The sequence below is a fragment of the Tistrella arctica genome, assembly GCF_039630945.1.
GTDB classification, from domain to species: domain Bacteria; phylum Pseudomonadota; class Alphaproteobacteria; order Tistrellales; family Tistrellaceae; genus Tistrella; species Tistrella bauzanensis.
In genome coordinates this window covers 1-230,686 of record NZ_JBBKTV010000002.1, presented here as the reverse complement: position 1 = coordinate 230,686, position 230,686 = coordinate 1, and the positions used below count along the sequence as shown (strand labels likewise).

The following is a 230,686-nucleotide window of genomic DNA, read 5'->3' as shown; positions in this document are numbered from 1 at the left end:
TGTCATACGGTCAGGATACGTCCATCATCGCCGATGGGCGTATCCTATAGCCATTTTTCCATATCATAGTTGTGAATCATAACGCCCGCGATGTCGATGTCGTTGCGTTTGATGATCGTGAACCCGCGCGCGATAAATAACCGCGATGCGGCCTCACTGGCCTCGACAAACAGGCGGGGCAGGTGGTTTTCGACGGCATGCCGTTCCAGATGCGCACAGAGCGCACCGGCAACGCCCGTCCCCGCCGCTGCCGGAGCGACATACAGAAAATGAAGATGGCCGTCGCGCTCCAGGTCTGTAAAACCGAGATACCGTGCTCGTTTGGTCCCGCTATCCTGTTCAACCTCATCCACCGCCACCAGCCGGAGGCGTCCATCCTGCGCCAGCCTGTCCAGCCGCGCCGGATCGGGCGTCAATGATAACCAGGCCGCAACCTGCGCCGCCGTATAGTGGCGGCGGCCAAGGTCCATAACCGAGGCGCGATACAGATCCGACAATGCCGCCGCATCCTCGGAACGATAGTGACGGATCATCATGACCGGCGTATTCCCGTAAGTTGCGGTGCCCCACCGACGCGCTGCCGCAGAAGGCAACATATTATCGTGCTTTGATAGGCCATAACAAGCACCCGGTGGCGGTTGGATTGGCAAACGGATCGCCCGTCGTCAAAGAGTGGAAGGCCAGCCAATGGCAGGGGAGAAACCACGAGAACCTCCCAGACGTCAAGGCCGGCACGGCAATACTGAACGGTATGGCCAGGGCTGCGTATGTGCTGCATCAAACGGCCGCATATTATCGTCCTTAGACGCGCTAAAATAGCCCATCCGCTGCGCATCGGCGTGCTATGTGCCGCTGAACTCTAAGCGGCGAGTCCAGCGTGTTGGACCTTTAGCCGCCAGGCAGGAAGGTTTTCCCTGCCCCTGCCCCATTATCGGTGTAGCGGGGGCGCGTTCTGCCAGCATGCCGATGCGCCTGTCGGCCAATGGGCCGGACAGGCGCAATGTCGCCGGCCCGGCCCTGTCGGAGCGCATGTCGGGCGAGCCAGGGCGCGAAAAGTGCATCGCGTGGTTCCGTCAGATCGGGTCGGGATCTGTGGCAGCGGCGCGCATTATGTGCCAGACGGCACAGTTCTCAGCATATTGATGAAGGCTAACCATTAAAAGATATAACGATCTCCTGGCGGGCTCGTATCTATTGTCGGCTCAGCCATGTCAGAGCTGCCCGACCCCTGTTTATGGCTGGCAATGATGACGTGCTTGATGTTTTCGAGTGAAAAATGTCAGTGGTTTCAGCGTCATGGCGTAGACGTGCGCCTATATTGTACCAAAGATCGATAATCATCCATTATCGGGCCTATTAATCTGAGGCCAGGGTAGGCGGGCAGTCTGCTGACTCCCGCGGTTTGATCCCCAATTCTCGCTCAATCGCCATGGATCGAACAGATCCTCAGGTGTTGCCGCTTGCTCGTGCAGTCCTGCCATCCCATGCCTTCAGGATTGCGGCAAGTTGATGCCTGATACCGGCATCTACCAAACAAAACAAAGGCTTGATGAGCAGCTTCCTTGCCCATCAAGCCTTCTGTCGACCTTATTTCAGTGCCGAATATCCGCTGCCCGTCAATCCGCAGCGGCCTGCATCGCCACGCCATCGTGCCGCATCTCGGTGGCCCTGGGGTCCGCCGCATCGGCGGCTGGCAGAACTTGCCCGGCCTGCATCCGGATATGGCGATCAGCGATATGGAAATACCGGTCGTCATGCGAAATCGCGATGATCGTGCGACCCTGCGCCTTCAAGGCCGGCAGCAATTCGGTATAGAACACCCGCCGGAATTCGGGATCCTGATCGGCGGCCCATTCATCGAACACCAGGATCGGCCGGCCTTCCAGCCAGGCGTGAACCAACGCGAGGCGTTTGCGCTGGCCGGTCGACAGGTCGGTGGTGGTGAATTTTCCGTCCTTCACCGACACTTTATGGGCAATCTCCAGTTCTTTGAGATAGCGTTCGACGTCTTGCAGGGGCACACCCTCCGGCACACTCAGATCATCGAACAGGAAGTAATCGGCGAAAATCGTCGAAAAAAGCTGTCGATAATCGTCGACCACATCGGGCGCCAGCGGCTGGCCGTTATACAACCGCTCTCCCGCAGCCGGTTCATAAAGGCCAAGCAAGAGTTTAATCAGCGTCGTCTTGCCACCACCATTTTCGCCGGTGATGAACACGATTTCACCGCGCCGGATGGTCAGATCGACCGGCCCCAGTTCGAAGGCGGTGCCGCCGTCCGGCGCCGGAAAGGCATAACGCAGGCCGACCAGATCGATGCGCTCCATCGGTGCCAGCGCCACCGGCCGGTCGACCAATGGCAGATGGGCTTCCGCTACCGAGAACCGCGCCCGCAGATCAGCGATCCGGCCGATCGACACCTGCGCGCGGCCCAGCAGCGGCAGCATCGCGACAATCCCCTCGATCGGCCCCTTGACATACAGCAGAACCAGCACGAAGCCGCTGATCACCCGGGCATCGGCCGTCGGCGACAGCGCCTGGATCAGCAGCATCAACCCGATCACCACGAAGAACAGCGCCGAGCCGAAGGCATTGGCGGTGCAGAAGATCTGAACCGCGCGCATCCGCAGATCGCGAATTCGGCCGATGGTGCGGTCGATCTGCACGCCATACATGTCGACCCGGCGCTGGCGGTTGATGCGCAGCTCCTTGGCGCCTTCGGTGATCGCCCGATACTGTTTCTGAAGATCGTCTTCGGCCTCGCGCGCCGCACTGAACCCCTCGAAGCCCTTCTTGCGGGCATAGGTGTGCCCGGCGGTGCCAATGATGATTGCCACCAATGCGATCAGAAACATCATCGGCGACAGCACGATCAGATAGGCGAAACAACCCAGCGCGATCGCGATCGAGATCGCAAAGCCCGAGAAGTTGAAGGTGAACTGGGTGATCGTATCGACATCCTGGTTCAGCACCGCCGTCAGTCTATGCAGACGATAGCGTTCAAGTTCGGCCACCGGCGCCGACAGGATGCGCCCACACAGATCGCGCCGCAGCTCTGCCACCACCTTCTGCCCGACCAGGCTGTTGCCGATATCCGAGATGGTCTCACCCGCCAGGGTCAGCACCGCCAGACCGCCGAACAGCAGCAACAGCCCGGTCGTGGCGCCCCCCTCGGTGTGCAGCGCGTCGTTGATGGTGGCGAGCAGAGATGCCGTGGCGAGGCCACTCGCCGTGCCCATCAGGGTGGCAAACAGCGCGATCGGCCAGAATGGCCGCAGGATTCGCATGATTTCGGCAAGCATCCGGGTTCCTTTCCGGTCGCCCGGCCATCGCTGAGGATCAGCGACGGCGCAGGAGCCACATGAAATACGGCCCGCCGATCAGGGCGGCGAGCAGGCCCGCCGGCATCTGGCGGGGAAATAGCAGGGTTCGGCCCAGCCAGTCGGCCGCGACCATGATCAAGGCGCCCAGGATGATCGCGACCACGATCTGCGCCAGCGCCCGGCGGGCACCGGCCATCCGGGCGATATGCGGCGCCATCAGCCCTACGAAGCTGAGCGGCCCGATCACCAGCGTGGCAATCGCCGCCAAGCCCGCCGCCAGCACCAGCACCAGCAGCCGGCTCACGCCCACCGGCACACCCAGCGCGCGTGCGGTCGGGCCACCCAGCGGCAGGATATCCAGCCAGCGCGCCGCGAGCGGCACCAGGGCCAGCAGCACCGCCCCCGTGACCAGCGTCACCACGGCATCCCGTGGCCCCACGACATAGGTGGAGCCGGCCATCCAGTTGAGCAGCATGGTCGCGCGCGGATCGCCCGTCGCCAGCATGCCCACAACCAGCGCATCGAACAGCGCCCCCACCGCCACACCGGCCAGCAGCACCCGTTCAGGACCGAAGCCCGATCGCCGCCCCACCCACAGGATGAAGATCAGCGTGACCAGCGCGCCGGCGGACCCGGCGGCGATCTGTTCCGGCCGGCCGACCACCGGCAGCAGAAAGCCGATAATGATGGTGCCGATGGCGGCACCACCGCCGATGCCGAGCACTTCCGGGCTGGCCATCGGGTTGCCGGTGAAGCGCTGCATCAGGCAGCCGGCCGCCGCCATCAACCCGCCGGCGGTGAGCGCCGCCAGCACCCGCGGCCAGCGCCAGCGCAGCATGTCGCCGGCGCCGTCGAGGCTGAGCCATTGCCAGCCATCCGCCGTGCGGCCGAGGCCCAGCGCCACGATCACCACCACTGCCAGACCGGCCAGACCGATGATGGCGATCCGCCGGACGGCGCCCTGGCGCGCCACAATCTCCTGCGGCACCTCCGCCCCAGGTCGGCCGCCGAAGCTCAGCCGCGGCAGCATCCACAGCAACAGCGGCGCGCCCAGCAGCGCCGTGACCGCACCCGTCGGCAGCATCTCGCCGGCCAGAAGTACCACCTGATCGGTCAGCCACAGCAGCGCCGCGCCGACCAGCGGCGCCCAGATCAACCGGTCGCGCAACCGCCGGGCGCCGGCCAGCCGCGCCAGCGCCGGTGCTGCAAGGCCGATAAAGCCGATCACGCCCACGGCGGCGACCACGAAGCCGGTCAGTGCCACCGCCAGCGCCATCGCCGCCAGCCGCATCTGGCGCAACGACACGCCCAGGCCGGATGCGCCTTCATCATCCAGTTCGAACAGGCTGAGCGGCCGGACCATCACAGCCACCAGCGCGCCCACGATCACCAGCCGGGGCAGCAGCCACACGACCACGGTCCAGTCCTGCTGAACCAGCGACCCGCCGCCCCAGATGAACAGGGCGGTCAGATAGGGTTCATAAAGCAGGTTCAATGCTGCGCCCAGCGCGCCGCAATACAGGCTGACGATCATGCCCGCCAGAATCAGCGATACATCCGACAAGCCGCGCCGCCAGGCCAGGCCGAACACCGCCATCACTGCGACGCCGCCGCCCGCGACCGCCAACGCCTCGCGCCCCCAGCCGCCCGGCGCGATCAGCGCCGGCGCCCATAAGGTGGCGACGGTCAGCGCCATGCGCGCGCCGGCCGCCACCCCAAGGGTCATCGGCGAGGCGATCGGGTTGCGCAAGACCTGTTGGAACACGGCACCCGCCAACCCCAGCGCCGCGCCACACAACACCGCCACCGCAATCCGCGGCAACACGCTGTAATGCACCAGCAATTGCCGGATGTCGGCGATATCCGGCGACAGAATGGCCTGCGACCACAGCGCCGGCGGCACATGGCCATTCAGCCGCATCAGCGCCAGCGCCAGAGCGGGCAGGGCCAGGGCCGTCACCAGCCACGCCGGATGCCGGCCGCGCGGCACCGCCCTGTCCATGGTCATGGTCATGCGCCACGCCCTTCCGTCGTGCTGGACATATCGGCGCCACCGCCGAGGGCGAGGCTGATACAGTTGGCGAAGCGCACCGTGCAAGGCACGGCACCGAAAGGAAAAACCGCCGGAAGAGCGACCATGCGACCATCGGCGATCGCCGGCAGATGGCGCCAGAGCGGGCTCGTCCGCAGCCGTGCCACCACGCCCTCGGGCGACGGCGCCACATGTACCAGCCGGGCCTCCGGGTCGCTCAACAACCGCTCGATCCCCACCGTCACCGAGCCCCATGGTCCGCTGTCGCCTGTCCAGGCATTGCGCAGGCCCAGGCGGTCCAGCGCGTGCTGCCACAGGCTGGTGGTGCCGAACACCCGCACATGACGGTCGTCGAGAAAATTCACCACATGGACCGGTCGGCCGTCATAGCCGCGCAACCGGTCGCGCGCCCGGTCGATCTGCCGGGCCGCACGCGCCAGATAAGCGTCGGCTTCGGCGCTGCGCCCGACAAGCGTCCCCAACCGTCGGGTCTCGGCGACGGCGGCGGGGAAGGCCTCTTGTCCCGTGCCATAGATCGTCAGGCTGACCGTCGGCGCCACCTGCTCCAGCCGCGCGCGGACCGTCTCAAGCCCCGGGGCGATCACGATCAGGTCGGGGGCCAGTTGCTGCATCACCTCAAGATTGGGTTCAAGCCGCAGCCCGACATCGACCACACCGGCGGGCAGGGCCGGTTCCACCACCCAGGCCTGGTAATCCGGAATCCGCACGATGCCCACCGGCGGCAGGCCCAGCATGATCAAGGTCTCGGCCGACGACCAGTCGAGCGCCACCACCCGTGGCGAGATCCCATCGCCGGCCCCCTGCCCCGCGCGTGACGCTGAAACCACCTGTGGTAGAAATGGCAGGCAGCCGAACCCGGCCAGAAGCGATCGCCGCGAGAGGGTCATGATCCCGGCTCCCGTCTCAATACACGAAACCGAGCGGCGCGCCGCCGGCCGGGTGCGGCAGGATGCCCATGCGCAGGCCGAAGATCCGCGCCAGCTCGGCCTCGGTCATCAGAGTTTCGGGCGTGCCACGCACCAGCACCCGCCCGGCCTTCAGAGCCAGAATGTCGTCGCAGAACCGCGCCGCCATGTTGATGTCGTGCAGGATGATCACCACCCCCAGCCCGCGCAGCCGGGCCAGCCGGCGCACGAGATCGAGGATCTCGACCTGATGGGCGATATCCAGCGCCGAAATCGGTTCATCCAGCAGCATATAGGCGCTGTCCTGGGCCACCAGCATCGCCAGCCACACCCGCTGCCGCTCGCCCCCCGACAGGCTGTCGACCATCCGGTCGGCAAAGCCGGTGACGTCGGTCAGGGTCATGGCCTCGTCGACCCGGTCCTGATCTCGCGATCCGAACCGGCCAAGCGCGCCATGCCAGGGATAGCGCCCCAGCCGCACCAGTTCGCGCACGGTCATGCCGGCCGCGGTCGGCGGCTGCTGCGGCAGATAGGCGACCTTGCGGCCGAAAGCGCGGTCGCCCCAGGCGGAAAGCGCCCGCCCCTCCAGCCGCACCGTGCCCGCCGTCGGCGTGATCTGCCGGGCCAGAAGCCGTAACAGGGTGCTTTTGCCCGAGCCGTTATGCCCGATCAGCCCCAGCACCCGCCCCCCGGCCACGCCAAGATCGACATCGGCAAGCAAGACCCGCCCGCCGACCGCAACGCCCAGCCCCTCGGCCTCGAAGCTCATCGCCCGGCCCTCACCCGAAACGACAGCCGCGGACGGCGCCGGGTTTCCCCGATCGCCGCCCGCGCCGCTGTGGATATTGGCCGCGTTACCACTGATAGCTGAGCGTGGCATAGACTTTCCGCCGCGAGCCGTAATAGCAGTTGGTGTCATTCTGGCAGTCGGCGACATAGATCTTGTCGAACAGGTTGGTCGCGTTCACGGCCAGACGCGCGCCGGCAAGGTCCGGCGCCAGATTGCCGAGGTCATAACGCAGGGCTGCATCCATCACGGCATAACCGGGCACGGTGAAGCTGTTCACCGCATCGCCATAGGTCTCGTCGCTGATCCGCACGCCGGCGCCGAGTCCGAGTCCATTGAAATATCCGTCAATAAATCGGTAGTCCGCCCAGATCGATCCAGAATGCTCTGGCAGGTAAACCGGAGTCTTCCCTGCTGTGTTATCGCCCGCCGTCCCTTCCGTCACCTCCGCATTGAGATAACTATAGGCTGCTGTCAGGCTGATATTATCATTCAGACTGATCTTTCCTTCGATATCGATACCCTGTGAACTTACTTCTCCGTTCTGAGTTGAGAAGCTAATCACCTGTGGGTTACCGGATCCATCAATGATCGTGCGTGAGCCATAACTCAGGACATTCTGTTGAGTCAGGTCATAGAGTGCCAGAGACACAAAGCTGTTATAGCCGGTCGGCTGATACTTGATGCCGACCTCGTATTGCTGGCCCGTCGTCGGTTTCAGCGGCTCTCCGATGTCATTGGTGCCGGCAAGCGGCTCAAACGATTCCGAATAGCTGGCATAAGGCGCCAGACCATTGTCGAAGAGATAGAGCGCGCCGACGCGCCCGGTAAACTTCTGGTCGGTGATCTTGGTACTTGTGTTGGCCACCCGGTCGTTCGTGTCGCTGTTCAGCCAGTCATGGCGCGCACCCAAGGTAAAGCGCCACCGGTCGATCGAAATCTGATCCTGTGCATAAAGACCAAGCTGTTCAAGCCTCTGCGACGTGTTTTGTTCGAAGAACGGCGTGAAATCGATGCCGGGGCTTCCATATTGGGGATTATTGTAATCGATGGGATTGGCTGCGAGATAGGCGACATCGCTATCATTATGATTGTTCTGATAGTCGAGGCCGAACAGGGCCGTGTGTCCGACGGCGCCGGTCGCGAATTTCGCCTGAAGCTGGTTATCGATGGTGATTGCGTCATTGACCTCTTCGGCCAGAACGCCGCTGCGACGGATCACACTGCTGTCAGCCGCCATCAAACGACCAGTGTACAGATACCCAAAGTCGCTGTCGGTCCGGAAGAACCGGGCGTTCTGACGGACCGTGAAAGTATCATCGAACCGGTGCTCGAATTCATAACCGATGCCGTATTGGGTTCGCTCTTCCTTGTCGAAGGTCGGGTCACCAATATACAGATCGGTCGGAATGTCTCCCGACGGGTTATGCAGAACCGTGCCATAGGCGGGAAGGCGCTGATAGGCGCCCAGGGCGGGGTCATTCTGATATTTACCAAGCAATGTCAGCGTCGTGTCGTCGCCGGCACGCCATGTGACCGCCGGGTTGATCGCATAGCGCTCTTCCTTGGTCTGATCAATGGGGGTATCGGCGCTTCGGGCCAGACCGCTCAGACGATAGCTGAGGTCACCATCTTCCGTCAGCGGCCCGGTCATATCGAAGGCGGTCTGAAGCCGGCCATATTCGCCGAACTGAAGCTGAACCTCGTTGAAGGCATCAGGCTGTGGCCGCTTGCTGACCAGATTGGCAAGCCCGCCCGGCGACACCTGCCCATAGAGAACCGAGGCCGGACCACGAACGATTTCAATGCGTTCCAGACCATAGCTATCGATCTGCGGTGTGGCCCAGGTGCCACCGATCAGACGCAGCCCGTCGAGATACTGACTGACCTGAAAACCTCGGGCATAAAGAAAGTCGGTCCGCTCATCGGCGCCATTGCGGTCGGTCTGCATGCCGGCGGTATAGCGCAGCGCCTGCGGCATGGTCTGTGCCGCCTGGGCGTCCATCTGGTCGCGGGTCACCACCGAAATCGACTGGGGCGTCTCAAGCAGCGGCGTGTCAGTCTTGGTCGCCGCCGAGGCCCGCTTGGCAACGAAGCCGGCGACGGGGCCCCAGGCGCTTTCGGCCCGACGCGTCGCGTCGATCGAGAGGGGATCCAGAACCACCGCCCCATCGGCCGCGGTGCCACGCACCAGCGTGACCGTGTTGGCGTCGATGAAGCGATAGGATACGCCCGTACCGGCCAGCAGGCGGCCGAGCGCCTCGTCAGGAGTATAGGAACCGCTGACACCCGGCGATTGCAGGTCATTGGCGATCGCGGCTTCCACCGTCACCTGCAGGCCCGACTGGCGGCCGAAGCTGGTGATGGCGCCGGCCAGGGGCTGGGCCGGAATGTCGAAGCTCTGGCCGGCCTGGGCAAGCTGGATGCCCGCCGCATCCGCCGCACGGGCGGCTTGCATGGTGCCCAGCATCAGCCCGGCCATGCCAACCGCCAGGGCCACATCGGCGACCAGATCGGCCCGGCGCTGTCCGGCCGTCTTTCTGCCTGCGACCATCAAGTTGCGTCCGCGTCGGGCCAGTTCCGGCCCCGATGCCTCCATGTTCCTGTGACCTGCCATCGACCAACCGGCTCCCGCACTTTTGTTATCATCGGTTCTGTTTTGCGACTGCTTGGCAGTCGCATTCCCCGATAGGACGGGCCGGAGGCAGGTTTTTTCAGGCCGGGGCGCAGTTTTTTCACGGCGATGCCAGATTTCTGCCACAACCCTGCAAACCCTTAGGCCTGATCAACCTTTGGTATCAAGGCTGGCCGGTATCGGCCCGGCTGGCACGCAGCCTGATCACGCGTAAAGCCGGGTCGGTGGCGATCTCGGCTTGCCGGAACGGCAGCGCCATCAACTGGCCGGCCGCGAACAGCCGGGTCTGGTCGTCATGGAAGGGCGATGTCGGGTCGGCCGACTGGCCATAGGTGAGCAGCCCCCGCGCCACCGGCCCGCCCGCATCCCAGCGCACCAGTTGGATATAGCTGCTGCCATAGATCCGGGCCGCGTCATAGCCGCCGGCCCCAAACGGGCCGAAGGTCATCTCGTTCAACACGCCCTCGAATTCATCGCCGCCCGGCACCGGAATGCCCGCCGCATCAGTCCGGGCGCCAGTCCGGCGCTGCTGAACCGCACCCAGCGCGATATCGGCCGGAAAACCTGCCGCACGCAATTGTGCCGCCGCGTCGCTCAATGCCTGCCGCATGGCCGTGGTGACGGCCGGGTTGGCCAGATCCACCACCGCCGGCGTCGTGAACGGCCGCGCCGGATCGAAGGTCACCGCCCACAGCCCGTCGATCGCCCGTGCCCGGCGCCACGCCTCGCGGAACAGCGCAGCCCCCCGGATGTCGGGGCTGCTGGTCCGGTCCCAGCCGGCCAGGGCGGCGCAGGCCGATGCCAGATCGCCCTCACCCTCCGCCCTCTGCCCGCCCATCTCAGACCAGCAGACCGACAGCATGGCATCCACCACCAGCTCGGCCGCGAGATTGCGGTTGTCGAACAGCATCGCCTCCAGATCGGCCGGGGCGACGCGGCCGCCGGTCGCGGTGACGATCTCGTCCAGCCGCCGCTTGCCCATCCGGGTACGCAGCCGTTGGGCCACCGCCTCTGGCCCGACGATCCGGGCATAGCCGGTGAGCGGTGCCGCCGGATCGGCCAGCCAATGGCTGTCATTGCTGTTGAACACCAGCCCGCGGGTCAGCCGGCGGGGCATGCGGTCGGCCGGCATCAACCCGTGATCCGGCCGCATGCCGGCGTCGTCATCCACGGCCTGACAGGCGGCACGGTCGCCGGCCAGCACCACCAGCCGCGCCGCACGCGCGATCGCCGCTCCGGCATCGGATGGCGCACAGCGCGCCGCCAGATCGTCGGGAACCGCCGGCACGCCGGTCATGTCGGCATACAGCGCATCGCCATGGCGGTCGGCGGCCAGCGTGTTGATCCAGGGCGTGCCCCGGATATCGGCCAGCGCCCGATCGATCTCGCCGACGCTGGCGGCCGTGGCGAGCCGCAGCCATTGTTCCACCAGCCGGGTGTCGTGGCGTTCCGGATCGGCCAGCGCATAGGCAATCCGTCCGGTCCAGGCAAGCCCGCGATCGGGCATGGCCACCACCATGCCGAAGCGGGTGTCATAGAGTGTCCGGGTCACCGGGGCGGCGCCGGCCATCGGCACGGTCACCGTCACCGCCCGCATCCGCTCGGGCCGGCCATCGACCAGATAGGACAGCGGATCGCCCGGCACCAGCGCCAGTTCATGGAGCACGAAGCGCTGGCTGGCGGAGACCGTATGGCTCCAGGCGACATCGCGGTTGAAGCCGATCACCGGCACCGGAAACGGCGGCAGCGCGGCCCCCATCACGTCCAGCCGCCCGGGCAGGGTCAGATGCATCTGAAAGAAGCGGCTGTTGCCCTGCCAGGGGAAATGCGGATTGCCCAGCAGCAGGCCGCCGCCATCGGCGGTGAGGTCGCCGCCCAGGGCATAGGCGTTGCTGCCCAGCCGGGCCGCATCATCACGCCCGCCGAGGTCGGAGACCGGCACGGGCACGGGCGGCGTGCCGGCATCGCCGGCCGGCGGCGCGGCGGTGGCGATCGCCATGGCGAAACGGCCGCCACTGGCCTGGATCGCGCGTTCCGTCAACAACCGGCGCAGATCGCCGCCGCTGGCCGGACGCACCCAATCGGCATCGCGACACGCCGCCGGCAGCCCGCCGGGGCCGCGCTCGGCCAGATAATGGTTGTAGCCGGCGGCATAGCCATCGATCAGCGCCACGGCATCGGCATCACCGGCGGCATAGCCGGCGGCGATCCGCGCATCATCCAGATAGGCGCGAAAGAACACGTCGCTGTCGAGATTGCGGGTCGGTCCGCCAACCAGATCGACCATCGCATCCGGCCCGAAGGCCTGCGAGCGTTCACCACGCACGGTGACCAGCGCATCGGCCAGCAGGCAGACATTCTTCGCGGCATAGGCATAACCGGCCCCGAAGCCCAGGCTCGCCATGTCATCGGCCTGGATATGCGGGATGCCATGGGCGGTTTCGCGGATCACCACGTCATAGGCGGCGGTATCGGCACCGGCGGCCACAGCCGGCCCGGCCAGCACCAGCGCCAGCCCGACGATCAGAGGTTTCATGATCATGCCCCGGCCGCACCGGCCAGGCGTGCCATACGATCGCGTTCCACCGCCTCGGCCCGGCGCCGTTTCGGGCAACTGCCGCAGAAGGCCTCGCCCGGCATCACATAGCGCAGGCAGCAGACCTTGCGGGTTCGCAGATCCGCCACCATCCGCACCGGATCATGCAACAGGTTCGGGGTGCCGTCGGGTCGGTCGGCACGTGACAGCAGCCCGGCCGTGGCCTCCGCCGCCACCTGCCGGCCGGGCAGCGACCGGGCCAGCGGCACCAGCATCCGCGCCGCCCGGTCGAGATAATCGGCGGCATTGCTCCACAGCATCCGCGCCGGCACACCGGTCGCGGCACTGAAGGCCGCGATCATCGGCGCCAGATGGCCGTCGATCAGCGCCGCATGGCGGACGAAGCCGCAGTCACTGGCGCGGGCCACGGCATCCAGCGGCAACCCGTCACCGGCCACGTCGAAACCCGCCGGCCGGCCGTCGCCGTCCAGCACCATCGCCATAGCCTGCGGGTCCAATGGCAGCGCCACGTCCAGAACCAGATTGGCCGCCACCGCCGGCAGGATCAGGGCGCCGAAATAGGATTTGGTCCATTGCGACACGGCGGCCACTTTGCGCGCCGGCCCCAGCGGTGCCGCAAATCCCAGCACCGCCGCGCCAATCGCCGCCGGTTCGGCCAGCGGCACCGCCGGGCCACGGTCGACGGTGCCATGAACCGCGAACACCCCGGCATAGCCGGCATAATCGCCGGTCAGCCAGGGCAATAAGGGCTGAAGACAGGGCAGTGTCACGGCCGGCGCCCCGCCCCCACGGCCTGCGGCACGATGTCGTGCGCATCTGAGTCGAACACGCGGGACAGCGTCCCGTCCAGCAGGGCGGCGGCGATTTCATGCGCCCGCACCACCACCACCGACAACAATGTGTCGCTGAGCCCGTGGCTGTCCTCACAACTGCCCTGAAGGAAGATGCGGGGGCCGAAACCCGGCGCGGTCTGCGCGCGATACCAGCGATCGGGGGCATAGGACACCACATGCGGCGCCAGCCCGGCCACCATCTGCCCCGGCACATCGCGGTCATAGCCGGTGGCCAGGATCACCGCCTGATAGCCGGTGGTCTCGCTGTCGCCGGTCAGCACGTCGCGGCTGCCCAGCACCACCCCGGAGGCATCGGCCGCCACCCCGGTGATCCGCCGGCCGCGCAGCACGCGCAGGCGTTCAACGCCCGACACCTTCTGCTGATACAGGGCTTCATAGATCTTGCGGATCAGGTCCAGATCGACCACCGAATAATTGGTGCTGCGGAAATCCTGAAGCAGCGCCTGACGCTCGGCATCGGGCTGACGGAAGATCACATCGGTGAAGGACGGGTTGAAGATCTCGTTCACGAACGGGCTGTCATCAGCGGGTTTCAGCGCGGAGCCGCGCAGGATCAGATCAACCCTAAGGTCAGGGAACCGGTCGCGTATATCGAAAAAGATCTCGGCGGCGCTCTGCCCGCCACCGATCACCGCCACGCGGCCCTGCCCGGCCCCAACTCCAGCTCCTACACCGGCCCCTGCACCGCGCCCCGCCCGTTCAGCGGCAGCCAGCCGGTCCAAGTGGCGCAGATAGGTCGAGGAATGGAACACCCGCCCATCCCCCGCCAGCGGCCGGAAGGGTTCGGGGATGCGCGGCCGGCCACCGATCGCCAGCACCAGATCGCGGGTCAGGCGCAGCCGTTCCCGCCCGGCGGCATCCACCGACCGCACGGCCAGGGCCTGCACCGGCTCGGCACGGCCGCCGGCGCCGGCCACCGGATCGACCGCCACCACCTCCTCGCCATAGCTGCACCGGTCGGCGAAGCGCGCCGCCGCCCAGCGCAGATAGTCGTTGAACTCGATCCGGCTGGGGAAAAAGCTCTTCTGGTTGATGAAATCGACCAGCCGGCCCTTGGCGTGCAGATAGGCGATGAAGGTGAACGGGCTGGTCGGGTCATGCAGGGTGATCAGATCCTTCAGGAACGACACCTGCATGCGGCTGTCGGGCAGCAGCATGCCGCTGTGCCAGCGGAATTCGGGCTGCTTCTCGATGAAATGCACCCGCCGCCGGTCTCCGCGCGTGGGCGCTTCTCGCGCAGAGGCCCCCGGCGCGGGCGCCCTTTGCGTGCCGGCCATGCCGTCCAGCGCAATCGCCAATGCCAGGTTCGATGGCCCGAAGCCCACCCCGATGACATCATATGCCCCATCCTCGATCGTCATCCTGGTCATCCTTCGTGGTCGGCATCATCGGCGGAGGCGGTGACGAAATCCGGCAGCCACAACCGGTCGCCGAAGAACCGCTCGCGCAGCAGCATCACCAGCGTGGCGCGCTTATGGGGAAAGTCGAACTGCTTGATCCGGGCAAAGCCGGCGCGGTCGAGATTGCGCAGTTGCTGCGCATGATCGGCGCGCGGCTCGCCCACGATCCGGCGGGTGCGCGGGTCATCCAGAAACAGGTAATGCATCAGCGATGGCAGCCAGGCCGAGACATAGTCGCGGCCCCGGAAGCCGTCCTCGCCCACCAGCACATGCCAGCCCCGGTCATAGTCGTCGACGTCATAGAACGGGCCGATGCGGTTCTCGCGCGCCCAATAGATCTCGAAATACCCGAAGGGCGCGCCATCGAAACAGCCGATCAGCGGGATCATGTGCGGATCGGCCAGAATCCCGCCCAGATACTGGCGATGCTTGTCCAGATCGCCCGCCTCCTCCCAGATCGCCGCCACGCGCGGATCGTTCATCCAGCGGTGCAGCCGGTCCAGATCCTGATCGATCGTCGCCACGCGGAAGCTCAACTCGGCATCCAGCCACGGAATATGGCGGCGATAGACCACGCCCTCCGGCGCCGGCGGGCGGCGCGGATGGCGGACGGTGCCGGTGAACACCGGATCATAAGGATAGGGACAATCACAGAGAGAGGGAGAGGCCGCGCCCGCATCCCCGTCATGCCCCAGCCACGGCGCCGGTCGCTGCCACAGCATCCCCGCCGTCACCAGCAGCGCGCCGCCATCGCAGGCCGTGGCGATGCCCTGTCGCAGCAGGCGCGGCGCCGCTGCCCTGGCCGTGGCACCGTCCAGCGCCAGGGTGGTCATGCGCGGATGCCGGGTCATGATCGCCACGCACAAGGCCTCCGCCCAGGCCGCCAGCATCTCCGGATCGCCCGCCTCGATGGTGACCAGCATCCGGCCGGGTGTGTCGGGTATGGCCTGCAATCCGGCGCGGACCAACGGTGCGGCATCGGGACCGACAATCGCCGTGGCGGCATCCACCGTCACCAGTGACCGCCCATGGTCAGGCGCCGCGGCTTCGGGGTGCAGAACGCTGTTCATGGTGCTGTCTCCTCGATGATGTCTGATGCCGGCCGGTTGTCCCCGGCCTGGTCGACCACGCGGGCGATCGCCGCCAGGAAATCCGGATGGTGCAGGATGGTGTCGTGGCCGGCGTCGATATCGATGACGGCCAGCCCGCCGCCTGCCAGCGGCCGCCACGATGCCGCCGGAATATGGCTGCCATCGGTGCCGCCGGCCCTGGTCGCCACGGCCCGGAACAGGGTGATGGCGGCCTCCACCCGCGGCACCGGCCAGCCTTCCAGCAGGCGTTTGTGCAGCAGCACCAGATCCAGCGCCGCCGCCGCCAGCCGGTCGCGATCGCCGGCCGCAGCCGACCCATCCCCTGCCCGGCCCATCTCCCCTGCCCGGTCCACCACCCCTGTCCGGCCCATCTCCCCTGCCCGGCCGGCCGCGAACTCGGCCGCCAGTTCGGGCGTCGTGTGGCTGTCGACGTCGCGGTTCAATTGCGCCGCGATCGCCGCATGGCTGGCGGTGATCCGGGGCACCTCGGCCGCCGTGTCGATCAGGATCAGCCGCTCGACGATGTCGCCATCGGCTTCCAGCGCCCGGGCCATCGCCATGGCGATCCACCCGCCCAGCGACCAGCCGGCCAGCCGGTATGGCCCGGCCGGCTGTATCCGGCGCAGCCGGGCCACGTAATCCGCCGCCAGCGCCGCCACATCCGGCACCGTCCAGTCGGGATCGATCAGCCGCGGCGCCTGAATGCCCAGCACCGGCACCTGGCCGTTCAGCACTGCCGCCAGCGGCCGGTATTCCTGCACCAGCCCATAGCCCGGATGGATGCAGAACAGCGGCGTGCCGTCGACATCCCGGGTGTTCAGCGGCAGGATATTGGCCGGCATCCGGTCGGGATCGCCCGCCGCCGCCTGCCCCGCCGACTCCAACCCCGCCGCCAGCCCGGCAATGGTCGGGGACAGGAACAGGGCGTCCAGGCTGAAGCCGTCGATGCCGTCGGCGCGCGCGGCCGCCGCCACCTGCAAGGCCAGCAGCGAGTCGCCGCCGATGTCGAAGAAGCTGTCGGTGATGCCAAAACCATCGCGCCCCAGCACCCGTCGCCAGATCGCCAGCAGCCGGGTTTCAAGGATGGTCGCCGGCGGCACGATCGGGCCGTGGGCCGCATCCGGCACCGGCAGGGCGCGATGATCCACCTTGCCGCTGGGCATCAGCGGCAGGGCGTCGAGCACCACCACCGCCTGCGGCACCATATGGGCCGGCAACTGCCGGCCGAGGTCTGCGCGCAGCGCCGCCGGATCGCCCTGCCCCGCCACCCAGGCGATCAGCCGGTCGCCGACCACGCCGGCCACGGCATCGTCGATGCCGGGTGCCGCCCGCAACAGAGCCTCGATCTCGCCGGGCTCGATCCGGAAGCCGCGCAGCTTCACCTGCCCGTCGATCCGGCCCAGGAACACCACCACGCCATCGGCGCGCCGGCGGCACAGATCGCCGCTGCGATAGAGCCGCGCGCCCGGCGCCCCGTGTTCATCGGGCACGAAGTATTCCGCCGTCTGCGAGGGCCGGCCCAGATAACCACGGGCCAGGGCCGGGCCGCCGATGCACAGCTCACCGATGCCGCCATCGGGCACGGTGTTGCCGTCCACCCCCACCACCCGCGCGGTCCGGCCCGGATAGGTCCGGCCGATCGGCACCGGTGGATGGTCGACATCGGCACGATCGGTCTGGTGATACAGCGCCGAAATCGTCGCCTCGGTCGGGCCATAGCGGTTGTCGAGCCGGATATGGCCCAGCGGCCCGCCCGTCCAGCGCGCCAGCGCATCCACCGACAGCGCCTCGCCGCCCACCGTCACCCGGCGCAGATGGCCGAAGCGCAGATCCGGATCGCGCGCCCATTGCTGCCAATAGCCGGTCGGGATATCGGCGATGGTCAGGCGCTCGGCCTGAAGCACGGCCGTCAGCTCGGCCGCATCCCACATGGCGGGCCCGCGCAACACGATCCGCCCGCCCACGGTCAGCAGCGGCAGCATCTGTTCCACAGCGGCATCGAAATTGATGGTCGAGAATTGCAGCCCGGCATCCTCGGGCCGGTAGTCGAAGGCCGGGATGAAGTCGTCGAGATGATGGCTGAGTGCCGCATGAGAAATGCCCACGCCCTTGGGCAGACCGGTCGAGCCCGAGGTATAGATCACATAAGCCAACTGGTCAGGCCGGACCGGCGGATGGCGCCGCTCCAGGCCCGTCGCCGGCGCCGCGTCTTTCAGCGCCTCGACATCGATCAGCGGCCGGTCATCCGCAACCGCCCGCATCGCCGGCAGGCTGGCGGGACCGACCACCAGCACGTCCAGCCGGCTATCCTCGATCATGTGACGCAGCCGCGCCGCCGGGTAATCGGGATCGAGCGGCACATAGGCACCGCCTGCCTTCAACACCCCCAGCAATGCGGCAACCAGCCCCACCGAGCGCTCGACACACAACCCGACCCGATCTTCCGGCCGGATGCCGGCCAGGATCAGCCGGTCGGCGATGGCACCGGACCACGCCTCCAGCGCGCCATAGCTGATCCGCCGGCCATCGCAGGCCACCGCCTCACGCGCCGGATCGGCCGCCGCCTGCGCGCTGATCCGCGCGGTCACCGCCCGGAACGGATGCGCCAGCGCCAGCCGGGCCGGTTCATCCGTCCCACCCGTCGTCACACCGGCCGCGATCGAGCCCAGCGGCACATCGCCCGCCGCCGCCAGCCGGCCGAGCAGGTCGATGAAGGCCGCGTTCAGCCGGGCCACCGCCGCGGCATCGATCCGCGCCCCGTCCCAGCCCCAGCGCAGCTCCAGCCCCTGGCCCGGCACCACCGCCAGCACCAGCGGGTAATGGGTCCGCTCCACCATCTCGGTCCCGGTGGTGGCGGCGCCAAGCCGGCTCTGGCCGGCGGCGGCATCGATCGGATAATTCTCGAACACCAGCAGGCTGTCGAACAGGCCGTCGCCGCTGCGGCCGGTCCAGCGCTGAACATCGGCCAGGCTGGAATGCTCCACCTGCCGCAAGCGGGTGTTCAATGCCTGCACATCGCGCAGCCACGCGCCCAGCCGCGCCGATGGCGGCAGATCGATCCAGACCGGCAGGCTGTTGATGAACAGGCCCAGCATCCGCTCGACCCCGGCCAGATCGGCCGGCCGGCCCGACACCGTCACGCCGATGCCCGCCTGCGCCCGGCCCGCCAGCCGCCCCAGCAACAGCGCCCAGCCCGCCTGCATGATCGTGGCCAATGTCACCTGTTCACGGCGCGCCAGCTTGCGCAGGGCATGGGCCAGATCGTCGTCCACCGCCACCGTCAGCCGATGGCTGCCGGGTTCCGGCCGCATCGGCCGGCCCAGTGCCTCGGTGATGCCGGCGGGGTCGGCGATCCGCGCCGCTTCCGCCCGCCACCACGCCTCCGGTGCCGGCTGGCGCTGCATCCAGGCGACGTAATCGCGATAGGGCGGCGCCGGCGACATCTCCACCGCGCCACCATCGACGCGTGCGTCGTATTCCCGCGCGACCTCGCGCAGCAAGCGCGCCGTGCTCCAGCCATCGGTCAGGGCGTGGTGGGTGGTCCAGACCAGGTCATGACCACCATCCGGGCGCCGGAACAGGGTGATGCGCATCAGCGGCGCCACCGTCAGATCGAATCCCCGGCGCAGATCCGCGGCCCGCCACGCGGCCAGCCGCGCCTCATAACCCTCAGGTCCGGCCGACAGATCATGAACGTCCACCGGCAGCGTCACCCGCCGCATGACGATCTGCAAGGCGTTGCCGCCATGGCGCCAGTCGAAGCGGGTGCGCAGGATCGGGTGGCGCGCGATCGCCGCCGCCCAGGCGCCCGCCAGCGCCTCCACATCCAGCGCGCCGCCATCCTGTCCGCCGGCCGCAAGCGTCAGGCGCAACTGGTTGACATAGGCACCGGCCGACCGCTGGCTGTGAAGGATCAGGCCCTGTTGCAGCGGGGTCGCGGGATAGATGTCTTCAACCGTGCCGGGCGCGATCTCCAGCCGGGCCAGCCCGGCATCGTCCAGACCGGCCAAGGGGTAATCGACCGGGACCGGGGTCGGATCGGCGGTCAGGCAATGGCCGACCAGATCGGTCAGGCCGCGCTCGAACCGCGCGATCAGCGCCGCCATCGCCGCACCGTCGATCACCGCCGGATCATGCCGCCAGCCGATGCGCAGCCGGCCATCGGTGACCGCGGCATTGATCTCAAGCGCATGCTCCATGCGGCCGCGCCGGCCGATATTGCGCCCGGCGGTTTCGGTGCCCAGCCAGAACCGGCCGCCTTCCTCAAGGCTGCCATCGAAGCGGCCAAGATAGTTGAAGCTGACATCGGCCGCCGGCAAGGCCGCCGCCGCATCGCGGATCGCCTGATCCCCGGCGATGGCAAGCAGGCCGCGCCCGGTGCCCCGGCCGGGCACCCGGCGCAGCACCTGGCGCAGATCGGCCAGCAGCCGGGCGTCATCGCCCCGGGTCGGCAGCGCCACGTCGTGGCGGGTGGTGAACCAGCCGATGGTGCGGCTGAGGTCCAGCCCGTGATCGCCGTCGCGGCCATGGCCTTCCAGCGACACCAGCAGCCGGGCGGCGCCGATCTCGTCGCCGATGGCGCGGGCCAGCGCCGCCAGCAGCACCTCTTCCACCGTCACCCGATAGGCGCGCGGCACCTCGGTGATCAGCCGGCGGGTCATCGCCTCGGCGATGCCGCGCTCCACCTCCAGGCGGCCACCCGACCGCGCCGGCCCCCAGGCCGGGGCGGCGCCCTCCAGATGTCCCTGCCACCAGCCGAGTTCGGCCAGCAGATGGGCATGCTGTTCGGGGCTTGCGGCCTGCCGGTGCAGTTGGTCGACCCAGCGGCTCCACGGTGTCGCCGGTGCCGGCACCACCACCGGGCGGCCGGTGCAGGCCGCTTCATAGGCCTGTTGCAGATCGTCCAGCAGCACCCGCCACGACACGCCGTCGACCGCCAGATGATGAAGGACGATCAACAGCCGGTCGCTGCCATCGGCCAGATGGAAGCAGCCGGCCCTGAGCACGGGGCCGGTGCGGATATCCAGGCTGGCCTGCACGGCCTCGCCCGCCGCATCCAGCGCGGCCAGGTCCGCCACGTCGCGCACCACCAGCAGGTCGGCGGTCTCGCGCGCCACCACCCGCTGCCGCCAATGGCCGACATGATCGGCCCGGAACCGCAGCCGCAGGGCATCATGGGCGGCGACCAGACCCGCGATCGCCCGTTCCAGCGCCACGATGTCCAGCCGGCCGTTCACCCGCAGCAGCACCGACTGGTTCCAGTGCGACGGGCCATCGGGATGGCGGGCGAAGAACCACGACTGGATCGGCGTCAGGGCCAGATCGGTGCCGGTGATCTCGGTCAGCGCCGCCGCGTCATCGGCGGCACGAGCCAGGGCCGCCAGCCGGTCGATGCGCGGATGTTCGAACACCTGACGCGCGGTCAGGCGGATGCCGGCGCGGGCGGCACGGGCCACGACCTGCATGCTGAGGATCGAATCGCCGCCCAGATCGAAGAAGCTGTCGGTGACCCCGAAACCACTCTGGCCCAGCACCCCCTGCCAGATGTCGAGCAGCGCGGCCTCGATCGCATCCGACGGCATGACGATGGCGCTGCCGCCCCGCTGCGGCACCGGCAGCGCCCGCCGGTCGACCTTGCCATTGGCGGTCAGCGGCATTGTGTCCAGCACCAGCAGATCGGCCGGCACCATATATTGCGGCAGCCGTGCCGCCAGATGGCGCAGCAGGTCATCGGGCTGCACGTGGCGACCGGCGCGCGGCACGGCATAGGCGGTAAGCTGGCGGCTGCCGGCCAGACCGGTGCGCACCACCACCACGGCCTGCTCGACCGCGTCATGACTGGTGAGAGCGCTTTCAATCTCTCCCAGTTCAATGCGATAGCCACGAATCTTCACCTGATCATCCAGCCGCCCCAGATAATCGAGCGTGCCATCGGCGCGCCAGCGCGCCAGATCGCCGGTGCGATACAGCCGCTCGCCGATGGCGAAGGGATGCGGCACGAAGCGATCGGCGGTCAGCCCGGGCTGACCGGCATAACCCCGGGCCAGCCCGGCGCCGCCGATATACAAGCCCCCGGCCGCGCCTTCAGGCATCAGCCGCAGATCGTCATCCAGAATCAGGATGCTGGTATTGGCGATCGGCCGGCCGATCGGCAGCGCGCCATCGCCGGTACCGCCGCCATCCGTGCTGCCGCCATCCGCTGCCTGCACCACCTCGTGGATCGCGCAACCGACCACGGTCTCCGTGGGGCCATATTCGTTGAACAGCCGCGTGCCCGGCGATGCCGCCAGCCAGGGCGCCACGGTGCTGGCCATCAGCGCCTCGCCACCGATCACCAGCGCGCGGGCATGGCCGGCATAGGCGCCGGCCGGCCGCAGATGCTTCAGCGCCTCGATATGCGCCGGCGTCAGCTTGACCAGGCTGTAATCCTGGGCCTCGGCGGCAAGCGCCGCCGACAGCGCCGCGATCTCATCGGCTTCGGGCAGCAGGGTGACGGCGCGGCCGGTGATCAGCGGCACCATCAGGCTGGTGACCGTGGCATCGAAGCCCAGCGGCGTGTTGATCGGCGCGCCCTGGCCCGAAGCGCGTCCGTCGTCATCCACGGTCAGATAGCGATCGATGGCGACCCGCAGGTAATTCACCACCCCGCGATGCGGGATCATCACCCCCTTGGGCCGGCCGGTCGAGCCCGAGGTGAAGATGACATAGGCCAGCGAACCCGGATGGGCGCGCGGCGCGGGCGCCGTGTCGGGCCAGACGGTGTGGGGCCAGACGGTGTGGGGCCAGACGGTGTGGGGCCATGACGCATCGGCCGCCGCCGGTTCGTCGTCGATCGGCAGCGTGTCGATGCCGGGGAAGCGACCGGCATTGTCCGTATCGGTGATCACCAGCCGGGTGCGGGCGGTGTCGACCATATAGCGCAGCCGGTCATCGGGCGCGTTCGGATCCAGCGGCACATAGGCGCCGCCCGCCTTCATCACCGCCAGCAGGGCGATGATCACCACCGGCCCGCGCGGCAGGCACAGCGCCACCGTCACATCCGCGCCGATGCCATGCCCGATCAGCCGATGGGCCAGCCGGTTGGCGGCGGCGTCGAGTGCGGCATAGGACAGCACGGCGCCATCCGCCGCCACCACCGCCGGCGCTTCGGGATGGCGCGCCACCCAGGGCGCGATCAGATCCTGAACGCAGCCATCCAGATCATAGGGCACCGCGATGTCGTTCCAGACCGACAGCAGCCGGCTGCGTTCATCCTCCGCCAGCGGATCGATCAGCCCGATCGGGGCGTCGGCATCCTCGGCCGACAGCGCCGCCAGCAGTCGCAGCAGATGGCCGTGAAGCCGGGTGATCACCGCGCGGTCGAAGCGGCGGCCATCCCATTCCCAGCGCAGGTCCAGCCGCGCGCCCGGCACCACCATCAGGGTCAGCGGATAATGGGTGCGGGTCACGGCATCGGCGCCGGTGATGCCCAGCCGGGTCTCGATATCGCGGATCGCGGTTTCGATCGGAAAGTTCTGGAACACCAGCAGCGTGTCGAACAGCGCATCACCGCTCAGCCCCGACCAGCGCTGCACATCGGCCAGGCTGGTCTGCTCAACCTGCCGCAACCCGGCATTCAGGGCCTGGATGTCCTGAAGCCAGCCCGCCGGCCGCGCCGTCGCCGGCACATCCACCCAGACCGGCAGGCTGTTGATGAACAACCCCGGCATGTGCTCCACCCCGACCAGATCGGCCGGGCGGCCCGAGACGGTCACGCCGAACGCCGCCTGATCGCGGCCGCCATGGCGGGCCAGCAACAGCGCCCAGGCACCCTGCACCAGCGTGTTCAACGTCACCTGCATCCGCCGCGCCGCCATGGTCAGGCGGGTGGTCATGGCCTCGTCCAGCAGCACCCGGTATTGATGCGCGCCGGGCTCCGGCGCCGTCGGCCGCGCCAGCGCCGCCGTCAGCAGGGCCGGCTCGTCGATCCGTGCGATCTGTTGCCGCCACCAGGGCTCCGGATCGGGCTGGCGGGCCAGCCAGTCGACATAGGCCCGATAGGGCGGTGGCGCCGGCAGATCGCCATCGATGCCGCCACCGTCGATACGGGCCACGTAATCGCGCGCCACCTCGCCCAGCACGATCATCGTGCTCCAGCCATCGGTCAGGATGTGGTGATTGCTCCACACCAGATCATGGCCGCCATCGGGGCGCACGAACAATGCCAGCCGCATCAGCGGCGCCGTGGCCAGATCGAAGCCGCGAGCGGCATCCTCGGCCATCCGCGACCGGATGCGCGCCTCGGCGACATCGGGCGCCAGCCCCTGCCAGTCGTGGATCTCGATCGGCAGATCGGCTGTGGCCATGACCACCTGCAACACCGTGCCGCCATGGCGCCATTCGAAGCGGGTGCGCAGCACCGGATGGCGCGCGATCGCCGCATCCCATGCCGCGCGCAGCGCCACCACGTCGAACCGCCCGGCCAGGGTCAGACGCAGTTGATTGATATAGACCGCCTCGCCGCCGGCCATCTGGCTGTGGAACAGCAGCCCGCGTTGCAGCGGCGTCGCCGGATAGATATCGGCGACACCGTCCAGCGACTGGCCCAGTCCTTCCAGGATCGCGCGGTATTCGGGCAGGTGCGGATCGGCCGCCACCGCGGCCCCACCGGCACCCGGCCCGCTGTCGGGGGCCGCCACGGCGCGCCCTGCTGCCGCATCGGCACAGGCCGCCAGCCGGGCGATATCCGGCTGGTCGAAGATCTGTTTCGGGGTCAGCTTCAGCCCGGCCTTGCGGGCCCGCGCCACCAGTTGCAGGCTGAGGATCGAATCGCCGCCGATCTCGAAGAAATTGTCGGTGACGCCGATCTCCTGGCGCTTCAGCACCTGCTGCCAGATGCCGAGCAGCGCCGCTTCGGTGGCACTGCGCGGCGCCACCGGGCCGTCCGGCTGCACGTCGCCGGCCGCCCGGTCACCGGGCAGGGCCTTGCGGTCGATTTTGCCATTCGCGGTCAGCGGCAGCGCGTCCAGCACCTGCACCGATTGCGGCACCATGGCATCGGGCAGCCGCACGGCCAGTGCCTGTTTCAGCGCCGCACCGTCCAGCCCGTCACCGGCCGCGAATCCCCGCAGCCGCAGGCGCCCCTCGCCATCGGCGCGCGCGATCACCACCGCCTGCCGCACGCCGGGCAAGGCGCGCAGCGCCGCCGCCACCTCGTCGGGCTCCACCCGGAAGCCACGAATCTTTACCTGATCGTCCAGCCGGCCCAGAAAGCCGATCGTGCCATCCGCCAACAGAAGCCCGCGATCGCCGCTGCGATACAGCCGGCTGCCGGGCCGCCCTGCGGCATCGGGCACGAAGCGTTCGGCGGTCTGGCCGGCACGGCCGACATAGCCGTCGCTCACCCCCGCGCCGCCGATGCAGATCTCGGCCGGCTGGCCAGGGCCGGCCGGGTTGCCGTGGTGGTCCAGCAACCGGACCAGCGCATGATCCAGCACCCGGCCCAGCGGCAGATGGCCATCGCCCGACGTGCCATCACCCGCTTGGCCATCGCCATTCGGCGCGGCCACGGCACCCGCGATCACCCCGACGGTGGTTTCGCTGGGGCCGTAATGGTTGACCAGCCGGCAATCCGGCGCCAGTTCCACGACCGCCCGGGCAAGACCGGCCGGCAGCGCTTCGCCGCCCAGCAGCAGATAGCGGCGCGGCAGCACCCGCGCCGGTGCCGCCGCCTGCATCAGCCCGGCCAGATGGCTGGGCACGATCTTCAACAGATCGATCTGATGGTCCTGCATCCAGGCGCCGAACCGGTCGGGATCGAAGATCGCGTCATCCGCCGGCACATGCAGCGCCGCCCCCCACCACAGGGCACCGAACAGCGCGCTGTGGCCCAGATCGGCGGCGGGGGTCGACACCCAGCCCGCCGCCAGCCCGGCACCGTCGGTGATGTCCAGCCGCCGGCTCAATGCCGCCAGATAGGCCGCCAGCGCACCATGGCTGACCGATATCCCCTTGGGCGTGCCGGTCGACCCGGAGGTATAGATAATATAAGCCTCGGCGGCGGCCGGCAGATCCACCAGCGTCGCGGCACCCGCATCATCGGCGCCCCATGCCTCTGGCCTGCCCGATATCAGCGCCACCGCCGGCGGGCACCAGCCGGCGGCGGCATCGCCGGCGATCAGCCAGCCGGCGCCGCAATCGGCCAGTTGCAGCCCAAGCCGCGCGGCCGGTGCCGCCGGGTCCAGCGGCACATAGGCGCCGCCCACCCGCCAGACACCCAGAATCGCCGCGACCATCGCCCGGCCGCGCGGCAAGGCCAGCGCCACGCGCGCGCCAGGTTCTACACCTCTGGCCTGAAGCTCTGCCGCCAGCCGGCCGGCAGCGGACCACAGCGCCGCACGGCTCAGGCTGCCGTCAGCATCCGCCACCGCCAGCACATCCGGGTCCGCCGCCGCCAGCCGGGCGATCCGCGCCGGCAGCAGCGATGCCGGCATCGGCATCGGTTCGGCGTCGCCATCCGGGCCGCTGCCTGCCGACCAGGGGCTGAAATCGCCCAGCCGGCGTGCCGCCTGTTCCGGCAGGGCGCGCAGCACCGCCACCAGGGCGTCCATCAGCCGGGCGATATCGCCGTGACCGTAATGGCCCAGATCATAGGCGAGCGTCAGGCTGAGTGCTGCGCCGGTCTCGGCGATCAGGCTCAACGGATAATGGTTGCGGCCATCGGTCAGCGTCACCGCGTCGTCGACCATGGCATCGGCCGTCTCACCGATCCGCGGCGCGGTGATCCGGATGTCGCCGGTCGCCGCCGTCGACAATGCCGCATCGACCGGGAAATTCTCCACCACCAGAATGCTGTCGAACAGGCCGGCATCGCCTTCGGTCTGAACCAGCCCGCGCAGCCGCGCCAGCGGCAGATGATCATGCGACCGCAGATCCAGCATATGGCGCTGAACCGCCGCCAGCCAGCCGGCCACGGTCTCGGACGGGTCGATCCGCAGCCGCAGCGGCACGGTGTTGATGAACAGCCCGGCAATGCTGTCGGCATCGGCCAGATCGGCCGGGCGTCCGGCCGTGGTCAGGCCGAAACAGACATCCTCCCGGCCGGCATGGGCGCCCAGAAGCCAGCCCCAGGCCGCCTGAAGCACCGTGGTCATCGTGCCGCCGGCCCGGCGCGCCAGATCGGCCAGGGCGCTGGTGGTGGCAGGGTCCAGATGCTGGCGCCGCTCGGCATGGGCGTGTGGCGCCGCCCCACCGTCCGCCGCCATTGCCGGCGCCGGCCGGCCGCGCGGCAGCGGTGTCGGGCCGTCGATACCGGCCAGATCCGCCCGCCACCAATCCTCGCCCGCCGTCTTGTCCTGTTGCTCCAGCCATTTGATATGGCTGCGGAATGATGGTACCGCCCCCGCCAGGGTCATGCTGTCGGTATAGCCGGTCAGCACCTCGCTCAGGATCCGCGCCACGCTCCAGCCATCGAGCTGAAGGTGATGAAACCGCCAGGTGAACCACCAGCGGTCGTCGCCGATGCGGATCAGATCCAGCGCCGGATCGGCGGCGCGGGCGAAGTCGAACCCCGCCGCCCGGGCCGTCGCCCAATCCGCCGCCAGCCGCGCCGCCTGTGCCGCCGGGTCCAGCGCCCGCCAGTCGTGGTGGTCGATCCGGGCCATGGTGCGGCGATAGACGATGTGAACCGGGCGCGCGATCTCGCGCCAGCGGATATCCGCCCGCAGGATCGCATGGCGGGCGATCACCGCCGCCCAGGCCCGTTCGAACCGCGCCACATCCAGCGCGCCGTCGATCTCGAAGACATGGCGGATGTGATAGGGGTCGGCCCCACCCTTCAGGGCATGGCCCAGCATGCCCTGCTGCAGATCGGACAGATAGAAGATCTCGGCGACGTTCGCTTTGTCCCGGAAGCCCGTCGGGGCTACCGCCCCGCTCGCAGTTGCCGGGGCCACCGCCCCGCTCGCAGTTGCCGGGGCTACCGCCCCGCTGGCGGTTGCCGGGGCCACCGGCTGGGGAGCATCGTCCTGACCGCCACTGCGGTGATAGCTGTCCATGGTCATCCGTCGATCTCCGCGAGCAGGTCGTCGAGCGCGTCCTGGTCGATGTCGATATCGAAATCCTCAGGCGTCGCCTTGGGATCATGGGTCAGGCAGTGGTCGATCAACGCGGTCAGATGCCGCCCGAAGGCCGCCGCCAGCGCCGCGACATCCGCCCGGTCGAGCACCCCGGTGTCATGGCGCCAACTGACCGACAGCCGGCCGCCGGCCACCATCGCGTTCAGCTCCAGCCCATGGGCCATGCCGCTGGTCGATGCCACCGCCCGGCCCGCCGCTTCGCGCGTGAAGCTGAACCGGTTGGCCGCAGCCCCGGCCTTGTCAACCGATCCGGACATGTCACCCGACCCGGCTTCGTCGAACCGCCCCAGATAGTTGAAGCCCACCGCCGCTTCGGGCAGCGCGCGCGCCTTGGCTGCCACCGCCGGATCATCCGACAGCCGCAACAGCCCCGGATGCAGCCCCTTCTGCGGCACCGCCCGCAAGCATGCCTTCACGCCCGACAGCAGCGTCTCGGGCGGTCCGGCCACGGCCGGCGCGATGGTGAAGCGGGTGGTGAACCAGCCGACCGTGCGGCTCAGATCCACGCCGTCGATCACGTCTTCCCGGCCATGGCCTTCCAGGCCGATCAGCAGCCGCGTGCCGGCCGCCAGCCCGTGGGCATCGCCCAATGTGCGGACAAGGCTTGCCAGCAGCACCTCGTCGACGCCGATGCGATAGCGGCGCGGCACGTCGTTGATCAGCCGGGCGGTGGTGGTCTCGTCCAGCAGCCAGTCATGCTGCAGGCTTTCACCACTGCGGACGTCAGGCAGAACCGCCACCGCGCCGCTCAACTGGCTCTGCCACCAGCCCAGTTCCTCTGCCAGCGCCGGTGCTTCCGCATAGCGGCGCTGGGCCAGAACCCAGCGGCTCCAGGGCGTGCCCACCGGTGTCAATGCCGGCTCCCGGCCGCTGGCCGCCGCCGCATAGGCCTGTTCCAGATCGCCCAGCAGCACCCGCCACGACACCCCGTCGACCGCCAGATGATGGATGGCGATCAGCAGCCGGTCGCCGCCGGCCCGGCGGAACAGCCCGGCGCGCAAGACCGGGCCATGGCCGATATCCAGGCTGGCCTGAACCGCATCCCCGGCCGCATCCAGCGTTGCCGGATCATCGTCGATCGCCCGAACGATCAGCAGATCGCCGGCCTCGGCATCGGCCGCCGGCACCACCCGCTGCGACCAGCGCTGGTCGCTGCCCATGGTGAAACGCAGCCGCAGCGCATCATGCCGGCGCACCACCGCCGCCAGGGCAATGGCAAGTGCCGCATCGTCCAGCGCGTCGGTCACCGCCAGCAGCACCGCCTGATTCCAGTGCGACGGCCCCTCGGGATAGCGCTCGAAGAACCCGGCCTGGATCGGTGTCAGCGGCAGATCCCGGCCGGTGACCTCATCCGCCGCATCCACGCCGCCGGCCAGCCCGGCGACCGCCGCCTGTTCCTGAATGCGCGGATGTTCGAACACCTGCCGTGGGGTTAGCACCAGCCCCGCCTTGCGGGCCCGTGACACCAGTTGCAGGCTGAGGATCGAGTCGCCGCCCAGATCGAAGAAGTCGTCGCTGACCCCGAAATCCGCACGGCCCAGCACCGCCTGCCACACCGCCAGAAGCCGCGCCTCCACCACGTCGCGGGGCGGCAGGGCCGCCGCCACCGGCGCCGGATCGGGATCGGGCAGCGCCCGCCGGTCCAGCTTACCCGCCGGGGTCAGCGGCAGCGCCGCCACGGCCATGATCGCCTGCGGCACCATATGGGCCGGCAGTTGGGTCGCCAGCGCCGCCTTCACGGCCGCCGGATCGGCCGTGCCGGTGACATAACCCACCAGCCGCGGCGTCTCGGCGCCGGTCAGCACCACCACCGCATCGTCGACCCCGGCATGGCGGCGCATCGCCGCCTCGATCTCGCCCGGTTCGATCCGGAAGCCGCGCAGCTTGATCTGCCCGTCCATCCGGCCCAGGAAATCGATCGTGCCATCCACCCGCCGCCGTGCCAGATCGCCGCTGCGATACAGCCGCGCGCCCGGCGCGCCAGCCTCGTCGGGCACGAAGCGTTCCGCCGTCAGCCCGGCCCGGCCCAGATAGCCCCGCGCCAGCGCCGGTCCGCCCAGGCACAATTCGCCCTGCCCGCCATCGGGCACGTCATTGCCATGAACATCGATGATCCGCGCCACCCGGCCCGGCCAGATCGCGCCGATGGCGACCGCCGCCGCCATGGCATCGTCCGGCCGCACCCGATGACCGCTCACCGTCACCACCGCCTCGGTCGGGCCATAGGTGTTGTCGAACGGCACGCTGGCCAGCGGCCCCGCGAACCAGGCGTCGAGTGCCGCACCCGGCAGGGCCTCGCCACCTGTCGCCACCTGGCGCAGCGCCGGCAGCGGCCCGGTCACCGCCGTCTGCCATGCCCGCCAATAGCCGGTCGGCAGATAGGCCAGCGTCACGCCGTCGTCGCGCAGCCGCCGGGTGACCTGTTCGGGCGACCACAGATCGGCGCCGCGCATCACCACCCGCGCGCCCACCGTCAGCGCCGGCAGGATCTGTTCCACCGCCGCGTCGAAGCCCAGCGTCGACAGTTGCAGAACCCGGTCGTCGATGGTCAGGCCGAAGCGGTCGATATAGTCGTCGACATGCACCGCCAGGGCGCCATGGGCAACACCCACACCTTTCGGGCGCCCGGTCGAGCCCGAGGTATAGATCACATAGGCAAGCTGCGCCGGCCGTGGCGCCGGCAGAACCGGCAGGGTCGTGTCCGCGCCATCGCCGGCGGCGGCGTCGATCTCGACCAGCAGCCGGTCGGCCGCCAATGCCGCCAGCCGCGCCCGGCCGGCCTCGTCCACCACCAGCAGCCGGACACCCGCATCATCCAGCATGTCCTGAAGCCGGGTGTCGGGCAGATCCGGGTCCAGGGCCAGCACGGCACCACCCCCGGCCAGAATGCCGACGAAGCCCGCAACCAGCGCCGGACCACGGCCGACACACAAGCCCACCACATCGTCGGCCGCGAGGCCGGCCGCCAGCAGGCGCCGGGCAACCGCGCCGCTCACCGCCTGAAGATCGCCATAGCGCAGCATGCGGCCTTCGCTGGCAACCGCGACCGCATCGGGCCGGGCCGCAGCCGCAGCGGCGATCCGGTCCACGACGTCGCGGAACGGTGCCACCACCGGCGCCTGCGCCGGATGCAGGTCGTGCGCCAGCGCGATCGCGCCGATCGCCGGGTCGTCGCCGGCACCCATCCGGTCCAGAAGCTGGCCAAGGCCGCGCGCCAGCCAGGCCACCCGCGCCGCGTCGAGCCGGGCGGGGTCGTAGCCGAAGCCCAGGGCGATGGTCTCGCCCGGCGCCACCGACAGGGTCAGCGGATAATGGGTGCGTTCGATGGTCTCGCTGGCGCGCAGCCGGCCGCCAAAGGCCGTGGCCGCCAGCCCGGCATCGACCGGATAATTCTCGAACACCACCAGACTGTCGAACAGGGCGTCACCGCTGCGCCCGGTCCAGCGCTGCACATCGGCCAGCGGCGATTGCTCATATTGCCGCAGATCGGCATTCAGCCCCTGAAGATCGCGCAGCCAACCGCCCAGCGACATCGATGCCGGCAGATCGACGAACAGCGGCAGGCTGTTGATGAACAGGCCCTGCATCGCCTCCACCCCGGCAAGCCCTGCCGGACGCCCGGCCACGGTCACGCCGAACGCCACCTGATCGCCGCCGCCCAGCCGCGCCAGCAGCAGCGCCCAGGCACCTTGAACCACGGTGTTCAACGTCACCCCGGCCCGGCGCGCCAGGGCCGCCAGCCGGGCGCTGACATCCGCGTCCAGCACGACGCGCAGATCATCGTCGCCGTCATCGGGCAGCCCCGCCGACGGATCGGCCGGCGCCAGGGCCGCGGTCAGCGTCACCGGATCGGCGATCCGCGCCGCCTGTGCCCGCCACCAGCCCTCGGGCGAAGGCTGTGCCGCCAGCCACGCGACATAATCGCGATAGGGCGCCGGCGCCGGCAGGTCGGCCGCGCCGCCTGCCAGCCGGGCGGCATAATCCGTGGCGATCTCGCGCAGCAGCCGCGCCGTGCTCCAGCCATCGGTGATGACATGGTGCATGGTCCAGACCAGATCCTGGCCACCATCGGGGCGCCGGAACAGGTTCAGCCGCATCAGCGGCGCCCGGGTCAGGTCGAAACCCCGCGCCACATCTTCGGCGCACCACGCCGCCAGCCGGGCATCGTGGTCCACCACATCCGCGGCCATCCAGTCGTCCTGGCCGATCACCAGCGCCGCCCGGCGCTGCACCACCTGCAACGCATCGCCGCCATGGCGCCATTCGAACCGGGTGCGCAGCACCGGATGGCGATCGATCGCCGCCTGCCATGCCGCCTGCAGGGCCTCCGGGTCCAAGGCACCATCGATGGTCAGCCGCAACTGGTTGACATACAGCCCGTCGCGGGCACCGATCCGGGCATGGAACAGCAGCCCCTGTTGCAGCGGTGTCGCCGGATAGACGTCGTCGATCGCCTGGAAGTTCTCACCCAGATCGGCCAGAACCGCCCGCAGGTCACTGAAATCCTGCGCGATGGCGTGGCTCACCACCGGGTCGAGCGGCTGCACGACCATGGCCAGACCGGCGATCTGCGGATGCGCGAACACCTGACGCGGCGTCACCGCAAGGCCCGCCTCACGCGCCCGCGCCACCAGTTGCAGGCTGAGGATCGAATCGCCGCCCAGGTCGAAGAAGCTGTCGGTGACGCCGAAATCCCGCCGCCCCAGAACCGCCTGCCAGATATCGAGCAGGGTCTGTTCCGTCGCGGTCCGCGGCGCCACCACCGCCACCGGCAGGGCATCCGGCTCCGGCAGCGTCCTGCGGTCGATCTTGCCATTCGGCAGCAGCGGCAGGGCGTCCATGACCATGATCGTCTGCGGCCGCATATACTCGGGCAGCCGTGCCGCCAGCGCCGCCGTCAGGGTCTCGACATCGGCATCGCCCGCGACATGGGCCACCAGCCGGCGGCTGTCCGCCGGGCCGGTCAACCCGGCCACGGCATCGCGCACACCATCCACCGCGCGCAGCACCGCCTCGATCTCGCCGGTCTCGATCCGGAAGCCGCGCAGCTTGATCTGGGCATCGATCCGGCCCAGGAAGCCGATCACGCCATCCCGGCCCAGCCGCACCAGATCGCCGGTGCGATACAGCCGGCCGCCGACGGGGCCGCTGTCGTCGGGCACGAAGCGTTCGGCGGTCAGCCCGGGCCGGCCGTGATAGCCGCGCGCCAGGGCATCGCCGCCGATGCACAACTCGCCCACAGCCCCCGCCGGCACGGGGTTGCCGCCGGTATCCACCACCAGCAGGTGCCGGCCGGGCCAGGGCCGGCCGATCGGCACCGCCGCCAGCGCGTCGTCCGCCGGTGCCGGCGCATGGCCGGTCGCGGTGATCGTGGCCTCGGTCGGGCCATAGGTGTTCTGGAAGGGCAGATGCCCCAGCGGGCCGGCACGCCATGCCGCCAGCGCATCGCCCGCCAGTGCCTCGCCGCCCACGGTGACCAGCCGCAGATCGGGCAGGCCGGATCCCAGACCATCGGGCAGTGTCCGCAGCCATTGCCGCCAATAGCCGGTCGGCAGATAGGCCAGGGTCACCCGGTCATTGGCGAGCCGGGTGTTGAGCGTGGCGAAATCCCACATCTCGGGGCCGCGCAGCACCACGGTGCCGCCACGGCACAGCACCGGCAGAAGCTGTTCGAAGGCCGCATCGAAATTGACCGTCGAGAGCTGAAGCACCCGGTCGGCATCGGTCAGCCCCATCCGGTCGGCATAGGCATCGACATGCAGCGCCAGCGCGCCATGCGGCACACCGACCCCCTTGGGCCGGCCGGTCGAGCCTGAGGTGTGGATGACATAGGCAAGCGCGGCCGGGTGCATCACCCGGTCGATCGCCGGCGCCGCCCCTGACGCCGCATCCACCGCCGCCTCAGGATCGATCACCAGCCGGTCGCCCAGCACCGCCGCCAGACGCTGGCGGCTGGCATCATCGGCAACGACCCGCCGGATAGCCGCGTCATCCAGCATGTCGGCCAGCCGTGCCGCCGGATAATCCGGATCCATCGGCACCACCATGGCGCCGGCTTTCATGATGCCCAGCAAACCCGCCACCATCGCCGGGCCACGGGTGACCGCCAGACCCACCCGGTCCTCGCCACGGTCTTCGGGGCGCGCGTCGCCTGGGGTGCCGCCGTCCAGCAGCGCCTGCGCGATCCGGTTGGCCCAGGCGTCCAGCGTCGCATAGCCGATCGCCCGGCCCTCGCACACCAGTGCGGTTGCCGCCGGCCGCCGCAGCGCCTGCGCCGAAATCTGCCCGGTGACCGGACGGAATGCCGCCGATGCCGGCAGAGCGCCGCCATCGATGGCACCGGCCGCCGATCGCAGCCCGATGCCGCCCAGCGCCTGCCCGGCCTTCTGCGCCGTCCCAGTCATCAGCCCCGGCAGCCTGTCGAGCAGGTCGACGAAATCGCCGGCGATGTCCCCGGCGGTCTGCCGGTCGATGCGGCTGCCATCGATGCCCCAGCGCAGTTCCAGCCGGTCGCCGGGAACGGCCGCAAGCGTCAATGGATAATGGGTCCGTTCGGCCATCGCCACCCGCCGGGTGACGGCTCCCAGGCCCGATGACCGCAGGCCCGCCTCCACCGGATAATTCTCGAACACCAGCAGGCTGTCGAACAGCGCGTCACCGCTCAAGCCCGACCAGCGCTGCACGGCACCAAGCGGCGTTGCCTCCACCGCCCGCAGCGCGCCGTTCATGGCCTGAAGATCGCGCAGCCAGTCGTCCAGCCGCCGCGCCGGGTCAAGATCTACCCACAGCGGCAGGCTGTTGATGAACAGGCCGAGCATCCGATCGGCACCCGGCAGATCGGCGGGGCGGCCCGACACCGTCACGCCGAACACCACCTGATCGCGCGCGCCGAAGCGGGCCAGCAGCAGCGCCCAGGCGCCCTGCACCAGCGTGTTGACGGTGACGTTGGCGGCAGCGGCCGCCACGCGCAGCCGTTCGGTCTGCGCCGCATCGAGCGGGGTTTCCAATGTAAATGACCCTTGCGGGTCCGCGGGCTCGGTTATCCAGTTCCCCAGCCGCGCCGGTTCGTCCACCCGCGCGATCTGCGCCCGCCACCAGGGCTCGGGATCGGGCTGGTGCTGTGTCCAGGCAACGTAATCGCGATAGGGCGGCACCGGCGGCAGAGCCGGCGCCTCGCCACGGCTGGTGGCATCGTAATCGGCGACGATCTCGGCCATGAACCGCGCCAGACTCCAGCCATCGCTCAAGGCGTGATGGCTGGTCCAGATGAGGTCATGGCCGCCATCGGGCCGGCTGAACAGGGCCAGCCGCATCAAGGGTGCCGTGGTGACGTCGATTCCGGCCGCGCGATCCCCGGCTGCCCAAGCCGCCAGCCGATGGTCATGGGCCGCCTGATCGGCCGCGTGCCAGTGATGATGGCTGACCGGCAGGCTTGCCCGCCGCCGCACCACCTGCACGGCCTGGCCGCCATGGCGCCAGTCGAAGCCCGTGCGCAGGATCGGGTGGCGATCCACCGCCCGCTCCCAGGCCGCCACCAGCCGCGCGCAGTCGGCGTCCGATTCCAGAACCAGATGCAACTGGTTGAGATAAAGGCCGGTATCGTCGCCGGCGCTGTGGAACAGCAGCCCCTGTTGCAAAGCGGTTGCCGGATAGATGTCTTCCACCGCATCCAGCGCCACATCCAGCCGTGCCAGCGCCGGGGCATCGAGCCCGGCCAGCGGGAAATCGGCCGGCACCGCCAGCGGCCGGCCATGCAGCCCATGGTCGATCAGCGCCCGCAGCGCCGCCGCGAAGCGGTCGGACAGGCGGGTCAGGGCCACGTCATCCGCCACCGCGCCATCCGACCGCCACGACACCGACAGCCGGCCGCCGCTGATCATCGCATCGACCGCAAGCTTATGGTCGCTGAACCGCAATCCCTCGGCGATGCTCCGGCCCGGCGCCTCGTCCGCCAGGGTGAAGCGGTCACCGGCCGCCACCCCAAGATCGATCCGGCCCAGATAGTTGAAACCGATATCGGCCACAGGCATCGCCGCCAGGGCATCGGCCGGCAGCATGCCGAAGCGGATGCCGTGATCCGGCACAGCGCGCAGGCGCTGGCGGGTATCGGCCAGCACCATCGCCATATCATCGCCGCCCACAGCGATCGCCACCGGATAGCGGCTGGTGAACCAGCCCACCGTGCGGCTGACATCCAGGCCAGAATCCGACATCTCCAGATCGCGGCCATGGCCCTCAAGGTCGATCAGCACCCGTTCGGCCCCGGTGACGCCACCGGCCGCCATCGCCAGCGCTGCCACCAGCAGATCGTCGACACCGATCCGCAGTCGACGGGGCAGATCCTCGGTCAGCAGCCGGGTTTCAGCCGCATCCAGAGCCCAGTCGTGCCGCAGGCCCGCCGGGCCGTCGCTATCGGCAAAACAGGGCGCGGCATCGGCCAGGGCCGCCTGCCACCATCCGGCCTCGCCGGCTGTGGCGGCATGGGCGGCCTGCGCCACGGCCCAGCGGCTCCACGGCACCGGCACCGGCGGCAGCAGGGCGCCATCGCCGCCAAGCATCTGGTCCAGATCGCCGGCCAGTACCCGCCACGACACCCCGTCCACCGCCAGATGATGCACGGCGATCAGCAACCGCCGGCTGCCATCGGGCAGGCGGAACAAACCACCACGGATCACCGGTCCATGGCGCGGGTCCAGGCTGGCCTGAACCGCGGTGCAGGCATCCTGAAGCCCGTCGGCGCCCACCTCCTGCGCCACCAGCAATGGTGCCGCCGTCTCGACCGCCGCCACCCGCTGATGCCACTGACCGTCCTGTGTCTGCACCATCCGCAGGCGCAGGGCATCATGGCGCGCCACCAGTGCCGCCAGCGCGTCGGCGATCGCCTTCTGGCCGATGCCATCGGCCACCGCCAGCAGCACGGCCTGGTTCCAATGCGCCGGCAGTTCCGGGTTGCGGGCCAGGAAGCCGCGCTGAATAGGGGTCAGCGGCAGATCCTGATCGACCAGTTCGGTCAGCGCCTCAATCACCCCGGCGGGCCTCGCCACGGCCGCGAGCTGGTCGATACGCGGATGTTCGAACAGGTCGCGGGGGGTGATCTCCCAGCCGGCGCCGCGGGCCCGGGCCACCACCTGCAGGCTGAGGATCGAGTCGCCGCCCAGTTCGAAGAAACCGTCGGTGACACCGAAATCATCGCGCCCCAGCACCGCCTGCCACACCGCCAGCAGGGCGGCTTCGGCATCGCCGCGCGGCGCCACGCATGCGCCGCCAACCGTCATATCGGGTTCCGGCAGTGCCTTGCGGTCGACCTTGCCATTGCGCATCAGTGGCAGCGCATCCAGCACGGTGATCGTGGCCGGCACCATATGCGCCGGCAGCCGCGCGGCCAGGGCCGCCAGCACGGCAGCCGGTGCCGCATCGCCGGTGACATAGCCGGCAAGCCGCCGGCCTTCACCCGCGCCGGTCACGGCGGCCACCGCATCACCCACACCGGCGCAGGCGCGCATCGCCGCCTCGATCTCGCCAAGCTCGATCCGGAAGCCGCGCAGCTTCACCTGCGCGTCCAGCCGGCCCAGGAAATCGATCGTGCCATCGGCCCTGGCCCGGCACAGATCGCCGGTGCGATAGAGCCGCGATCCGGGGGCACCGGTCTCATCCGGCACGAAGCGCTCGGCGGTCTGCGCGGCACGGCCCAGATAGCCGCGCGCCAGGCTGTCACCGCCGATGCAGAGTTCGCCATAACCTCCTGTGGGTACGATGTTTCCATCGGTATCGATCACCATCGCCGTCCGGCCCGGATAGGGCCGGCCGATCGGCACGATGGCCTCGGCCTCGTCGGCGGCACTGGTGGTGTGGAACAGCGACGCGACCGTGGTTTCGGTCGGCCCATACAGATTGTCGAGCCGGATATCGCGCAGCGTCGTGCGCCGCCAGCGCATCAGCGCATCGCCGGGCAGCGCCTCGCCGCCCACCGTCACCTGCCGCAGATGCGGCAGGCTGGCCGGCGGGTTGCGCAGCCATTGCTGCCAATAGGCGGTGGGGATCCGCGAAAACGTCACCCGCTCATCGGCAAGCGTGCGGCTCAGCGTCGCCAGATCCCACAGATCGGGACCGCGCATCACGATGCGGCCACCCATGATCAGCGCCGGCAGCATCTCGTGCAGGGCGACGTCGAAATTGATCGTCGACTGCTGCAACACCACGTCGTCGGCGCTGATGCCATAGCTGGCGATGAAATCATCCATATGCAGGCTGAAGGCATCATGGCTGATCGCCACCCCCTTCGGCCGGCCGGTGGAGCCGGAGGTATAGATCACATAGGCCAGATGATGCGGGTGCACCGGCATGGCGACCGGCGCGCAGGCCCTGCCGTCATCCGCCGCGCAATCCTCGATCCGCAGCCTCTGCCGGCCCGCCAGCAGATCGGGCAGCGCCGCTTCGGTCGCGGCATCGGTGACGATCAGCCCGATACCGGCATCCTCGATCATGTCGCGCAGGCGGTCTTCCGGATAGGCCGGATCCAGCGGCACGAAGGCGCCGCCGGCCTTCAGAACCCCGATCAGGGCGGCGGGCAACCGGGCGGTGCGGGTCAGGCACAGCCCCACCCGCTCTTCGACCGCCAAGCCCCGGTCGAGCAGGGCCCGTGCGATATGGTTCGACAGCCGGTCGATGTCGCCATGGCTGAGGCGCTGCCCCTCGCAGGCCACGGCCTCGGCATCGCCGGCGATGGCGGCGCGGGCGGCGATCCGCCCGGCAACCGGGTTGAAGGCAAGCCTGCGGGCCGGCGCTGGCGCCGGCCCGCCGATGGCGATCGCCGCCAGTTGCGGATCATCGCCGGCGGTGATGATGTCGATCAGGCCCAGATACTGATCGGCCAGCCGTTCGGCGGTGGCGGCATCGAAGATATCGGCGGCATAGTCGACCGCGACCCGCAGGCCGCCGGCGGACTCGAGGATGTCGAGCACCAGATCGAAGCGCGCGGTTTCAACCGGCGTCTCGGCGAGCGTAACCGTCATGCCGCGGCCGAGGTCGAGTGCGGCCGCATCCATCTGCTGAAGGTTGAACATCACCTGGAACAGCGGATTGCGGCCGGGGCCGCCCAGCCGGGTTGCCAGATGCGCGAAGGGCACATCCTGATTGGCCTGTGCCGCCAGGGTGCGGTCACGGATCTGGGCGATCAGCGCCGACAGCCGCATCGATCCGGTGAGGTCTGCGGTCATGACCAGGGTGTTGACGAAGAAGCCCGCCATCCGCTCCGCCTCGGGCCGGGTCCGGCCCGACATCGGCACGCCGACGCGGATCTCGGTGTCGCCGCCATTGCGATAGAGCAGCAGGTCGAGCCCCGCCAGCAGCACCATGAACAGGGTGGCACCCTGCCCCTGCGCCACCCGGCGCAGGGCGGCGGTCGCCACGCCATCCAGATGCCGCGTCACCCGCCCGCCGGCGGGGTTTGCCGCCTGCCGGCGCGTGCGGTCCTGCGGCAGCCGCAGAACCGGATGATCGGTGCCGAGCGTCCGGCGCCAATAGGCGATCTGATCATCCAGCGCGCCGCCATCCAGCGCCGCGCGCGACCACGCCGCCCAGTCGCCCCAGTTGATCGCCGGCACCGGCAGCGTCGCTGCCTCGCCCACAACCCCTGCGCGATAGACCGCCGCCACCTCTTCGGCCAGCACGGTCATGGTCGCGCCGTCCGAGACGATATGATGGGCGCCGAGCGCCAGCACATGGCGGGTCTCACCACACCGGACCAGCATCGCCCGCAGCATCGGGCCGCGATCGAGCGCGAAGGGCCGCATCGCGGCGTCGTGCAGGCATCCGCGCGGCGCCGCATCATCTCCTGCCAGATCATCCCCGGCCAGATCGACCACCGCCAGATCGACCACCGACCAGTCGAAGGCCGCATCGGCCAGGATGCGCTGCGCCACCCCGTTATCGGTCTCGACAAACCGCACCCGCAGTGCCTCGTGCCGCGCGACCACGGCGGCAACCGCCTGCCGCAAGGCCTCGATGTCGAGCGATCCCGCGATCTCCAGCGCGCCCGAGACGTTATAGGCGGCGCTCGCAGGGTCCATCCGCCACAGGAACCACAGCCCTTCCTGGCCGGCGGTCAACGGCACCAGATCGGCCATCGCCGCCGGGCGCCGCGGCACAGGGGCGTCGACCGCCTGGGCGGCGGCATCGATCATCGCCGCCTGATCGCCGATCACCGGCTGGTCGAACAGCAGCTTCAGCGCCAGCGACACGCCGAATTCGGCGCGGATCCGTGCCAGCGCCCGCATGGCCAGCAGCGAATCCGCCCCATGCAGGAACACGTCGTCGCCGGCGCCCAGCCGTGCCACGCCGTCCGATCCGGCCGCAACGCCCGCCCCCAGAACCGATGCCCAGATCTGCCCCAGCCGCCGTTCGGTTTCCGTCGCAGCAACCGTTCCCGCATCGATGATGCGCGGTTCCGCCGGCATCGCCGCCGGCAGCTTCGCCCGGTCCAGCTTGCCGTTCACCGTCAACGGCATACGGTCGATCATCACGAAGGCCTGCGGCAGCATATGCGGCGCCAGCCGGTCGGCCAGATGGGCGCGCAGGCCGGCGGCATCGACATCCCCGTCGGCATCGGCCACCACCCAGGCGACGATGCGCGGCGGGTCGCCCGGCCGGCCGTCCCCGGCAGCACCATGCACCGCCAGGGCCGCCGCCTCGCGCACGGCAGGATGGCTCAACAAAGCGGCATTGATCTCGCCCAGCTCGATCCGGAAGCCCCGGATCTTCACCTGAAAATCGCTGCGGCCGATATAGTCGAGGTCACCATCGGCCAGAAGCCGGGCCAGATCGCCCGACCGGTACAACCGCGCGCCCGGCGCCCCGAACGGATCGGGGATGAAGCGCTCCGCCGTCAGCGCCGGCCGGCCCAGATAGCCACGGGCAAGGCCGGGGCCGCCCACGAACAGCTCGCCCACACCATGGCGGGGCGCCGGGTTCAGGTCGGCGTCCAGAACATGCAGGTCCAGATCCGGGATCGGCACGCCGATCAGGCTGCGCGGCGGCAGGGCGCGCGCATCGGCCGCGGTCGTCTCGCGATAGGTGACATGCACCGTGGTTTCGGTGATGCCATACATGTTGATGATCTGTGGCGCCGAAGCGCCGCGCAACGCCAGCCAGGGCGCCAGCGCCGCCGGCTCCAGCTTCTCGCCGGCGAACACGATCACCCGGATGTCGGTTAATCGCTGTGATGCCGTCATATCCGCCTGCATCAGCGGCAGGAAGGCAGATGGCGTCTGGTTCAGCACCGTCACCCGTTCGGCCCTGAGCAGGGCATGAAGCTCTTCAGGCGCGCGAGCGGTCCAATACGGCACCACCACCAGCCGGCCGCCATGGACCAGGGCGCCGAACAGCTCCCACACCGACACGTCGAAGGCGAAGGAATGGAACAGCGGCCAGACGTCGTCGGGGCCGAAGCCATACCAGGGCGCGGTCGCATCCAGCAGCCGCGCCAGATTGCGATGGGTGATGCCAACCCCCTTGGGCACGCCTGTCGAGCCCGAGGTATAGATGACATAGGCGAGCTGGTCCGGATGGATGGGTTCGATCGGGGCGAAGCCGCGCCCCCCCTCGCCCTCGCCCGGCGCGTCGGCCGGATCGTCCAGCCGCAGGATGACGACATCGTCCGGCATGGCGCCCAGCGCCGCAGCGCCCGCCGCGTCGACCAGGATCACCCGCATGCCGCTATCGGCCACCGTCGCCCGCAGCCGCTCCACCGGATAGGCGGGGTCCAGCGGCACATAGGCGCCGCCGGCTTTCAGCACCCCCAGAACACCGGCCACCAGGCCGATCGACCGCTCGACGCACAGGCCCACCCGCTGATCGCGGCCGATGCCATGGCGCTTCAGGCTCTGGCCGATGCGGTTCGACCAGTCGTCGAGCCCGGCACGGTCGATCCGCTCGGCGCCGCAAGAGACCGCCGGCCGGTCGGGTGCCGCCGAAGCCAGACCGGCGATCCGCTCGACGACGGAGCGGAAGGGAACTGACGGCGAGGGCACGGCCATGCCGGCCTGTGGCAGCGACCGTGGCAGGTGGATGGCGCCCAGCGGCAGGCCATTATCCGGCCGGTCGATCTGATCGGCCAGCGCCTCCAGCAGATATGTCAGGGCCGCCGCCATCTCGCCGATCGCGGCCCGGTCGATGCGGGCGCCGTCCCAGTCCCAGCGCAGATCCAGGCCGTCGCCCGGCAGCACCGCCAGGGTCAGCGGATATTCGGTGCGCTCCGCCATGTCGATGGTGGTGATCCGGCCACCGAAGCCGGTCTCACGCAAGCCCTCGGCGACCGGATAATTCTCGAACACCAGCAGGCTGTCGAACAGCGCATCGCCGGCAAGGCCGGTCCAGCGCCGGATATCGCCCAGGCTGGCGTGCTGATGATCCTGGCGGTCGGTGTTCCGATCCTGAAGCGCCCGCAGCCATGCGGCAGGCGCCATCGATCCCGGCACCGCCACGCGCACCGGCAGGCTGGTGATGAACAGCCCCTGCATACGCTCGACCCCCGCCAGGCCGGCGGGTCGGCCAGACATCGTCACCCCGAAGGCCACCGGGCCGCCGCCGCCGAAGCGGGCCAGTGTCAGGGCCCATGCGCCCTGCACCAGCGTGTTCAAGGTCACACCGGCCGCGGCCGCGGCCGCCTTCAGCCGGGCCGTGCCGGCGGCATCGATCCGGGTGATCTGGCGGTAAATGCCCGGCTCCGGCCGCGACGGCCGGCCAAGCGTTCCGGTCAAGGTCACCGGATCGCCCTCGCCGCCCAGTTCCGCCTGCCACCAGTCGCGGTCATCGGGCTGATGGTCGCGCCAGACCAGATAATCGCGGCAGGATGGCGATGGGGTGAGGTCCAGCGGCGTGCCGGCGCGCGCGGCATCATGATCGGCCGCGATTTCGGCCAGCAGCGCCGCCGTGCTCCAGCCATCGGTGATCGCGTGATGGCAGGTCCAGACCAGATCATGGCCGCCATCGGGGCGCGGAAACACCGCCACGCGCATCAACGGCGCCTGCGCCGGATCGAAACCGGCGGCGGCATCGCGCGCCATCCAGTCGTGAAGCGCCCGGTCATGGCCCACCGTGTCGGCCGCCAGCGGGTCGTGCACCACCAGCGGCAGCGCGGCCGCGCCCTGCACCACCTGCCGGCAGATGCCGTCATCGCCCCAGTCGAACCGGCTGCGCAAGGCGCCATGGCGTGCGATCGCCGCCGTCCAGGCCGCCCCCAGCGCATCCGGATCCAGCCCGCCTGCGGCAAGCGTCAGCCGCAACTGATTGACATACAACCCGTCACCGGCATTGCGCTGGCCATGATACAGCATGCCCTGCTGCATGGCGGTGGCCGGATAGATGTCGTCGACCGGTGCCCCTCGGGCCATGATGCGCGCCAGATCGGCCCCAGACAGCCCGGCCAGCGGGAAATCCGCCGGCACCGGCAACGGACCCGTCGCCGCCAGATTGTCGGTCAGCGCCGCCAGCGCGGCGCCGAAGCGGCGGGTGAAATCCGCCAGGGCCGTGGTATCGAGTGCAGCACTGTCGGCATCGATCCGCACCCGAAGCGCGCCGCCGATGATCATGGCGTTGATGTCGAGCGCGTGTTCCGGCTGCACATCGCCGGCCGGCCGCCCCAGCACCATCGGCGTCAGGCGAGCCACGACGTCGCCGGCCGGCTGATCGAACCGCCCCAGATAATTGACGCTGACCGAAGGCGGCGCCATCTCGTCCAGATCCCGCAGCCAGCCGTGATGGAGGCCCCTGGCCGGCAGGCCGCGCAGGCTCTGGCGCACGCCGGCCAGCAGCCCCGCCTCGTCCTGCACAAGCGGCAGCGCCACGGGGAACCGGCTGGTGAACCAGCCGATCGTGCGGCTGAGATCCAGATCGGCGGCAAGAAGATCGACGGCAGTGGCCTCGCGACCATGGCCTTCCAGATCGATCAGAATGGCGGCATCGCCATCATCCGCCAGCGGCGCCAGCGCCCGGGCCACCGCCGCCAGCACCAGCTCGTCGACGCCGACGCGCCCCGACAGCCCGGCCAGCAGCGCCGTCAGCCGGTCGCCATCCATCTGCCAGTCCAGAGCGCACCGCATGCCGGACCGCGCGGGACCGAAGACCTGCCCTGCCCCCGCGAGATGCCGGCGCCACCAATCCGCCTCGGCCTGCACCGCCGGCGCCGCGCAATGATCGGCCAGGGCGTGGGTCCAATGGCTCCACGGCGTCGTCAGCGCCGGCAGCACCGCCGGCGCGCGTGCCTCGGCCAGCAGAACGCCCAGTTCGTCGATCAGCACCCGCCATGACACGCCGTCCACCGCCAGATGATGGATGGCGACCATCAGCAGATCCGGGCCAACCGCGCGCCGGAACAGGCCGGCCGCGACCAGCGGCCCGCTGGTGATGTCGATCGATGCCTGAAGCCGGAGCGCCGCGGCATCCATGGCCGCGTCGTCCACCATCAGCTCTTCCAGCACCGGCCGGATAGGGGCGGCGGTCAGCCGCTGATGCCATGCGCCGTCGCCATCACGGTGGAACCGCAGGCGCAGCGCGTCGTGGCGATTGGTCAGCACATCCAGCGCCACGGACACCGCATCGGCGCCAAGGCCATCCGCCAGTTCCAGCACCACCGCCTGCGTCCAGTGCCCCGGCCCCTGCGGGTTGCGGGCCAGGAAGCGGCGCTGAACCGGGGTCAGGGGCAGGTCGCGATCGTGGATTTCGGGCTGCACCACAACCGCCGCCAGCGGCACCACATGGGCCGCCAGACGGTCGATGCGCGGATGGTCGAACACCTGTCGCGGGGTGATCTTCAGGCCCGCATCCCGCGCCCGTGCCACCACTTGCAGGCTGAGGATCGAATCCCCGCCCAGATCGAAGAAGCTGTCATGGATGCCGATATCGGTGCGGCCCAGCACCGCCTGCCAGATGCCCAGCAACCGCGCCTCGATCTCGCTCGCCGGCGCGGCACCGGCGCCGCTGGCCATATCCGGTATGACCAGCGCCCGACGATCGACCTTGCCGTTCGGCAAGAGCGGTAGCGCCGGTATGACCACGATCGCCGATGGCAGCATGTAATCGGGCAGACCGGCCGCCAGCGCCTGCGACAGCATATCGGCGGTGACGGTATCGGCATCGGCCGCGACATGGGCCACCAGCCGGCGGGCGTCACCCGCGCCATCCACCAGGCTGACCACGGCATCACGCACGCCGGCCACCGACCGCAGCGCCGCTTCGATCTCGCCCGGCTCGATCCGGAAGCCGCGCAGCTTGATCTGGCTATCGATCCGGCCCAGAAAGCCGATCACGCCACCGGCTTGCGGGCGGGTCAGATCGCCGCTGCGATACAGCCGGGCGCCGGGCGCGCCGAAGGCATCGGGCACGAAGCGTTCGGCCGTCAGCCCCGGCCGGCCCAGATAACCCCGCGCCAGCAGATCGCCGCCCAGGCACAGCTCGCCATAGCCGCCCAGCGGCACGGGATTGCCGGCGCCGTCCAGCACCAGCGCCGGCCGCCCCGGCCAGGGCCGGCCGATCGCCACCATCGCCGCCGCCGCCTCGTCATCGCCCGGCACATGATCGGTGACGGTGATCGTGGCCTCGGTCGGGCCATAGCTGTTGCGGAAGGCGACAGACCCAAGCGGCCCCCCCCGCCACGCCGCCAGGGCGTCGCCCGACAGCGCCTCGCCGCCCACCGCCATCAGCCGCAGATCGGGCAGATCATCCGGCAGGCGCCGCAGCCATTGCCGCCAATAGCCGGTGGGCAGATAGGCCAGGGTCACCCGATCGGCCCGCAGGCGCGTGTTCAGCGTGTCGAAATCCCACAGATCCGGGCCGCGCAGCACCGCCACACCGCCCACCGCCAGCACTGGCAGCAGTTGTTCGAAGGCGGCATCGAAGCTGATGGTCGAGAATTGCAGCACCCGATCGGCGGCGCTGACCGCGAACCGCTCAAGATAGTCGTCGACATGGCCGGCCAGCGCGCCATGGCTGATCGCAACCCCCTTGGGCCGGCCGGTCGAGCCCGAGGTATAGATGACATAGGCAAGCTGATCAGGATGAATGACGGCAGCCGTCGGCACGGCATCGCCCGCCCCGGTCCGGCCATCCACCGTGTCGATATCGATGGCGACAGGGCCATCCGGCAGATCGGGCAGCCGCGACGCAGTGCCACCATCGACCATCACCCGGCGGATACCGGCATCGGCCAGCATCGCGCCGATCCGCGCCGGCGGATAGGCGGCGTCGATCGGCACCGCCGCCGCACCCGCCCGGAACACCCCCAGCAATGCCGCGACCATGCCGGCGCCCCGGCTGACACACAGGCCCACCGGTTCTTCCGGCGCCACGCCGCCGGCGATCAGCCTGCCGGCAATGCCGGCCGCCCTCCGCGCCAACACGTCATGTGCAATGGCGACGCCATCGACCACCAGAGCGGTCTCGTGCGGCCGCGCCGCCGCCTGTTCGGCGAGCCGATCGGCGACGGGGCGGAAGGCAGCGCGCGGACGCCGCGCCGTCATGGGAGCGGGCAAGGTCAGGGACAGGGTGCCAAGTGCCGTCTCCGGCGCCGCCACGATCCGGGCAATCACGCCCGCCAGATCATCGGCCAGACGCTCGACGGTCGCATCCTCGAAGATGTCGGTCGGATAGTCGAAGCCCAGGATCAGCCGGCCATCGGGCGCCTCGGCCACGGTCAGCGACAGATCGAACTGGGCGATGCCGGGATTGATCTCGACCCCGGCAACCGTCAGTGGGCCGGCCGGCAGTTGCGCGCCGATCATCACCGGATGATGATTGAACATCACCCGCACCAGCGGCGTGCGCGCCGGGTCGCGGTCGGGTTGCAGGGCCGATACCAGGCGCGCGAACGGCACCGTGCCATGGGCCTGCGCATCCAGCAGACCGTCGCGCACCCGCCGCAAGAGGGCATCGAAGCCCAGGCCGGGCGCGATATCCGTCCGCAGCACCAGGGTATCGACGAAGAAGCCGGTCAGATCGCGACGCGCGGCATCGCCACGCCCCGCCACCGCCACACCCACACGGATATCCGGCTGGCCGCCGATACGGTGCAGCAGCGCGTTGAACGCCGCGAGCAGCGCCATCACCGGCGTGGCGCCCCGGGCATGAGACAGGCTGGCCAGCCGTGCGACCAGATCCGCCGGCAATGTGCGGCTGACCTGCCGGCCGGCGGTGCCACGGCCGCCCCGGCGGGCGCGGTCGACCGGCAGCAGCACGTCGGGGTGCTCATGACCCAGACGCCCGGTCCACCAGGCCAGATCCTCGGCCAGCCGCCGGTCATCGGCGGCAGCGCAGGCGGCGGCGATCACCGCCGCGTAATCGCCGGCGGGGGCCGTCCATGCCGGCGCCGCACCGCCGGCCAGGGCCGCATAGGCGGTCAGCAGATCGCGCAGCAGGATATCCCCCGACCAGGCGTCGGTGACGATGTGATGCAGCGCCAGCAGCAGAACGTGGCGGTCGGGCGCGATCCGCACCAGACAGGCGCGCAGCAGCGGCCCCGCCTCCAGATCGAAGGGCCGGGCGGCGACCGCGGCCAGATGCGCGCGCAGCCCGTCGGCCACGGCATCGGCGTCGACCTTCGCCCAGTCGATGCGGGCGTCCCGGTCGATCACCTGCCGGGGCCGGCCCGCCACCTCGACGAACCGGCAGCGCAGCGCGTCATGGCGCTGCACCACCGCCAGCAATGCCTGGCGCATGCAGGGCGCATCGAGTGTGCCATCAAACGTCACGGCGCCCGCGACGTTATAGGTGGCGGCCTCCGGCGCCATCCGCCACAGGAACCACAGCCCCTCCTGCCCCGGCGTCAGGGCCAGGCCGGCGCCGCCGGCCCCGGCTGTATCGGCTCCGCCCTCCGAGACCACGGTGTCGACCGTAGCGAGGGATGGCCGGGCCAGCCGGTCGCCGTGATCGGCGATCCAGGCGGCCTGGGCGCGAATGCTGCGGGCATCGAACACGGCCGCCGGCGGCAGAATCAGACCCAGCGCGTCGCCGGCCTCGGCCAGCAGCCGGGCCGCCAGCAGCGACTGGCCGCCCAGATCGAAGAAATCCTCGTCCAGCCCGACCGGCCGGCCGAACACCGACTGCCACACCGCCTGAAGCCGCGCGGTCGGCATGTCGCTGCCGGTGCCCGCGGCCGACACGCCGGCCGGCGCCGCTTCCCCCTGATCATGGACGGCGACCGGCACAAGGCTGCCATCGCGCCAGCCCGCCAGACAGGCCGAACGGCGCAGCTTGCCGCTGGTGGTGCGGGGCAGATCGCCCGGCGCCAGCAACAGCACCACCGCCGCCGGTTCCTGATGCTGATCGGCGATCGCCCGGCGGATATCGGCCAGGATCGCATCGGCACCGCGCTTGCGCAGCATCGGCCGCGACACTTCCGCGGCGATGCCGATCGCCTCTCCCGCCGCCGTCGGCACGGCGAAGGCGGCGATGCGGCCCTTGCGCACCAGACCCAGCCGGTCGACCGTCGCCTCCACATCCTGCGGCCACAGATTCTGGCCACGCAGGATGATCAGATCCTTCAATCGGCCGCAAACCACCAGCCGGCCCTGGCTGATCACGCCCAGATCGCCGGTGCGCAGATAGCGGGTTGCTGCCCTGCCCTCCTCATCCGTGATGGTCGCATGAAAGGTCTCGACTGTGGCCTCGGGGCGGTTCCAATAGCCGGTGGCGACACTGGGGCCGGTGAACCAGATCTCGCCGATCATGCCATCCGGGCAGCGTCGGCCGGTTGCGGGATCGACGATCGCCACCGCATGGGCGCCGGCGGTGATGCCGCAATCGATCTGCACCGCGACGTCATCGGCCGTCCCGTCGGTCGGCACCGCGCGGCCCGCGGCGAAGGCCGCCGCATCGAAGCTGAGCGCCGTGGCGCCCGCGCCGGGGCGGCCGCCGGAAATCAACAGCGTGGCCTCGGCCAGCCCATAGCAGGGATAGAGCGCGAACGGGTCGAGCCCGGCGCCCAGAAACCGATCGCGGAACCCGGCCATGGTCTCGGGCCGGATCGGTTCGGCGCCGCAATAGGCGAGCCTGAGGCTGCCAAGGTCGATATCGGCCATCTGGGCGACGGTGATCCGGTCCAGGCAGAGCTGATAGGCAAAATCGGGGCCGCCGGTGACGGTGCCGCCATGGCGCGAAATCGCCCGCAGCCAGCGCGCCGGCCGTTCAAGAAAATGTTGCGGGGCCATCAATATCAGCGGAATGCCGCCGAAGATCGGCGACAGCAGCCCGCCGATCAGCCCCATGTCGTGATAGAGCGGCAGCCAACTGACCATGATGTCATGACGGCTGAAGCCCATCAGATTGCGGATCAGCACCTGATTGGCCATCAGATTGCCATGGCTGACCATCACACCCTTCGGCGTGGCGGTGGAGCCGGAGGTGTATTGCAGAAAGGCGATGTCGGCGGGGGTGGCCACGACCGGCTCGAAAGCCGCATCGGCTTCCGTCTCCTGATCCACGATCAGGGTCGTTGCGCCCTCCACGGCACCCAGGTTGGCGACCAGCCCCTGATGGGCCGCGTCGGTCAACAGCAGGCGCGGCGCGCAGTCATCGGCCATCGCCTTCAGCCGGGCCAGATGTTGGGCATTGCCGGTCTCGGCCGGATAGGCCGGCACCGCGATGATGCCGGCATACAGGCAGGCGAAGAAGGCGGTGACGTAATCCAGCCCCGATGGCAGCAGCAGCATCGCCCGGTCGCCGGCATCGGCATGGGCGCGCAGCCGTGCCGCCAGCGCCCGCGCCCGCGCGTCCAGGCCGCCATAGCTCAACCGCCGCTCATCGGTCTCGCCATCGGCCAGGAAGCAGATCGCCGGCGCATCGGGCTGGTGACGGCCGCGCCCCGCCAGCACGCCCGACATGGTGTCGGCGAAGCTGCGGTCGCGACGCACCAGGAACGGGCAGCGGTCGGTTTCCGGCGCGTTGTCGTCGCCCAGGAAATACTGTTTCCACTCGCGGTTTTCGGTGTCTCCATAAACGCCCAGATCGGGATGCACCTCCATCCCATCCCAGGCCAGCAGGCGCTTGCGCACCTGGCTGCGGGCCTCGGCGCCGATCTCGCGCTTGGTGATGGTGTCGATGAACACCGATCGCGGCTGGAACAGGATCACCATGCCCGGCCCAAGATTGCGGCTGTCGCGCTGGCGATAGGATGGTGTGCAGCCCACCGCGAACATCTGCTCGCCCTGATAGCTGAATTCCCAGGCGGCATCGTCGGGCTCGGTCTCCAGCGCCTCAATGCTGGGCGCCGGATCATGGTCGTGCAGATGCTGCAGCACCCGCCAGAAGCGGTCGCGATAAGCGCCATGCGACAGTGGCTGCGGGTCCGGCTCGAAGAACAACGCGAAGTTGTTCTTCTCGGACGGCCGCGCCGCCGCGAGATTGAGGAAGCGGGTCATCGCCGCCGGCAGATCGGCCAGATCCCCACCCTCGACACAGGCATAGAACATCTCGCCGCGCCGCTCGGCCTGGGTGCCGAAAAAGCACGGATAGGCGGCATCGGTCACCTTGGCATGGAACTGGTCATAGGCCGCCATCAACCACGACGGCGCCGGATCCTGCCCCACGCGGGCGCCCCGGATCAGCCGTTCGGTCCAGGGCGCCACCTTGCGACGCCGGTTCTCGGGAACGATCTGCCCGCTGTTCATATGCCTGTGCTCCAGCCGTCTGTCGCAGTGCCGTGAAAGAAAGATCAGGGAAGAATGCCGCCGGGGATCTGCCGGCGCAGATCAGCCGCGCGCACCAAGTCGGAGCTCGGCCACCAGCGGCTCGATCCAGTCCTCGGGAATGATCGGCTGGTGGTAGACGCATTCATCCGACAGGATCGACGAGCCGTGCAGCCGGCCCATGGGCACCAGCACCATCTCGCCGGGCGCCAGTGCCAGCGACATGCCCAGATTGCCCCAGAACACCATGTCGCCGGTCTCCACCGCGACCAGCCGGTGATCGTCGTGAACATGGGTGGTGGAGCACATCTCGCGCGGCTCCACGAAGGTCTCGCGGTCGATATCCGGGCATTCGGCCTGAATGCGGCGGTCGATCAGACCGGCGATGTCGCGATAGCGGTCGATCGACGACAGCCATTGCACCTGTTCCGACAGATCGCGCTCCGCCGCCATCCGCATCGCCGATGCCGCGGCCAGCCCCTGGCCGATGCGGGCCAGACCCGCCTGACCGAAACGGGCCTCGGCAACCTCCTGCGCCCGTGCGAAACGCCGCCCCAGATCCTCGATCGCGGCGGCCGGGGTCAGGTTATGGCCGGCAAGGCCGGCGCCAGCACCACCCGCCATCGCCCCGGCATCGATCCCCAGCCCCTCGGCCGCCTGGGCCAGCAGGCAGCCGAACGAGATCCACTCGGCCTCGGCCGCGAAGGCGGCACCCCACAAGGCCAGCGCCCGATCGGGCCTTGCCGCCAGCGCATGCAGCAGGTTGCAACTGCCAAGGCTGGTCGACAGATAGAACTGCCAATAGGAATGCGGCTTCAGGTCGACATCGCAATGCCGGGCCAGCCGGGCGATCAGCCGGTCATCCACGGCATCGAGCGCCAGCTTCGGCGCGCCATCGGTGCCCAGCGGCTGGAAAAAGCCGGCGGCCCCGGCCCGCGCCAGGGCGGCGCGGCGGGTTTCGGCCAGGCTCCATTTCTGGATCAGGATGAAGCGCAGCCCCTGTTCCAGAAAATCCTTGCGGCGCAGATGGCCGGCCACCAGCCCCCAGAACCCCGCCTCGCGGTTCAGGATGTCACGCAGCAGGCTGGCTTGATCGCCGGCATCGACCGGCGCCGGGGCATCCGACAGGTGATCGAAGACGAAATCTTCCAGGAACGGTCGGATGCGCGCACCCATGGTCCGGCTTTCCGCGCCATAGAAGCGCTCGAAATCGGCCAGGGCCTCCGGGCTGCCGTCGCGCGGCAGGCGGCAGATATCCATCTCGTTGATCGACAGCAGCAGCCGCTGGGCCGCCAGCGACGGCAGCAGCGTTACCGTCTCAGGCGTCACGGCATCGTCGAAGCGGATGAAGGACAGATCCTCGGGCCGCGCCGGACGGCGATAGAAATCCTCGTCCAGCACCAGTTCGTCGACCATGGCGCTGCGATAGGGATGCAGATCGGCGAAGCCGGCGACCAGATCGCGCATCGCATCCTGTTGGCCCCGATGGCGGTCGAAGCTGAACAGCGGCGCGGGATTGCCGGCGGAATGGCTGGCAGAGCGGGCGGGGGTATCGGACATGTCGTCGGGTTTCCCATAGAGTCGCGAGTGGACTGGCGCGAGTGGACTGGCGCGAGGGGACTGGCGCGAGGGGACTGGCGCGAGGGGACTGGCGCGAGGGGGCGGTGATGCCGGTCAGCCGCCGGCCACACCATGCAGTTCGACCGCGCCATGCGGTTCAGCCATGGCGACCAGAATCCGGCGCGAGCCGTTGAATGGCGCACGGCCATGGCTGACCAGCATGTTGTCGAGCATCAGCACATCGCCGCGCGCCCAGGCGAAGCGCAGCATCTCGGCCTGATAGGCACCACGGATCTCGTCGAGCACCGCGTTTTCCAGCGGCGCGCCATCGCCGTAATAGACGTTGCGGGGCAGATCTTCCTCATCCACCACCGACAGCAACGTCTCGCGCAGATCCGGGTCCAGCGCCGAAACATGGAACAGATGGGCCTGATTGAACCACACCGCCTCGCCGGTCTGCGGATGCACCGCCTCCGACTGGCAGATCTGGCGGGTGCGCAGCCGGTCGTCGTCGAGCCAGTCCCAGGCGATGCCCTGGGCGCGGCAGAAGCCCTCGACCGCGCGCCGGTCGCTGGTGCCGAACACCTGCGACCAGGGCAGGTCCAGCCCGCCGCCATAATTGCGGACATACATCAGCCCGCGATCGGCGAAGCGCCGCCGGATCGCCGGATCGATGCGCGCCAGCACGGCGCGGCTGTCGGCGATCGGCGTCTCGCCGGCGGTGTCGGGTGCCAGATCGCAATAGAACCAGATCTTCATCGGCCAGCGCCGGGTATAGGATTGCTCGTTGTGTTGAGGGATCCACTGATGCGCGGGATATTCGGTCGAGGAATAAACCCCGCCCTCGATCCGGCTGCGCGGGGTGGAGCCGAACTCGTAATCGAGCAGCCCGCCGCCTTCGCCACCGCTGCCGGCAAAGCCGCGGGCAAGCGCGTGGAAGGCGGCGGCGCCGGCGACCGTGAAGCCGCGAAACAGCACCGCGCCGCAATCATCCAGATGCAGCGCCGCCAGATGGCGCAACTGCTCGGCATGGGCCTCTATCGGACGGGCGGTGACGGCATCGGCCGGTTGAACGGTGACCAGACGTGTGCCGGCCTGCTGGAGCGCGCCAACGGTCAGGTCCGCGCCGGCCGGGGGGCCTCCGGAAGCGGTGACGATCAAGGGAATGACCCTTCGGCTTGAAGACATGTCAGGGGCGGTAGGGCTGTCCGCGCGGTGCGATCACGACGCGGCCTCGGCGCCATCCATGGCCCGGCGCAGGCTCAATGGCCGCATATCGGTCCAGACCTCGTCGATATAGGCGAGGCAGTCGGCCTTGGGCCCCTGCTTGCCCACCACGCGCCACCCGGCCGGCACCGGCTTGTAGGTCGGCCAGATCGAATACTGCTCCTCGTGGTTCACCACCACGTCGAACACCGTATTATCGTCGCCCCAGCTCATGGGTAGATCTCCGTCCAGTTGCATGTATGAAAACGATTCTCATTTGCAGTCGTAGCTAGGACGGATGCGGTTCAGGAATTTTCAGGGCCGCGGCAGATTTTTCTGCAACTGGCAGTCAGAATTAACCAACAATAAGCACGTAGGGCGTGATGGTCGTCACCTTGCCCCCATAGGGCGTCAGCGCGGTGCGCAGGGCCAACACCGGGTTGCGCAGGTCATAGACGCCGGTCACGCGGCCGTCTTCAAGCGCCCGGTCGCGCACCACGATCATGCCGGGGTAATAGCGGCGGATCTGGTCGATCACCTGGCCCAGCGGCATGTTTTCCACCACCAGCAGGCCATCGCGCCAGGCGGCGACCTGGACCGGCGGCAGGCGGTCTTCGGTGAAGCGGCCGGTGGCGCGGTCGATCCGCAGCCGTCCGCCGGGGTCCAGCCGCGTCTCCCGCGGGGCCGCCGCCGGCACCGCGCCGTCATAGCGGACATGCACCGCGCCGCTTTCCACCCCCACGCTCAACATCGCCGGGTCCAGCCCCACGCCGAAGGCGGTGCCGATATCGACCACGGTCATGGCGTCGCCGGTCACCGCGAACCGGCGGCTGCGATCCTCGGCGACGGTGAAGAAGGCATCGCCCTGCAAAACCTCGACGCGTCTCTGGCTCTGATCATAGGATACGGTGATCGCGCTGGCCGCGTTCAGGATCACCACGGTGCCGTCCTCCAGCACCACTTCGCGGCGTTCCCCCGCGCCGGTGACATGGTCGGCCCGCAGATGCAGCACGGCCTGCGGCAGCACCGCAACCGCCAGCGAGGCCGCGATCGCAAGCGCGGTCGCCGCCGCGACGACGCGAACCGCGCGCCGACGGCGCCGCGGCGGGGCCAGCGCGGTCACCGATGCGGGCGGTGGCTCAACGGCAGCCGGCGCCGGCTCCCCGGTCGCCGCCTGATGCCGGCCGGGCGGTTCCGGCCGCGACGCAATATCGGCCACGGCACCGGTCAGACGCCAGACACGCACGGCCCGCATCCAGGCACGGTCATGGGCGTCGCTGGCGGCGCGCCAGCCATCGAGGGCCGCGCGCAGCCGGGCATCGTCCGGGTCCGCCTGAATTTTCAGCAGCCAGTCCAGTGCTTCGTCCCACACCGGATCAGTCTTGTCGTCGGAATGCCCCGTCATACCCCTCAGGCGTCCGGATCTGTCAGCCGCTCCGCGGCACGGACCATGATTGGTCCGCCCTACCCATTCAAGACGGGCCGGCCGCCTGTTTTTTCAGGCAATGTACCAGCGGACGCAAGATTATTATGCGTGCCTGCAACCGCCTGTCATGCACACACGCCGCCAGCAGCCGGATCGGCCGGTCAATCCAGCGCGTCCAGCCTGGCCGCACAATGGGTCATGGCCTTCTTGACCATCTGGTGCACCAGGGTCACCGACACGCCCAGGCCGTCGGCCACATCCTGAAGCGAGCGCCCGCCCATGCGGTGCTGTTCAAAGGCGATGCGGGTCCGTTCGGGCAGTTCGGCCAGCGCCTCGGCCACCACCCGCAACTCGTCGCGGTCGATCGCCTCCTGTTCCGGCGTCGGCGTGGCCGATGGCAGCGCGTGGAAGGCATCATCGCCCAGATCGGTGATCCGCCCCAAGGCCCGGTGACGTTCCCAATCCATCGCGATGTTGCGCACGATGCGGTACAGATAGGCCACCGGATGCAGGATCGGCTTGCGGTCGGCGGGCAGGCTTGCGGTGCCCGCGAAGCGCAGATAGGCTTCCTGAACGACATCCTCGGCCCAGGCACGGCTGCCCAGCAGCGGCGCTGCATAATCCACCAGCGCCGATCTGTGGGCCAGATAGACCTGAAGCTTCTGATCGGCATCGGTCACGGACGGGGTCGCCATTCTGCCGCTCATGGGTTGGGGTGCGGTGACGCCAGACACTGTGCCAGCAGATGCGTGCAACTGCAACTTACTCGCATTGTTTTCCAGTGATGGCGCCAAAATCACACAACCCGGACGCATCCACCCGAGGCAATCGGCTTCAGCGCCGGGGCGTTATGGGCCATAGCAGGTTCAGGCTGCGGTCCGCAACCCGGATGCGTGTCGGCGTGACAGCGATCGGGTCGCCATCGGCCTGCACCGACAGGCCATGCGGCGCCAGAATATCCACCGACCGTGCCGGCACCACGCGCACATCGCCCAGCCGCGCCAGCCGGCCAAGGCTCAGGGCCACGCCATATCGGGCCAGATTGATCGCCCCGCCCCGCCCCAGCAGCACCACATTCATGCCCGGCCGGTTGATGTCGCCATCGGGCACGGCGCGGAAGGCGCCGCCATAGAACCGGCCATTGACCGCGATGGCGGCCACGGCCCGCGCGGGCTGTCCGTCGATCAGCAGATCGATCGGGGGAAAGCGATAGCGGAAGGCCTGCGTCAGCGTCGGTTGGAGATAGGCCAGCTTGCCCAGCCGCCATTTCATCTGCGGCCGGTCTGCCAGCGCCGCCACCACCGCCGCGTCGAACCCCACCCCCACCATCAGCAGGGCATGGCCACCGGCGGCAGCGATCGGCGTCACCGGCCTGACCTGTCCATGCAGGATCGGTTCCGCCAGCGATTGCGGATGGCGCGTCAGCCCCATCTCCAGGGCCAGAACATTGGCGGTGCCCACCGCCAGCACGCCCAGCGGCAGTGGCGAGGCCGCGGCGATCAACCCATTGGCGGCGGCATTGATGGTGCCGTCGCCGCCGGCCGCGACCACGATATCGGCGTCCTCTGGCCCGGTGCCGCCGGCAATCGCGCCGATCTCTTCCGGTGTGCGGGCCTCGGCGATCAGCAACTGGCAGCCATTCGCCCGCAGCAGCTCCAGGGTCGCGGTCAGCAACCGCCGGCCCGATCCGGTTCCGGCCAGCGGATTGGCGATGACCAGCAACCGTGGTGGCCGGGGCAACCTGCCGCCGCCATCCATCGCCGCACCCAGCCGAACGGTCTCGGTTCCGGTTCTCATCAATACCCGCAATCCATGAACACGCTGGCTGGCACCTGTGCCACAGGCGGGCCGCCGGGCAGTCTTGCAGACATCCCGACACCACGCCAGTTACGTCCGTAAGACAGCTTAGGTCCGCAAGGCAGCTTACGTCCGCAAGACAGCTTACGTCCGCAAGACCGGGGCGGATGCCGGCATGCGCCGGATAATGACCGTTGACAGAACGGCACGGCCGACGCACCTTCCGCCCCATGTTGGATCATCGGTATGTTCACCGCGGCCTGAACCGGTCCGGAAATCTCATCGCGGGCACTCTGCCCCGGATACAGCCCGTATAACGGTTGGCCGCATAACGGTTCGCCGTATAGCGGCTGGGTCCGGGGTTCTTGACCTCGGCCGTCCGACCCCGACCCGTCGGGCGCGCCAGTCCCCTGTCAGGTCATGTGGCCGCCGCCCCGCCCACGGGCGCCGCCGCCGCCGCATGCAGCGCCCCCGGATACCGCCCCCATGCCCATGCCCCGCCAGACGCCAGCGGTCTCGCCCGATCTGGCCAGCCTGCCGCGCGCCTTGTCGAAACTCGGTTATTGTTCCCGCACCGAAGCCGCGGCCCTGATCGCGGCCGGCCGGGTCAGTGTCGATGGCCGGCCCGCACGCGGACTCACCCAACGCGTCGATCTTGCAAACAGCGTTCTGCAGGTCGATGGCCGGCGGGTGGTGCCGGCAGGCCTGGTCTATCTGATGCTCAACAAGCCGCGCGGGCTGATCACCACCCGCAGCGATCCCGACCAGCGCGGCACGGTCCATGACTGTCTGGCCGGGCTCGATCTGCCCTTCGTCTCGGCGGTGGGCCGGCTCGACCGGGCCAGCGAAGGCCTGTTGCTGATGACCAACGACACGCTGTGGGCGGAACGCCTGCTCAACCCGGCCTCGAACGTCGCCAAGACCTATCACGTCAAGATCGACCGCCCGGCCGACAGCAACCTGTTGCGGGCGCTCGAACAGGGCATCGATGGCCCCGAAGGCTGGCTTGCCGCCCGCTCGGCGCGCCTGCTACGCTGTGGCCGCCGGTCGTCCTGGCTGGAAATCGTGTTGACGGAAGGCCGCAACCGTCAGATCCGCCGCCTGCTGGCGGAGCGTGAGGCCGGCGTGCTGCGGCTGGTGCGGGTGGCCGTGGGCGGGGTGGCGCTGGGCGATCTGCCCAAGGCGGCGGTGCGGCCGTTGACCGATGACGAATGGTGCCGGCTGACCTGGCTGGAGCCGGCCCGGTGACCGACATCGACACGGTGACCGACATCGACACGGTGACCGACATTGACATAGTGACCGGGGCGGACACGGCCGCACCGCCCCGCTTGCCGGAGGATGACGGCGCTGTCATCGTCGACCCCATCATGCCCGCGATCGATGGAACCATTGCCATGCCGCGCCAGACCAGCCGCACCGGCCCCCAGCCCTCGGCGCCTCCGGAATCCGGCAACGGGCCGCCGCCGGTCACCGCCCTGCTCGACATGCTGGGCCGGCGTTGGATGCTGCGGGTGCTGTGGGCCCTGCGCGGTGGGCCGCTCAACTTCCGCGATCTTCAAGAGACCTGCGACGGCATGTCGCCCAGCGTGCTGTCCCGGCGGCTGGCCGAGCTGCGCGAGATGGGGCTGATCGAGCCGCCGGGCGGTGGGGATGGCTATCGGTTGACCTCACCCGGCCAGGAACTGGTGGCGGTCCTGACGCCGGTCTCGTTCTGGGCAGAGCGTTGGCGGCGCGAGATCAAGGGTAGGGACGCTTCATAACTAATTGTTTTTACATAAACTTCTAAAATGGTAGCGTAATTGCTACCATTTTAGAAGTGACAATACGGCGGTCAGCGACCCTTGAAGTCGGGCTTGCGCCGATCGATGAAGGCGTTCACGGCTTCCATCTGATCATCGGTGCTCTGGACCAGGGCCTGCATGCAGCTTGCCATCTCCAGCGCGGTCGGCAGCGGCACGCCCTGGCTGTCGCGCAACAGGCGTTTATTCAACCTCAGGCTGTGCGGCGGGTTGGCGGCGATGCGCGTGGCCAGCTTGCGGGCCTCGTCCATCAACTGATCATCGGGCACGACGCGCGAGATCAGGCCGATCCGGGCCGCCTCCTCGGCATCGACGAAATCGCCGGTGAAGGTCATCTCGGCGGCGCGCGAATAGCCCACCACCCGGGGCAGGAACCAGGCCCCGCCATCGCCCGACACCAGCCCCACCCGCATGAAGCTTTCGGCGAACACCGCCTTGGTGTTGGCCAGGCGGATATCGCACATCATCGACAGGTCGCAGCCGGCGCCCACAGCCGCCCCGTTGACCGCCGCGATCGCCGGCACCTCCAGCGAATACATCGCCATCGGAATCCGCTGGATGCCGTACCAATAGCCCCGGCGGATATCGACCGGCTTGGTGCCGAACATGCCCTCGCGGTCGCGCATCTGCTTCACGTTGCCGCCCGACGAGAAGCCGGCGCCGGCGCCGGTCACGATCACGCAGCGCACTTGCATATCGCGGTTGATCCGCTCGACATGGCCGACCAGCGCCTCGATGATCGCCTCGGAAATCGCGTTGCGGGTTTCGGGCTCGTTCAGCGTCAGCGTGACGACGCCATCGGCCTCGTCATAGAGCACGGCTTCCGACATGGGGGAGTTCCTCCGGTTTGGTCTGGTTGTGTTGATTTGTCTTACACGGCACGGCCGGCCGGGTCAGCCGATATGGCGCGCGATCCCGTCGCGCATCACCGCGACATAGCGGTCCAGATTGGCTTCCAGAACATTGGTCAGCCCCGCCAGCCCGATCACCAGCGGCTTGTCGCCGGGGGCGGTCGGCAGCAGCATGGCGATCAGGCCGCCATTGGCCGTGACCTGATTGGCCGAAAAGGCATAGCCTCTGGCCCTGACATCGGCAATCACGTCGATCAGCCGCGGAATGTCGATCCGCCGGCCCGGAATCGCGGAATTGCCCGGGGCGACATCGGCATTGTGGCGCTGGGCCAGTTTGCGGATGGTGTCGTCATCCATGGTCGACAGCAGCATCCAGCCCGATCCCGACCAGCACAGCGGCCGGACCGTGCCAAGCCTCACCACCATCCGCATCGGGTTGGTCGCCTGCAACACCTGGATGTAATGGGCGCCGAGGCCATTGCGCGCCGCCACCACCACAGTTTCGCCGGTCTGCTCGCTCAACCATTCCATCAGGTGCATCAACTGGCCGTCCTTGAACAGGTTGGCCTGGATCCAGTTGCCCAGCAGCGCCACCCGCGTGGTCGGCATATAGGTGCGGGTCGCCGGCTCATAATCCAGATAGCCCAGCGTCACCAGGCTGCGCATCAGCACCGATGTGCTCGACAGCGGCCAGTCGTGATGCTCGGCAATCTCCGACACCGTCGCCGCGCGCCGGACGTCGTCGAAATACTCCAGCACGTGAATGACCCGCGCCGCTGATTTGACCACGTCCCGGCTCATGCGTGGCGTTCCTTATCGTTGGTGGCGCGCGGCGGATATGACCCACCCTTCGTTGCTCAGACCCTATAGGCCGCGATATCTTCTGTCAAAGTACATATGTGAAATCGCACCGCACAAATGAATTTTAGCCTACACAGACGGGCCGGTTTCGGGCTGTCATGAGCTGGCAGATCAAGCACAAGAGCATCCGGTTCATGCCATTGATGTCGCAAGCATTCGTGCTTGCGGCATGAGGGCGGACGCATGCCTGCCGCCCGGCGGGCCGCGTGTCCATGCCCATCCGGCGCCGGCTGCTCGTGCGCATCCCCCGGAGACCTCCCGAGATGCAGGAATTCACCTTCGCGCCGGCCGTCATGCCGCCGGCCGCCGAAGCGCTCAGAACCGAGGTGCGCGACTTCCTCGCCGATGCCCGCGCCCGTGGCCTGTTCACGCCCAGGCGGCATTCGTGGTCGAGCTTCGATCCCGCGTTCAGCGCCGAGTGCGGCCGGCGCGGCTTCATCGGCATGACCTGGCCCAAGGCGTTCGGCGGCGGCGGCCGCTCGGCGCTGGAGCGCTATGTCATGACGGAAGAGATGCTGGCCGGCGGCGCGCCGGTCGGCGCCCACTGGGTCGCCGACCGCCAGAGCGGGCACCAGATCCTTCACCACGGCAGCGAGCGGGCCAAGGCTCTGATTCTGCCGCAGATCTGTGCCGGCACCTGTTTCTTCGGCATCGGCATGTCGGAACCCGATTCAGGGTCGGACCTTGCCGCCGCCCGCACCCGGGCGGTGCGTGTCGATGGTGGCTGGTCGATCACCGGCCGCAAGGTCTGGACCAGCAACGCCCATCGCGCCCATTACCTGATCGTGCTGGCCCGCACCGAACAGCGCAGCGACGCCAACCGCCATGCCGGCCTCAGCCAGTTCATCGTGCCGCTCGATGCCGAGGGCATCGAGGTGCGGCCGATCTATAATCTCTATGGCGGGCATGATTTCAACGAGGTGGTGTTCGACGGCGTCTTCGCCCCCGATGACATGATGATCGGCGAGGAAGGCAGCGGCTGGACCATGGTCACGGGCGAGCTGTCATTCGAACGCTCGGGCCCCGACCGCTTCCTCAGCACGGTGCAGTTGCTGCTGGAAGTCATTGATGCATCAGGCCCCGAACCCGATCGGGCGGCCGCGATCGATATCGGCCGCAAGGTCGCCGAACTGGCGGCCCTGCGCCGGATGTCGACCTCGATCGCCGGCATGCTCGATCGCGATCTGCGGCCGATCACCGAAGCGGCCCTGGTCAAGGATCTGGGCACCGCCTTCGAACAGTCGATCCCCGAGGTCGCCCGCCGCCTGCTGGCGATCGAGCCGCGCATCGACCGCGAGGACGGCGATCTGGCCGCCCTTCTTGGCCACACCGTGGTGGCCGCACCCGCCTTCACCATCCGCGGCGGCACCCGCGAGATCCTGAGGGGCATGATCGCAAGGGGGCTCGGCCTCAGATGAGCCACGATATCCGTGACATGATGCTGCGCACCGTCGACCGGCTGGTGGCGGTGGAAGCCACCCGGCAGATGCGCAGCGATGCCGATGGCGGCGGTTTCCCCGACCGGCTGTGGCAGGCGATGGAAGCCGCCGGCCTGACCGACGCCGATGCCATCGACGACGAGATGACCGATGCCGCCGACATGCAGGCGCTGGTCCGCCACACCGCCCGCCACGCCCTGCCGGTACCACTGGCCGAGGTGATGGCCGCGCGCCGCCTGTTGAAGGCCGCCGGCATGGCGGTGCCAACACAGGGCATCACCGGCATCGGCACCACCGCCCGCGACCACGTGGACGACCTGCCCCGGCTGGACGATGCCGGCCGGGTGACCGGTCGCTTGCATCGGGTGCCGTTCGGCCGCCATCTTGGCCAGGTGGTGTTTGCCGCGACCGGCCCGGATGGCACCGCACATCTGGTGGTGGCCGAGGCGCCCGCCCCTGCTGACACCGATATCAATCTGGCCGGCGAGGCCCGAGACGATCTGGCCTTCGAGGCCGCATCGGTCGTCGAGACCCGGCCGGTCGCGGATGCCGCCGATCAGGTGATGGCGATGGGGGCTGCATTCCGCGCGGTCCAGATCGCCGGCGCCCTGTCGGGCGCGCTGGGCCAGACCGTCGCCTATGCCGGCGAACGCGAGCAGTTCGGCCGGCCGATCGGCAAATTCCAGGCGGTGCAGCACATGCTGGCGGTGCTGGCGGCCGAAACCGCCGCCGCCAGTGCCGCGGCCGATCTGGGCTTCGACGACGCCGGCCGAACCGATACCCTGCGCGCGGCATTGGCCAAGTCGCGGGCGGGACAGGCCGCCACCGATGGCGCCGCCCTGGCCCATCAGATCATGGGCGCCATGGGCTTCACCCGTGAGCACAGCCTTCACTATCAGACCCGCCGGCTGTGGAGCTGGCGCGACGAATTCGGCAGCGATGCGCTGTGGCAGGCCCGGCTTGGCACCGACATCGTGCGGGCCGGCGGCGACGCGCTGTGGCCGATGCTGTCGCGGCTCTGACCGCGGATGATGACCTTTCTGCCCCAAGGCGACCAGACCCAGATGACCACCACCTCTCCTCCCCAGACGACCCAGCCTCTCCAGACCGTCACCACCACCGATGCCATCCACCGCCTGCTGAACCCGCGCCGGGTGGCGGTGGTCGGCGCCTCCGACGACATCGTCCGGATCCGCGGCCGGGTGATGCATCTGCTGCTGAAACGCGGTTTCGACGGCACCGTCTTTCCCGTCACCCCCAGCCGGGCCGAGGTTCAGGGCATCAAGGCCTGGGCGCGGATCGGCGACATTCCGGGCGGCGTCGATCTGGCCCTGATCGCGGTTCCGGCATCGGCGGTGCTGGGCGTGCTGGAAGACTGCGCCGCCGCCGGTGTCGGCGCCGCCGTGGTCTATTCCTCGGGCTTCGCCGAGGAAGGCGGCGCCATGGCCGAGGTTCAGGCCCGGATCGCCACGCTCTGCCGCGACAGCGGCCTGCGCGTGATCGGCCCCAATGCGATGGGCTTCTACAACATTCTGTCGAAAACCGCCGCCACCTTCAGCCCGGCCGCCGAGATCGCGCCGGTCGACCTGCCCGCCCCCGCGCGTGGCATTGCGGTTGTCGCACAGAGCGGCGGGCTGGGTTTCGCGCTGTATAACCGGGGCGTGCGCCGCAAGCTGCCCTTCACCCATGTCGTGGCCACCGGCAACGAGGTGGATCTGGAGGCGCTGGATTTCGCCGATCATCTGCTCGACGATCCGGCGGTCACCCAGATCATGATGTTCATCGAAGGTGTGAAGAACGGCCACAAACTCGTTCCAGTGGCGGAGAAAGCGGCCCGTCTCGGCAAGCCGCTGATCGTGGCCAAAGTCGGGCGCTCCGCCGCAGCCCAGCGGGCCGCCGCCTCGCATACCGCCAGCCTGACCGGCTCGGATGCCGCCTATGATGCGATCTTCGGCCGCTATGGCGTGATCCGCGCCGACGATCAGGACGAGATGATCGACATCGCCGCCGCCTTCTCGGTCTGCCCGAACGGCCGGGCCTCGCTGCCCCGTGGCCGGCGGGTGGCGATCGTCACCTCGTCGGGCGGCTCCGGATCGTGGATGGCCGATGCGATCGAACAGGCCGGTCTGGAGGTGCCGTTGCTGTCGGACGCGCTTCAGGCCCGCATCCGACCGGTGATCCCCAGCTATGGCGCCACCCAGAACCCGGTCGATATCACCGCCCAGGGGCTGGATGCCTTCGATCAGGTGATCGAGGCCCTGGCATCGTCGCCGGAGGCCGACGCGGTGGTGATCGTGGCGCCGCTGGGCAGCATCGGCGCGAAGCTGCCCTTCGATGCCGATGCCCTGAAACACGCGATCGCCCACGCCGGCAAGCCGGTGGTATTCTATTCCTATACGCCCCCCAGCCCCGAGATGACCGCGCTGATGGCCGAGGTCGGCACCGCGATCTTCACCACCTTGACCGGTTGCGCCGCGGCCCTGGCCCATCTGGTGCGCTATGGCGAGGCGATGGACCGTCTGGCCAGCGCAAGCTCTGTGGCCATTCCGGCCATGGACGCGATCGCCGGCCGCGCCGCGCAGGCGCTCGACACCCTGCCGCGTGACGGCCTGCTGACCGAGTTTCAGGCCAAGCGCCTGCTGGCCGCCGCCGGCATTCCGGTTACCGAGGAACGGCTTGCCGGGTCGGCTGCCGAGGCGGTCGCGGCCGCGCGCGCGCTGGGTGGGCCGATGGCGCTGAAACTGATGTCACCGGATCTGCCACATAAGACCGATGCCGGCGCCGTTCTGCTGAATGTGCAGGGTGATCAGGCCATAACCGCTGCTTATGACAAGCTCTCCGGCCCGGTTGCGGCCGCCCTGCCCGATGCCCGCATCGATGGGGTGCTGGTGCAGAAGATGGCACAGGCGGGTATCGAGATGATCGCCGGCGTGATGGTCGACCCCGATTTCGGACCGCTGGTGATGATCGGCAGCGGCGGCATCTTCGTCGAGATCCTGCGCGATGTCGCCGTTTCCCCCGCCCCGGTCGACCATGCGGAAGCCCGGCGGATGATCGGCCGGCTGAAGGCCGCCGCCCTGCTGGCCGGTGCTCGTGGCCGGCCGGCCGCCGATGTCGAGGCCCTGGCCGATCTTCTGGTCCGCCTGTCGCATCTGGCGGTGGCCGCCGCCGGCAGGGTTCAGGAGATCGACATCAATCCGATCTTCGTCCACACCCACGGGCTGATCGCCGTCGATGCCCTGGCGCGGATGGAAGACACTACCGACAGAGGACGCGCCATCGGCCCTATGGTGGCCACGGCCGCCGCCGGTGAATAACCCCTGCACAGCATCACGACCGGCACGCATGCCGGCCGTGATCCACCGCCGAACCAGAGACAAACCGGCCGGGCAGACATCCGCCCAGAAGATGCGACCCCCGGCCCAGGGAGGAAATAAGACAATGTCGTCATGGACCCGCCGCACCACCGGTGCCGCCGCCATTCTGACCGCCGCCGCCATGTTCCAGGCCATCACGGCCGGGCCGGCTGCCGCGGATGACACCATCACCCTGCGCGTCGCCCATTCCTATCCGGTGCGCCATACCGGTGCCCAGGCAATGGAATATTGGGGCAAGCTGGTCGACGAACAGTCGAATGGTCGTCTGAAGTTCGAGATCTATCCCGCTGAACAGCTTGCGAAATCATCGGATCTTCTCGACGCGGCGATCAACGGCATCGCCGATATCACCTATGCGGCGCCGCTGTATATTTCCGACCGGCTGCCGCTGTCGACCATCGCCGCCGTGCCGCTGGTCGGCAACGAAACCGATCCGCGCGCCCAGGTGAAGGCCTTCTCCGCCCTCGCCCTCGGCACGCTGAACGAGGTTGAGTTTCTGCCGCAGGGTGTGCGGGTGATCGAGGCCGCCGTCACCTATCCCTATCAGTTGATGACCACCAAGACCCGCATCGAACGGCCGGACCAGCTTCAGGGCGTGAAGCTGCGCTCGTCGGGCGGCATTCAGGAACGGAGCGTGGAAGCGCTGGGCGCCATCCCGGTCGCGATCCCGGCGCCCGATCTGTATCCGGCCCTGCAGCGCGGCACGGTCGACGGCTCGCTGTTCAACGTGCCCACCGCCGGTGGCTACAAGCTGGAAGAGCAACTGCGCTATTCGACCAACAACCTCAATTTCGGCCTGTTTCCAACGATTTATGTCATCAACGAAACCGTCTGGCAGAAGCTGCCCACGGATCTTCAGGATCTGCTGATCAAGACCGGCAAGGAGATGGATGTCTTCGTCGACAAGCTGTATGGCGAGCGTGCCGAAACCTTCGCCGCCGATCTGGAGAAGCGCGGCGGTGCGGTCTATGACATCGCCGAGGCCGATCTGCCGTTGTGGGCGGAACGCCTGCAGCCCGTGCAGGCGGCCTGGGTGAAGGAATTCGACGGTCGCGGTATGCCCGCCTCACGCGTCTATCAGGAATGGGAAGCCCTGCTGACCCGTTGAGGGGGCCGGCCCTTCAGGGCGGTGGCGACGCCGCGATGCCGTAAGGCATCGCGGCGCCCCCCGTTTCACCCCCACCGTTCCGGTCATGGCGACCGACGACGAGGATGACGCCCGTGACTTTGATCGACCGCGCGGTTCAGCGCCTTGAGACCCTGCTCGACGGCGCCGCCATGCTGGCGCTGATCGTGATGATGCTGCTCACCGTCGCCGATGCCGGCGGCCGCTATCTGTTCGCCTCGCCGGTGACCGGCGCCTATGAGATCACCGAATTCTATCTGATGATCGCCGTGGTGTTCTTCGGCCTGGCTGGCACGGAACGCACCAATGGCCATGTCCGGGTCGATCTGGTGCTGGCGATGATGCCCCGGCGCCTGCGCCTTGGCCTCGACACCCTGTATCTGCTGGCGGCGGCGGTGCTGTTCGGGCTGATCGCCTGGAAGGCCGGCGATACCGCCTGGATGAACCTGAAGGCCAATCGCTGGACCGGCGGCGCCATGCCGCTGCCGACGGCGCCGTCCTGGGCGATCGTCTCTCTGGGCGCCGGCGTGCTCAGCCTGCGTCTGGTGCTGCGCGCCTGCCTGCTGATACCGGCGATCGTCACCGACCCGCCGCAGTCCGCCCCGACAGATGCCGCCCCGATGAGCGATGGCCCCGCAACGCCCAGCCCCGCCCGGCCGGGTCGCTAAAGGAGACGGTTCCATGGATGTCGCCCTTCCCATGACGGCGCTGGTGGTGCTGATCTGCCTTGGCATGCCCATCGCCTATGCGCTTGGCGTGACCGGTGCGGTCGGTGCCGCAATGGCGATCGGCTGGATGCCCACGCTCGGCGTGTTGCAGACCACGCCCTATCGCACCGCCGCAAATTTTCTGCTGTCGACCATCCCGCTGTTCATCCTGATGGCGGAACTGCTCGCCCGATCGTCGATCGTGCGCAATCTGTATCGGATGTGTTTCCTGTGGCTGGGCCATATCCGCGGCGGGCTGGCGCTCGCCGCCGTGGCCGCCTCCACCGGCTTCGCGGCCCTGGCCGGGTCCAGCACCGCCGCCGCCGCCGCGATGGCGCGGATTTCGGTGCCCGAGATGCGCCGCTATGGCTATGACGACCGTCTGGCGGTCGGCACGGTCGCGGTGGCCGGCACGCTGTCGATCATGATCCCGCCATCGCTGGGCCTGATCATCTATGGCGTGCTGACCGAAACCTCGATCGGCAGCCTGTTCATGGCCGGTGTCGTGCCGGGCATTCTCACGGCGGCGGGTTACGTCACCGTCATCATGCTGTGGGTCAAGCGCCGGCCCGAGATCGCGCCCGCCGCCCCCAAGGCCGCGCGCGCCGAGCGCGTCGCATCGATCAGGCCGGTCTGGCCGGCGGCCGTGCTGGTGGGGCTGGTTCTGGGCGGCATCTACTCCGGCGCCATCACCGCCACCGAGGCCGCCGCCGTCGGCGCCATGGGCGCGCTGATCATCGGCATCGGCTGGGGCGGGTTGCGCCGGAGCGAATTCGCCGAGGCGCTGCGCCACACCCTGCGCTCCACCGCCATGATCTTCGCCATCGTCATCGGCGCGATGATCTTCGGCTATTACCTGGCCGCCACCCGCGCGCCACAGGAGCTGATCGACTGGGTCGGCACACTGCCCCTGCCCGCCTGGGGCATCCTGCTGGTGATCGTGCTGATCTATCTGGTGCTGGGCTTCTTCATCGACCAGTTGGCGATCATCATCCTGACCCTGCCCCTGACCTTCCCGCTGGTCATGTCGCTGGGATACGACCCGATCTGGTTCGGCATCATCGTCACCAAAACCGCCGAAATCGGGCTGGTCACGCCACCCTTGGGCATGAATGTCTTCGTGGCCGCCAGCGCGTCGAACACCCGGGTCGAAACCGGATTCAAGGGTGTGATGCCGTTCCTGATCGGCGAGTTCGTCGTTCTCGGCCTGCTGATCGCCTTGCCTGAGCTCAGCCTCTGGCTGCCCGGCCTGATCGCCTATTGATCCCCGTTCGGATTGGAGCCCGCATCCATGTTCACCGCTGATCTCCTGAAGGGCCGCCGCGCGCTGATCACCGGCGGCGGCACCGGCCTTGGCCTCGCCATCGCCGGCCGCTATGCCGAACTCGGCGCCGATCTGGTGCTGGTCGGGCGTCGCGCCGACGTGCTGGATGATGCCGCCGCCAGCCTCGCCGCCCGCCATGGCGTCACCGTCGACGCGATATCCTGCGACGTCCGCGATGCCATCGCGGTCGATGCCATGATGGACCGGGCCTTCGCCACCCGCCCCGTCGACATTCTGGTCAACAATGCCGCCGGCAATTTCCTGGCCCGCAGCGAGACGCTGTCGCCGCGCGCGGTCGACGCCATCATCGATATCGTGCTGAAGGGGTCGGCAAATGTGACGCTCGCCGCCGGTCGGCGCTGGGTCAGCGCGGGATTGCCAGCGGCGGTGTTGTGCATCCTCACCCAGTCGGCCCTGACCGGCGCCCCTTATAAACTGCCATCGGCCATGGCCAAGGCCGGGGTGCTGGCGATGATCCGCTCGCTGGCGGTGGAATGGGGGCCGCATGGCATCCGCCTGAACGGCATCGCACCGGGGCCGTTCCCCACCGAAGGCGCCTTCGGCCGGCTGCGGCCGGCCGGCACCGAGATGCCGCCGCCCGAGGCGGGGGTGGCGCTGGGCCGCACCGGCAAGCCCGCCGAACTGGCCGATCTGGCGGCCTTCCTGGTGTCGGATGGCGCGGGCTATATCACCGGCGAGGTGCTGGCGATCGATGGCGGGCGCCGGCTTGAAGGGGCGGCCGGGCCAGATCTGGCGGCCTTGCGCGGCTGGACGCCTGCTGTCTGGGACAGTCTGCGCGGTGTCGGCCGCGCCGCCGCGCCTGCATCCGCAGACGAGGCCATACCCGCAATCAAGGATCGATCATGACCGACATGCCGTCATCACTCCCCGCCATCCGCCTCGGCAGCCATGGCCCTGTGGTCTCGGCCGTCGGGCTGGGCTGCATGGCCATGACCGGATCCTATGGTCCGCGCGACCCCGGCGAGGCGCTGCACACCATTCACCATGCCATCGACCGCGGCATCACCCTGATCGACACCGCCGACATGTATGGCTGGGGTGCGAACGAAACCCTGGTCGGACAGGCCATCCGCGATCGCCGCGACCGGGTGGTGCTGGCGAGCAAAGTGGGTTTCGTCCCGCCCGAAGGCGGCACCGATGGCGGGCGCGGCATCGATGGCAGCCCGGCCCATATCGGCCGGGCGATCGAAGCCAGCCTGCGGCGGCTTGGCACCGATTGCATCGATCTGTGGTATCTGCACCGGGTCGACCCGCAGGTGCCGATCGAAGACAGCGTCGGCGCGATGGCCGATCAGGTCCGCAAGGGCCATGTCCGGCATCTGGGCTTGAGCGAGGTTTCGGCCATAACTCTTTCTCGTGCCGCAAAAATACATCCGATCGCGGCGGTGCAGAGCGAGTATTCCCTGTGGTCGCGCGATCCGGAAGACGGGCTGCTGGATGCCTGCCGCGATCTGGGCACGGCCTTCGTCGCCTATGGCGTGCTCAGCCGCGGCGCGCTGGCCGGCACGCTCGCCAGCGCCGCCGATCTGGCACCCGATGACAACCGGCGCAACTATCCGCGCTTTGCCGCCGACAATCTGGACCGCAATCTCGATATCGTCCGGCAGCTTGGGGCGATCGCCGGGCGGCTGGGCATCAGCACCGCCGTGCTGGCGATCGCCTGGGTGCTGGACCGGAACCGCCAGCCCGCATCGCCCCCGATCGTGCCGCTGTTCGGCGCCTCGCGGCCGGCGCGGATCGACGATAACCTGGCGGCACTCTCGGTATCGCTGACCGACGAGGACCGGGCGGCGATCAGTGCCGCTGTGCCGCCCGGTCTCGTGGCCGGGGCGCGCTATGCGCCCGACCGTATGGCGGCCATCGATCTCTGATCAGACGATCTCTGAACAGACCGGGCCGCCAGACTGTTTCAACCCGCGTCAGCCACGCAGACCCGTCACCATCGACAGGCCCGATTGGCCGACCGGGCCATAGGTGATGTCGGTGAAGCCGGCGCGGGCGGCCAGATCCGCCATCTCCTGAAGCGTCCGGCTGTGGCCGCCGCTCCACAGGGCCAGCGCCGACAGGTTGTGCAGGGTGGCGAACAGCGGACCGGTGCGGTCCGGCTGCACGAAATGCCCCTGCACGACCACCCGCCCGCCCGGCGTCAACGCATCGCGCGCCCGCCCCAGCATCGACAGGCAGACATTGTCGGATTCCTGGTGCAGCACGTTCGACATCAGCACCAGATCCAGATCGGCGCCGAAGCGGTCATGGGCATAGTCGATCACAGCCGTCGAGATGCGATCGCTCAACCCGTGCTCAGCCACCATCGCGCGGGTGATGTCCAGCACCGGTTTCAGATCGAGTACCGCGACATGCAGCGACGGCGACGCCTGGGCCAGCGCCATGGCATAGGTGCCGGCGCCGCCGCCGATATCGGCGGCGCGGCGCAGACCGTCTAGCGGGATGGCGCGCGGCAGTTCGGCCGCGCCACGGCGGGCATACTCATGCATGCCCAGGATGAAGTCGCGCATATAGGCCGGATCGTCGCCCAGCCGGAGGCCCTGATCTTCCACGGTCCGGCCGGTGCGCACGGCATCGGCAAGCTGGCTCCACGGCCGCGACCATCGGCCCATCACCCGGACCCAGTGGATCAGCGTGTCGGGCGACGCGCTGGTCAGCAGCCCCGCCGCCAGATCGCTGTTGCGATAGCGGCCATCGGTTTCCGGATCGCGGGTCAGCAGACGCAGCGCCACGCCCGCATCCAGCAGCCGGGTCATGCCGTCGACCGATGTGTTCAGCCGGTCGGCCAATGCCGTCGCGCGCGACGGACCGTCGGCCAGGGCATCGAACACGCCAAGCTCGGCCATGGCATAAAGCGGCTGCCCCTCCCAATAGCCGAAGGCGAGCCGGCTCAGGGTCATGAAGGGAATGTCCATGTCTGCGTCTCCCTAGCTTTGGGCGGCAATGGCGGCCGGGCGGGCATCCCGCCGCCTGGCGGCACGACCTTGTGCGACACCGGCAGCCAGCCGCCGCACGATATCGGCCGCCGGCTCGATCGCGGTCACGGCATCGCAGCCGGTGCCGCAATACAGCGCCATGTCGTCGATCCGGCCGCTGGTGTGGATGGTGGGCACGGCGGCCGATCCGCATGGCACCGGGTATGGCCGGCCGAACAGCACCGTGCGGCCGATGAAGGTCGGAGCCGGCGGGGCTGCGGCCTCGGTGACCGCATTGCGCAGCACCCGGTGGCGCCGGCCGGCCCACCCGATCTCGAACCGGTCGGTGATCACGGTCTGACCGGCGTCGGTGGCGGCCAGGACCCGCGCGCGATAATGGTCATGCGCGGCGCTTTCCGTGGCGCAGATAAAGGCCGTGCCGGCCAGGACCGCGTCGGCGCCGGCCTCCGCCGCCATCGCGGCGGCGTTGGCATCGCTGATCCCGCCCGCCGCGATCAGCGGGATGTCGGGCAGGCGTTCGGCCACCGCCGCCACCAGATCGAGCACACCACGTGCCGACAGATGGTGACCGCCGGCTTCGTGGCCCTGAATGACAATGGCGCCAGCCCCCCGGCGCACGGCTTCCACCGCGTCGAACACACTGCCGGCCTGCACGATCACCGCCCGGCCGGCATCGCGGGCAAGCCGGATCGCCGCCGCGGGCGGCAGGCCATAGAAGGTCACGAACGGCCGGGCGGCGGGCGCCTGCGTCACCCCCCGCACCTGATCGAGCAATGTCGGCTCGGACACCACCTCCGGCACCAGATTGATGCCGAAGGGCCGGTCGGTCAGCGCCGCCGCCTCGGCGATCAGGGCCGCGATCTCATCGGGATTGTGCTTGTACAGACCGATGATACCCGCCCCGCCGGCCTCCGCCACCGCCGCCACCAGACGCGGACCGGCAACGCCACCCATGCCGGCCTGAAACACCGGCAACCGGGCGCCGACCAGCGCGGCCGCCCGCCCCGGTGCCGTCGTGTCAGTGCCCATGCGAGGATCGCCCAGGCCCGCCGGGATCACGCGCCCGCCCCGGCATCGGCCGGCCCCCTCTCCCGCCTTGCATTGGCGGCGCCCCCGGTCGCGCGTGGCGGTTTGGGGCGCTGGGCCTCGTCGGCCGGGGGCGGCGCCACCAGATCGCCCGGCAGCAGGCCCGATGCCGCCAGTTCGGCCGCCTCATCGGCGATCGCCACCTCCAGTGCCGCGCGGGCGCGCCGGACATCGCCGTCATGCATGTCCAGCAGCGCATGCATCCAGCGCTCAAGGCCGAAGGCGACACAGCCGCTGAAGGCGTGGCTGCCATCCTTGGTGTGAATGTCGCAACGCTCGCCAAAGAAATTGCGATGGAAGTTCACCGAGGCGATCGCCAGCGTGTCGCCATAGACGAATTCCTCCTTCACCGGGAACAGCTTCTGCATGGCGGTGCGGGCGGCATCGTTCGAGAAGAACGGATCGGTCGCCGCCTCGATCTTCAGCGGCAGGTCCAGCCGGTCGGCGAAGGCCAGAACCCGGGCGCGGAAGGTTTTCAGATGCGCCTTCACCGCATCCTGCGGCCCCACGCAGACGATTTCCCGCATGGTGAACCCGGTCAGCCGGCGCAGGCCGTCGTAATAGGCTTCACGACGGAAGCAGCGCGCGACCGTGGTCACGAAGCGGGGGGCATCCAGCCTGGCGCCGCGCAGATCCAGATACACGTTATAACAGGCGGCCGTGGGCAGGACATGGGTGGCATCGGTCAGACGGTCGCCGGCGATTCGAGTCACCGGACCGGCCTTGGCCTCGTCGGCCACGGTCGCGTGATGGACCTCGTCGATGCCGGCGGTCATCACGCCCAGATGCGGAAAGTTGTGGAAGAAATCCAGGGTATCGAGATCGGCGGCACGCATCAGCGGCGGATAGATCATCGGCCGTGCCGGCACGCCGCGCGCCCAGCCACGGATATGGTCGTCGAGGGCGATCATCAGTTCGGTCACGTCGGGGCCCAGCGTCACCAGCCCGTCTTCGGCGGCACGAAACAACGGCTCCGCGCCGGTCGCGGCGCCGTGGCCACAGTCATGTTCACTGCCATGTTCACTGCACATCGGGGGTCACCATCAGGAAGTGCGGCGCGGAACGGCTGCATCCAGCGCCAGAGCGGGTTCAACCGGCCAGGAAGGTGCGGCGGATCGCGGCGCGGGTGCGGAACGCGTCGACCGAGACGCCGTCGAGCAGGTTCGCGCGGCCGGTCACCTCTTCCAGCACAAAGACGAACTCCATGAAATCAAGACTGTCGATCACCCGGTTCTCGATCAGGTCCAGGTCGTCGGGGATCGTGTCGAGCTCTGGATTGCGGGCCAGAAGCCAATCGACCACACGGGTTTCGGCATTGGTGGCGGGGGTCTGATCGGTCATCATGCGGCCTCCCGTACAGGGCGGAGAATTCCGGTTGCGGTCATGAAATCGGTCGTCCGGCGCAGGACGCGGGCATCGAAGGCCGCGCGTGCCGGATGGCTCAACAGGCCGCGGCGCAGCGCCAGCGGCTCGGCGATCCCGGCATCGCGATAGGCATCGGGCGAATAGAAGCCCCGGATGCTGGCCGTCATATAACGGCGCAGATAATCCGAGACCCGGTCGAGCAGCGCCTCGTCGCCACGGCGGCACAGATCCTCGTGCAGCAACACCATCAGCTTGCGGCCGAAGGCGATATGGCGGCTCTCGTCGACATGATGAACCTGATTGATCTTGCGGATCGCCGGGTCGAGCCGCTCATCGGCGCCCATCGCGGTGTTATAGAAATCCACGATCTCTTCGAAGATCGTGATCCGCGCAAAGACCAGGAAGTTCTCGATCAACGGATCGGGCGCGGTCTCAATCCGCACCTGCCGGTCCGGATACAGTTTTCCGGCATAGCGCAGGCAGAATTCGGCGAAAAACCACATGTGGTCATTCTCTTCGCCGACGAAGTGATGGAAAAAGCGCGAGGCGACTTCATATCCGGGCTCGTGCAGCCGGGCGATCACGGCCTGAAGCAGTTCGCGAATGCCGTGAACGTTCAGGCTGTAGAAATTGATGCTCTCCCACTTCGCCAGCGTGCGAAGCGTCGCCTCGTCGAGCGTATCGGCGGCATCCGTGCCCCAGACCGACAACAGTTCGGGCGGCATCCACCAGCTTGCCGGGTCGATCGCGTCGGGCCAGGCAAAGCTGCGATACGGGTTGTAATAGCCGTCGACCGACAGTTTCGACAACCGGTCGATGGCACGGGCGAAGGCCGGCTGGGCCAGAACACCCGGCGGCAGGGCTGATGACGTGCTGGTGTTAAGCATGAAGTGTCCCCTTCTCCGGCATCACCGCTCGCGGTGGTGCCGGCTCGATCGTTTCCACATGTCAGAGGCAAGGCGGCGCGGACATCCGCCCGCCGAAGGCGGGCCATCTGTCGCGCATCGGCAGCCGGCGGCATCCCCACGCACAGAGCCGCGCGGCAGAAGCGGTCAGGCCCGGTGCGGCGGATCAGTCTGCGGATGTCTGGTCGATCGGCGGTCTGGGCGTGCTCATCCGTTTCTCCCCGGAAGCTGCGATCAATCTATTTTTATTTGCAGAGACACCTGATCCATTTTGGATGGGTCATTCCGCAAGATGATCGCTTTAGGCGTTGCCGTTACCATAAATACAACCACTGGACGGGTGGTTCAATGCATGATTGTCAAAAGAATCGAGTTAGATCCATAATATAGACCTTTTGCGCAACATGGAAAGCGGCAGGTCCGAGCACAGGAAGCTCCAGTCGTGACAGATAAGGATGGGGTCTTCACGCCCGCCATATCGAATCAAACGGTGTAAATAGGGCAGCATACCTGCCCTAGATCGAGATTACCCGGCGGATCACCGGGTGACCCGCCACCGCCAGGCCTGCTGCATCTTGCGCCATGCGCGCCGATACCCGCCGGCCTGCCAAAAATTTCAGCGTCCAATGGTTCATATTGTGGTCGTATCGCCGGCACGTCATCTTTCTTTCGAAACGGCACCCGCCGCTGCAAAATGCGCCCATCTCGATCGCCGTTCAGATCGCATGGCGCAACGGACCGGTATAATCATCATGCGTTTGTATTCAAAATCCACGGATCATCCTCAGTATATATCCGCATCTCGGTCCATATTTGGATTTCCTGGCTTTTTTCGTGAAGATATTACCCATAAGCTCAGAGTCTTCGTGTCAGGGTTAATCTTTGTCACAAGCCGCGCCACCGCAAGGCCCTTCATTCGGAATCGCCCCGCCCATGCCCGACAGCCTTTCCACCACCGCCACCCCGGCCAGACATGTGCCACCGCGTGTCACGGTGATGCTTGGCCTGCTGATCACCGGATTCGCTCTCAGCCACCTCTACCGCACCCTGCCGGCGGTGATGGCCGCACCGCTGGTACAGGCCTTCGATATCGGCCCCCGCGGGCTTGGCGTGTTCGCCGCCGCCTTTCACCTCGCCTTCGCGCTGGTGCAGTTGCCGGTCGGGCTGGCGGTCGACCGTCTGGGGGTGCGGCGCACCGCCGGCGTGCTGCTGCTGATCACGGCCGCAGGCGCCGGCCTGTCGGCGGTGGCACCGGGCTTCGGCGTGCTGGTGGCGGCCCAGGCGATCATCGGCATCGGCTGTTCGGGCCTGCTGATGGCGCCGCTGGTCTTCGCCAGCCATGCCTGGCCGGCCGATCGCTTCGCCGCGGTATCGGCGGCTGTGGTGTCGATCGGCGGCGCGGGGATGCTTCTGTCCGGCACGCCGCTGGCGCTCGCCATTGAATTCGGGGGTTGGCGGGGGGCCTTCGCCGCCTGTGGCGTGCTGACACTGGCCGTGGCGGCGGCGATCTGGCTGGGCCTCGCCCGGGCGCCGCGCCCGCAGGCCGCCACGGCGCCGGGGTCGCGGGCCGGCCTTGTGGCCGATATTCGCGGCACGCTCGCCATTCTGGTGTCACGGCCGATGCGGCGCACGGCCCTGCTCGCGGCGATGTCGTATCCGGCCCTCATCACCCTGCGCGGCCTGTGGCTCGGCCCGTTCCTGCAAACCGCCCACGGGCTGGGCCCGGTTGCGATCGGCAATATCGTGCTGGGGCTGTCGGTGGTGATGGTTGCCGCGCCGCTGGCCTTCGGGCGGCTGGACCGGGCCGGCCCGCGCCGGCGGGCGCTGATGCGCGGCGGTGGTCTGGCGGCGGCCGCCGGGCTGGTGGCGCTGGGGCTTGGCGGCGGCCATCTGCTCGCCCTCGATCTGGCAGTTCTGGCGCTGATCACCGCCGCCGGCTCGTTCTATGTGCTGCAATTCGCGGTCGTGCGCGCCAGCGTGCCGCCAGAGGCCATGGGCCGGGCGCTGTCGGGGCTGATCTTCTGCTTCTTCGCCGGTGTCGCGGTCTGGCAGGTGCTGACCGGGCTGATCGCCGATAGCGGCGCCGCCACTCAGGGCCTCACCGCCGCTTCAGGCCCGGCCGGCGCCGATGCGATGCGCATGGTCTTTCTGGTACTGGGGGCGGGGCTCGGCGCCGTCACCCTGGCCACCACGCCCCGAGAACCCATCGCCCGTGACCCCTCATCGTCCATGCCCCCCATCGACAAGGTGTCTCCATGACCGATATCGCAAGCCTGTTGACCCCGCCCGCCGGCATCACCCCAGGGCTGGAAGGCCAGATCCGCCACATGGTCCGCGCCCAGGATCTGGCGACCGCGTGGCAGGGTCATGTCGCGGCCCTGGCCTCGGCGCCGGTGATCTGGCTGGCGGAACTGGCCTGCATGCGGGCGGTGGCGGACTATCTGCCCCAGGGCGCCACCACCGTCGGCGTCGGGTTCGACGTCCGCCACACGGCCCCCACGGCCGAAGGGATGGAGGTGGTGATCACCGCCCGGCTGCTGCGTGCCGTGGGCCGGTCGCTGCTGTTCGAGGTGCGCGGTGAAGACGGCGCCGGCGTGGTTCTGGACGGACGGATGACCCGCCACATCGCCGAGCCCGCTGCGGTTGTGGCGCAGATGGCGGCACGGTGCGGGCCGCCTCTGGCCACGCAGGGCTGACCTGCCCTGCAGCCCCGGCGCGGGCGCCCTGCGGGACGGGGCGGATGACAACACGCTCATGGATGGCTACATGAAGGCGGACCCGGCGGGGCAATTCCGTCGCCGCCCATGCCCAGGGAGCCGTTATCCCCATGACCACGAGCCCGGCCACCCCCCCCGCTCCGGCCACACCGACGGCCAGCTTCGGCCCCAACAGCCTGGCCGCCCGCGACCCGCGCGGCGCGCTGAAGCTGCTGTCATCCGCGCTGATCAACGTGCACAAGGCGCTGATCGATGCCGAGCTTGCCAGCTTCGGCGCCGTCGACGACCCGTATCAGCGCCTGGATCTGGTGTCCAACCACCCGCAATTCGTCTGGCTGAAGGCGTTTTCCAACACCATCCTGGCGATTGACGAGAACCGCAGCACGCGCCGCCTGCCGCCGCCGCATGTCGACGACGTGGCCGGGCATGTCACCACCGTGGCGGGCCTGACCGGCGTTGGCCCCGCGACCGATGCGGCCGACAATCACGCCCGGTTGCGCTATCTGGAACGGATGAGCACCGTGCCGGCCGTGACCGTGGCCCATGGCGTGCTGAAGCAGATCGTCGACCGCCTGTATCATCCGGCACCGGGTGCTGCGCACTGACGCCATCTCCCGATACGGCCCCACCCCTGAACGAAAAGAAGGCCCGGACGCACCCTCGTGTCCGGGCCTTCTTCCACAAGCCGGGCGGCGACGGCGGGGCGACGCTGTGCCGCCCTGCTGTTACAACCAGTACGGCGCGGTGCCGTAGTGGCTATGGACCCGGGCCTCATAATCCCGGTCATACAACCGCCGCTCGTCGCCACGGTCATAGGTCGGCGCATTTTCAAGCTGATCGCGGGTCAGGCCGACGACATAGCCGTCCTTGCTGGTGTCATACTTCAGAACGTCCCAGGGCAGCGGGTGATATTTCTCACCGATGCCCAGGAAGCCGCCGAAAGAGACCACGGCATAAGCGACCTTCCCCGACAGCTTGTTCAGCATCAGGCCATAGATCGAGCCGATCTTCTCGCCATCGGCGCCATAGACCGAGGTGCCTTCCACCCGGTCGGCGGAAATCAGGTTCGAGGTTTCGGTCGTTGCAGGGGTAGCCATCTGTTCACGTCCTTCCTCTACTGTCCCAATTGGACCCAGGGACAATGATGGGGTTTAGAGACTTCGGCTTTAAACTGGTTTAAACTTAAGTAGAAAAATTGGTGTGGCATACAATAATTTTATGTGCCAATTTACGTCATGACAAGGTCACAGGCGCTTCAGGAACCGCTTGTGGCAGTCTGGATTATTCATTCACCATGAACGATAGTGGGATGCCGACTGGAATGCCTGGCAATACTTCTTCCAAGCGCACGCAGAAGACCAACTGTCTGATCGAGAAAATGGGCTATTATCTTGATCTGTCCGATCCCGATATCGCCCATCTGGCGTCGCTTCAGAAGCATGAGCAGACCTGGCGGCAGCGCGACATCGTCCGCGAAAGCGGCGCGCCGGCCGATCTGCTCTATGTGGTCAAGTCCGGGTGGTGCTACTCCTATACGATCATGGTCGACGGCCGCCGGCAGGTGCTGCAGATCCACCATCCCGGCGATGTGATCGGCATTCCCGACGTCGCCTATGAACGCGCGGTTACCGGTCTGCAGGCTGCAACCGACATCTGCCTGTGTCCGTTCCCCAAAAATCGTCTCGACGAAATTTTTCGCGACTCGCCGCGCCTGACCGCCCTGATCATGACCCTGGGCATGATGGACCATGTGGTTCTGCTCGATCGCATCCGCACCATCGGCCGCATGAACGCCGATGAACGGGTGGCGCATTTCCTGCTGGAAATCGTCAGCCGGCTGCGGATCACCAGTTCCGATATCACCGACACCTTCGATCTGCCGTTGAGCCAGGAGTTGATCGGCGACGCCCTGGGTCTGACCAATGTCTATGTCAGCCGCACCATGTCGCTGATGGAACGCGCGGGGCTGATCCAGCGCATGGATCGCGCGATCCGGATCTGCGACGAACGCGCGCTGAAGGACATGGCGGATTTCCAGGACCGGTATTACCGCATCGACACCTCGTGGTTTCCGGGCGGCACAGCACCGGCGCTGGAACCAAACACCTGACGATGGACTCCGGGCAATATTCCGGGGCGTCGCGGTGCTGGCGGCGTGGGGGCAAGGTTGATAGGCTCCGGCCAGATTGAACCGGTCCGGAGCCCGCGCCCCCGATGCTCACCTCGATCCGTCTGCGCAATCTGAAGGCCTGGGAGGACAGCGGCGACATCGCGCTCGCGCCGTTGACCCTGCTCTATGGCGCCAATGGTGCCGGCAAGAGCAGCATCGCCCAGGCGCTTCAGGCCCTGCGGAGCGTGCTGGCAACCGATGTCACCAGACCGGACGCCGTGGCGGATGCCGTTCCGGCGGCACAATTTCTCGACGTCGTCAGAGACCACGACCCACGGCGGCGGATCGGTATCGATCTGGGCTGGCGGGACGCGGCGCATGACGCGACGCAGCGCCTGTCGCTGACACTGGGCCTGGATGATCAGGGCCGCAGCCGAGTGTTTGCCGTGGACGGACAGAGCGGCGGCACCGCCACGCCCGCCACACGGCTGCCGGGCCTCGTGACATCCGCGCGCGACGCCATCGGTCGGTTCTCGCATCTGGGGCCGCTGCGCGCCCGGCCGCGCCGGCGCTATCCCATGCCGCAGCAGCCACCCGGCGATGTCGGCAGCCGCGGCCAGCTTGCGATCGCCGCCATGGCCGCGGCCGATGCCGCCGGCCGGCGGCTGGCGGCTCGCGCCGATGCCGCGCCGCAGGGCTTCATCCGCTTCATCGCCGAACGCCTGTCCCGGCTGGGGTTGATCGACGATCTGACGCTCGCGACCGATCATGGCGCCGGCGGCGACGGCCTGGTGGTGCGGGTGACGGGCCGCGCCGGCGGCCCGGCGGTGTCGCTGGCCGATGCCGGTTTCGGGGTCTCGCAGATCCTGCCGGCGGCGGTCGCGGCCTTCCACGTGCCGGCGGACACCACCTTATGGATGGAACAGCCGGAACTGCATCTGCACGCGGCGGCCCAGACCGCCCTGGGCGACCTGATGGTCGATGCCGTCTCGGCCTGGGAAAACGGCCGGCCACGGGCGGTACAGATCATTCTGGAGACCCATTCCGAAGCGCTGCTCAATCGTCTTCAGCGGCGGATTGCCGAAGGCATGCTGGCGGCGGATCAACTGGCCGTGCACTGGTGCCCCGGCACGGTGCCGGCCACGATCGAGCGGCTTCATGTCGACGAGGCCGGCGAGATCCTGAACTGGCCCGACGACGTGTTCGGCGACGAAATGGCCGAACTGACCGCCCGGGCGATGGCGGCCGCGCGACGCCGCGCCCAGCCCCCGAAAGGCGGTGGCGCATGACCGCGCGGCGCCGCCCCCGGATCATCGACACCAATGTGATGCTGATCGCCAACAACGCCCATGCCGATGTCGGCGCCGAATGTGTGGCGGCCTGTGCCGTCGCCCTGCAGGCGGTGATGGCGAACGGCCGGGTGGTGGTGGATGACGGCTGGGCGGTGATCGAGGAATACAGCCACAAATTGCGCCCGAACCGCGGCAAGGGCGCGGGCGACGTGTTCCTGAAATGGCTGCTGCGTCAGGCCGGCAATCCTGAGCGGGTCGAACAGGTGACGATCACGCCGGATGCGGCGCGCGGCTGGGCCGAATTTCCCGACGACCCGGCCCTGGCCCGGTTCGATCCGCCCGACCGCAAATTCGTGGCGGTGGCGGTGGCGCATCCGGAACACCCGCCCATTCTTCAGGCAGCCGATTCGAAATGGCTCGACTGGGCCCCGGATCTGGCGCATCACGGGGTTGTGGTCCGCTTCATCTGCGAGGCGGAGGCCCGGCGTTTCCACCAGAACAAGTTCGGCCGATGACCGCATTTTTCCGCTTTCCGCAGACCGCTCATGTCGCGTGGCTGGGCACGGGCCTGCCGCGCGACGACAAGCTGCTGTCGGCCGAAGAGGTCGCCCGGCTTCTGGACGGCCCGGTGGTGGTCGAGGAAAAGGTCGACGGCGCCAATCTGGGCCTGTCGGTCGACCCGGATACCGGGCTGATCCGGGCCCAGAACCGCGGCCAGTATCTGAACAGCCCGTTCACCGGCCAGTTCGAACGGCTGGCCGACTGGCTGGCGCTGCATGAAGACCGGCTGTTCGATGCGCTGGCGACGGATCGGTTGATCCTGTTCGGCGAATGGCTGGCCGCGCGCCATTCGCTCGACTACGACCACCTGCCCGACTGGTTCCTGGCCTTCGACGTTTATGAACGCGCGACCGGCCGCTTCCGCAGCACCATGGCCCGCGACGCGCTGGCGCGGCAGATCGGCCTCGCCAGCGTGCCGGCGCTGTTCACCGGCCAAATCGACGGCATCCCGGCCCTGGTCGATCTGCTGCACGGCGCCCGCAGCCGCTATCGCGCCGGCCCGCCCGAGGGCATCGTGATCCGCCGTCAGGACGACACGCATCTGATCGCCCGGGCCAAGCTGGTGCGGGCCGATTTCACCCAGGCGATCGGTGAGCACTGGCGCCGCCGCGCCATCGAATGGAACCGGGTCGAGCGCTGATCACGCCACGCCCCCGGGCGCGGCGCCGGCGGCCGTGAGCAAGGCCCGGCAGTGCAGATCCACCGCGTCGAGCAGCGGCACAGTCACCGCCAACCGGTCGCGGATCAGGGGCAGTTCCGTACAGCCCAGAACGATATGGGTGGCGCCCCTGGCGGCCAGATCATCGATCGCCGCCTGGACGACCGCCAGGGCCGCATCGCCGGCATGACCGGCCGAGATGTCGTGCTTGATCGCCCGGTCCAGCGCCATGGCGATCGGGCCTGCGGGGGACAGGACCACATGCCCGGCCGCGGCGAGCGGCGCGCCGAAAATGCCCTGATCAAGCGTCGTCAACGTGCCCAGCACCCCCACAACCGCGCCGGCCGGCAGAAAGGCCTGCGGCTGGCGGAAGGGCGATGCAATGTGGCAGCAGGGTATCGACACCGCCGCCGCGACCGCATCATAGGCCAGATGGGCCGTGGCCGCGCAGAGACCGACCACACCGGCCCCGGCCGCCTCGATGCGCTGTGCGGCGGTGACGAAGGCCTGCGTCACCAGATCGAGCCTGCCCTGCTCGGCATGATCCAGAATCGGCTGAAACGACAGGCTGGCGACCAGGATCGCGATCGTGTCGGGTTCGACCAGCCGGTTGAGGCGGGTATAATAGAGCGCGGTCGACGGCCAGCCCGTCCCGCCCACCAACCCGATCGGCGCGGTCATGCCACGGCTCCGGCGAAGCAGAGCACGATGCCGCCCGCTTCACGGGCCGGCACCACGATCTGATCGCCCCGCTCATCAAACGCCACGCCGTTGCGGGTGAGCACCGCGCGGGCCGTGTCGAGCGAGGCGACGCGGATCTCGACCGCAAGTTCCGCCATCGTCCCGTCGGCGCGGCGTGCGGCATCGCCGTGGCGATCGGCGAACCATCCCGCCTCGGCCGCGCTCAGGCGCTGGTCGCCCATCGCAACGGCAACCGGCGCGTCGCCATCCAGCGTGATGCCATAGATGCCCTCGAACTGCCTGCGGATCGCGGCCATGTCGGGCACCGCGATCGTGGCGGCCGCCCAATGGCGGGCGGTGTTTTCATGTGCGATCCAGGCCGGCCGCAGATAATGGCTGCGATCCATCACCTCGCAGGCATTGAAGGCCAGCGGCCCGCGCGGCCGATCGGGCACCAGCACCTTGAAATGGATCCGGTCCTCGGTGCCGTCGTCCGGGTCGCGGAACACCGTGTCGAGTTCATAGAAGGTGCAGGGCGGAAATCCGGCCTGCTGCCAGCCGGCATCGAGCCGTTCCAGATCGGTCGCGGCATGCACGATCATCGCCAGCGCCGGCGGCCGACCCAGAAGCTCGCGCATATAGGGTGTGGCATGGACCGGGTCGGCATAGGCGAGTTCCAGGAAATTCGTCATGCGATCATCCGTCGGCTGAAACAGCACCAGATGATTGCCCCCACGCCCGCCAGTGCGGCCGCCGCCCATCGGTTCGTTGGTCCGATAGGGTGTGACGGTGAAGCCCAACCGTTGATAGCAGCGCCTGACCGGGGCCAGATCCACGGTGGATATCATCAGATGATCGAGGCCGATCAATTCGTTACGCACGGCATGTGCTCCTTGACAGAGAGTGTCACGTATTCCACCATTCAGAATACATTCTGCAATACAGGACAGGCAAGCAATCAAGGGCGAGGGGATCGAACCATGCAGCACCCGACAAGGCATCACCTGAAACGGCTGAGCGGCGCGCTGGCGGCCGCTATCTGCCTCGCTCTATCCGGCACGCCTGAAGATGCGGATGCCGCGACCCTCACCTATGGCTCACCGGTGCCCGAACAGGCCCTGTTCAACCGCGAGGGCGTGGTACCCTTCCTGAAGGGGATCGAGACCGTCACCGAGGGCCGGGTCCGGTTTCGCGGCCTGTTCGGCGGCACGGTGGTCAAGATGCCGACGGTGCTGCCATCGGTGCGTGACGGTGTGGTCGATGCCGGGTTCGTCGTTCTGAATTTCTATCCGTCCGATCTGCCGTTCGCGTCACTGATGGCCGAGGCGACCGGCTTCGGCAGCGACCCGCTTGCCACCACCGGCGCGCTGAACGAGGCGTTCTATGTCGCCTGCCCGCAATGCCTGGCGGATATGCGCAAGGAAGGTCAGATCCCGTTGTTCCTGAACGCGACCGCCCCGATGGCGCTGCAATGCACCCGGCCGGTCGCTGGTCTGGACGATCTGCAGGGCCGCCGGGTCAGCGTGATTGCCGGCCCGGAGGCGCGCTGGGCCACGACGCTCGGCATGATCCCGGTCAGCACCGCGATCACCGATCTGCTGATCTCGCTGCAGACGGGCAAGACCGATTGTGCGCTGGTGCCGTTGAGCTGGGCGCAGAGCTATGGCCTGCTCGACGTGATCACGGGCGTCATCGATATGCCGCAGGGCATTCCCGGCGGCGCGGTGCCGGTATCGGTCAGCCTGGATGCCTGGTGCCGGATCGGCGAGGCCGACCGCGCGGCCATCCTGGACTACGCCGCGGCATCGGTGCAGCCCTATGTGCAGAAAGCCTATATCGATGCCGACAACAGCGTGCGGCCGAAACTTGAGGCCGTGGCCGCCATATCGCCCGGCGATGCGGCGATGCAGGCACTCTGGCCCGATTATCAGCAGCGGGAAATCGCGGCCCTCGCGGCCCGCGCGGCTGAACGTGGCATGCCCGACCCGCAGGGCTTCGCCGATCGCGTGGCCGGCATCTATCGCAAGTGGCATCAGGACTATCTGCCGCGGATCGAGGCCGACCCCGCCGAAATGACCCGGCTTCTGGCCGAGACCGTCTTCCGGGATGCGGATCTGCAATGCGCACAGTGATCCGGCATCTATCCGCCCGCGCGGCCGGGCTGACCGATGCGCTGGGCACCATCGCCGTGCTGCTGATGTTCGCCCATATGGGGCTCGACATCGTGATCCGGCTGATCACCGGCGCGCCGCCCGAGGGCATGCCCGAAGCGGTGGCACGCATCTATATGGTGATGGTGGTGTTTCTGCCGCTGGCCGGCCTGCAGGCATCCGGCGGACAGATCGAGGTCACCTTCCTGGCCGATCGCCTGCGCGGCCGGCCAGCCCGGTTGCAGCGTGGCTTCGCGGCCCTGGTCACCATGGCCGTTGCCGCCATCTTCACCTGGCTGTCCGCCGATGTCGCCTGGACGGCCACGATCCGCGGCGAGCGGATCGTGCTGACCACGTTTTCGCTGCCGGTATGGCCCGGCCGCTGGGCGGTGGTGGCCGGCTTCGGCGCCCTGTCGCTGGTGGCGTTCTGCCAGCTTCTGGCCGTCCCCGGCGATGATCGGACGGAGCCCGTGCCATGATGGCCGAACATCAGGCCATTCTGGTCATCATCCTGTTCCTGGCTCTGGTCGTGCTGCGAATCCCGATCGCCTTCGCGCTGTTAACGGCCGGGCTGGCCGGCACTGTGGCCATAATCGGCATCGGACCCGGCTTCGCGCTGCTGTCGCGCGCGCCGCTGGAATTCGCGGCCAGTTGGGAGCTGTCGGCCGTGCCGATGTTCCTGCTGATGGGCAATATCGTCGCCCGCGCCGGGTTGGCGGACGTGCTGTTCGCGACCATCCAGATCCTTACCCGACGCGTGCCCGGCGGGCTGGCGGTGGCGACCAGCTTCACCTGTGCGGCCTTCGGCACGGCATCCGGCTCCAGCCTTGCCGCGACCGTGGGTGTCGGCCGGCTGGCCGTGCCCCAGATGCTGGCGCGCGGCTATGATCCCGGCCTGATCGCCGGCGTCTGCGGCTGTGCCGGCACCATCGCCGCGGTCATCCCGCCATCGATTCCGTTCATCATGTTCGCCATCCTCACCGAACAATCGGTGCTGGTGATGTTCGCGGCCGGTGTGCTGCCCGGGCTGCTGACCGCCATCGCCTATGCGGCGATGATCATCCTGCGCGCCCACCTTCAGCCCGATATCGCGGGTGGACGGCCCCGACGCGCGACGGGCCCCGACGATCAGCCGGTCACCTGGCGGCTGATCCTGGCGACATGGCCGGTTCTGCTGCTGGCCGGCACCATCATGCTCGGCCTGTATGGCGGGTTCGCGACCCCCACCGAGGCCGGCGGGCTTGGCGCGCTGGCGGCGGTGATCATCGCCATGCTGCGCCGGTCGCTGAGTTTTGCGAACTTTCGTGCGGCGATCGCCCAGACGGCGCAGACCACGGCGGCGATCCTGATCATCGCGGTCGGCGCCAGCACCTTGACCACCTATCTGGCCCTGACCGGCTTTCCCGACTATGTCGCGGGCGGGCTCGCCTCCTTCGCCGACAGCGACCTTGCCTTCATCGTCATCGTCTCGATCGTGCTGCTGGCGCTCGGCACCGTGCTCGACCCGATGGGCGTGATGCTGCTGGCGCTGCCGATCTTTCTGCCGGCGGTGCAGGACCGTGGCCTGGACATGGTGTGGTTCGGCGTCATCGCGGTGAAGTATATCGAGATCGGATTGATCACCCCGCCGCTCGGATTGAACCTGTTTGCGGCCCATGGTCTAATGCCGCGCGATATTTCGCTCGGCCGGGTCATTCGCGGCTCTTTATGGTTTCTGCTCGCGGAAATGGTGGTCATGGTTCTGCTCATCGCTGTCCCGTCCATATCCCTCTGGCTGCCATCGGTGCTGCGATGACCGATGGACGCATGACCGAAGATGGGGACATGACCGGCAAGGATGAACAGCGGCGGTCGGGCACCATTCAATCGGTGTCGATCGCGGCCCGGTTCCTGAAGATCCTGGCCGATGCCGAAGGCCCGATGGCGCTGGGGGAACTGGCCCGCCGCGCCGGCACCGGCAATTCCACCGCCCACCGTTACATGCAGAGCCTGGTGAAAGAGGCGCTGGCGGCCCAGGATCCGGCCAGCGGCCAGTATGATCTGGGGCCGGCGGCGCTGGATGTGGGCATCGGCGCGCTGCGGCGGATCGATCCGGTGGAAGTGGCCGCCCGCCACATGAAGGCGCTGGCCATGCGGATCGCGGCCAGCGGCGGTGTCGCGATCTGGACCGATCGGGGGCCGACGATCGTGCGCTGGTATCGCAGCGCCTATTTCTCGATCAGCGCGATCGGCCTGGGCGATGTGCTGCCGATCGACAACACCGCCTGCGGCCTGGTGTTTCAGGCCTTCCTGCCGCCGCAATACATCGAGGTCGCCCGGCGGCTGCAGCCGGCGGCCTTTCGCGGCAAGGCACCCCCGGCACGGGATCTGGCCCGGATCCGCCAGAGCTTCGGCTGCGAGCGCAGCGGCCATCTTCTGTCAGGCATCGCCGGTCAGGCGGCGCCGGTCTTCGATGCCCAGCACGAAATCGCCTGCGTGCTGACCACCACCGCCGGCAGCGACCTCGGCGGCGACGACCGGCAGGCGATCTTCGCGGCAGCGCGGGAGGTCACGGCGGAATCGGGCGGCGGCGGTGCCTATGGCATGATCCGGCCTTAAGCCGATCGGCCGCTATATCTTTCAAACACCGTATATTTTGCACTGCGGCGCGCAGCGGCTATGATCGCGCCCGCCCGCCCCTGGACGGGCAGCGGTAAAAAGACACCCGACAGGAAGGTGGAATTCATGAGCATGAGGTTCGACGGCCGTGTCGCCATCGTTACCGGTGCCGGTGGCGGGCTTGGCCGGTGCCATGCGCTGGCATTGGCCGAACGTGGCGCGAAGGTGGTGGTGAACGATCTCGGTGCCGACGGCCGGTCGTCGGATGCGGCGGCCGGGGTGGTCGACGAGATCGTGGCCGCCGGCGGCGAGGCGATGGCCAGCGGTGCTTCGGTGACGGATGCCGCCGCCGTCGAGGCGATGGTTGCCGACACCATGGCGCGCTGGGGCCGGGTCGATATCCTGGTCAACAATGCCGGCATCCTGCGCGACAAGTCGTTCGCCAAGATGAGCCTGGACGATTTCCGTCTGGTGGTGGATGTGCATCTTATGGGCGCGGTGATCTGCACCAAGGCGGTGTGGGAGATCATGCGTGGCCAGAATTACGGCCGCATCGCCATGACCACCTCGTCATCGGGCCTCTATGGCAATTTCGGCCAGTCGAATTACGGCGCCGCCAAGATGGCGCTGGTCGGGCTGATGCAGACCCTGTCGCTTGAAGGCGCCAAGAACGACATCCGGGTCAACTGCCTGGCGCCCACCGCCGCCACCCGGATGACCGAAGGCCTGATGACCGCCGACGTCCTGGCGATGCTGCGCCCTGAAACCGTGTCGCCCGGCCTGCTCTATCTGGTGTCGGAAGATGCGCCGACCCGGATGATCCTGAATGCCGGCGCCGGCAGCTTCGAACGCGCTTATGTGACCCTCACCGACGGCGTCTATATCGGCGATGCCGCCGACGCCGCCGATCAGGTCGCCGCCCGCATCGACGCGATCAGCGACCGCGCGTCGGAAATCGTCCCCGACAGCGGCAGCGCCCAGGGCACCTTCGAAATCACCAACGCCTCGGCGGCGCTGGCGAAGAGCTGATCACCGCAAGCCGGTTCCGTCCATCCGATCGATCCACGCCGGCCCGCCTGTCATGGGGGGCCGGCGTTCTCTATCGCCGGGAGCAGAACATCGCGATGGAATTCATCGGCCGGTACAGGTCTTCCGAACAGATAGCCCTGAACCTCGGCACAATCATATTGGACAAGAAAGTCATACTGTTCCTGCGTTTCAACACCTTCCGCGATGACATCCATTCCGAAACTGCGCCCCAGAGACAGAACCGCCCGAACCAGGGCAGCATTTTCCACGTCACTGGTCACGTTGCGGACAAATGACTTGTCGATCTTCAGACGGGTAACCGGATAGGTCTTCAGCAGGCTGAGCGACGCAAAGCCGGTTCCATAATCGTCAAAGGCAAGGCCGACACCCATCTCGCGCAGATCCTGCAACAATTTCATTGTCGCCCGGTCATCCCGCAGAATGATCGTTTCGACGATTTCCAGTTCCAAGGCCTCGGGAGGCAGGCCGAACGACTCAAGAATGTCCCGCACCACCGTCAGGAACCGCGCTGAGCGAAGCTGCGCCTCGAACAGATTGACACTCACCCGAAGGTCGGGCTGGATCTTGCGCCATTCAGCCAACTGGCGGCAGGCGCTCCGGATCACCCAGTTGCCGATATCGGCGGCGGACGGCTTCTGGCTGAGAACGTCGATGAACGATGCCGGCGACAACAGGCCGCGCTCAGGATGATTCCATCGGATCAACGCCTCACAGCCAGTGACCCGCCGATCGGCCGTCGAGATCAGCGGCTGATAGAACAGGGCGAATTCCTCCCGCTCGAATGCGCGGCGAAGCTCCTGTTCAAAAGCCCGCCGCTGCACCGCGACCTCGCGCATCCATGGCGTGAACATCTCATACCGGCATCTGCCTGATGCCTTCGCCCGGTACAGCGCGAGATCGGCCGCTTTCAGCAGATCTTCCGGGCGTGTGGCGTGTTGCGGACTGAGCGCCACGCCGATACTCGCCCCCAGGGCGACCCGCTCCGTGCCCGCCAGATACGGCTGCGCGATCGTGGTCACCAGATCCGCCGCAATCAGATTGGCCCGGCGCGGGTCGGATCCGGGCAGCAACACGACAAATTCATCGCCGCCCAGCCGGCCGACCATGATCGCGTCACAGCAAGACGCCTTGAGCCGGTCCGCCACGCCTTTCAGCACCAGATCGCCGACAGCATGTCCGAAGCTGTCATTGACCTCCTTGAAGCCGTCGAGATCGATCAGCAGCACCGTGGCCGGGCTGCCGGCATCAATGATGTCGGTGAGACGCGCGGTCCAGGCGCCCCGATTGGCCAGATCGGTCAGGGCATCGAAAGATGCCAGCCTGTACAACCGCTCCTCGCTTCTGTGCCGCTCCGTCACGTCGCGCAGGATCACGCCGATGCGGGCGACACTGCCCTCGCTCCAGGTCGAGAACGAGAATTCCACCGGGAACACGCTGCCATCCTTGCGCATACCCGACAACTCAAGGGTCCGGTCCGCAAAGGCCAGCCGGCGACCAGTCCGAAGCCGGCGGAGGACGGTATGATAGGCAGGCCGCCAGCGATCGGGAATGATGACATCGGCGGTGCGGTTCTCGATGTCGTCGGCCGTGTATCCGAACAGCCGTTCCGCCGCGGCATTCCAGAAGCCGATCCTGCCATCCGCATCCGCGCAGATGATCGCGTCGGGAGAGGTGGCCGCGATGTTCTTGAACCGCATCTGATTATTCGACTGGATATGATCGAGGCGCCGCATCTCCATGCGATCCATGACCAGCGTCGCCATATCCTCCAGATTGGCATGATCGGCGGCACTAAATGCGCCGCGCGGCGCCGTATCGATCACACAAAGCGTGCCGATGCGCCGCCCATCCGGCGCCGCGATCGGCTTGCCGGCATAAAACCGGATGAAGGGCGGCCCCAGAACCAGGGGATTTCTGGAAAAGCGCGAATCCTTGATGGCATCAAGCACGACCATGATTTCGTCACGCATGATGGCGTGCGCACAGAATGAAACCGCGCGGCTGGTCTCGCAGACATCAAGACCGATCCGGGCCTTGAAGACCTGCCGGTCCGCCGCAAGAAGGGAAACCAGAACAATCGGGGCATCGAACAGCCTGGATGCCAGCGATACGAGACGATCAAAATCGGCCTCGGGCGCCGTATCGACCAGATGATAGGAGGCCAGCGACTCAAGACGGTCGGTTTCATCTTCGGGGACTGGAAAATCGGCGGCCATGAATCGATCCTGTATGGCTGTCCGGCAATGCTCACGGCTTCACGTTATGCCGAGGTCGGTAAAGTTTCCGTCAATGACGCGACGTCGTCTTTTCGTTATGGCGTTGCCTCAGCCACACTTCAACGACCTCGTCGCAAGGGCATTGTCCACGCGACATATCGCGGGCAGGCGCGCGTGTTAAAAAATATTTATAACATCAGATATAAAAACTTATAGGTTGTTTTTCGAGGTGCAAATCGGGACACTTCCGTGACACGCGCACCTGTGTGTACCGATCGTCTCCCGTGCACATGACCCGTCGCCACCAGTCGTGCCGTGGTCCTGCCCCTGCCTCTGCGTGATCCGCCGGCCAGCCTGTATGGCCGGGCAGGGAGGTGATGATCGGGCCGAATACATGTCATCGAAAAGAGGCTGCGATGAAGGTCATCTGGCGATCGATCGGTCTGGCCCTGCTGCTGACCATAGCCGCCGCCCTGCCCGGGCAGGCGCAGAGTACCCATACGGCATCGGACCTGACCGACCGGTATTACAACACCCCGCAGGATTGCGGCGGACCATCCCGCCCCGCCTTCCTCTGCTCAGGCGTCATCTTCCGCGGCACCCGCTACTCCACGGCCTATCATTCCTGGGATCCCAGCCCAAGGTCGGTGCAGAATGGCGGGGTGTCGTTCTCGTATCTGCGGGCCGATGCCCGCTTCGACAAGCTGGCCTATGGCTATCACAACGGCTTTACGGTCTATCCGATCTTCGGCGCCCCCTCCTGGGCGATCGATCTCGACTTCCTCTGCGCCTTTCCGCTCGATGGCGCCACGGATGCCCGCACGGACCGGGGCTGCGGGCGGCGTACCGACGACACCAGCGGCGCCAGCAATCCCTGCCAGGGGCAGGGCATTCTCAGCGCCCAGCAATGGATCAATCGCTATGCGCCGGTGAATGCGCAGACGGGCTATCACGCCTGCGGCTATGATGTCGGCGATCATTCCTCGCCACCCAATGGCACGGCCTATGCGTTCGCCCAGGTCATCGACATCATGAACATGCTGGGGCAGGTCTCGCTTGGCGAACAGAACGAGATGCGCGCGGCGACCTGGGCGCAAGGGATCGGCGAGAAACTACCGATCGAATCCTTCTTCTACCTGGCCGATGCGGGCGATGCCGCGCTGATCGACGCGCGCAACGACCAACTGGACTACAACCGCACCACCGGCCGCTTCGTGCCGGTGATCCGCATGACCCTGCCGACCGCGGCCGGCAAGCAGGCCACCTTCCACTATCTGGATGCCGATCAGGCGATCAAGCCGGTCAGCACCGCCGCGTCCTGCCCCGAATACATTCAGAGCGGCGCCTGGACGCCCCATCCGGGGTCGCCGCATCTCAGCCTCAGCCTGGTGCCGACCACCTGCGCGCGCAACCTGTCGGCGCAGGCCTCCGGCGAGGTCTTTGCCGAGATTCAGCGGAAATTCGGCAACACCCCGCAATGGCACAACGCGCAGGGCATGGCCGCGCAGTTGACCTGCCATATGGAGATCGCCCGTCACAAGGCGGAATGGAACCTGGAGCCCGACCGCCGGGCCGACACGGTCGACATGACCCGCAAGGAAGACTGCAATCCGCCCTTCGTCAACTGAACGGGGTCATCGCCGGGGTTCAGTCACCCGGGTTTTGGTCACCCCGGCCCGCCGCGCGCCTGCGCGCCGCCATCGGTGGTGGTGCGCAGGTAGTCGCGCGGCGTGGCCCCCAGCGTGCGCCGGAACATCGCGGTGAAGGCGCTGGGGCTTTCATACCCCAGATCCAGCGCCACATTGGTCACCGTCTCGCCGGCGGCCAGCCGTGGCAGGGCCTCAAGCAGCCGCACCTGCTGGCGCCATTCATTGAAGGTCAGCCCGGTTTCGCGCCGGAACTGCCGGGTCAGCGTGCGCCGCGCCATGCCGCCGATCCCGGCCCAGTGATCCAGATCATGCTCGGCCGCCGGATCTTTCAGCACCTCTCGGCAGATCCGGGCAAGGCGCCGGTCCTGCGGCATCGGCGCATGCAGGTCGACATCGGGCATGCGGCCAAGCTCGCCGATCAGCAGATCGGCGATCCGCGCCTCGCGGCCGTCCAGCGGGTATTCATGCGGAACCGCGACCATCTCCACGATCAGCGCGTGCAGCAGGTCCGACACCCGGAACACCCGGCAGCCGGTCGGCAAGGCCGCGCACACGGCCATGTCCAGATACAGCGTGCGCAGTGACAGCGGCCCCCAGTTGCGCACCTGATGCATGGTGCGGGCGGGAATCCACAGCGCCGTGCGTGGCGGCACCACCCAGGTGCCGTCATCGGTGATCGCGGTCATCACCCCGGTCAACGCATATTCGATCTGGCCGCGCGGATGATCGTGATGGGTGCCGATATTGCCCTCGGCGAATTCGGCCGCCATGGCGACCACCGGCCGGTCGATCCGCTGCAGTTTTTCGGCCAGCGAACGCGCCGCCCAATGGCCGAACACGTCGACGTCATGCGGCGGCGGCGATGGCACCGGCGCGGTGACCTCGCGCGCCGGGTGTCCGGTATGTCCGAGCATATGGCCCATCCTCGACGATAAATGGCCCGAGACCCGGCGGAGGTCGGATGCCGGTTCAGTATCCTTCGGGCATGCGCCGGATGCAACCGGCCTGCGCGTGCCATCGGTCCCGCGCCCATCTGGCATCACATGCGGGAGCCCCCATGCCGAAACTGATCCTGATCGGCGGCGTCCTCGATCTCGGCTTCATGAAACAGCCGCTGCTCGCAGCCGATCCCCGGCTCGATATCACCGTCTGGCCCGAAGATGACGGCGCCGATGCCGAAATCGCGGTGTGCTGGCGCCCACCCGCCGGCCTGCTCGCCACCATGCCCAAACTGAAACTGGTGCAGTCGATCGCGGCCGGCGTCGATGGCGTGCTGAACGATCCCGGGCTCGATCCGTCACTGCCGGTGGCCCGCATCGTCGATGACAGCCTGCCCGCCGCCATGACCGAATTTGTCCACTGGGCGGTGTTGTGGTTCCACCGCGGGTTCGATCAGGTGGTGCGGCGCGATCATCCGGCGCAGATCTGGCGGCGACCATCGCAGCACAGCCCCGCCACCTGCCGCGTCGGCGTTCTGGGGCTGGGCGAGATCGGCGGCCGGGTCGCGCTGGCGCTGGCGGGCCACGGCTTCGACGTCGCCGGCTGGTCGCGCACACCCAGGCGTCTGCCCGGCATTCAGGCCCATGACGGCGAAGCGGGCCTCGACGCGCTGCTGGCGCGCACCGACATTCTGGTCAACCTGCTGCCGCTGACCGCCCGGACCCGTGGCATCCTCGGCGCGGAAACCTTCGCGAAACTGCCGCAAGGGGCGGCGCTGATCAATGTCGGCCGTGGCGACCATCTGGTTCCGGCCGATCTGATCCAGGCGCTGGATGCGGGCCATCTGCGCGGCGCGGTGCTCGATGTCTTCGCCCATGAGCCGCTCGACCGCGCCGATCCGCTGTGGACACATCCCCGCGTGCTGGTGACCCCGCATATGGCGGCCATAGCCCGCGACGAGGCGGTGATCGGCCAGATTGTCGAGAATGCCTGGCGCACCGCCTGCGGACGTCCGCCGCTGAACCCCGTGCTGCGCATGCGCGGCTATTGAGCCGCCGCCCGCCGAAATGGCCCGGACGCGACGAAACTTGGCCCATGCCGCGACGCGGGCCACGCCGTCCCGGTCCTACACTGTTTGCCGAAGACCAAGGGCCAGGGAGGCCACCGCGACGCCGGAGAACCGGCGCGCAGACGCTGAAGATCAATCAGACAGACCAGAAACCAGGGGTGCGGCTTATCATGAACCGTCGTGACTTCAACAAGTTGATGCTGATGGCCGGTGTCGTCGGCACCGCCGGCATTCCGCTGGGCATCCGGCGCGCCGCCGGTCAGACCCGGGGCGGCACGCTTGACGTGATCATCCAGCCCGAGCCGCCGGTTCTGGTGGCGGCAATCAACCAGCAGGCCCCGACCCTGACCGTCGCGGGCAAGATCTATCAGAGCCTGCTGAAGTTTGATTTCGACCAGACGCCCAAGCCGGGGCTGGCGAAGAGCTGGGAGATTTCGGAAGACGGCCTGACCTATACCTTCCACCTCTACGACAACGTGACCTGGCATGACGGCGCGCCCTTCACCGCCGCCGACGTCGTGTTCACGACCACCGTGCTTCTGGCCGAAACCCATCCCCGCGCGCGCGGCAACTTCGCCCGCTGCGACAGCGTCACCGCCACCGACGACCACACCGTGGTGTTCAAGCTGAAGGAGCCGTTCGGTCCCTTCCTGCAATGCTTCGAGATGTCGTCCTGCCCGATCATGCCCCGGCATCTGTACGAGGGCACCGATTACCGCAACAACCCGCACAACGCCACCCCGATCGGCACCGGGCCCTACAAGTTCAAGGAATGGGTGCGCGGCTCCTATATCCGGCTGGTGCGCAACGATGCCTATTACAAACCCGGCCAGCCCTATCTGGACGAGATCCTGTACCGGGTGATCCCCGATGCCGCCTCGCGATCTGTGGCGCTTGAGAACGGCACCGTCGACCTCACTCAGTGGGGCGATGTCGAGATGTTCGACGTGCCGCGCCTGAAGCAGTTGCCGCATGTCGAGTTCACCACCAAGGGCTATGAGTTCTATGCGCCGCTGCTGTGGCTGGAATTCAACAACCGCATCAAGCCCATGGACGACAAGCGCTTCCGTCAGGCGGTGATGCACGCCATCGACAAGGACGTTCTGGTCCGCAAGGTGCTGTTCGGGCTGGCGCGGCCGGCCACCGGGCCGATTTCGAAGGCGACGAAATTCTACGACCCCAAGGTCAAGACCTATGACTTCAACCCCGCCAAGGCGACGGCGCTGCTCGATCAGATGGGGCTGAAGCCGGATGGCGACGGCAAGCGGGTATCGCTGACCTATCTGGTGCCGCCTTATGGCGAGGTCTGGATGCGGTTCGCCGAATACATCCGTCAGGCGCTGTCGAAGGTGGGCATCGAGATCGTGATCGAGGCGATCGATATCGCCGGCTGGGCGACCCGCTCCGGCAACTGGGATTTCGAGATCACCGCGCCCTGGCTGTATCAGTTCGGCGATCCGGCGCTGGGCGTGTCGCGCACCTATGTGTCGAGCAATATCCGCAAGGGCGTGCTGTTCTCGAACACCGCCGGCTACAGCAACCCAGAGGTCGACCGGCTGTTCGCCGAGGCGGCGCTGGCCGTCGACCCGGCCAAACGCCAGGAACTCTACAGCGAGGTGCAGCGCCTGCTGGTCGAGGATGTGCCGGTGGGCTGGCTGGTCGAGCTCGACTTCCCGACCATGTATGACAAGCGCTTCCACGATCTGATCGTCTCGGCCATCGGCGTCAACGACGATTTCGACGCCGCCTATTACGAAGGCTGATCCTCCCCCGCCGCCGCGGCGATCCCGCCACACATGGCACCTGCCCCGGATCGGGTCTCCGGGTCGGGTGCCTGTCGCGGGACGCCGCGGCGACCCTGCACGCTTCCGGGAGATGCGATCCATGCTCGACAGCCTTCGCGGCATCGCCGCACGGATGATCAAGATCGCGGTGATGATCCTGATCATCGCCACCTTCAACTTCCTGCTGGTCCATGCGGCCCCCGGCGATCCGGCCGCGGTCATCGCCGGCCAGTCGGGCGCGTCGGATGAAAAGCTGCTGGCGCAGGTGCGCGCCGAATACGGGCTCGACCAGCCACTGCATGTCCAGTTGACCGATTATCTGGCGAAAGTGGCCAGCTTCGATCTGGGCTATTCCTATCGCCAGCGCCAGCCGGTTTCGGTGCTGATCGGCGAACGCCTGCCGGCAACCCTGTTGCTGACCGTGACCGCCTTCCTTCTGGCACTGGCCATCGGCAGCCTGCTCGGCACGCTTGCCGGCGTGCGCGCCGGCAAGTGGACCGACACCGTCATCTCGATCGCCGCCCTGCTGTTCTATGCCATGCCGGTGTTCTGGCTGGGGCTGATGCTGGTGCTGATCTTCTCGGTGCGGCTGGACTGGCTGCCCGCCTTCGGTTTCAGCACCATCGGCCCCACCATCACCGGCATCGATCTGGTGCTGGATGTGGCGACCCACATGGTCCTGCCGGTGGCGACCCTGGCCGCCATCTATCTGGCGATCTATGCCCGCCTGATGCGTGCCTCGATCATCGAGGTGGAGCATCAGGATTACGTCAAGACCGCCCGCGCCAAGGGCCTCGCCCGCGGTCAGGTGATCCGCCGCCACATGCTGCGCAACGCCCTGCTGCCGGTGGTCACCTTCGCCGGCGTCCAGGCCGGCGCGCTGATCGGCGGATCGGTGGTGGTGGAAACCGTCTTCGCCTGGCCCGGCCTTGGCCGGCTGACCTTCGAGGCGGTGATGCAGCGCGACTATCCGGTGCTGCTGGGCGTGTTTCTGGTGATGTCGGTGCTGGTGATCGCGATCAACCTGCTGACCGACCTGATCACCCGGATCATCGATCCGCGCCTCGCCCGCGCCGGCTAGGCCCTGCCCGCCGCCCCCGGCCATCGTCAGATCCTCGGCCATCGTCAGATCAAGGATACGCAAACCCATGCGGGAGCTTGCCTCCACCTTCTTCCGTCACCCGAGCGGGATCGTCGGCGCCATCCTGCTGGTGGCGGTCATCGCCATGGCCCTGGGCGCGCCGGTGCTGTTTCCGGAAAGCCCGTGGGAGATGATCGGCGCGCCGTTCGAGCCACCCTTGTCGGAAGGCCTGCCTTTCGGCTCCGACACGCTTGGCCGGGATGTCGCGGCCGGCATCGCCTGGGGCGCGCGCGTCTCGCTGATCATCGGCATCGCCTCGGCGCTGTCGGCGGCCGGTATCGGGGTGATCGTCGGCGCCGCCGCCGGCTATTTCGGCGGGCTGGTCGATGACGTGCTGATGCGGATCACCGAGCTGTTCCAGACCATTCCGGGTTTCGTGCTGGCGATCCTGCTGGTCTCGATCCTCTCGCCCAGCATGGCGACGGTGATCTTCGCCATCGCGATCGTGAGCTGGCCACCACTGGCCCGGCTGACCCGCGCCGAGTTCATGAGCATCGCCACCCGCGATTTCGTGCATGCCGCCCGCTGCCAGGGCGAAAGCGCGCTGGCGATCATCATCCGCCACATCATGCCCAATGCGCTGTCGCCGATCGTGGTCGCCACCTCGCTGACCGTCGCCACCGCGATCCTGATCGAAAGCGCGCTGTCGTTCCTGGGGCTGGGCGATCCCAACCACATGTCCTGGGGCTTCATGGTCGGATCGGCGCGCACCGTCATCCGTCAGGCCTGGTGGACCAGCGTCTTCCCCGGCATCGCCATCCTGCTGACGGTGGTCGCGGTCAATCTGGTGGGCGAGGCGCTGAACGACGCGCTGAACCCGCGCATCGCGCGGCGGGGGCGCTGACAGCCATGACCGACATGACCGCAACCGCTCCGATGGCCGCGCTGGCCGCCACACCGGCCACCAAGCTGCTCGACATCCGCGACCTCACCATCACCCTGCCCAGCGGCGGCGACCGGGCCCGCGCCGTCGACGACATATCGCTGAGCGTCGGGCGCAATGAGATCGTCTGCCTGGTCGGCGAAAGCGGCTCGGGAAAATCGATGACCGCCCATGCGGTTCTGGGTCTGCTGCCGCCACGGGTGCGGCTGACATCAGGGCAGATCCTGCTCGACGGCCGCGATGTCGCGCCGCTCACCGACGATGCCATGCGCCGCATCCGGGGCCGCGACGTCGCGATGATCTTCCAGGAACCGTTGAGCGCGCTCAATCCGCTGGCCAAAGCGGGGGATCAGGTGGCCGAGGCCATGGCCATCCATGGCCGCTTCACCGCCACGGAGCGCCGGGCACGGGTGCGGGCGCTGTTCGAGGGTGTGGGCCTGCCCGATCCCGCCACCATCGTCCGGCGATTTCCGTTCCAGCTCTCTGGCGGTCAGCGCCAGCGGGTGATGATCGCCATGGCGCTGGCCAACGATCCCGCCCTGCTGGTCGCCGACGAGCCGACCACGGCGCTCGACGTCACCACCCAGCGCCAGATCCTGGATCTGATCAGGGCCCAGCAACAGGCGCGCGGCATGGGGGTTCTGTTCATCACCCATGATTTCGGCGTGGTCGCCGACATCGCCGACCGGGTGGTGGTGATGCGCCACGGGCAGGTGGTGGAGACAGGCCCCGGCGGCGCGGTGCTGGCCCGGCCGTCGCATGCCTATACCCGCACGCTGATCGATGCGGTGCCGGGGCGCGCCGGCCCGCGTGCCACCGATGCAGCCCATGCCGGCGATCCGGCGGCGGGCGACACGCTGCTCCGGATCAGGGGCCTGCGCAAGACCTTCACCAGCCGCACCGGCTTCGCCAGTCGCCGCACAGTCGCCGCCGCCGACGATATCTCGCTGGACCTGCGCGCCGGCGAAAGCCTGGCGGTGGTGGGGGAAAGCGGCTCGGGCAAATCCACCCTCGCCCGCATGGTGATGGCGCTGACCCGCCCCGATGCCGGCGAGATCCTGTTCGATGGCCGCAACATCGCCGGGCTGGGCGGTGCCGCGCTGAAAAGCTATCGCCACCGGGTGCAGATGGTGTTCCAGGATCCGTTCGCCTCGCTCAATCCGCGCCACAAGGTGGGCGAGGCCATCGCCCGCGGGCCGATCGCCTTCGGCACCTCCAGGGACGAGGCGATGGCGATCGCCCGCCGGCTGCTGGAACGGGTCGGGCTCGATGCCTCGGCGGCCGGGCGCTATCCGCATGAATTCTCAGGCGGGCAGCGCCAGCGGATCTGCATCGCACGGGCGCTGGCCCCCGATCCGGCGATCCTGGTCGCCGACGAGGCGGTCTCGGCGCTCGACGTCTCGGTTCAGGCGCAGATCCTGGCGCTGCTGGCCGAGCTTCGCCGCGAGCTGAACCTGGCCATGATCTTCATCACCCATGACCTCAGGGTCGCGGCCGAGGTTTCAGACCGCACCGTGGTGATGCGCCATGGCCGCATCGTCGAACAGGGGCCGACCGCGGCACTGTTCGCCAACCCCACCCACGACTATACCCGCGCGCTGCTGGCGGCCATTCCCGGCCGGTCGGTCTTCGCCGCCCACAGCACCACCGCCCCCGTTTCAGGACAGACGATCCCATGACCGCAGCCTCGCCGCTCGATATCCTCGACCCTGAGATCGCGACCTTCGTGCGCCAGATGATGGCCGATGCCGCCGCCCATCCGCCGCGCGAACAGGTCACCCCGCCCGAAGCCCGCGCGATCGCCGAAACCGTGCGCCGGCGCTGGACCGAAGGCGGTCCGGTGATGGCCGACACCACCGAGCATGCCATCGCCACCCGTCATGGCGATGTCCGTATCCGCATCCACCGGCCGGCCGGGGTGGCGACACCGGCGCCGGCGCTGATCTATCTGCATGGCGGCGGTTTCGTGCTGTTCAGCCTGGACACCCACGACCGGTTGATGCGCGAATACGCCAGCCGTGCGCGGATGGTGGTGATCGGCGTCGACTACGCGCTGGCGCCGGAGGCGCGCTTCCCCCGGCCGCCGCAGGAGGTGGTCGATGTCGTGCGGGCGCTGCACGCCCGCGCGGCCGAATTCGGCATCGATCCGGCGCGGATCGCGCTTGGCGGCGACAGCGCCGGCGGCAATCTCACCGTCTCGGCCTGCCTGACCTTCCGCGATGCCGGCGAGGCGCCGGTCGCGGCCATGGTGCTCAATTATGGCGGCTTTTCCATGGAGCTGGTGACGCCGTCGGTGGCGCGGTTCGGCGGCGGCAACTTCTTGCTGACCACCCATATGATGCTGTGGTTCCTGATGCATTACGTGTCCGATCCCGATCAGCGCTTCGACCCGAGGCTGAGGGTTCTGGATGCCGACCTCGCCGGTCTGCCGCCGGCCTGGATGGTCATCACCGATTGCGATCCGCTCTACGACGAGAATATCGAGATGCGCGACCGGCTGATCGCAGCCGGGGTTTCGGTCGACGCCAAAGTCTATCCCGGCACCGTTCACAGCTTTCTGGAAGCGGTGTCGATCGCGCGTGTGGCCGGCGAGGCGCTGGACGACACCGCGCGCTGGCTGAACGCCACGCTGGCGCGCTGACGGAAGGCCGGCACCGATGTACACGCCCCGCGCCTATGAGGAAACCCGGCCCGACGTCATCGCCGCGCTGATGCGGGCCTGGAGCTTCGCCACCCTGATCTCGACCGATCCGGCCGCCCCGCCTCCGGCGGTCCCTATCGCCACCCATCTGCCGATGCTGGTCGACACGGTTGACGATGGCGATGACGGCCGGCCGCGCCTGATCACCCACATGGCCCGCAACAACGATCAATGGCGGCACTTCATCGGTGGCGAGGCACCGGCGCTGGCGATCTTCCAGGGACCGCATGCCTTCATCTCGCCAAGCTGGTATGCCGACCGGATGACCTTTCCGACCTGGAATTATGCCGCGATCCATGCCACCGGCCGGCCGCGGGTGATCGAGGATCCGCAGGCGATCCTGACGGTGCTCCGCCGCACCATCGCGCTCTATGACACGCCGCTCGGCGGCCCCTGGGCCTTCGATGCCATGCCCGATGCGCTGATCCTGCCGCGGCTGGAGCGGATCGTCGCCCTCTCCATGCCCCTCGACCGGGTCGAGGCCAAAATCAAGATGAACCAGGACAAGACCCCGGCCGACCGTGCCGGGGTGATCGCGGCGCTGGACGCGGCGGCAGACCCCCAGGGTCACGCCGTCGCCGCCATGCTGCGTGCCTTCGATATCGACGGCCCGGATGCACCGGGCGGTACCACAGCCATTCGGGAGTGACGCTCATGACCACATCATCCCCCCTGCCCCCCTATCCCTCGGCTCCCTATCCCTCGGCTCCCTATCCTCTGGCGCCAGCCCCTCTGCCGACCGGGCCGCTGTGGCGCTGGGATGCCGCCGACATCGCGCGCGGCATCCGCAGCCGGGCGATTTCATCGCGTGAGGCGGTGGCCGCCTGTCTTGAGCGGCTCGATGCGGTGAACGGCCGGGTCAATGCCGTGGTCGAGCGGCTGGACGACACCGCCCTGGCCGCGGCAGATCTGGCCGACCAGGCCGTGGCGGCCGGCGGGCCGCTCGGGCCCCTGCATGGCGTGCCGGTCACGATCAAGATCAATATCGACCTCGCCGGTTCGGCCACCAGCAACGGCCTGCCGGGGCTGGCCGGCAACATCGCCGCCGAGGACGCGCCGGTGTCGCGCAACTGGAAGGCGGCGGGCGCCATTCCCTTCGGGCGCACCAACGCGCCATCGATGTCGCTGCGCTGGTTCACCGACAACCCGCTGTTCGGCGCCACCCTGAACCCGCATGACGCCGGCCGCAGCCCCGGCGGGTCCAGCGGCGGCGCCGGGGCGGCCCTTGCCACCGGCATCGGCCCGCTGGCCCATGGCAATGATCTGGGCGGTTCGGTCCGCCTGCCGGCCAACTGGTGCGGCGTCGCCGGCATCCGCCCGACGCTGGGCCGGGTGCCCGCCTTCAACCCCTCGCTCGGCGTCGAGCGGATGATCGTATCGAACCTCGCCGCCGTCCAGGGGCCGCTGGCACGCAGCATCCGCGACCTGCGCATGGGCCTTGCCGCCATGGCGGCGCGCGATCCGCGCGATCCGTGGTGGGTGCCGGTGCCGGAACGCCCCCGCGCCCATGCGGCACCGATCCGCGTGGCCCTGTTCATCCCCGACGGCACCCATCCGCTGATCGCCGACACCCTGCGCACCGCCGCCGGCTGGCTGGACGCGGCCGGCTATGTCGTCGACGAGGCATCCCCGCCCGATTTCGCCGCGACCCATCAACTGTGGCTGGACCTTCTGGCCGCCGAGAACCGTTTCGGCACCCGTGCCACGGCCGAGAAATATGGCAATGCCACATTGCTCAACATGCTCGACGCCATGGCGATGCACGCCAACCCTCTGGACATGGCCGGTTTCATCGCCAGCCTTGCCCGCCGCAACGCCATCCTGCGCGACTGGCTGATCTTCTTCGAACGCTATCCGCTGATCCTGATGCCGGTTTCGCTGGAACCGGCCATGCCGCTTGGTGCCGACGAGCACCCGGCGGCGGAACTTCGGCCGCTGATCGACGCCTTCGCGCCGCTGAACGCCACCGCCATCCTGGGCCTGCCGGGCCTGTCGGTGCCGACCGGCTTCGCCCCCGCGCCTGAAGGCACCGGCCGCCTGCCGCTGGGCGTGCAGATCGTCGGCGGCCGCTACGAGGAAGCGACCATGCTGGATGCCGGCGCCGCGATCGAGGCCCGCGCCGGCACCATGCCGGTGGTCGATCCGGCCTAGCGACGTCTGAGCCCGACGCAAGCGGCTGATGGACCCGGGCGCCCCGTTCGCTTAGCATGAACGCCGTTCACGTCACGAACGGCGGTCATACCGCCGCGGAGCGTCCGATGATCGACCAGACCTCGCCTGATTTCGTCGCATCCTTTGCCCGTGGTCTGTCGGTGCTGCGCGCCTTCAGCGCCGATGCGCCGCGCCAGACCTTGAGCGAGGTGGCGGAGCGGACCGGCTTGACCCGGGCCGCCGCCCGGCGCTTCCTGCTCACCCTGGAAGCGCTCGGCTATGCACAGAGCGAGGGCCGCCATTTCCGGCTGACGCCTCTGGTGCTGGATCTGGGATTTTCCTATCTGTCGTCGCTCGACATGGCCGATACCCTTCAGCCATGGTTGCAGCGGGCCGGCGACGCATTGAACGAAAGCTGCTCGGCCGCCGTGCTGGATGGCAGCGACGTCATCCATATCGCCCGCGCCGGCGGCCCGCCGCATGTCCTGACGGTGAACCTGGCGGTCGGTGCACGGCTGCCGGCCCATTGCACCGCCATGGGCCAGGTGCTGCTGGCACATCTGGCGCCACCGCGCCGCAACGTGCTGTTGCGCAGCCTGGGCTTCGAACCGCGCACCCCCGCCACCATCACCGACATGAAATCGCTCAGCGACCGGCTGGCCGAGGTCCGGGACCAGGGCTATGCGCTGTCGGATCAGGAACTGGAGCCGGGGCTTCGCGCGCTGGCCGTGCCGCTGCATGATCGCAGCGGCACGGTGATCGCGGCCATGGCGGTCAGCACCCATAGTGCCCGCATGTCCACCGACCGGCTGCTGGCCGTGGGCCTGCCCGCACTTCAGGACGCGGCCCGGGGCTTCGATGCGACCCAGGCGATGCGCGGCTGACCGGCTCCGTGCCGGTATCAGCCAGGTCTGCGGTGAGTGTCGCGCAAGGCCTTGCGATTGATCTTGCCAACCGCAGTCTTCGGCACCGCGTCGACCACGATCACCTGCCTCGGCTTTTTGTAGCCGGCCAGCCGCTCACCCGCGAAGCTGCGCAGGGTCTCGGCCAGCGTATCCGGATCCGCCGCCAGATGGGCGTGGTCGGGGCGCAGCGCCACCACCGCGGTCACCGCCTCCACCCATTGCGGATCGGCAAGGCCGATGACCGCGCATTCGGCCACCGCCGGATGCGCCGCCAGCACGTCTTCCACTTCCCGCGGATAGACGTTATAGCCGCCGGTGACGATCATGTCCGAGGTCCGGTCCAGCAGATGCAGAACGCCGCGGTCGCAGATCCGGCCGATATCGCGGGTGCGCATCCAGCCGTCGGGCATCAGGGTTTCGGCGTTCAGGGCCGGGGCGTCCAGATAGCCGATCATGCGCGACGGACCGCGCAGCGCGATTTCGCCCGGCATGCCCGGCGGCACGTCATGGCCGGCCTCGTCGATGATCCGGATCTCGACATCCAGCGACGGCCGGCCGGCGGCGCCCAGAAGCTCGGGCACATGGTCTTCGGGCCGGAGCACGGCGATGGTCAGCGGGCATTCGGTCTGGCCATAATACTGCCAGAACCGGTCCTGCCCCCACATCGCCATCGCCCGCTCGATCACCGGTCGCGGCATCGGCGAGGCGCCATAGATGATGTAGCGCAGCCGCCCCAGATCGACCGCGGCCGCACCCGGGCGGTCCAGCAGCATGGCCAGCATGGTCGGCACCAGATTGATCGCGCTGATCCGGCCGCTGGCCAGATGAGCCAGAAAGGCATCGGGCTCGAAGCCGCGCATGATCACCGTGCGGCCGCCGCGCAGCCAGAAGGGCAGCACGAACACGCCGCTGGCATGGATCAGCGATGCCGCGTGCAGCATCGCGTCGTCGGGGCCGGCGGGTAGCAGGTTCAGCAGAACGTTGCGGCAGATGGCGGCATAGGAGCTCTGGGTGTGCTGGGCGGCCTTCAGAGTGCCGGTGGTGCCCGAGGTGAACAGCGTCAGCACGACATCATCCGGGCTGACCGCGATCGCGGGCGGGGTCTCGGCCAAGCTCGCCGCCTGCGCCAGCAGATCGGTGCCACCGCCCTCGGCTGCGCCAAGGCTGAGCAGGGCGAGGCCGGGCACGGCGGCAGCCAGTTCCGCCGCCCGGGCCGCCAGATCGGGGCCATAGACCAGCGCCGAGACGCGGGTGTCGCGCAGCATCTGGGTGTGTTCGCGCGCCGATAGCCGGCTGTTCAACGGCACGCGGTTGATGCCGGCTCGCACGCAGGCGAAATCCAGCGGCACACTGAGCAGGCCGTTGTCGACCAGCAGCGCCACGCGGGCGCCATGACCATGACCCAGGGCATGAAAGGCATTGGCCAGCCGGGCGCTCTGCCGGTCGACATCGGCAAAGCTGAGGGTGGCGCCCTCGAACTCGATCGCGACCCGGTCGGGATGCTGACGGGCGCCGCGGTCGATCAGGTCGCGATAGAGCGGGCCGGACGCGCCGGCAGTGATGGTATCGATGGCGACGGCAGACATGGGGTCTTTTCCTGGAAGATGCCGGAACAAGGACAGCGCCGCGCCGCTATGGGCGGCACATGCCGGGATTCAGTCTTCAAACCGGCCATGGCGGCCAGCGCCGGCGACGAACCGGTCGGCACCGGCGATCGCCTCCTGGAACACGATCGGATAGCCGCCGGCGCCTTCCGCGCGCAATGCCTCCGCCACCGGCAGATCCCATTGCGCGACGGCCGAGCGCCGATCGGCGCGCATGCAGGCCTGCGGGAAGGCCGCGATCTCACGCGCCAGCGCCTCGGCGGCGGCGCGGGCATGGCCCTTCGCCACCACCCGGTTGGCCAGCCCCATGGCCAGTGCCTCGTCGGCGGCGACCGGCCGGCCGGTCAGGATCATGTCCATCGCCCGGCCATGGCCCACGATCCGCGGCAGGCGCACGGTGCCGCCATCGATCAACGGCACGCCCCAGCGGCGGCAGAACACCCCGAAGACGGCATCCTGTTCCGCGACGCGCAGATCGCACATCAGCGCCAGTTCCAGGCCACCGGCCACGGCATGGCCGGCGATGGCCGCGATCACCGGCTTGTCCAGCACCATCCGCGTCGGCCCCATCGGTCCGGGGGCGGTGCCTTCGGCCTCGATCTGGTTGCGGCGCGCGGGGTCGCCCAGCGCCGACAGGTCGGCACCGGCGCAGAAACAGCCGCCATCGCCCCACAGCACCACCGCCCGCACGGCATCATCGGCCATAGCCGCGGCGAAGGCGTCGCGCAGCGCCAGCGCCGTCGGCCCATCCACCGCATTGCGCCGCTCCGGCCGATCTAGGATGATCGTGGCGATGGTGTCGGCCACCTCGACCCGCACCGGCGGGCGCGTCGGCCCGTTTTCAACCTCTGTCTGCTCCGTCATCCGATGCCCTCCCGTTGAATGCTTCTGTTTGTGACATTTAATGACAACACGTGAAACATTTCAAGCCATCCCTCCACAAGCCTCTGATCGGACGCCGGAATGGGCGGCCGCACAAGCCGCGGCGGCGGCGGCCGGCCTGACATTGACGCCGCCCAATGCCAATGAGCTGGTGCTGGACCTGCTGGCCACCCATGATGCCCACAGCCTGCCGCTGCGGCCGCTGCTGCGCGCCGGCGTCCTGTTCGGCTTCAGCGACCAGACCATCCGGGTGGCGTTGAGCCGGTTGAAGCGCGACGGCCGGGTGGTGACCACCGCGCGCGGGGTTTACGCCCTGCCGCCCGGCGGGTCGCTGCTGATGCGCGAGGTGGAAGGCTGGGGGGCCAAGGAAGCCCGCGCGGTCGCCTGGACCGGCGCCTGGATCGCGGTGGCCGATGGCGGGCTGGACCGCACCGACCGGCCCTTGCTGCGCCGGCATGAACGGGCGCTGCGGCTGCGGGGGTTTCAGGGCTTCGCACCGGGCCTGCATCTGCGGCCCGACAATCTGGCCGGCGGCACCGGTGCCGTGCGGTCCGATCTGATGGCATTGGGGCTGGCCCCGACGGCGCTGGTCTGCCGCCTGGACCAGTTGTCGACGGACGACGAGCGCCGTGCCCGGGATCTGTGGGATCTGCCCTGTCTGGCCGCGGGCTATCATGCCCTGCTCGATCTGGTCGCCAGCGGCGATGCCGCGCTGGATGCCAGCGATGCCGGGCAGCTTGCCGCCGAACAGGCCGCCGCCCAGGCGCTGACGCTGGGGCGGGTGGTCATCCGCAGCCTGATCCGCGACCCGCTGCTGCCGGATGCGATGCTGCCCGCCGCCGACCGTCGCCGGCTGGCGGCAGCCGTCGCCGCCTATCAGCGGCGCGCCAAGCATCTGTGGACCTGGCTGCTGACCACATGGGCGGCGGGCTGAGACGCCAGACGATCAAGGCGTCAGGCGACCACGCGCCTCAGGCGACCATCGAGCCCTTCAGGCGCCCGATCTCGTCGCGCAGCAGATCCAGCACCCTGTCCGGCCCCTCGGCCAGCACCTGGTCGTTCACCTGCAGGCTGCCCTCTTCCTCGTGGGCGCGGCTGAACAGGCCACCGCGATTTTCCACCGTCACCGCAACGTCGACACCGTCGTCCTTCTGCGTGAAACTCAGATCCACACACTCGACCCGCACGTCCTTCAACGACATCGGGCGGAAGCGGAACCGCTGGAAGAACGGGCACGGATCGCCCGGCACATGCTCGACATCCGATTCGGCCAGCCGGAAATCCAGAGCCTCCATCGCATCCAGCACCGCCGCGGTCCAGCGGTCGGGCAGCAGGCGCACGGCGTCGCCATCGCCGGCATCCGCGGCCCCCTCCACCACCACATGGGTCCGCAGGCCGGCGGTGCTGACGCCCAGCGACAGGGGGGCGTGCCGGGGGATCTCCATCTTGAACGGCAGCGTGATGGCGCCGCCGGGCTCCAGTGTCATATCGGTCGCGGCGGTCGCCGCCGCCAGCAGGATCAGGCCGTGATGCGGCTCACCGCCCTTGTCGTCATGGATCAGCGCCCGGACCACCAGATCCAGCGTCACCGCCTGGATCTGCAGGATGCTGGTGCCGCCTGCGATTTCAATAAGGCCTTCCAGCATATGGCCGACCATGACCTCACGGTTGGCGACCACCGTCTCGACCTCCAATCCCGGAGCCCCGGTCCCTGTCAGCATTGTATTGAGCATGGCGCTGGTCATCCCTGTGGTGCTGGCGGCCCCGCCGACGTTTGATTTGATCAGTGTGAACCCAGGCATTGCAAGATGCGAGGGCCGTCCGACATTTGCCACGACCTGTGATCACGACCGCCGGCCCCGGCCGCTTTATGTCTCATCCGTCACCACCCGCCGCCTGCAGCACCCAGTCGCGGAAGGTCTCGACCGCCGGCTGGCCTGCCTTGGCATCGGGAATGACGATCCAGTACGACTGATCCGACACCACCGCCCGGTCGAACAGCACCTCCAGCCGGCCGGATGCCAGTTCATCCTCGACCAGAACCCGTGGCAGCAGGGCGGCCCCCAGCCCCGATGCGGCCGCCTGGGCGATCATGGCGAACTGCTCGAACACCAGCCCGCGCATCGCCTCGGGCGCCTCGATGCCATGCATGGCGAACCAGGCCGGCCAGGCCGCCGGCCGGGTCGATTGCTGCAACAGCGGCAGGCGGGCCAGATCGGCCATCGCCAGCCGCCCATGTGTCAGCCCCGCCGCGTGGCTCGCCCGCCAGACCGGGCTCGCCACCGGCACGATCACCTCGCGCATCAGATGATGGCCGCGCGCGCCCGGCCAGTCGGGGCCGCCGAAATGGATCGCGGCATCGAACGGCTCCGCCGCGAAATCGAAGGGTGACAACCGGGTCGCGAAATTGATCGAGATGTCGGGGTGGCGCGCGAAGAAATCGGGCAGACGTGGCACCAGCCAGCGGGTGGCGAAGGTCGGCAGGGTGGCAAGGTTCAGGATCCGCCCGCGCCCGGCCAGCGCCATCACCCGGTGCGTCGCCTCGCCCAGCTCGCCCAGCGCCCGGCGGACATCGGCCAGATACAGCCGGCCGGCATCGGTCAGCGTCACCCGCTGACGCACCCGCACGAACAGCGCCAGCCCAAGCTGCGCCTCGATCTGCCGGATCTGCCGGCTGATCGCGCTCTGGGTCAGGTTCAGTTCGGCCGCGGCACGGGTGAAGCTTTCGTGCCGGGCCGCCGCCTCGAAAGCCAGCAGCGCGCCCAGTGACGGGATCAGACCGCGTTTCGACGGCAGGTCATTCCCAAAACTCATGATCCCCTCAGCTTTCATCGCTTCACCAACGGCCCGCAGCATCGCACACTCTGCCCGCGGTCGCATCCTGATCCCCGCCGGACGGGCCGGAAGCGGCAGTCCGATCCGTGTATCACGCCCCCCGGATGCGACCGCGACCACAGCACCCAGACGCCCGACCTTCAGACACATGCTTGCAGGAACGATGCCTCTCATGACCAATCGTCATGCCACCATCCTTCATCGCCTCATCGCGCCGGGTCTCGGCGCCAGTCGGGCCGATGCGCTGCTCGATACCATGGTGGTGCACCCCGCCCTGCTCGGCGCCACCGGCGACAAGGCATCGCGGGCGCTGGTGGCCCAGGCCCTGAACATGCTGCTGTTCGCCGATCTGCTCGACCGGGTGCCGGCCGCCGCCGCCTATGTCGCCGGCCGCATCGCCGCCGGCGGCACGGTGTTTCACGATCATGGCGCGGTGCGCACGGTGGCGATCGCCGGCCAGGGTGCCCTGCCCGGCGGCGAGGCCGCCATCCTGCGCATTCTGGAGCCGCTGGGCTATGCCCGCGCCGGCCATTATCCGCTCGATCGTCTGAAGATGACCGGCCGGTCCTATGCCCAGAAGGATCTGCCCGAAGACATCGCCCAGTTCTTCATCAGCGAGTTGCACCCCGAACGCTTCGGTCCCGATTTCGAGGCCGTGGTGCGCCGCGTCACCGGCACCGCCCGCGATCCGCTGACCCCCGCCGCCGTCGATGCCCTGGCGCGGCTTGCCGCCGAAGGCACCCTGCCGGTGGCGGAGGCCGCGGCGATCCTGCCGGTTCTGGTCGGCTGCTTCGATCGCCAGCACGACATCCCCGCCCTTGCCGACTATCAGACACTGAAGGCCGCTTCGGCCGAAATGGCCTGGATCGCGACCGAGGGCAATGCCTTCAATCACGCCACCGACCGGGTGGCCGATGTCGATGCCCTGGCCGCGGCCGAGCGCGCCGCCGGCCGGCCGATCAAGGACAAGGTCGAGGTCTCGGGGTCGGGCCGGGTGCGCCAGACCGCCTATCGTGCCGCCGAGGTCGCGCGCGACTTCCGCCTGCCCGATGGCGGGGTGATCAACCGCGTGGTGCCGGGCAGCTTCTATGAGTTCATCACCCGCGATCCGCTGCCCGATGCGGCGGCGGTGGAAGCCGGGCGACGGCTCGATCTGGGCTTCGACAGCAGCAATGCCCAGGGCATCTTCAAGATGACCACAGCCGCCTGATCACCTCCGCAGACCACCCGCCCCGCTGTCGGCCGGCCTGCGGGCGAGAGCCGGCACGTCAGACGTCAGAACCAAAGATCGCCGAACAACCTATTGAAAAAACGTAATCATTGATTTCGGTGATGCCTCCTGTCCCGGCGATGATCAACTGACACTCGGACTGACGGGTCGCGCGGCGTATGATCACGCCCAACCAGAAGTCTCCGCCCCCATTCTCAAGGAACGCTCTCCATGACCCGCGACACGGCCATCCGGCCCTCCCCCGCAGACGAGGCCCGCGCCGTTCTGAAGCGTCTGGGCGTTGCCGATGCGGTGCTGACCGCCGGCGACCGCATCGCCCGCTCGCCGCTCGATGGCGCCGAGATCGCCCGGCTTGCCGATACCTCCGCCGACGAGGCGCGCGCCGCCATCGGCCGCGCCACCGATGCCTTCGCCCGCTGGCGGCTGGTGCCGGCGCCGGAGCGCGGCCGGCTGGTCGCCCTGATCGGCGACGAATTGCGCGCCGCCAAAGAGGATCTGGGCCGGCTGGTGACCCTGGAAGCCGGCAAGGTGCCGGCCGAGGGGCTGGGCGAGGTTCAGGAGATGATCGACATCTGCGACTTCGCCGTCGGCCTGTCGCGTCAGCTCCATGGCCTGACCATCGCCACCGAGCGCACCGACCACCGGATGATGGAGACCTGGCACCCGCTGGGGCCGATCGGCGTCATCACCGCGTTCAATTTTCCGGTCGCGGTCTGGTCGTGGAATGCAGCACTGGCGCTGGTCTGCGGCAATCCGGTGATCTGGAAGCCGTCGGAGAAGACCCTGTTGACCGGGCTTGCGGTGACCGCCCTGTTCGAGCGCGCGGCCAAGCGCCACGGCAATGTTCCCGATGGCCTGGCCGCCCTGCTGATCGGCGGGCGCGACATCGGCGAGATCCTGGTCGACGACCCGCGGGTGCCGCTGGTCTCGGCCACCGGCTCCACCGCCATGGGCCGCATGGTCGGCCCCCGGCTCGCCAGCCGCTTCGCGCGCTCGATCCTGGAACTGGGCGGCAACAACGCCGCGATCCTTCAGCCCTCGGCCGATCTGGAACTGGCGCTGCGCGGCATCGCCTTCTCGGCGATGGGCACCGCCGGTCAGCGCTGCACCACGCTGCGGCGGCTGTTCATCCATGACAGCATCCATGACAGCTTCCTGCCCCGGCTGAAGGCGGCCTATGCCTCGGTGAAGGTTGGCGATCCGCGCGAAGCGGGTGTGCTGGTCGGGCCGCTGATCGACAGCGCCGCCGGTGAGGCGATGGAACGCGCGCTGGCCGCCGCCCGCGCCGCCGGTGGCACCGTTCATGGCGGGGACAAGGTCGAGGTGATGGGCCAGGGCGCCTATTACCGCCCGGCGCTGGTCGAGATGCCCCGGCAGACCGACATCGTCCGCCACGAGACCTTCGCGCCGATCCTCTATGTCATGCGCCATCATGATCTGGCCGAGGCGATCGCCGCACAAAACGATGTGCCGCAAGGGCTTGCCTCGTCGATCTTCACCAATGACATCAGGGATGCCGAACGCTTCCTCTCTGCATCCGGCTCGGATTGCGGCATCGCCAACGTCAATATCGGCCCGTCCGGCGCCGAGATCGGCGGCGCCTTCGGCGGCGAGAAGGAAACCGGCGGCGGCCGCGAGGCCGGCTCCGACGCCTGGAAGGCCTATATGCGCCGGGCCACCAACACGATCAATTACGGCAGCACCCTGCCGCTGGCCCAGGGCGTCACCTTCGACATCGGCTGACATACGGCCGGCCCCACCCGTCCGTGCCCCCCATGCCGTCCTGACCTGCCCGCCTGGCGATGGCGGGTGCCCTGATCCGGCACCCGCCGCCATCCACCCGGCGGCGAAACCGGAGCCCCCGCCCATGACCGCGCCCGACCTCACCGGCGGCCCTGCCGCCGCCGGATCGCATAGCCATGTCCACACACGGCCGGCATCGGGCTTCAACCCGGCGCGGCGCCTGGCCGGCATCGGCGTCTCCGAGATTCTGGCGATCGGCGCCCGCGCGGCAGCTATGGGCGGTGACGTGATCATTCTGGCCGCCGGCGAACCCGATCTGCCGACCCCCGCCCATATCCGCCAAGCGGCGGCCGATGCGGTCGAGGCCGGCGCCACCCGCTATGCGCCGCTGACCGGCACCCCGGCGCTGAAGGCCGCGATCCGCGACAAGCACCGCCGCGACAACGGGCTCGACTATGCGGCCGACGAGATCATCATCGGCGCGGGTGCCAAGCAGGTCATCCACAACGCCTTCATGGCCAGCCTCGATCCCGGCCGCGAGGTTATCATTCCGGCGCCGTTCTGGACGTCGTATCTCGATCAGGTGACACTGGCCGGTGGTCATGCGGTGACCCCCGCGACCACGGCCGGCAATGGCTGGAAACTCACCCCCGACACGCTCGCCGCCGCGATCACGCCGCGCACGCGCTGGCTGGTGCTGAATGCGCCGTCGAATCCGTCCGGGGCTATCTATTCAGACAGTGAACTCAAATCATTAGCGCGTGTTCTTCATCTGCATCCGCATGTCTGGGTTCTGTCTGATGATATCTATGAGCACATTCTGTATGACGGCCGGCGCTTTGCCACCATGGCCGCCGCCGATCCGGTGCTGGCCGGCCGCACCCTCACCGTCAACGGGGTGTCCAAGGCCTATGCGATGACCGGCTGGCGGATCGGCTGGGGGGCCGGGCCGCGCGCCCTGATCGCCGCGATGGCCGCGATCCAGAGCCAGAGCACCTCCGGCGCCGCCACCCCGTCGCAGGCGGCGGCCACGGCGGCGCTGAACGGCCCGCAGACCGTGCTGGCCGATCATCTGGCGGTGTTCGCCCGCAGGCGCGATCTGGTGATGACGGGATTGAACGCCATCCCCGGCATCACCTGCCCGCCGCCAGAGGGCGCGTTCTATGCCTTTGCGGATATCAGCGGCCTGATCGGGCGCACGACACGCGATGGCACGGCGCTTGCCACAGACGCGGATGTCGCGCGCTGGCTGCTCGACGGCGCGCGCGTCGCGCTGGTGCCGGGTTCGGCCTTCGGCCTGCCTGGCCATCTCCGGCTCTCGTTCGCCGCCGCCGACGACGTGCTCGCCGATGCCCTTGGCCGTATCGGCCGCCTGATCGGAGAAAATCTCGTGTTTGTGTGACACGCACATGCGGGCATCGGTCGGCGATCCGTGTTTAACTGTGCGCGTGCCGCTCAGGGAGACCAGACCATGACCAAAGCCTCCGATCTCGTCGTCCAATGCCTGGAAAGTGAAGGGGTCGAGTATGTGTTCGGCGTGCCGGGCGAGGAGAACCTGGACTTTCTCGACAGCCTGTCGCGGTCGGAAACCATCCGCCTGATCCTGACCCGGCATGAACAGGCCGCCGGCTTCATGGCCGCGACCTATGGCCGCCACACCGGCAAGGCCGGCGTGTGCCTGTCGACCCTGGGCCCCGGCGCCACCAATCTGGTCACCGCCGCCGCCTATGCCCAGCTCGGCGGCATGCCGATGATGATGCTGACCGGCCAGAAGCCGATCAAGAAATCGAAGCAGGGCCGGTTCCAGATCCTCGACGTCGTCGACATGATGGGGCCGATCACCAAATATACCCATCAGTTCGCCTCCGCCGACAACATCCCCTCGCGCATGCGCGAAGCCTTCCGGCTGGCCGAAGAGGAGAAGCCCGGCGCGGTTCATCTGGAACTGCCCGAGGATATCGCGCGCGAGATCACCGACAGCCAGCCGATCCCGGCCAGCCTGAAGCGCCGGCCGATCGCCGAGGCCAAATCGGTCAGTGCCGCGATCCGGCGGATCGAGGCCGCCCGCGCGCCGATCCTGGTCATCGGCGCCGGCGCCAACCGCACCCAGACCAGCCGCATGCTGACCCGCTTCGTCGAGAAGACCGGCATTCCCTTCGTCACCAGCCAGCTCGGCAAGGGCGTGGTCGATGAGCGCAGCCCCCATTTCGTCGGCTGTGCCGCGCTGTCCTCAGGCGATTTCGTCCACCGCGCCATCGAGGCCGCGGATGTCATCGTCAATATCGGCCATGACGTGATCGAGAAGCCGCCCTTCTTCATGAAGCCCGGCGGCACCGAGGTCATCCATGTCAACTTCCGCTCCGCCGAGGTCGACCCGGTTTATTTCCCGCAGATCGAGGTGGTGGGCGACATCGCCAACGCCATCTGGCAGATGGCCGAGGAGATCGTCCCCAATCCCGAATGGGACTTCTCGTTCATGCACACCGCCCGCGATGCCGGTGCCGCCAATATCGCCCGCGATGCCGGCGATGCCCGTTTCCCGATCTATCCACAGCATCTGGTCGAGGTGGTGCGCGGGGTGATGCCGTCCGACGGGATCATCGCGCTCGACAATGGCGTCTACAAACTGTGGTTCGCGCGCAATTACCGGGCGCATCAGCCGAACACCGTGCTGCTCGACAACGCATTGGCCAGCATGGGCGCCGGTCTGCCATCGGCCATGGCCTCGCGTCTGGTTTATCCTGAGGCCCGGATCATGGCGATCTGCGGCGATGGCGGCTTCATGATGAACAGTCAGGAGCTGGAAACCGCCGTCCGGCTGGGCATGCAGCTTGTGGTGCTGATCCTGAACGACAATTCCTATGGCATGATCCGCTGGAAGCAGGCCGATATGGGCTTCAGGGATTTCGGCCTCAGCTATGGCAACCCGGATTTCGTCGCCTATGCCCAGGCCTATGGCGCCCATGGCCACCGGGTGACCGATGCGGCCGGCCTGCCCGATCTGCTGCGAACCTGCCTGGAGGCGCCGGGCGTTCATGTCATCGACTGCACGATCGATTATTCCGACAACGACCGCATCCTGAACCGCGAGTTGAAGACACTCAGCGCCGCCATCTGATCCGCATACCATACCGCCCCCGGAACCCCACCGCCGTGCTGCTTGCCGACCGAGCCGATAGCCGCCTGATGCGTCGCCTGCACCGCCTTGTCGGCGCCGGCGGCCAGCATCTGATACCGCCACTGATGGCACTGGTCGCCAGCGTGCTGGTGGTGCGCAGCGGCGGCGCCGGCCAGGGCGGGGCCAGCCTGTGGGGCGAAGTGGTCCGCCACATGCTGATCATCGGGCTGGCGGCGGCGGTGGTGAACTGGGGGGTGCGCGATTACCTGGTCCGCGCCATGGCTCACCACCCGGGCCAGCGGGTGCAGATCTGGCAGCGCGATGTCGCCACCCGCAGCCTGCTGCTGCTGCCGCCGGCCATGGTCGCCATGTGGCTGGCCCTAGCCTTGACCGCCGAACCCGGCCAGCGTCTTGGCAGCGCCGACGCCGTCCTATCGGGCATCTGGCTGATCACCATGGTCACCGCCGGCCATTTCGAAAGCCTGGGCGTGCATCAGGGCCGGTTCATGGGCGGTTTCAAGGCGGATCTGGTGGTCGGCGCGGTGGTGATCGTGGTGCTGCTGGTGGCGGCGGTGGCCGATGCCGGGCGCCATCTGTCGCCCGGCCGGCTGCTGTTGCTGTTCACCCTGGCCGATATGGCGCGCACCAGTTGGCGGTTCCGGGTGTTCCGCGACACGGTCGGCCGACCGCCACAGACCCTGCCCCCCGGCGGCGGCTGGCAGCAGATGATCGACCGCGACCATCTGCGGCGCACCTGGCCGTTCTGTCTGGTGGCGTTGACAGGGCTGCTGGCCAGCCGCGCCGACACCTATCTGGTCGGCCTCTACCTGCCCGCCGCCGATCTGGGCATCTATCAGGTCAATGCCAGCGTGTTCCAGGCGGTGCAGGTGATCAGCGCGCTGATGGCCATGACCGCGACCCGCAGCATCTATCGCCTGCAGGCGGCATCCGTCGCCCGCATGGCCCGCCGCCATCTGCTGATCGGAGCGGGGCTGATCGCGGTGGCCATTCCCGCCGCATGGGGGCTGCTGACCGTTGGTATGGGGTTCGAGGTCGCGGCCCTCCTGCCGGTTCTGGGCGGGCTTGCGGCCCTGCCCGGCTTCTATGTGCTGCCGGTGCTGCTGCATGGCTATCGTCGCGGCTGGGAACGCCGGATCGCCTGGCTCAGCCTGGGCAGCACCGTGATCATCGTGCTGGCCGGCATGGCCCTGATCCCGCGCATCGGCATGGTCGGTGCGCAGGCGGCAAGCCTTGCCGGATCGCTGGTCCAGGCGGCGATATGCATGACGGTCCTGCGCGGCCGCAGGCCGGCGCGGTCATAGCCCCCGCGGGTCTGCAGGTCGCCGCGCCAGCCCCCGCGGGCGCCGCGCCAGACAGTCGTCGAATATCGCGGCCGTCCGCTCCGCCGCCTGCTCCCACGAAAAGCGCGCGGCATTGGGAAACCCGCGCGCGACCAGCGCGGCACGCGCCGCCGTGTCGTGATACAGGCCAAGAACCGCATCGGCCATGGCCGCCGCATTACCCGGCTCAACGAAAATCGCCGCATCCCCGGCCACTTCGGGCAGCGCCCCGCGACGGGTGGTGATCACCGGGCAGCCGCTGATCTGCGCTTCCAGGATCGGCAGCCCGAAGCCTTCATATTCCGACGGCATTACCAGACACAGCGCCCGGCGGTAATAGGCAGCCAGCACCGGTGTCGGAACCCCGTAGAGGCAGACGATGCCGGTATCGCCCGCGGCCATCAGCGTCTGCGCCAGTGCCCCACGCGGATCCGTTCCCAGAATCACGGTCCGGATGCCCGCCCCGTGCCACAATGTCGCGGCAGCATCCACCACCATCCGGGGCGATTTATGCGGCAGCACGCTGGCGACCATCATCACGAACGGCTCGGCCACCGTGATCATGGCCCTGTCTATCGGATCATCATCGGGTGTCGCCGCCGAAAAGCCGGGCCCGGCAGCCTCCGGCACCACATGCAGTCTTCCACCGACCGGCAGCTTGCAGAAGCGGATATCATTGGCGGTGGCCTCGGACACCGAAATAACCGCGTCGGCCGTCCTCGCCGTCATCACATCCATGACGCGGCGATAGCGCGCCTGATGGCGGTCGACACGGTCGGGCACCATCGCATAGATCAGATCATGGATGGTCACCACCTTGGCAAACCAGCCCAGGACCGGACCGGCATTGCCGGAGCTGAACATAAGATCGACGCGATCCTTGAGCGCCAGAACCGGCAGCGCCGTCTGTTCCCACATCACCCGCTTCAAACGGCCGCCGAAAAGCGGCACCGTGACCAGACGCACATGGTCTGCCAGGTGTTCGGGCACCACATGTCCCGCCTGTGCATAAAGCACGAACCGGTAACGGTTAAGCGCCACCAGAGCGTCAAGAAGCGACCAGGAATATGTGGCCATGCCCCCCGGAATGCCGGGCGGCAGAAAGCTGAAGTTGAGGCCGATCACATTCATTGAGTCAGACACGGCACCAGGGTTGAGGCAGGTCGCATGCGAGGATACGCCTCAAATGCAATCGTTTTGCCAGATGGCATTCGTCGACGGTGTGATTGTCCGCTGAACGTGCCTTTGCAGGCACGGGACGTCGCCGCTAGGCCCCCGGCAGGGACACCCGCACCATGAATCCGATACCGGCGGAGGGCCGGTTGACGATCGACAGACCCCCGCCCTGCCCTTCCGCAAGGCGCCGGCTGATCCGCAGCCCCATGCCGGAGCTTCCCCCCTTTTGGGCTGTCTCCGCCCCGGACGCCTCCGGCAATTGCCGTGGATCTTCCAGATCGTGGGCCAGCACGCCATGGCCTCCCTGCACGCGCTCAGGCGCCACCCCCGGTCCATCATCGCTGATCGAGAAGCCGACCGTGCCGGCGGGCTCGGACAACAGGTCGAGCCAGACCGTACCGCCGGAGGCTGTGTATTTTATCGCATTCGCCAGCAGATTGACCGCGATCTGCTGCACGGTCGCAGGATCGGCGCGCATCGGCAGCGGCGCCGCCCCCATCCGCACATCGAGCCGCAGGCCCGCATCCAGCGCCAGACCGTGCACCAGCCGCAGGGCCGCGTCCAGCGGCTCGCGCAGGTCGGTGGCGCCGAGAGCGGCGGCGTCGCCACGGCGGCCGGCTGATGGCGTATCAAGCAGGGTGTTGACCAGCTTCAGCATCCAGCGGCCGCCTTCGTCGATGGCGCCCGCCCATTTTCGCGGCTCGGCCGGCACCATCGGGTCGACAGCGATCAATGCCGCGTAGCCCATGATTGAACACAATGGCGTGCGCAGTTCGTGAACCAGTTCCGGCACTGCCCGGCCCGGCACCGCCACCATGTCGGCCAGACGCGCCTGAACGCGGCTCGACAGGTCGATCTGCTGCCTGAGGCGGGCATGACTGCCCATCAGGTGCAGACGGTCGGCAACCAGCGCTGCATGGGCAAGCAGAAGCCGCGATTCGGTCGGCGTCAGACCATCGGGCCGGAGGCTGGTGTCGATCACGCACAACGTGCCAAGGGCGGTGCCATCGTTCAGGCGGATCGGCGCACCGGCATAGAAGCGGATGAACGGCGCGCCGGTAACCAGAGGATTGCTGCGGAACCGGGGGTCGCCCACCGGATCGCGGACTTCCAGAATGCCCTTCTGGCACAGCGCATGGTCGCAGAACGCCCATTCCCGTGGGGTTTCGCGGGCATCGAGCCCCGTGCGCGCCATGAACCACTGCCGGCTGGCATCGATCAGCGACACCAGAACGATCGGTGCCGCACAGATGGTGGATACGATGTCGACGATGCGGTCGAGCCCCGGATCCGGCGGGGTATCGAGCACGCCCAGACGATCCAGATGGGCCAGCCGCATGCGTTCAGCCGCGGCGTCACGCGGTGCCACGGCCGGATCGGTGTCGAGCATGTCGTGTTCCGCGATCATCGGCGATCGCCCCTCCTCATCTATGGCGCCCTCATTGTCCCCGGGGCACCCCGATCTCCACCATATTGCCACGGCGAACTGAATGAAGGGTTAAGCACGTGGCGCAAACTGCATCGGACCGACAGCCGCCGCCATGGCGCCAGCACCCTCTTACACCCGGTCGGAGTAGCGGTCGAAAGCCGTCAACCGCCGCACAGGGATATCAAGCTCGGCCCGTCGATAGATCTCCAGCCGGAGGAAGGTCAGCTCGGCCTCGACATCGGCCTCGGCGACATCGCGCCACCACGCCTTGGGCTGACCGTCGGAGCCGTCGTTCCAGCGATAGCCGCGGGCTTTCAGGGCGTCCTTCATGTCGAAGGGGCTGCCTTCGGCGCGGATCCGCATGCTCGCCTGGCGCGCCCCGGCCAGCAGGCTGCCCAGCGCCGTGACGCCCGAAACCGGCAGCGGCCGGGCCAGAACCTCCAGCAGGGCCCGGCAATCCTCGGCGGCCCGATGACCGTCATGGAACAGCCCGGCCTGTGCCAGCAGATAGCCGAGCTTGGTGCCTTCCACGCCCTCGCCCGACCAGTCGATGCCCGATTGCGAGCAGGCCCAGGCCTTCATCCGGAAAATATCCCAGACCCGCTCGACGAACCGGCGATCGAAGCCGGCGTTATGGGCGATCACCACCGATGCCGGCTCGGCGAAGCCCGCAACCTCGATCGGCTCGATCGACTGACCGGCGACCATCTCGTCGGTGATGCCGGTCAGGCGGGTGATCTCGGGCGGGATCGGCCGCCCCGGGTCCTGAAAGGCCGAAAAACTGCCGGTGACCCGGAACACCGTGCCGCCGGGTTCATATTCGAAGGCGATCATACCCAATTCGATGATCGCATCGGTCCTGGGGTCGAGGCCGGTGGTCTCGACATCCAGGATCAGCCCGGTTCGCACCTCGCTGCGGCGCTGGAAATCACCCTTGGCGGCGGCGGTGGAAAACCATTCGCGCGGCGTGATCCGGCGCAGAACGCGATAATCGCCGCTGGCTTCCAGCTTCGCCGCCATGGCCTCCAACGCGGCACGGGCCCGGGCGGATGGGGAGCGGGGACGCGTGGTCATCGGGCCGATGTCACTTGTACAAGACACATCACTTGGACCGGGCCAATCACTTGCGCCGGGCCAATCACTTGCGCCGGGCCAGTCACTTGCGCCGGGCCAGTCATTTGTACCAGACCAGTTGTTCAGATGTGGCGAGCACCGTGCCGGCCGCGTCCCACAGCGTCACCTGCTGGTCGAAAAAACCGTCATGCGCCCGCCGGGCCACCGCTTCAGCCAGCACCGGCGCTCCGCCGATGGTCGCCAGCACCTCCGGACGCGCATGAATATAGGTCGACAGCATAACGGTCGATACCGGCCGCGGGCGACGGTCGAGCAGAAAAACCCGCGGAAACACTGCATCCGCCAGCCCGGCGATGACGGCCACATCGAATGCCGGCTCGTGGCCCGCGGGCCAGTCGCCGGAGCCATCGGGTGCATGATCCGTGTCAGGCGCATGGCGCAGCCATGTCAGGCCCCGGCTGCTGGCGGCGCCCGAAAACGGCTGGCCATCCACCACGCGCATGTCATAGGCGTTGAACCAGCCGGGCATGCCGGGCAGCGGCTTGAAGCGCCGCACCTCGGCCGCCGGCGGCACGGCGGGCATGGCCGAGCGTGGCTCGGTGAAGTCGCCGGTATCGCGGCGCGCGCCGGTGGTGACGGTCGCCTGACAGCACAGAACGTCGCCGCCCTCGCCCGCCTGAATCAGATCCACCTGCCAGAACCCGACCGACCGGCCGATCCGCAGCGGCCGTGTGACGATCCGCAGCGGCCCCTCGGCGATCGGCCCCATGAAGCTGGTGTTGGTGGCGACCACGCCAGCCCCGGCTCCGGCGCCAGCGAGCCACAGGCCTGCCGCCCGCTCGGCGGCCCGTGCCAGCAGGGCCGCGATCCAGCCGCCGAAGGGGCCGATCATGTTCCGCCACAGCGGGTCGGTGCGGCCGCTCCAGGTCTGCTCGCCGCCGGCATCGCCCGACATGAGCTCAAGATCCAGCGAACCCCGGAACGCATCGGCGCGGGCCGCCTGTGTGGCAGGGTCTATCATGGTCATGGGCGGCGGCCTTTCTGGTCCGGTTCCGATGCCCCGCCTGTGTATCATGAAAAATGTCCAGTCGTCAGGTGTCGCCTTGCGCTGGTCTACACCAGCCCGCGCCTCGACGCCTCCAAGGCCGCCTCCGCCCGCGAACAGATGTTGAGCTTGGCGTAGATCGCCTTCACATAGCCTGCGATGGTATGGTCGCTCAACGACAGCAGCCGCGCCACCTCGGCATTGCGCAGGCCCCGCCCCAGCAGGGACAGCACCTCCACCTCACGCGGGGTCAGAACGGTCTCCGGTGTGGTCGGAACATGGGGAGCCGGCACATGGCCATGGCCGTCGGGCTGACGCAGCCGTGCCAGCATCCGCCGGGCGATCGATGGCGACAATGGCGGATCGCCCTGTTCGATCCGGTGCAGATACTGCATCAGCAGCCCGGCATCCTGATCCTTCAACAGATAACCCTGGGCGCCGGCGGCGATGGCATCGAACAGATGCCCGTCATCGTCATAGATGGTCGTGACAATCGTCATCACATCGGGCCGGCTTTCGGCCAGATCGCGGATCAGGTCAATGCCCGATCCGTCGGGCAGTCCCAGATCGACCAGAGCCAGATGCGGACCGCCGGCCGCGCCGGTATCCGCCGGCGGCAGACGATCGGCCAGCAGCGCGCGGGCGCGCGCCAGACTGTCTGCGCTGGCGACCTCGATCCCCGGAAACGTCCTGCGCAGCGTGTCCTCAAGCCACAGCCGGGTCGGCTTCAGGTCTTCGATCACAAACCCATATCGTCCCGCGCCGGCCTCGGTCATGTCCGGCCTCCCGTGGTGTCGCTCGCCCCGACGGTGCCCCTGGCCGGGTGGCACAGCGGCAGATCCAGGGCGACATGCGTGCCCTGGCTGGTTTCGGGAAAGCGCAGAACGCCGCCCAGTTCGATCACCCGGCGGGCAAGATTGCCCAGGCCCAGACCGCCCGAACCGGCTGCACCGGCCTCCGATGCCCCAGCCTCCGATGCGGCGATATCCAGCCCGATGCCGTCATCGCATACCACCAGCCGCAACCATCCGTCGCTCATGCCGATCTCCACCCGTACAGTCGTCGCCTGCGCATGACGAATGACATTGCTGATGATCTCGCGCAATGCCCCGAACAGGTTGCGATAGACCGGATAGTCCAGCATCACCTCGTCGTCGGCGCCATCGTCCAGCGGCCAGTCCAGCGTCAGGCCGGCGGCCTCCAGCCGGCCCCCGGTCTCGTGACGCAGATCGGCGATCACCCGGCCCAGCGGCATGGCGCCACGGGCCAGACCGGCCGCGATGGTGCGAATATCGGCCATGGCCGACCGGATGACCTGTCGGGTCTGCGGCAGATCGGGCTTGTGCAGACCGGTCAGCAGCCGGGCGCCGACATCGTCGTGCAGATCCCGCGCGATCCGGTGACGTTCTTCCGACGCCCCGCGTTCATAGGCGGCGCGGCCTTCGTCGGCATGGACCATCAACTGGGTCAGCTCACGCGCAAGTTGCAGATGGGCCGGTCCGAACAGGCCGCGCCCCCGCCAGGGATAGCCGATGGCCAGCGCCGGCGCATCGGCCGCCGCCGGCAACAGCAGCAGCACGCCGTCGTCCCGGGCCACGGCCACGGCGACGGCGGTTCGCGACGGCGCCAATGTCAGCGGATCGAACAGGCTGCGGATCAGGTCGCGCCAGCGGGCCGCCCGCTCGGCAGGGGTGGCTGTGAAGGCAACCTCGATCACCCGCCGGAACAGTTCATGATCGGGCATCCGCCGGCGCAAGACCATCCGGCGCCACAGCAGATCGCGCAATGGCAGATAGCCGAAGCCCACCGCGATCAGCGACAGGCCCAGCGACGGCCCCTGATCCAGACCGATGACCAGGATCAGCGCCCCGTCCAGCACCAGCAGCAACATGGCGCCCAGGGTATAGAACATCACCCTGAACGCCCATTCATCCAGCTCGAACAGCCGATAGCGCCGCACACCCAGCGCGATGCCGATATAGATCAGCAGAAAGAACCCGAAGGCCAGGCCCTGCGACATCAACTGTTCGCCGCCGAACACCAGCGGCACGGCCATGGCCGATACGAAGACCCCGGCACCCAGCGCCACCGACAGTCCCAGCCAGCGCAAGCCCGCCCGCGCCCGCGGGTCGCGCCGGTTCAGCCGCCACTGCACGCCGATCAGCGCCAGGATCACGATCATCTCGATCATCACCGGCAGATGAATGCCCATCGCCGGCGCGGGCAGCAGCCGTGCGGTATCCAGCACCCACAGCGCGGTCATGGCCACCGCCAGAATTCCGGGCACGATATCGGGCACCAGCCGGCGTGGATACACCAGGAACAGGGCGATCATCGCCACGCCGAAACCCAGCGCGCCCCAGTGGTTGAGCGCCGCCAGCACCCGGAACAGGCTGCCATCCAGCGCCAGTTCCCGCGTGCCATAGATGGCCGAGCAGAAGGCCGACACCGCCAGGGTCGGCGCGCTTAGCGCGAACATCATGGCGCCACGATCATCCTGACGCAGCGCCAGAACCCAGCCGCCGATCAGCATGGCGCCGACACCGGTCACGATCTGCACCCAGAACAGCGCTGGAAGCTGGCCGATCGGCCGCATCGGCGCCGGTGCCAGCCACACCGTCTGCGGCTCGCCCTCCGGGTCGATCAGCGACAGTTGGACCCAGTCATGCGCCAGGATCCCGGCCGCCAGATCCTGCCGGGCCAGCAGATCGACGATCGCCTCATAGGTCGGCAGGAAATCCGGCTCTTCCAGCAGATCCTCGGCCCTCAGCGTCAACTGGCGGCCCTGGCCGTCGGCAATCGCCTGAAGGTGCATGCCAGCCGTCACCCCGGCGGCAGCGGCCGGGCCCTCGGCGGCAACGCCGGTGACCGCCAGTCGGGGTTCCAGCGCCGTCTCGGTCTCGGCGGTTGCCACAAGCCGCAGACCCAGCCAGGGCTGGCCCACCGCGGCCACGACCGACAGCCCGCCCAGCAGCAGACCGGCGGCCAGGGCGCAGAGAATGACGAGGCTCGGAGACCATTTCGGCAAGGGATCGGCCGTGCGCTGAGGGGGATGAGGCAGCGGATGACCGAAAGTTAACACAATCCTAACACTTGACCGCGCGGTTTCTTGCGCATGTCACGAAATGCGGCATCTGACGACCATCCGTCTCACCTGTCAGGCAGTATCCGCGCCTGCCTGCCGCCGCGTGTATATGCGGAAACTATCGTGATTTATGTGGCCATATAATCTGTTGCCCCAAGGCGTTCTGCGGCGTTGGGCGGATTACCCTTCTGTCGCCGCCGGTCGACGCCCGCGTAAAATTGACCGGCGCCCCCCAACCGCCTAGCCTTGGGCGGTGCTGGCGGAATTGATCAGGTGCAGGAGCGGGCGGCATGGCGGCAATGGCCGGGCGGGGTAAGGGCAGAACCGGACGGACGGGCGCCGATGGCGCCGGTGCCGGCGATACCACCGCATCCCGTGCCGGTCGGGCGCAGCCGCGCGGCCGCCGCAAGACCGTGGCCGATGCCCCGGACGGGCAGATCCTGCGGCCGGTCTCACGCATGGTCGCCACCCAGGATGCCGTGCATATGGGCCTGCCCGGTGCGGTGGAAACCGGCGGGCTGGGCGATCTGGATGCGGCGGAGCGCGAAACCCTGCATGTGCTGCTGGGGGCCGGCATCGCCGCCAACAGCCGGCTGGCGCTGGTCAAGGATGCCCGCTATCTGGCCGGCTGGTGGGCGGCGGTCAATGGCGGGCCGATGCCGTGGCCGGCGCCGCCCTCGGCCGTGGTGCGGTTTCTGGTCCATCACCTCTACGACCCGGAAGAGCGCCGCCGCAACCCCGATCATGGCATGCCGCAGGCGGTCGAGGAGCGGATGGTGGCCTCAGGGTTGAAGCGTGCCCCCGGTCCGGCCGCCCCGGCGACCGTCGCCCGCAGGCTGGCGAGTTGGGCATCGCTGCATCGCATGCGCGGCATGAAGCCGCCGACCGAAGATCCGTCGGTGCGCGAACTGCGCCGGCGGCTGTTCCGGTCATCCGACCACATGCCCGGCCGCAAGGCGCCGGCGCCGGTTCTGGCTGACACGCTGGAAGCCCTGCTCCAGACCTGCGAGATCGATATCGACCGCGAGCCGCTGCGGGCGGCACGCGATGCGGCCCTGCTGGCGGTGATGTGGGCCTCCGGCGGGCGCCGGCGCAGCGAGGCCGGGATGATCCGGGTGGAACATCTGCGCCGCGAGCGGCCGCAGCCGGCCGAGATCGCCCCCGATGGCGCGCTGACGCCCGAAGGCGCCGCCAGCGGCTGGCTGCCGGCCATGACCATCGCCCTGCCCCGCACCAAGACCACCCGCGCCATCGATGGCGCGCGGGTCTGGCTGATCGGCCGGCCGGTGGAACTGCTCGATGCCTGGCTTGCGGCATCTGGCATCCGCTCTGGCGCTGTATTCGTGCCGATCGACCGCCATGGCAATCCGCGGGTCACCCCCGACGGTCGCGGCTTCGGCCGCCGTGGCCTCGACGGGTTGAGTGGTCAGGCGGTCGCCCGCATCGTCAAGGCGCGCGCATCCCAGGCGGGGCTGGACCCGCGCGGGATCAGCGCCCATGGCCTGCGATCGGGCTTCATGACCGAGGCTGCGAACCGCGATGTGCCGATCCAGCAGGCCATGGCCCAGTCGCTGCACCGCTCCATCGCCGTCGCCGCCCGCTATTACGACGAAAGCGCCGCCGCCCGTGGCCGCGGCGCGCGCATGATGGTCAATCCGCCCCCAGCGGCGATGCCGCAGGCGGCCACTCCGGCGGCAAAGCCGGAACGGGTTGCGAGGCGCGGGCGCAAACCGCGCCCCTGACCGGATGGCCGGGGCATATGGTCAGTCGGTGGCGGGAAACAGTTCGACATGGCAGGCGCCGTCGCGCCCGTAATACACCGCCCGGCGCCCGGCCAGGGTGACGTGATAACCGACACAGCCGGCGGCGGCGATCCGCGCGCAGAAGCCGCCATAATCGATCGCCCGGCGCTGGACGGCGCCGATCGCCACCGCCACGCCCGCCGCATCGAACCGGCCGGCCGGCGCATGCGCCAGAGGCTCTGCCGCAACCACCGTCGACCAGCCGTCGGGACGGTAATAGGTTTTCTCCGCGCGCAGCAGATCGGCGTGATAGCGCTCGATGCCGGCCGCGCCCAACAGGCCGATCACGTCCGGAAAGCTCAGCTTTCCACGATCGGACCCTTCCGTGCACGCGACCGCGGTCGCATGCGCCATATCGGTCATGACGTCATCCCTCTGTCATCTCTCGGGTTATGTCGGCTGGCGGGTCAGGGTGCGGTGCCGGTCAGTCGCTCGGCACGGTGGTCAGGTGATGGCGGCCGGCGATGCCGGTCAGCACCCGCTCCATCACCTGCCGGTCGGCGGCCGGCAGATCACCGAAGAAGGCCGCATCATTGGCATCGGCCAGCGCCGTCAGATCGGGGATCAGCCGGCTTCCGGCATCGGTCAGCGCCAGAAGCTGGCGGCGTTTGTCGGCCGTGGCGCCGGTTCTGACGATCAGCCCGCGCGCCATCAGCCGGTCGGCCAGTTTCGACAAGCCGCCCCGGGTCATCCCCAGATCGGCCGCCAGCCGGCTGGGCATGGCGGGGCCGGCCTCATGCAGCATGCGCAGGATCACCCAATCGGCGACGCCGATATCGCGCGTCGCCAGCGCCCGGGCGAAGGATTGCGACACGTGGTTCGAGACCAGCCGCAGCCAATAGCCAAGATGGCCGCGCAGCGGCGTATCGGATGCTGGTACGGACATGGTGGCCCTGCTTTTGTTTCCCGGGAAACAATATACCTGTCCGTTTCCCGGTCAACCAATTTTCATCGTCGCATAGCGGCAGCGGGTCCATATGACAGAACCGATCTGCGCCGGTGATCCGAACGGCCATTGCCCGCCCGGGCGGCCGCGCATAACGTCGCGATCGATCTGTCACGCCGCGGTATAAGCGGCGGTCGGGGTTCCGGTGTCCGTGGCGCCGGGGCCGCCACTCTTGAACCGGGGGAGACCTGAACCGATGACCATGGCCTGGGCTGATGCCGCAGAGCGTTTCGACCTCGACGAGACCCTGCGCACCGCGCTTCACGGCGACATGCAGGCGATCAATGCCTGTATCGAATGCTGCGACGCCCATGCGGATGCCGATCCCGACCGGGTGGCGCTGCGCTTCGAACGCCGCGACGGTACCGGCCGCACGCTCAGCTTCGGCGAATTGCGCGACCTGTCGGCACGCTTCGCCGGCCTGCTTGCGGCACGCGGGATCGAAGCCGGCGACCGGGTCGGCGGGCTGCTGCCGCGGGTGCCCGAACTGCTGGTCACCATCCTTGGCACCTGGCGCGCCGGGGCGGTTTATCAGCCGCTGTTCACGGCCTTCGGCCCCAAGGCGATCGAGCATCGCACCGCCACCGCCGGCACCAAGCTGATCGTGACCGACGCCGCCAACCGCCCGAAGCTGGCGGAATTGAGCGTGCCCGCCACGATCGTTGTCACCAACGGCGGCGCCAGCGGCACGGATCTCGATTTCGATACCGAACTGGCCGGCCAGAGCCCTGATGTCGCGCCGGTCATGCGCGGGGGCGACGACCCGTTCCTGATCATGTTCACCTCCGGCACCACCGGCCCGGCCAAGCCGGTGATGGTGCCGTTGCGGGCGATCGCCGCCTTCAAGGGCTATATGGCCCAGGCGGTGGATCTGCGCGCCGACGACCGGTTCTGGAACATCGCCGATCCCGGCTGGGCTTACGGCCTGTATTACGCGGTAACCGGCCCACTGTCGCTGGGGGTGGCGACCACCTTCTATGACGGCCCGTTCACCGCCGAGAGCACCTATGGCCTGATTGCGAAGCTTGGCATCACCAATCTGGCCGGGGCACCCACCGCCTATCGCCTGCTGCTGGCGGCCGGGCCCGAACTGGCGCTGCCGGTGAAGGGCCGGCTGCGGGCGGTGAGCAGCGCTGGCGAGCCGCTGAACCCCGAGGTGATCCGCTGGTTCGCCGAGCATCTGGACGTCACCATCCACGACCATTACGGCCAGACCGAACTGGGCATGGTGCTGTGCAATCATCACGGCCTCAGCCATCCGGTGCAGCCCGGTGCCGCAGGCTTCGCCGTGCCGGGCCACCGCATCGTGGTGGTGAACGAAGACACGCTTGAAGAACTGCCGGTCGGCGAGCCGGGTATTCTTGCGGTCGACCGCCGGAACTCGCCGCTGTTCTGGTTCGACGGTTATTGGAACATGCCGACCAGGTCGCTGACCGAGCGCTATTACCTGTCGGGCGACACGGTGGAGCTGAATGACGATGGCAGCATCAGCTTTGTCGGCCGGTCCGACGACGTGATCACCTCGTCGGGCTATCGCATCGGCCCGTTCGACGTGGAAAGCGCGCTGATCGAACACAAGGCCGTGGTCGAGACCGCCGTGGTCGGCAAGCCCGATCCGGAGCGCACCGAGATCGTGAAGGCCTTCGTGGTGCTGAAGCCGGCATACGAGCCCACAGCGGAACTGGCCGAGGAATTGCGCCGCCATGTCCGGGCGCGGCTGTCGGCCCATGCCTATCCGCGCGAGATCGAATTCGTCGACGAATTGCCGAAGACCCCGAGCGGCAAGCTGCAGCGTTTCATCCTGCGCAACCAGGAGAAGGCGAAGGCCGCCGCGGCCGGCTGACCACGACAGGTGGCGGCGCTCATTGCGCCGCCACCCCGTCCGGTGCCATGTCACCCTCTCGATCGTCATCAAGCTGGATGAAGCCGCCCGACTGGCGGTGCCAGAGCCGCGCATACAGCCCGTTGCGGGCGATCAGCGCGTCATGGCTGCCTTCCTCGACGATGCGGCCCTGATCCATCACGATCAGCCGGTCCATGGCGGCGATGGTCGACAGACGATGCGCGATGGCGATCACGGTCTTGCCCTCCATCAACCGGTCCAGATTGGCCTGGATCGCCGCCTCGACCTCGCTGTCGAGGGCGGCCGTCGCCTCGTCGAGCACCAGGATCGGCGCATCCTTCAGCATCGCGCGGGCAATCGACACCCGCTGACGCTGGCCGCCCGACAGCTTCACACCCCGTTCGCCGACATGGGCGTCATAGCCGGTGCGGCCGGCGCTGTCGGCCAGGCCTTGAATGAAGTCATGCGCTTCCGCCCGCCGGGCGGCCCGGATCATGTCGTCATCGCTGGCATCGGGCCGGCCATAGATGATGTTGTCGCGCACCGACCGGTGCAGCAGCGAGGTGTCCTGGGTGACCACGCCGATATTGGCGCGCAAGGATTCCTGCGTCACATCGTTGATGTCGATACCGTCGATGGTGATCCGGCCGGTTTCGACGTCATAGAACCGCAGCAGCAGGTTGACGAGCGTCGACTTGCCGGCGCCGGACCGGCCGATCAGGCCGATCTTCTCGCCCGGCCGGATCGACAGGTCGAGATCGCGGACCACCGCCCGATCACCACCATAATTGAAGCCGACGCCATCGAAATGGATGGCACCCGTCACCCGCCCCAGACGCTGGGCATCGGGCCGGTCGGCCACCTTGTGGGGCCGCGAGATCGAGTTGATGCCATCCTGCACCGTGCCGATATTCTCGAACAGCGCCGACATCTCCCACATGATCCACTGCGACATGCCAAGCAGACGCAGCACGAACGACACCGCCACCGCGATCGCGCCCACCGAAATCGCCGCCTCGCTCCACAGCCAGATGCCGATGGTGGCGACCGACGCCAGCAGGATGTAATTCATCGTTTGATTGGCGACCTGCACGAAGGTCGCCATGCGCATCTGGGTATGCACGGTGCCGAGGAAGCGGTCCATCGCGTCGCGGGCATAGACGTCTTCGCGCATTGCGTGTGAAAACAGCTTTACGGTCGCGATATTGGTATAGCTGTCGACGATCCGCCCGGCCATTTCCGAGCGCGCATCGGCCTGACGGCGCGACACCCGGCGCATGCGCGGAATGAAATAGCGCAGCAGCGAGCCATAGGCGACCAGCCAGCCCGCGAAAGGCAGCATCAGCCGCCAATCCGCCGAGGCCGCGACGATCAGCGCGCCGGTGAAATACACCAGCACGTAATTGCCCATGTCGAGCAGCTTCATCACGGTTTCGCGCACCGCCAACGAGGTCTGCATCAGCTTGGTGGCGACGCGGCCGGCGAATTCGTCCTGGAAATAGCTCATCGACTGGCGCACCAGATAGCGGTGCAGGCTCCAGCGGATGCGCATCGGGAAGTTGCCGAGCAGGGTCTGGTGGATGATCAGCGAATTGCCCAGCGCCAGCAATGGCATGATCACCAGCACCAGCACGCCCATCGCCGCCAGTTTCCAGCCCTCGGTCTGGAACAGCGCCTCGGGCGTGGTGCCCGACAGAAGATCGACGATCGAGCCCACGAACGAGAACAACAGCACTTCCGAGACGGCAATCGCCGTGGTCAGTGCCGCCATCATCAGCAGCCATTTTTCCGAGCCGCGGGTGTAATGGCGACAAAACGCGATCAGCCCGGTCGGCGGCTGTTCGGGCAGTGCCGGCGGATAGGGGTCGAGCCGGCCTTCGAACCAGCCCATCACCCGCGACACCGGGCCGCCGCGGCGGGGCGGCCCGGTGTCGGCGGATGCAGGTGCCGCGGGGGCGGCACGATCGCCGGATCTGGACGCGGTCATGACGTTCCCTGACATGAAACGGTGTTGCGGGGGAGCGGCGGTGCCGCCGGGAGGCATGCCTTGGATATTCTGACAAGCATAAGCTTGATATATGCATTGCCAGCCGTCGTGACCATAGCCCGCCTACGCGGGGCTGGCTTGCATCGGCTTGATGTCGGGTGGCAGCACCGCCCCGTCATCACCGGTCAGCCGCGCCGCCAGCCGCCGCATCCGCCCCTCGAACACCGCCGTATCATCGAGCGCGCGGGCCAGCACCACCGCGCCCTGAATATCGGCCACCGCATCGGCCGCCATCTGCCGCGCCGGCGCCGCCGCGACACCGGTCGTCTCGATCGCCGCCGCCAGGGCGTCGATCCAGGCGGTGAAATACGACCGGATCGCCAGGGCGAACCGGTCGCGCACGCTGTCGAGCGCGAACGCCCCCACCAGACACACCCGCCGACCTGAGCGGAAATACTGGCTGGAAACGGCGCACATTCCCTGCATCGCCGCCCGCGCCGCATCGCCGTCACCACTGGCCGCGGCCGCGCGCAGCGGCGCGAACACCGCCTCGGTGAACCAGCGGTCGATCTCGGCCAGCACCGCCGCCGCCATCTCTTCCTTTCCGCCCGGAAAGAAGTGATACAGGCTGCCGCGGCCGAGACCGGTTTCTGATGCGATCATGCCCAGGCTGGCGCCCTCGAACCCGTGGGCGCGAAACACCTCGGCCAGCAATCGCACCACGTCGGCGCGTTCATGGATCAGTCTTGCCATCGCCTCGCCGTCACCATCGCGTCGTCGTCACCTTGTGCCTCACAGGCCAAGCGCCGACAGCCCGGGGTGATCGTCCGGCCGGCGCCCCTGCGGCCACAGAAACAGCCGGTCGGTCGCGGCGATCGGCAGATCATTGATGCTGGCGATCCGCTGCCGCATCAGGCCGTCCGCGTCGAAAGCCCAGTTCTCGTTGCCATAGGACCGGAACCAGTTACCACTGTCATCGTGCCATTCATAGGCGAAGCGAACCGCGATCCGGTCGCCGCTCACCGCCCACAGCGCCTTGATCAGGCGATAATCCTGCTCGCGCCGCCATTTGTCGGTGAGGAATCGCACGATTTCGGCCCGACCTTCAATGAATGTGGCGCGATTGCGCCACCGGCAATCGGGCGTATAGGCCAGCGCCACCCGCTCAGGGTCGCGGCTGTTCCAGCCATCTTCCGCCAGACGCACCTTGATGGCGGCGGTTTCGGGCGTGAAGGGCGGCAGGGGTGGACGGGGTTCGGGCATCGATCGGCTCCTATCTTTTGTATCGAACGTTAAACACTGTACTAATTGATACAATTCAAAGGTCACGCCGTCAACGGCTGTCCGCCAGCCGCCTCGACACATGGCGCCGCCGGGCGGGAAAACCGCTTATGATGCAGGAAGAACCGCCGATCAGGGCGACCCGGCCGCACCCGGCCGGACGTTGCGGCACGGGAGGGGCGACACCCATGTCAGAGACAGCACATACTCCCACCACTCCACCGATACTGATCGTCGGCGCCGGCCCCACCGGACTGACCCTGGCCCTGGCGCTCACCGCCTGTGGCATCGCCTGCCGGATCGTCGACAAGGCGGCCGAGCGCACGCAGGTCTCGAAGGCCCTGGCGGTGTGGAGCGGCAGCCTTGAAGCCTTCGCCGGTCTGGGGGTTGCCCGCAGCATCATCGATGCCGGCATCCGCATGACCCATATGCGGGTGGGCGATGGCGGCCGCGAACTGGCCGCGATGCCGATCGCCGAAGGCGTCGACAGCGCCTTTCCCTTCGTGGTGATCATTCCGCAGTCTGAAACCGAGCGCCTGCTGGCCGAGCATCTGGCGGCAAGGGGCGTGACGATCGAACGCGGCCTGGACCTGGTGGCGGTGGACCAGACCGCCCATGCGGTGCGGGCGGTGCTGCGGCCGGCCGGCCATGACGACGACCGCGCCGACAGCGCCGTGACCGCCGCCTATGTCGTGGGCTGCGATGGCGCGCGCAGTGCAGCGCGTCATGCCATGGACATTCCGTTCACCGGTTATACCGAGCCGCAGACCTTCATCCTGTCCGATACGACGATGGCGGGGCCGCTGGATCCGACATCGCTCTATGTCTGGTGGGGCCAGGGCGGCAGTGTCGCGCTGTTTCCCATCGGCGACGGGGTCTGGCGGACCTTTGCCATGCGCGACGATCCAGACGACCAGTCGCCGCCCGACCTTGAAGAGATGCAGGCGCAGTTGAACCGCTGCGGCCCGCCCGGTCTGGTCGCCGGCGATCCGACCTGGCTGTCGGCCTTCCGGGTGAATGAACGGCTGGTCGAATGCTATCGCCGTGGTCGGGTGCTGCTGGCCGGGGATGCCGCCCATATCCACAGCCCGGCCGGCGGCCAGGGCATGAACACCGGCATTCAGGATGCGGTCAATCTGGCCTGGAAGCTGGCGGCGGTGCTTCAGGGCCGTGGCGACGCGACGACGCTTCTCGACAGTTACGAGGCGGAACGCCGGCCGGTGGCCCGGCAGGTGATCGACGGCGCCGCACAGAAGCTGCATGTCGGCATGGTCGCGCGCGGCACCGCCACGCGGCTGTTGCGCGATGTGGCGGTGTCGGTGGTCTCGAAGCTGCCGATGCTGCGCCGCAAATTGCAGGTGGAGCTGTCGGAAACGGCGCTGCGCTATGATACCGGGGCCCTGATCAGCCGGCCTGCGCCCCAATCGGCCCATCGTCATCCGGCGCCGGGTGAACGGGCGCTCGACGGGCCGCATGGCGAGGGGCCGTTCTGGCGGCATCTGTCGGTCAGCCATCACTGTCTGCTGGTCTTCGCCGACGCTCTGCCCCCGGCCCTGGCGCAGAGCCGCAGCCATTGCGGCACGGCCATCGCCGTGGTCACCGTCGCCCTGACCGATGATCCGGATGGCACGCTGGCGGCCCGCTATGACGCTCGTCCCGGCAGCGGCGACTGGGTGCTGATCCGCCCCGATCAGTTCATCGGCGCCCGTGGCCGCGCCGATGATGCGGCGGCGTTCGATGCCTATGCCCGGATGGCCCTGCTGCCGGCCGGATGATGCATATGCCACAAGCTATGCATCAGACGATGAACATCCATGTCTCAGACGCAGATACTGATGTTTTGTACATCACTTCTGATTTTTGTAGCATGATCAATGCCAGTTCAGACCGGAGGCAAGCTTGATCACGGCGGCACAGATGCGGGCCGCGCGGGCCCTGCTCGGCATCGACCAGCGCCAGTTGGCCGAATTGTCGGGCGTCTCGCTGCCTACCATCCAACGGATGGAGGGCAGCGACGGCAATGTCCGCGGGGTCATCGACACGCTGACCAAGGTGGTGGAGGCCTTCGACCGGGCCGGCATCGAATTGATCGGCGATGGCGCACCCAGCCAGGGCCAGGGGCGGGGCGTGCGGCTGAAACAGCCGCGCGCCGGCGCATGACCTCCACATCGGACACGCCGGCGCATCGGGCACGCCGATCGCCGACCGCATCGCCATGCGACGGAAGGACGGATCAACCGATGGCCGCGCGTCTCGCGGGCCCGCGTCTTGCGGACCTCTTCACCCCGAAACTCATCACCGTGCTGCGCGAAGGCTATGGTGTGGCCGGCCTGCGCGCCGATGCGATCGCCGGCCTGACGGTGGCGATCGTGGCGCTGCCGCTGTCGATGGCCATCGCCATCGCATCGGGTGTGGGCCCTGAACGCGGGCTTTATACCGCCATCGTCGGCGGTTTCATCGTCTCGTGCCTGGGTGGCAGCCGGTTTCAGATCGGCGGGCCGGCGGGCGCGTTCATCGTGCTGGTCGCGGCCACAGTCGCGGCCCACGGCGTCGACGGGCTGATCCTGGCCACGATGATGTCGGGGCTGATCCTGCTGGCGATCGGCGCGCTCCGGCTTGGCACCTTCATCAAATACATCCCCTATCCGGTGACCGTGGGCTTCACCGGCGGCATCGCCGTGATCATTTTCTCAAGCCAGATCAAGGATCTGTTCGGCCTGACGCTCAGCGGACCCGAACCCGGCGAGATCCTGCCCAAGCTCGCCATGCTGGCCGATGCGGCCCCCACCATCACGCCGGCGGCAACACTGGTGGCACTTGTCTGCATTCTGGTCATCCAGGGCTTGAAGATGCTGGCGCCGCGCGTGCCGGGCATGCTGGTCGCCGTGGCCGGCGCCGCGATCGCGGCCTGGCTGCTTGATCTGCCGATCGAAACCATTTCCAGCCGCTTTGGCGGCATTCCGCAGATGCTGCCCGCGCCGGCGCTGCCCACCATCACGCTCGACCGGGTGGTGACGCTGCTGCCGGCGGCGCTGTCCTTCGCACTGCTCGGCGCCATCGAAAGCCTGTTGTCGGCGGTGGTCGCCGACAGCATGACCGGGCGGCGCCACCGGTCGAATTGCGAGCTGGTGGCGCAGGGTGTGGCCAATATCGCCTCGGGCCTGTTCGGCGGCTTCTGTGTCACCGGCACCATCGCCCGCACCGCCACCAATGTCCGCGCCGGCGCGCGGGGGCCGGTCGCGGGCATGCTGCATGCCCTGTTCCTGCTGGGCTTCATGATCCTGGCCGCGCCATTGGCCGGCTATATCCCGCTGGCCGCCCTGGCGGCGGTGCTGGCGATCGTGGCCTGGAACATGATCGAGCGCCACGCGATCGGGGTTCTGCTGCGCAGTTCCGGCGGCGATGCGCTGGTGCTGGCCACGACCTTCCTGTTGACCGTGTTCAAGGACCTGACCGCCGGCATCGTCGCCGGCTTCGCGCTGGGCGCGCTGATCTTCCTGCACCGGATGGCGCAGGCGGTCGAGGTTCAGGGCGGAACCCCGCTGGTCGAACCGGATCTGGCCGATAATGATCGCGCCGAAACCGGCGGCCGCACCGCCTATGACCCCAGCCGCGCCACCGACCGCGATATCGTGGTCTATCGCATTTCGGGCGCCTTCTTCTTCGGCGCCGCCGCCACGGTGGGGGCGACGCTCGACAATATCGGCGCCACGCCCAAGGCCTATGTTCTGGATATGAGCGCGGTGCCGCTGCTCGATTCCACCGGTGCCGCCACCATCGAGGGATTTCTGCGCAAAGCCATGCGCCACGGTGCCACGGTCTGGATCGCCGCTGCCCGGCCGGCCGTGCGCCAGATGCTGCACCGCCACGGCATCACCCCGCCGACCGCACATTTCCGCGGCGATGTCGATACCGCACTGCGGGCCGCGCGTCAGGCGCTGGCGAGCACCGGCGCCACCTGACCCGTCGGGCGGGAATACGCCTGTCCGACAATGGCTTGACACACCCCCTCAACTCAACCGCAAGGTGTTTGTTGTATCTGGACACCTGCCCGGTTTGGATGTCCAATCGTCCCTAAGCGAATTGCGCCGACACGCATCTGCGCAGTCATGGGGGAGGAACTGGGCATGATCTTCGATTATGTGATCGTCGGCGGTGGTTCGGCTGGTGCAACGCTCGCCGTGCGGTTGTCGGAGGATCCCACGGTCAGCGTCTGCCTGCTGGAAGCCGGCGGCGAGGGCCGCGACCTGTTCGTGCGCACGCCGGCCGGCGTGGTCGCGATGCTGCCCGGGCGCCCGAAGCTGAACAACTGGGCCTTCGACACCGTGCCGCAGGCCGGGCTGGGCGGCCGCAAGGGCTATCAGCCGCGCGGCAAGGGTCTGGGCGGCTCCAGCGCGATCAATGCCATGCTCTATGTCCGTGGCCATCCGTCGGATTATGACGGCTGGGCGGCCGCCGGCTGCACCGGATGGTCGTACCAGGACGTCCTGCCCTGGTTCCGCAAGGCCGAGGGCAACCAGCGGGGTGCCTGCGATTTCCATGGCGCCGACGGGCCGTTGCAGGTGGCCGATCAGCCCTCGCCGCGCGGTGTCACCCGGGCCTTCATCGAGGCCGCGACCGAATGCCAGATCCCGCGCAACGACGATTTCAACGGCCCGCGCCAGGACGGCGTCGGGCTGTATCAGGTGACCCAGTTTCACAGTGGTCCGCGCCGTGGCGAACGCTGTTCCGCCGCCGCCGCCTATCTGCACCCGGTGATGGCCAACCGCACCAATCTGACCGTTCTGACCCGGGCCCATGCCACCCGGATCATCGTCAAGGATGGCCGCGCCACCGGCGTCGCCTATCGTCGCGGCCGGCAGCCCGCCGAGGTGCAGGCCCGGATCGAGGTGATCCTGTCGGGCGGGGCGTTCAATTCGCCGCAACTGCTGATGCTGTCGGGCATCGGCCCGGCGGCGCATCTGCGCGGCATGGGCATTCCGGTGCTGCATGATCTGCCGGGCGTCGGCCGCAATCTTCAGGATCACCCGGATTTCGTGCTGTCCTATCGCTCGCGGATCACCGATATGTTCGGCATCGGCATGGCCGGAACCATGAACCTGATGCGGGCCTTGCGGGAATGGCGGCGCCAGGGCACCGGCATGCTCACCACCCCCTTCGCCGAGGGCGGCGCCTTCCTCAAATCGGAACCGCATCTCGACCGACCCGACCTGCAACTGCATTTCGTGATCTCGATCGTCGACGATCATGCCCGCAAGCTGCATCGGGGCTATGGATTCAGCTGCCATGTCTGTGTGTTGCGGCCGAAATCGCGCGGTACGCTGGAACTCGCGGGGCCGGATCCGATGATGGCGCCGCTGATCGACCCGGCCTTCCTGTCGGATGACGACGACATGGCGCTGATGCTGCGCGGCACCCGCATCACCCGCCGGATCATGGAGGCGCCGGCCCTCGATGGCTTCCGCGACCGGGAACTCTATATGCAGGGCCCGCAAAGCGACGAGGAACTGACCCGCCATATCCGCGCCCGTGCCGACACCATCTATCACCCGGTCGGCACCTGCCGGATGGGCAGTGACGACAACGCCGTGGTCACGCCCGATCTGACGCTGCGCGGTATCGACCGTCTGCGGGTGGTGGATGCCTCGATCATACCCAACCTGATCGGCGGCAACACCAACGCCCCCACGATCATGATCGCCGAACGCGCCGCCGACCTGATCCGCCGCGACCGCCTGAGCGGCAGCGGCAGCGGCCAGACCACCGCCGCCACCACCACCGCCGCCACCGTCGCCGCCTGATCGCCTCCCGCCCCTCATCGAAGGTCCGGTCATGATGGACAGCCTGAGCCACGAGCACACGGCCCCCGCGGCACCGGATGCCGGTGCGCCGCCCGGTGCCCTGATCCTGAACGACAGGATCGCCCGGCTCGACGCCGCCAGCACCGCCTGGGCACGCACCACGCTGGTCGAGCGGATCGGCGTGATCGAGGCGGTGCGCGATGCCCTGATGGCCGCCGCCGAGGATTGGGTGCAGGCGGCGGCAACCGCCAAGCAACTGACACCGGAGGCGGCGGCCCTGGGCGAGGAATGGCAATCGGGCCCCTATGCGCTGATGAGCGGCTGCAACGACTATCTCCACACCCTGCGCGGTCTGGCGGCCGATGCCGCGCAGGGCGCGGGCGCCAGGCCCCGGCATCTGCGCGGGTTGAAGACGCGGGCGTTGCCCAACGGTCAGCTTGCGGTCGAGGTTCTGCCGTCAACCCATTGGGATAAAATACTGTTTAGCGGCGTCAAGGCCGAGGTCTGGATGCGTCCGGGCATCACCGCCCCTGGGTTGAAGGATCATGTCGCCGCCAGCCAGTCATCCCCCGCGGCCTCTCGGAGCGGCCGGGTCTCGCTGGTTCTGGGGGCCGGCAACATCACCGCCATCGCGCCGCTGGACTGTCTGCACAAGCTGCTGATCGACCATGCGGTGGTCGTGCTGAAACTGAACCCGGTGCTGGACGCGATGAAGCCGGTGCTGGAGCGGGTGTTCGCGCCGCTGATCGCGCGTGATGCGCTGGCGATCGTTGCCGGCGATGGCGCCCTGGGGGCGTGGCTGTGCCGGCATCCGCGCATCGCCTGTATCCATGTCACCGGATCGGCCGCCACCTGGGGGGCGATCGTCTGGGGCTGCGGTGCGACGGGCCAGCGCAACCGCGCCGCCGACGCGCCGGCCAATCCGCGACCGGTGACGGCGGAACTGGGCTGCGTGTCGCCGACCATCGTGGTGCCGGGGCCGTGGAGCGCCGCCGATATCGCGTTTCAGGCGGAAAACATCGCCAGCCAGAAGCTCCACAATGGCGGCTTCAACTGCATTGCCTGCCAGATGCTGGTTCTGCCGCAGGACTGGCCCGCGGGCAACCGGCTGCTGGCCGCGGTGGAGCGGGTGATGGCGGCGGCGCCCCGGCGGGCGCTGTGGTATCCGGGGGCCGCCGCGCGCATCGCGGCGGCGCTGGATGGCGCCGGCCATGTCGTGCGCCGGCTGGGTGCCGGTACCGAGGGCCGCGCGGTGGTGGAGCCGCCGCGTCTGACCCGCGACCGGCCGATGGAAACCGACGAGGTGTTCGCGCCGGTTCTGGCGGTGACCCGCCTGCCCTTCGCGCCCGCGGCCGGTGCCGATGGCGCCACGCCCGCCGAGATCGAGGCCTGGTTGCGCCGCGCGATCACCTGGAGCAACGACCGGCTGTCGGGCACGCTGGGTGCCAATATCCTGATCCATCCCCGCACCGCCAAAGCGCTGGGGCCGCGCTTCGATGCCCTTCTGGCCGATCTGCATTACGGCTGCATCGCCGTCAATGCCTGGTCGGGGCTGGGTTTTCTGCTGGCCCGCACGCCCTGGGGCGCCTTCAACGGCGGCGCGCTGGACGCCGTCATGGCCGGGCGCCCGCCCGCCGATCCGGGCAGCGGCATCGGTTTCGTCCACAACACGCTGATGTTCGATGCGGCCGAACGCGCGGTGGTGACCGCGCCGTTCCGGCCCTTCCCGCGCGGATTGCTGTCGGGGTCGCTGGCGATGCTGCCGCGCCCACCCTGGTTCGTCACCCATGGCCATGCCGCCGAGATCGGCCGTCGCCTCACCCGCTTCGCCTATCGGCCCGGCTGGCGGCACCTGCCCCGGATCATGGCGGCGGCGCTGCGCGGTTAGCCTCCGCCCCCCGCAGCCCCCCTGGCCCGCAGCCCACCTCTATCCCGCCGCATACGCCTCCTCGATCAACTGCCGCAGATGGCCGGGACTGGTCAGCACCAGAGCGCCGCGTCGCCGCTCGATCAGCCCGGCACGGGTCAGCGCCGCCAGTTCGCGCGACACCGCCTCACGATGGGTGCTGATCCGGGCGGCAAGGTCGGTCTGGATCGGCGGCGGCGAGATGATCGCGCGCCCGGCATCGGCCGGGTCGGGGCGCGACTGGCGCAGCAATTCGGCATACAGCCGATGGCGGACATTCAGCGCCGAGAACTCGGTCACCCGTGTCGCCAGCATCCGCACCTGGGCGGCCAGCAGGCCCAGCACCCGGTCGCAGACGCCGGGATGGCGGTGGATCGCATCCCGGAACACCGCCGCCGGCATGCGCGCGACCGTGGATGCGGTCATGGCCAGGATGCCGGCCGATCGCGGGCGCCCGTCGATGGCGGCCAGTTCGCCGAAGAACTCGCCGTCGCGGATATCGCGCAGAATGATGTTCTGGCCGCCCGGCTGGCGGATCAGCACCCGCACATGGCCCTGCACCACGAAGAAAACATCGGTGCCGTCATCCTGATGGTCTATGATCGAGGCGCCGGCGGCGACACGCCGCCAGGCACAGCGGCTGTCGAGTGCCGCGATCTCATCGGCGCCAAGGCTCCCGAACAGGGGGAATCGTGACAGGGTTTCCGTGCGTCTGACCATGCTGCGCTACCTGTCCTTCCGATCTGGCAATAGGGCCCCGCACCTGCGCCGTCCGGCTGCCGGCACCGGCGCGCCCCCGGCGCCATGGCTGCCGCGGCTGCGCATCATATCCGGCCTGATCCTGTTCCTCTATGCTGGCTGTCACTTTACCACTCATGCCTCGGGCATCCTCACCGTCACGGCGATGGAGGCCACCAGCGGGGTGCTGCTGGTGCCCTGGCACAGTTGGATCGGCCAGACCGCGCTGTATGGCGCCTTTCTGGTGCATGTCGCCATCGGGCTGCACAGCCTGTATCGCCGCCGCCATCTGCGCATGCCGGTGGCGGAAGCCTGGCAACTGGCGCTGGGCCTGCTGATCCCGGTCATCGTCATCCGCCACGCGATCAGCGTGCGGCTGGGCGATGCGCTTTACGGCCTGGACGACAGCTATTGGCGGATGCTGTCGGGCTATTGGCTGCCCGAAGCCGGCATCAATCTGGTGCTGCAACTGCTGCTGCTGGTGATGGTCTGGGTGCATGGCTGTATCGGCCTGCATCGCTGGCTGCGGTTCAAATCCTGGTTCCGGGCCCGGTCGCACGGGCTGCTGGTCGCGGCGACACTTCTGCCGGTGCTGGCGGTGATCGGGATCAGCGTCGCCGGCGCCGATATCCAGTTGCGGGCGGGTGCGGGCGATCCGCGACTTGCCGCTGAAACCGCCATTGCCCCCGAGGTTCTGGCCGCGGCCATCCCCCGGCTGGTCGGGCTGGTCGAGCTGCTGACCTTCGGTTATGTGGCGCTGGTGGCGGCGGTGCTGACGGCGCGGCTGTTGCGCGATGCCCATGCGCGCCAGTTCCGGGCGATCCGCATCCGCTATGCCGGCCATACCACCGGCGGCGCCGGCCGGCCCGAAGACCGGGTCGCGCCCGAAGACCGGGTGGCACCCGAGGACCGGGTGGCGCCCGACGAGCGGGTCGCAGTGGTGCCGCGCGGCTACAGCGTGCTGGAAGCCAGCCTGCGGGCCCGCATCCCCCATGCCTCGATCTGCGGCGGGCGTGGCCGCTGTTCCACCTGCCGGGTCCGGATCCTGGCCGGTGCCGGCCATCTGGCCGCGCCCGACGGGGTGGAGGCGGTGATGCTGCACAGGATCGGCGCCCCCGCCGATGTCCGGCTGGCCTGCCGGATCAGGCCCATGGGCGATGTCACCGTGCTGCCGCTGATCCCCGCCGGCGACCGCGCGGCATCGGTGGCCGCGTCCGAGCCCGGCGGTCCCTCGCATGGCGGGCTGGTGGGTGGCGCGCGTGAGGCGGTGGTGGTGGCCCTGTTCGTGGATCTGCGCGCCTCCACCCGGCTTGCGGCTGAACGCACCGCCTATGACGCGCTCTATCTGATCGAACGCTATGTCGACACGGTGACCGATGCCATCCGCAGGGCCGGCGGCCGGGTGACCGGTATTGCCGGTGACGGGGTGATGAGCGTGTTCGGCGGCACCGGTGCCACCGACGACATCCCCGGCACCTGTGCGGCGGCGCTGGCCGCGGCGGCGGCCATCTGGGACGGCGTCGACCTGCTGTCGCTGGAACTGCGCCACGATCTGGGCGCGCCGTTGAAGATCGGCATCGGCATCCATCTGGGGCCATCGGTGGTCGGCACCATCGGCATGGCGGAGCCGCGGCCGATCCAGTTCCTGGGTGACACCGGCAATGTCGCGGCACGCCTGGAAGCCGCCACCAAGGACCACGACTGCACGGTGGTGATGTCGGATGCGGTGATCGCCGGCATCGTCGCGGGCGGCAAGGGGCCGGCGGCCGGCACCTTGGCGGCGGTGCCGCATCGCCTGCTCGACATCCGGGGCCGCGACGGGGTGCTGCCGGTCAGGCTGGTCGCCAGCCGCGCCATGCTCGATGCCTTGCGCGGTATTCACTGACCGGATGCGTCCGCGGTGTGGGCTTCTGCACAGCATTCGCTCGTCCGGCGTCTCATGCTGCGGCTGAATCACCCCATCCGCACCCAGGGAACATGCCCACGATGACCAAACTGCTTCAGCCCTACCGTCCCCATGCCTTCGCGCTGCTGCGCATCGTCACCGGCTTCCTGTTTCTCTGGCATGGCACCCAGAAACTGTTCAACCTGCCGCCCGCCGGCTATGAAGCGCCGGCCTGGATCGTGTATATCGCCGGCCCGATCGAACTGGTCGGCGGCGCACTGGTCATGATCGGCCTGTTCGCCAGCCCCGCCGCCTTCCTGTGCAGCGGCATGGCCGCCGCCGCCTATTGGCTCGGCCATGCCAATGGCGGCCTGCTGCCGATCGTCAACAAGGGCGAGCTTGCGGCACTCTATGCCTTCGTCTTCCTGTTCATCTCAACATATGGCGCCGGGATCTGGAGCGTCGATGCCATCCGGGGCAAAACCAGCGCCGGTTGATCGGGCAGCCGGGCTGGCAGCCGGATGGCGGCGGCCGCCCGGCTGGTTCCTGGGCTTCATTATCATGGTCTGGAACAGGGAGAGCTTTTGCCGTTGGTTTTGACGCTGTGTCGAATGACATTGATGAACGCATTGACCACGGGCGGCAGACTGCGATCTTTGGCCGTCGCAATCGATATTCCTCTACCCAGGCGCAGATGCGGTACAGGCAGAGCCACCAGATCTCTGTGATCCAGAAGTTTAAGAAGTCCTTCGGGAACAATGGCGACAGCCAAGCCAGCTTTCACGATGGCGATGGAAGATAGCGCGTGCATCGTCTCCATAGCCGGTGTGAAGGTCAGGCCCTCAGACGCGAAAGCTTGATCCAACTGCGCGCGGATGGCGGCTTGCGCCGGCATCGATACGATCGCATGATCGGCAATGTCTTTCAAACCGGGCTCACGCATTTGCGTGAGCGGATGATCCACAGGCAGCAACAGGACCATGTCTTCGGTAAGAAGATGCTCCATCTGTATATGCGGCACCCGCGAGGGATCGACCGATGGCGACAACGCGAAATCGACGTCGCCGACCGCGACCCGCTCCAGAGCCTGGCCAAAAAAATCGTCACGAATGATGATGTCTATCCCTGGATAGGCGCTGCGAAAATCGCGGACGATCTCGGGGAGCATGATCGCCGAGACCGTCGGCGTCGCGCCGACCCTCACCCGGCCCCGGATCAGTTTTTCCTCGTCGCGGAATTCATCAAACACGGCCTTGAGGTCCGCGATCGCATTCTCCGCGCGCGACCGGAGCCGTTCACCATGCGGTGTGATCAATACCCTGCGTGTCGTGCGGGTGAATAGCTCAACTCCAAGTATATTTTCGGCGGTACGAATTCTTGCGGAAATGGCGGACTGGGAGACACCCAGCACATCCGCCGCCTGACTGAAGCTGCCGGTTTCGGCAACCGCGACGACGGCCTCCAGTATCGACAAATTCATGGGGAGTTTTGACATTTATCACCTATTTTCATGAGTTTATTATAATTATTCGTTTGTTTTGTCAATGGGCCACCGACAAAGTTGCCGTGGGAGGAAGAAGCGGTCGACGACGATCAGGCGTCGCCATTCGCCCCCAAGAAACTTGAGGGACGCCCAGAATGACCAGTATTTCAGAAGAAATCGCCTCTTTTGCCTTATCGACGCTTTCAATACCGGATGATGTCCTTGCGCTCGCGCGCCTTCACTTCATGGACACTTTCGGTATTGCCGTGGCATCGTCTGGTTTCCCGTTCGCTGCATCGATAAACAGTGCGGCAAATGAGCTTGGATCGGGTGCGGATGCGCATGCGATCGGGACCGGTCGGGCACTGCCAGCTCCGTCGGCCGCCCTGGTGAATGGCGTCCTGGCACATGGCCTTGACTACGATGATACCCACATCGCGGCCATCTACCATGCCAGCGCCACAGCCTTTGCGAGCGCGCTGGCCGCCGGCGAGGCAACGAAGTCCTCAGGTGCCGCGGTTCTGGAAGCCTATGTCGTGGCCTTGGAGGTCGGATGTCGGCTGGCGCTGACCGCCAATGGCGAATTCCATGACCGGCATCTGCACCCGACATCCATCTGCGGTCCATTTGCCGCCGCCTGCGCAGCCGGCCGGCTCTATGGAATGGATCATGCCGCGCTCTCCAATGCTCTCGGCCTGTGCGGCTCTCTTGCCGGCGGGATACTGGAGCTGGAAGGGTCCTGGATGAAGCGCCTTCACCCGGGCTGGGCCGCGCATGCGGGGCTTTCGGCGGCCGCGATGGGCCGGGCGGGATTCAAGGGGCCGCGCCAGGTTCTTGAAGGAGATCACGGATTTTTCGCGGCACATCTGGGCAGAAAGCCCGACCGCGAGACCCTGCTGGCCGGGCTGGGGCAGAGCTGGGAACTGATGGGTCTGGCGATCAAGCCCTATCCCTGCTGCCACTTCATCCACGCCTTCGTCGATGCCGCCATCGCGTTGCGGGAAACAAACGCGATCGATGTGGCGGCGATCGCGCGGATCGACGCGCCGCTTTCGCAGCGGCTGCACCCGATGGTCTACCTGCCCGAGAACCAGAAGCGCGCACCACAGACGGAGTATGACGCACTTTTCAGCGTGCCCTATGTGATCGGTCTGGCTCTGGCCAAGGGCCGGGTGGACGTGGCCGGGTTCTATGACGGCGATCTGGCCGATCCCGAGGTTCTGGATATCGCCGCCAAGGTGACGTGCAGCATCGACGAAAAGAGCGATTTTCCCGCGCATTTCCCCGGGGAGGTCCGGATCGAGATGACCGACGGAACGCGCCATGTCCTGCGAAAGCCGCAAAGCCGGGGGACGCCCGGCCTGCGACTGACCCCGGGCGAGATCATCGCAAAATTCCGCGCGAACGCGTCTCGTGAACTGCCAGTCGTCCGGGTGGACACGCTGGAACGACTGCTCCAGGACGTCGGCACGGTCGAGGACGTCTCGGCGTTGGTCGCCCTCTCGGAACACCAGATGACGGAATTGGCAGCAGAATGAACATGATCCGGAAAGAACGCGGCCTGCTCTATGAGGATTTTGAGATCGGGCAGGTGTTCGACCACCATTGGGGACGCACTTTCAACGCATCCGATGCCAGCACCTTCGGAAATATGTTCTTGCAGATGAACCCGATTTTCTTCAACCGCCCCTACGCCGAGGCGCTTGGATACGACGACATCCTGATCCCGCCCATGTTCGTTTTCGCAACGGTTCTAGGATTGTCGGTTGAGGATTTATCCGAGGCGGGCGGGCCGTTTCTGGGCGTGGACGATGTCGCATTCGGACTGCCGGTCTATGCGGGAGATACGGTTTACGCGCGCTCGACGGTTCTGTCGCAGCGCCTGACCGAAAGCCGTCCCGGCTGGGGCATCACCGAATGGCATACGATCGGCACCACTCAGCGAGGCGACGAGGTTGTGGACTTCAAACGCCGGAACCTCTCGAAGTGCCGCGCAAAGTAAGGAAAGAAAAAATGAGCGACCTCCCCGATGACATCCTCCAGATGCAGGCGTCCGCGCGATCATTTGCCGAAAAGGAAGTCGAGCCGATCGCCCAGGACCTGCACCTCGCCGATGCGGAAATTCCAGACGGCGTCCTCAAGAAGATGTGCGACATGGGTATCTTCGGCTTGATGGCGAAGGAAGACGACGGCGGGCTGGGAATGGGTAACCTCGCGGCAGCCGTCGTGACTGAAGAGCTGTCGCGGAGCTGGTTCTCGGTGGGCGCGCTGCCGGCGCGCAACTGGGGGCTGATCGAAATCATCTCGCGCAATGGCACGCCGGACCAGAAGACGCGGTTCCTGCCGGGCCTGATCTCGGGTGCGTTGCAGGCGGCTCATTCCGGGACCGAGCCGGAGGCCGGGTCGGACGCGGCCAATATCAAGACGATGGCGGTGAAGGACGGCGACGACTATGTGCTCGACGGCACCAAGCTCTGGTGCACCCATGCCTGCCGCGCCGACATTATCTCGTGCTTCGTGCGGACGTCGAAAGAGCACAAGCATTCCGGCATTTCGCTCCTGCTTATCGAAAAGCCGCGTGGGACGTTTCCGGCACCGGAGTTCACGGCCCGGAAGCTCAACACCATCGGCTATCATGGCATGCACTCATACCAGTTGTTCTTCGACGGGCTGAGGGTTCCTGCCGCGAACCTCGTCGGTGGCGTTGAAGGTCTGGCGTTCAAGCAGTTGATGGCCACCTATGAATTCGCCCGGATGCAGTTTGCCTTCCGGTGCATCGGTCTGGCGCAGGCCGCCTTCGAGAAGGCCCGCGACTATGCCGGCACACGCGTACAATTCGGGAAGACCATCGATAATTTCCAGGCGATCCGCTTCAAACTGGCGGATATGGCCACCGGTATCGAGGCGGCACGACAGCTTGGCTATATGGTCGCACGCAAGCTGGACCGGGGCGAGCGGGCTGATCTGGACGCCGGCATGGTCAAGCTTTTCGCCGCCGACATGGCGCAGAAAGTCTGCCATGAGGCCGTCCAGATCCACGGCGGCATGGGGTTCGCGGTCGAAACCGCGGTGAACCGTTACTGGCGGGATTCGGGACTGCTGACCATCGGCGAAGGCACGTCGGAGATCCAGCGAGAGGTCATCGCGCGCCGACTGATCGAAGGGCGGGGCTGATGGCGATCACCGGCCGCGACACCTATTTCGAAGCCTTTCAGGTCGGTCAGGTCTACGACCACGCCCGGGGGCGCACCATCACCAACTGGGACAATTACGCGCTGACCCATATGTCGATGAATACGGCTTCGGCGCATTTCGACCTGCTGCTGTCGACCTCGGCGATGGACGGACGCTTCAAGGAGCGGATCGTGGCCGGGCCCTGCACGCTGAGCATCGTGATCGGGCTGACGACCGAGGACATGAGCGAGAACGCGTTCATGGATGTCGGCCTCGACAAAATCCGCCTGCATGCGCCGGTGTTCCAGGGCGACACGCTCTATGCGCGCTCCGAAGTACTGGATCTGCGGCAGGCGGACCGCGCGGATGCCGGTCTGATGCGCTATCGGTTTACCGGCCGCAATCAGCACGGCACGGACATCGCATCGGGTGAGCGCACGGTCCTGGTGAAACGCGCCAGTCACTGGGCGGACCGCGACGCAGCTTTCGGAAGGAAGACAGCATGAACGCGCAGGCCCCCGCCGGGCTGAACGGGATCACGGTGCTCGACCTGACACAGGGTGTGGCAGGGCCGTTCTGCACCCGTCTCATGTCGCAGATGGGTGCGCGGATCATCAAGATCGAACGCCCTGGCACTGGCGACCTGATCCGGTTCTGGGACACGATCGTGCACGGCATGTGTTCCGGGCACGCCTGGGTCAATCCCGGCAAGGAGAGCCTGGCCCTGAACCTCAAGGAAGAGGCCGGGCGCGAGATCCTGATGGACCTTGTCGAGAAGGCCGATATCGTCATCGAGAACTTCGTGCCCGGCACGCTGGAAGGCTGGCACCTGGGCTACGAGGCGTTCAAGGCACGCAACGAGAAAGTCATCTTCTGCCGCATCTCGGGCTTTGGCCAGGAGGGCGCCTATTCCGACCGCGCCGCTCTCGACCTGATCGTGCAGGGCGAGACCGGCCTGATCTCGACCAACGGCACACCGGATGAACCGGCCAAGATTTCGCTGTCGGTCTGCGACATCTCCGGCGCGATGTATGCCACGGTCGGCATCCTCGAGGCGCTGTTCCACCGCGAGCGGACCGGGCGCGGGCAGGAAGTGCAGGTCGCGTTGTTCGACGCGATCATGACATGGACCGGATATTTTCCCTACATGCTTTGGTATGGTGGCAAGGCGCCGCAGCGGGTCGGCCTGCATCATCACACCATGGCGCCCTATGGCCCCTATATGGCTGGCGACGGCAAGCAGGTGATCGTCGCGGCCGGGGGGGGACACACGGTCATGTGGCGCAAGTTCTGCGAGGCGATCGGCGACATCGCCCTGTTCGACGATCCGCGCTTCGCAGGCAACAAGGAACGGCTGGAGAACCGCGCAGCGCTCGACGAACGGGTCGGCGCGGCCTTCGCCAGGCACGATCGGGCCTATTGGCTGGACCAGTTCCACAAATGCCAGATCCCGGCAGGGGCCCTGAACACGCTGGAGGATGCCTTGAATCATCAGCGCTTCAAGGACCGCGCGATGGTGCTGGAGGTCGAAAGCGCCGTCGGGCCGGTCAAGGTGTTCGATTTCCCGCCGCGCCTGTCGGACGCGCCCTCGGTCAACCGCCTGGGCCCGCCGCTGGTCGGCGAGCATACCGGCAGCATCCTCAGCGAGATGGGGCTGTCCGGCGACCAGATCGCGGACCTCGCCAGCCGCGGGATTATCGGCACGATGTCGGAGACGAACAATGGCTGACGGTGAAAACGCCGCGCCGGCGGCCAGCGCGACCCTGGCGGCATTTTCCGCGTCGACCCGCGGTTCGGACATCCCCGGATCCGTCCTGGCGCTCATGCGCCAGTGCCTGCTCGATTTCATCGGCAATACGGCATTCGCCGCGGTCAATGCCGACAGCACCGAGGCCGTGCGCAAGGGATTGCTGACTTTCGCGGGCGATGCCGTCGGCGAGGTGACCGTGATCGGCGAAGCCACGACGCGGCCCGCCGCGCTGGCCGTGCTGATGAACGGCACCTACGCGCATTCGATGGATTTCGACGACACGAATTTCTTCGGCAAGCTGCATCCGGGCGTGACGGTCATCCCCGCGGCGCTGGCCGTGGCGGAGGAGACGCATGCGACGGGCCGCGATCTGATCGAGGCCATCGCCATCGGCTACGAAGTGGCCTGCCGTGTTGGTGGCGCCCTGGGTGAAGCGACCTACCAACGCGGGTTCCATCCCACGCCGATCGGCGGACTGTTCGGCGCGGTGGCAGCAGCCGGCCGCCTGCTGGGGCTGACCGGCGAGACGATAGAGGCCGCTTTCGGTCTGGCGGGCAGCCGGGCGGCCGGATCGATGCAGTACATGGAGAACGGAGCCTGGAACAAACGTCTCCATCCCGGCTTCGCCGCGCATGACGCGCTGATGGTGACGCGGCTGGCCCAGGCCGGCGTCGTCGGAGCGGCGCAGCCGCTGGAAGGCCGCGCCGGCGTCCTTCAGGGCTATTCCCCGAAGCCGGATCCGACCCGGCTGAGTATCGGGCTTGGCACCCGCTGGGCCGCCGCCGAAACCGCCATCAAACCGTTTCCGAACTGCCGCCTCAACCACAGCGCGATCGAAGCGGCGATCGAGATGGGCGCCCGCATCGGGTCGGTTCAGGATGGCACGGTCGAGGTGCGGCTCGACCCGACATCCTATCGGCTTGTCGGCGAAGACGTTCCTGCCAAACGCGCGCCCCGCAACATCGTGGACGGCCAGTTCAGCGTGTATTTCCAGGTGGCTGTGGCGATGCTGACAGGCCGCAGCGATTGGGACAGCTATGCCCTGCTCGGCAATGCGGAGATCGAGAAGCTGACCGGCAGGATCACCGTGATCTCGGACGCCACGCTCAAGGTCGGCCAGACAATCCTGACGACCCGGTTCGGCGACAGCTCCGACAGGATCGAGATCGACGAGCCGATGGGCGAACCCGGCCGCCCACTTGGCTGGGACGGGGTGCTGGCAAAATATATGGGGCTCGCGGGGCCGGTTCTCGGGACCGGACAGGCAACCAGCCTGGCACAATCGATCGCCGGCATTGCCGACGAACATGACGTGGCGCGGGTCATGGCGTTGGCCCGGAGACCGGCGTGAAACGCGACACCGTTCTGCGGCGCAGTCAGCTCGTCACGCCGGCCGCCAAGTCCGGCGTGATCGCCAAGGCGCTGGCTTCGGCCGCCGACAGCGTGGTTCTCGACCTCGAAGATGCGGTTCCGGCCGACCGGAAGGCCGAAGCGCGATCCGTTCTGGCGCGGGCGCTTGCCGATGCGACCATCCGGGTCGGCGAGGTCGCGGTGCGGATCAACGGGCTGCACACGGACTGGTGGCTCGACGATATGCGCGCGCTGTGCGGCCTGCCCGTCAGCTCGATCGTCATCCCGAAGGTCCGGGCGCCCGGCGATGTCGTCTGCATCGATCGGGTGGCACACCAGTTGCGACAGCACGGGCTGGCTGAGGTGAGCCTGCAACCGATGATCGAAACGCCCGATGCGGTGCTGCAGGCCATGGCCATCGGGGCGGCGAGCCCGCGCAACGTGGCCCTGCTGTTCGGGATCGGGGACTACATCGCCGAAACCGGCATGCGGTTCGGCACGGCGGGGCCGGAGCTGGCCCGCGCCCAGGTGGCGCTTGCAGCCCACGCCGCGGGGATCGATCCGATCGACCATGTCTGGCCGCACGTCAAGGATGCCGACGGGCTTGTCAGGAATGCGGAGGCCGGCGCGGCGCTTGGTTATGTCGGCAAATGGGCGATCCACCCCGCGCAGATCGACGCCCTTCATGCGGCTTTCATGCCCACGGCGGCCGAGCTGGCCGAAGCGCGACGCATCGTCAACGCCTATGAGGCATCCGTGGCGCAGGGGATCGGCGCAATACTGGTGGAGGGGCAACTCGTCGACGAGGCGGTTATCAAGATCATGCAAGGACGATTGGCCATGGAAACGGCCGATCGCAAATAATGGCCGCAAGGCCAAGGGGAGGAATGCATCATGAAACAAGCACTTTTCGGACTGGTCATGCTGGGCCTCACGGCACCGGCGGCTGCGGAGGATCTGGTCATCACGTCGGAAGTCCCGGCGAGCCACTGGAAAAGCGACTACGTCAATCAATTCGCCGAGATGGTCAAGGACCGCTCGGGTGGCGAGATCGAGGTCAAGTTCTATCCCGCGGGGCAGCTCTACAGCGACAAGGATGCCATTGCGGCGATCGGCACGGGTTCGGTCCAGATGGTCTGGCCGATCAGCGGCAACCTCGATGCGCTGGATTCACGGCTGGGCCTGCTGGGACTGCCGTTCACGCTGTCCGACGACCTGATGAGCAACCCCGACTTCAGCGCCGATATCGCGAGGCTCGTATCGGCGCAGGTCGAGGACCGTGGCATCGCCATTCTGGGTCTGCTGCGCGCCACCGATGCGATCATCGTCATGAAGAACACGCCGGTGACACAGGTGTCGGATCTCGCGGGCAAGCGCATTCGGTCGGGCGGCGGCGCGATCGCGCGGGAGATGGTGGCGCAGATGGGCGCCAGCCCGATCAGCCTGCCCGCCTCGGAGATGGTGACGTCCATGTCCCAGGGTGTGATCGACGGTGTTCTGACGTCTCCGGCAGGCTGGAAGACCATCCTCGCGGATACCGCATCCGAGGGGGCGCTGGTGCCCGGCATGTTCCTGGCCACCTATTCCATCGTCGTGGATGCCACGTGGCTGAAAGGGTTGAGCGACACGAACCGCGAGGCGGTCACCTCTGCGGCACGCGACGTCGCATCGGAACAATGGGCTGACGCGGTCGAGAAGGACAATGCCGATCTCCAGGCGATGATCGACGCCGGCAAGGGGTATCACCTGATCGACGGGCCTCAATTCGACGCGTTTCGCGCCGCGGCGCAGCCGGTGATCGACGCCTATGCCGAAGCACATCCCGGTACCTGGAAGGCCTATCTGGGCGAGGCCGCGAAACATGCCGAATAATCCGACCACCTGCGGCTTTGAAAAACTGCGCAGTCTCCTTTCAGGGGGACTGCTGATCCTGGCCACGCTTGCCCTTCTGATCTCGCTCGGAACGATGCTGTTCGAATCGCTGTCGCGCGTCTTCGCCTCGAAGAGCTTTTTCTGGGCGGAAGAGCTGGTCCGGTTCGCCATCATCGCCATGGCCTTTCTGTCACTGGCCGTCGCGGGTGTACAAGGCCGGCACATCCGGGCGGAGTTCTTCGTGAGCCTGTTTTCCCGACGCCTCCAGCTTGCGGCCTGGGCGATCGCAGGGGTTGCCGGGGCCGTCTTCTCGGGCGTTCTGGCGTGGTCGGGCTGGGGCCAGACCACGCACCTGATGCGAACGATGATGCGCAGCGAAAGCAGCCTTGAACTGCCGATGTGGATCATTGCCGGCTTCATACCGGTGGGTGCCGCACTTCTGACGATTTTCTACGTCAGTCGCCTCGTCGGCCTGATCAGACGGCGCAAGGATCCGTTCCTGCCCCCTGAGGCGGGGGAGCCATTGCTGTGATCGGTTTCGCCGTAATTCTCCTGCTCCTGCTCCTTGCGATCGGCACGCATGTCGGCATCGCCATGGGCATCACCGCCGTGATCATCCTGTGGCTGGAAGGGCTGCCGATGGCGGTCGTGTCCCAGAATGCGCTCAAGACGGTGGACAGTTACGCCCTGGTCGCGGTGCCGTTCTTCATCCTCGCCGGCGAATTGATGATGAAAGGTCGTATCGCCGACATCCTCGTCGCGCTGATCGGGTCGATCGTCCGCGTGATACGCGGTGGGCTGGCGTTGACGGTCATGCTGGGCTGCGTGTTTTTCGCCGCCGTGTCCGGAAGCTCGGTCGCCTCCGCCGCCGCCATCGGTAAATCCTCGGTGTCGATCCTGTCCGACGACGGCTATCCCCGACGATTCGCGGCCGGCATCGTGGCCGTTGGCGGCACGTTGGGTCTGATGATCCCGCCGTCCCTGACCTTCATTCTTATCGGGTCGATGATCGGGCTTCCGATCGACCGGTTGTTCATCGCCGGCATCCTGCCCGGCATTCTCGAAGCGCTCGTGCTTGCCGTGGTGGCGACGCTGATCGCCCGCCGCCGGGGATACGGCACCACGCTGCCGCGCCCTGACTGGAGACTGTTCGGCCGGTCGTTCGGCCCGGCGCTGCCTGCCATGATGTTCCCGGTCCTCATTATCGGCACGATTTACGGCGGCATCTTCACGCCCACCGAGGTCTCGGCCGTCGCGGCGACCTATGCGGCGTGCCTGTGCCTGTTCGTCTATCGCACCGCCAACCTTCGCGCGGTCTGGGCGGCGTGCAAATCGACCGCGCTCGCCTCGGGCATGATCTACCTGATCGTCATCGGCGGCTCGCTGCTGGCCTTCGTCCTGACCCGGATCGGGTTCGCCGATCAGCTCACCGGCATGGCGCAGGCGGCGAATATGGAGCCGTGGATGTTCCTCATCGCGGTCAACATCGTCCTGCTGGTGCTGGGCATGTTCGTGGACGGCGTGTCACTCATCGTGCTGACGGCCCCGACCCTGTTCCAGATGGCGCCGCATTTCGACGTCAATCCCATTCACCTGGCCGTGATCATGACCGCGAATGTCGAGATCGCCACGCTGACGCCGCCCGTCGGCCTCAACCTCTTCGTGATGAGCGGGATTGCCCGGCTGCCGGTCGAACAGGTCATACGCGGCGTCCTGCCATTCTACCTGGCCCGCCTCGTCGCGCTCGTCTGCATCACGTTCATACCCTGGATCAGTCTGGCGCTGGTCGGTTGACCACGGGGTCCGGACGCCCGGCCCCCCGGCGACCCGCCGACAGCGCGCGCCCCTCCGCAGACGCCAGGTCACACACGGGTCGGCATCAGACCATCAGCCGGCCTTGATCCCCAACCGCTCGATCAACCGCCCGGTGTCGCGCAGATGTGCGGCCAGAAGGGTGATGGCCGCCTCGGTATCGCGGCCGATGGCGGCATCCATGATCGCGCGGTGTTCAGCCTCGATATCACGGCCGCCGGGCGCCGCGCCCTCGTCATCGGGGGCGGCGCCGGCGCGCATCAGCACCGGGCGACGATAACGCTCGGTCTGGACATACAGCATTTCAGCCAGTTCCCGCACCCAGCGCGACGGGCAGGCGCCGATCAGGGCGCGATGAAACGCCTGATGGCGGCGCTCGATTTCCTCGATCGCGGTTTCGCTGGGCCAGTCGCCGGCCGCCCGCAGCCTTTTGCTGCAATGGCTGAGCGCATGAAACGCGCTGACCACGCCGATTTCCCAATCGTCATCGCCGCGCGCGATCGCGGTTTGCAGCGCCTCCCGCTCGATCAGGATGCGGGTTTCGATCGTGTCCCACATCTCGTCCAGCGACATGTCGGCGACGCGGAAACCGCGCAGCGCATGGGCCGTCACCAGCCGCTCGCTCTGCAGCCGCGCCAGCGCCTCGCGCAATGGCGAGAAGCTGAGGCCATAGGTTTCCTTCAGAAACTCGAACCGCATCGGCTGGCCGGGCGCCAGGCGGCCGGCCACGATATCGCGACGGATCGACCGGTAAGCCTGTTCGGCGAGCGTCTGAACCGGCTCCGCATCGGCGTCGGCGGCCCGGATGGCGCTGGTATCGGCCATGGCGGCTCCAATCGGTATGTCTGTTCGGGGGCGAGATGAGGCGGGGACAAGGTGAGGCGGGGAGCGGGCTGGCGCAGGCGGGCTGGTGCCACAGAATGTGCATCACTGCCCGCATCCTGCAAGCCGCTCATTTTCCCCGATCCATCCGATAAACGCAAGAATCAGGATTTTCGACAATCCTTTTGACTTTCTACGAAGCGGACCCTAGCGTTCAGTCAGGGGCATGGCTCGGGAGACCGGCCCCCACAGATTTTCAGGCGCCGGGTCGGCCCAGGCCGGACCGCCGCCTTCAGGGAGGACGAGACCCATGCGGGAGGATGTTCCCGGCCGGGCGAATGTCGCCGATACGCCCGAACTCGCCGCCTATTACGATGCGCTCGCCGCCCGCGAGATGGGCGCGTTGTGGACGGTCGCCAACGAGATCGAACCCTGGTTCCCCAAGCCGAAATCGGTGCCGATGATCTGGCGCTGGGCGGATGTCCGGCCGTTTGTCGACCGCGCGCCGTCGCTGGTGCGGCCGGAAGATGCCGGGCGCCGGGTGGTGATGCTGGTCAATCCGGGCCGGCGCGACATCTCGGCCGCGGTCGGCCTGCTCTATACCGGCGTGCAGGTGATGGATGCCGGCGAATGCGCCAGCGCCCATCGCCATATGGCCAGCGCGCTGCGCTTCATCATGGAGGGCACCGGCGCCTATACCATCGTCGAGGGCGAGCGGATGACCCTGGGGGCACGGGATTTCGTGCTGACCCCCAACGGCACCTGGCATGAGCACGGCGTGGCGGAGGATGGCTCACGCAGCATCTGGCAGGATGGCCTCGACATCCCGATGATCAATGCGCTCGACGCCAATTTCTATGCGGTCCATCCCGATCTTCAGCAGGTCGAGACCAAGCCGGTCGACAGCTCCGCCGCGTTGTGGTCGGGCGGGATCATCCAGCCGACCGACTTGCGCCGCAACTGGCACAAGCCCTGGTCGCCGGTGCTGAAATACGCCTTCGAGCCGGCCTATGACGCGCTGGTCAAGGCATCGAAGATCCATGAAGGCTCGCCCTATGACGGTGTGATCATGGAATATGTCAACCCGCTGACCGGCGGGCCGGTGATGCCGACCATCGGCGCCAGCCTTCAGATGCTCCGCCCCGGCCAGCATACCCGCGCCCACCGCCACACCGGATCGATCGTCTATCAGGCCACCAAGGGCCGCGGCTTCTCGGTGATCGACGGCCGCCGCTACGACTGGTCCGAGAAGGACATCTTCGTGGTGCCGTCATGGTCGGTGCATGAGCACGCCAATCTGTCGGAGACCGAGGATGCCTGCCTGTTCTCGTTCAACGATCTGCCGGTGATGCGCGCGCTTGGCATCTATCACGAGGAAGCCTTCACCGGCACGCCCGATGGCCGGCAGCCGCTGATCACCGCCTGACCGGCGGTCCAGCAACCCCGCCCCCGACCGTCACCTCCATCATCGATCCTGGCCGGCATCCGCCCCCGCGATGCCGGCTGCGGGAGAGCTTTGGCCGCTCTCCCGCCCCCTCCCATCCGACCACTCCCCCGATCCATCCGAGGACCAGATGAAGCTCGTCACCTATGACCGGGATGGCGCGGCACGGCTCGGTGCCGTCGCCGCCGACCAGATCGTCGATCTTGCCATGCTGGCCGATGCGGCCGGCGAGACCCTGCCCTGCGCCATGATCGACCTGATCGCGCTGGGTGAAGACGGCCTTGCCAGCGCCCGGCGGCTGATGGCCGCCCATGACGGCAACTGGCCGGCCGGCACGGCCCGGCCGATCGAAGGCGCCCGGCTTCTGGCCCCGATCCCGCGTCTGCCCAAGGGCGTGATCGGCGTCGGCCTGAATTATGCCGAACATGTCGAGGAATCGAGCCGGACCATGGACACGGCGCGCGAGCGCCCCAGCCATCCGGTGATCTTCTTCAAGCCGCCGACCGCCGTGGTCGGGCACGAGGCCCCCATCCTGCACAACGCAGCCCAGACCCGGCAGATGGATTGGGAAAGCGAGCTCGGCGTGGTGATCGGCCGCACCTGCCGCAATGTCGGCACCGATGCCGCGATGGGCATGGTGTTCGGCTATACCTGCGTCAACGACATCTCGGCCCGCGACCTGCGCCATGGCGGTCAGTGGTGCTTCGCCAAGGGCCAGGACAGCTTCGCGCCGATGGGCCCCTGCATCGTCACCGCCGACGAGATCCCCGACCCGCACACCCTGCGCATCGGGCTGCGGGTGAACGGCGTCACCAAGCAGGATGGCAATACCGGCCAGATGATCTTCCGCGTGCCCGATCTGATCGCGCATCTCAGTTCCGGCATCACGCTGGAGCCGGGCGACGTCATCGCCACCGGCTCGCCCTCGGGCGTCGGCATCAGCTTCACGCCGCCGCAGTTCCTGCAGCCCGGCGACGTCGTCGAGGTCGAGGTCGAGGGCATCGGCGTGCTGCGCAACCCGGTGGTCGCCGTCTGACGACAGCGTCGGGCGGCCCCCACGCCGCCCGAACCTCCACCCGAACCCACGCCCCCGCCCAACCCCACGCCCCCGAACCTCTGCGCGGAAGGCCGGCCACCCAAGAGCCGGCCCCCGCCACCCTTGTTCAATCCGGCCCTGACAGGAGGCTCATACCATGCGGAACTGGCTGACGACGGTCACCCTCGCCGCCCTGGCGTCGACCGCGCTGACCGCCCCGGCACTCAGTGCCGATCCGGTGCGGATCGGCTTCATCACCACCTTGTCCACCCCCGCCGGCTATATCGGCGAGGATCTGCGCGACGCCTTCAACCTGGTGATCAACAAGGAAGGCGGCAAGCTCGGCGGCGTGCCGGTCGAACTGCTGGTCGAGGATGACGGGCTGAAGCCCGCCAATGCCAAGCAGATCGCCGAGCGCATGGCCGGCGACGGCGTGAAGCTGTTCAGCGGGGTCAATTTCTCGAACGTGCTGGCCGCGGTCGCACCCACCGTGCTCGATGCCGGCGCGTTCTATGTCAGCCTCAATCCCGGACCCTCGGTATTCGCAGGCGAAGGCTGCCGGCCGAACTATTTCGTCGCCTCGTATCAGAACGACAGCTACCACGAGGCAGGCGGCCTCGCCGCCAACGAACTCGGCTATAAGCGCATGGTCATTCTGGCGCCGAACTATCAGGCCGGCCGCGACGCCCTTGCCGGTTTCAAGCGCACCTATAAGGGCGAGGTGCTGGCCGAGATCTACACCAAGCTCGACCAGACCGACTTCTCGGTGGAGTTCGCGCGGCTGCGCTCGATGAAGCCCGACGCGATCTATCAGTTCCACCCGGGCGGCGCCGGCATCAATTTTGCCAAGCAGTATGCCAATTCGGGTGTCGCCAAGGACATCCCGATGGTGCTGCCGATGTTCTCGATGGATCAGCGCATGCTGGGCGCCAGCGGCGAGGCATCGAAGGGCTATTATGTCGCCGCCAACTGGAGCGCCGGGCTCGACAATCCGGCGAACAAGGATTTCGTCGCGGCGTTCGAGGCAGCCTATAACCGCACCCCAACGGTCTATGCCGCCCAGGCCTATGACACCGCCCGGCTGATCGGCTCGGCGCTGCAGGCGGTCGACGGCAATCTCGACGACACCGAAGGCTTCCGCGCCGCGATGATGAAGGCCGATTTCGCCTCGGTGCGCGGTAATTTCCGCTTCGGTCCCAATCAGCATGCCATTCAGGACTGGTATCTGATGAAGATCGCGCCCGGCGCCGACGGCAAGCTCGCCCATGTCGTCGAGCGCAAGGTGGCGGACGGCATGCCGGACAGCTACGCCGCATCCTGCAAGTTCTGATCGCCGGCGGGGCGGGCCCTGGCGCCCGCCCCGCATCCCTGCCAGCCCGATGTCGCCCGGCAACCTCCATGCGGAAGAGGCCATGTCCACGCTGCTGATCGAGCAGATCCTGAACGGTCTGCAATACGGCGCGATGCTGTTCCTGCTCGCCTCCGGCCTGACCCTGATCTTCGGGATCATGGGCGTGATCAACCTGACCCACGGCTCGTTCTATATGGTCGGCGCCTTCTGTGCCGCCCATGCCGCCACCGCCACCGGATCATTCGCCGCGGCGATCCTGGCGGCCCTGGTCGGCGCCGGGCTCTATGGGCTGATCATGGAACTGGTGGTGATCCGCAGGCTCTATGCCCGCGACCATCTGGATCAGGTGCTCGCCACCTTCGGCATGATCCTGTTCACCAACGAGCTGGTGACCGTGGTCTTCGGCCGCACCCCGCCCTTCATGGACATTCCGGGCTTCCTGTCGGGCACGGTGCAGCTTCTGCCGGACCTGTCCTATCCGGTTGTGCGACTGGCCTTCATCCTGGTCGGCGCGCTGGTCGCGATCGGGTTGTGGGCGCTGATCACCCGCACCCGCATCGGCATGCTGATCCGCGCCGGCGCCGACGACCGGTCGATGGTCGATGCGCTGGGGGTCGATATCCGCCGGCTGTTCAGCCTGGTCTTCGCGCTGGGCGCCGTGCTGTGCGGGCTGGCCGGGGTGATGACCGCGCCGCTGCTGGCGGTCGAGATCGGCATGGGCGAACGCATCCTGATCACCACCTTCGTCGTCATCGTGGTTGGTGGCGTGGGTTCGGTGCGCGGCGCCCTGGTCGGCGCGCTGCTGGTCGGCATGGTCGACAGCCTGGGCCGCGCCTATATCCCGATCACGCTCTATGACCTGCTGCCGCCCGAGATCGCGAGCACGCTAGCGGCCGGTCTCGTCTCCGCCAGCATCTATGTGCTGATGGCGGCGATCCTTCTGGTCAGGCCGCGCGGCCTGCTGCCGGCACGCGGATAGGATGCGCCCGATGTCCACGATGCTCTCCTCCTCCACCACCGGCGGCGCCACCGGTTCCCCCCCGGTGTCCCGCCGCCTGCTGGTCCATATCGTCGCCTTCGTCATCTTCGCCGGCGTGCCGCTGTTCGCGGCCCTGGTGGGCGAGCCGTTCATGATCAGCCTGTTCACCCGCTTTCTCATCTATGCCGTGGCCGCCGTCAGCCTGGATCTGGTGATGGGCTATGGCGCGCTGATCAGCTTCGGCCACGCGGCCTTTTTCGGCCTCGGCGGCTATGTCGTCGGCATCGTCGCCCATCATGGCGCCGAAACCGGCATGCTCTTCGGCATCGCCACCAGCAATTCGGCGCTGATCATCTGGCCGGTGGCGGTGGTGTTGTCGGCCGTGCTGGCCCTGATCATCGGCGGGCTGTCGCTGCGCACCACCGGCGTGCAGTTCATCATGATCACGCTCGCCTTCGGGCAGATGGTCTATTTCCTGCTGGTGTCGCTTGAAGTCTATGGCGGCGATGACGGGTTGCTGATCGGCCAGCGCAACAGCCTGCCGCTGATCGATTCCGCCGATCCGGTCAGCTTCTATTACCTGTGTCTGGCGATGCTGGCCCTGTGGCTGGGGTTCTGCTGGCGGCTGGTCGGCTCGCGCTTCGGCATGGTTCTGCGCGGCTTGAAGCAGAACCAGCGCCGCGCGGTCAATCTGGGCTTCGCGCCGCTGCCGCACCGGCTGGCCGCCTTCGTCATCTCGGGCGCCGGCACCGGGCTTGCCGGTGTGCTGTGGGCCAATTACGCGCTCTATGTCAGCCCCGACATGGCCGCGTGGTCGAAATCCGGCGAATTCATGTCGATCGTGATCCTGGGCGGGGTCGGCACGCTGTTCGGCCCGGTGATCGGTGCCGCCGTGTTCCTGGGCCTTGAACAGATCCTGGCGATCTGGACCGAGCACTGGATGCTGGTCATGGGGCCGGTGCTGGTGGCGGTGGTGCTGTTCGCCCGTCGGGGCCTGTATGGCTTCCTGGTCGGAGAACGCAGCCATGACTGAGATCCCCCGCCTTCAGATCAGCGGCCTGCACAAGCGTTTCGGCGCGGTCGCCGCCACCGCCGGTGTCGATCTCGACGTCCGCCCGCGTGAGGTTCATGCCCTGATCGGCCCCAATGGTGCCGGCAAGACCACGCTGATTTCCCAGATCGCCGGCGAGATCCTGCCCGATGAGGGCCGGATCCTGATGGATGGCCGCGACATCACCCGCATGGCCGCCCATGCCCGCGCCGGCGCCGGCCTCGCCCGGTCGTTCCAGATCACCCAGTTGTTCCCCGATTTCACCGCGCTCGACAATGTCGCGATGGCGGTTCAGGCCCGGCAGGGCCGCAACTGGAACCTGTGGGGCCGCGCCCGGCGCGATCTGTCGTTGCGCGATCCGGCCATGGCCCGGCTCGACGAGATGGGGCTTGCCGATCGCGCCGATATCCGGGTGTCGGATCTGGCCCATGGCGAATGCCGGCAGCTTGAGCTGGCGGTGGCGCTGGCCGCCGGTGCCTCGCTGCTGCTGCTGGACGAACCGATGGCCGGCCTGGGGCACGAGGAAAGCCTTCAGATGACCGCCATCCTGGAACGGCTGAAGGGCAGCTATGCCATCCTGCTGGTCGAGCACGACATGGATGCCGTGTTCGCCCTGGCCGACCGTGTGACGGTGCTGGTCTATGGCCGCACCCTGTTCACCGGCACGCCCGACGAGGTGCGCGCGCATCCCGAGGTTCGTGCCGCCTATCTCGGAGACGGTGCCTGATGCTGACGGTCGAGGAACTGGAAGCCGGTTACGGCCGGTCGCAGGTGCTGTTCGGCATGGCGTTGACGGCCGCGGAAGGCGAGGTCATCTCGCTGGTCGGCCGCAACGGCATGGGCAAGACCACCACGGTCAGCACCATCATGGGCCTGTTGCCCGCCCGTCGCGGCCGGATCGGCTTCGATGGCCACGACATCGCCGGCCGCGCGCCCAACCGGATCGCCCGTGCCGGCATCGGGCTGGTGCCGGAAGGCCGGCGGGTGTTCGCATCATTGTCGGTGGAAGAAAATCTGGTCGCCACCGCCATCCGTCGCGACCGCCACGGCGCCGATGGCAGCGCCCAATGGACCCTGCCCCGGGTGTTCGAGCTGTTCCCGCGTCTGCTGGAACGGCGCCGGCAATCGGCCCGCACCCTGTCGGGCGGCGAACAGCAGATGCTGGCCATCGGCCGCGCCCTGCTGACCAATCCGCGCCTGCTGATCCTGGACGAGGCCACCGAAGGTCTGGCGCCGATCATCCGCCAGGAGATCTGGGCCTGCCTCGGCACGCTGAAGGCCAGCGGCCAGACGATTCTGGTGATCGACAAGAACCTGAAGGAGATGGCCCGTCTGGTCGACCGCCATCACCTGATCGAAAAGGGCCGCGTGGTCTGGGCCGGCACGCCCGAGGCGCTCGCCGGCGAGCCGGATCTTGCCCATCGCTATCTGGGACTGTGACGCCCGCATCCGCTTCAGCCAGCCAGGACACTCTGTCATGACCTCGCCCTCATCGATCCTGCCCTTCACCGCCGGTGTGGCGCAGATCGCCGCCGATCCGTTTAATCCCATGGCATCGGCGGCCAAGGTCGCCGCCACCATCCGCGAGGCCGCCGCCCGCGACGTGGCCCTGCTGGTCTTCCCCGAAGCCTGTATCGGCGGCTATCCCAAGGGCGCCAGTTTCTCGACCCCGGTCGGCCAGCGTCTGCCCGAGGGTCGCGAGGCATTCCGGCGCTATTTCGATGCGGCCATCGACCTCGACGGCCCCGAACTGGCGCTGGTGACCGACGCGGTGCGCGACACCGGCATGGTGGTCGTGGTGGGCGTGATCGAGCGCGATGGCGGCACGCTCTATTGCACCGCCCTCACCTTCGACGGCGCCGATGGTCTGGTGTCGCGCCACCGCAAGCTGATGCCGACCGGCGCCGAACGGCTGATCTGGGGCTTCGGCGACGGATCGACCATGGCGGCGGTCGACACCCGGCTCGGCCGGGTTGGCGCGGTGATCTGCTGGGAGAATTACATGCCGGCGCTGCGCATGCATATGTACGCCCAAGGTGTGCATCTGTATTGCGCGCCCACCGCCGATGACCGCGACACCTGGCTGGGCAGCATGCGCCATATCGCCTGCGAGGGCCGCTGTTTCGTGCTGACCGCCTGCCAGCATATCCGCCGCGGCGCCTATCCGGCCGATTATGCCTGCGGTATGGGCGACGATCCGGACACCGTGCTGATGCGGGGTGGCAGCGCCATCGTCGGGCCGCTGGGGCAGGTGCTGGCCGGCCCCGATTTCGACGGCGAAGCGCTGTTGACCGCGCGCATCGACCCGGCCGAGATCCCGCGCGCCAAATATGATTTCGACGTCACCGGCCATTACGCCCGCCCCGACATCTTCCGGCTGGCGGTGGATACCGACCCGAAGCCCGCGGTCATCCGCCGCGATGGCCGCGTCTGAGGGCCGATGATGCAATTCGATTTCGCAACGCTCGACACCGCCCATCGCTACAAGGTTCTGGCCTCCACCGTGGTGCCGCGCCCGATCGCCTGGGTGACCACGCTGTCGGCAGCCGGCATCGCCAATGCCGCCCCCTACAGCTTCTTCAATGTCATGGGATCGCAGCCGCCGATCGTGGCACTGGGTCTGCTTGCCCGCCCCGATGGCAGTCTGAAGGACACCGCCGCCAATATCATTCAGGGCGGCGAATTCGTGGTGCATCTGGTGTCGGAGCCACTGGCCCAGGCCATGAACCTGACCTGCATCGATGCGCCACCCGGTGTCGACGAGATCGCGCTGGCCGGGCTCGCGACCGCGCCGTCGCTGCGGGTGGCGCCGCCCCGGCTGGTGGAGGCACCGGTCGCATTCGAATGCATCAGCCGGGCGGCGATCGCCACCGGCCCGTCGCAGGTGCTGGTGGTGGGCGAGGTGCTGATGGCCCATATCCGGGATGATGCGGTGATCGATGCCGCCCGCTGCCATTTCGCCACGGAACGGCTGGGTCTGGTGGCGCGGATGCATGGCGCCGGCTGGTATGACCGCGCCGGCACCGACATGTTCCAGATGGACCGGCCGGCCTGGGCCGACCACATCGCCTCCCAGGACGCAGGCCACAGCAAGGAACCGGCCCGATGACCGATACCGCACCCACGCCCACGCAGCCGGTCTGGCGCGGGCTCGACCGCGCGGCGCTCGACCGCGCCTATGACGCCCGTGGCACCGTCGCCGATTACGATGCCGAGGCCACCGCTTACGACCAGACCAGCGCCCGGGCGATCGCCAGCCTGGAGCGGCGCGCCGATATCGTCTTCGATCCGGCATCAGGATCGGCGCTCGACCTGTATCCGGCCGGCGTTGGCACGCCGGTGTTTCTGTGGGTGCATGGCGGTTATTGGCGGGCGTTGAGCAAGAACCAGAACGCCTTCGTCGCCCCGGCGCTGGTGGCGGCCGGCATCAGCGTCGCGGTCATCGACTACACCCTCGCCCCCGCCGTCACCCTGGAAGAGATCACCCGCCAGACCCGCGCCGCCCTCGCCTTCCTGTGGCATCAGGCGGATGGTCTCGGCATCGACCGCGAGCGCATATATATCGGTGGATCATCGGCCGGCGGTCATCTGGTCGGCATGCTGCTGGCCGCTGATGGCTGGCGCGCGCAAGCCGGGCTGCCCGACAATGTGATCCGAGGCGCTGTTGCGCTGAGCGGCCTCTATGATCTGCAACCGCTGCGGCTGTGCCGGGTGAATGACTGGCTGGGCCTGGATGCCGCCCGCGCCCACGCCCTCAGCCCGCTGCATGCGATCCCGTCGACGCCCGCCGAGGCCTGCCCGCTGATCACCAGCTATGGCGGCTCGGAAACCGCCGAATTCAAACGCCAGACCGACGATTACCGCGCCGCCTGGCAAAGCTTCGGCCACCCGGCGACCCATATCCCCATGGAGGCCTGCAACCATTTCGACATCGCCCGCCGCATCGGCGAGCCCGGCAACCCGCTCAGCGATGCAGTGATCCGGTTGATCGGGGGGTGACGGGCCGGACGTCGGCAATCACGGGAAGCCGCATCGACCAACGCGGCCCTTGACTATGAAGACATGGTTATCGATGCGTCATGTCACGGCGCATCCGCGCCATCCACGCGGCGGCCTCCGCCTCAACCTCTTCGGCCCGGACGAAATCGCCTGCGTCTGCCTGATCGAGGCCGATCTGGACCTGTTGTCGAAACCAGCGGTCATAGGCGGCAGCGTGTTCCTGTCGCTTTACATTGTCCGGCATGACATCACGATGGCTCTTGAAAGAACGCCCGCGCCGGTTGGCGCGGGCGTGACGTGTCGTGGTGGCGGGCAGCGCCGGCGGCGTCAGTCGCCGGGGATCTGGCGCACCGCGCCCTTGGCGGCGCTGGTCGCCAGCATGGCATAGGCCTTCAGCGCCTTCGAGACCTTGCGCGTGCGGGGTTCCGCCGGCTGCCAGCCGCGGGCTTCCTGGGCGGTGCGGCGGGCGGCCAGCACGTCGTCGGCGACCGCCAGATGGATGCGGCGGTTGGGGATGTCGATCTCGATGATGTCGCCATCCTCGACCAGACCGATGGTGCCGCCTTCGGCCGCTTCGGGCGACACATGGCCGATCGACAGGCCCGACGACCCGCCCGAGAACCGGCCGTCGGTGACCAGCGCGCAGGCTTTGCCCAGCCCCATCGACTTGAGGTAGCTGGTGGGGTACAGCATTTCCTGCATGCCGGGGCCGCCGCGCGGGCCTTCATAGCGGATCAGCACCACATCGCCGGCGGTGATCGCCCCGCCCAGGATGCCGGAGACCGCGGCGTCCTGGCTCTCGAAGATCCGCGCCGGGCCTGAGAAGGTCAGGATCGAGGCATCCACGCCCGCCGTCTTCACGATGCAGCCATCGACCGCGATGTTGCCATAGAGCACCGCCAGCCCGCCATCCTTGGAATAGGCGTGGGCGGCATCGCGGATCACGCCGGTTTCGCGGTCGGTATCGACCGCATCGAAGCGGCGATCCTGGCTGAACGCCACCTGAGTCGGCACGCCGCCGGGGGCGGCGCGGAAGAAATCATGCACCGATTTCGCGGTGCTGCGCTTCACGTCCCAATGGTCCAGCGCATGGCCCATGGTTTCGGCATGCACCATCGGCACGCTGGTGTCGATCAACCCGGCGCGGTCGAGCTCGCCCAGAATGCCCATGATGCCGCCGGCATGATGAACGTCTTCCATATGCACATGGCTGACCGCCGGCGCCACCTTGCACAGCACCGGCACCCGCCGCGACAACTGGTCGATATCGGCCATGGTGAAATCGACCTCGCCTTCCTGCGCCGCCGCCAGCAGATGCAGAACCGTGTTGGTCGACCCGCCCATGGCGATGTCGAGGGTCATGGCGTTCTTGAATGCCGCGACGCTGGCGATGCTGCGCGGCAGGGCGCTCACGTCATCCTGTTCGTAATAGCGCCGCGCCAGATCGACGATCAGATGGCCGGCTTCCACGAACAGCCGCTTGCGGTCGGCATGAGTGGCCAGCGTCGAGCCATTGCCCGGCAGCGACAGGCCCAGCGCTTCGGTCAGGCAGTTCATCGAATTGGCGGTGAACATGCCCGAGCACGACCCGCAGGTCGGGCAGGCCGATCGCTCGATCGCCGTCACCTGCTCGTCCGACACGCTGCTGTCGGCGGCGGCGACCATGGCGTCGATCAGGTCCAGCGACTTGGACTTGCCGTCCACCACCACCTTGCCGGCCTCCATCGGCCCGCCCGAGACGAAGACCACCGGAATGTTCAGGCGCAGCGCCGCCATCAGCATGCCGGGGGTGATCTTGTCGCAATTGGAAATGCACACCATCGCATCGGCGCAATGGGCATTGACCATGTATTCGACGCTGTCGGCGATCAACTCACGCGAGGGCAGCGAATACAGCATGCCGTCATGACCCATGGCGATGCCGTCATCGACCGCGATGGTGTTGAATTCCTTGGCGACACCGCCGGCGCTTTCAATCTCGCGCGCCACAAGCTGGCCCAGATCCTTCAGATGCACATGGCCGGGCACGAACTGGGTGAAGGAATTCACCACCGCGATGATCGGCTTGCCGAAATCCGCGTCCGTCATGCCGGTGGCACGCCACAGGCCGCGGGCGCCGGCCATGTTGCGGCCATGGGTGGTGGTGCGGGAACGATAGGCGGGCATGGTCATCCTCGGTCTGCAGGCGGTGGGCTTCTTGGGGTCCGGCATGACCGCCGGGACATTATGGGCACGGACAGTACCACGATCCGCGCCGGTCATGCCCCTGCATCCTTTGCAGTTATGACCTGTTTTCGCCGAATTCCGATGGGTCTGGTCCAGATGATGGCGCGGTCCGCCACCAAAGCGACCGCGCCATCACTCTGTCGTCAGGCCGCGACGCCGTCGGCCGGCATGTCGAAGATCAGCACCTCGGCATCGTCGATGCCCGCAAGCTCGATCCGGCCACTGGTGATGGCGATGCCGTCACCCTCGCCCACCGTCTCGCCATTCAGGGTCGCCTGACCCGCCGCCACCTGCACCCAGGCGGCGCGGCCCGGCTTCAGATCGTGGGCGACGCCGGCGCCTTCCGGCAGCAGGGTGGCATAGAAATCGACGTCCTGATGGATGACGACCGAGCCGTCGCGGCCATCGCGGGAGCCGACCAGCCGCAACCGGCCGGTCTTTTCGGCGGCGGGGAAGCTCTTCTGCTCATAGCCCGGCGCCATGCCCTCGGCCTCGGGAATGATCCAGATCTGAAGGAAATGCACCGGATCGGTGCGCGAGGCGTTGAACTCGCTGTGGCGGATGCCGGTACCGGCGCTCATCCGCTGCACATCACCGGGGCGGATCACCGACCCGGTGCCCAGGCTGTCGCGATGCTCAAGCCCGCCTTCCAGAACATAGGAGATGATCTCCATATCGCGATGCGGATGGGTGGGAAATCCGCCCGCCGGCGCCACCCGGTCGTCATTGATCACCCGCAGCGGACCGAAGCCCATATGCGCGGGGTCGAAGTAATGGCCGAACGAGAAGCTGTGATTGCTGTTCAGCCAGCCGAAATTGACGTTGCCGCGATCTTCGGCACGGCGAATGGCCATCTGCATGATCGGAGTTCCTTATTCGAAGCCGGGTTGCTCTGTTGCGTTGAGAAGATCCTACCTTGACAATCAAACATCCACAATCTACCCAGATTGATGCAGACCGTCGCCATTTTGGAAACAATCACCGCGCAACCGAGGGGGCTGGATGGACAAGCTGGATGCCATGCAGGCGTTTTCGAAAGTCGTGGCGCTGGGAAGTTTCGCCGAAGCCGGACGCGCGCTGGGGATCACCCGGTCGGCGGTGAGCAAGGCGGTGATGGAGCTGGAACGGGTGCTGGGCGCCAGGCTTCTGGACCGCACCACCCGCCATGTCAGCCCGACCCATGCCGGCCGGGCCTATTACGAACGCTGTATCGAGATTCTGGCGGCGATCGACGAAACCGAATTGCAGGTCACCGCCCTGCATGATCTGCCGCGCGGGGTGCTGAAGGTGAATGCGCCGATGTCGTTCGGCACCCTGCATCTGGCCGAACCGATCGCCGGCTTCGCCGTCAGCTATCCCGATCTGACGGTCGAGATGACCTTGAACGACCGGTTCGTCAATCCGCTGGAAGACGGCATCGACGTCACCATCCGCATCGGCGTGATGGAAGACAGCAGCATGATCGCCCGCAGGCTGTGCCCCTGCCGCCGGGCGCTGGTCGCCAGCCCCGCCTATCTGGCGGCCCATGGCGTGCCCCGATCGCCCGACGATCTGACGGCGCATCGTTGCCTGGTCTATGGCCACAGCACCAGCCTGCAGAAATGGGAGCTGGTGACCGGAGGGCAGGTCCGGCGGGTGCCGGTGGACGCGGCGATGTGTTCCAACAATGGCGAAATTCTGGCTGCCGCGGCCGTGGCCGGCAATGGCATCACCAATCTGCCGACCTTCATCACCGGCCCCGACATCACCGCCGGCCGGCTGGTGCTGGTGCTGCCCGACCATCAGCCGACGACGTTGGACATCTTCGCGCTCTATGCGCCCAGCCGGCATCTGGCGATGAAATCGCGGCTGCTGATCGATCATCTCGTCGCGCGCTTCACCGACCGCCCGGCCTGGGACCGATTTGCCACGCCATAAGCGCAACCGCCGGCAGGTTGTCGCAGGACCCGGCACCGCTCTTGGCAGGCCTGCGGCCAGAGGCTATCCATCAGATGAACCCGCAACGATCTGGGTGAACCGACGCCGGAGTGACCCTCATGCCTGCCGCCAGCCGCTTCGATATCGCCGCCGTCGATGTCCGCGCGCCCGACGCGCCGATGGCATTCACCCGGTCGCTGCACGACACCGGTTTCGCGGTGTTGCGCCATCATCCGATCGATCCGGATCTGATCGCGCGGCTGTATCAGGGCTGGGGTGGGCTCTTCGCCAGCCCCGATATCGACGACCACCTGTTCGATCCGGTCACCCAGGACGGCTATTTCCCGTTCCGGTCCGAGAATGCCCGCGACAGCACGGTCAAGGATCTGAAGGCCTTCTTCCATGTCTATCCCGGCACCCGGCTGCCGCCGGCGGTGGCGGCCGACACCATGGCGCTGTATCAGGATCTGCTGACACTGGGCGCGCTGCTGCTGGGCTGGCTTCAGGACCATCTGCCGCCGGCCATCCGCGACCGGCTGACCGAACCCCTGCCGGCGATGCTGGCCGGATCGATGCAGTCGCTGTTCCGGGTGCTGCATTACCCAGCCCTCGCCGCCGAGACCGAACCGGGCGCGGTGCGGGCCGCAGCGCATGAGGACATCAACCTGATCACCCTGCTGGTCGCCGGCACGGCGCCGGGGCTGGAAGCCCGCGACCGGGCCGGCATCTGGCATGCGGTGCCCTGCGACCCCGGCATGATCGTGGTCAATGGCGGCGACATGCTGGCGGTGGCGACCGGCGGCTACCTTCCGGCAACCTCGCACCGGGTGGTGAACCCGCCGGCCGGCCAGGATGTCGCGCGCCAGTCGATGCCGATGTTCCTGCACCCGCGCCCCGAGGTGGTGCTGGCGCCGGGGCTGACCGCGGGCGCGTTTCTGGACCAGCGCCTGCGCGAGATCGGCCTGAAGCCCTGAGCACCGCATGGCCCCGCCTTGGGGGCCCTGCGCCTTTGCGCCGCCGGGCGCGCCATGCTACAGGCTGGCACCGCGATCATGACTTCAGGGGTTTCAGGTATGACGGTGGCGACAGCCTGGGATGTGGTGGTGATCGGCGCCGGTGCCGCCGGCATGATGTGCGCGATCGAGGCCGGACGGCGCGGCCGCCGGGTGCTGGTGGTCGATCATGCCGCCACAGCGGGTGAGAAGATCCGGATTTCCGGCGGCGGGCGGTGCAATTTCACCAATCTCAACACCAGCCCGGCCAATTTCATTTCGGCCAACCGCCATTTCTGCCGCTCGGCGCTCAGCCGCTATACCCAGCATGATTTCATCGACATGGTCCGCCGCCACGGCATCGCCTTCCACGAAAAGACCCTGGGCCAGTTGTTCTGCGACGGATCGGCCACCCAGATCATCCGCATGCTGCTCGACGAGATGCAGGCCCATCACGTGGCGCTGGCACTGAGCACCCGCGTCGAGCGGGTGGAGCGATCGGCCGACGGCTTCCGGCTGGCGCTGTCGTCTGGCATGGTCGACTGCGCATCGCTGGTGGTGGCCTGCGGCGGCCGGTCGATCCCCAAGATCGGCGCCACCGGCCTCGGCTATGACCTCGCCCGCCAGTTCGGCCTGCCGGTGACCGAAACCCGCCCGGCGCTGGTGCCGCTGACCTTCGATGCCGAGCTTCTTGAGCGGCTGAAGCCGCTGGCCGGCGTGGCGGTCGATACCGCGGTCACCACCGGCGGTATCCGGTTCGACGAGGCCATGCTGTTCACCCATCGCGGGCTCAGCGGCCCGGCGATCCTTCAGGCATCGTCATACTGGCGCGAGGGCGAGCCGGTCGAGATCGCCATGCTGCCGGGCCTGGATGTCTATGCGGCGCTGCGTGCCGCCCGCACCAGCCATGCCCGCCAGTCGGTTCAGACCTGGCTTGGCCACCATCTGCCCCGCCGGCTGGCTCAGAGCATCGCCGAGGACGAGCACACCCAGCGCTTCAACCTGGCCGACCTGCCCGACACCCGCCTGCGCAGCATCGCCAATGCGGTCAATGCCTGGCGGGTGGTGCCGGTGGGCACCGAAGGCTATCGCACCGCCGAGGTCACGCTGGGCGGTGTCGACACCCGGGCGCTGGACCAGAAGACCATGGCCGCGCGTGCGGTGCCGGGGCTGTATTTCATCGGCGAGGTGGTCGACGTGACCGGCTGGCTCGGCGGCTATAATTTCCAATGGGCGTGGTCGTCGGGCTGGGTTGCCGGACAAGCCGCATGACAGGCCCTCGGACAGCGATCGGCATGACGACCCGAAGCCCGTCTCAGTATTCAGGGGTCACGCGCAGCTTTGTCGGCGGCTTCGGCACCAGCCCCGGATTGTCGCGCAGCCGGCCCTGCCATTCGGTCTGCGCCATGGTCATCAGCAGGTTCATGCGCCGGAACACCTCCGCGCGGTCGGCCGGGCTGGACCGGGCATAGGATTGGGGGTCGTCCATCACCCGGGCGATGAAGCCGGCGAAACTGTCGGGATCACCGGCATCGCCCCAGGTGGGGCCGGCCGCTTCCAATGCCGCCTCGAACGCCGCATACAGGCTGAGGAAGCGGCGCCAGCGGTGATCGTCGAAATCGAAATCGGCCGTGTCCGGGCCGTCGGCCTGCTTCGTCGGCCAGTCGATGCGACAGAGCGCCTGGGATCGGGCTGGAAGAGGTCGAGCAGATGGGCTTGAAGCGTATCGGGAATCGCCGCCAGCCTGTCGAAGCCGCCGGCAGATGTGCCGCCGACATTGCGGAACCGGTAACGCGCCGCCAGCCGCAGGGTCGCCTTGGGATAGACCACGCCCGATGTGATCCCGCCCTTCACGATCACATCGCAGGTTTCAATCGGTGCTGGCCTCTGTCCCGTCATCCCTCGTCCCCGTCGCCGTCGCCGTCGCCGTCGCCGTCGCCGCATTGATCTGGCTGGTCTGCCTGGACGGGCCGGATTATTTCACGACGGTCGGCCTGATGTCACCCTTATGACGTCTGGGTTGAGGCATCGATCCCGGCTTCCTCGATCAGCCAGTCCTCGAAGGCGCGCAGCCGTGGCTGGCGGCGGACCGCCTGGGTGGTGATCAGCCAGTATCCGGCGCCGGTCACCAGGGATGGCCGGTCGGCCAGCACCCGCACCAGCCGGCCGTCGTTCAGATCGGCGCGCGCGAAGGCCAGCGGCAGCAGGGCCACCCCCACCCCTGCCAGCGCCGCCGCCAGGATCATGAAGAAATGCTCGAACCGCGGATCGGCCGGACGGCCCGTCACCGGCCCCGTGAAGCGGCGCGGATCCAGCCCCGCCGCCCGAGCCCAGGCCGGCCACAGATCGGCGCGGGTGGTGTGGCGGATCAGCGGCGGCCCCGCCTGCCCCAGTCGCGCCGGATCGGCCGGCAGTGCCAGCCCCGGCGCCGCGACCGCGATCACCCGTTCGTCGAACAGCCGCCGCGATCGATAACCAAGCCAGCCACCCCGGCCCCAGCTCAGCACGGCATCCACCGCCTCGCCATCCCAGGTCACGGCATCCTTGCGGCCATCGGCGAAATCGGCGCCGATGGTCGACACCTCGACCGCGATCGCCGGGTGGCGCGCCATGAACCGGCCGATCCGGGGTGCCAGCCACAGGGCCGCGAAGGTGGGCAGCGTGCCGATCCGCAACAGGCCCGCCGCCTGCGCCGTATCGGCCGCACCGGTCACATCGGCCACGGCATCCTGCAGGCCGCCGGCGGCGGCGCGGATCGCCGGCAGCAGGGCGGCACCCTGCGGGCTCAACCGCAGCCGACGGCCGTCGCGCACGAAGATCGGCACACCCAGCGCCGCCTCCACCGCCGCGATCCGGCGGCTCATGGCGCTCTGCCCCAGGCCCAGTTCGCGGCCGGCCGCGGTCAGGTTCAGATGCCGGCAGGCGGCCTCGATCACCGCCAGTTCGGCCGCGAGCAGCCGTGCCGCCGCTTCAGCCTTCATCCTGCCCCTCCGTCATGCGCCATACGCATCAGCAGATGCCTCCAAGGCCGGTTTCATTCCGTCAGCGCATGACACTATCATGGGCACGCGCCACGACAAGTGAGCCGCCACAAGATGATGGGGACACCGCCGGAATGACCGCCACACCCGCCAACACATCGCTTCGCCCCTTCCACCTCGCCTTTCCGGTGCTGGATCTGGAAGAGACCCGCCGCTTCTATACCGGCGTGCTCGGTTGCGGCACCGGCCGCGAGGATGCCCACTGGATCGATTTCGAGATGTTCGGCCATCAGGTCGTGGCCCATCTGGACCCGCATCTCGACCGCGCCATCGCCGCGCGCAACCCGGTGGACGGCGACGACGTGCCGGTGCCGCATTTCGGCGTGGTGCTGACCATGGATCAGTGGCGCGCTCTGGCCGCCCGGCTTGAAGCCCATGACGGCACCCGCTGGGTGATCCGCCCGCGCATCCGCTTCGAAGGCCAGCCCGGCGAGCAGGCGACGCTGTTCATCCTGGACCCGTCGGGCAATGCCCTGGAATTCAAGGCCTTCAACGACGACAGCCGGCTGTTCGCCACCAGTTGACGGTCACGGCCGCACGCCACGCACCCGCATGATCGATGACAGGACACGGGAGGAGATGAGACCCGCCGCCGCGGTCATGGTATGATCGCCGCCTTCGTGGAGTTGCTGCGGGAGTGGCTGATGGATATCACCGGTGGTCTGTCGATCGCGATCATCGTGCTCGTGATCCTGACGATCTGGTTCGGCGTCAAGATCGTGCCGCAGGGCTTTCAGTGGACGATCGAACGCTTCGGCCGCTATTCACGGACGCTGCATCCGGGCCTGAACCTGATCGTGCCGTTCATCGACCGGATCGGCCGCAAGCTGACCATGATGGAAACGGTGCTGGAAGTGCCGTCGCAGGAGGTGATCACCCGCGACAACGCGATGGTGACCGTGGATGGCGTGATCTTCTATCAGGTGATGAACGCGCCCGATGCCGCCTATCAGGTCACCAACCTGACGACCGCGATCACCAACCTGACCATGACCAATATCCGCACCGTCATGGGTGCCATGGATCTGGACGAGTTGCTGTCGCAGCGCGACACCATCAATGGCCGTCTGATGCGGGTGATCGATGAAGCCACCCAGCCCTGGGGGGTGAAGGTCACCCGGATCGAGATCATGGAAATCGCGCCGCCGCGCGACCTGGTCGACAGCATGGCCCGGCAGATGAAGGCCGAGCGCGACAAGCGCGCCTCCATTCTGGAAGCCGAGGGCCGCAGGCAGGCCGCGATTCTGGAAGCCGAGGGCCGCAAACAGGCCTCGATCCTGGAAGCCGAAGGCCAGCGGGAGGCTGCGTTCCGCGAGGCCGAGGCGCGCGAACGGTCGGCCGAGGCCGAGGCGATGGCGACGCGTGTGGTGTCGGAAGCGATCCAGGCCGGTGACGCCCGCGCCATCAGCTATTTCCTGGGCACCGCCTATATCGAGGCGCTGAAGGCCATGGCATCCGCCCCCAATCACAAGGTGTTGATGATGCCGGTGGAAGCCGGCGCCGTGATCGGCGCGCTGGGCGGCATCGCCGAACTGGCACGCGATGCCATGCAGCCGACAGGCGGCCCGGCACCGGCCGCGCCGCCGGCCAAGGCACCGACGGCCGCCCCCCCCCGGCCGCCGGCATCCCCCCGCGCGCCCTGGGCCGGCGAGCCGTCCTGATGTTCGGTCTGGCGCCGCTGTCGCCCTGGATCTGGCTGATCATCGGCGCGGTTCTTGCCGCCGGCGAGTTGCTGATGCCCGGCGTGTTTCTGCTGTGGTTCGGCCTTGCGGCGCTGGTTACGGCGGGTGTGTCGGCGACGGTGTTGCCCGACAGCGCCGGTCTTTCGAGCCAGCTTCTGGTTTTTGCCGGTGCCGCCCTGGCGTCGGTCGCCATCGGTTGGCTGTTCTGGCATCGCAACGCCCGGCGGCCGGATGCCGGAGACGCGACGGCCAGTGAACTCGGTGACCGCCGGCGCTTCGTGGTCGGGCACATCGGTGTCGTCGAAGAGCCGATCACGGGCGGACGCGGCAGGGTTCGCCTGGGCGACGGCACCTGGTCTGCGACCGGGCCGGATCTGGCGGCGGGCACGATCGTCAGGGTGACCGGCATCCGGGGCATTGTCATAGAGGTCATTGCAGAAGAGCAGAATTCCCGGACGTGATCAGCAATACACCTGGCATATTGCCACAGATTCACGTTCCGCCATTTATATTCCTTTAAGACCTGCCTGAGCATGATGCGCCGAGCCTGACTCCGTATCACCAGTGAAGACAGCATTCACCGGCTGTTCGTCTCCCTCAGTGCAGAGACCGGATCGACACCATGCCTCTTCTTCTTCCCGCCCAGACGCTTGCTGACCCGGAAGCCGACGCCACCGGGTTCTGGCAGAGCCTCGACAGCCTGGATATACCGGTCCTGTCGCAGACCGAGGCGGTCGATCTGTCGGATGGCGCCGTCACCGCCGTCTGGCGATTGAACGATCGTCATCTGGCCTTGGGCGCCGATTTCGAGCAGATGGCAGGCAGCGGATTGCTGGCGGAAACGGTGGCGGTTGCGGGCGCCTATATCGTCCAGCGCGGCAGCATCGACAATGGCGACGGCACCACAACCGATACGGCCCGCATCGTCGACGCCGCAGTCACACCGGATGTGACGCTGGATACCGGACATGACCCCGCGCCGGGATCGACCCTCGACTATCTGAGCCTCGATGCATCGGCCCTGACCATCGGCACCGACGACGGCGGCACGACGACCTGGCTGGACAGCTATTACCTGGTCGTCGACGCCGCCCCGATCGCGGGTTACGAGGCCAGTGCCCGCTATCTCGTCACGACCGGCGACATCGATGGCGCCCGCGACACCATGTGGGGCGACTGGCTGCACGATGCCGGCGTGCCCCCGGTCACCCCGCCGGCACAGGCGCTTCTGTCGCTCGATCCGGCCACCGGCTGGTCGGTTGTCCAGCCGGTCGATGGCGACCCTCGCGGCCTGACCACGACCGTAACAATCTCGGCCGAAGGCCCCACCGGCCCCGAGGTCGATGCGGTTCTGGGCGGGCTCGCCTACAGCCTGCGCGAGATCGGTGGCACCGCCGTCGAGCGATTTCTGAACGACCTGTCCTATACCGCCGATGACGTGGCCGCGTACCGGGGTCTGCTCGATGGCCATGCCGCCCTTCGCGACGCGCTCAACGACACGGCGATCAGCCTGCCGGCGACGGTTCTGGGCATCTTGCGGGACGGGATCGACCCGGGCATCACCTCTGCCGGCGCGCTGATCCAGGCTGTGATCACAGCGATCAGCGACGCCCAGCACGATGCGCAGGCGACACTTGCAACCGGAATCGCCGCCCTGCCCCTGCCGGGCGAGACGCTGCCCGATGGCTGGACCGCAGAGGCCCTGCGCGGCGCGATCGTCGACCGGATGCTGTCGGGCGTGGTGCAGTATGTCGTGCAGTCCGCCGCCAGCAGCTTGCGGGTGGACGTGACCGCCGATGGCCAGGCCTCACCGATGAACGTCTCAGGCGCCGCGGCCATGGAGTTCGGCGCGCTCCTGGGTGGCACCGGCGACGATGCGCTCACCGGCTCGGTCTGGTCCGACATGATCCTGGGCGGTGACGGCGCCGACATCCTTAACGGCGGCGGCGGCAGCGATCTGCTGGCCGGAGGCGACGGCGCCGACATCATCGATGGCGGTGACGGTTTCGATCTGGTCAGCCATGCCGCGTCGACGGCGGCGGTCAGGATCGATCTGGCATCCGGGATCATCTCGGGTGGTGACGCGGAAGGCGATGCCCTGACCGGCATTGAGGGCGTGCTTGCCACTGACTTCAATGATGTCCTGAACGGCAGTGCCACAACCAATCTTCTAACGGGGCTCGGCGGCGACGACGTGCTGCGCGGCCGTGGCGGCGCCGACATCCTGGATGGCGGCAACGGCTTCGACACCATCAGCTATACCGACGCCAAGGCGGCCGTGCGCCTGGACCTGATGCGCATGGGCACCCAGGGCGATGCCGCCGGCGACTATTTCATCAGCATCGAGGCAGTGAATGGCAGCCATTTCAACGATCTGATCGAAGGCGACGCCGCCAGCAACACCCTGGCGGGCTTTGGCGGCGATGACGTGCTGCGCGGGCGCGGCGGCGCCGACACCTTCGATGGCGGCGACGGGTTCGACACCGTCAGCTACACCGATGCCGCTGGCGGCGTGATCGCCGACCTGATCCTCGGCGGCACCGCCAGCGATGCGGCCAGCGACCGCTTCATCGCGATCGAGGCGATCAACGGCAGCCACCACGACGACCTGCTGACCGGCAATGCCGGGGACAACACGCTGGCGGGCTTCGGCGGCGACGACGTGCTGCGCGGCCGTGGTGGCGCCGATAAGCTCGATGGCGGCGACGGCATCGACACCGTCAGCTATGCCGGCGCGACCGAGGCCCTGCGCGTCGACCTCTCCACCGGCATCGGCATGCTGGGTGATGCCGAGGGCGACCGCTATATCGCCATCGAAGCCGTCGATGGCGGCAACGCCGCCGATCTGATCAGCGGCACCGACGATATGAACCTGCTCAACGGCTTCCGGGGCAATGACGCCCTTCGCGGCCGGGGAGGCGCCGACAGTCTGTCGGGCGGTGCCGGCGCCGACCGTTTCGTCTATGAGGCGGTCACCGACAGCATCATGACCGCACGCGACCGCATCATCGATTTCAGCGGCGCCGAGGGCGACCGCGTCGATCTGTCACTGATCGATGCCCGGCCGGACACCGCCGGCAATGATGCCTTCAGCTTCGTGGGCACCGGTGGCTATACCGGGGTGGGTGGACAGGTGCGGGTCGCCACCTATTCGATCGGCATCATGGCCCTCGCCGACATCGATGGTGACCGTCGGACCGATTTCGCGGTGGCCCTGGAAGGCGTGTTCAGCCTGACCGATGGCGATTTCATTCTCTGACCGTCCCGCGCGCGCCCTTGCGCAGACGTCCAAAGGATACCGCATAGGCACAGGCGACCGCCCAGGCAGCGCCTGCACACCAGCCGGCGACCACATCGGTCGGCCAATGAACCCCCAGATAGATCCGGCTGAGGCCGACGGCGATGGTGAGCGCGATCGCCACGCCCAGCACATAGATCTTCAGCCGCCGCCGGGACTCGAAGGCGGCGAGCAGCGTGCCCAGGGTCAGATAGGTGGTGGCCGACAGCATGGCATGGGCCGATGGAAAGCTCGCCGTCTGCACATCGACCAGATGGGCGACCAGATCCGGCCGCGGCCGCTCGAACAGCAGTTTCAGCCCGAAGCTGAGCACCGTGCCGCCGATGACCGACAACGCCACGGTCAGGGCGGCGGCGCGGCTCCGGCGCATCAGCAGATAGCCGATCACGATCAGCGTCATCAGCCCCAGCACCGTGGTGCTGCCAAGCGCCGTCAGATCGGCGAAGCCGGTTTCCAGCCAGCGCGGCCCGATCGGGTCGGCCGGGTCGGCGGGGTTGCGCAAGGATGACAGCAACCACCGGTCCAGGGCCTCAGTCTCGCCTTCCATGACCTCGTCGGCCAGACCGATGAACACATAGATGGCGCCCGCGACCGCGGCGACCGGCCACAATCGGCGGATATAGGGCATCAGCGCCGCACGGGTCGGGCGCGGTATCGGCAGGGTCATCAGGCTCGCCCGTTCTGTAGACAGACCACGAAACCGCGACGCTACCGGAAGTGCCGGGACCCGGCCAGTGAGCGTCTCGGGCCCCATCCACAGAATCGGGCGCGCTATCGCCCGCTGCGGGTGGTGGGGTCCAGCATCATGCGGACACTGTCGCCCAGGCCGTTGAAGGCCAGCGCGGTCACCAGGATGGCGAGACCCGGCGTCACCATCTGTTCAGGCGCGATTTCCATATACAGATAGGCCTTGGCCAGCATCGATCCCCAACTGGCATCGGGCGCCTGGACACCCAGCCCCAGAAAGGACAGCGAGGCCTCGGCCAGCAGCGCGCCGGCCAGCAGCAGCGTCACCTGCACCAGGATAGGCTGCACCGCGTTGGGCAGGATATGGCGGGCCAGGATGCGCGCCGGGCTGGCGCCGAAGCAGCGCGCGGCATCGACATACAGCTCTTCCTTCACCACCAGCGCCCGGGCGCGCGCCAGGCGCGCGATCAGCGGCGCGAAGACGATGCCGACCGAGATCATGCCATTGGTAAGCCCCACCCCCAGCGCGCCGGTGACGCCGATCGCCAGCACGATGGCCGGAAACGACAACAGGGCGTCGATGATCCGGCTGACCACCTCGTCGACCCAGCCGCCGGCAAAACCGGCGAGCAGCCCCACCGGCAGGCCGATGACCAGCGCGATCGAAACCGAGAGCACGCTGGCATACATGCTGGCGGATGCGCCATGGATCAGGCGGCTGAAGACGTCGCGGCCCAGATCGTCGGTACCGAGCAGGTTTTCGGGCGATGGCGGCATCAGGATCAGATCGAAATTCTGCTCGATCGGCGAATAAGGCGCGATCTGGTCGGCGAAGATGCCGGTCAGCGCGATGATGGTGATCACCAGCAGGCTGAGCGCGCCGCGCGGATCGCGCAGCATCCAGGCGAGAACCGGATTGCGGCGGCGCCGTGCCGCGCGTGGCGGGGTTGCGGTCTGGGTCATGGGATCAGCGCACCCTCGGATCGAAGACGACATAAAGCATGTCGATGATCAGGTTCAGCACGACGACGAAGATGATCATCGTCAGCACCACCCCCTGCACCACCGGAAAATCGCGGGCCAGCGCCGCGTTCACGATCAGATTGCCGACACCCGGAATGGCGAACACCGTCTCGACCACCACGGTTGCCGCCAGCAGCCGGTTGGCCAGCAGGCCGATCACCGTCAGCAGATTGACCGAGACGTTCTTCAGCCCGTGCTTCCACAGCACCGACCCGCCGGGCAGGCCCTTGGCGTGCAGCGTGCGGACATATTGCGAGCCCAGAATGTCGACCAGCGAGGTGCGTAACTGGCGTGCCACCTCGGCGATGCCGCCGGCGGCAAGGGCGGTCGCCGGCAGGATGGCGTGTTCAAGCGCGCGGATCGGATCGGTGGTGAAGGCGACGGCGCCTGTGGCCGGCAGCCAGCCCAGCGACAGCGCGAAGGTGGCGACCAGGATCATCGCCAGCCAGAAGTTCGGCACCGCGATGCCGACCGAGGCCAGCCCCATCACCGCGCCGTCCAGGATGGAATTCGGCCGCAGGGCCGCCAGGATGCCCAGCGGAATGCCGACCACCATGGAAATCAGCATCGCCAGCACGACGATCAGCAGGGTCAGCGGAAAAGTGCGGGTGAGCGAGGTCATCACCGCCTCGCCCGAGATCAGCGACTGCCCCAGATCGCCATGCAGCGCACCCCACAGCCAGTCGAAATACTGGACCAGGAACGGCCGGTCCAGGCCATAGAGCGACCGGATTTCGGCAAGACGCTGGTCGGTGGCATTGTCGCCGGCCAGCGTGACGGCGATGTCGCCGGGGATGAGCTGGATCAGCCCGAACACCACGAAGGTCACGATCAGGATCACCGGCACCACCTGATACAGGCGGCGGCGCACAGTGCGGATCGCGCGGTGGCTGGACATAAGGTCGGGTCTCCTCGATGGCGCGCGGGCGGGGATGATCTCCCGCCCGCGCGCGATCAGCGATGACAAAGCCTCCAGCGATGGCAAGGCCAGGAACGACGGTGTCGCCGGTGGTCAGGCGAGGGACACGTCCTGGAGCTTTGGCTTGTTCAGCAGATTGGGCTTGTAGCCCTCGACCTTGTCGCCCGCCACGTCCAGCGCCGACAGGAAGGCCAGCGGGCAGACCAGCGCATTGTCGAGCACCAGCTTCTGCACCTGCGAGAAGGCGGCCTTGCGTTCGGCCTTGTCGGGGGTGGCGCGGCTGTCGGCGATGGCCTGCACCAGGTCGTCGGGCACCGGGCCACGCCCGCCATTGTAATAGGCGTCGGGCAGATACATCAGCGAATAGGTCAGGCTGGGATCGGGCCGGCCGGTCCAGGCCGAGACCAGCGCGTCGGTCTTCTTCTCGTTGCCGAAGAAGGCGGCCGATGCCTCGGGGATCGTGCCGATCGAATAGCGCACCCGGATGCCCACCTGGCGCAACTGCTCCATGATGAATTCCTGGCGCTGCACCGAGCTCTGATCGGGATAGCCGCCCAGATGCAGATCCAGCCCGTCGCCATGGCCGGCCTCGGCCAGAAGCGCCTTGGCCTTGTCGGGATCGTAAGGGTAATAGCCGGCCAGTTCCTGATCGAAGGCCCAATGCGCCGACGGCAGATTGGTGATCGCCTTCTCGCCGATGCCGTTCATGGTGACCTTGACGAAGGCGTCACGATCGATCGCATGGTTGATCGCCTGACGCACCCGGACATCGTCCAGCGGCTTGCGCGCCCAGTTGAAATAGATCTGGATGCAATACAACGTCGGGCCGGTGAAGGTGGTCAGCTTCGGTGCCCGCTTGGCGATCATGCCCTGCTGGGGCGACAGGAAGTAGACGAAATGGTTCTGCCCCGCCATCACCGAGCGCAGGCCGGTCGACAATTCCGGGATGATCGAGAATTCGATGCCGTCGACCTTCGGGATACCCGGCTTCCAATAGGCGTCGTTGCGCTTGACCACGACCTTCTCGTTGTCGTTCCAGGTAACGAAGCTCCAGGCACCGGTGCCGACGGGGCTGCGGTCGTGGGCCTCGCCCTTCTCCTGCACGGCCTTGGGCGACACCATCATGCCCGCGCGGTCGGACAGGATCATCGGCAGCGCGGCGTCGGGGTTCGTCAGCCGGATGGTGACCTGAAGCGGCCCGGTCACCTCGACCGCCTCGACATTGATCAGATCGGCCTTGATGTTCGACCGGGCATCGCCGCGATTGCGGTCCAGGTTGAACTTCACCGCCTCGGCATTGAAATCGCTGCCGTCGTGGAATTTGACGCCTTCCTGCAGATCCATCACCAGGGTCTTCGGATCGGGGAAGGTCCAGGCGCGGGCCAGACCGGGTTTGGGGTCGAGGCTTTCGAATTCCCATTCCACCAGCGTGTCGAACACGGTGTACAGGAACGGGTGATCCTGGCCGGACCCGCCGGTCATCGGGTCCAGGCTCGACGGGTTGGCCGGGGCCGACACCTTCAGCACGCCGCCGGCGGCAAGTGCCTGGCGGATATGGCCGGGCAGCATGCCGGATGCGGCGACGCCGGCGGCGCCGGCGCCCAGCAGCGACAGGAAGCGGCGGCGATCCATCGCGAAGGCCGCGCGGCCACCAATGGTCACCGGCCCCTCGGCGGGGGTGCTGCCATGCTCGGGCAAGCGGATCTTGGTCATTGGGTTGTCTTCCTCCCTGGGGGGCGCCCGCCGGATCTTCCGTCGCATAGCGGGGTGCTCCTGATGCCGTTTTTCGGCTGTTCTGGTTCGTGTTGTGGCTATGGGGCCGGGGGCTTCAAGACTGGTCACTGTTCCGCCGCGGCGATCTCCTCGGCGAAATGGCAGGCAACCAGGTGATTGCGGGCGATCGGCCGCCAGTCCGGCACCGTCTCGGCACAGGCCGCGCGGGCATGGGGGCAGCGGGTGCGGAAGCGGCAGCCGGATGGCGGGTTCAGCGGCGACGGGATCTCGCCCTGCAGAGGCGGCCGCTTGGGCGCACGCTGCCAGGACGGCACCGGCACCGGCTCGGCCGCCATCAGCGCCCGGGTATAGGGGTGCATCGGCCGCTCGGCGATCGCCTCGACCGGGCCCAGTTCCATGAACCGGCCCAGATACATCACCGCCACCCGGTCGCTGATATGCGATACCACCCCGATATCATGGGTGATGAACACATAAGACAGCCCCATTTCGCGCTGGATCTCGGCGAACAGGTTCAGCACGTCGCCGCGGATCGACACATCCAGGGCCGCCACCACCTCGTCGCACACCATCAGCCGTGGCTGAAGGGTCAATGCGCGGGCGATGTTCACCCGCTGCTTCTGGCCGCCCGACAATTCATGCGGATAGCGCCGCGCCTGTTCAGGCGTGATCCCCACCCGGTCCAGCCGGTCCATCGCCCGGGCAATCCGGCTTGCCCGGTCGCCCTTGCCCACCACGTCCAGCGGCTCGCGCACGCTGTCGAGAATGGTCATGCGCGGGTTCAGCGCGGCATTGGGATCCTGAAAGATGATCTGAAGATCCCGGCGGCGCTGGCGCAGGGCGCGGCCCTTCAGCCGCGCCAGATCCTGGCCGTCATAGCTGATCTGTCCCGATGTCGGGTCCAGCAGACGCACGATCGCCCGGCCGAGGGTCGATTTGCCCGACCCGCTTTCGCCGATCACGCCGAAGGTCTCGCCCGGCCGGACATCGAAGCTGATCCCGTCGACCGCCTTCAGGCTTTCACCATCGGCGGTGGTGAAGGTGACGCGCAGATCGTCGACCAACAGCAAGGGCGGCCCGTCATCCGGGCGCGACCGCGGTTCCGGTGCCGTCCGCGCGCCATGCAGGGCCTCCGGCTTGACGCTGATCATCGCACCACTCCCTGCAGGCTCAACGCGTCGGTCCGGATGCACCGCGCCTTCTGGCCGGGCACGGGTTCCAGCAAGGCCTGCGGCAATTCGCAAAGCCCGATCGCATGGGCGCAGCGCGGCCGGAACCGGCAGCCTTCGGGCATGTCGATCAGCGACGGCACCCGGCCGGGGATCGACGGCAGCGCCGCGCCCCGCGCCACCAGCCGGGGCAGCGCCGAGAACAAGCCTGCCGTATAGGGATGGCGCGGCCGGACCAGCGCATCATCGACGGTCGCATCCTCGACCACCTCGCCCGCATACATGGTCACCATGCGGGTGCAGGTTTCGGCCACCACCCCCAGATCATGGGTGATGAACAGCAGCGCCGTGCCGCTGGTCTCGCTCAACTCCACCAGAAGATCGATGATCTGAGCCTGGATGGTGACGTCGAGTGCCGTGGTCGGCTCGTCGGCGATCAGCAGCTTCGGGTTGCAGGCCAGCGCGATGGCGATCATCGCCCGCTGGCGCATGCCCCCAGACAACTGATGGGGATATTCATCGGCCCGCCGCGCCGGCAGCGGAATCCCCACCCGCGCCAACAGGTCGATGGCGCGTTCGCGCGCCGCCCTGCGGCCCACAGGCTCATGGGCCAGAATGGTTTCGATGATCTGCTCGCCCACGGTGAACACCGGGTCGAGCGCGCTCATCGGCTCCTGAAAGATCATCGCGATGCCGGTGCCGCGCACACGCCGCAGTTCACGCCCCGACAGGGTCAGCAGGTCGCGGCCCTGAAACCGGATCGCGCCGTCGATCCGCGCCAGCCCGCGCGGCAGCAGCCCCATGATCGCCAGCCCGGTCAGGGTCTTGCCGCAACCGCTTTCCCCCACGATCCCGATCCGCTCGGCCGGCCCGACCTGGAACGAGACATCGCGGGTCGCCGACACCTCGCCACCACCGGTGCGCAGCCGGATACCGACCCGGTCGAGTTCCAGCAGCGGCGCCGCGACGCCGTCAGGCCCCGGATGGGCGGTTCCCGGGCGACCGGCGGACATCATCGCCGCCGTCATGCGCCGGCTCCCGCGCCATCCGCGGCCAGTTCGGCCAGAAGTACCTGTTTCAGCTTGTACTTCTCGATCTTGTTGGTCGGCGTCACCGGCAGCGCGTCGACGAAACGAACATGGCGCGGTGCCATGTAACGCGGCATCACGGTCAAGGCGAATGCCCGCAGATCCGCTTCTGTCATCGCCCGGCCCTCGACCAGTTCGATGAACACGGCGCAGTCTTCCTCGTCACCTTCAGCGGCCGGCACCGGCAGGGCCGCGGTGGCGCGGATGTCGGGATGTGCGTTCAGCAGATCCTCGACCTGATAGGACGACACATTCTCGCCCCGCACCCGGAAGAAGCCGCCCATACGGTCGATGAAGTAATAGACACCGTCTTCGGTGCGCCGCACGGCATCTCCGGTGTGGAACCACAGGTTCGAGAAGGTCTTGATGGTGGCATCGGGCTTGTTGAAGTAATGCGTGAGCAGCAGATGCGGGAAGCGCGGCCGGAAGGCCAGTTGGCCCGCCTGTTCGGGGCCCAGAACAGTGTCGTCCGCATCCAGAACCGCCGCCTCCAGCAAGGGCGACGGCCGGCCCATGAAGCCCTTGGCCAGGGATTCCCTGCCGTCGACCACCATCACGCCGCGATCACGGGCGATGCGCAGCATGGTGTCTCGATCATGGCCGACCCGGAATTCCGGCCGCTTCGCGTCGACATCGCCGAACTGGTCGATCAGCGCCACGAAGCCGTTGCCGCTCTCGGTCTGGCCGAAGCCGGCGGTGCAGAACTGAAAGCCGAAGCGCTGCGCCACCTGGTGATGCTGCGCGGGCAGCGGCTGCATATGCACCCGCATCAGGGTGTTGTCGCGATCGGTGACTTGCGGCTCGGCGCTCATCAGCCAGGGCACCATCACGTCCAGCAGCACGGCATTGCTGGCCCGATGGCCGCGCACCCGGTCCCAGAACCGCGTCGGGCTGAACTTGTCCCACAGCGACACGGCACAGCCCGTCCAGCACGCCTTCGCTACCAGAAACATCGCGCCGCCGACATGATAGAGCGGCAGATCGCAATAGATGGTGTCGTCCGGGGTCAGAAAGGCACGGCTGTTGAAGGTGTACTGGTTGATCCAGCGGAACGGCTGGACCACGCCCTTGGCGGGGCCGGTGGTGCCCGATGTATAGATGATGTTGGCGACATCGGCGGCTCCGCGCTCCGCCGGCTGGTGCCGCCGGGGGGTGCGCATCAGATCGGCCAGATCATGCACGCCGCCATGGGCGATCAGCGCCGGCGGCAGCTCGGCGCGATCGGCGACATAATCGTGATCGGCGGGGCTTGGGCGATGCACCACCACATGCGGCACGGCGATATCGCCCAGACTATCGGCAACGGCCGGCGCCAGGGCGGCATCGGTGATCAGCACACGGGGCGCCGTGTCGGCCAGTTGATACGACAGCAGCCGACCGGTGTAGTTGAAGTTGACCGGGGCATAAATGCCGCCGGCCTCCCACACCGCGAACATGGCGAGTGTCGCCACCCTGGAATTGCGGGTGAAGACCGAAACCCGGTCGTCGGGTTGCAGCCCCATATCCTGAAGAGCGGCGGCAAGGGTTGCGACCTCGGCCTCGAACGCGGCAAAGCTCTGGTCGTGGTCTTCCTCGCCATAGCGGATGAAAAGGTGGTCAGGATGATGGCGCACGGCATGGCGGAAGCGGTCGATGACCACATCACCCTGTGCAACCATCATCGCGAACAGCGCATCGGCGTTCACGATCGGCAGTCCTCCCGTCGCGGCCGTCTGTCGCGGCCTTGAGACATCGATCCGTCCGCGCCACCGGCCGCCCTGTTTGGCGACATGACCGCCGGTCAGTTGGAACAAACGTTCGATCTATGTTGATTGTTCAGGACCGGAGCCGTTCCGTCAACAGCATGATCCGGAAACCGTGCCATCTGTTCCATATGCTGCGCAAATGCGATGGCATGCCGATACCGGCCGCGCGCCGCGGCCGCGGGATCGTGCCGTTTCCCAGCCCCGCCGGCTGGTGTAGGCTCGTCCGCGATGATGGAGCACGCGGATCGGAGATGCGGACGGTATGGCCGCGAAGAAGCAATTCATGGTCATCGGGCTTGGCAGCTTCGGCGCCACGGTGGCCGGCGAGCTGGTCCGGCTGGGGCATGCGGTACTGGGCATCGACACCGATCGCCGGCCGGTCGATGCCCTGGCCGATGTTCTGACCCATGCCGTGGTCGCCGACGGCACCGACGAGAAGGTGCTGCAGGAACTAGGCGCCGACAGCTTCGACACCTGTGTCGTGGCGATCGGCGGCAATATCGAGGCCAGCAGCCTGGTGACCCTGCACCTGAAGGCGCTGGGCGCGAAAAAGGTCTGGGCGCAGGCCGCGACCGCCGCGCACAAGACCATCCTGACCAAGATCGGCGCCGACCGGGTGCTGATCCCGGAAATCGAGGTTGGGATCAATATCGCCCAGTCGCTGATCTATCAGGGGATCATGGACTATATGGCACTGGGCGACGACAGCTTCGTGGTGGAATACCGGGTGGCCGAGCGTTTCGACACCGTGGCGATCGAGGACTTGCTGGGCGCGCATGCCGATGCGGTGCGACTGCTGGCGGTGAAACGCGGCCGGGATTTTCTGGACCAGCCATTGGCCGGCCTGGCCTTGGTGAAGGGCGACCGGCTGGTATTGCTGGGTCCCCGCGCGGCCTTGGAAGCCGTGGCGGCGCACCTGTGACCGACACCCCGGCACGCAAGATGTGGCACAGACCCGGAGGCGGGCTGCCCTCCGACCGGCCATCCGGATCGGTGCGGATCTCGCCGCCACGGCTGTTCGCGCTGGCCCTGGCGGTGATGATCCTGGTGGGCGGGCTGGCGCTGCTGGCGCCGGGCATGGCGGAACCGGCGCTGTCGGTGCCGGAAGCCCTGTTCACCGCCACATCGGCGATGACGGTGACGGGGCTGTCGATCATCGATGTCGGTCAGCGCCTGACCCCGGCCGGTCAGGCGGTGCTGCTGGTGCTGATCCAGCTTGGCGGGCTGGGCCTGTCGGTTTTCGCGGCGCTGACCATGATCACGCTTGGCGGTCGTCTGGGGCTGGGGCAGCGGCTGGTGGTCAACCAGCGCCTTGGCACCACATCGCTTGCCGAAGCCGTGCCGCTGGTGCGCAGCATCGGCCTGATCACGCTTGGCGTGGAACTGGTGGGCGCGGCGCTGCTTGCGGTCGCGCTGCCGGGCGATGCCCTGGGCGCGCGGCCGCTGTGGACCGCCCTGTTCCATGCCGTGTCCGCTTTCAACAATGCCGGCTTCGCGCTGCCGTCGGCGGGTCTCGCCGCATGGTCGGGCGAGACGGCGGCGCTGGGCGTGGTGGCGGCGCTGATCGTCACTGGTGGCCTGGGTTTTCCAGTGCTGGTGGCGGTGGCCCGCCGGAGCCGCTGGTCCCTGCATACCCGCGTGATGATCTGGGGGTCCGCCGCCCTGATCCTGGGCGGCGGGCTGGTGCTGGCGGCGCTGGAATGGCGCAGCCCTCAGACGCTGGGTGATCTGCCGTCTACGGCGCGTATGGTCGAGGCGCTGTTCCTGTCGATATCCACCCGCACCGCCGGTTTCAGCACCATCGACATGGCGGCGCTGACCGCGCCGGCGCTGCTGGTGGTGATGGTGCTGATGTTCATCGGCGCCGGCCCCGCCTCCACCGGCGGCGGCATCAAGCTGTCGACCGCGGTGGTGCTGACCGCCGCCACCGCCGCCTATCTGCGCCGCGACACCGAGGTGACGATCGGCCGCCGCAGTCTGCCACCTGAGGCGGCGTCGCAGGCGCTGAGCGTTGCTCTGATCAGCCTGTTCGCGATCGCGCTGCTGATCTTCGCGCTGCTGATCACCACGCCCGGCATCAGCCTGGCCGGTGCGGCATTCGAAATCGTCAGCGCCTATGCGACCGTCGGCCTGTCGGCCGGTGCCACCGCCGCCACGGATATCAGCGGCCAGGTGGTGCTGATGCTGGCGATGTATCTGGGCCGGCTGGGGCCGCTGGTGCTGGGCTTCGCGCTGGTCACGCGCACGAGCGCCCGCATCGGCCGGCCGCGCGCCGATGTCCTGATGGGATAGCACCGCGCTGAGTGCCGCTGGATGGCTGCACGGGGCTGGCGCGGGAACGGATGACGGTGCACCATGTTGCAGGCACCGGCGCAGGCCCGCATGGGCGGGATGTGACCGGGCGCGATAATGGGATGATGCATGCAGGATCTGGTATTGACCGCCGCCATCGTGCTGTCGCTGGGCATCGCCGCCCAATGGCTGGCCTGGCGCTTCAAGATTCCGGCGATCGTGCTGCTGGCGGTGGGCGGCATCATGGCCGGGCCGGTCACAGGCATACTCGATCCGCATGCCCAGCTTGGCGAGATGCTGGAACCGCTGGTGGCGGTGGCGGTGGCGATCATCCTGTTCGAAGGTGGCATCAGCCTCGATCTGCGGGAATTGCGCGGCACGGCGTCGGGCGTGCGTCGGCTGACCCTGGTCGGTGCGCCGGTGGGCTGGCTTGCCGGCACCATCGCCGCCCATTACGTGGCGGGGCTGTCCTGGCCGACCGCGGCCGTGCTCGGCGGCATTCTGGTGGTGACGGGGCCAACCGTGATAGCACCCCTGCTGCGGCAGGCGAAGCTGGACCGCAAGCCCGCCATCACCCTGAAATGGGAAGGCATTGTCAACGATCCGCTGGGCGCGCTGTTCGCGGTTCTGGCTTATGAATACGCCATCGCCGCCGGCCCGGACGATATCGGTCTGGCCCCGGCGCTGGGCCAGGTGGCGCTGGGCGCGGTGCTGGCCGCTGCCGTGGGGCTGGCGGCGGGCAGCGCCATCGCCTGGGCCTTCCGGCGCGGCCATGTGCCGGAATTCCTGAAGGCGCCGCTGATGATCGGTGCGGTGCTGGCCTGCTTTGCCGGCACCAATGCCTTCGTCGAGGAAACCGGGCTGATCGCGGTGACCGTGCTGGGCGTGACGCTGGGTAATTCGAAGGTGGCGGCGCTTGAGGAACTGCGCCGGATCAAGGAGGTGCTGGCGACGATCCTGGTCTCGGGCGTGTTCGTTCTGTTGACCGCCACGCTGAATGCCGAAACCCTGGCGGCGCTGGACTGGCGCCACGCGGCCTATGTGGTCGCCGTGCTGGTGATCGTGCGGCCGGTGACGGTGCTGGCCAGTCTGATCGGCACGGGGGTGCCGTGGTCGAACCGCGCGCTGCTGGCCTGGATCGCGCCGCGCGGCATCGTCGCGGTGGCGATCACCGGCCTGTTCGGCGAACGGCTGGTGGCCGCCGGATACGAAGATGGCGCCCTGCTGGTGCCGCTGGGCTTCGCCGTGGTGCTGAGCACGGTCACCCTGCACGGCTTCAGCCTGCGGCCGCTGGCGCGGCTGCTGAAACTGACCAGCGATGCGCCGCCGGGCTTTCTGGTGGTCGGCGCCGGCGCCTGGACCACGGCCCTGGCCCATGCGCTGGTCAAGGCGAAGGTGCCGGTGGTGCTGGCCGACCGGTCGTGGGCGCGGCTGCGCGCGGCCCGCCATGAGGGCCTGCCGGTCTATCACGGCGAGGTTCTGTCGGATGCGACCGAGATCCATCTGGACCTCGCCTCAACCAGCCATGTCATCGCCGCCACCGACAATGACGCTTATAACACCCTGATCTGCAATCATTTCGGCCCCGATATCGGCCGCAGCGCCATGTTTCAGGTGGCGCCCCAGACCCAGCCGGTCACCGATCGCCACAGCCTTGCCCTGGGCGGTATGGTGCCGCTGGCGATGGCCGCCGGCATCGACGAACTCGATCGGCGCCAACTGGCCGGCTGGCGGTTCAGCCGCACCCGCATCACCGAGGATTTCACGGAAGAAGACTATCGCCGCCAGCGCCCGGCGGGCAGCGAGACCGTGCTGGTCATCCCCGCCCGTGGCCGCATGCAGATGCCCGAGGACACCGGCGACATCGCCTTTCATGCCGGCGATACGATCATCGCCTTCGGCCCGCCGGCCGACGCCCCCGCCGAAACCACGACCGATACAGATACAGATACAGATGCCGACACCACCGAAGCAGATGCCGGGAGTTGACCATGCCCCAGCAGATCCCCCCGGTCCGGCCCCGGATCGACCCCGCCGTGATGGCGCTTGCGCCCGATTTTCATGGCCGCAGCATCACCGCCCTGCTGACCGGCCCGGCCGTGGCCGATGCCGGGTCGCAGGCGGCGGCGGCGCTGGATGCCGCCTGCGATCTGGTCCGCGCCGGTGGGCCGGACTGGGCCGAGGCCCATATCGCCGCCTGGCGCGACGCCTTTCGCGGCTTCGGCGCCAAGCCCGCGCGGACACCATCCTCGGCTGAAGCACTGCGCAAGCGGGTGCTGCGCGACGGCACGCCGCCATCGGTCAACCCGATCGTCGACCTTTACAACGCCGTCAGCCTGCGCCACGCCGTGCCGGTGGGCGGCGAGAACCTGGATGCCTATCAGGGCACGCCACGGCTGATCCGCGCCGCCGGTACCGAGACCTTCGACATGATGAAGGATGGCGCCCCCGCCACCGAGACCCCGGAGCCGGGCGAGGTGGTGTGGTGCGACGATGCCGGCGTCACCTGCCGGCGCTGGAACTGGCGCCAGGGCATCCGCACCCGGCTGGAGCCGGGCGTGACGCGGATGTGGTTCATCCTGGAAGCCCTGGGCGCCATGCCGCCCGCGGCGCTGGCCGCCGCCGCCGACGATCTGGCCGCCGGCATCGCCCGGCTGTGGCCGGGTGCGGTGGTGATTGCCGAGCCGGTCATCACCGGGGGTGCCGTGCCAGCAGCCGGCTGATCAGTCCCGTGGCAACGCCGCCGCGATCAGCCGGCGCAGTGCCGGATCGCGAACCTCCATCACCGCGAACAGACCCAGTGCCGCAAGATCGGGCACGGCATCGACGATCTGTCGATACGCGGCCGCACGGTCGTCATCGGCCACCGCCGGGTCGGTCGCCGCGCGGGCATTGGCCAGAAAGGCCGCGACCGTCCCCTTGCGGATGGTCCGGCCGGCGAAACTGGCATGAGAACGGTCATCGGGCAGGATGTCTTCGGCGCGCATCGGCAGGTCTCCATGAACGGCATATGACATGCCCAATCTGCGCCGATTGTTCTGGCGCCGCTCCGCCAGCGGCGCCATAAACTGTCGCGATAACGCCAACCCCGTCCGACCGGTGCCATGGTCACAGCACGCCCGACCCCGTTGATCGATCCGGTTCAGGCCGCCACCACCGGCGGGCCTGTGGTTCTGGCGGTGCGCAAGGTCGATGCCGCCGCCCGCGATACCGGCCGGCATGTCCATGTCCGTGGCCAGTTGGTCGGCACCATCCAGGGGCTGCTGGGCGTGGAGACGCCGGCCGGGCGCTTTGCAGCACCGCCATCCCATGCCGTCTGGCTGCCCCCCGCGGCGCCACATGGTCTGGCGCTGCACGGGCCGTTCGATGGCTGGAGCCTGTGGGTGTCGCCCGATGCCTGTGCCGCCCTGCCCCGATCGACCACAATGATCCGCGTGAGCGATCTGCTGCGCGCAGCCGTCCTGGCCATGGCAGAAGCCGGGGGCCGGGATCTCCGGCGTCTGGACCGCATCGCCGCCGTCATCCTGGATGAAATCGCCGCTGCCCCGGCCGGCGGGGCGCCACCGCTGCCCCTGCCCGCCGATCGACGGCTGCTCAAGGTGGCGCGTGCCATCCTCGACGACCCGGCCGACGATCGCGGGCTCGACGGCTGGGCCGCGCTCGCGGCGATGTCCGGCCGCAGCCTCAGCCGCCGCTTCCCGGCCGAAACCGGCCTGTCGCTGTCTGACTGGCGGCGGCGGGTGGTGGCGATGACCGCCCTGGAACGGCTGGCCGGCGGCGATGCCGTCACCACGCTCGCGATCGATCTGGGCTATGCCTCGCTCAGCGCCTTCATCGCCATGATCCGCCGCGAAACCGGCATGACGCCGGGGCAACACCGCGCCACACGCGGCTGACCGGTCACCCTCTGGGGGCGCGGTTCGGCGCGGTCGCCAATGCCCGCCTCGGGGGCAGGAACATCGCCGGAAGCCGCATGCGCCGGCCGCCGCTGCTGCCCTGATCCTCGCCGGCCTGGAACCAGACCGCGAAGGCCACCTGGACGCTGCCCAAGGTCAGCCCCATGAAGAAGATCAGCACCGCCGTGGCCAGAACGCCATCGGCGCTGGCGGCCATCAGGGTGCCGAGCCCGGATACGTCGAGCCACAACAAGGCGCCGACCGTGGCGAAGGCAAGGCCGAAGCCCACCAGCGCGTGCATCAGCACGAAACGGACAAGTATCGGCATGGCCCGGGCTCCTTGAGCGGCTGGCTGCGGACGGCAACTCCGGCCACTATGCGCCGGTCACCGGCACCGTCAAGACGCCCAAATGTCGCGGGCGCGGGCGATCGCGCCGGCCGCCGCCCCCGCCGGATCGCGGGTCGCCTTCATGAAGCCACAGCGCGAAGGCGAGCTGGACCACGGCGAATGTCTGCCCCATCAGGATGGTGAAGACCAGCGCCGCCAGCAGTCCCTGGGATGTGGTCGCAACCAGTGTCGACAGATTCGAGACATTGAACCAGAACAGCAGGGCCACCACCACAAGCGCCAGACCGAAGCCGAGCATCCCATGGACGATCGCGAAGCGGACCGGCCTGAAGTCGTCGCATCCGGACACCAGCCTTCCCCCGTGGCACCGGCGCGCGGACAATCCACGGCCTCCACCACGGGGAAACCCGTCCGCCGGGCGGCGGTTCCCGGCTCAGCCTTCCAACAATCGTTTGGGGTGCATACCGTCGACCATGCCCATGAACGGCGCATGGATCGAATAGCCCAGCAGGCGCCGGATATGCTCGCTGCATTGCAGCACCACATCGCGGGGCACCGACAGGCTGAAATTCTCCTGCTGGCGGCACCAGGGTGCGCAGTACTGGGCGGTCAGGGCCAGCCGCGACGCCGCACTGCGATTGCCGCCGCCGCCATGCCACAGCGTGCCGGTGAACAGCACCACCGAGCCCGCCGGCATCACCACCGGCACCGCCGACGCCGCTTCCTCGGCGGTGGGCAGACGATTGGCCCATAGATGACTGGCGGGAATGATCCGGGTGGCGCCGTTCTCGGGCGTGAAATCGTCGAGCGCCATGATGGTGGCGGCACCCAGCGCCGGACGCGGTCGGGGCAGGCTGTAGAAACTGTCGTCGAAATGCAGCGCCTGTTCGGTCTCGCCGGGCAGAATGTCGATCACCTGCAATTGCGACAGCAGATAGTTCGGCTCGAACAGCCGGTCCAGAAGCGCCAGAATGATCGGATGTTCGACCAGCGGGTTGCAGGCCAGCGTCTTGGCGATCACCGCATACAGCCGGCGCGTCGCCAGCCCCTCGAACGGATTACGGCCGCCACGCGGCGCCATCCAGGGCAGCACCGCCTGCCGCATCTCCTGCACCGTCTGTTCATCGAACAGCCGCTCCAGAATGACATAGCCGTTGGTTTCAAGCTGCGCCCACAGCCGGTCGACCGGCGTGTCATCCGGCACCGGCTGGCTGCCGGCGGTCGAGTGATACTTGCGCGGATTGCCGGTGTTGGCATAGTCATCCAGACCATCGAGCATCAGCGGGGCCATGGCATTATCCTTCGGGCTGGTACGGGCGTGTCCCCCTGGAGAGCGGGGCCGATGGCACCCACGATCGCCTGCAATCCGCCGGTCCGGCAATGACAGGGCGCCTCATCAGACATGACAGATGGTCCACCGTCGCCCATGCGGCACCAGCGACGCCCCGTCCGCGGCCATGGCCAGGCATGGGCCGTGGCGACGATCCCGGTCCGTTTCGCGCGGGAGCTGATCGCCCGCCTGCCGCTGCAGGCAACCGCGCGGCAGGCGCTGATCGCCCGCGCCGGTATTCCACCGGGTCTGCTGGATGTCGACGGGCCACGGGTGGCCCCGCCGGCCTATCGGCGCCTGAACCGGCTGGCGGTCGCCGCCGGCGACGACGAATATCTGGGCTATCTGGCCCGGCCGGTGCCGCCGGGCACGATGGCGCAGATGCTGCGCCTGCTGGCCTATCTGCCCGATCTGGATGCCGCCGCGACCGAGGCCGGGCGCGTGATCGGCCTGTTCGACGGCGCGCGGCCCTGGGCCGTGGAGCATGACCGTGCCGACGGGCGTGGCCGCATCCGCCTGCTTGCCAGTCGCGGCGTGCAGGCGGACTCGCTGCTCTTCGCCCATATCCAGCTTCTGGGGCTGATCCATGTTCTGGGCTGGCTGGCCGGCGAGACGGTGCCGGTACAGCGCGTGATCCTGCCGGCGGCTTTTGCCGAACATGCCGCGGAATCGCGCTTCCTGTTCGGCCGCGCCGTCGAGCATCACCCGGGCGACAGCGCCGCGATCGTGTTCGGGCCGGGCGCCCTGGCCCGGCCGGTGATCGCGCGGCCCGATACGGCCGGCAGCTTCGCGCGCCGGCTGATCGACCGCACCACCACGCCCACGGCGCCGACCACCATTGAGGCGGCGCTGCGCCATCTTCTGGCCGCCACCCGCCCCTTCGCGGGGCTGCGCGAGACCGAGGCGGCGGCCCGGCTGGGGCTGACCCGATCGACGCTGGCGCGGCGGCTGGCCCAGCACGACACCACATTTCAGGCGATCCGCGACGAGTTGCGCCGCGACCTCGCCTGCGCGCTGCTCAGGCGCACAGAACTTTCACTCGCAGATATCGCCGAACGGCTGGATTATTCCGAACCCAGCGCCTTTCAGCGCGCCTTCAAGCAATGGACCGGCCAGCCGCCCGCAAGCTGGCGCCAGCGGCACCGCTGACGCCACGCCCTGCTCCGGCATGGCATGGCCGGAGGTTCGGCTTTCCCCGGCTTTCGTTTTTGCTTATAGGATAGGGAAACGAAACCCGACCGAGGGGCCACGGCCGATGTATCTGTCACCACGCCATGCCGAGATCATCCAGCTCGCCAAGGACAAGGGCCGGATCCTGGTCGAGGATCTGGCCGGTCATTTCGGCGTCACGCCACAGACCATCCGCAAGGATCTGAACGATCTGTGCGAACGCCGGCTGCTGACCCGCATTCATGGCGGCGCCCTGTTTCCGTCGGGCGTGCAGAACATGGAATACGAGGCCCGCAGCCTGATCGCCTCGGATGAAAAGCTCGCCATCGGCCGCGCCGCCGCCGACATCATCGGCGACAACGCCTCGCTGTTCATCAATATCGGCACCACCACCGAGGCGGTCAGCCGGGCGCTGACCGGCCATAGCGGCCTGATGGTGATCACCAACAACATCAACGTCGCCAACCGGATGCGGGTGTTTCCCTCGATCGAGGTGGTGATCGCGGGCGGCGTGGTGCGCGGTGCCGATGGTGGTGTGGTCGGCGAGGCGGCGGTGGATTTCATCCGCCAGTTCCGGGTCGATTTCGCGGTGATCGGCGTATCGGCGATCGACCATGACGGCGCCCTGCTCGACTTCGATTTCCGCGAGGTGAAGGTGGCGCAGGCGATCATCGCCAATGCCCGTCATGTGATTCTGGTGGCGGATTCGACCAAGTTCGAGCGCACGGCACCGGTGCGCATCGGCCATCTGTCGCAGGTGAACACCTTCATCACCAATCACTGCGACCTGCCGCCGATCCGCCGGATCTGCGCCGACGCCAATGTCCGCCTGATCGAAACCGACAGCCAGGCCAGCATGCTCTAGGGCCGGCATGCCATAGAGCCGGCCCGGCAGGACGGCGATCCGCCGCCGGTCAGCCCACCACCGCCAACGGCAGTTCGCCCAGGGCCGCGCGGATGCGATCGGCGCTGTCGGCATCGATGCCCGGTGGCAGATCCAGGCGCAGATGCAGACCCCTCGTGCCATCGGTCACCGCCTGCACCGTGGCGCCGGCATCGGGCGCCGCCGTGGCGATGATCGCCCGTGCCGCATGTTCGGCGGCCAGTTCGCGCAGGCGCGGTTTGAAGATCTTGCCGACCGGGGTCAACGGCATGTCGTCGATCTGCTCGATCCGCCGGGGGCGGGCCGGCGCCTCGAAGATCCGCGCATCGATGAAGGCGGGCAGATCGGCCAGATCGGCCGACGCCCCCGCCGTCGGCACCACGAACAACATCGGCACCTCGCCCGCATAAGCATCGGGCAGGCCCACCGCCGCCGCCAGCGCCACGCCCGGATGGGCCATGGCGGCATCCTCCAGCGCCATCGGGTCGATATTATGGCCGCCGCGGATGATCAGATCCTTGATCCGCCCGGCGATGTGCAACTGGCCGGTCTCGCCGATCCGGCAGATATCGCCGGTACGCAGCCAGCCGTCGTGGAAGGCACCGGCGGTCTGGCGGGCATCGACATAGCCGGCGAACACCTGCGGGCCACGCACCAGCAATTCGCCGGTGGGGGTCGATGGGCCCTGATGCAGTTTGCCGTCATCGGTCAGGATGGCGACATCGGCCTGAGCCAGCGGCAGGCCCACCGCGGCGCCATCCGGCGTCACATCATGATGGACCTGCGCGATCGCGCCGGCAAACTCGGTCATGCCATAGACCTGGCGCACGGCATCGCCACCCCAGGCGGCCAGGAAGCGCTTCAGCACCTCGGGCGGACAGGTCGACGCGCCGGTGCCAACGAAGCGGAGCGACGACAGATCGGCGCCGCCGGTCGGCACCGCCGCCACAGCACCCAGGCTGGTCGGCACCAGGGCACCGATGGTGATGCGGTGGCGTTCGACGATCGACCAGAAGCCCGCCACCACCGCCGGGTGGCGGAAGCCGGCAAGCGTGGGAATGATCATGGCCGCCCCGGCGGCGAGCGAGGCAAGACACCCGACAAAGGCGCCGCCGACATGAAACAGCGGCAGGCCCGCCAGCATTCGGTCGTCGGCGCGATAATCGATCGACAGCATCGAGCCGATCGCCGAGGCGACCATATTGCGTTCGGTCAGCCGTGCCAGTTTGGGGGCGCCGGTGGTGCCGCCGGTCGGATACAGCGCCGCCACCCGGTCGGGATCGGCGCTGGCGCGGCTTTCGGTCAGGCGGGACCGCCAGTCCGGATCGGGCTCCAGCATCTCGCCATCGAAGGCGACCGTGCCGTCGACTGTGGCGGTGACGATCCGCAGGCCGGGGATCTCGGCATCCAGCCCGGCCACCTTCTCATACAACCCCGCCGGCGCGCCGGCCGGCGGCACGATCAGCAACCGGGCACCCGATGCGGCAAGCTGAGCGGCAATCGCCTCGCGGCTGAACAGCAGGTTCAGCGGCATGGCGACGCCGGCCCACATCGCCGCCCACAAGGCCACGACCAGCGATGGACAACTCGGCACCAGGATGGCCACCACCGGCCCGTTGTCGCCTGCGCCGTCATTCTCATTCTGCGCCAGCACGCGGAACCGCCCTGCCGCCGCCGACAGCAGGCCCATCAGCCGGTCGTGGGCGATCGGTGCCGTGCCGGCATCGTCGGGCGTGTTCAGATGCACCAGCGCCGTGCCGTCGGGATTCAGCATCGCCCCCCGCGCCACCAGATCGATCACGCGGGGGTGTTCAAAGGCCAGATTGGCGGCGTGCAGAGTCTGCTCGGGCCGTGTCATGGGGGGGTGCCTCCAGCGGAGAGAACCAGAACCGGATCAGCGCAGCGCCGATGCCCCGGCCGGGGCCAGCCCCGGCGGCAGGATGCCGTCGGTCAGCCGGATATCGAGCCGCCGCGAGCCGGCGACGATGTCGCGGGGCCTGAGGCCGAAGATGTTACGGATGGACCGGCTGAAATGGGTCTGGTCGGGATAGCCGACATCCAGCGCCAGATGCGCCAGATTGGGGTTGCGATTGACATGGGCGAGCGAGATCCGCGCCCGTTTCCAGGCGCGCCAGTTGCGGAAACTCACCCCCGTCTGGTCGCGGAACAGGTGCAGAAACCGCGATACGGACAAATCGACGGAAACCGCACAGGCCTCCGCCGACGGAAAGGCCGAGACGTCCGACGGCGCCGCGCGCACCACGGCGCGGATCCGCCAGTCCATCGGCCGGGACGGGATGGCGGCACCGAAGAAGCTGCGATCGAAGGCATGGGCCGGCGGGCAGGCGCTGCCGGCACGCGCCGCCAGGGCGCTGTGGGCCGCACGGACCCGCGCCACCACATCGGGCGCATCGACGATGCCGGCGGTATCGGGCACCGTCAGCACCTGACGGATGAAGCCCGGCAGGCCGCAGGGGTCGACAGTCTCGGGCTCGATCTTCAGCGCCAGGATGTCGCGGGCTTCGGCCGAGATCACATGCGGCATATAAGCGGGCACGACCGCGCAACTGCCGACGCGGTCGGGGCCGCCGCCAGCCCGGACCACGATCTGGCCGGCACTCGCCACATAGATCGCGATGCCGCCCAGGTTGCGCACCCCTGGCCGGCCCAGCAGGCCGGCATAGAACAGCCGTTCCGGGCCGATCAGCATAAGTCGTGCGTCACCGATACCGGTCAACCGTTCGGCGCGCATCAGGCGACGGTCGAGAAGTCGGGCTTGCGCTTGTCGAAGAACGCGCCCACCGCCTCCTTCACCGCCGGCCCCTCCATCAGGGCCGAAAGCGCGCGCATCTCGGCCTGGATCGCCGCTTCCAGTGCCGCCAGATGAACCTCCTGCAGCAGCTTTTTGGTGGCACCCATGGCCGCGCCGGAATAACCGGCAAGCTGTTCGGCGATCGCGTCGGCGCGCGCGTTCAGTTGCTCATGCGGCACCAGTTCGGTGATCAGACCGGCATCACGCGCCTCTTCGGCACTGATCCGGCGGCTGGTCAGCATCCAGTCGCGGGCACGGCGTTCCCCCACCGCCAGCGGCAGCAGATAGCTCGATCCGATTTCGGGGCAGATGCCCAGGCTTGAGAACGGGAACACAAAGCCTGCGCGATCCGACGCCACCACGATGTCGCAATTCAGGATCAAGGTCGATCCGCCACCGATCGCCGGCCCCTGCACCGCCGCCACGATCGGCTTCGGAAACCGCGCCAGCTCCAGCGTGCAATCATACAGCGCCGAGCGCTCCCAGCCGTCCTTCAGCGGGTTGTGCATGAATTCGTGCAGATCGCCGCCACGGGTGAAGGCATCGCCGGTCGATCCCAGCCGCACCACCCGCACCACATCATCCGCCGCGACCTCGCGCAGCGCATCGCGCAAGGCGGCGAACAGCGTCGCATTCATCAGATTGCCCGTCTCAGGGCGATTGAAAGTGATGGACGCAATCCGTCCGCGACGCTCAACGGCAATCGGCATGGGCAGTTCCTCCCTGGTGCCCGCCTGCATGGGCGGACACGCATTCTTGTCGGCTCTGCGCCCATAATGCCTGTGTTTAGGTATTTAGGCAATGCAGGGAGATACACCGATGGTCGACAGCCATCCGCCGCACGCTCCGGCGACGCATCGGCCGGATCATCCGGTCGGTCGGGTCCATGGTCGGGACCACCGCCCTTGACAAATTACCCCGGCCTCAAGGCGACGACGTCAATTCACTCTATCTTCAGAGCCCATATTCGATCTTGAGGACATGCAGATCGTCGATCAATCTTTCGCGCATGCTCATCGTATAGATCCGCGCAATCTTCCCATCGTTTTGTCTCGCGACGATCTTCCGGAGATCGGAGGTCCGCGCCCTCCATGTATTGCCATCCGTCACGAATAATAACGTCGTGTCATGCCGCTTTGCATCAATAATGGCGCCCAAGTCTCCAATGATGTCTGTCATCTTGGAACCCGTAGCACCGTATCCCTTGACTTCGATCACAATGCGGGGCCGGTTGCGATCAGGGATCGCAATATCGCATTTTGCCGACCGGCCCGCGATACCACTAAAGTTTGCCCTCATTTCGTAGCCGTCTGATCCGAAAACTTCAATAACAAGGGCTTCTACGAAATCCTCCAGGCCGCGGCCACGCCTTTGGCCCTGGATTGCTGATCCTCGACCGGATCGGAGTCTTTCAACGAGAATATCACTCCACACAGGAACGCGATTGACTGCATCAGTCATGGCATCCGGAAGGCCAAGATCATCAAACGCATCAAGAAATGCCGCACGATCGGCATTGTAGCGCTTAATGCCCAGCCCGCCGCTTCCAAGCCGCTGCATCAGCTCCTCTGTCATCTTATCTTTCGACAGGCCCAGAAAAAGGCGGGCACACAGCAATCCTACCTCGAAGGGAGGCTGCAGAAGATGTGCAATATCCTCACGCATATATCGCTCTTTGCGGGGCAAGTCGGACAGGCGGGCAATTGCAGCAGCAGCCAGTTCATCCATCCATTCCACATCAAGCGCCCCGATCGAGGCGATAATGTCGTCCAGGGTCTGACCGAAGACCTGCATATCAGCGGCCCACTATCAGGTATTCAAGAACCGAAGAGCGGACAGCCTGCGCATGATTCCCAAAGTGATAACGATGTTGACGCTGAAACACCTCAACTCTCTTTTTATATTTCCCCATCATTGAAACCAGATCCTCCAAACCTGGATAGCCGTTCGAGCTATAGGACAGCACAATCTGGCTTTGTGAAAATTTACTGAACATGTCGTCAAACGCGGTTATCGCCGTACGGCGATAACTGAATGGCGTGTATTTTTTCTCGATTTTTTTGACTTTTGTTGCCTGTTTGATAGGCATATCTTCCCAGTAAGCGGAAAGTCCTTCCAGAAAATGATACCGTTTGACATAGCAGTTATCGTCGGATCGTGGGACATAAGGTGGATCAAGATAGACAAGATCGATATTTTTCACATCGATATCGAATACATCAGAATTATATGAGATGTTCTTTCTACCATTATCGAAAACAGCGTCATTATAAACCGACACCTGTTCCCGAAAATGATCTTCAAGCGACAAACGCAGATCACGGCGGCCATCGTCATATTTCGAAAGGTCACCCGATACTGTAAAGACGCCCCGCGGCTGACGCTTCAAACATGACCGAAAGAGTGCCGCAAACGCAAGAGACTGCGCATGCGGATTGGGAAGCAGACGAATATTGCACGATAGCCGATCCAGAAATCGAAGATCATCAGCCGTATAAAACACGCCACTGAACGTATCCTGAATGAAACGGCGGCCGTCGCCACCGCCATGAATCAAGTCGTCCACGGTAGAATCATCAAGGCGCGTGTCGTTATTTTCTATCGTCGCCCGGGCGACCACATGGGAAAAATTCAGGAAATCCGATGCGACGACCCGACGTCCCATCGCCTTCATCAGGTAGCCGACGCTTCCCGTGCCGGAAAATGGATCGAGCGCCGTTTCGAAATCCAAGGTCGAAAGGACACCATGAATCCATGGCAGCAAACGCTTCTTGGAGCCCATATACCGCAGTTCAGGATACAGCATCACCCGTTCCGGCATTGCCATCGCCTCGGATGATCGCGCCGTCGACGGCGACGTCGTGGCTGCAAACAATGGCAGATCCACAGTCATGTTCGTCATTGGCAGCAACTCTTTCTCCAGGCTGGTGCGGCATCTTGCCGGCGGGAGGATGCCAAGTTTAGGCCACGGGGTCGAGCGGCATCCGCCACCGTCGCCAGTGTCCCGGTCATGGCCAATGGATCACCGCACCACCACCCCCACCTCTTTCACCATGGTGGTGGCGCTGTTGAAGCCGAAGATGTGCCGCAGGATGCCGATCGGCTGGGTCGATTGCGGCTTGAACCCCTGCCGCTCATACAAGGCCCGGGCGCGGGGGTTGGTGTCGATCACGTCGAGGCGCAGGCGTTTCAGACCGGTGGCGGCCGCATGCCGTTCAACCGCCGTCAGCAACCCGGTTCCGACGCCCAGGCCCCGTGCGCGGGCATCCACGAACACGCCATCCATCAGCAATGTCCCGTCCTCGCACGACCGTTCCAGCGCGCTGACCAGAAGCCCGCGCGCGACGGCGCCGGCCATGCCGTATACCGCCGCCAGGTCCGCGATGCCGCCGCCCACGAAGGCGCCCTTGGGGGTCTTGAAGCCGGCGACGCCGAGAAAGCGGTTGTCATCCGATATCGCGCTGATCGCGTGACCGGGGTTCAGAACCCGGTGGATGAAGGCGATCGCCTTGTCGCGCGGCCCCAGCGGATAGCGAAGCTTGCGCGCGAAGGCATCCCAATAGCCGGCGGCGGCCTGCTCCCGGTGTTCCGGCCGGAGCCCGGCTTCGATCTGAAAGCGCTGTTCCGTGATACCGGTCGCTGTCATCGATCCTGTCCGTCTGGGGTTCCGGCACCGGCCGCCATTATCATTCCGACGTGTCGCCCTGTGGCCTCTTTCGGATCATACCCTCAGGCGCCGGCCGTCACCACCACTCCCGTCGCAGTTGGTCCAGGGCATGCCCGGCCCATAACGGCGGCACCATCCTGGTCCGTGGCGTTATGGGAGGCAACTTTGGTTCCCAAGCGCTCGCTCAACAACCCGTTGCGGTATGAAAGATGTCCAGCAGGCATTCGGCACGGTTCCGCAGTTCTCGGGCGTCGGTCACCGGTCGTTGACCGCTGTCTGCAGATGGTTGACCTCTTGTTTTCTTCTCCCGCATAGTGCGCCCGACAGTGTCGCAGAGCCGGGAGGCAGGAATGACAGACAGGATCGGCGCATCCACCATCATTGCCGATGAGGATCTGGCCAGGGTCACCGGCGGCTCACTGGGCATGCCCGGGCCGGGCGGCATCGACATGACCAACATGGATCTCGAATCCATCCTCGCCCTGGTGCAGCAGCAGCGGCAGGACCAGGCCGACGCCAGCCTGCACAATCAGATGAGCCAGATCGAGCAGCGCAACACCACGCTCACCCAGATGAACGGGACGCTGCAGGAGCTTGGCAATCTTGACGGCCTGCTCGATCAGCAGGGGTCGCTGTCGACCGATACCGTCGTTCACCACCTGGGTGCTGAAACCACGCTTGGCGCGCTCGCCTCGGATCTGGGTCTCGATCGGGAGCGGATAGACGATGGCAGCATCGACGCCGAGGACATGGACATGATCACCGACCTGCTTCATGACCGGATCGACTCGACCACCGCCGCTCAGGAGATGGACATGGCCGCCCTGCAGACCATGCTCGACAAGCGCAACGACGCGGCGGCACTGATGGCGAGCTTCATGGAGAAGATGCAGAACACGCGAGACGCCATTCTCGGAAACATCAGTTGACCATGACCGCCGGTCTGGCGTGACACGTGACGGGACCGCAAGGGGTGACTGAACTCTTCCGACCGGCCGCCATCGAATCCTTCGTGACGTCGAGCCAGTATCGTGACGCGCTCAGAGTGATGCGACCGCGCCTCTGGGCGAGCGGCCTGTTCCTGGTGGCCCTCATCCTGGGCGGGCTGGTCTGGAGTGTCCTGTTCCACGTGCCGATCTCGGTCGGCGGGCAAGGCATCCTGCTGGCGCCGGGCGGGATGATCGACGTGGTGGCCGATGCCGCGGGCCAGGTTCGCGCGCTCGACGCAAGCCCTGGTTCGACGGTCAGGTCGGGTGCCGTCGTCGCCCGCATCGCCCAGCCGGATCTGGACCTGAAGCTCACCATCGCCCGCGCCGAAATGGACGACGCCATCCGCTTTCGCGACGACCTCGCCCGCTTTCAGGACCACGACGGCGCCAACCGCGCCGGTCTGCGCATCGCCCGCGAAGCGTCGCTGGCGGCACGGATCCAGGCGCTGGAGCTGCGCCGGGTCTCGCTGCTCGACCAGCAGGCCAGCCTCCGCCGGTTGCTGAAGACCGGGACCGTCACCCGCGATCGTCTGTTGCAGGTCGATCAGGAGGTGCTGGGGGTCGATAGCCGCATTGCCGATGCCCGCGACGAGCGCGTCGCCATGGCCGCGGAAGCCGCCCTCCAGGAAACCGAGCGCGAGAAGGCCCGGCTGGAGGCGGAGCGCCGCGTGGCCGAGGCGGAGCGGGAGGCCAGCGGGCTTGCCCGGCAGCTTGAACGCACCAGCAGCGTGCGGTCGCCCTTCGACGGCCGGGTGGTCGAAGCCAAGGTCAATGTCGGACAGATGGTCCAGCCGGGCACGGCCATGGTCACCCTTGAACGCCATGCGGGGGCGTCACATCCGGGGGATGGGGGCGCCCTGCCCTATGTCACCGCCTATGTCACCGCGGCCGACGGTAAGAAGATCCGCCCCGGCATGCCGGTTGAAATCTCCCCCACCACCACCCGGCGCGAGGAACACGGCTTCCTGCGCGGCCATGTGCTGCATGTGAGCGACGTGCCGGCCAGCAGCGCCGGCATGCTCAAGACCCTTCAGAACGACCGGCTGGTGCAGACCTTTCAGGACGGCATGGGCGCGCCCTTCGAGGTGATGGTCGCCATCGATCCCGATCCGGCACGGCCGGACCAGCCGCTCTGGTCGTCGCCCCGCGATCACCCGCCCCGGATCGAGGCCGGTATGCTGGCCGAGCTGCGCTTCACCGTCCGCTCCGGGCCGCTGGTCGCCCTCGCCATCCCCGCCCTGCAATATACCGGCCCCGATCGGCCGGCCGATGCGGCCGCGCGCTGAATGATCCGCCGGCAACGAGCCACCCCCACCGTATTGCAGATGGAGGCCGCCGAATGCGGGGCGGCAGCCCTTGGCATCATCCTTGGCCATCACGGCTGCTGGATAACGCTTGAGGAACTGCGACTGGCCTGCAACGTCTCCCGCGATGGCAGTTCCGCGCTGGCCATTCTGCGCGCCGCCCGCGCGCTCGGGCTGGAGGCGCAGGCGGAACGGCTGGAGCCGGCCGACCTCCGGCGGCGGGAGCTGCCCGCCATCATCCATTGGGGCATGAACCATTTTCTGGTGGTGGAGCGTTTCGATCGCGGCCGGGTCTGGCTGAACGACCCGGCCACCGGCCCCCGTCAGGTGAGTGGCGCAGACTTCGATCGCATGTTCACCGGCATCGTCCTGTTCATGCGTCCGGGCCCTGCCTTCCGGCGCCGGGGACGGGCGCCCTCGCTGCGGGCCGGGCTTGGCAGGCGGCTGGGCGGCGCCAGGGATGCCTTCGGCTTCATCCTGATGATGTCGATCGCCCTTGTGGTGCCGGGGCTGCTGATACCGGTCTTCGCCCAGATCTTCGTCGACCAGGTGCTGATCAACCGGTTCGCCGGCTGGCTCTGGCCGCTGATTGTCGGGATGTGCCTGTCGGCGGTGCTGATGGCCGCCCTGACTTTTCTGCAGCGAGAGGCGCTGCTGCGGCTGGAAACCCGGCTGGCGCTGGCCGGCGCCGCGGGGTTCGTGAGCCATGTCGTGCGCCTGCCGCTGCTCTATTTCGCCCAGCGCCATCCGGGCGAGGTGGCGAGCCGCGTGATGCTGAACGACCGTCTGGCGCAACTGATCGCCGGCGATGTCGGCGCGGTTGCGCTCAACCTGCTGACGGCGACGGCCTTCCTGGTCGCCATGCTGTTCTATGCCCCCGTGCTCGGCCTGCTGGTCGCGGCGGGGGCGGCGGTCAATCTGGCTCTGCTGGCCCGGTCGTCGCGCGCGCTCGCCGACGACAATCGCCGGCTGGTGGTCGCGACCACCATGCAGGCCGGGTTCGCCAAGCAGGGCCTTGGCATGATCACGTCCTACAAGGCGGCGGGGCTTGAGGATCTGTTCCGCGAGCGCCTGTCGGCGATGTATGCCCGGGTGTTGAACCTGCGCCAGACCTTGGCGCGCAAGCGGATGCGGCTCGGCGCCCTGCCCGGCTTCACCGGCCTTGCCCTGGGCGGTCTGGTGCTGGTGATCGGCGCCGACATGGTGATCCGGGGCGAGATGACGCTCGGCATGCTGATCGCCTTTCAGGCGCTGATGGTCGGCTTTCTGGCGCCGATGGCCCAGTTGGTGCAACTCGGCGCCCGGATTCAGGACGGCCAGGCCTATCTTCAGGTTCTGGACGACACCCTGCGCCATCCGATCGCGCCCGAATTCGCCGAAACCGCCACGCCGGCCGCTGCCGGCACGACGCCCGGCCGCCTGATCGGCGCCATCGACCTCCGGGACGTGAGCGCCGGCTATGGTCCGGTGGCCGATCCGCTGATCCGCAACGTCAACCTCACACTCAGCCCTGGCTGCAGGCTGGGCATCGTCGGCGCCTCCGGGTCGGGCAAGTCGACGCTGGCCGCGATGATCGCCGGCATCCATCCGCTGGCCGGCGGCACGATCCTGATCGACGGCACGCCCATCTCCGCGATCCCGCGGGCGCGGCTGCGCCAGTCCCTCGGCTATGTCGACCAGCGCGCGGTCATCCTCGACGGCAGCATCCGCGACAATATCGGCCTGTGGGATCCGTCTCTGCCCGATGAGCGGATCGTCGCCGCAGCACGGATGGCGCTGATCCACGACGTGATCCTGCGCCGCCCCGGCGGCTATGGCGGCCATGTCGCCGAGGGCGGGACCGATCTTTCCGGCGGGCAGCGCGCCCGGATCGAGATCGCCCGCGCCCTGGTCCGCGAGCCGCGCATCCTGATTCTCGACGAGGCGACCGCCTTCCTCGACAACGAGACCGAAGCCCGGCTGCACGCCAATCTGCGCCGTCTGGGCGCCACCACCATCATCGTCGCGCACCGGTTCAGCGCCATCCGCGATTGCGACCGGGTGATCGTGATGGACAAGGGCGCGATCGTGCAGGAGGGCACGCCCGAAGCCCTGCTCTCCCGCCCCGGTCCCTTCCGGCACCTGATGCGCGAGGGTTGAACCCGGTGGAACAGCCGCCAGCCGCATCGCGCCCGACACCACGCGAGATCGCCGAACGGCCCCTGGTGCTGGATCAGCCCGGCGCCTGTTATCTGGTGATGGGCGGCCCGGTCGACCTGTTCGCGGTGTCGTCGGAGCGGCCGGCCGCCCGTATGACCGTGGGCCGGGTGGACAGCGGCGGCGTGCTGTTCGGCGCAGCCCCCTCGCTGCTCGGCGGCGAGCACCTGATCGCCGTCGGCGACGCCGTGACGATGATCTGGCAGATGCCCGAGACGCTGTGGCGCAACGGCGCCGGCGTGCCGGAAATGGCGGCCGGTATTGCCGGCTGGCTCGACGCCGTCGGCGGCGGACTGGCGGCGATGATCGAGCCCCGGCCCAGGCCCGACCTCGTGGTGACCGGCCACAAGGTGACCGGCCGCCGGCTTGCGGCGGGATCGGTGATCGGGGCCACCGCCGAGGCCGGCTGGGTGCGGCTGCGCGCCGGGGCCGGTGCGCTGTTCTGCGGCATCGAGCCGGTGTCGGGGCTGGTGCCGCTGCCCGCCGGCAGTTGGCTGACCCTCGATCGCGCGGCGCGCATCGACCTGCTGCCCTTCGCCGATGGCCTTGCCCGGACCGACTGGCCCGATGCCGTCACCGCCTGGGGTGCCACCGTCGCCGAGTTGCTGCCGATCCTGCGCGGGCTGGCCGAAGCGGATGAGTTGAACCGGGTCCGGGCCCGCGACCGGGCGGAGGCACAGGACCGCCGACAGACGGCCGAACGCTTCGCCGGCCTGCTTGGCAATACCGTGCCACCGCTGACCGACGCCGATGGCGGCGACGGGCTGTTCGACGTGTTGCGCCTGCTGGGCCGCGAACTGGACGTTCCCATACGCCGGCCGGGCACGGCGCGGCGCGCCCAGCTCGACCGGCTGCCGGATATCGAGCAGATCGCCCGCGCCTCCGGGCTGCTGCTGCGCCAGGTGGACCTGGCCGATGGCTGGTGGCAGACGGAGGCCGGCCTGCTGCTCGCCCGCCATGAGGGTCGGCCGGTGGGGCTGGTCTGGCGGGGCGGCCATTACGACATGCTCGACCACAGCGGCGCGCGGCGGCGGGTGACGGCCGCGATCGCGGCCGGGATGGCGGGCGAGGCCCACCAGATCTTGCAGCCCCTGCCCCAGACGACCGGTCTGGTCGAGATGATGGCGGCCAGCCTGCGCAAGGCGGGGCCGGACACGCTGGTCTTCCTGCTCTCCACCCTGATCGGCAGCGCCATCGGCCAGATCCTGCCGATCGCGACCGGGCTGGTTTTCGGCCTGCTGGTGCCGGCGGCACTCCGGGGCGCGCTGGTCCAGGTGGGCGTGCTGGTGCTGCTGGTGGCCGCTGCCGGCTATCTCACCCAACGCGCCTCCGAGATGGCGCGGGAGCGGGTCGCCATGCGCGGCGATGCCGGGTTGTTCGACCGGGCCTGGGCGCGGATCATCGCCCTGCCGCTGCCCTTCCTGCGGTCGCGCCCGGCCGCGATCACGGCCGCCCAGATGGGCGCCGGGCTCGGCAGCATCGCCGGCTTCCGTCAACTGCTCTATCTGAGTGGCGGCACAGCGGGGATGCTGCTCTCGTCCCTTGGCGTCATCGCCTGGCACAGCCCATTGCTGGCCGCACTCGCCGCCGGCCTCGCCGGCCTGCACGTCCTGATCGGGCTGCTTGCCGGCCAGGCTCAGGCCCGCGCCTATCGCAATGGCGAGGCGTTGATCGGCACCGCCGACGCCCAGGTGCTGCAGATGGTGGGGGCGATGGTCAAACTGCGCACGGCCGCCGCCGAGGAACGCGCCGTGCTGCGCTGGGCGGACCGGTTCGCCGAAATGCGTCGCCGCACGGTCCGGGCGCGGCGCATCGGCAATCTCTTCGAAAGCTGGCAGACGGCGTTTCCAATCCTCGCCACGGCGGCACTGTTCACGGTGATGCAGGGGCTGGCCGACGACACCGACGGCGCACCCACCCTGTCCATCGCCGCCATCGCCGCCGTGGCCACGGCCTTCGGGCTGATGGCCGGCGCGCTGTCGCAAACCTTGCGCGCCCTGCTCGGCGCCTGGATGATGCTGCCCGGCTGGCAGTTCGCCCGTCCGCTGCTGGAACGCCGGCCGGCGCTCACCGCCGCCCTCACCGATCCCGGTCCGCTTGCCGGCGACATCGCGTTCGCGGCGGTGGGCTTCGCCTATGACGGCGGCGCCCCGGTGCTCTCGGATATCTCGTTCAGGGTGGCACCAGGGCAGATGGTCGCGATCGTCGGCCCGTCGGGCAGCGGCAAATCGACCCTGGTGCGGCTGCTGCTGGGGTTGGAGACGCCGGGCGCCGGTGCCATCTATATCGACGGCCACGACCTGCGCACCCTGCACCCCACCGCCTGCCGACGACAGATCGGGCTCGTTCTCCAGGACGAGGCTCTGCCCCCCGGCTCGATCCTCGACATCGTCCGCGGCACTGCCAAAGCCACACCGGAACAGGTCTGGGCGGCGCTCGCCGCGGCCGCGCTGGATCAGGAGGTGGCGGCCATGCCCATGGGGCTGCACACCATGCTGCCCGATGCCACCCGCCTGCTCTCAGGCGGCCAGATCCAGCGCCTGGCCCTGGCCCGGGCCCTGCTTCAACGTCCGCCGGTTCTGATCCTCGACGAGCCGACCAGCGCCCTCGACGGCCCGACCCAGGCCCGGGTGATGCAGACCATCCATGCCCTGCCCGCCACCCGCCTGATCATCGCCCATCGCCTGTCGACCATCCGCGAGGCCGGGCTGATCCTGGTGCTGGATGGCGGCCGGATCGTGGAAGCCGGCAGGTATGACGAGCTGATGCAGCGGAAGGGCCGGTTCGTGCGCCTGATGGCGGGCGGTGACCCCTCGTCGGGCCGCAGCCACTGAACGCAAGACGCCCCGCATCGCCGCCGCTAGGCTGCATGACGGGCGGGGGTGTCTCCCCCACGCGGTCCTCCCTCCCCGGCCGGCCCTCGCCCCACCGTTCTTCGGACCCATAGGATCGTCAGAGGCGCCCCGGAACATGACGCAGATATCGTCCACCATCTCGACAGGAGCCGAGAGCTTCCAGGCGAACCGCCGCGACATGCTGGCGCAGATCGACCGGATGCGGAACCTGGAGGCTCGGACCCGCAAGGCGTCGGCGGCGTCGAAGCCGCGCTTCGAGAAGCGCCACCAGTTGCTGCCGCGCGAGCGCGTGGCGCTGCTGCTCGATCCGGGCACGCCGTTCATCGAGCTGTCGACACTGGCCGGCTATCTGATGGACAGCACCGATCCGGACAAGAGCACCCCCGGCGCCGGCGTGATCGCGGGCATCGGCTTCGTCTCGGGCGTGCGGGTGATGATCAATGCCTCCGACAGCGGCATCGATGCCGGAGCGCTTCAGCCGATGGGGCTGGCCAAGCAGTTGCGCGCCCAGGAACTGGCACTCGAAAACAAGCTGCCCTATGTGCAGCTTGTGGAAAGCGCTGGCGCCAATCTGATGAACTACCGCGTGGAGGATTTCGTCCATGGCGGCAGCATGTTCCGCAATCTGGCCCGGCTGTCGGCCGCCGGCCTGCCGGTGGTGACCGTCACCCATGGCTCGTCGACCGCCGGCGGCGCCTATCAGACCGGGTTGTCGGATTATATCGTGATGGTGCGCGACCGCACCCGCGCCTTCCTGGCCGGCCCGCCGCTGCTGAAGGCCGCCACCGGCGAGGTCGCGACCGAGGAAGAACTCGGCGGCGCGCTGATGCACACCACCATCTCAGGGCTTGGCGATTATCTGGCCGAGGATGACCGCCACGCCATCGCCATCGCCCGCGACATCGTGGCAGGCCTCGACTGGGATGCCGGCATCCCGGCACCGGCACCAGAGCGCGCGCCCGTGCCGCCGAAGCTGGACCCTGAGGAATTGCTGGGGGTGATGCCCCAGGATCATAAGCGACCGGTCGACATGAAGCAGGTCATCGCCCGCATCGTCGACGACAGCGATTTCCTGGAATTCGGCGAGCGTTATGGCGGGGCGACGGTCTGCGGCCATGCCCGGATCGAGGGCTTCGCCGTCGGCATCATCACCAATAACGGCCCGATCGACCCGGCCGGCGCCAACAAGGCCACCCATTTCATCCAGGCCTGCTGCCAGTCGGAAACCCCGATCATCTATCTGAACAACACCACCGGCTATATGGTCGGCCGCGCCTATGAAGAAGCGGGCATGATCAAGCACGGATCGAAGATGATCCAGGCGGTGACCAGCGCCACCGTGCCGCAGATCACCATCTATTGCGGCGCATCCTTCGGTGCCGGCAATTACGGCATGTGCGGTCGCGGCTTCAATCCGCGCTTCTGCTTCTCGTGGCCCAACGCCAAGACCGCGGTGATGGGCGGTGAACAGGCCGCCGGCACCATGGCGATCGTCACCGCCGCCGCCGCCAAGCGCAAGGGCATCGAGCCCGACGCCGAAAAGCTTCAGGCGCTTCAGGACCGGATCATCAACATCTTCGACAGCCAGATGAGCGTGTTCGCCACCAGCTCGCGCCTGCTCGACGATGGCGTGATCGATCCGCGCGACACCCGCGCCGTGCTGGCCGAGGTTCTGTCGATCTGCCGCGAGGCCGAGGCCCGCACACCCCGCCGGATGCAGTTCTCGGTCGCCCGGCCGTGACCACCGCTCCCGTCCCGTTCCGGACCAACAAGACAGAGGCCCAGCGCCCGGTCATGGCAAAGCTTTCCCCCTTCTCGACCATCCTTGTCGCCAATCGCGGCGAAATCGCCCGCCGGGTGATGCGCACCGCCCGCAAGCTGGGCTATCGCACGGTCGCGGTCTATTCCGACGCCGATGCCGGCGCCGCCCATGTCGCCGAGGCCGACCGCGCGGTGCATATCGGCGCCGCCGCGCCATCGGCATCCTATCTGCGGATCGAGGCGATCATCGCCGCCGCCAAAGCGGCCGGCGCCGATGCCATCCACCCCGGCTATGGTTTCCTGGCCGAGAATGCCGGTTTCGCCCGTGCCTGTGCCGAAGCCGGCATCGTGTTCATCGGCCCCTCGCCCGAGGCGATCGTCGCCATGGGCGACAAGGCCGGCGCCAAGCGGGTGATGGAGGCGGCCGGTGTGCCCTGCGTGCCCGGCTATCAGGGTGAGAACCAGGACGAGGCAACGCTGATCGCCGAGGCCGACCGCATCGGCTTTCCGGTGATGATCAAGGCCACCGCCGGCGGTGGTGGGCGCGGCATGCGGCTGGTCGAAGATGCGGCGAGCTTCCCTGAGCGGCTGCGCAGCGCCCGGTCGGAAGCCCAGAGCGCCTTCGGCAACCCGGATGTGATCATCGAGCGCGCGATCATCGCGCCGCGCCATGTCGAAATCCAGGTGATCGCCGATCGCCACGGCAACGTTCTGCATCTGGGCGAGCGCGACTGCTCGGTTCAGCGCCGCCACCAGAAGGTGATCGAGGAAGCGCCCTCGCCGGCGGTCGATGCCGATCTGCGCGCGCGGATGGGTGAGACCGCGGTTCAGGCGGCCCGCGCCATCGGCTATGAAGGCGCCGGCACGCTGGAATTCCTGCTCGATGCCCAGGGCCGGTTCTATTTCATGGAAATGAACACCCGGCTGCAGGTGGAGCATCCGGTGACCGAGGCGGTGACCGGGCTGGATCTGGTGGAATTGCAGCTCATCGCCGCATCGGGTGCCGCCCTGCCGATCACGCAGCAGCAGGTGCAGGTGCGCGGCCATGCGATCGAGGTGCGGCTGTGCGCGGAAGATCCCGCCCAGGGCTTCATGCCCCAGAGTGGCCGCTTCCGCGCCTGGGCGCCGACCGCGGCGCTCAGGGTCGATCATGCATTGGGCGGCGACCCGGAAATCTCGCCCTATTACGACTCGATGATCGCCAAGATCATCGCCCATGGCGAGACCCGCGAGGATGCCCGCCGCAAGCTGATCCACGGGCTTGAAGACACCATCGCCCTGGGCATCGCCACCAATCAGGCCTTCCTTGGCCGCTGTCTGGCCCATCCGGTGTTCGCAGCCGGCGGCGCGACCACCGCCTTCATCGGCGACCATGGCGACGAGCTGCTCGCGCGCGATGCGACGTCCGACCGCCGGGCGGCCGCCGCCGCCGCCCTGCTGCTGCACGGCATCGCCATCGACGGCCGCCCGGTCGCCGGGCGCAGCCTGACCCACACCCTGCCGGTGCCGGTGCTGTTCAAACTGGACGGCGCACCGGTCGGCGTCAGCATCAGCCGCAGCGGCCCCGGCACCTATGAGGCCGAGGTCGACGGCGCGGTGCTGACGCTGGCGCCCAGCGTTCTGACCCCGGAAACCGCGGACAGCGCCGGACGGCTGGTGGTGACCATCGACGGCACCGCCGAGAGCGTACATCTGGCCCGCGACGGCAATCATCTGTACCTGCATCTGGGCGGGCGCCCGGTGCGGATCGACGATCTGTCGTTCGAACCCGCCCATCGCGCCGGCGAGGCCGCGGGCGACGGCCGGATCAAGGCGGCGATGAATGGCCGGGTGGTGGCGGTTCTGGCCGCGATCGGCGATGTGGTCGACCAGGGCCAGCCGCTGGTGACGCTGGAGGCCATGAAGATGGAGCATGTCCACAAGGCCGACTGCACCGGCACCATCACCGCGATCACCGTATCCGAAGGTGATCAGGTCGCCTCCGGTCATGTCATGGTCGAGATCGAGGCCGCCGCACCCGCGGCCGCCGGCTGACCGGAGGATGAAGCCGTGAACACCTTGCGCTCGCCGTTTCTATCGGCCGACCATCTGGAATGGCAGGACACGCTGCGTCGCTGGGTCGCCCGCGAGATCACGCCCTTCGTGAACGAATGGGACGAGGCCGAGAGCTTCCCACGCGACCTCTATCGCAAGGCGGCGGAGATCGGGTTGCTGGGGCTCGGTTATCCGGAAGAGTATGGCGGCGTGCCGGCCGACCGGTTCATGGCGGTGATCGCCGGGCGGGAGCTGGCGCGCTGCGGCGCCGGCGGCGTGCCGGCCAGCCTGCTCAGCCATACCATCGGCAGCCCGCCAATCCTGAAGGCGGGGTCGGCGGACTTGAAGGCGCGGGTGCTGCCCGGCATTCTGGCGGGCGAGAAAATCTCGGCGCTGGCGATCACCGAGCCCAATGGCGGCTCGGACGTCGCCAGCATCCGCACCAAAGCCCGCCTGGATGGCGATCATTATGTGGTCAGCGGCGAGAAGACCTTCATCACCTCGGGCATGCGCGCCGATTACTATACGGTCGCGGTGCGCACCGGCGGCCCCGGCCGTGGCGGGATCAGCCTGCTGGTGGTCGAGGCCGACAGCCCCGGCTTTTCGCGCACGCCCTTGAAAAAGATGGGCTGGTGGTCGTCCGACACCGCCACGCTCCATTTCGACGAGGTGCGGGTGCCGGCCTGCAATCTGATCGGCGAGGAAGGCTCGGCCTTTCGCACCATCATGCTGAACTTCAACGATGAGCGCATCGCGCTCGCCACCACCGCCTGCGCCTTCGCCCGGGTCTGCGTGGACGAGGCGATCGCCTATGCGCGCGAGCGGGTGACCTTCGGGCAGCCGCTGGCACAGCATCAGGTCATCCGTCACAAGCTGGTCGACATGGCACAGCGTGTCGAGGTCACCGAGGCCTTCATCGAGCGGCTGGTCTGGTGTCTGGATCAGGGCGACAATCCGATTGCCCAGATCTGCATGGCAAAGAATCAGGCGACCCAGACCATGGCGCACTGTGCCTCGCAGGCCGTGCAGATTTTCGGCGGCGCGGGCTATATGCGCGGCACCACAGTGGAGCGGATCTATCGCGAGGTGAAGGTCAACGCCATTGGTGGTGGTGCCGAGGAAATCATGACGGATCTGGCCAGCCGGCAGATGGGGCTATAAACCTCTGTCTGGATACCCCACCGTTCCGGATGACACCGCCGGTGACACAAGAACACGACGCTGCGGGAGGCCACACCCTTGATCACGCTCTATCACTGCCACGATGCCCGTTCCTTCCGCCCGCTCTGGGCGCTGGAGGAACTGGGGCTCGAATACGAGCTGAAGATGCTGCCGTTTCCGCCACGGGTGTTCCAGAAGCCCTATCTGGAGATCAACCCGCTGGGCACCATCCCGACCATGCTCGATCAGGGCAAGCGGATGACCGAGTCGGCGGCGATCTGCCAGTATCTGGCGGCGCGCCATGGCCCGACGACGCTGGCCGTGGGTGTCGAGGAGCCGGATTTCGGCCCCTATCTGAACTTCCTGCATTTCGGCGAGGCGACGCTGACCTTCCCACAGACCCTGGTTCTGCGCTATGGCACCTTCGAGCCGGCCGAGCGCAAGCAGCCGCAGGTGGTTGAAGACTACACCAAATGGTTCCTGGCCCGGCTGCGGCTGGTGGAGCAGATCACCGGCGAGCAGGACTATATCTGCGCCGGCCGGTTCACCATGGCCGACATCTCGGTCGGCTACGCGCTGCTGCTGGCACAGAATATCGGCATCGGCCACCACCTGCCGCCGAATGTCCGCGCCTATTGGGACCGGCTGGCCGCGCGTGACGGCTATCAGCGCGCCCAGGCGGCCCAGAACACGGCGTCCGAAGACCAGGGTGTGGCGATCACCGCGGTCGGCCCCAAACCCTGAGGCGTGAGCCGCCACTGTCGAGGAACAGACTTGCGTGATCGCCCCCGGTCACGCAAGATTACCGTCAATCATTCAAACGTCTGATTGTTTTCCGACGTCACCTTCGCCCCAGCTTGCCCGAGGATGCGCCCCCATGGACGGCACCAGCCCCGCCACTCAGCCGCCCGCCGCCCTGCCCCCCGCCGCGCTGCCAGTCTTCTCCACCCTCGCCCTGCGGCTCGATGGTGGGGTGGCGTGGATCATCCTGAACCGGCCCGACAAGGCGAATGCGATGAGCGCGCCGATGTGGCCGGAGCTGAAGGCGGCGATGGCGTGGCTGGACGAAACCCCGGCGGCGCGGGTGGGCATTATCACCGGCGCCGGGCGCTATTTCACCGCCGGCATCGATCTGGCGATGCTGATCGAGATGAAGCAATCGGTGGCCGACCCCTGCGACGGCCGCCAGGGTGAGAAGCTGCGCCGCAAGATCCTTGAGATCCAGGACACGATCACCGCGATCGAACGCTGCCGCAAGCCGGTGATCGCGGCGGTGAACGGGCCGTGCATCGGCGGTGGCATCGACCTGATCACCGCCTGCTGCATGCGCTATTGCACCGAGGAGGCGTGGTTCTCGGTCAAGGAGGTCGATGTCGGCCTTGCCGCCGATGTCGGCACGCTTCAGCGTCTGCCCAAGGTGATCGGCGAGGGGCTGGCGCGTGAACTGGCCTATACCGCCCGCAAGGTCACCGCCGCCGAGGCCGCTGCCATGCATCTGGTCAACCGGGTCTATCCGGATGTCGACGCGCTGAACCAGGCTGTGGCCGCCATTGCCGCCGATATCGCATCCAAATCGCCACTGGCGGTGCGCGGCACCAAGGAGATGATCACCTATGTCCGCGACCACAGCGTTGCCGACGGGCTGAATTACATCGCCACCTGGAATGCCGCCATGCTGCTGTCGGACGATCTTACCGAAGCCCTGGCCGCGTTTCAGGAAAAGCGCCCCGCCCGCTTCAGGGATTGAACGTCGGGGATTGAACGTCAGGGATTGAGGGGCCGCCCGGCCAGCAGCGCCTCGGTGGCGAGCAGTGCCGTCCAGGCATCGAACAACGGGTGATGCGCCGCACCGTCGAACGGCACGGTGATGGCGTGGCGGGCCAGGAAATCGCGCACCGACAGCGGGTTTTCACCGGCCATCAGCAGCATGCTGGCCACGTCATGCAGCGGAAACGGCGCCTGGAACTGCCGCGCCGCCGGGTCCGCCTCGACACAGCGCCGGAACAGGCCGGATTCGACCGGTGACGCGCAATGCGCGACACAGATCAGGGTTTCGTCAGCCGCGGTCGCGTCGTCGACCTCAGACCGGTATGCCTGCCAGAAGGCCGCAAGCAGCGCGTCGTCGGTCGGGTGGGTGACCGCCACACCGGCCAGGGCGGGCAGAACGTGTTCCGCGACCCAGGGGTCGATGTCGCCATCGATCGGGCAGCGCGCGATGAACTGCCAGTCGGCGCCATGGGTATCGCGCACCACCATGCCAATGGCAAAGGGCGCGCCATACAGCCCGTTGGTTTCGGCATCGACCGACAAGATCCGCATCACACCTCACCCGCATCAGCCGCGCCGGCGCCGACCAGCCGCAAACCGCATGGATGACCGCACCCGATCAGCGATCATCGATCATCAGCCGGTAACGGCCAAGACCCAAAGCGGCATGGCTGCCGGCATGGGTCGCCTGCCCCACCACCAGCACCGGCAGCAATGCCGCCGGCACCTGGTGGATCACCAGCCGGCCGATCAGCCCGGCCATGGCAACGGCGGGGCGCTGGTCTTTGCCGGCCCGGCGCTGCCATGTGTGCATCCGGCAATCCGATGCATCCCAGATGGCCCCGGCCGATCGGCTGCGGACGCTGTCATGCGGCTCGTCGATCGCCACGCCGTGCCACAGGGCCAGGCCGTTGATCCGGCCGGCCAGCGCCCCCAGCAGCCCTTGCGGATCCTGCACCATCGCGCCGCCACGCCGCAGGGCCAGGGGGGTCAGCAAGTCCAGCGCCACCGATACCAGCCGATCGGGCGCCTGGCAGATCGCCGGCAGCGGGATACCGTCAGCATCCGACCACCCCATATAGCGGCCGATCACATCCAGCCCATCGGCCATGCCGGGGCGTGACAAGCCACCGCGCAGGCCGGCGACCAGCGCCGCCTGCACCTCATGCAGCCGCTCGGCCGCGGCACCCGCCAGCGATATCCGCACCAGCAGATCGCCATCCACCGCATCGACCGCGATCATCACCGGCTTCGGCACCGGCCGACCATCGCCCGCCATCCGCGCCTGATCGCGGAACAGCCAGTCCAGCGTGCAGGGTGGCTGCCACGGGCAAGGTTCCTCGCGCCGCGCCTCGGCCGATGCCCCCTCCATCAGCCGCCAGCCGATGGCCCCGCGCACGGCATTGGCCACCGCCGGATCAGCCGCCGCCGCCCCATGCCCCCGCACCCGCACCGCCACCCAGCCCTCGCGCCAAAGGCCGGCGAAGGCGGCGATATCAGGCACGGTGGCGGTCACCGGCACGGGTGCGGCGGGCGGTGTCGCGGCAGGCGCGTTCATGGCTTGGTGGTCTCTTTATAGGGCAGGCGGATGGGCCGTGGTTTGGGTGTTGCCTTGTCCATGACCATCTCATCAACGGCCAGATCCATGCCGAGGAAGCGTTCGGGCCAGGTCGGGCCGCCATCCTTTCCGGTCGACAGCTTCGAGGCTTTCCGGAGCGCGTTGAAGTCTTTCAGGTCAGGATAGTTCATCCGACCGGCACCCGCGAGCGCCACCCCGATCTCCGGATCTGATGCCGCCAGGAACTCCTTGATGACCGTATTGGCGCCCAGTGCTTCACCCAGAAACGTCGTCATATGCGCGTCAAACGCCCTGAGAAACGGCGCCATGGATTGGCCACCCTCACCGGTCCAGCCTTCGCGGCTGCCAGATGACAACTCCCATGACGCGGGCGGCATCAACATCTCGTCCGCCCCGGCATCATGTCCCTTAAGCGTCAAGGCCAACGCTTTGACCCGCAACTGCCCGGCCCCGAACGGCTTGGCCCGGCCGATCATATGCCGATAGGGTTTCTCAGGATCACCGCCATGGGTCAGAACCCACAACAGCGCCCCCACCTCAACCGCCGTTACATTGTGCAGGCGTATGTCGCTGGTGAAGATCAGATCCTCACCATCCGTCTTCGGGACCAGGAAGCGCAAATGCGAGATGACCTCCTTTGATATATTCTTCTGCTTTTTTTTCTCATGTCTTAATCTTTTTTCCAGAGCACTCTTGCTCTTCGCTTTCTGATCAGCCGGCGTTTGCGGAATATACCGCTTGCGTCCCGCCAGTTTGCTCAGAGGAGAAGAATAATCCTTGATCGTGCCGGACAGGTAGAAGGGCGCGAATGAGGCACGTGGCGCGCCCTGAACGGTTTCGATTGGATCGGATTTCAATGACGGCCAGATTTCGGCTGGCATGCCTGGCTGGAGATACGCCATACCGAAGGATACACGCCCCCGCCTCGCAATGTGTTCGGGCCGGGTCCGGCCATTCGCGCTGCTCAGAATATCTTTGGGTTCATACACATAGCCGAAGAGGGACTCGACAAGATCGAGTTGAAGTCTTTCCTCCTCATCCAGCCGCGGGCGCTCATGGCTGGATGTACGATCGCGGATGGTTCCAACGTCATGATCATGCGCAATTTTAAAGAAACGCGTGAGTCCCAGTTCGATACCGCCTTGTCGCTCGACATAGAAGACCGGGACACGGCCTCCATTATTCAAAGACGGTGCGAGGCTTGCCCATGAGCCATCCGGCACCCGCTTGTTCTTTGCCGGTTTGGTATTGATACGCTCAAATTGAGCCCAGTCTTCCTGCCTTACATCAAATTTTTCGAGTGCCTTTTCGCCAAAAAATACATACTCCCTCTCCTTTGGCTGCCCGGGCCTCCCTCTCTTTTTTTTCTGTCGCTCGTTATCTATATCCCTCAATTTCTGAACATCTATTTTAGCCGGTGATTTATTCGAGAAAATAAAATGCCCACTGCGACCAGTTTCATTAAGCACCCTCTCGTATAGCTTCGGAGCGCGATCTTGATCGACGCATTTAAAAGACCACTCCGGCGCCTTTGAGAAGTCGATGACCTTTCCATTCCTCTGTCCTGAAACCATACCGGAGGGATCGTTCGGAAGCTTCAGCGCCTGATATCGGTCCGCAACCGACATACTCAGCCACTCGGCCCACCTCTCGTGTCGATCGGCTTCTGACGTCAAGCTAACGGGTAGATCATGCACCATCACCGCCCCCCAGTCGCATGGGGTGATGGTGTAGGTCACGCTGCCGCCCGCGTCATTGCGCCTCAACCAGCCCGCCTTGATGTTCTTGGCGGCGAGGGGTGCGTCCGCTTCGTTTTCAGGTTTCGTCCGTGGATGCGTGAAGTCGCGAAGCCCGAACCGAAGATGACCGTCGATCTGAGCCAACCGGCTGTGAGCCACAATCTCGGTGGCCGCCCGGATCATTCCGCGCAGGCTGGCACCGGGAATGACAGCAGGGCCGTTGCTGCCAAGCCTGAGTGGCACCGCAACCTCGACGGTCTCACCAGGTTTGCCAACAACCTGTTCCGTCACCTCATCCCCGATCAGCAGCGGCGTTTCCACAGCCCAGGTGACGCGCAGGCATCCCGAGAAGCCACCTTCCACGGGCAGGTCAAGCGTAAGGTCGCTTATTTCAGGCGTTGCGACTCTTTCGTTCAACGCGACGAAACGGAACGGGGATCTCGCGAGCAAGGCTTCGTCGCCAGTGATATCGCGGGCTTCTTTTTCTTTCTTGCCCTTTAGCGCCCCAGTACCCTGTTTCACCTGCGGAATTTTAACATCACGGCGAACATCTCTTTTTGTCAAATTTGGTAAATAACTTTCCATTTCATCTAGTTTTTTAAATATGATATCATCATCAATACCAATTTTCCTGATTTTATCTCCAGTTCTCTCCAATATTCCATCAAGATCATCAGAAGATATGTTTCCATTATTTCGATAAATATCGCGGGCTTCAGCCTTCGCCTCGTCTTCGATGCGTTGAATTCTCGGATCAGTCATTTCCCGCTCTCCGCCGACGATGTCGCCTTGAACCACCCGAACCCCTTGCCTGTCCCATGCCCGAGCATGAGCCCATCATTATCGATGCTCTCGACCAGCCGATCGAACAGCGCGCGATCCTCGGCGGTCGCTTCGCCGATACCGCTGCGGCTGGCGAGGGTCAGGGTCAGGGTGAAGCGGGTGCCGATGAAGGTGTTGGTGGCGAACAGGCCGCCATCGATCGGCGCGCCCGAGAAGCGGTCGAGTTTCACGCTGGTGACATCCCATGCCGCCTTGGCGCTGACCTCGCGGACAGACAGTCGCAGCAAACCCCGGAAGCCCGACACGCCGAACAAGCGCTGCACGGGTGTCATCTTAAGGTTGGTGGAATAGACAGCGTCCCGGTCGTCCTCCGTCGCGTCTTTACCGCGCCGCAGTTCCTCCAGGGCCATGATCCATGCAGCACGGGCACGCAACACGCCGGCAACGGCGCTGCCCGGGATCAGCGGCGTCTTGCCGTCGAGGCTCTGGGCCGCCAACTGCGCCGCCTGTTCCTTCTCTGCACGGCCGATGCCCTGCGCCGGGCGCTTCCGGCCACGGCTGGCATCGATGCTGACGAACGGCCCCCGGCAATACAGCTTGAACGCCACCTCGCACCGGGCGTCCGGCGCATAACCCTCTGGCAGACCCACGATATCCTCGGTGCGGTCGAGCGCGCCTGTGTCTGGATTCAGGCAGTGATAGACGCCTTGGATGCTCTCCCCGACCAGACCCACCAGCCCGTCGCCATCCGCCTGCCCCCGGCCGATCTGGACGCCGTCGCGCCAGCGGGCAAGCAGGGGGAGGAGGTCGGAAAGATGGCGGTCCAGCGCCTGGCGATCACCACCCAGCAGGATCAACTGACAGCGGAATGTCAGGCCCGGCGGCAGCATTTCCTGATGGAACAGCCGGCCGGCATCGGCCGTGCCGCTTTTTGGATCGATGGCGGTGCGGCCGGCGACATAGGCATGGTCGTGCCGGCCGCTTGCCGCAGGGCCGCTGAGCGCCGCCGCATAGGGCGCGCCGTCATTGATCGGATGGGCGGGCTCAACCATGCTGGCGCCACCGACGATCATCGCCGCCATCAGATCGCCCTCGCCTGACGCCCCCAGATCGCGGGACCGGCCGAACAGGCGGTCGCGCGCGCCACCTTCCGCCAGATGACGCAGCATGCCCTTCAGGGTGGTGCCGGGAATCCAGGGCTTGCCCTTATGGTCGCGCAGGATGCCGGCAAAGGCTGGTTTGACCGTCGCGCCGTCGCGCTCGATTGGTGGCAGGACGCCGGGGATATCCTCGCCGCTGCCGACATGCAGCGGTGTCCGGTTGGTGAAATCCAGGGTCAGGACCAACCGCGCCGGATGGAGCATCGACAGAGTGTCGGATGGTCGCTCCTGGGGCCGCTCCGCTGTCGCGCTGTCAGACATGATAGAGCCCTTCCACCAATGCGTCATGGTCAACAAGGTTCAGCAGAATCTCGCCATAGCCATTGGCGGGCTGGAACGGACAGATTGTCCAGTCGGGCGCGCCGCCGGGCCGGCGGCAGACTGGCAGGCCAGTGTTGAGCCGGCGCTGGATATCCTTCGCCGTCGCATTCTCAATCAGGAACACCGAGCCCGGCTCGGTCAGGATAAACGGGTAATAGGTATGGGTGCCGAACGGCCGGTGGGCGAGTGCCTGATAGCCGCCGGCAAGGCGCTGGCGGGCATAATAATTGGCCAGCCGCGCGCCGGGCAGCACCTCGGCCCAGTATTCGGTATAGGCGGCATGGGTGGTCAGGGCGGTCTCGCCCGCAACCCGATCGCCCCAGGCCATCACCGCCGGTGTCACCAGGGTGATGGCCCATGGACCATCGCCCTCAGCCACGGCGCCCCTGCCGCGCAGCCGCACGGCTGACAGGCTGGTCACCCGGGTCATGTCGGCATGGGCGCCGTTATTGCCCACCCCGTCGAGCCCGGCCGCCACCATCGCCACCAGCCGCGCCCAGCATGCGGGGTCGGCATCGTTGCGCGCCATCTCGAACCGCCAGCGTCTGTGCTGTGTTGGATCGGAACCGATCAGATGCGACCGCGCCACCTCGCTGAACAGCAGCTTGTCGGCCGAGGTATGATCCGCGCCGATCTGGGTGTGGACCCGTTCCAGCCGGGGCATATCCGCGGACGGCAATCCGGCCTCATCTCGCGCCTCGCGCCAAGTCTTGTCCTTCCAGTCCATCATGAACTGAACCGGCTTGCGATCATGCAGAATGCCAACATGGCGGGAGGCACCCTCCGGCCAGCGCCCCGGCAGCAGCGCGTCACGGATCTCTCCATCCGCGCGGCTGACCAGCGACATCGGCAAGGGCAGATCATGGGCGGACTCCGCTGCCCCGCCATCGTCACCGCCCGGCTCGGTTTGTCGCCGCATGGGAAAGGCGTGGCTGATCCGGATCGCCGACAGGCTGTGCTCAATCGCCGGATCATCCAGACGGCACCCGCCGCGACGCAGCGCTTCGGCCAGCGCGCCCTTGATCACACCGCCGGGGATGACGGTCGCACCCTCGCGGATATTGTCGGCTGTGTGCCGGGTGTCGACCAGCAAGGGACGGTCGAGGGTGATGTCGAACACCACGCGGTCATCCACCGCATCGCCGTCCGCCGCCGGCGGAACCAGCGGCCGCGGTGTCGCCTCACCCAGCCGCGCCGATCCATCGGCAACCATGCCGAAGCCGGCGGATTTATACGAGCCGATCGCCGGCACCAATGCCCAGGCCCTGGCCAGTAGAGCGCGATCGCGGGCGATGTCTTCGGGCGTGCCGCGCAGCACCACATGGCCGCGAAAGACCACCTCCTGCCCGGGCGGCGCCACCAGTTCGATATCGGCCAAGGCACCGGCCGCGACGCTGCCGGTCGCCTCATCGATCCTGATCCGGGTCAGGTGATGCGCGCCATCGGCTGACGACCCGATATCCGTCACCAGATCGGCGAACAGAGCGGCCCCGCGCTGCGACGTCGCGCCGTCGGTCGGCGCGGCCCCGAACAACCGGGTGATGGTCTCGCTGTCGCAGATCCTATGGCGGGCCAGCGTCGCCATGCCGGCGCGCATCAACCCCTTGACCTGATCGGCGGGCACCACCGGCCGGCCGGCCGCATCGCGCAGGCTGCGGGCATCGATGCCGAAACTGCCCGCTTCGTTGCCCTGCATCAGAAACGGGCTGATCAGGCTGATCTCAATTGTTACGCGGCAACGGTGGGTCATGACACCGCTCCCGATGGACGATCGCAGACCGGCGGCATGGCGTTGACATAGTCCCCGAGTTCCGCCGCCAGCAGCAGGGACCGGATCTCGTCCCTGATCTGATCCGTCGGATCACCGGGCCAGATGTCGATCTCCTTTCGCTCCATTGCGGTTCGTCGACCGGGGTTGTCGAAATAGGCCGCGCATTGTGTCTCGTAATCATGCGGTGGCAGGCGCAACAGGCGATGGACCTGCGATGTCGGCAGCCCTTGCGGCCCGGTCAGCACGCGCAGGCGGTCGAACAGATCGCCCAGCTTGTTCCCAGGCAAGGACAAGTGCTTGTCGATCTCCGCGGCCATGTCTTCAGCGGCCGCAGGCAGGCGCGCGCGCAGATGCCGGTCCAGATCCTGTTCCGGCAGCGACAGGCTTTCAAAGGCGGCAATGCGCAACCGGTTCTCGGGCGCCGCCATGGCCTTCTTGGCGCCATTCGCCAGCGCCTCGGCGATCGACCGCGCCTGACGCACCGATGCCTTGCGGTCGCAGATCGCGATGCCCATGGCATGGGTCAGCGCATGGCCGCCAATCTTCCAATCGGCGCTGACCTCGAAGACCAGTTGCGCCAGCGGCAGCGCCAGCCATGCCGGCACGATCCAGGCGAATTCATCACCGCCCCACATCAGGGTCTCGAAGCGGTATTGTGGCTCCGCGGCGCCGTTCTTCTCTCTGGCATCGGTCTCCATGTGGACAACATATGGCAGTATTGCCTCATCGGCCGCGCGCGCTTTGAACCACGACATCACCGCGCTCAGCAGGGACTTGCGCAGGTCTTGAAGTTCCCGCGACATCCGGCCGGCGGCGTCATGCGCCGAACCGCTCGTCGCCAACTCATCTCGGATGGTGCCGAACTTGTTGCCATCGGCATAGATGATCGCGATCTTGTTCTGCGCCGGTTGCGGCAGCCCGTTCGGCGGCTGATCGACCATGTGCTGGGTGGTGGTCACGACGTTATGGCCGGCCAGAGCCCCAGATCCGATCTGATCGCCATAGAAGCGGTGCCGTTGGCTGATGCCGAACTGCCGACGCACCTCTACCGAGACCGCAGCCGGTCGTTCCGGGCCGTCCCCATAGGCGAACATCTTGCCGGAATCGGCCGGCAGCACCCGGTTGAGACCATCCACCAGATTGATTTCGGGGTTAAAGGCCGGCAGCGGCAGGCTCCATGTCTGCATCTGTCGGGCGCGGTTGCAGGCGGTGGCGACATGTTCCGCCGCATCGATATCGTCACCATCGATCCTGGCAATATCGACCATGACACTCAGATAGCGCAGGGGCGACGGCGCGGGCGCCTGCCGCATCCACTGCTCGACCGCGTTGCGCCTTGCCTCCGCCGCTGCATCGTCATCGGCATCAAAGGTGAATACCGCCTGCGATGCCCCCTGATGTTTGAGTGTCAGCGATGTGAATTCGTCCCTTGCCCGACAGGCTAGCCAGTCAGCCGCGTCCAGCAGGGCCAGCCCGGATCCCCGGATCACCGAGAGATTCTGCGTGTCGTAAATCGTGTCGGCAAAGTTCACGCCTTCCAGGCGCAGGACATAGCAGGGCATCAGGCACTGAACCTTATTCGAGAAGAATGCGGCCTGTCATACAGCCGGAAAACACGTTACCGTTCGCCGACACACGGGACAAGCGCATATCATGCGGGAATATTTTCCACCCGTTATGCAACGCCATCGCAGGACGAGATCCGCATGACCGCCCACGAGACCCTTACCGCCCACAAGATCCGCACCGCCCTTGATCTGCCGATCTATCGCACGCTGGGTCGCGGCAAGCGGATGGTCCATGTCGTCGAAGGTCCGCTGGCACGGCGAGAAGACGTCATGGCGAAGCTCCCTGAGTTGCCGGCGGATACTGAACTCGTCTGTGTCTGGACGGAGAATGCGGCCGACACATCGAAGCGGGTCCGGTTCGATGCCTGGCATCCGAAAGCGGCACAGGACACGGCCGAGGCCTTCGTGGCGCGGTGTAAGGACCAGAAGCTCGATGTCTTGCTCGACGCATCGGGCAATCTGATCCACCTGAGCGCGTCTTCAGCAGATCCGGGTGACGGCGGCGCTCCGGGTAACGATGGCATCACCAACCTCGCCTCACGCTGGCTGGCGGCAATTCTTGGCGAGTTGCGGCCGCTGCTGGCCTGGGAAAGCCGGTTCGTCCAGGTCTTCGCCAGGGACGACGCAGCTTATCGTGACCGGCCTCTCCCCGCCCACGCGCTTGCCCATGGTTTTCGAACGCTGCAAGACAATGATGCCGAGACGCGGTCGGCATCGACCGACCACCTCGACAGCGCTTATCTTCTGCCCCATCTTCGGCAACTCTTTACAAAAGCACCTGAGACGCCCGCAGAAATCAAAGACATGTCTGATCGTGTCGGCATCTGGAGTTATGCGTGGACGCCGCCAGCCGGATATCAATTCACGATTGAACCCGCCAAGGGGGCCGAGCCAGTGACCGTGCCGTTGGCCCGACTGTTGGTTCACGTCTGTTTCGATGGCATCACGCTTCTTGAATGGGTGGTGCGGAAAGACCGCGTCGAGAATCCAGAAAGCAAGACACTGCTCGACATCTGCCTGGACGCACCTGACAAGACTGAGCCAGTTGTTACGTTGGCGGATCTGCTTTGGCTGAACACCATCCTGCGTTGCACCTATTCAACGTTCCTTGACTCGGGCAAGAATTGTGTCGTCACACTGACAGTCGACAAGCATAAGTCGGCACAGATGGAAACCTGCAATGGTCCTGCTTCGAACAAGGACACCGCGACCGGCTGGCTGGCCTTACTGGCCGCGCAAGCCGAACAACTGGTCGGCGCCCCGCTGGGCCGGCTGGTGCTCGACCAACGCGCCCGTGTTCAGACCAGCGCGATCCTCGCCGGCGAGCGCTCCGATCTCGAACCCGCGATCGAGCGCGAGGATCAATTGCTGGCGCGGCTTGCCGATGTCGAGGATGCCGGCGCCGGCTGGCCCTACAGCGCCGCTTTCGCCCGCGACGAACTGGAGCACCGCCGCTATGGCCGCTTCACCGACAGTGGCACGCATTTCACCATCGCCGATCACGCCTTCGCCCTGATGGCCTATGGCAAGTTCGGCTTCGAGAACGTGATCAGGCATATGCGCGGCCCCTATAACCGGCTGTGGCTGATCGCCCAGTTCTATGAGGCCTTTCTTCAGGTCACCGCCGGGCGCTTTGCCGCCTGCGATATGACAAAGCGCGATGCGCTCAACGCGGTGCGGGAAAGTTTCCTGCACTTCGCCGCCCGCCTTCATGCCGAGAAAGTGTCGAGCCAGCTTCAGGCCTGCGATCTGTTCAACCGGATGAGAGCGGCCCTGACACTGGACCAACGCCGCATCGAACTGGCCGAAGACCTCAACCGCGCGGTCAGCATCGCCGAGATAGCCGACAGCCGGCGCGCCACCGAGCGTCGCGAGGAATTCGCCCTGGTCGTGACCGCGGCGGCAGTAACGCTGGCGGGCTATGATCTGCTCGACAAGCTCTGTCTCGACGATGCCTCCGGCTGGGCCAAGATGGCCGGATTGGTCGTGTCACTGCTGTTCGGCGCGCTGATCGGCACCTGGGCCACCGGGGTTCTGCGCCATGAGAGCCTGTGCGGCATGGTCTGCCGCGGCGGGGTTCGGGGTATCGTGCGGCGGCTGTTGCGGCCATCGGAGGGCCGGCGCCCGTGATCCCCGGGCCGCGACCACAGACCAGTTTCTATCCTAAAAGTTCTTTCGTAAAACATCTTGCTACCATGGGTAGATAGAACTAGGGTCGTTACCAGACGGAATGGTGAGGCCTGACGGAACCTGTCGCAGGCCGGCTGTCCGATCAGAGGTCAGATCAGAACGGCAGACCCGGTGCCCCTGCGGCACCGGACCGGGGCGGTCATGTATCTGAGACCACAGGCCGAAAGCCCGGCGCGCGCATCCGCCCGGGATCGCGCGCAGGCGCCGCATCGGCGCATCCGGCCCGCCCCGGTCATGACAACGCGCACCTGCTTGAAGACGAGCACCGTGGACCTGCCACCGGCGCGGCGTCCGCGCAAGCCGAAGGGGTTGATCATGCCAGCGTCACCGAAGCACATCGCCATCCTGAAAGAGACCCGCGATGCCGACCGGCGGGTCATTCTGCTGCCCGACGCGGTCCGCCGCTTCGTGGCCGACGGGTTCGACGTTGCCGTCGAGCAGGGCGCCGGCGCCGGGCTCGATATCGGCGACCATGACTATCAGGCCGTGGGCGCCCGCATGGTCTCCACCGACGAGGCCTGGGGCCAGGGGCGGTTTCTGGTCAAATACCGCTATCCGGCGCAAGGCGAATGGCACCGTTTCCGGCCCGACACGCATCTCTGCGCCTGGTTCTATCCGGGCGAGACCCGCGCCCTGACCAATGAGCTGTGCCGGCGGAATGTCACTGCTTATACTTATGAGTTCTTCCGCACCGACAGCGGCCATTTCCCGCTGATGGGGCCCGACAGCGAGATATCCGGCCGGCTGGCGGTGATCGAGGGCGCCCATCTGCTGCTGAACACCGAAGGCGGCCGCGGCGTTCTGCTGGCCCATGTGCCGGGCGCGCGCCGGGCGCGTGTGCTGGTGATCGGCCATGGCAATGCCGGCGGCGCCGCCGCGCGCACCGCCGCCGCGCTTGGCGCCGAGGTGACGGTGCTGGGCCACCGGGTCGACACCCTGCGCCGTTTCGCGGCCGCCATGCCCGCCGATATCCGCTGCGAGATGAACACGCCCGAGGCGCTGGAACGGCTGGTGCCCGATGCCGATCTGGTGGTCGGCGCGATCCTGATCTCCACCTATGACACGCCGACCATGGTGGCGCCCGAGCTTGTCGCGCGCATGCGGCCGGGATCTGTGATCGTCGACGTCACCTGCGGCTATGGCAGCGGCTGGCTGCCATCGGCCAGCAAGGTGGCCCGCTATGGTGAGCCGGCGCAGGTTCATCACGGCGTGCTGCATGTGAAGAACGACGTGATGCCGATGGCCGTGCACCGCAGTTGTGCCGAGGCCAACAGCGCCAACATGACCCCTTATCTGCTGGCGCTGGGCAATGCCATCTTCAATCCCGCCCGCCCCGATCCGGTCTCGCAGGCCGGCAAATTCGTCGAGCGCGGCCGCGTGATCCACCCGGTGATCCTGCACGACTATGCCGTGCTGGACGGGCAGGCCGCGGAATGACTGTCTCGACCGCCGCAGCCGCACCCGCGGCATCGATCGATTATGCCGATCGCGCCGCGTTCTATGAGCTGGAATATGACGACCGCAACGACCTGCCCTTCCTGCTGGCACAGGTCGGACCCGAGGTGGGGTCGATCCTGGAAGCGCCCTGCGGGGTGGGACGGGTGACATTGCCACTGGCCGAAACCGGCCGATCGATCACCGCGCTGGATATCGAACTGGCGATGATCGAGCGGTTGACCGCGCGTGCCCGCACCATTGCCAATGGCGCCTTGATCGAGGGCGTGGTCGCCGATCTGCGCGCCGTGCGGCTGTGCCGGCGCTTCGATCTGGTGATGAGCCCGGCCGAGGGCGTGCAATTGTTCCTGGCCGATGACGATCTGACCCAGGCGGTGACCACCCTGGCCCGCCATGTCGATCGCGGCGGCCGCCTGCTGATCGATTGCGCCACATTCGACCGCCACGCCCCCGACGATATCGACGATCAGCCGGGGTATTTCAGCCCCGGTCTGGCCGATGGTGTCGAGATCCTGGAATGGCAGCGCCCGCTTCCCACCGGCGGGACCATGACCCGCTGGCGCACGCAATGGAATGACGGCCCGACCATGCGGTTCCGCTTCCGCTATGCGATCGACGACCATGGCGGCACGGATGGTGGCGGCGACACCAGCGGCGGCTTCGTCTCGACGCTGGAACTGCGCCGGCCCGACCCGGAGCGGATCATCGCCGCCGCCGGCGCCGCCGGCATGACGCTGGACCGGCTGGATGGCAGCCGCCGCGGCACGGCCTTCGACGACCACGCCCCGCGCATGGTCTTTCAGTTCCGGCGCGTCTGACCACGCGCCCGGCCGACCGCAAGGAGGTGATCCGATGAGCGAAACCGAAGCCCTGTCGGGCCGTCTGGACGACATCGGCCAGAGCTTCGACAACGAAACCGGGCTCATACGCACCCGCCAGCCCGCCACCCTGCCGGCCGATCCCGACCGGATCGCCTATTTCCGCCAGTATCTGGCCGATTATTTCAACGATGCCTTCGTGCCCGGCATGGGTGCCGAAGCCATCCTGGCTGCCCTGTCGGACCATGGCGGCACGGCCGCGGGCCGGCCCTGCCGCTGGCTGGATCTGGGCGCCGGCACATCGACCCTGTTCTGGTCGCTGGCGCTCGACGCCGTGCACGAGATCTGGGCCGCCGATGTGATCCCCGAAGCCCTGATCGTGCTCGACGGTTTCGCCCGCGCATCCCATGTCCCGCCCTGTTATGGCGATGTCATGACGATGCTGGGCCGGCCGCCGGACCATCTGGCGCGGATGCGGCGACGCATGGCCGGCTATCTGGTGTTCAACGCCCTGACCACCTGGCCGTCGGCGCTGGCCGGCGAACGCTTCGACCTGATCACCGCATTCGGCACCATCGGCATCATGCCCGATGCGGCAAGCCATGCCGCCTGCATCGCCGAAATCGCCCGGCATCTGGCGCCGGGGGGCCGCATCGTCGGGACAGACTGGATCCGCAGCCCGGCCTTCATCGCCCGCGATGGCCACGACAACCGCTATCTCGATCGCCCGGCGCTGGAATCCGCGGCCGCCACGGCGGGGCTGACGCTGCGCCATGGCATGAAACTGCCGATCCAGGGCGATCCGCTTTACGACCACATCCTGATCTGGGCCTTCGCGGCCGCGTGACGCCCGATCCGGGCGCATCATTCCCCCGACCGGACTGGACGCTGTGGCCGGGCGGCGGCCCCACCGCCCGGCCCCGACACCCCGGGGGGGGTGGCGGCCAATCCCGCCCCCGGGCTCAGCCCGGGAAGCGACCCGGGACCCTTGACGGGG

Annotated in this window: 169 protein-coding genes; 94 read left to right on the top strand and 75 right to left on the bottom strand. The window is 67.7% G+C overall.

The window, feature by feature from the left end:
• Positions 1-44 precede the first annotated feature (44 nt).
• The 18 genes from WG924_RS04965 to WG924_RS04880 all read right to left on the bottom strand — a co-directional run bounded on the left by WG924_RS04965 (position 45) and on the right by WG924_RS04880 (position 56,383).
• On the bottom strand, positions 45-536 hold the full coding sequence (locus WG924_RS04965; protein WP_345931914.1) for a GNAT family N-acetyltransferase: 492 nt from the start codon (positions 534-536) through the stop codon (positions 45-47).
• Between the two features lie 1,080 nt (positions 537-1,616).
• Positions 1,617-3,302, bottom strand: a complete 1,686-nt coding sequence (locus WG924_RS04960) for a cyclic peptide export ABC transporter (protein ID WP_345931913.1) — start codon at positions 3,300-3,302, stop codon at positions 1,617-1,619.
• Positions 3,303-3,339: 37 nt separating this feature from the next.
• Positions 3,340-5,337 (bottom strand): Fe(3+)-hydroxamate ABC transporter permease FhuB, encoded by a 1,998-nt coding sequence (fhuB, locus tag WG924_RS04955; RefSeq protein ID WP_345931912.1) that lies wholly within the window; start codon positions 5,335-5,337, stop codon positions 3,340-3,342.
• Positions 5,334-6,263 carry an ABC transporter substrate-binding protein gene (locus WG924_RS04950; RefSeq protein WP_345931911.1) on the bottom strand — a complete coding sequence of 310 codons (930 nt, stop codon included), beginning with the start codon at positions 6,261-6,263 and terminating at the stop codon, positions 5,334-5,336. Before WG924_RS04950 ends, fhuB begins: the two co-directional genes overlap by 4 nt.
• Before the next feature lie 16 nt (positions 6,264-6,279).
• Positions 6,280-7,050, bottom strand: a complete 771-nt coding sequence (locus tag WG924_RS04945; RefSeq protein WP_345931910.1) for an ATP-binding cassette domain-containing protein — start codon at positions 7,048-7,050, stop codon at positions 6,280-6,282.
• An 85-nt stretch (positions 7,051-7,135) separates the two neighbouring features.
• Entirely contained in the window at positions 7,136-9,685 is a 2,550-nt protein-coding gene (locus WG924_RS04940) for a TonB-dependent siderophore receptor (protein WP_345931909.1), read from the bottom strand.
• A gap of 181 nt (positions 9,686-9,866) precedes the next feature.
• On the bottom strand, positions 9,867-12,245 hold the full coding sequence (locus WG924_RS04935) for a penicillin acylase family protein (RefSeq protein WP_345931908.1): 2,379 nt from the start codon (positions 12,243-12,245) through the stop codon (positions 9,867-9,869).
• Positions 12,242-13,030: a siderophore-iron reductase FhuF gene (fhuF, locus tag WG924_RS04930; protein ID WP_345931907.1), complete on the bottom strand. Its 789-nt coding sequence runs from the start codon at positions 13,028-13,030 to the stop codon at positions 12,242-12,244. The genes WG924_RS04935 and fhuF overlap by 4 nt, the downstream gene beginning before the upstream one ends.
• Entirely contained in the window at positions 13,027-14,484 is a 1,458-nt protein-coding gene (locus WG924_RS04925; RefSeq protein ID WP_372044714.1) for a lysine N(6)-hydroxylase/L-ornithine N(5)-oxygenase family protein, read from the bottom strand. The genes fhuF and WG924_RS04925 overlap by 4 nt, the downstream gene beginning before the upstream one ends.
• Positions 14,481-15,584: a GNAT family N-acetyltransferase gene (locus WG924_RS04920; protein ID WP_345931905.1), complete on the bottom strand. Its 1,104-nt coding sequence runs from the start codon at positions 15,582-15,584 to the stop codon at positions 14,481-14,483. The genes WG924_RS04925 and WG924_RS04920 overlap by 4 nt, the downstream gene beginning before the upstream one ends.
• Complete coding sequence (locus WG924_RS04915) at positions 15,581-27,646, bottom strand: non-ribosomal peptide synthetase (RefSeq protein WP_345931904.1); 12,066 nt, start codon at positions 27,644-27,646, stop codon at positions 15,581-15,583. The genes WG924_RS04920 and WG924_RS04915 overlap by 4 nt, the downstream gene beginning before the upstream one ends.
• Positions 27,643-50,376, bottom strand: a complete 22,734-nt coding sequence (locus tag WG924_RS04910) for a non-ribosomal peptide synthase/polyketide synthase (protein WP_345931903.1) — start codon at positions 50,374-50,376, stop codon at positions 27,643-27,645. Before WG924_RS04910 ends, WG924_RS04915 begins: the two co-directional genes overlap by 4 nt.
• 81 nt (positions 50,377-50,457) lie before the next feature.
• Positions 50,458-51,954 carry a cupin domain-containing protein gene (locus WG924_RS04905; protein ID WP_345931902.1) on the bottom strand — a complete coding sequence of 499 codons (1,497 nt, stop codon included), beginning with the start codon at positions 51,952-51,954 and terminating at the stop codon, positions 50,458-50,460.
• 114 nt (positions 51,955-52,068) lie between these two features.
• The gene (locus WG924_RS04900; protein ID WP_345931901.1) at positions 52,069-53,115 is read right to left on the bottom strand and encodes a TauD/TfdA family dioxygenase; all 1,047 of its coding nucleotides are present in this window, start codon (positions 53,113-53,115) and stop codon (positions 52,069-52,071) included.
• A gap of 60 nt (positions 53,116-53,175) precedes the next feature.
• On the bottom strand, positions 53,176-53,394 hold the full coding sequence (locus WG924_RS04895; protein ID WP_345931900.1) for an MbtH family protein: 219 nt from the start codon (positions 53,392-53,394) through the stop codon (positions 53,176-53,178).
• A 121-nt stretch (positions 53,395-53,515) separates the two neighbouring features.
• A complete protein-coding gene (locus WG924_RS04890; protein WP_345931899.1) occupies positions 53,516-54,565 on the bottom strand; it encodes a FecR family protein in 1,050 nt (349 codons plus the stop codon).
• A gap of 182 nt (positions 54,566-54,747) precedes the next feature.
• Positions 54,748-55,281, bottom strand: a complete 534-nt coding sequence (locus WG924_RS04885) for a sigma-70 family RNA polymerase sigma factor (protein ID WP_345931898.1) — start codon at positions 55,279-55,281, stop codon at positions 54,748-54,750.
• 139 nt (positions 55,282-55,420) lie between these two features.
• On the bottom strand, positions 55,421-56,383 hold the full coding sequence (locus tag WG924_RS04880) for a diacylglycerol/lipid kinase family protein (RefSeq protein ID WP_345931897.1): 963 nt from the start codon (positions 56,381-56,383) through the stop codon (positions 55,421-55,423).
• A 486-nt stretch (positions 56,384-56,869) separates the two neighbouring features.
• Between WG924_RS04880 and WG924_RS04875 the strand changes: the two genes are divergently transcribed.
• Entirely contained in the window at positions 56,870-57,631 is a 762-nt protein-coding gene (locus WG924_RS04875; protein ID WP_345931896.1) for a pseudouridine synthase, read from the top strand.
• On the top strand, positions 57,628-58,146 hold the full coding sequence (locus WG924_RS04870) for a winged helix-turn-helix transcriptional regulator (protein WP_345931895.1): 519 nt from the start codon (positions 57,628-57,630) through the stop codon (positions 58,144-58,146). The genes WG924_RS04875 and WG924_RS04870 overlap by 4 nt, the downstream gene beginning before the upstream one ends.
• 71 nt (positions 58,147-58,217) lie before the next feature.
• On the opposite strand, the gene WG924_RS04865 is transcribed toward WG924_RS04870, so the two are convergent.
• Both WG924_RS04865 and WG924_RS04860 read right to left on the bottom strand, forming a co-directional pair.
• Positions 58,218-59,015 carry a crotonase/enoyl-CoA hydratase family protein gene (locus WG924_RS04865; RefSeq protein WP_345931894.1) on the bottom strand — a complete coding sequence of 266 codons (798 nt, stop codon included), beginning with the start codon at positions 59,013-59,015 and terminating at the stop codon, positions 58,218-58,220.
• Between the two features lie 63 nt (positions 59,016-59,078).
• Positions 59,079-59,837 (bottom strand): IclR family transcriptional regulator, encoded by a 759-nt coding sequence (locus tag WG924_RS04860; protein WP_345931893.1) that lies wholly within the window; start codon positions 59,835-59,837, stop codon positions 59,079-59,081.
• Between the two features lie 323 nt (positions 59,838-60,160).
• Here WG924_RS04860 and WG924_RS04855 point away from each other — a divergent pair, with 323 nt between their 5' ends.
• The 8 genes from WG924_RS04855 to WG924_RS04820 all read left to right on the top strand — a co-directional run bounded on the left by WG924_RS04855 (position 60,161) and on the right by WG924_RS04820 (position 69,762).
• Positions 60,161-61,315, top strand: a complete 1,155-nt coding sequence (locus WG924_RS04855) for an acyl-CoA dehydrogenase family protein (RefSeq protein WP_345931892.1) — start codon at positions 60,161-60,163, stop codon at positions 61,313-61,315.
• Positions 61,312-62,358 (top strand): acyl-CoA dehydrogenase family protein, encoded by a 1,047-nt coding sequence (locus tag WG924_RS04850; protein WP_345931891.1) that lies wholly within the window; start codon positions 61,312-61,314, stop codon positions 62,356-62,358. The genes WG924_RS04855 and WG924_RS04850 overlap by 4 nt, the downstream gene beginning before the upstream one ends.
• 9 nt (positions 62,359-62,367) lie before the next feature.
• Complete coding sequence (locus tag WG924_RS04845) at positions 62,368-64,653, top strand: acetate--CoA ligase family protein (protein ID WP_345931890.1); 2,286 nt, start codon at positions 62,368-62,370, stop codon at positions 64,651-64,653.
• Between the two features lie 124 nt (positions 64,654-64,777).
• Positions 64,778-65,821, top strand: coding sequence for a TRAP transporter substrate-binding protein DctP (dctP, locus tag WG924_RS04840; RefSeq protein ID WP_345931889.1), 1,044 nt, complete (start codon positions 64,778-64,780; stop codon positions 65,819-65,821).
• 104 nt (positions 65,822-65,925) lie between these two features.
• Entirely contained in the window at positions 65,926-66,507 is a 582-nt protein-coding gene (locus tag WG924_RS04835) for a TRAP transporter small permease (RefSeq protein WP_372044712.1), read from the top strand.
• 13 nt (positions 66,508-66,520) lie between these two features.
• Positions 66,521-67,810 (top strand): TRAP transporter large permease, encoded by a 1,290-nt coding sequence (locus WG924_RS04830; RefSeq protein WP_345931887.1) that lies wholly within the window; start codon positions 66,521-66,523, stop codon positions 67,808-67,810.
• A 27-nt stretch (positions 67,811-67,837) separates the two neighbouring features.
• Positions 67,838-68,737: an SDR family oxidoreductase gene (locus WG924_RS04825; protein WP_345931886.1), complete on the top strand. Its 900-nt coding sequence runs from the start codon at positions 67,838-67,840 to the stop codon at positions 68,735-68,737.
• A complete protein-coding gene (locus WG924_RS04820) occupies positions 68,734-69,762 on the top strand; it encodes an aldo/keto reductase (protein WP_345931885.1) in 1,029 nt (342 codons plus the stop codon). The genes WG924_RS04825 and WG924_RS04820 overlap by 4 nt, the downstream gene beginning before the upstream one ends.
• 48 nt (positions 69,763-69,810) lie before the next feature.
• Here WG924_RS04820 and WG924_RS04815 read toward each other — a convergent pair whose 3' ends face one another.
• Genes WG924_RS04815 through WG924_RS04795 form a run of 5 tightly spaced genes read right to left on the bottom strand, consistent with a single transcriptional unit; the run spans position 69,811 to position 74,171 of the window.
• A complete protein-coding gene (locus WG924_RS04815; RefSeq protein ID WP_345931884.1) occupies positions 69,811-70,812 on the bottom strand; it encodes a class I SAM-dependent methyltransferase in 1,002 nt (333 codons plus the stop codon).
• A gap of 12 nt (positions 70,813-70,824) precedes the next feature.
• On the bottom strand, positions 70,825-71,862 hold the full coding sequence (locus WG924_RS04810; RefSeq protein WP_345931883.1) for an NAD(P)H-dependent flavin oxidoreductase: 1,038 nt from the start codon (positions 71,860-71,862) through the stop codon (positions 70,825-70,827).
• A 26-nt stretch (positions 71,863-71,888) separates the two neighbouring features.
• Positions 71,889-72,950, bottom strand: coding sequence for a class-II aminoacyl-tRNA synthetase family protein (locus WG924_RS04805; RefSeq protein WP_345931882.1), 1,062 nt, complete (start codon positions 72,948-72,950; stop codon positions 71,889-71,891).
• Positions 72,951-73,008: 58 nt separating this feature from the next.
• Entirely contained in the window at positions 73,009-73,260 is a 252-nt protein-coding gene (locus WG924_RS04800; protein ID WP_345931881.1) for an acyl carrier protein, read from the bottom strand.
• Positions 73,260-74,171 carry a diiron oxygenase gene (locus WG924_RS04795; protein WP_345931880.1) on the bottom strand — a complete coding sequence of 304 codons (912 nt, stop codon included), beginning with the start codon at positions 74,169-74,171 and terminating at the stop codon, positions 73,260-73,262. The genes WG924_RS04800 and WG924_RS04795 overlap by 1 nt, the downstream gene beginning before the upstream one ends.
• Before the next feature lie 951 nt (positions 74,172-75,122).
• Here WG924_RS04795 and WG924_RS04790 point away from each other — a divergent pair.
• From WG924_RS04790 to WG924_RS04780, 3 genes are all read left to right on the top strand, one after another.
• Positions 75,123-76,448, top strand: a complete 1,326-nt coding sequence (locus WG924_RS04790; protein ID WP_345931879.1) for an MFS transporter — start codon at positions 75,123-75,125, stop codon at positions 76,446-76,448.
• On the top strand, positions 76,445-76,885 hold the full coding sequence (locus WG924_RS04785) for a thioesterase family protein (RefSeq protein ID WP_345931878.1): 441 nt from the start codon (positions 76,445-76,447) through the stop codon (positions 76,883-76,885). The genes WG924_RS04790 and WG924_RS04785 overlap by 4 nt, the downstream gene beginning before the upstream one ends.
• A 131-nt stretch (positions 76,886-77,016) precedes the next feature.
• Positions 77,017-77,511, top strand: a complete 495-nt coding sequence (locus WG924_RS04780; protein ID WP_345931877.1) for a hypothetical protein — start codon at positions 77,017-77,019, stop codon at positions 77,509-77,511.
• Positions 77,512-77,631: 120 nt separating this feature from the next.
• Here WG924_RS04780 and WG924_RS04775 read toward each other — a convergent pair whose 3' ends face one another.
• The gene (locus WG924_RS04775; protein ID WP_345931876.1) at positions 77,632-78,003 is read right to left on the bottom strand and encodes a PRC-barrel domain-containing protein; all 372 of its coding nucleotides are present in this window, start codon (positions 78,001-78,003) and stop codon (positions 77,632-77,634) included.
• Between the two features lie 224 nt (positions 78,004-78,227).
• On the opposite strand from WG924_RS04775, the gene WG924_RS04770 reads away from it, so the two are divergent.
• The 4 genes from WG924_RS04770 (at position 78,228) to WG924_RS04755 (ending at position 81,509) form a co-directional block, all read left to right on the top strand.
• Entirely contained in the window at positions 78,228-79,016 is a 789-nt protein-coding gene (locus WG924_RS04770) for a Crp/Fnr family transcriptional regulator (protein WP_345931875.1), read from the top strand.
• A gap of 104 nt (positions 79,017-79,120) precedes the next feature.
• On the top strand, positions 79,121-80,305 hold the full coding sequence (locus WG924_RS04765) for an AAA family ATPase (RefSeq protein ID WP_345931874.1): 1,185 nt from the start codon (positions 79,121-79,123) through the stop codon (positions 80,303-80,305).
• Complete coding sequence (locus tag WG924_RS04760) at positions 80,302-80,823, top strand: hypothetical protein (RefSeq protein WP_345931873.1); 522 nt, start codon at positions 80,302-80,304, stop codon at positions 80,821-80,823. The genes WG924_RS04765 and WG924_RS04760 overlap by 4 nt, the downstream gene beginning before the upstream one ends.
• Positions 80,820-81,509, top strand: coding sequence for an RNA ligase family protein (locus WG924_RS04755; RefSeq protein ID WP_345931872.1), 690 nt, complete (start codon positions 80,820-80,822; stop codon positions 81,507-81,509). The genes WG924_RS04760 and WG924_RS04755 overlap by 4 nt, the downstream gene beginning before the upstream one ends.
• On the opposite strand, the gene WG924_RS04750 is transcribed toward WG924_RS04755, so the two are convergent.
• Both WG924_RS04750 and WG924_RS04745 read right to left on the bottom strand, forming a co-directional pair.
• Positions 81,510-82,208: an aspartate/glutamate racemase family protein gene (locus WG924_RS04750; protein WP_345931871.1), complete on the bottom strand. Its 699-nt coding sequence runs from the start codon at positions 82,206-82,208 to the stop codon at positions 81,510-81,512.
• On the bottom strand, positions 82,205-83,089 hold the full coding sequence (locus WG924_RS04745) for a VOC family protein (protein ID WP_345931870.1): 885 nt from the start codon (positions 83,087-83,089) through the stop codon (positions 82,205-82,207). Before WG924_RS04745 ends, WG924_RS04750 begins: the two co-directional genes overlap by 4 nt.
• Before the next feature lie 99 nt (positions 83,090-83,188).
• Between WG924_RS04745 and WG924_RS04740 the strand changes: the two genes are divergently transcribed.
• The 5 genes from WG924_RS04740 (at position 83,189) to WG924_RS04720 (ending at position 87,985) form a co-directional block, all read left to right on the top strand.
• Positions 83,189-84,340, top strand: a complete 1,152-nt coding sequence (locus tag WG924_RS04740) for a type 2 periplasmic-binding domain-containing protein (protein ID WP_345931869.1) — start codon at positions 83,189-83,191, stop codon at positions 84,338-84,340.
• On the top strand, positions 84,328-84,837 hold the full coding sequence (locus tag WG924_RS04735) for a TRAP transporter small permease (RefSeq protein ID WP_345931868.1): 510 nt from the start codon (positions 84,328-84,330) through the stop codon (positions 84,835-84,837). The genes WG924_RS04740 and WG924_RS04735 overlap by 13 nt, the downstream gene beginning before the upstream one ends.
• A complete protein-coding gene (locus tag WG924_RS04730; protein WP_345931867.1) occupies positions 84,834-86,153 on the top strand; it encodes a TRAP transporter large permease in 1,320 nt (439 codons plus the stop codon). The genes WG924_RS04735 and WG924_RS04730 overlap by 4 nt, the downstream gene beginning before the upstream one ends.
• Positions 86,154-86,182: 29 nt before the next feature.
• On the top strand, positions 86,183-86,956 hold the full coding sequence (locus WG924_RS04725) for an IclR family transcriptional regulator (protein ID WP_345931866.1): 774 nt from the start codon (positions 86,183-86,185) through the stop codon (positions 86,954-86,956).
• A gap of 126 nt (positions 86,957-87,082) precedes the next feature.
• On the top strand, positions 87,083-87,985 hold the full coding sequence (locus WG924_RS04720) for an SDR family NAD(P)-dependent oxidoreductase (protein ID WP_345931865.1): 903 nt from the start codon (positions 87,083-87,085) through the stop codon (positions 87,983-87,985).
• Positions 87,986-88,035: 50 nt separating this feature from the next.
• Here WG924_RS04720 and WG924_RS04715 read toward each other — a convergent pair whose 3' ends face one another.
• Positions 88,036-90,222, bottom strand: a complete 2,187-nt coding sequence (locus tag WG924_RS04715) for a putative bifunctional diguanylate cyclase/phosphodiesterase (protein WP_345931864.1) — start codon at positions 90,220-90,222, stop codon at positions 88,036-88,038.
• 416 nt (positions 90,223-90,638) lie between these two features.
• Here WG924_RS04715 and WG924_RS04710 point away from each other — a divergent pair, with 416 nt between their 5' ends.
• The gene (locus tag WG924_RS04710; RefSeq protein ID WP_345931863.1) at positions 90,639-91,850 is read left to right on the top strand and encodes a DUF2599 domain-containing protein; all 1,212 of its coding nucleotides are present in this window, start codon (positions 90,639-90,641) and stop codon (positions 91,848-91,850) included.
• Positions 91,851-91,888: 38 nt separating this feature from the next.
• On the opposite strand, the gene WG924_RS04705 is transcribed toward WG924_RS04710, so the two are convergent.
• Positions 91,889-92,785, bottom strand: coding sequence for a helix-turn-helix domain-containing protein (locus WG924_RS04705; protein WP_345931862.1), 897 nt, complete (start codon positions 92,783-92,785; stop codon positions 91,889-91,891).
• Positions 92,786-92,928: 143 nt separating this feature from the next.
• Between WG924_RS04705 and WG924_RS04700 the strand changes: the two genes are divergently transcribed.
• From WG924_RS04700 to WG924_RS04660, 9 genes are all read left to right on the top strand, one after another.
• On the top strand, positions 92,929-93,861 hold the full coding sequence (locus WG924_RS04700) for a 2-hydroxyacid dehydrogenase (RefSeq protein WP_345931861.1): 933 nt from the start codon (positions 92,929-92,931) through the stop codon (positions 93,859-93,861).
• A gap of 188 nt (positions 93,862-94,049) precedes the next feature.
• The gene (locus WG924_RS04695) at positions 94,050-95,642 is read left to right on the top strand and encodes an ABC transporter substrate-binding protein (protein ID WP_345931860.1); all 1,593 of its coding nucleotides are present in this window, start codon (positions 94,050-94,052) and stop codon (positions 95,640-95,642) included.
• A 121-nt stretch (positions 95,643-95,763) separates the two neighbouring features.
• On the top strand, positions 95,764-96,744 hold the full coding sequence (locus WG924_RS04690; protein ID WP_372044711.1) for an ABC transporter permease: 981 nt from the start codon (positions 95,764-95,766) through the stop codon (positions 96,742-96,744).
• A 67-nt stretch (positions 96,745-96,811) separates the two neighbouring features.
• Complete coding sequence (locus WG924_RS04685) at positions 96,812-97,648, top strand: ABC transporter permease (protein ID WP_345931858.1); 837 nt, start codon at positions 96,812-96,814, stop codon at positions 97,646-97,648.
• A gap of 5 nt (positions 97,649-97,653) precedes the next feature.
• Entirely contained in the window at positions 97,654-99,366 is a 1,713-nt protein-coding gene (locus tag WG924_RS04680; protein ID WP_372044710.1) for an ABC transporter ATP-binding protein, read from the top strand.
• Positions 99,363-100,328, top strand: a complete 966-nt coding sequence (locus tag WG924_RS04675; RefSeq protein WP_345931857.1) for an alpha/beta hydrolase fold domain-containing protein — start codon at positions 99,363-99,365, stop codon at positions 100,326-100,328. The genes WG924_RS04680 and WG924_RS04675 overlap by 4 nt, the downstream gene beginning before the upstream one ends.
• A gap of 16 nt (positions 100,329-100,344) precedes the next feature.
• Entirely contained in the window at positions 100,345-101,037 is a 693-nt protein-coding gene (locus WG924_RS04670) for an FMN-binding negative transcriptional regulator (RefSeq protein ID WP_345931856.1), read from the top strand.
• Between the two features lie 5 nt (positions 101,038-101,042).
• A complete protein-coding gene (locus tag WG924_RS04665; RefSeq protein ID WP_345931855.1) occupies positions 101,043-102,539 on the top strand; it encodes an amidase in 1,497 nt (498 codons plus the stop codon).
• 107 nt (positions 102,540-102,646) lie between these two features.
• Positions 102,647-103,423, top strand: coding sequence for an IclR family transcriptional regulator domain-containing protein (locus WG924_RS04660; RefSeq protein ID WP_345931854.1), 777 nt, complete (start codon positions 102,647-102,649; stop codon positions 103,421-103,423).
• A 17-nt stretch (positions 103,424-103,440) separates the two neighbouring features.
• Here the strand turns inward: WG924_RS04660 and WG924_RS04655 are convergent, their stop codons facing one another.
• Positions 103,441-105,030 (bottom strand): class I adenylate-forming enzyme family protein, encoded by a 1,590-nt coding sequence (locus tag WG924_RS04655; protein ID WP_345931853.1) that lies wholly within the window; start codon positions 105,028-105,030, stop codon positions 103,441-103,443.
• 69 nt (positions 105,031-105,099) lie between these two features.
• Positions 105,100-105,912 carry a crotonase/enoyl-CoA hydratase family protein gene (locus WG924_RS04650; protein WP_345931852.1) on the bottom strand — a complete coding sequence of 271 codons (813 nt, stop codon included), beginning with the start codon at positions 105,910-105,912 and terminating at the stop codon, positions 105,100-105,102.
• A 142-nt stretch (positions 105,913-106,054) separates the two neighbouring features.
• Here WG924_RS04650 and WG924_RS04645 point away from each other — a divergent pair, with 142 nt between their 5' ends.
• Positions 106,055-106,864, top strand: coding sequence for a transcriptional regulator (locus WG924_RS04645; protein WP_345931851.1), 810 nt, complete (start codon positions 106,055-106,057; stop codon positions 106,862-106,864).
• Between the two features lie 37 nt (positions 106,865-106,901).
• On the opposite strand, the gene WG924_RS04640 is transcribed toward WG924_RS04645, so the two are convergent.
• Together WG924_RS04640 and gcvA are read right to left on the bottom strand one after the other, a co-directional pair.
• Positions 106,902-107,663, bottom strand: a complete 762-nt coding sequence (locus tag WG924_RS04640; RefSeq protein WP_345931850.1) for a sporulation protein — start codon at positions 107,661-107,663, stop codon at positions 106,902-106,904.
• 142 nt (positions 107,664-107,805) lie between these two features.
• Complete coding sequence (gene gcvA, locus WG924_RS04635; RefSeq protein WP_345931849.1) at positions 107,806-108,744, bottom strand: transcriptional regulator GcvA; 939 nt, start codon at positions 108,742-108,744, stop codon at positions 107,806-107,808.
• Between the two features lie 277 nt (positions 108,745-109,021).
• On the opposite strand from gcvA, the gene WG924_RS04630 reads away from it, so the two are divergent.
• From WG924_RS04630 to WG924_RS04610, 5 genes are all read left to right on the top strand, one after another.
• Complete coding sequence (locus WG924_RS04630; RefSeq protein ID WP_345932256.1) at positions 109,022-109,975, top strand: DUF1338 domain-containing protein; 954 nt, start codon at positions 109,022-109,024, stop codon at positions 109,973-109,975.
• Between the two features lie 231 nt (positions 109,976-110,206).
• Positions 110,207-111,739 carry an L-piperidine-6-carboxylate dehydrogenase gene (gene amaB / locus WG924_RS04625; protein WP_345931848.1) on the top strand — a complete coding sequence of 511 codons (1,533 nt, stop codon included), beginning with the start codon at positions 110,207-110,209 and terminating at the stop codon, positions 111,737-111,739.
• Positions 111,740-111,863: 124 nt separating this feature from the next.
• On the top strand, positions 111,864-113,141 hold the full coding sequence (locus WG924_RS04620) for a pyridoxal phosphate-dependent aminotransferase (protein WP_345931847.1): 1,278 nt from the start codon (positions 111,864-111,866) through the stop codon (positions 113,139-113,141).
• Between the two features lie 69 nt (positions 113,142-113,210).
• Positions 113,211-114,857: an acetolactate synthase large subunit gene (locus WG924_RS04615; protein ID WP_345931846.1), complete on the top strand. Its 1,647-nt coding sequence runs from the start codon at positions 113,211-113,213 to the stop codon at positions 114,855-114,857.
• Positions 114,858-114,925: 68 nt separating this feature from the next.
• Positions 114,926-116,179: a lipopolysaccharide biosynthesis protein gene (locus WG924_RS04610; RefSeq protein ID WP_345931845.1), complete on the top strand. Its 1,254-nt coding sequence runs from the start codon at positions 114,926-114,928 to the stop codon at positions 116,177-116,179.
• Here WG924_RS04610 and WG924_RS04605 read toward each other — a convergent pair.
• The 6 genes from WG924_RS04605 to WG924_RS04580 form a co-directional block, all read right to left on the bottom strand.
• Entirely contained in the window at positions 116,174-117,340 is a 1,167-nt protein-coding gene (locus WG924_RS04605) for a glycosyltransferase family 4 protein (protein WP_345931844.1), read from the bottom strand. The genes WG924_RS04610 and WG924_RS04605 overlap by 6 nt on opposite strands.
• A gap of 124 nt (positions 117,341-117,464) precedes the next feature.
• Positions 117,465-118,781, bottom strand: coding sequence for a GAF domain-containing sensor histidine kinase (locus tag WG924_RS04600; RefSeq protein WP_345931843.1), 1,317 nt, complete (start codon positions 118,779-118,781; stop codon positions 117,465-117,467).
• Between the two features lie 150 nt (positions 118,782-118,931).
• Complete coding sequence (locus WG924_RS04595) at positions 118,932-119,876, bottom strand: 3'-5' exonuclease (RefSeq protein ID WP_345931842.1); 945 nt, start codon at positions 119,874-119,876, stop codon at positions 118,932-118,934.
• Positions 119,877-119,976: 100 nt separating this feature from the next.
• Positions 119,977-120,903: a thioesterase family protein gene (locus WG924_RS04590; RefSeq protein ID WP_345931841.1), complete on the bottom strand. Its 927-nt coding sequence runs from the start codon at positions 120,901-120,903 to the stop codon at positions 119,977-119,979.
• An 86-nt stretch (positions 120,904-120,989) separates the two neighbouring features.
• Positions 120,990-121,697, bottom strand: coding sequence for a LuxR C-terminal-related transcriptional regulator (locus WG924_RS04585; protein WP_345931840.1), 708 nt, complete (start codon positions 121,695-121,697; stop codon positions 120,990-120,992).
• Entirely contained in the window at positions 121,694-123,949 is a 2,256-nt protein-coding gene (locus WG924_RS04580) for a sensor histidine kinase (RefSeq protein ID WP_345931839.1), read from the bottom strand. The genes WG924_RS04585 and WG924_RS04580 overlap by 4 nt, the downstream gene beginning before the upstream one ends.
• A gap of 347 nt (positions 123,950-124,296) precedes the next feature.
• Between WG924_RS04580 and WG924_RS04575 the strand changes: the two genes are divergently transcribed.
• A complete protein-coding gene (locus tag WG924_RS04575; RefSeq protein WP_345931838.1) occupies positions 124,297-125,748 on the top strand; it encodes a site-specific integrase in 1,452 nt (483 codons plus the stop codon).
• 21 nt (positions 125,749-125,769) lie between these two features.
• Here WG924_RS04575 and WG924_RS04570 read toward each other — a convergent pair whose 3' ends face one another.
• On the bottom strand, positions 125,770-126,171 hold the full coding sequence (locus WG924_RS04570) for a DUF1398 domain-containing protein (RefSeq protein WP_345931837.1): 402 nt from the start codon (positions 126,169-126,171) through the stop codon (positions 125,770-125,772).
• A gap of 61 nt (positions 126,172-126,232) precedes the next feature.
• Complete coding sequence (locus WG924_RS04565) at positions 126,233-126,694, bottom strand: MarR family winged helix-turn-helix transcriptional regulator (protein WP_345931836.1); 462 nt, start codon at positions 126,692-126,694, stop codon at positions 126,233-126,235.
• Between the two features lie 256 nt (positions 126,695-126,950).
• Between WG924_RS04565 and WG924_RS04560 the strand changes: the two genes are divergently transcribed.
• On the top strand, positions 126,951-128,597 hold the full coding sequence (locus WG924_RS04560) for an AMP-binding protein (protein ID WP_372044708.1): 1,647 nt from the start codon (positions 126,951-126,953) through the stop codon (positions 128,595-128,597).
• A 19-nt stretch (positions 128,598-128,616) separates the two neighbouring features.
• Here WG924_RS04560 and WG924_RS04555 read toward each other — a convergent pair whose 3' ends face one another.
• From WG924_RS04555 to WG924_RS04545, 3 genes are all read right to left on the bottom strand, one after another.
• Complete coding sequence (locus tag WG924_RS04555) at positions 128,617-130,488, bottom strand: ABC transporter ATP-binding protein (RefSeq protein WP_345932254.1); 1,872 nt, start codon at positions 130,486-130,488, stop codon at positions 128,617-128,619.
• A gap of 219 nt (positions 130,489-130,707) precedes the next feature.
• A complete protein-coding gene (locus WG924_RS04550; protein WP_345931835.1) occupies positions 130,708-131,337 on the bottom strand; it encodes a TetR/AcrR family transcriptional regulator in 630 nt (209 codons plus the stop codon).
• 39 nt (positions 131,338-131,376) lie between these two features.
• Positions 131,377-131,847 carry a nuclear transport factor 2 family protein gene (locus WG924_RS04545; protein ID WP_345931834.1) on the bottom strand — a complete coding sequence of 157 codons (471 nt, stop codon included), beginning with the start codon at positions 131,845-131,847 and terminating at the stop codon, positions 131,377-131,379.
• Between the two features lie 206 nt (positions 131,848-132,053).
• On the opposite strand from WG924_RS04545, the gene WG924_RS04540 reads away from it, so the two are divergent.
• The 5 genes from WG924_RS04540 (at position 132,054) to WG924_RS04520 (ending at position 139,554) form a co-directional block, all read left to right on the top strand.
• Entirely contained in the window at positions 132,054-133,640 is a 1,587-nt protein-coding gene (locus WG924_RS04540) for an FAD-dependent monooxygenase (RefSeq protein ID WP_345931833.1), read from the top strand.
• 124 nt (positions 133,641-133,764) lie between these two features.
• A complete protein-coding gene (locus WG924_RS04535; protein WP_345931832.1) occupies positions 133,765-134,025 on the top strand; it encodes a helix-turn-helix domain-containing protein in 261 nt (86 codons plus the stop codon).
• Between the two features lie 80 nt (positions 134,026-134,105).
• Positions 134,106-135,827, top strand: a complete 1,722-nt coding sequence (locus WG924_RS04530; RefSeq protein ID WP_345931831.1) for a SulP family inorganic anion transporter — start codon at positions 134,106-134,108, stop codon at positions 135,825-135,827.
• Positions 135,828-135,992: 165 nt separating this feature from the next.
• Complete coding sequence (locus WG924_RS04525) at positions 135,993-137,666, top strand: GMC family oxidoreductase (protein WP_345931830.1); 1,674 nt, start codon at positions 135,993-135,995, stop codon at positions 137,664-137,666.
• Positions 137,667-137,697: 31 nt separating this feature from the next.
• Complete coding sequence (locus WG924_RS04520) at positions 137,698-139,554, top strand: aldehyde dehydrogenase family protein (protein WP_345931829.1); 1,857 nt, start codon at positions 137,698-137,700, stop codon at positions 139,552-139,554.
• Positions 139,555-139,593: 39 nt separating this feature from the next.
• Here WG924_RS04520 and WG924_RS04515 read toward each other — a convergent pair whose 3' ends face one another.
• Positions 139,594-140,292 carry a Crp/Fnr family transcriptional regulator gene (locus WG924_RS04515; protein WP_345931828.1) on the bottom strand — a complete coding sequence of 233 codons (699 nt, stop codon included), beginning with the start codon at positions 140,290-140,292 and terminating at the stop codon, positions 139,594-139,596.
• Between WG924_RS04515 and WG924_RS04510 the strand changes: the two genes are divergently transcribed.
• Together WG924_RS04510 and WG924_RS04505 are read left to right on the top strand one after the other, a co-directional pair.
• Positions 140,279-142,195, top strand: a complete 1,917-nt coding sequence (locus tag WG924_RS04510) for an adenylate/guanylate cyclase domain-containing protein (protein ID WP_345931827.1) — start codon at positions 140,279-140,281, stop codon at positions 142,193-142,195. The genes WG924_RS04515 and WG924_RS04510 overlap by 14 nt on opposite strands.
• Positions 142,196-142,296: 101 nt before the next feature.
• Positions 142,297-142,692: a DoxX family protein gene (locus WG924_RS04505; protein ID WP_345931826.1), complete on the top strand. Its 396-nt coding sequence runs from the start codon at positions 142,297-142,299 to the stop codon at positions 142,690-142,692.
• 62 nt (positions 142,693-142,754) lie between these two features.
• Here the strand turns inward: WG924_RS04505 and WG924_RS04500 are convergent, their stop codons facing one another.
• Positions 142,755-143,690 (bottom strand): LysR family transcriptional regulator, encoded by a 936-nt coding sequence (locus WG924_RS04500; RefSeq protein ID WP_345931825.1) that lies wholly within the window; start codon positions 143,688-143,690, stop codon positions 142,755-142,757.
• A gap of 143 nt (positions 143,691-143,833) precedes the next feature.
• Here WG924_RS04500 and WG924_RS04495 point away from each other — a divergent pair, with 143 nt between their 5' ends.
• The 10 genes from WG924_RS04495 to WG924_RS04450 are packed head-to-tail and all read left to right on the top strand — an operon-like array spanning position 143,834 to position 153,618.
• On the top strand, positions 143,834-145,216 hold the full coding sequence (locus WG924_RS04495) for an MmgE/PrpD family protein (RefSeq protein WP_345931824.1): 1,383 nt from the start codon (positions 143,834-143,836) through the stop codon (positions 145,214-145,216).
• The gene (locus tag WG924_RS04490; RefSeq protein WP_345931823.1) at positions 145,213-145,680 is read left to right on the top strand and encodes a MaoC family dehydratase; all 468 of its coding nucleotides are present in this window, start codon (positions 145,213-145,215) and stop codon (positions 145,678-145,680) included. Before WG924_RS04495 ends, WG924_RS04490 begins: the two co-directional genes overlap by 4 nt.
• 11 nt (positions 145,681-145,691) lie before the next feature.
• Positions 145,692-146,852 (top strand): acyl-CoA dehydrogenase family protein, encoded by a 1,161-nt coding sequence (locus WG924_RS04485; RefSeq protein ID WP_345931822.1) that lies wholly within the window; start codon positions 145,692-145,694, stop codon positions 146,850-146,852.
• Positions 146,852-147,358, top strand: coding sequence for a MaoC family dehydratase (locus WG924_RS04480; RefSeq protein WP_345931821.1), 507 nt, complete (start codon positions 146,852-146,854; stop codon positions 147,356-147,358). The genes WG924_RS04485 and WG924_RS04480 overlap by 1 nt, the downstream gene beginning before the upstream one ends.
• A complete protein-coding gene (locus WG924_RS04475) occupies positions 147,355-148,581 on the top strand; it encodes a CaiB/BaiF CoA transferase family protein (RefSeq protein ID WP_345931820.1) in 1,227 nt (408 codons plus the stop codon). Before WG924_RS04480 ends, WG924_RS04475 begins: the two co-directional genes overlap by 4 nt.
• Entirely contained in the window at positions 148,574-149,953 is a 1,380-nt protein-coding gene (locus WG924_RS04470; protein WP_345931819.1) for an MmgE/PrpD family protein, read from the top strand. Before WG924_RS04475 ends, WG924_RS04470 begins: the two co-directional genes overlap by 8 nt.
• Complete coding sequence (locus WG924_RS04465; protein ID WP_345931818.1) at positions 149,950-150,816, top strand: HpcH/HpaI aldolase/citrate lyase family protein; 867 nt, start codon at positions 149,950-149,952, stop codon at positions 150,814-150,816. The genes WG924_RS04470 and WG924_RS04465 overlap by 4 nt, the downstream gene beginning before the upstream one ends.
• Before the next feature lie 30 nt (positions 150,817-150,846).
• Positions 150,847-151,824: a TRAP transporter substrate-binding protein DctP gene (gene dctP / locus WG924_RS04460; protein ID WP_345931817.1), complete on the top strand. Its 978-nt coding sequence runs from the start codon at positions 150,847-150,849 to the stop codon at positions 151,822-151,824.
• On the top strand, positions 151,814-152,356 hold the full coding sequence (locus WG924_RS04455; protein WP_345931816.1) for a TRAP transporter small permease: 543 nt from the start codon (positions 151,814-151,816) through the stop codon (positions 152,354-152,356). Before dctP (WG924_RS04460) ends, WG924_RS04455 begins: the two co-directional genes overlap by 11 nt.
• Complete coding sequence (locus tag WG924_RS04450) at positions 152,353-153,618, top strand: TRAP transporter large permease (protein WP_345931815.1); 1,266 nt, start codon at positions 152,353-152,355, stop codon at positions 153,616-153,618. The genes WG924_RS04455 and WG924_RS04450 overlap by 4 nt, the downstream gene beginning before the upstream one ends.
• Before the next feature lie 93 nt (positions 153,619-153,711).
• On the opposite strand, the gene WG924_RS04445 is transcribed toward WG924_RS04450, so the two are convergent.
• Positions 153,712-154,461, bottom strand: a complete 750-nt coding sequence (locus WG924_RS04445; protein WP_345931814.1) for a GntR family transcriptional regulator — start codon at positions 154,459-154,461, stop codon at positions 153,712-153,714.
• A 307-nt stretch (positions 154,462-154,768) separates the two neighbouring features.
• Between WG924_RS04445 and WG924_RS04440 the strand changes: the two genes are divergently transcribed.
• The 10 genes from WG924_RS04440 to WG924_RS04395 all read left to right on the top strand — a co-directional run bounded on the left by WG924_RS04440 (position 154,769) and on the right by WG924_RS04395 (position 164,318).
• Positions 154,769-155,884: a cupin domain-containing protein gene (locus WG924_RS04440; RefSeq protein WP_345931813.1), complete on the top strand. Its 1,116-nt coding sequence runs from the start codon at positions 154,769-154,771 to the stop codon at positions 155,882-155,884.
• A gap of 148 nt (positions 155,885-156,032) precedes the next feature.
• The gene (locus WG924_RS04435; RefSeq protein ID WP_345931812.1) at positions 156,033-156,938 is read left to right on the top strand and encodes a fumarylacetoacetate hydrolase family protein; all 906 of its coding nucleotides are present in this window, start codon (positions 156,033-156,035) and stop codon (positions 156,936-156,938) included.
• Between the two features lie 157 nt (positions 156,939-157,095).
• The gene (locus tag WG924_RS04430; protein WP_345931811.1) at positions 157,096-158,268 is read left to right on the top strand and encodes an ABC transporter substrate-binding protein; all 1,173 of its coding nucleotides are present in this window, start codon (positions 157,096-157,098) and stop codon (positions 158,266-158,268) included.
• Positions 158,269-158,350: 82 nt separating this feature from the next.
• Complete coding sequence (locus WG924_RS04425) at positions 158,351-159,268, top strand: branched-chain amino acid ABC transporter permease (RefSeq protein WP_345931810.1); 918 nt, start codon at positions 158,351-158,353, stop codon at positions 159,266-159,268.
• 10 nt (positions 159,269-159,278) lie between these two features.
• Positions 159,279-160,301 (top strand): branched-chain amino acid ABC transporter permease, encoded by a 1,023-nt coding sequence (locus tag WG924_RS04420; RefSeq protein WP_345931809.1) that lies wholly within the window; start codon positions 159,279-159,281, stop codon positions 160,299-160,301.
• Positions 160,294-161,046 (top strand): ABC transporter ATP-binding protein, encoded by a 753-nt coding sequence (locus tag WG924_RS04415; RefSeq protein ID WP_345931808.1) that lies wholly within the window; start codon positions 160,294-160,296, stop codon positions 161,044-161,046. The genes WG924_RS04420 and WG924_RS04415 overlap by 8 nt, the downstream gene beginning before the upstream one ends.
• A complete protein-coding gene (locus WG924_RS04410; RefSeq protein ID WP_345931807.1) occupies positions 161,046-161,759 on the top strand; it encodes an ABC transporter ATP-binding protein in 714 nt (237 codons plus the stop codon). The genes WG924_RS04415 and WG924_RS04410 overlap by 1 nt, the downstream gene beginning before the upstream one ends.
• Positions 161,760-161,796: 37 nt before the next feature.
• Positions 161,797-162,753, top strand: a complete 957-nt coding sequence (locus tag WG924_RS04405; protein WP_345931806.1) for a carbon-nitrogen hydrolase family protein — start codon at positions 161,797-161,799, stop codon at positions 162,751-162,753.
• 9 nt (positions 162,754-162,762) lie between these two features.
• On the top strand, positions 162,763-163,428 hold the full coding sequence (locus WG924_RS04400) for a flavin reductase family protein (RefSeq protein ID WP_345932253.1): 666 nt from the start codon (positions 162,763-162,765) through the stop codon (positions 163,426-163,428).
• The gene (locus tag WG924_RS04395) at positions 163,425-164,318 is read left to right on the top strand and encodes an alpha/beta hydrolase (RefSeq protein ID WP_345931805.1); all 894 of its coding nucleotides are present in this window, start codon (positions 163,425-163,427) and stop codon (positions 164,316-164,318) included. The genes WG924_RS04400 and WG924_RS04395 overlap by 4 nt, the downstream gene beginning before the upstream one ends.
• A gap of 327 nt (positions 164,319-164,645) precedes the next feature.
• On the opposite strand, the gene ilvD is transcribed toward WG924_RS04395, so the two are convergent.
• Positions 164,646-166,484 carry a dihydroxy-acid dehydratase gene (ilvD, locus tag WG924_RS04390; protein WP_345932252.1) on the bottom strand — a complete coding sequence of 613 codons (1,839 nt, stop codon included), beginning with the start codon at positions 166,482-166,484 and terminating at the stop codon, positions 164,646-164,648.
• 203 nt (positions 166,485-166,687) lie between these two features.
• Entirely contained in the window at positions 166,688-167,404 is a 717-nt protein-coding gene (locus WG924_RS04385) for a pirin family protein (protein WP_345931804.1), read from the bottom strand.
• A gap of 142 nt (positions 167,405-167,546) precedes the next feature.
• Here WG924_RS04385 and WG924_RS04380 point away from each other — a divergent pair, with 142 nt between their 5' ends.
• The 3 genes from WG924_RS04380 to WG924_RS04370 all read left to right on the top strand — a co-directional run bounded on the left by WG924_RS04380 (position 167,547) and on the right by WG924_RS04370 (position 170,725).
• Entirely contained in the window at positions 167,547-168,461 is a 915-nt protein-coding gene (locus WG924_RS04380) for a LysR family transcriptional regulator (protein ID WP_345931803.1), read from the top strand.
• A gap of 119 nt (positions 168,462-168,580) precedes the next feature.
• Positions 168,581-169,435 carry a 2OG-Fe(II) oxygenase family protein gene (locus tag WG924_RS04375; RefSeq protein WP_345931802.1) on the top strand — a complete coding sequence of 285 codons (855 nt, stop codon included), beginning with the start codon at positions 168,581-168,583 and terminating at the stop codon, positions 169,433-169,435.
• Positions 169,436-169,534: 99 nt separating this feature from the next.
• Positions 169,535-170,725, top strand: a complete 1,191-nt coding sequence (locus WG924_RS04370) for a BaiN/RdsA family NAD(P)/FAD-dependent oxidoreductase (RefSeq protein ID WP_345931801.1) — start codon at positions 169,535-169,537, stop codon at positions 170,723-170,725.
• Positions 170,726-170,768: 43 nt separating this feature from the next.
• Here WG924_RS04370 and WG924_RS04365 read toward each other — a convergent pair whose 3' ends face one another.
• Together WG924_RS04365 and WG924_RS04360 are read right to left on the bottom strand one after the other, a co-directional pair.
• Positions 170,769-171,014, bottom strand: coding sequence for a hypothetical protein (locus WG924_RS04365; protein ID WP_345932278.1), 246 nt, complete (start codon positions 171,012-171,014; stop codon positions 170,769-170,771).
• Between the two features lie 445 nt (positions 171,015-171,459).
• On the bottom strand, positions 171,460-172,434 hold the full coding sequence (locus WG924_RS04360; RefSeq protein WP_345931800.1) for a LysR substrate-binding domain-containing protein: 975 nt from the start codon (positions 172,432-172,434) through the stop codon (positions 171,460-171,462).
• Positions 172,435-172,568: 134 nt separating this feature from the next.
• On the opposite strand from WG924_RS04360, the gene WG924_RS04355 reads away from it, so the two are divergent.
• The 4 genes from WG924_RS04355 to WG924_RS04340 all read left to right on the top strand — a co-directional run bounded on the left by WG924_RS04355 (position 172,569) and on the right by WG924_RS04340 (position 177,435).
• A complete protein-coding gene (locus WG924_RS04355) occupies positions 172,569-173,018 on the top strand; it encodes a VOC family protein (RefSeq protein WP_345931799.1) in 450 nt (149 codons plus the stop codon).
• 81 nt (positions 173,019-173,099) lie between these two features.
• Positions 173,100-174,155 carry an SPFH domain-containing protein gene (locus WG924_RS04350; protein ID WP_345931798.1) on the top strand — a complete coding sequence of 352 codons (1,056 nt, stop codon included), beginning with the start codon at positions 173,100-173,102 and terminating at the stop codon, positions 174,153-174,155.
• Positions 174,155-174,637, top strand: a complete 483-nt coding sequence (locus tag WG924_RS04345) for an NfeD family protein (RefSeq protein WP_345931797.1) — start codon at positions 174,155-174,157, stop codon at positions 174,635-174,637. Before WG924_RS04350 ends, WG924_RS04345 begins: the two co-directional genes overlap by 1 nt.
• Before the next feature lie 161 nt (positions 174,638-174,798).
• Complete coding sequence (locus tag WG924_RS04340; RefSeq protein ID WP_345931796.1) at positions 174,799-177,435, top strand: calcium-binding protein; 2,637 nt, start codon at positions 174,799-174,801, stop codon at positions 177,433-177,435.
• On the opposite strand, the gene WG924_RS04335 is transcribed toward WG924_RS04340, so the two are convergent.
• From WG924_RS04335 to WG924_RS04305, 7 genes are all read right to left on the bottom strand, one after another.
• Positions 177,425-178,141 (bottom strand): phosphatase PAP2 family protein, encoded by a 717-nt coding sequence (locus WG924_RS04335; RefSeq protein ID WP_372044737.1) that lies wholly within the window; start codon positions 178,139-178,141, stop codon positions 177,425-177,427. The two genes, WG924_RS04340 and WG924_RS04335, sit on opposite strands and share 11 nt — an antisense overlap.
• A gap of 104 nt (positions 178,142-178,245) precedes the next feature.
• Complete coding sequence (locus WG924_RS04330) at positions 178,246-179,124, bottom strand: ABC transporter permease (RefSeq protein ID WP_345931795.1); 879 nt, start codon at positions 179,122-179,124, stop codon at positions 178,246-178,248.
• A gap of 4 nt (positions 179,125-179,128) precedes the next feature.
• A complete protein-coding gene (locus WG924_RS04325) occupies positions 179,129-180,082 on the bottom strand; it encodes an ABC transporter permease (protein ID WP_345931794.1) in 954 nt (317 codons plus the stop codon).
• 114 nt (positions 180,083-180,196) lie between these two features.
• On the bottom strand, positions 180,197-181,735 hold the full coding sequence (locus WG924_RS04320) for an ABC transporter substrate-binding protein (protein ID WP_372044740.1): 1,539 nt from the start codon (positions 181,733-181,735) through the stop codon (positions 180,197-180,199).
• Between the two features lie 206 nt (positions 181,736-181,941).
• Entirely contained in the window at positions 181,942-182,988 is a 1,047-nt protein-coding gene (locus WG924_RS04315) for an ABC transporter ATP-binding protein (RefSeq protein ID WP_345931792.1), read from the bottom strand.
• A complete protein-coding gene (locus WG924_RS04310; protein ID WP_345932250.1) occupies positions 182,985-184,019 on the bottom strand; it encodes an ABC transporter ATP-binding protein in 1,035 nt (344 codons plus the stop codon). The genes WG924_RS04315 and WG924_RS04310 overlap by 4 nt, the downstream gene beginning before the upstream one ends.
• Positions 184,020-184,030: 11 nt before the next feature.
• On the bottom strand, positions 184,031-185,779 hold the full coding sequence (locus WG924_RS04305; protein ID WP_345931791.1) for a class I adenylate-forming enzyme family protein: 1,749 nt from the start codon (positions 185,777-185,779) through the stop codon (positions 184,031-184,033).
• Between the two features lie 322 nt (positions 185,780-186,101).
• Here WG924_RS04305 and WG924_RS04300 point away from each other — a divergent pair, with 322 nt between their 5' ends.
• The 4 genes from WG924_RS04300 to WG924_RS04285 all read left to right on the top strand — a co-directional run bounded on the left by WG924_RS04300 (position 186,102) and on the right by WG924_RS04285 (position 190,854).
• On the top strand, positions 186,102-186,761 hold the full coding sequence (locus tag WG924_RS04300; protein ID WP_345931790.1) for a potassium channel family protein: 660 nt from the start codon (positions 186,102-186,104) through the stop codon (positions 186,759-186,761).
• Positions 186,758-188,131 (top strand): TrkH family potassium uptake protein, encoded by a 1,374-nt coding sequence (locus WG924_RS04295; protein ID WP_345931789.1) that lies wholly within the window; start codon positions 186,758-186,760, stop codon positions 188,129-188,131. Before WG924_RS04300 ends, WG924_RS04295 begins: the two co-directional genes overlap by 4 nt.
• Positions 188,132-188,260: 129 nt before the next feature.
• Positions 188,261-190,120: a cation:proton antiporter gene (locus WG924_RS04290; RefSeq protein ID WP_345931788.1), complete on the top strand. Its 1,860-nt coding sequence runs from the start codon at positions 188,261-188,263 to the stop codon at positions 190,118-190,120.
• Positions 190,121-190,122: 2 nt separating this feature from the next.
• Entirely contained in the window at positions 190,123-190,854 is a 732-nt protein-coding gene (locus WG924_RS04285) for a B3/B4 domain-containing protein (RefSeq protein ID WP_372044735.1), read from the top strand.
• Here WG924_RS04285 and WG924_RS04280 read toward each other — a convergent pair whose 3' ends face one another.
• Entirely contained in the window at positions 190,855-191,118 is a 264-nt protein-coding gene (locus WG924_RS04280; protein ID WP_345931787.1) for a hypothetical protein, read from the bottom strand.
• 117 nt (positions 191,119-191,235) lie between these two features.
• Here WG924_RS04280 and WG924_RS04275 point away from each other — a divergent pair, with 117 nt between their 5' ends.
• Positions 191,236-192,027, top strand: a complete 792-nt coding sequence (locus tag WG924_RS04275) for an AraC family transcriptional regulator (protein WP_345931786.1) — start codon at positions 191,236-191,238, stop codon at positions 192,025-192,027.
• A 4-nt stretch (positions 192,028-192,031) separates the two neighbouring features.
• On the opposite strand, the gene WG924_RS04270 is transcribed toward WG924_RS04275, so the two are convergent.
• From WG924_RS04270 to WG924_RS04260, 3 genes are all read right to left on the bottom strand, one after another.
• On the bottom strand, positions 192,032-192,355 hold the full coding sequence (locus WG924_RS04270) for a hypothetical protein (RefSeq protein ID WP_345931785.1): 324 nt from the start codon (positions 192,353-192,355) through the stop codon (positions 192,032-192,034).
• A gap of 46 nt (positions 192,356-192,401) precedes the next feature.
• Positions 192,402-192,725, bottom strand: a complete 324-nt coding sequence (locus WG924_RS04265; RefSeq protein WP_345931784.1) for a hypothetical protein — start codon at positions 192,723-192,725, stop codon at positions 192,402-192,404.
• 84 nt (positions 192,726-192,809) lie between these two features.
• Positions 192,810-193,667, bottom strand: coding sequence for a phytanoyl-CoA dioxygenase family protein (locus tag WG924_RS04260; protein ID WP_345931783.1), 858 nt, complete (start codon positions 193,665-193,667; stop codon positions 192,810-192,812).
• A gap of 183 nt (positions 193,668-193,850) precedes the next feature.
• Here WG924_RS04260 and WG924_RS04255 point away from each other — a divergent pair, with 183 nt between their 5' ends.
• Both WG924_RS04255 and WG924_RS04250 read left to right on the top strand, forming a co-directional pair.
• A complete protein-coding gene (locus tag WG924_RS04255) occupies positions 193,851-194,855 on the top strand; it encodes a helix-turn-helix domain-containing protein (protein WP_345931782.1) in 1,005 nt (334 codons plus the stop codon).
• A gap of 106 nt (positions 194,856-194,961) precedes the next feature.
• Positions 194,962-195,741: a DeoR/GlpR family DNA-binding transcription regulator gene (locus WG924_RS04250; protein WP_345931781.1), complete on the top strand. Its 780-nt coding sequence runs from the start codon at positions 194,962-194,964 to the stop codon at positions 195,739-195,741.
• Between the two features lie 49 nt (positions 195,742-195,790).
• On the opposite strand, the gene WG924_RS04245 is transcribed toward WG924_RS04250, so the two are convergent.
• From WG924_RS04245 to WG924_RS04220, 6 genes are all read right to left on the bottom strand, one after another.
• Entirely contained in the window at positions 195,791-197,617 is a 1,827-nt protein-coding gene (locus tag WG924_RS04245) for an AMP-binding protein (RefSeq protein WP_345931780.1), read from the bottom strand.
• Between the two features lie 36 nt (positions 197,618-197,653).
• Positions 197,654-198,469 carry a helix-turn-helix domain-containing protein gene (locus WG924_RS04240; RefSeq protein WP_345931779.1) on the bottom strand — a complete coding sequence of 272 codons (816 nt, stop codon included), beginning with the start codon at positions 198,467-198,469 and terminating at the stop codon, positions 197,654-197,656.
• Between the two features lie 41 nt (positions 198,470-198,510).
• Complete coding sequence (locus tag WG924_RS04235) at positions 198,511-199,281, bottom strand: enoyl-CoA hydratase/isomerase family protein (protein ID WP_345931778.1); 771 nt, start codon at positions 199,279-199,281, stop codon at positions 198,511-198,513.
• A gap of 244 nt (positions 199,282-199,525) precedes the next feature.
• The gene (locus WG924_RS04230; RefSeq protein ID WP_345931777.1) at positions 199,526-200,365 is read right to left on the bottom strand and encodes a DpnII family type II restriction endonuclease; all 840 of its coding nucleotides are present in this window, start codon (positions 200,363-200,365) and stop codon (positions 199,526-199,528) included.
• 1 nt (position 200,366) lies between these two features.
• On the bottom strand, positions 200,367-201,473 hold the full coding sequence (locus WG924_RS04225) for a DNA adenine methylase (protein ID WP_345931776.1): 1,107 nt from the start codon (positions 201,471-201,473) through the stop codon (positions 200,367-200,369).
• 120 nt (positions 201,474-201,593) lie between these two features.
• On the bottom strand, positions 201,594-202,217 hold the full coding sequence (locus WG924_RS04220; RefSeq protein WP_345931775.1) for a GNAT family N-acetyltransferase: 624 nt from the start codon (positions 202,215-202,217) through the stop codon (positions 201,594-201,596).
• 347 nt (positions 202,218-202,564) lie between these two features.
• Between WG924_RS04220 and WG924_RS04215 the strand changes: the two genes are divergently transcribed.
• From WG924_RS04215 to WG924_RS04175, 9 genes are all read left to right on the top strand, one after another.
• Positions 202,565-203,167 (top strand): hypothetical protein, encoded by a 603-nt coding sequence (locus WG924_RS04215; protein ID WP_345931774.1) that lies wholly within the window; start codon positions 202,565-202,567, stop codon positions 203,165-203,167.
• A gap of 44 nt (positions 203,168-203,211) precedes the next feature.
• Positions 203,212-204,513: an NHLP bacteriocin system secretion protein gene (locus WG924_RS04210; RefSeq protein ID WP_345931773.1), complete on the top strand. Its 1,302-nt coding sequence runs from the start codon at positions 203,212-203,214 to the stop codon at positions 204,511-204,513.
• Positions 204,514-206,670, top strand: a complete 2,157-nt coding sequence (locus WG924_RS04205) for a cysteine peptidase family C39 domain-containing protein (protein ID WP_345931772.1) — start codon at positions 204,514-204,516, stop codon at positions 206,668-206,670.
• Between the two features lie 5 nt (positions 206,671-206,675).
• Positions 206,676-209,561 carry an ATP-binding cassette domain-containing protein gene (locus WG924_RS04200; protein ID WP_345931771.1) on the top strand — a complete coding sequence of 962 codons (2,886 nt, stop codon included), beginning with the start codon at positions 206,676-206,678 and terminating at the stop codon, positions 209,559-209,561.
• Positions 209,562-209,697: 136 nt separating this feature from the next.
• Entirely contained in the window at positions 209,698-211,323 is a 1,626-nt protein-coding gene (locus WG924_RS04195; protein ID WP_345931770.1) for an acyl-CoA carboxylase subunit beta, read from the top strand.
• Positions 211,324-211,376: 53 nt separating this feature from the next.
• Positions 211,377-213,377 carry an ATP-binding protein gene (locus tag WG924_RS04190; RefSeq protein ID WP_345931769.1) on the top strand — a complete coding sequence of 667 codons (2,001 nt, stop codon included), beginning with the start codon at positions 211,377-211,379 and terminating at the stop codon, positions 213,375-213,377.
• A 24-nt stretch (positions 213,378-213,401) separates the two neighbouring features.
• On the top strand, positions 213,402-214,538 hold the full coding sequence (locus tag WG924_RS04185) for an acyl-CoA dehydrogenase family protein (protein ID WP_345932248.1): 1,137 nt from the start codon (positions 213,402-213,404) through the stop codon (positions 214,536-214,538).
• Positions 214,539-214,616: 78 nt separating this feature from the next.
• The gene (locus WG924_RS04180; protein WP_345931768.1) at positions 214,617-215,282 is read left to right on the top strand and encodes a glutathione S-transferase family protein; all 666 of its coding nucleotides are present in this window, start codon (positions 214,617-214,619) and stop codon (positions 215,280-215,282) included.
• Positions 215,283-215,415: 133 nt separating this feature from the next.
• The gene (locus WG924_RS04175) at positions 215,416-216,285 is read left to right on the top strand and encodes a crotonase/enoyl-CoA hydratase family protein (protein WP_345931767.1); all 870 of its coding nucleotides are present in this window, start codon (positions 215,416-215,418) and stop codon (positions 216,283-216,285) included.
• Positions 216,286-216,302: 17 nt separating this feature from the next.
• Here the strand turns inward: WG924_RS04175 and WG924_RS04170 are convergent, their stop codons facing one another.
• The 6 genes from WG924_RS04170 to WG924_RS04145 all read right to left on the bottom strand — a co-directional run bounded on the left by WG924_RS04170 (position 216,303) and on the right by WG924_RS04145 (position 225,220).
• Positions 216,303-216,857 (bottom strand): hypothetical protein, encoded by a 555-nt coding sequence (locus WG924_RS04170; RefSeq protein ID WP_345931766.1) that lies wholly within the window; start codon positions 216,855-216,857, stop codon positions 216,303-216,305.
• A 67-nt stretch (positions 216,858-216,924) separates the two neighbouring features.
• Entirely contained in the window at positions 216,925-217,863 is a 939-nt protein-coding gene (gene cas6 / locus WG924_RS04165; RefSeq protein ID WP_345931765.1) for a CRISPR system precrRNA processing endoribonuclease RAMP protein Cas6, read from the bottom strand.
• Positions 217,860-220,385, bottom strand: coding sequence for a TIGR03986 family type III CRISPR-associated RAMP protein (locus tag WG924_RS04160; RefSeq protein ID WP_345931764.1), 2,526 nt, complete (start codon positions 220,383-220,385; stop codon positions 217,860-217,862). Before WG924_RS04160 ends, cas6 begins: the two co-directional genes overlap by 4 nt.
• Complete coding sequence (locus WG924_RS04155) at positions 220,382-221,827, bottom strand: RAMP superfamily CRISPR-associated protein (protein WP_345931763.1); 1,446 nt, start codon at positions 221,825-221,827, stop codon at positions 220,382-220,384. Before WG924_RS04155 ends, WG924_RS04160 begins: the two co-directional genes overlap by 4 nt.
• Positions 221,820-223,637, bottom strand: coding sequence for an RAMP superfamily CRISPR-associated protein (locus tag WG924_RS04150; protein WP_345931762.1), 1,818 nt, complete (start codon positions 223,635-223,637; stop codon positions 221,820-221,822). Before WG924_RS04150 ends, WG924_RS04155 begins: the two co-directional genes overlap by 8 nt.
• The gene (locus tag WG924_RS04145) at positions 223,634-225,220 is read right to left on the bottom strand and encodes a hypothetical protein (RefSeq protein ID WP_345931761.1); all 1,587 of its coding nucleotides are present in this window, start codon (positions 225,218-225,220) and stop codon (positions 223,634-223,636) included. Before WG924_RS04145 ends, WG924_RS04150 begins: the two co-directional genes overlap by 4 nt.
• A gap of 231 nt (positions 225,221-225,451) precedes the next feature.
• Between WG924_RS04145 and WG924_RS04140 the strand changes: the two genes are divergently transcribed.
• From WG924_RS04140 to WG924_RS04125, 4 genes are all read left to right on the top strand, one after another.
• A complete protein-coding gene (locus WG924_RS04140) occupies positions 225,452-227,356 on the top strand; it encodes a hypothetical protein (RefSeq protein WP_345931760.1) in 1,905 nt (634 codons plus the stop codon).
• Between the two features lie 375 nt (positions 227,357-227,731).
• Positions 227,732-228,853 (top strand): NAD(P)-dependent oxidoreductase, encoded by a 1,122-nt coding sequence (locus WG924_RS04135; RefSeq protein ID WP_345931759.1) that lies wholly within the window; start codon positions 227,732-227,734, stop codon positions 228,851-228,853.
• Positions 228,850-229,689, top strand: coding sequence for a class I SAM-dependent methyltransferase (locus tag WG924_RS04130; protein WP_345931758.1), 840 nt, complete (start codon positions 228,850-228,852; stop codon positions 229,687-229,689). Before WG924_RS04135 ends, WG924_RS04130 begins: the two co-directional genes overlap by 4 nt.
• Before the next feature lie 34 nt (positions 229,690-229,723).
• Positions 229,724-230,536 (top strand): class I SAM-dependent methyltransferase, encoded by an 813-nt coding sequence (locus tag WG924_RS04125; protein ID WP_345931757.1) that lies wholly within the window; start codon positions 229,724-229,726, stop codon positions 230,534-230,536.
• The last annotated feature ends 150 nt before the right edge of the window (positions 230,537-230,686 follow it).

What these genes read in the sequence shown, in the direction of transcription:
- WG924_RS04965 (WP_345931914.1), bottom strand. Translation starts at nt 536, where the DNA reads ATGATGATCCGTCACTATCGTTCCGAGGATGCGGCGGCATTGTCGGAT.
- WG924_RS04960 (WP_345931913.1), bottom strand. Translation starts at nt 3,302, where the DNA reads ATGCTTGCCGAAATCATGCGAATCCTGCGGCCATTCTGGCCGATCGCG.
- fhuB (WP_345931912.1), bottom strand. Translation starts at nt 5,337, where the DNA reads ATGACCATGACCATGGACAGGGCGGTGCCGCGCGGCCGGCATCCGGCG.
- WG924_RS04950 (WP_345931911.1), bottom strand. Translation starts at nt 6,263, where the DNA reads ATGACCCTCTCGCGGCGATCGCTTCTGGCCGGGTTCGGCTGCCTGCCA.
- WG924_RS04945 (WP_345931910.1), bottom strand. Translation starts at nt 7,050, where the DNA reads ATGAGCTTCGAGGCCGAGGGGCTGGGCGTTGCGGTCGGCGGGCGGGTC.
- WG924_RS04940 (WP_345931909.1), bottom strand. Translation starts at nt 9,685, where the DNA reads ATGGCAGGTCACAGGAACATGGAGGCATCGGGGCCGGAACTGGCCCGA.
- WG924_RS04935 (WP_345931908.1), bottom strand. Translation starts at nt 12,245, where the DNA reads ATGATCATGAAACCTCTGATCGTCGGGCTGGCGCTGGTGCTGGCCGGG.
- WG924_RS04925 (WP_372044714.1), bottom strand. Translation starts at nt 14,484, where the DNA reads ATGACCAGGATGACGATCGAGGATGGGGCATATGATGTCATCGGGGTG.
- WG924_RS04920 (WP_345931905.1), bottom strand. Translation starts at nt 15,584, where the DNA reads ATGAACAGCGTTCTGCACCCCGAAGCCGCGGCGCCTGACCATGGGCGG.
- WG924_RS04915 (WP_345931904.1), bottom strand. Translation starts at nt 27,646, where the DNA reads ATGACCATGGACAGCTATCACCGCAGTGGCGGTCAGGACGATGCTCCC.
- WG924_RS04910 (WP_345931903.1), bottom strand. Translation starts at nt 50,376, where the DNA reads ATGAACAGCGGGCAGATCGTTCCCGAGAACCGGCGTCGCAAGGTGGCG.
- WG924_RS04905 (WP_345931902.1), bottom strand. Translation starts at nt 51,954, where the DNA reads ATGTCCGATACCCCCGCCCGCTCTGCCAGCCATTCCGCCGGCAATCCC.
- WG924_RS04895 (WP_345931900.1), bottom strand. Translation starts at nt 53,394, where the DNA reads ATGAGCTGGGGCGACGATAATACGGTGTTCGACGTGGTGGTGAACCAC.
- WG924_RS04890 (WP_345931899.1), bottom strand. Translation starts at nt 54,565, where the DNA reads ATGACGGGGCATTCCGACGACAAGACTGATCCGGTGTGGGACGAAGCA.
- WG924_RS04885 (WP_345931898.1), bottom strand. Translation starts at nt 55,281, where the DNA reads ATGGCGACCCCGTCCGTGACCGATGCCGATCAGAAGCTTCAGGTCTAT.
- WG924_RS04880 (WP_345931897.1), bottom strand. Translation starts at nt 56,383, where the DNA reads ATGAGAACCGGAACCGAGACCGTTCGGCTGGGTGCGGCGATGGATGGC.
- WG924_RS04875 (WP_345931896.1), top strand. Translation starts at nt 56,870, where the DNA reads ATGCCCATGCCCCGCCAGACGCCAGCGGTCTCGCCCGATCTGGCCAGC.
- WG924_RS04865 (WP_345931894.1), bottom strand. Translation starts at nt 59,015, where the DNA reads ATGTCGGAAGCCGTGCTCTATGACGAGGCCGATGGCGTCGTCACGCTG.
- WG924_RS04860 (WP_345931893.1), bottom strand. Translation starts at nt 59,837, where the DNA reads ATGAGCCGGGACGTGGTCAAATCAGCGGCGCGGGTCATTCACGTGCTG.
- WG924_RS04855 (WP_345931892.1), top strand. Translation starts at nt 60,161, where the DNA reads ATGCAGGAATTCACCTTCGCGCCGGCCGTCATGCCGCCGGCCGCCGAA.
- WG924_RS04850 (WP_345931891.1), top strand. Translation starts at nt 61,312, where the DNA reads ATGAGCCACGATATCCGTGACATGATGCTGCGCACCGTCGACCGGCTG.
- WG924_RS04845 (WP_345931890.1), top strand. Translation starts at nt 62,368, where the DNA reads ATGACCTTTCTGCCCCAAGGCGACCAGACCCAGATGACCACCACCTCT.
- dctP (WP_345931889.1), top strand. Translation starts at nt 64,778, where the DNA reads ATGTCGTCATGGACCCGCCGCACCACCGGTGCCGCCGCCATTCTGACC.
- WG924_RS04835 (WP_372044712.1), top strand. Translation starts at nt 65,926, where the DNA reads ATGACGCCCGTGACTTTGATCGACCGCGCGGTTCAGCGCCTTGAGACC.
- WG924_RS04830 (WP_345931887.1), top strand. Translation starts at nt 66,521, where the DNA reads ATGGATGTCGCCCTTCCCATGACGGCGCTGGTGGTGCTGATCTGCCTT.
- WG924_RS04825 (WP_345931886.1), top strand. Translation starts at nt 67,838, where the DNA reads ATGTTCACCGCTGATCTCCTGAAGGGCCGCCGCGCGCTGATCACCGGC.
- WG924_RS04820 (WP_345931885.1), top strand. Translation starts at nt 68,734, where the DNA reads ATGACCGACATGCCGTCATCACTCCCCGCCATCCGCCTCGGCAGCCAT.
- WG924_RS04815 (WP_345931884.1), bottom strand. Translation starts at nt 70,812, where the DNA reads ATGGACATTCCCTTCATGACCCTGAGCCGGCTCGCCTTCGGCTATTGG.
- WG924_RS04810 (WP_345931883.1), bottom strand. Translation starts at nt 71,862, where the DNA reads ATGGGCACTGACACGACGGCACCGGGGCGGGCGGCCGCGCTGGTCGGC.
- WG924_RS04805 (WP_345931882.1), bottom strand. Translation starts at nt 72,950, where the DNA reads ATGTGCAGTGAACATGGCAGTGAACATGACTGTGGCCACGGCGCCGCG.
- WG924_RS04800 (WP_345931881.1), bottom strand. Translation starts at nt 73,260, where the DNA reads ATGACCGATCAGACCCCCGCCACCAATGCCGAAACCCGTGTGGTCGAT.
- WG924_RS04795 (WP_345931880.1), bottom strand. Translation starts at nt 74,171, where the DNA reads ATGCTTAACACCAGCACGTCATCAGCCCTGCCGCCGGGTGTTCTGGCC.
- WG924_RS04790 (WP_345931879.1), top strand. Translation starts at nt 75,123, where the DNA reads ATGCCCGACAGCCTTTCCACCACCGCCACCCCGGCCAGACATGTGCCA.
- WG924_RS04785 (WP_345931878.1), top strand. Translation starts at nt 76,445, where the DNA reads ATGACCGATATCGCAAGCCTGTTGACCCCGCCCGCCGGCATCACCCCA.
- WG924_RS04780 (WP_345931877.1), top strand. Translation starts at nt 77,017, where the DNA reads ATGACCACGAGCCCGGCCACCCCCCCCGCTCCGGCCACACCGACGGCC.
- WG924_RS04775 (WP_345931876.1), bottom strand. Translation starts at nt 78,003, where the DNA reads ATGGCTACCCCTGCAACGACCGAAACCTCGAACCTGATTTCCGCCGAC.
- WG924_RS04770 (WP_345931875.1), top strand. Translation starts at nt 78,228, where the DNA reads ATGCCTGGCAATACTTCTTCCAAGCGCACGCAGAAGACCAACTGTCTG.
- WG924_RS04765 (WP_345931874.1), top strand. Translation starts at nt 79,121, where the DNA reads ATGCTCACCTCGATCCGTCTGCGCAATCTGAAGGCCTGGGAGGACAGC.
- WG924_RS04760 (WP_345931873.1), top strand. Translation starts at nt 80,302, where the DNA reads ATGACCGCGCGGCGCCGCCCCCGGATCATCGACACCAATGTGATGCTG.
- WG924_RS04755 (WP_345931872.1), top strand. Translation starts at nt 80,820, where the DNA reads ATGACCGCATTTTTCCGCTTTCCGCAGACCGCTCATGTCGCGTGGCTG.
- WG924_RS04750 (WP_345931871.1), bottom strand. Translation starts at nt 82,208, where the DNA reads ATGACCGCGCCGATCGGGTTGGTGGGCGGGACGGGCTGGCCGTCGACC.
- WG924_RS04740 (WP_345931869.1), top strand. Translation starts at nt 83,189, where the DNA reads ATGCAGCACCCGACAAGGCATCACCTGAAACGGCTGAGCGGCGCGCTG.
- WG924_RS04735 (WP_345931868.1), top strand. Translation starts at nt 84,328, where the DNA reads ATGCGCACAGTGATCCGGCATCTATCCGCCCGCGCGGCCGGGCTGACC.
- WG924_RS04730 (WP_345931867.1), top strand. Translation starts at nt 84,834, where the DNA reads ATGATGGCCGAACATCAGGCCATTCTGGTCATCATCCTGTTCCTGGCT.
- WG924_RS04725 (WP_345931866.1), top strand. Translation starts at nt 86,183, where the DNA reads ATGACCGGCAAGGATGAACAGCGGCGGTCGGGCACCATTCAATCGGTG.
- WG924_RS04720 (WP_345931865.1), top strand. Translation starts at nt 87,083, where the DNA reads ATGAGCATGAGGTTCGACGGCCGTGTCGCCATCGTTACCGGTGCCGGT.
- WG924_RS04715 (WP_345931864.1), bottom strand. Translation starts at nt 90,222, where the DNA reads ATGGCCGCCGATTTTCCAGTCCCCGAAGATGAAACCGACCGTCTTGAG.
- WG924_RS04710 (WP_345931863.1), top strand. Translation starts at nt 90,639, where the DNA reads ATGAAGGTCATCTGGCGATCGATCGGTCTGGCCCTGCTGCTGACCATA.
- WG924_RS04705 (WP_345931862.1), bottom strand. Translation starts at nt 92,785, where the DNA reads ATGCTCGGACATACCGGACACCCGGCGCGCGAGGTCACCGCGCCGGTG.
- WG924_RS04700 (WP_345931861.1), top strand. Translation starts at nt 92,929, where the DNA reads ATGCCGAAACTGATCCTGATCGGCGGCGTCCTCGATCTCGGCTTCATG.
- WG924_RS04695 (WP_345931860.1), top strand. Translation starts at nt 94,050, where the DNA reads ATGAACCGTCGTGACTTCAACAAGTTGATGCTGATGGCCGGTGTCGTC.
- WG924_RS04690 (WP_372044711.1), top strand. Translation starts at nt 95,764, where the DNA reads ATGCTCGACAGCCTTCGCGGCATCGCCGCACGGATGATCAAGATCGCG.
- WG924_RS04685 (WP_345931858.1), top strand. Translation starts at nt 96,812, where the DNA reads ATGCGGGAGCTTGCCTCCACCTTCTTCCGTCACCCGAGCGGGATCGTC.
- WG924_RS04680 (WP_372044710.1), top strand. Translation starts at nt 97,654, where the DNA reads ATGACCGACATGACCGCAACCGCTCCGATGGCCGCGCTGGCCGCCACA.
- WG924_RS04675 (WP_345931857.1), top strand. Translation starts at nt 99,363, where the DNA reads ATGACCGCAGCCTCGCCGCTCGATATCCTCGACCCTGAGATCGCGACC.
- WG924_RS04670 (WP_345931856.1), top strand. Translation starts at nt 100,345, where the DNA reads ATGTACACGCCCCGCGCCTATGAGGAAACCCGGCCCGACGTCATCGCC.
- WG924_RS04665 (WP_345931855.1), top strand. Translation starts at nt 101,043, where the DNA reads ATGACCACATCATCCCCCCTGCCCCCCTATCCCTCGGCTCCCTATCCC.
- WG924_RS04660 (WP_345931854.1), top strand. Translation starts at nt 102,647, where the DNA reads ATGATCGACCAGACCTCGCCTGATTTCGTCGCATCCTTTGCCCGTGGT.
- WG924_RS04655 (WP_345931853.1), bottom strand. Translation starts at nt 105,030, where the DNA reads ATGTCTGCCGTCGCCATCGATACCATCACTGCCGGCGCGTCCGGCCCG.
- WG924_RS04650 (WP_345931852.1), bottom strand. Translation starts at nt 105,912, where the DNA reads ATGACGGAGCAGACAGAGGTTGAAAACGGGCCGACGCGCCCGCCGGTG.
- WG924_RS04640 (WP_345931850.1), bottom strand. Translation starts at nt 107,663, where the DNA reads ATGCTCAATACAATGCTGACAGGGACCGGGGCTCCGGGATTGGAGGTC.
- gcvA (WP_345931849.1), bottom strand. Translation starts at nt 108,744, where the DNA reads ATGAGTTTTGGGAATGACCTGCCGTCGAAACGCGGTCTGATCCCGTCA.
- WG924_RS04630 (WP_345932256.1), top strand. Translation starts at nt 109,022, where the DNA reads ATGGTGGTGCACCCCGCCCTGCTCGGCGCCACCGGCGACAAGGCATCG.
- amaB (WP_345931848.1), top strand. Translation starts at nt 110,207, where the DNA reads ATGACCCGCGACACGGCCATCCGGCCCTCCCCCGCAGACGAGGCCCGC.
- WG924_RS04620 (WP_345931847.1), top strand. Translation starts at nt 111,864, where the DNA reads ATGACCGCGCCCGACCTCACCGGCGGCCCTGCCGCCGCCGGATCGCAT.
- WG924_RS04615 (WP_345931846.1), top strand. Translation starts at nt 113,211, where the DNA reads ATGACCAAAGCCTCCGATCTCGTCGTCCAATGCCTGGAAAGTGAAGGG.
- WG924_RS04610 (WP_345931845.1), top strand. Translation starts at nt 114,926, where the DNA reads ATGCGTCGCCTGCACCGCCTTGTCGGCGCCGGCGGCCAGCATCTGATA.
- WG924_RS04600 (WP_345931843.1), bottom strand. Translation starts at nt 118,781, where the DNA reads ATGATCGCGGAACACGACATGCTCGACACCGATCCGGCCGTGGCACCG.
- WG924_RS04595 (WP_345931842.1), bottom strand. Translation starts at nt 119,876, where the DNA reads ATGACCACGCGTCCCCGCTCCCCATCCGCCCGGGCCCGTGCCGCGTTG.
- WG924_RS04590 (WP_345931841.1), bottom strand. Translation starts at nt 120,903, where the DNA reads ATGACCATGATAGACCCTGCCACACAGGCGGCCCGCGCCGATGCGTTC.
- WG924_RS04585 (WP_345931840.1), bottom strand. Translation starts at nt 121,697, where the DNA reads ATGACCGAGGCCGGCGCGGGACGATATGGGTTTGTGATCGAAGACCTG.
- WG924_RS04575 (WP_345931838.1), top strand. Translation starts at nt 124,297, where the DNA reads ATGGCGGCAATGGCCGGGCGGGGTAAGGGCAGAACCGGACGGACGGGC.
- WG924_RS04570 (WP_345931837.1), bottom strand. Translation starts at nt 126,171, where the DNA reads ATGACCGATATGGCGCATGCGACCGCGGTCGCGTGCACGGAAGGGTCC.
- WG924_RS04565 (WP_345931836.1), bottom strand. Translation starts at nt 126,694, where the DNA reads ATGTCCGTACCAGCATCCGATACGCCGCTGCGCGGCCATCTTGGCTAT.
- WG924_RS04560 (WP_372044708.1), top strand. Translation starts at nt 126,951, where the DNA reads ATGACCATGGCCTGGGCTGATGCCGCAGAGCGTTTCGACCTCGACGAG.
- WG924_RS04555 (WP_345932254.1), bottom strand. Translation starts at nt 130,488, where the DNA reads ATGGGCTGGTTCGAAGGCCGGCTCGACCCCTATCCGCCGGCACTGCCC.
- WG924_RS04550 (WP_345931835.1), bottom strand. Translation starts at nt 131,337, where the DNA reads ATGGCAAGACTGATCCATGAACGCGCCGACGTGGTGCGATTGCTGGCC.
- WG924_RS04545 (WP_345931834.1), bottom strand. Translation starts at nt 131,847, where the DNA reads ATGCCCGAACCCCGTCCACCCCTGCCGCCCTTCACGCCCGAAACCGCC.
- WG924_RS04540 (WP_345931833.1), top strand. Translation starts at nt 132,054, where the DNA reads ATGTCAGAGACAGCACATACTCCCACCACTCCACCGATACTGATCGTC.
- WG924_RS04530 (WP_345931831.1), top strand. Translation starts at nt 134,106, where the DNA reads ATGGCCGCGCGTCTCGCGGGCCCGCGTCTTGCGGACCTCTTCACCCCG.
- WG924_RS04525 (WP_345931830.1), top strand. Translation starts at nt 135,993, where the DNA reads ATGATCTTCGATTATGTGATCGTCGGCGGTGGTTCGGCTGGTGCAACG.
- WG924_RS04520 (WP_345931829.1), top strand. Translation starts at nt 137,698, where the DNA reads ATGATGGACAGCCTGAGCCACGAGCACACGGCCCCCGCGGCACCGGAT.
- WG924_RS04515 (WP_345931828.1), bottom strand. Translation starts at nt 140,292, where the DNA reads ATGGTCAGACGCACGGAAACCCTGTCACGATTCCCCCTGTTCGGGAGC.
- WG924_RS04505 (WP_345931826.1), top strand. Translation starts at nt 142,297, where the DNA reads ATGACCAAACTGCTTCAGCCCTACCGTCCCCATGCCTTCGCGCTGCTG.
- WG924_RS04500 (WP_345931825.1), bottom strand. Translation starts at nt 143,690, where the DNA reads ATGTCAAAACTCCCCATGAATTTGTCGATACTGGAGGCCGTCGTCGCG.
- WG924_RS04495 (WP_345931824.1), top strand. Translation starts at nt 143,834, where the DNA reads ATGACCAGTATTTCAGAAGAAATCGCCTCTTTTGCCTTATCGACGCTT.
- WG924_RS04490 (WP_345931823.1), top strand. Translation starts at nt 145,213, where the DNA reads ATGAACATGATCCGGAAAGAACGCGGCCTGCTCTATGAGGATTTTGAG.
- WG924_RS04485 (WP_345931822.1), top strand. Translation starts at nt 145,692, where the DNA reads ATGAGCGACCTCCCCGATGACATCCTCCAGATGCAGGCGTCCGCGCGA.
- WG924_RS04480 (WP_345931821.1), top strand. Translation starts at nt 146,852, where the DNA reads ATGGCGATCACCGGCCGCGACACCTATTTCGAAGCCTTTCAGGTCGGT.
- WG924_RS04475 (WP_345931820.1), top strand. Translation starts at nt 147,355, where the DNA reads ATGAACGCGCAGGCCCCCGCCGGGCTGAACGGGATCACGGTGCTCGAC.
- WG924_RS04470 (WP_345931819.1), top strand. Translation starts at nt 148,574, where the DNA reads ATGGCTGACGGTGAAAACGCCGCGCCGGCGGCCAGCGCGACCCTGGCG.
- dctP (WP_345931817.1), top strand. Translation starts at nt 150,847, where the DNA reads ATGAAACAAGCACTTTTCGGACTGGTCATGCTGGGCCTCACGGCACCG.
- WG924_RS04455 (WP_345931816.1), top strand. Translation starts at nt 151,814, where the DNA reads ATGCCGAATAATCCGACCACCTGCGGCTTTGAAAAACTGCGCAGTCTC.
- WG924_RS04445 (WP_345931814.1), bottom strand. Translation starts at nt 154,461, where the DNA reads ATGGCCGATACCAGCGCCATCCGGGCCGCCGACGCCGATGCGGAGCCG.
- WG924_RS04440 (WP_345931813.1), top strand. Translation starts at nt 154,769, where the DNA reads ATGCGGGAGGATGTTCCCGGCCGGGCGAATGTCGCCGATACGCCCGAA.
- WG924_RS04435 (WP_345931812.1), top strand. Translation starts at nt 156,033, where the DNA reads ATGAAGCTCGTCACCTATGACCGGGATGGCGCGGCACGGCTCGGTGCC.
- WG924_RS04430 (WP_345931811.1), top strand. Translation starts at nt 157,096, where the DNA reads ATGCGGAACTGGCTGACGACGGTCACCCTCGCCGCCCTGGCGTCGACC.
- WG924_RS04425 (WP_345931810.1), top strand. Translation starts at nt 158,351, where the DNA reads ATGTCCACGCTGCTGATCGAGCAGATCCTGAACGGTCTGCAATACGGC.
- WG924_RS04420 (WP_345931809.1), top strand. Translation starts at nt 159,279, where the DNA reads ATGTCCACGATGCTCTCCTCCTCCACCACCGGCGGCGCCACCGGTTCC.
- WG924_RS04415 (WP_345931808.1), top strand. Translation starts at nt 160,294, where the DNA reads ATGACTGAGATCCCCCGCCTTCAGATCAGCGGCCTGCACAAGCGTTTC.
- WG924_RS04410 (WP_345931807.1), top strand. Translation starts at nt 161,046, where the DNA reads ATGCTGACGGTCGAGGAACTGGAAGCCGGTTACGGCCGGTCGCAGGTG.
- WG924_RS04405 (WP_345931806.1), top strand. Translation starts at nt 161,797, where the DNA reads ATGACCTCGCCCTCATCGATCCTGCCCTTCACCGCCGGTGTGGCGCAG.
- WG924_RS04400 (WP_345932253.1), top strand. Translation starts at nt 162,763, where the DNA reads ATGCAATTCGATTTCGCAACGCTCGACACCGCCCATCGCTACAAGGTT.
- WG924_RS04395 (WP_345931805.1), top strand. Translation starts at nt 163,425, where the DNA reads ATGACCGATACCGCACCCACGCCCACGCAGCCGGTCTGGCGCGGGCTC.
- ilvD (WP_345932252.1), bottom strand. Translation starts at nt 166,484, where the DNA reads ATGCCCGCCTATCGTTCCCGCACCACCACCCATGGCCGCAACATGGCC.
- WG924_RS04385 (WP_345931804.1), bottom strand. Translation starts at nt 167,404, where the DNA reads ATGCAGATGGCCATTCGCCGTGCCGAAGATCGCGGCAACGTCAATTTC.
- WG924_RS04380 (WP_345931803.1), top strand. Translation starts at nt 167,547, where the DNA reads ATGGACAAGCTGGATGCCATGCAGGCGTTTTCGAAAGTCGTGGCGCTG.
- WG924_RS04375 (WP_345931802.1), top strand. Translation starts at nt 168,581, where the DNA reads ATGCCTGCCGCCAGCCGCTTCGATATCGCCGCCGTCGATGTCCGCGCG.
- WG924_RS04370 (WP_345931801.1), top strand. Translation starts at nt 169,535, where the DNA reads ATGACGGTGGCGACAGCCTGGGATGTGGTGGTGATCGGCGCCGGTGCC.
- WG924_RS04360 (WP_345931800.1), bottom strand. Translation starts at nt 172,434, where the DNA reads ATGAAGGCTGAAGCGGCGGCACGGCTGCTCGCGGCCGAACTGGCGGTG.
- WG924_RS04355 (WP_345931799.1), top strand. Translation starts at nt 172,569, where the DNA reads ATGACCGCCACACCCGCCAACACATCGCTTCGCCCCTTCCACCTCGCC.
- WG924_RS04350 (WP_345931798.1), top strand. Translation starts at nt 173,100, where the DNA reads ATGATCGCCGCCTTCGTGGAGTTGCTGCGGGAGTGGCTGATGGATATC.
- WG924_RS04345 (WP_345931797.1), top strand. Translation starts at nt 174,155, where the DNA reads ATGTTCGGTCTGGCGCCGCTGTCGCCCTGGATCTGGCTGATCATCGGC.
- WG924_RS04340 (WP_345931796.1), top strand. Translation starts at nt 174,799, where the DNA reads ATGCCTCTTCTTCTTCCCGCCCAGACGCTTGCTGACCCGGAAGCCGAC.
- WG924_RS04335 (WP_372044737.1), bottom strand. Translation starts at nt 178,141, where the DNA reads ATGACCCTGCCGATACCGCGCCCGACCCGTGCGGCGCTGATGCCCTAT.
- WG924_RS04330 (WP_345931795.1), bottom strand. Translation starts at nt 179,124, where the DNA reads ATGACCCAGACCGCAACCCCGCCACGCGCGGCACGGCGCCGCCGCAAT.
- WG924_RS04325 (WP_345931794.1), bottom strand. Translation starts at nt 180,082, where the DNA reads ATGTCCAGCCACCGCGCGATCCGCACTGTGCGCCGCCGCCTGTATCAG.
- WG924_RS04320 (WP_372044740.1), bottom strand. Translation starts at nt 181,735, where the DNA reads ATGGATCGCCGCCGCTTCCTGTCGCTGCTGGGCGCCGGCGCCGCCGGC.
- WG924_RS04315 (WP_345931792.1), bottom strand. Translation starts at nt 182,988, where the DNA reads ATGATCAGCGTCAAGCCGGAGGCCCTGCATGGCGCGCGGACGGCACCG.
- WG924_RS04310 (WP_345932250.1), bottom strand. Translation starts at nt 184,019, where the DNA reads ATGTCCGCCGGTCGCCCGGGAACCGCCCATCCGGGGCCTGACGGCGTC.
- WG924_RS04300 (WP_345931790.1), top strand. Translation starts at nt 186,102, where the DNA reads ATGGCCGCGAAGAAGCAATTCATGGTCATCGGGCTTGGCAGCTTCGGC.
- WG924_RS04290 (WP_345931788.1), top strand. Translation starts at nt 188,261, where the DNA reads ATGCAGGATCTGGTATTGACCGCCGCCATCGTGCTGTCGCTGGGCATC.
- WG924_RS04285 (WP_372044735.1), top strand. Translation starts at nt 190,123, where the DNA reads ATGCCCCAGCAGATCCCCCCGGTCCGGCCCCGGATCGACCCCGCCGTG.
- WG924_RS04280 (WP_345931787.1), bottom strand. Translation starts at nt 191,118, where the DNA reads ATGCGCGCCGAAGACATCCTGCCCGATGACCGTTCTCATGCCAGTTTC.
- WG924_RS04275 (WP_345931786.1), top strand. Translation starts at nt 191,236, where the DNA reads ATGGTCACAGCACGCCCGACCCCGTTGATCGATCCGGTTCAGGCCGCC.
- WG924_RS04270 (WP_345931785.1), bottom strand. Translation starts at nt 192,355, where the DNA reads ATGCCGATACTTGTCCGTTTCGTGCTGATGCACGCGCTGGTGGGCTTC.
- WG924_RS04260 (WP_345931783.1), bottom strand. Translation starts at nt 193,667, where the DNA reads ATGGCCCCGCTGATGCTCGATGGTCTGGATGACTATGCCAACACCGGC.
- WG924_RS04250 (WP_345931781.1), top strand. Translation starts at nt 194,962, where the DNA reads ATGTATCTGTCACCACGCCATGCCGAGATCATCCAGCTCGCCAAGGAC.
- WG924_RS04245 (WP_345931780.1), bottom strand. Translation starts at nt 197,617, where the DNA reads ATGACACGGCCCGAGCAGACTCTGCACGCCGCCAATCTGGCCTTTGAA.
- WG924_RS04240 (WP_345931779.1), bottom strand. Translation starts at nt 198,469, where the DNA reads ATGCTGATCGGCCCGGAACGGCTGTTCTATGCCGGCCTGCTGGGCCGG.
- WG924_RS04235 (WP_345931778.1), bottom strand. Translation starts at nt 199,281, where the DNA reads ATGCCGATTGCCGTTGAGCGTCGCGGACGGATTGCGTCCATCACTTTC.
- WG924_RS04230 (WP_345931777.1), bottom strand. Translation starts at nt 200,365, where the DNA reads ATGCAGGTCTTCGGTCAGACCCTGGACGACATTATCGCCTCGATCGGG.
- WG924_RS04225 (WP_345931776.1), bottom strand. Translation starts at nt 201,473, where the DNA reads ATGACGAACATGACTGTGGATCTGCCATTGTTTGCAGCCACGACGTCG.
- WG924_RS04220 (WP_345931775.1), bottom strand. Translation starts at nt 202,217, where the DNA reads ATGACAGCGACCGGTATCACGGAACAGCGCTTTCAGATCGAAGCCGGG.
- WG924_RS04205 (WP_345931772.1), top strand. Translation starts at nt 204,514, where the DNA reads ATGATCCGCCGGCAACGAGCCACCCCCACCGTATTGCAGATGGAGGCC.
- WG924_RS04195 (WP_345931770.1), top strand. Translation starts at nt 209,698, where the DNA reads ATGACGCAGATATCGTCCACCATCTCGACAGGAGCCGAGAGCTTCCAG.
- WG924_RS04190 (WP_345931769.1), top strand. Translation starts at nt 211,377, where the DNA reads ATGGCAAAGCTTTCCCCCTTCTCGACCATCCTTGTCGCCAATCGCGGC.
- WG924_RS04175 (WP_345931767.1), top strand. Translation starts at nt 215,416, where the DNA reads ATGGACGGCACCAGCCCCGCCACTCAGCCGCCCGCCGCCCTGCCCCCC.
- WG924_RS04170 (WP_345931766.1), bottom strand. Translation starts at nt 216,857, where the DNA reads ATGCGGATCTTGTCGGTCGATGCCGAAACCAACGGGCTGTATGGCGCG.
- cas6 (WP_345931765.1), bottom strand. Translation starts at nt 217,863, where the DNA reads ATGAACGCGCCTGCCGCGACACCGCCCGCCGCACCCGTGCCGGTGACC.
- WG924_RS04160 (WP_345931764.1), bottom strand. Translation starts at nt 220,385, where the DNA reads ATGACTGATCCGAGAATTCAACGCATCGAAGACGAGGCGAAGGCTGAA.
- WG924_RS04155 (WP_345931763.1), bottom strand. Translation starts at nt 221,827, where the DNA reads ATGTCTGACAGCGCGACAGCGGAGCGGCCCCAGGAGCGACCATCCGAC.
- WG924_RS04150 (WP_345931762.1), bottom strand. Translation starts at nt 223,637, where the DNA reads ATGACCCACCGTTGCCGCGTAACAATTGAGATCAGCCTGATCAGCCCG.
- WG924_RS04145 (WP_345931761.1), bottom strand. Translation starts at nt 225,220, where the DNA reads ATGCCCTGCTATGTCCTGCGCCTGGAAGGCGTGAACTTTGCCGACACG.
- WG924_RS04140 (WP_345931760.1), top strand. Translation starts at nt 225,452, where the DNA reads ATGGTCCATGTCGTCGAAGGTCCGCTGGCACGGCGAGAAGACGTCATG.
- WG924_RS04135 (WP_345931759.1), top strand. Translation starts at nt 227,732, where the DNA reads ATGCCAGCGTCACCGAAGCACATCGCCATCCTGAAAGAGACCCGCGAT.
- WG924_RS04130 (WP_345931758.1), top strand. Translation starts at nt 228,850, where the DNA reads ATGACTGTCTCGACCGCCGCAGCCGCACCCGCGGCATCGATCGATTAT.
- WG924_RS04125 (WP_345931757.1), top strand. Translation starts at nt 229,724, where the DNA reads ATGAGCGAAACCGAAGCCCTGTCGGGCCGTCTGGACGACATCGGCCAG.